Source organism: Enterobacter sp. 148H3 (assembly GCF_034107425.1).
In the GTDB taxonomy this organism is placed as follows: Bacteria; Pseudomonadota; Gammaproteobacteria; order Enterobacterales; family Enterobacteriaceae; genus Enterobacter; species Enterobacter vonholyi.
This window is the reverse complement of sequence record NZ_JAWNEI010000009.1, coordinates 1-230686: the sequence shown is the minus strand read 5'-3', so window position 1 is coordinate 230686 and position 230686 is coordinate 1. Positions and strand designations below refer to the sequence as shown.

Sequence of the window (230686 nt, the reverse complement as noted above, 5' to 3'; positions counted from 1 at the left end):
TAGCCTACCGCCAGCAAGCCCGACAGCGGCGGCAGGGTTGTCAGCTTTTCTCCCGTAAGCATGGAGGCGAGCAGCAGTACAATCCCGGCGGCAAGCATCTCGATTGCGCCCGCCATCATGCCGGTAGGCAGTTCGATACGCGAACCGTACACGGAACCAAACGCCCAGCTCATCGAGCCAATCAGGATGATGACTGCACCCCACGGATTCCCGCTCAGGTTACCGCCGCTATTCAGCAGAATGATGCCGGCAAGGCCAATCCCAATACCCAGCCACTCCAGCTTGCGGGTGCGGATACCAAAGAAGCGGCTGAAGCACAGGGTAAACAGCGGTACGGTGGCAACGACCACGGCGGCGATCCCGGACGGTACGTTCTGGTGCTCGGCAATCGTCACAAATCCGTTCCCCACAGCCAGCAGCAGCAGGCCGATCAGGGCGGCATTCAGCATCGGACGCAGCGGGGGAAGCTTATGCCCGCGCAGCAGCAGGAAGGCAAGCAGCAGGATGCCCGCCGAGAGAAAACGAATGCCCGCCATCATCAGCGGCGGCCAGCTTTCCACGCCGATGCGAATGACAAAGTAGGTTGACCCCCAGATGATGTACAGCGAAAAGAGTGCCCCGATGAGCGGTAGCAATTGCCGGAAACGCATAATCCCTCACGACGAAATAAAAAGTTCGCTGATAGTAAACGCGAAAACTATCTCGCTGGCGAGCCCTTTAATTGTGTGGCAGATGTGAATTTTTTGTTGACGTAAGGTGCCTGTTTCCGGGTTGGCGCTTTTGCTCCATACTATTCACTTAATTACCAAAAAATGAAGGATTAAGATTTTGGCAGGAAGTAGCTTATTAACATTGCTGGATGATATTGCCACCTTACTGGACGACATTTCAGTGATGGGGAAACTGGCGGCGAAAAAAACCGCAGGCGTGCTGGGCGATGATTTATCGTTGAACGCCCAGCAGGTGAGTGGGGTAAGGGCTAACCGTGAACTGCCGGTGGTGTGGGGCGTGGCGAAAGGCTCTTTCCTGAATAAGGTGATCCTGGTGCCGCTGGCGCTGCTGATCAGCGCCTTTATCCCCTGGGCCATCACGCCGTTACTGATGATTGGTGGGGCATTTCTCTGCTTCGAGGGTGTGGAGAAGGTGCTCCACTCCTTTAGCGCGCGCAAGCAGAGCGATACGCCGGAGGTGCGCCAGCAGCGTCTTGAAGCGCTGGCCGCGCAGGATCCGAAAACCTTCGAGCGTGATAAGGTCAAAGGCGCCATTCGGACCGACTTTATCCTGTCTGCGGAAATCGTCGCGATTACGCTGGGGATTGTCTCTGACGCGCCGCTTCTGAACCAGGTGCTGATCCTCTCCGGCATTGCGATTCTGGTCACCGTGGGCGTGTACGGTCTGGTGGGGCTGATCGTCAAGCTGGACGATATTGGCTACTGGCTGGAAGAAAAGTCGAGCGCGGTAGCAAGAGGCATCGGCAAAAGCCTGCTGGTGCTGGCGCCCTGGCTGATGAAGAGTTTGTCGGTGGTGGGCACGCTGGCGATGTTCCTCGTGGGCGGCGGAATTGTGGTTCACGGTATTGCGCCGCTGCACCATGCCATCGAACATTTCTCCTCCACGCAGGGGGCCGTTATCGCGGCGATTCTGCCCACCCTGCTGAATCTGGTGCTGGGCTTTATCATTGGCGCTATCGTCGTTGCGGCGGTGAAGCTGGTTGAGAAAATTCGCGGCACGTCGCACTAATTGTTACCCGCGGCAGGATGCAAAAAGACCATTCCTCGTCTAAATTGAAACAGTTTCACCCTGATACAGGAGGCAGGTATGGTCTTTTTGGTCAGTGATGAAGTTAAGCCTAAAAAGGGCGGCCCACGTATGATCGTCACCGGGTATTCCAGCGGAATGGTGGAATGCCGGTGGCACGATGGCTATAGCATCAAGCGGGAAGCATTTCGTGAAGATGAGCTTCAGCCAGGTGACGGGCAGCACAAGCGGGACAAGGCTTAATCACATAACGCCCGGCTTTGCCGGGCGTTTTTATCTCTAGTACTGGGTGTTAGGTAGCGATCATGGAGTGTGTGTGCAGCGCGATACCTTTGTTGTAAGACAATCTTTTTTGCAATGGCTGCATAAGCGTACCAATCCTGGGCGGATTGTTAATCTCTGTTTTCTGATCGTTCTGGTATTTTCCACTTTACTTACCTGGCGTGAGGTGGTGGTGCTGGAAGAGGCATACATCTCCAGCCAGCGCAATCATCTGGATACGGTGGCCAGTTCTCTGGACAGGCAGTTACAGAACAGCATCGACAGGCTGCTGTTATTTCGCCAGGGCATGCATGACGCAATCGAGACGCCGCTGGCCTTTGAAGTCTTACAGGATGCGGTGTCACGCTTCAATACCGTCCGCATGCTCCCCACCTGGCAGCTTGCCGTTGATAAAAAACGTACCCTTCCCATTAACGGGGTCTCGGACGCCTTTGTCGAAAAAACCACGCTTCTCAATCGGGACGCTGAACGCATAAGCCATGAAATTTCTGCCGCGCTCGAAGTGGGCTATTTGCTCAGACTGGCGTCGTCGAGAGCGCAAACGGAAGCGCGAGTGATCTACGTCTCCCGCGCCGGATTTTTCCTTTCCACGGATACGCCGGATCGGGCGGGTGATATTACCGCCCGCTATTATAATCTGGTCACGCAGTCCTGGTTTACCCAGCAGTCAGAACGTAACAACCGCGCCCGCGCCGTGCGCTGGTTTATCTCCACGCCTTCATCCTGGACCGGGGATGAACGAACGATCACCGCCAGCGTCCCCATCTATTTCGATCGTTACTGGTACGGCGTCGTGGCGATGGACTTTACATTGAGCACGATGCAGCGTCTGCTGGCCGATGCGACGGAAGACCGAACGGAGGGAGAGTATCAGCTGTATGATACCCGGCTAAATATGATCGCCACCTCAGCCCACGCGGGAAGCCCGGTTAACCATTTTGACGAACGCGAAGCGGCGCAGATTGCCCAGGCGATTGAGCATGATACCGGCGGCGGTATCCGCCTCGGGAGCCGGTTTATTACCTGGGAGCGGCTCGATCACTTCGCTGGCGTCGTCCTGCGGATCCACACTCTGCATGAAGGGGTACAGGACGACTTCGGTAGCATCAGTATCGTACTGGCGCTGCTGTGGGCGCTCTTTACCGCCATGCTGTTGATCTCGTGGCTGGTGATCCGCCGGATGGTGAGTAACATGTATACGCTTCAGCACTCCCTCCAGTGGCAGGCCTGGCACGATCCGCTTACGCGGTTGAATAATCGCGGCGCGCTGTTCGACCGCGCAAAAATGCTGGCAGAAACCTGCCGCCAGCAGTCGCTGCCGTTCTCGGTGATTCAGATCGATCTCGACCATTTTAAAAACATCAACGACCGGTTCGGCCATCAGGCCGGTGATAAGGTGCTCTCCCACACGGCAGGACTGATTGCCAGCGCGTTACGCAAGAATGATGTGGCAGGGCGTGTAGGCGGAGAAGAGTTTTGCGTCGTCCTGCCGGGGATTGGTCTGGAGGAGGCGAGAGGCGTCGCGGATCGCATTCGTTGCCGAATCAATAATAAGGAGATCCTGGTGAAGAAGAGCACGACCCTGCGCATCAGCGCGTCACTGGGGGTCAGCAGCGCGGATGAAGCGGGTAACTATGATTTTGAGCAGCTGCAATCCGTGGCGGACGTCCGGCTCTATGAGGCCAAGCAGAGCGGGCGTAACCGGGTCGTGTGGCGAGATCAGGACAGGAAGTGATTCAGCCCCTCCCGCCAGCCTGCCGGGCCGGGCTGTTGGGTGTGATAAACGCGGGCAGGGTTATCATCCCGTAGCGTGATGCCCTGGCGGTTAATCCCCTTGATGACCACCGCGAAGTCAACGCTGTCGAGCAGCGGCGCATCGTTAGGGCCGTCGCCGAGCCCCAGCGTGGTGGGCTCGATCTCGTCCTGCTCGCGATACTGTTCAATCAGCCAGTTCACCGCTACGTCTTTGCCGCAGCGGGCGTCCAGAATATGCCAGAACCGCGCACCCTGCAGGCATTTCAGGCCGATATTCGCCAGTTCCTCTTCAAACTGAACCATTTTCTCGTCGGTATCGCGCCAGATGAGCGTGACGGACGCTTCATGCTTGCGGGCAAGCGCCGAACGGTAGCGCGTCAGCCCGGTCCACTCGCTGATAACGTGCTCATCCACATCGTCAAAGGTGGTGAATTTAAAGCCCGTCTGCAGACGTATCTGCTCGATCCGCGGACGGATATCCCGGTGCGTCATCCCTCTGGTCTGGCGCTGAACCTTATCCCAGCGCACGTCAGGCTGAATCACCGCGCCGTTCTCGGCAATAAAAGGCAAGCCTTCAAGCCCAAGATCCTGCTGGATATCCAGCATCTCCGCCGCGGTCTTGCTGCTGCAGAGAATGACCGGAATCTGATTATCCAGAAGTTTGTCCAGCCAGGGCATGGCGGGTTGCCAGTCATAGGTATGAATATCCAGCAACGAGCCGTCCAGGTCAGAAAAAATCAGCAAGTTATCCCGCAGTGAAGTCATAGTGGCTCCCGGTAACGGCTGCGTCGTTATCTAAGAAAATTCCTAAAAAATAACCGAATTGTTAACAGGAGAAATGAGAGTATTCCCTGGCAAACCCGCATTCGGCGTATGCTATTGCTCATAGCGAAAAGCATTATGTTAAAAATATTATATTCATCATAAGAATATATGCTTGTCAGACAAATTCGTTGGGGATAGTGTGGCTTGTACATCAGATTTCCTGGTGTAACGAATTTTCAAGTGCTTCTTGCATAAGCAAGTTTTGATCCCGGTCATCCCCATGACCGGGATTTTTTTCGCCCTAACGATTGGCTTCAGACACGCTAAAGTCGTGAATATCGAGCTCGAAGGCCTCCGCCAGCTCACGATAGGTGTGATAATCCCTTCCGTTGACAATGACGCGGTCCGAATTGTCGTCCGACCGGCGGACTTCTGACTCACTGATCTCATTGATGGCGGCCAGCAGGGCATCGACATCCACCTCGACTTCGCGCTTGATGGTGTCGCTGTACTCTTTATCGGTCTTCATTGCGGGACTCCTCTTTCAACCTGCAAACGTGTCCAAGGTTAAGTATAGCCTGTGTATAAAAACGCCATTCACGCCGGGCGGCGATGTGTGTTTTTGCGTTTTGTTCTACACTGGCTCAAAACCAGAGGAGGAATGTATGAAGGTCAACGATCGGGTAACCGTTAAAACGGACGGTGGGCCGCGCCGCCCGGGTGTGGTGCTGGCAATTGAAGAGTTTAGTGAAGGGACAATGTACCTGGTATCACTGGAAGACTACCCGCTCGGCATTTGGTTTTTTAACGAACTGGGGCATCCTGACGGTATCTTTGTTGAGAAAGCAGACTAACACGGCGTCGGGTAGCGCATTGCGGCCCGACATCCTCTGCAGAAGCAAAAATCTCTGGCCAGGCCAGAGATCAAAGGTAGGGTGCACAGGGTCTTAAGCGACTAACGCATGTTGACGAAAATCCCGTTCGTCACATTATCGGTCAGGCGTACCACATGGTAGATCACTTGCTTATTATGCGTTTTAATTTTCCGTTTAATATTTCCTTTGTGTGACGAAACGGTTTTCGCTTTAATATTCATCTGGTCGGAGATCTGAATAGTTCCTTGTCCCGCCATCCACATTCGCAGCATACTTGATTCAGTCCTGCTTAATGATAGGGTGGGTAAGTTAACCGCTCCTACATTTTTTACTTCTTTATTCAAATAATCACCCAAAATGTCATCCAGCGACTCGGGTTTAATCGATTTAGAACTGATCAATAAATTTTTACGGACCAACAAATACTCATCGAAATGGATATTCGCGATCGCCATAAAAACAATAAACAGGGTTTTTGGATGCTGATTAATGATTTGCTTAATGTGCTGACTGTTGGCTGGATCGTGAATGAAACAGTCCTCATTAATAAACACCACGCCTGGTTTTAGTTCGTCACAAGCGGCTGCGAGTTCGTCAACGGTGTGTGCATCGTTGATGTCTCTCTTTCTTACCCCTCTGCTTGCCAGGTACCCGGTTAACCCTAGCCGGGTGTAGCTGCATAAATCCATAATGATCGTTGACATGGCATACCCTCACTCAATGCGTAACGATAATTCACCATCTGCCTGAGAGCTCAAAACAGCCATACGGGATGGAAAAAAATAATAAACCTGTGAGCATGACAAAGACTTTCAGGCGGACTCACTATCCCGTAAAGTTACGTATAATTTGCCAGGAATCTTCTTAAAGTAAAGTAAATATTAAGTATTGTGAGGTGGTTAGAAACAATTAAACCGCGTCAGATATATCCTGGAAGATGTTTTTCGCATTTTATTTTAGGAATATCCTCAGAAAGACAATAGCAACAGTGAGGGCTATTATTTACGTGGCAGCTCGCTGACAATATCCGCTAACAGGTTGAATATCTCGCCGAATAAATGTTCACAGAAGGGAGCGATCAGTGGCATCAGTAATGACATTAATAAAATTCCGACCGTCAGCGTCAGCGGAAAACCAATGACAAACACCGAAAGCTGCGGCGCCATTCGGTTGAGTAAACCTAAAGCCAGGTTGACGGTCAGCAGCAGGGTGATGATGGGTAACGCCAGCATCAGCCCGTTCAGGAAGATCAGCCCCGCCGCTCGGGTGAGCGCCAGGAAAGCGTTGCTGTTCACCGAGTTTTCGCCAATCGGCAGGGTATGGAACGTGTCCACCAGCATGGAGATAAGCCACAGATGGCCGTTGAACGACAGGAACAGCAGCATGGCGAGCAGATCGATAATGCGCGCCAGCACGGGCATGTTGAGATGACTGCCGGGATCGACAAACGTGGCAAAAGATAACCCCATCTGCAGGCCAATCAGTTCCCCCGCGGTACGCACGGCGGCAAAAGCGAGCTGCATGGTAAAGCCGACGGCGACGCCAATCATCACCTGCTGCAAGGCCACCCACACCGCATTCGCCGAGAAGATCGGAATATCCACGGGGGGCAGAGAGGGCGCGACGATAATGGAGATAATAATCCCCAGTCCCACCTTGACGCGTTTGGGTATCGATTTCTCGCTGAGAATGGGGGCGGTGGAGATCAGCGCCATGATGCGCAGCATCGGCCAGAAGTAGACGCCGAGCCACTGAACCCACTGGTCGCTGGTGAAGTGCAGCATCGTCAGATCAGCCGATGATGTACGGCAGGTTGGTAAACAGGTTGCGCATATAGTCCAGCAACAGGTTCAGCATCCACGGCCCGGCTACGATGATCGCCACGAACACGGCGATGATTTTCGGGATGAATGACAGCGTCATTTCGTTAATCTGCGTGGCGGCCTGCAGAATACTGATAATCAGACCGGTAACCAGCGCGACAAGCAGCAGCGGAGCGGCAACGGCAATCGCGATTTTCATCGCCTCCGTGCCCATCATCATGACCGATTCGGGTGTCATTGCCGTTCCTTAACTGTAGAAACTCTGCGCCAGCGAGCTGACCAGCAGCTGCCAGCCGTCGACCAGCACAAAGAGCATGATCTTAAAGGGCAGGGCAATGGTCGCGGGCGGCACCATCATCATCCCGAGCGCCATCAGGACGCTGGCGATCACGAGATCGATAATCAGGAACGGAATAAAAATGGTAAAGCCAATCTGGAACGCGGTTTTCAGCTCGCTGGTGACATAGGCGGGCAGCAGAATACGCATTGGCACCGCTTCCGGTCCCTGCAGCTCACCGGTGTTGGACAGGCGGGCGAAAAGGGCCAGGTCGGCTTCGCGCGTCTGGCGCAGCATAAATTCCCGCAGCGGCTGTGCGCCTTTGTCGAGCGCCTCCTGCATGGAGATTTTGTCTTCGCTGAACGGCTGATAGGCGTCGGTATAAATCTTATCGATCACCGGCGACATAATGAAAAAGGTCAAAAACAGCGCCAGCCCGAGCAGAACCTGGTTTGGCGGAGCGGAAGGGGTGCCCAGCGCGTTTCGCAGCAGACCGAAAACGATGATGATGCGGGTGAAGCTGGTCATCATCAGCAGGATGGCCGGAATAAACGTCAGCGAGGTGATGAACACCAGCGTCTGAACGGGAAGTGACCAGCTTTGCCCACCGCCCGCGAGAGGGGTTGAGACCAGACCGGGCAGCTGTGCATAGACCGCGGGAGCAAACAGGGCAACGCCCGCAAGCGTCAGGGATAACAAACGGCGCATCAGGATCTCCCGGAACGCTTAAGCAAACTCTTCATGACGGACTGAAAATCCGCAGGGGCCTCTGCGCGCTCGTCCACCACAACAGGAGCGGGCGGCAGCTTGTGTAATACGCTGATGTTTGAGGCCGTTACGCCCAGAACCAGACGCGCATCGTCCACCTCGACGATGACCACGCGTTCGCGTGGACCCAGGGTGGTGCTGGCGCTGACCTTCAGGCCGCGGGCACCGGCGGTTTTACCCGCCAGGCCAAAGCGCTTCGCCAGCCAGGCGGCGATAAGAATAAAGGCAATAATACCGAACAACGCCCCGCTCACCTGGAGCAGAGGTGAGCCGGGAACGGCAGAAGGCTGTGATATTGTTGCCTGGGTTTTCATGCTTAACGGCTCAGGCGACGCATACGTTCAGACGGGGTAATGATGTCGGTGATGCGTACGCCGTATTTATCGGCAACCACTACGACTTCACCCTGGGCAATCAGATAGCCGTTGATCAGGATATCCAGCGGCTCACCGGCCAGACCGTCAAGGGCCACCACGGAACCCTGCGTCAGGCGCAGCAGCTCTTTAATGGTCATACGGGTGCGTCCCAGCTCAACGGTCAGCTTAACCGGGATATCCATGATCAGGTCGATGTCCTGCAGCGTGCCGCTGACGTCACCGCCGCCGAGCTGCTGGAATACGGCATCCGCTGCGCTTTTGGCCGGGGTCGCTTTTTGCTCGTTTAACGCGTCAGCCCACAGATCGTCCAGTGCTCCGCTGTTTTCATCGGACGGATTGTTCATGTCACTCATTTGGGCTGTTCCTCATTCAGCGAATTCAAAATCGGGTTGATCAAGTGCTCAACGCGTAACGCATACTGACCGTTAATCGTGCCGTACTGGCTTGTCAGCACGGGGACACCATCCACATGGGCAATAATGCGGTCGGGTTTTTCTATCGGCAAAACATCGCCGGGTTGTAATTTCAGGATCTGAGATAACCGCAGCGGGATATCGGCGAAGCTCGCCACCAGTTCAAGCTGCGAATGCTGGACCTGGCGGACCAGGTTTTCACGCCAGTTCTGGTCTTCGTTGCGGGAGTTCTCCAGCGGCGGGTTAACCAGCAGCTCGCGCAGCGGTTCGATCATGCTGAACGGCAGGCAGATGTTGAACTCGCCGGTCAGGTTACCGATCTCCACGTGGAACGGCGTGTTAACGACGATATCGTTCGGGGAGGTGGTGATATTGGTAAATTTCACCTGCATCTCAGAACGGACGTACTCCACTTCCAGCGGGTTAATCGCTTTCCACGCGTCGCTGTATGATTCCAGCGCCAGCTTCAGCATGCGGTTAATAACGCGCTGTTCGGTGTGGGTGAATTCACGACCTTCTACTTTGGTCGGGAAACGCCCGTCGCCGCCGAACAGGTTATCCACCGCGATGAACACCAGGCTTGGCGAAAACACCACCAGACCGGTGCCGCGCAGCGGCTTCAGATGAATCAGGTTAAGGTTGGTTGGCACCGGCAGGTTGCGGGCAAACTCATGGTACGGCTGAATGCGGATCGCACCGACCGTAATATCCGGGCTACGACGCAGCAGGTTAAACAGCCCCATACGGAACTGACGTGCAAAACGTTCGTTAATGATCTCCAGCGCCTGCAGACGTTCACGTACCACGCGACGCTGGGTATTCGGGTCATAGGGACGAATATCGCTATCGCCGCCAATGCCCGGTTGCGGATCATCACTTTTATCGCTGTCGCCGTTGAGCAGCGCATCGATTTCTGCCTGAGAAAGAATACTGTCGCCCATGTCGTTACCGCAGAATGAATGCTGTATACAGAACGTCAGTGACTTCCTGCTTAGGTTGGCCGTTTACCAGCGGGGTCGCCAGCGTTTGTTTAATAGCGTCGACCAGCTTTTGCTTACCCACATCGGTGGCCAGCGCCGAAGCGTCCTGACGAGAGAACAGCAGCAACAGACGGCTACGCACTTCAGGAAGGTAATCGTTCAGACGTGAACGGGTGGCTTCATCTTTCAGGCGCAGCGTAATGCCAACATAAAGCACACGATCCGCATCACCGAGATTGACGGTGAAGGTATCCAGCGGGAAGAACACTGGAGCCGGCGGAGGAGGTGCTTCAGCTTTGGCCGCAGCGGTGGTCGGTTCCTGCTGCATACGCCAGTAACTATAGCCCGCGGTAGCGCAGGCGGCGAGCGTGATCAACACCAGCAGCGGGATCCAGATGGAACGCTTACTTTTTTTGGTGATAGCGGAGTCAGTCATCTGATACGAGCTTCCTGTTTCGGTACAGCTTAATAAGGTGATTATCCCGTGTCCTGCTGTCGTCAAAGCGTGGAAAAGACGGGGATAATCACGCTACCTCTGGCGTTTAGGCGAAGATGTCTACGGCACTGTTACCACGCGCTGCGGACTGCAGGGCGGAAGGAACAGGCAGCAACTCATCGCTCTCTTCATTAAAACCGCCGGTATTGCCGGAACGCGAAGCCTGGTGCTGCTGCTGGGATGAGGACTGCTGCTGCCCGGCGAAGCTCTCGCTGCTGACGCTGCTCTGTGCAAGCTGAATGCCGTTTTCCGCCAGAGAGGTCCGCAGTACCGGCAGCGCGGCTTCCAGCGCCGCACGAACATGGCTGTGCGCAGAGACCATCTGTAACTGCGCCTGGTTATCATCCAGCTTAAGCGAAATTTGCACCTGACCCAGATCTTCCGGGTGCAGGCGCAGCTCTGCCGTCTGCTGGCCCTGCTTAGTGAACAGGGTGATGTGCTGGCTCAGAGACTGCTGCCACTCGTGGGTTCCCAGAGGCTGGCTTAACACCGGCGCGGTGGCAACGGTAGCGGCCGTCTGGCTGGTCGCATGGCTGGACATAATCGGTGCCAGGGTGGCCGTTGGAGATGATGAAGACGAACTGGCGAGCTCCTGCTTCTCTGCTGCTGCGGCCACGGCCGGTGTAGCAGGCATGTTGCCCGACAGAGCGGGTTCGTTGGTTTTCGCCTGGCTCTGATAAGGCGTAGAACTCTGCGCTTTATCGTGGCTTCCCGCGGACGCGTTCAGGGACGGCTGGCCCACGCCGTTTTGCGAAAGCGTCGCGGAACTCAGCGTTGAGGTGGCGGAAACGCCCTCACTGCCTGCCGCGCGAGAGGCGGTAGTTTGCTGGTGAGGCAGCATCGCCATCAGCGCGCTTAATCCGGCCAGTTCTTCTTCGCTCAGCTCGCTTTTACCGTCATCTTTGCTGTTCGCCGCATTGAGCGTCTTCAGCGCGTCGCCCTTAGACAGCGGCACCAGCCCGGAAACCAGCGTATCAAGCGACGTGACGGGCGACGTTTCATCGCCATTCAGCGCCGTCTGGCGCGAGAGCAGGTCGGCAATTTTGGCCTGCAGGGTGGTATCACCTTTTGCGTCCTGGGCCACTTTTGACAGTTTACTGCCGGCGGCTTTCAGGTCAGCCAGGGTCAGCGGCGCATCTTTGCCCTTGCCCGTTGCGTCCGACAGGGCGCCCGCCAGCAGAGAGAGAAAGTCCTGAGCACCGTCGGTGCCTTTCCCTGTTTGCGTGCCGCCTGACAGGTCGCTGTCGCTCATCAGCAGTTGTTGCAGTGTGATCATTCCGGTTTCCTCATTGATGCGCGCTGGGCAAACTCATCCATTTTCTTCTGATCCAGACGGTTTTCCGCCAGGGTCGTTGCCGCGATCTGTCGGTCCTGTAAAGTCTGCCAGGCCTGCAGCCGCTGCTTCTTCTCGCGCCAGAAATTCAGCGCGGTATCGACTTTCTGGGTCCACTGGTTAAGCTGCTGGCGATGCTGATCTATCGCCTTCTCCAGCGTCTGGATAAACTGCTGATAGTTAATCCAGCGCTGGCTTCCAATGCCCTGTGTCATATCGGTATTGAGGTTGGTGCGATATTCATGCTGATAGTCGATTAACATCTTCAACTGTTCTTCAGCCTGCTGGCACCCGCGTCGCATTGCGCCAAGCTGCAATGCGGCATCATCAACTTCTTTCTCAGCCAGATCTTTCAGCGTTGATAACGCGCTGTTTTGCGCCATGACCTTCGCCCTCCACCTGTGTTACACCTGCGGGAAAATCAGCTCCAGTGCCTGAATTGAATCTTCCCAGTCGGCGCGTTCAAAAATGCCTTGTTGCAAAAATGCTTCCAGCTGCGGCCACAGGCTAATCGCCTTGTCGAGCATCGGGTCGCTGCCTTTGGCATACGCCCCCACGCTGACCAGATCGCGGTTGCGCTGGAAGCTGGAAAGCAGTTGTTTGAAGTTACGCACGCGAGCGTAGTGCTTCTCGGTAATCAGCGCCGTCATTGCGCGGCTGATAGACGCTTCAATATCAATGGCCGGATAGTGCCCGGCTTCGGCCAGACGACGCGACAGCACAATGTGACCGTCAAGAATTGCGCGCGCGGAGTCGGCAATCGGGTCCTGCTGGTCATCGCCTTCCGTCAGAACCGTGTAGAACGCGGTGATGGAGCCGCCGCCGCTGATGCCGTTCCCCGCGCGTTCCACCAGCGCAGGAAGTTTGGCGAAGACCGAAGGCGGGTAGCCTTTGGTTGCCGGTGGCTCACCGATGGCCAGCGCGATTTCACGCTGCGCCATCGCGTAACGGGTCAGGGAATCCATGATCAGCAGCACGTGCTTGCCGCGGTCACGAAAATCTTCGGCGATGCGGGTGGCGTACGCGGCACCCTGCATACGCAGCAGCGGCGACACGTCCGCCGGCGCGGCAATTACCACCGAGCGGGCACGGCCTTCCGCACCCAGAATGTTTTCAATAAAGTCTTTTACTTCACGACCGCGTTCGCCAATCAGCCCCACGACGATCACATCGGCCTGGGTATAGCGCGCCATCATGCCGAGCAGAACGGATTTACCCACGCCAGACCCGGCGAACAGGCCCATACGTTGTCCACGTCCCACGGTGAGCAGGGCGTTAATCGGGCGCACGCCGGTGTCAAGCACATGCTCGATAGGGGTACGCTGCAGGGGGTTGAACGGCTGGGTGATTAGCGCGCCGGTTTCGGTGGTGTCCGGGGAGGGCAGGCCGTCGAGCGGTTTACCGCTGCCGTCCAGCACGCGGCCCAGCAGGGCAGGGCCAAGCGGCAGCTGTTTCCCACTTTGCAGCCCATCGCCAGAAATGTTTTTGGCATAGACGCGCGCCCCGGGCAGAATGCCTTCCACCTCTTCAAGCGGCATCAGGAACAGGCGCTGGCCGTTAAACCCGACCACTTCGCTTTCAACTTCGCGCGTTTCCAGACCATCCTGACGCTCAATCACGCAGGTCGCGCCCAGCGGCAGCTGCAGGCCGGTGGCTTCGAGAACCAGCCCGGTGGCGCGCGTGAGTCGTCCATAACGACGAACAGATGGCAGTTGCGCCATCTTCGTCTCAAAGTTGTCGAGCGTGGTGAGCCAGCGGGTGAGGCGAGCGGTCATCAGACGACTCCCGGTGCCGCCAGGCGGCACAGTTCCTGCCAGCGGGTAGCAACGCTGGCATCCAGGTCGCCTTCATCGGCAGAGACTTTGCAGCCGCCGTGATGTAACGACGGGTCGCCGCGCAGACGCCAGCCGTGCAGGTTCAGCGTCGCGCCCAGGCTCTCTTCCACGCGCTGCAGATCGTCCGGATGGACGCGCAGCTGAGGTTTCCCGCTGAACAGCGGCTCCTGCTGAAGCAGACCCTGAATTTGTTTGATAAGTGCGGTGTTATCCACCACGGGCGTCTGGCCGATCACCTGACGCGCGGCTTCCAGCGCCATCTGCATCAGTCGCGAGGCAATCACGCTGTCCAGCGCGTCAAGAGTGTGCTGGAACTCGCTGACCAGCTGCTGCATGCGGGCATGGATCGGCGCCTGCTGCTGGCGCGCCTGATCGATACCGTGCTCTAACCCTTTCGCCAGACCTTCCTGATATCCCTGCTCGTGGCCTTTCTGCCGGCCTTCGTTCAGACCGGCATTGTAACCCTGCTCGTGCGCCTGCATTTGCAGCTGAGCCAGCATTTGAGCTTGCTGCTCTTCTTCGCTCAGCTCGGGCTGCTCGACGTCCGGGTCAAGCTCCTCGGTCGGTATCACGGCTGGCGTGAACTCGGAGAGGGGAGGAGCCAGATCGTCCGGCGTCCAGCGTTTCCACGGCAGCTCATTAGACATAGGTGTCGTCTCCGCTGCCAATCACCATCTCGCCGGTTTCCGCCAGACGACGAACAATAAGCAGAATGGCTTTCTGTTCGTTTTCCACCTGAGAAAGACGAACCGGGCCGCGGTTGGCAAGGTCGTCGCGCAGGATATCGGCCGCGCGCTGAGACATGTTGCGCAGGAACTTCTCGCGCAGCGGCTGCTCGGCGCCTTTGAGGGCGATAAGCAGCGACTCGGAATCCACTTCCTGGAGCAGGCGCTGGATGCTGCGATCGTCCACTTCGACGAGGTTTTCGAACAGGAACATCTCGTCGATGATTTTCTGTGCCAGCTCGCCGTCGAATTCGCGAACCGCCGTAATGACGGCCTCTTCCTGCTGCGTTTTCATCAGGTTGATGATTTCCGCCGCCGTTCTCACGCCGCCCATTTTGCTGCGCTTGAGGTTCTGACCGTCGAGCAGGTTGTTCAGCACCTCGGTCAGCTCCGCCAGCGCGGCCGGCTGGACGCCGCCGAAGGTGGCGATACGCAGCATCACATCGTGACGCAGACGCTCTTCGAACAGCGCCAGAATATCGGCCGCCTGACCACGTTTGAGGTGGACAAGGATGGTGGCGATAATCTGTGGGTGCTCGTCGCGAATAAGGTCGGCGGCACTCTGCGGTTCCATAAAGTTGAGCGTTTCGATACCGCTGGCGGTATCGCGGGTTTCCAGAATGTCTTCCAGCAGGCTGGAGGCACGCTCTTCGCCCAGCGCCTTGACCAGCACGGAACGGAGGTAGTCGTTGGCGTTGATGTTCAGCGCGGCAAACTGTTCGGCTTCCTGTTCAAACTCTGCCAGCACTTCAGTCAGCTGCTTGTTGGAGATCTGACGCACGTTGGCCATGGCCGCACTGAGAATTTGCACTTCTCGCTGGGAGAGGTGTTTAAACACCTCTGCCGCACGATCTTCGCCAATGGTCATCAGCAGGATGACGCTTTTATCGGTGCCCGTAAGCGTATTACTCATGTTCGTTACCCATCCACTGGCGGATGACCAGCGCCACGACGCGCGGATCGTTATCTGACATTTCGCGAATGCGCTGGCTCATGACCTCAGCGCCCATGCGCTGGTTAGCACGACGCTGCTGCATCTGTTCATCTTTGCTGAGGCGCACTTCAACCGCTTCTTCCGTTTCCTGACGCGCATTCATCTGCTCGCGAGCCGCTTTTTCGGCTTCAGCACGGCGCTGGAGCTGCGGACGAACGCCCTTACGCCACAGCAGCCACGCGACAATCAGCACCAGCAGCCAGCGTCCTGCGGACATCAGCTGATCGATAAACGCCTGCTGTTGCCAGAACGGCAGTTCGCCGCCGGTCTCATCAACCGAGTTGAACGGTGAGTTCACCACGTTGAGGGTATCGCCGCGCTTCTCGGAGTAACCCATCGCTTCACGGGTCAGGTTTTCAATCTGCTTCATCTGCTCGGCGGTCAACGGCAACGGTTTGCCATCCGCCAGCGTTTTGTAGTTCACCACTACCGCAACGGAAAGACGCTGAATATCGCCCACGTTCAGTTTAGTGTGGCGAATCGTTCTATCCACTTCGTAGTTCGTGGTTTCATTACGGCTGGTGTTTCGTGGGCCGCTGTTATTCGCCGTTGAGGTGGTCTGCTGATTAGTCTGCTGACCGTTCTGCTGATTGGCCGGCGGCGTAGAGATCGGCGCCGCGTTAGCCGGGGCAGGCTGGTTAGACAGCGCGCCCGGCACGCCGCCCGGGTTTGCACCGCCAATCTGCTCGCTGGTGTTGACCTGGCGCGAACGCATCACCGCCTGAGCCGCATCGCCGTTCGGGCTGTATTGTTCTTCAGTTTGTTCTTTATTCGCGAAGTCGATCTGGGCGGTTACCTGCGCGTGCACGTTGCTGTTGCCCACTACCGGGCCCAGGATCGCTTCGATACGACGCTGGAGACGGCTTTCGACATCGGCGGCATATTTCAGCTGTGCGTCATTCAGATCGCGACCGGCGGTATTGGATTGCGTCAGCAGGTGACCGCTCTGGTCAACCAGCGTCACGTTACCCGGCGGCAGACCGGCCACGGCGCTGGAGACGAGGTGCGTCACCGCGCTGATTTGCCCTTCGTCCAGCGCGCGGCCGGGTTCGAGGTTCACGGTAACGGAAGCCGAAGGTGATTTCTGTTCGCGGACAAATAAGGAAGGCTTAGGCATCGCCAGATGCACGCGGGCACTCTTCACCGGGCCTAATGTTTCAATGGTGCGGGCCAGTTCACCTTCCAGCGCACGCTGGTAGTTCACCTGCTCGCTGAACTGGCTGATACCGAATTTTTCCTGATCCAGCAGCTCAAAGCCCACCGCGCCGCCTTTCGGCAGACCCTGCTGAGCCAGACGCAGACGCAGTTCGTGCACCTTATCTGCCGGTACCTCAAGCGCACCGCCATTATCGGCAAAGCGATAAGGGATGTTCATCTGGGTAAGCTGGGTGACGATGGCGCCGCCATCCTGATCGGAAAGATTGCTGTAGAGCGTCCGGTAATCAGGGCTTTTCGCCCACAGGACCATCGCTACAAGGATCGCAATTGCGGCAGCGCCTGCCACGATCAACGGGATTTTAGGATTCGCGCGAAGGCGGTTCATCCACTCGAGTGATTTATTCTGCGGCGCTGTCGATGCTGTTGCACTCATTGCGCACCTCTTAAATCCTGGTGGTTTACGTTATTCGTGTAGAGAAACAAAACTGACTCCCGGGTCGGCAAACACGACAAAAGTTCCATATTGATGGCCCTGCCATTATTTGATGATTCGTGATTTTCTATGCGTCAAATAACCTGGTTTTTTCATGCTATTTACCGCCATTATCTTATTGACAAGCTGTTAGTCTTGACCGCGTAAAAAACCATCCAGGGGAGAGTCATGGCTATACAGGGCATTGAAGGGGTAATCAGTCAGCTGCAGGCAACGGCAATGACGGCCCGTAATCAGAATGTGGCAGATCAGCAGCCGAGCATCAGCTTCGCAGGGCAACTGCATGCCGCTCTTGACCGTATCAGTGATACCCAGACCGCAGCGCGCACTCAGGCCGAGAAGTTCACCCTCGGCGAGCCGGGCGTGGCGTTGAATGATGTGATGACCGATTTGCAAAAAGCCTCGGTTTCCCTGCAGATGGGGATCCAGGTGCGTAATAAGCTGGTGTCGGCCTATCAGGAAGTGATGGGGATGCAGGTTTAAGACCTGTCGATCTCCGCTGGCAGCCGCAGCGCTTTAATGCCACAATATTTTTTTCTTCGAATGCAGGAAAGATGATGAAAAAAATAGCAATTGCTGGCGCGCTGCTGGCACTGACCGGGTGCGTTCAGGTCGATAATTATAAAGACGTGATCAAGCACCCTGTCCCGGCGCACCTGGCGGGATACTGGCAGTCGAAAGGGCCGCAGAGCAACATGGTCAGTCCGAAGGCGATTGCCACGCTGGTGGTGACGGAGGAGGGCGATACGCTGGACTGCCGTCAGTGGCAGCGCGTGATTGCCGTGCCGGGTAAAATCATGCTGCGTTCAGACAGTTATTACAACGTGACGCGTAAGCTGGATATCTATCCGCTGGAGCGCGATGGCTCGACGCTTGAGTACGACGGGCTGGAGCTGCAGAAGGTCGATCGCCCAACGGTTGAGTGTGCCGATTACCTGAGCAAGAATCCGCTGGAGAGTAAACTGCCCTAAGGGTAAAAGCAAAACGGCAACCTCGTTGCCGTTTTTGGTTTTTACGCCCTCTCCCTGTGGGAGAGGAACGGGGTGAGGGCATCAGGCCGCACGTTTCCTGTTCTACAGCGCTTCCTCTATTACCCACACGCTCACGCTTCCGCCTTTGCATGTAAACGTCCCTTCGCCATCCGCCGCCGTGGTGATGGTTTCTTCGCGATTGCCGAGAAAATCCCGCCACGTTTTGTTGCCGTAGTTTTCCCCAAGACAAATCACTTTTTCACCATCGTCCCCGTTCGACATCACCACCACGCAGCCGGGATCGTCTTCCGTACCGCTGCGGCTGAAGGCGATGCAGTTTGGATGGTCGAAAAACAGCGTTTGCACGCCGTGGGCAAAACGCTGGCGCGCGAGAATCAGCTCGTGAAGCTGCTCAATGACCGGCATATCAATATGGTACGTTTCACCGTCACCTCCCGCGTCGTCATAGCTGGCGCCGAAGAGATCCGGATAAAAGACGCTCGGCACGCCATTTTCCCGCAGCAGGATCAGCGCGTAAGCCAGCGGCTTAAACCAGGCTTCGACCGGCGCTTCCAGCGCCTGCAGAGGCTGAGTGTCATGGTTCGCGACGAGGGTGACCGCATGAAACGGATCGGCTTCCACCAGGGTACCGGTGAAGATTTGGCTCATGTCGTAATCCCGGCCCTGACGTGACGCCTCGTGGAATTTCATCTGCAGGGGGGCATCAAACAGCATGGTTTTGCCTTCGACCTGGTCAATATACGCCTGAAGTTTATCCACCTCATGGGACCAGTACTCCGCCACGATAAACAGCGGCTGGTCGGCAACTTCCTGGACGTGCTCAATCCACTCTTTGTAAAACCAGGCGGGAATATGCTTGACGGCGTCCAGACGAAAACCGTCGCAGCCCGTCTGTTCCATGACCCAGCGGGCCCAGTATTTGATCTCCTCGGTCACGGCGTGATTGCGAAAGTCGATATTTTCGCCCATCAGATAATCGAAGTTACCCATCTCATCATCAACCTGATCGTTCCAGCCTTCGCCGGTGTAGTCGTTGACGATTTTAAAGATGCCGTCCTCATCGGGGTTTTCAATATGGTCGACGCCGCTGAAGCATTTGTAGTCCCAGATAAACTGTGAATACTGCCCGGCGCGGGCAGGGAAGGTGTAGCGGGTCCAGGCTTCGCACTCGATGACCTCGTCATCAATTTGCGTGCGGTCCTGCTCGTTCACGCGCTGAACGCGCACGGGCTCTTTTTCATCGGCGCCCATTTTGTGGTTGACCACCACGTCCAGCAGCACGGCAATGTCGTTGCTCTTGAGGGCATCAATGGCCTCCAGCAGCTGTGCTTTGTCGCCATATTTGGTGGCGATACTGCCTTTCTGGTCAAACTCGCCAAGATCGAACAGGTCATAGGTGTCATAGCCGACAGAATACCCGCCGGATGCCCCTTTACAGGCGGGCGGCAGCCAGATCATGTTGATGCCGATTTCGTTAAGATTGGGAGCTAACGCCGTGACCTCACGCCACAATTCACCGCCAGCAGGGTAGTACCAGTGAAAACATTGTAACAGGGTGGGGTTTTTCATCATCCTTGCTCCAGAAGCCAGTTGGCAGACTTCTGGAGTATGGATGAAGAAATCATAGTTGTGTGTCGCGGGTCAAACTTTCTGGATAAAGAATATTCCCGGACAGCTTTCCATAGGTAGACGTGATGGATTGCTGTTTACCGGTTTGATCAATCAGATTACGCAGTTCGTCCATCCGGACTTTCAGCAGAGCCTTTAGCGCATTCTCATTTTCAAGGATCATTTCCAGCAGCGCACGCGCTTGCTCAACCTGAGCCGGAGGGCATGACATGATGGGTGTTTGCGAAATTTTTTCCACCAGTTGAACGTAATGCATTTCCTGCTCGATAAGCGCATCCCATTGACCAGAATGTGCGAGATTGAGCATAGCAATGCTCTGAGCATGTAACGCCTGCCAGTGGCTAAGCGCTGCGCTGGGATTATTCATCAAAATTATCCTGAAATAGAGGACGCATTGGGGCCGATTTGCTTCCACGCATCCGCAATGTTGTTTAATAAACCCTCGACTTCAACAATTGCGTCTACGTCGTTACTGACATTCGCCAGCAACAAACGTCGAACCATATATTCGTACAAGGAGGCAAGATTACCGGACAACTCGCTCTCAACCTCCATGTTCAGTCCTGCTTTTAAACCGTTGTCGATGATGTTGATGGCTTTCGTTAACGCTTCGCCTTTCTCACGAATTTGTCCGGCTTCCATGAACAAACGCGCGCGAACAAGGGCGCTATGCGCCCCGTCGAATAACATGACAATCAGCTGGTGTGGACTGGCATTCATGACTGCGCTTTCGACTCCTATCTGCTGATAGGATTGAACACCAGAGGTCTTATACATATCCACTCCTGAAGGCTACGACTACTTTTGTGAGAACTGTTGGGTCAGGTAGTTGGCTGTATTGGTCATTTTGGTGACTAATACGTCCAGACTGGTGAACTGGGTTTTGTAACGCGCCATGGTGGCATCAATAGTGGCTTCCATAGCATCGTAACGCTCACCCAGCGTTTTTAGCGTTTTGTTGATCCCGTCTTTCGCGTTCTGGATCACCCCGGCGCTACCGGTACTGGTGCTGAGCATGGTGGTCAGCGTGTTGTTCATCTGGCTGGCCATACCGGTTTTCTTTCCGTCACCGACAAAATACTGCTGTACGGCGTTCGGGTTATCGGTCAGCGCTTTTTTCAGCTTATCGGTATCGACTTTCAGGTTACCGACGGTACCGTCAGAACCTTTTACCGGGTCCTGGGTAATCCCCAGCTGGGCCATGATCTGTACCGAGCCGCTCTGCACTTCGGTCAGCAGACCGCGCAGCTGAGACTGGATCCCGCGCACGTTCGCATCACCAACAAGTGCCCCGTTGCTGGCTGACTGGCTGCCGGAGCCAGCATCAACCGGAACATATTTCGTCAGGCTGTTAATGGTGGACTGCAGCGAGTTATACGCCGTGACCCAGTCCGTGATCGCTTTCTGGTTAGCATCCGTTGCGCGAGTCACCTCTAATGTTTCATCTGCCTTGCTTTCTGCTTTCAGCGAGAAAGTCACGCCAGGCAGGGCATCGGTAATGGTATTCGACTGGCGCTCGATGGAGATGTTGTTCACTACCACAATCGCGTTCTGCGCGTCGGTGTTCACCGTCAGCGCGCCCGTTTTGGTGGTTGAGTCGTAGCCAATGGCGCTTTGCAGCTTGGCGTCGCCAGTGACGCTTACCGTCATCGCACCATCCGTACCGGTGGTTTTAGATGACAGCATCAGGCGGTAATCACCGTCTTTCGCTTTAATGACGCTGGCGGTGACGTTGCCGTTCGCTTTATTAATGGCGCTCGCGATCCCGGCCAGAGACGTATCGCCATCCGCCAGGGTGACCTCTAAAGGCGTTTTCGTGCCCGGCTGGGTGATGGTGATTTTACGCGTTGTACCTGTCGTATCGCCCAGCAGATCAGTGTTGTTTGCATAGGAGCCGGTAGTGAGTGCCTGTGCCTTGGCAACCTGGTTGACGTTTACAACAAAGGAACCGACAGATGCGTCAGCCGTTGTCGTGGCGGTAAAGGCCGTATTGGTACTGCTAACGGACGTTGAGTTCCAGGTGGTTGCTTTACCCAGCGCAGCGGTCGCGGTCTGCAGCGATGTCATGGCGCTCTGCAGCTTGCCGTAAGCGCTTAACTGCGCGTTATACGTTGATTGCTGGGAAGTAATCGTCGTCAGCTTGGTTCTTTCTGCTGCATCCAACTGATTATATAAATCCCCGAGTCCTGCAGAACCTATCCCGAGGTTACTGATAGTAGCCATGCATATTTTCCTTAAAATACGAAAGTAGTTCAGGACTCTTATCGGCCTCTCAACGTAAAAGTTTACGATGGTGAGAAAAAAATAATCCAAAGAATAGACGCGTCCTGGCGGGGTAAATGAAAGGATTGCACTTTAGGATCATTATCTGCGCTTTGAAAACACGAATAAGTGTGTGCCTTTTTAGTCATCTCTTTGCGCGTTAAAAAAGCATAAATAATAACGCTCTGTTGGACCTTAATTGATTTTTTAAAAATAAATCTGTTAATAATCAGCTGGTTGTAATTTTTTCAAAATTGATTCTAAAGTCTTTTGGGGACCCGTCGATAACCTTGTTGACGGTGAGAGACGCTGTGAGTGTTAGGCACCGGACCTAAAACCCAATTTTTGAAGGAAAGAAAATTATGGCAGTTATCAATACTAACCTGTTGTCCCTGACCACTCAGAACAACCTGAACAAATCTCAGTCTTCTCTGGGCACTGCTATCGAGCGTCTGTCTTCCGGTCTGCGTATTAACAGCGCGAAAGACGATGCTGCTGGCCAGGCGATTGCAAACCGCATGACCGCTCAGATCAAAGGTATGAACCAGGCAGCACGTAACGCCAACGACGGTATCTCCATGGCGCAGACTGCTGAAGGCTCTCTGAACGAAATCAACAACAACCTGCAGCGCGTTCGTGAACTGGCTGTTCAGGCAAGCAACGGCACCAACAGCACCTCTGACCTGGCTTCTCTGCAGGATGAAGTTACCGCTCGTCTGGCTGAAATCAACCGCGTTGCGGGCAAAACTGACTTCAACGGCATCAAACTGCTGGACGGCACTGCTGGTACTGCTGGCGTAGTTAAAATTCAGGTTGGCGTTAACGACGGCGACACCATCGATCTGGACCTGAGCGGTGCTAAAGCTGACACCACCACTCTGGGCGTGAACGCTATCGACCTGAAAACTATGACCGCTACCGACCTGGGCACCATCGACGCAGCTATCGCTAAAGTTGATAAAGCACGTTCTGGCCTGGGTGCTGTGCAGAACCGTTTCACTTCTGCAATCAACAACCTGAACAACACCTCTAACAACCTGTCTGCTGCTCAGTCCCGTATCCAGGACGCTGACTACGCAACTGAAGTTTCCAACATGTCCCGCGCGCAGATCCTGCAGCAGGCTGGTACTTCTGTTCTGTCTCAGGCAAACCAGGTTCCACAGACCGTTCTGTCTCTGCTGCGTTAATTTTACGCGTGAAACCCCGCTTCGGCGGGGTTTTTTTATCTCTGCTATTTGAGAATCCGCCTGTGAAACAAATCAGTGTCACTCAACCAAAGCTGGTCGCAGATTTTTCATGTGTCGGTGGGGAATGCCGTGAACATTGTTGTCAGGGCTGGACCATCGCGTTTGATAAATCCTCCGTTAATCGCTATCTGAACAGTAAAAATGCCGCTATTCGTCAGACGGCGAAAACGGCGATAAAAGTCACCAAAAAAAACTATGACCACTGGGGTGAAGTGATTTTCCATACGGAAAGTAAAAACTGCCCGTTTATGGATACGGAAAAACTCTGTTCTGTTCATGGCGCCATGGGCGTCCAGGCCTTAAGCCCAACCTGTTCGACATTTCCACGGACAAGCCGGGTCTATAAAAATGAAATCGAAAAATCGCTGAACCTGTCGTGTCCGGAAGTGACCCGACTTCTGTTGAACGATCGGGAGTCTATGTCGTTGATGGAATCTGTCATTGTTCAGCAGGACGTCAATAATGCGCCGATGATTGATTTGAAGGCCAAGGTCATCAATCTCTTCTGCCAGAATATTTTCAGCGTTGAGGGCGTCAGCGTTGAAGAACAGATTTACGCTGTAGTGAAATTCCTCATGGTGGCGGAAAAGCTCGATAATATCGCAGAGAATATCGGCACGCTCGAAACGGTCTATTTCTCACTGGTTAACGAACTGGTGAGCGGTAAAATCAAAACGGAATTATGCGGCTTTAATCAGAACTACAGCCTGAAGTTCGCGTTAATTTCGCTCATCCAGAGCTACTTCACGAAGAAAGTAACAGCCCGCGGCGGTGCGGTATTAAACCGTTATTTTACCCAGCTTTATCAACAATTTGACTCTGCGGGTGACACCGTGCCGGCAGAGAAGGTCATGGAAAACATCGAGTCCGTCTGGCGCGATGTGGCGGGCAGTTATCTGGCGACCAATGACCATTTATTCAAGAACTTTTTTAAATACAAACTTTGGGAGCAGGGCTTCCCGCAGAACAACGGCCGCAGCATGTTGAATAACCTTTATTTAATCGTTGCGGAGTTCTATTTCCTTAAAACGTTACTTGCCGGTCAGGCTCTCGTGGCGGGGAAAATTGAACAAGATAATATCATTGATGTTATTTACAGCTTCCACTCCCTTAGCCAGCATAATCAGGAAGCAGGAAAGCTCTTTCATCAACATATAGATAGCGTCAAACTGGGCGACGATCTTTCATTGTTACAACTGTTAATTTAGGCAGAAAAGTTGCCCCTGTTGTGGGCAACCTCAGAATAACCTCACTTTATCCCCCTTTTTCATCCAATTGAACGCCCTGCAGAATCGGATAATCATGCCGATAACTCAACTAACGCAGGGCTGTTTATCGTGAATTCACTCTATACCGCTGAAGGTGTAATGGATAAACACTCGCTGTGGCAGCGTTATGTCCCGCTGGTGCGTCACGAAGCATTGCGCCTCCAGGTGCGCTTGCCGGCGAGCGTGGAACTCGACGATCTGCTACAGGCGGGCGGTATCGGGTTATTGAATGCAGTTGACCGATACGACGCTCTGCAAGGAACGGCATTTACGACTTACGCAGTTCAGCGTATTCGTGGTGCGATGCTGGACGAGCTGCGCAGCCGCGACTGGGTGCCGCGCAGTGTTCGCCGCAACGCGCGCGAAGTGGCGCATGCGATGGGGCAGCTGGAACAGGAACTGGGACGTAACGCAACTGAAACCGAAGTGGCGGAACGTCTTGGCATTGCTGTTGAAGAGTATCGTCAGATGTTGCTCGATACCAATAATAGCCAACTCTTCTCATATGACGAGTGGCGAGAAGAGCATGGCGATAGCATCGAGCTGGTGACGGACGAGCACCAGCAGGAGAACCCGTTACACCATTTAATGGAAGGGAATTTACGCCAGCGCGTCATGGAGGCTATTGAAGCTCTGCCTGAACGCGAACAGCTGGTATTGACCCTTTACTACCAGGAAGAGCTTAACCTCAAAGAGATTGGCGCTGTTCTGGAGGTGGGAGAGTCGCGGGTGAGCCAGCTGCACAGCCAGGCCATTAAACGCTTACGAACCAAGCTGGGTAAGTTATAGGTGATTGATTCACCTTAAAAATGCCGCACAACGTATTGACAACCAGGAGTTATCATGACGGTGCAGCAATCTAAAAGACGGCCTTTAAGCCGCTACCTGAAAGACTTTAAACACAGCCAGACGCATTGCGCCCACTGTAACAAGTTACTCGATCGTATCACGCTGGTTCGCCGGGGCGAAATCGTCAATAAGATTGCGATTTCGCGTCTCGACACGTTGATGGACGAAGCAGCATGGCTCGAAGAGCAAAAAGAGTGGGTGGCGCTTTGCCGTTTCTGTGGGGATCTCCACTGCAAAGAGCAAAGCGACTTCTTCGATATTATCGGCTTCAAACAGTTCCTGTTTGAACAAACGGAGATGAGCCACGGCACCGTTCGCGAATATGTCGTTCGCCTGCGCCGCCTTGGGCAACATCTGACCGTAAACAATATTTCTCGCGATCTGCTGAAAACCGGTTATCTGGATGAAAATCTGGAGCCGTGGCTGCCTGCGACCAGCACCAACAACTACCGAATTGCGCTGCGCAAGTATGCGCAATACAAGGTACAAATGCCGGGTGCCATAAAGCAGAAAGCCCACGCCGGAACAACTTCTGATATATATTAAAAAAGAATAAGATGTAGCGCAGTCGCCTTTGACGTTGCAGGCGATTTCTCTACACTACGTAAAAATTCCACTATATCGGGGTATTTATGAAATTTGCACTTCTGGGTCGTCAGGCGCTGATGGGTGTTATGGCCGTTGCGCTGGTTGCGGGCATGAGCGTGAAAACGTTCGCCGCAGAAAACCTGCTGAATAAAGTAAAAGAGCGCGGTACGCTGCTGGTCGGGCTGGAAGGAACCTATCCTCCGTTCAGCTTCCAGGGCGATGACGGTAAGCTGACCGGTTTTGAAGTGGAGTTTGCTGAAGAGCTGGCGAAGCACCTCGGCGTGAAAGCGTCCCTGAAACCGACCAAGTGGGACGGTATGCTGGCGTCGCTGGATTCCAAACGTATTGATGTGGTGATTAATCAGGTGACCATTTCTGACGAGCGTAAGAAGAAATATGACTTCTCTACGCCGTACACAGTGTCCGGTATTCAGGCGCTGGTGAAGAAAGGCAACGAAGGCGGGATTAAAACTGCCGCGGACCTGAAAGGGAAGAAAGTCGGTGTCGGTCTGGGTACTAACTATGAAGAGTGGCTGCGCAAGAACGTGCAGGGCGTGGATATCCGCACCTATGATGACGACCCGACGAAATACCAGGATCTGCGCGTGGGCCGTATCGACGCCATTCTGGTTGACCGCCTGGCCGCGCTGGATCTGGTGAAGAAAACCAACAATACCCTGGCGGTAGCGGGTGATGCGTTCTCTCGTCAGGAATCAGGCGTTGCCGTTCGTAAAGGTAACGAAGACCTGGTCAAAGCGATTGATTCCGCGATTGCTGACATGCAAAAAGACGGCAGCCTGAAAGCGCTCTCCGAGAAGTGGTTCGGTGCAGACGTCACGAAATAAGTTTCTGCCGTAAAAAAAGGCGCTTTTAAAAGCGCCTTTTTTATTTCTTTCGCGTCTGCGTGCATAATGAAAAATATCACATTTTGTCAGAGTTACCGGAGAACCCATGTCACTACAGAATTTAACGCGCTTTCCCCGCCTGGAGTTCATCGGCGCGCCGACGCCGCTGGAGTACCTGCCGCGATTTTCTGATTATTTAGGGCGCGATATTTTTATTAAGCGTGATGACGTGACGCCGATGGCGATGGGGGGCAACAAGCTGCGCAAGCTGGAGTTTCTGGCTGCTGACGCCCTGCGCGAAGGCGCGGATACGCTCATTACTGCCGGGGCCATCCAGTCCAACCACGTTCGCCAGACGGCGGCCGTGGCGGCAAAGCTTGGGCTCCACTGCGTGGCGTTGCTGGAAAACCCGATTGGCACGCGGGCAGAAAACTATCTCACCAACGGTAACCGTCTGCTGCTGGATCTGTTTAATGTGCAGGTAGAAATGGTGGATGCGTTGACCGATCCGGCCGCCCAGCTCGACGAGCTGGCGACGCGTCTGGAAGCGCAGGGGTTCCGCCCCTACGTTATCCCCGTCGGCGGTTCGAACGCGCTGGGCGCGCTGGGGTATGTGGAAAGTGCGCTGGAAATTGCGCAGCAGTGCGAGGGTGCGGTGAGCCTCTCCTCCGTGGTTGTCGCGTCCGGAAGCGCGGGCACGCATGCCGGGCTGGCGGTGGGGCTCGAACAACTGCTGCCGGACGTCGAGCTTATCGGGGTGACGGTGTCCCGCAGCGTAGCGGATCAGAAGCCAAAAGTGGTTACGCTACAGCAGGCGGTCGCAGAGCAGCTGGAGCTGAAGGCCAAGGCCGATATTCTGCTCTGGGATGACTATTTTGCGCCGGGTTACGGTACGCCTAACGAAGAGGGCATGGAAGCGGTGAAGCTGCTGGCGCGCCTCGAGGGCATACTGCTCGATCCGGTCTATACCGGCAAAGCGATGGCCGGACTGATTGACGGCATTGCGCAGAAACGCTTTAAGGATGAAGGGCCGATTTTATTTGTCCATACCGGCGGGGCGCCTGCGCTGTTTGCCTACCATCCTCATGTCTAAAAATCAGGTCGAAAAATAATAATGCAAGAAAGTATTCAACTGGTTATTGATTCTCTGCCGTTTCTGCTGAAAGGTGCGGTATTTACGTTACAGCTCAGTATCGGCGGGATGTTCTTTGGGCTGGTTCTGGGATTTGTGCTGGCCTTAATGCGCATGTCGCCCATCCTGCCTGTGCGCTGGCTGGCGCGTTTTTATATCTCCGTGTTTCGCGGTACGCCGCTCATCGCCCAGCTCTTTATGATCTACTACGGCTTGCCGCAGTTTGGTATCGAGCTGGATCCGATTCCGGCAGCGATGATTGGTCTGTCTCTCAATACCGCGGCGTACACCTCTGAAACCCTGCGTGCGGCCATCTCCTCCATTGACAAAGGGCAGTGGGAAGCAGCGGCCAGTATCGGGATGACGCCATGGCAGACGCTGCGCCGGGCCATTCTGCCTCAGGCGGCGCGCGTGGCGCTACCGCCGCTCAGCAACAGCTTTATTAGCCTGGTGAAAGATACTTCCCTGGCAGCAACGATTCAGGTTCCGGAACTGTTCCGTCAGGCACAGCTTATTACTTCGCGCACGCTTGAAGTCTTTACCATGTATCTGGCCGCCTCGCTAATTTACTGGGTGATGGCGACGGTACTGTCTGCTCTGCAAAACTACTTCGAAAACCAGCTTAACCGCCAGGAGCGTGATCCAAAATGAGTGCTATCGACGTCAAAAACCTGGTGAAAAAATTCCACGGTCAAACGGTGCTCCACGGGATCGATCTGGAAGTAGAGCAGGGGGAAGTGGTGGCGATTATCGGACCGAGCGGTTCGGGAAAGACGACGCTACTGCGCAGCATTAACCTGCTTGAACAGCCGGAAGGCGGCACCATCCGGGTAGGCGAGATAACGATTGATACAGGGAAATCCATCAGCCAGCAGAAAGGTTTAATTCGCCGCCTGCGCCAGCATGTCGGTTTCGTTTTCCAGAGCTTTAATCTCTTCCCGCACCGTACGGTGCTGGAGAACATTATCGAAGGGCCGGTTATCGTTAAAGGTGAGCCAAAAGAGGAGGCGACGGCGCGCGCGCGCGAACTGCTCGCCAAAGTCGGGCTGGCGGGGAAAGAGACCAGCTATCCGCGCCGTCTGTCGGGCGGCCAACAGCAGCGCGTGGCGATAGCGCGCGCGCTGGCGATGCGTCCTGACGTGATCCTGTTTGATGAACCGACCTCCGCGCTCGATCCTGAACTGGTGGGTGAAGTGCTGAACACCATTCGCCAGCTGGCGCAGGAAAAAAGGACGATGGTGATCGTAACGCATGAAATGAGCTTTGCACGCGATGTTGCTGACAGAGCCATCTTCATGGATCAGGGACGGATTGTTGAGCAGGGGCCGGCGAAAAGTCTGTTCGCCAATCCTCAACAGCCGCGAACCCGTCAGTTCCTTGAAAAATTCCTCATGCAGTAGCATTTATGCACTAATTTGCTCCAGAAATTTAGGCTGGAGCAAATTATTCTCCCTACGGGCGCCGTCCTTTGATTTTTTATTCCGCCCAGCTCGGATAAACCTTATGAATACTAAAGTTAATTGGGCTATTGCCGATATTTTGCAGTTAGAAAAAAGTTTTATGTGTTAGTTTATATTCACCATAATAATGATTATCTTTTCAGAGGCTTCATTTAGTAAGTATGAAGGATTCAGACTTTTTCAACTGGCGACGGGACTGCTCACTCCGGTTTCAGCAATTGACGAGTACCGATGAGCTATATCAGGAGCTAGAGCGGCAAACTCAGGCGCTGGAATTCGATTATTACGCGCTCTGCGTGCGGCATCCCGTGCCCTTTACGCGCCCTAAAATCTCTTTGCAGACTACTTATCCAAAGCCGTGGATGGCGCAATATCATTCCGCGAACTATTTCGCTATCGATCCGGTTTTAAAAGCGGAAAATTTCATCCAGGGTCATCTACCCTGGACAGACGCATTATTTGCCGAGGCGCAGGAATTATGGCACAGCGCCCAGGACCACGGTTTACGCGCGGGAATAACGCAGTGCCTGATGCTGCCTAACCACGCGCTTGGCTTCCTGTCAGTATCTCGTACGAGTCTTAAGGAAGGGCCATTTGCCCGTGAGGAAATAGAACTGCGGTTGCAAATGCTGGTGCAAATGGCTTTAACCTCTCTGACGCGTTTTGAAGATGAGATGGTCATGCCGCCAGAAATGAAATTCAGTAAACGCGAGCGCGAAATTCTGAAATGGACTGCGGAAGGGAAGACGTCAGCGGAAATAGCGATCATTCTCTCTATCTCAGAGAATACCGTTAACTTCCATCAGAAAAATATGCAGAAGAAATTCAATGCGCCTAACAAAACCCAGATTGCGTGTTACGCGGCGGCAACGGGGCTGATCTGACAGGATAATACGTTCTGCGTGACAGACGAGGGAACGGCTGAATGCACTGCATCCAGCCGTTTTTAGTTACTGGCGGTAGGCTTGTTTGATTTGCTTAACGGTGTTAGCAAATACCGCAGATTCAGCCTGGTCTTCCATCTCCGCGATTTGTTTTTCCATTTTAATGATCACACGACCGGCATCAGCCTGGCCCATCGCCTGCAGCATCAACGTTAGCAATGCTTTCAGGCAGTTTACTTCCTGTGCCAGTTCCTGGTTATTCTCCGCAGTGGCAAATTCAGGTGTGCTCATTTATTTTCCTCATTATTAAAACGGCGCTAAAGCGCGACGACGAAAGTCAAGGCGGCGGAGTATACCACAAGCTGAAGCAAAAAATGCAGTGGTTGTTTTTTGTACTTTTACGTGGATGTTTAATTGCGTAAACAGAACGTACCGGTAAACTTAACCGCCGTTAAAGGCTATTAATTGTTTATGCCCGGTTCGCTTGCCGTTAATTATTGTTACAAAAATTTGAGATCTGTTTTTTTGCAGGAAAAGCCTGCAAGTTTTTTGTAACTTTTTGAATACAGATGCTTAAAAAAAGCTGCAAAAGCCCTGACTGCAAGGTCTCTGTTTCCACGGACTGTACAGCCTAATTTCCAAAAACGAGAGCAAAATCGAATAGCCGGTTTTTTAACGTTTTAATCTTGTGAGGAAAACCGTTAATATAAACCAAATTATCACTCAGTAGCGTTATCCCTATTCTGGAGACATTTCCTTTGATCAACGTCCTTCTTGTTGATGACCACGAACTGGTGCGCGCAGGGATACGACGCATTCTTGAAGATATTAAAGGTATTAAAGTTGCCGGTGAGGCGTGCTGTGGCGAAGATGCGGTAAAATGGTGCCGCACAAACTCGGCAGATGTGGTACTGATGGATATGAACATGCCCGGTATCGGTGGTCTTGAAGCAACACGCAAAATCGCGCGTACTTTTGTTGATACAAAAGTCATCATGCTGACCGTGCATACCGAAAACCCACTGCCCGCGAAAGTGATGCAGGCGGGCGCAGCGGGCTATCTGAGCAAAGGAGCGGCGCCGCAGGAAGTCGTCAATGCGATCCGTTCCGTGTATGCAGGACAGCGTTACATTGCTTCCGACATCGCACAGCAGATGGCCCTGAGCCAGATCGAGCCCGAGAAAACCGAATCACCGTTTGCCAGTTTGTCCGAGCGTGAATTGCAGATTATGCTGATGATCACTAAAGGTCAGAAGGTGAATGAGATCTCGGAACAGCTGAATCTCAGCCCGAAAACGGTCAACAGCTATCGTTACCGTATGTTCAGTAAACTGAACATTCATGGTGATGTGGAACTGACGCATCTGGCCATCCGGCATGGTTTGTGTAATGCGGAGACGTTGTTAAGTCAGTGAGTGATGTGTTCGATTCAAAAACATTTCTGAAAACCGTAACCAGCCAGCCTGGCGTCTATCGCATGTATGACGCTGGCGGTACGGTTATCTACGTGGGGAAGGCAAAAGATCTTAAAAAACGTCTCTCCAGCTATTTTCGCAGCAACCTGGCCTCCCGTAAGACCGAAGCGCTGGTCTCACTCATTCAGAATATTGATGTCACCGTCACGCACACGGAGACAGAAGCGCTGCTGTTAGAGCACAACTATATTAAGCTCTACCAGCCGCGCTATAACGTCCTGTTGCGTGATGATAAATCCTACCCGTTTATTTTTCTGAGCAGCGACACCCATCCGCGCCTCGCCATGCACCGCGGTGCGAAACATGCAAAGGGTGAATATTTCGGGCCGTTCCCTAACGGCTATGCCGTGCGTGAAACGCTGGCGCTGCTGCAAAAAATCTTCCCAATCCGCCAGTGTGAAAACAGCGTTTACCGTAACCGCTCGCGCCCGTGCCTTCAGTACCAGATTGGTCGCTGCCTGGGGCCGTGTGTAGCCGGGCTGGTGAGTGAAGAGGAGTATGCTCAGCAGGTGGAGTATGTGCGCCTGTTCCTGGCCGGTAAAGACGATCAGGTCTTAACGCAGCTTATCGCGCGGATGGAAAAAGCCAGTGCCGCACTTGAGTTCGAAGAGGCCGCACGGATCCGCGACCAAATCCAGGCGGTGCGCAGAGTCACTGAGAAACAGTTTGTCTCGAATACCGGTGACGATCTCGACGTTATCGGCGTAGCCTTTGACGCCGGGATGGCCTGCGTGCACGTGCTGTTTATTCGCCAGGGCAAAGTGCTCGGCAGCCGCAGCTATTTTCCGAAAGTGCCTGGCGGTACCGAACTGGGTGAAGTGGTGGAAACCTTTGTCGGCCAGTTCTATCTGCAGGGGAGCCAGATGCGCACGCTGCCTTCTGAGATCCTGCTCGATTTTAATCTTGACGATAAAACCCTGCTGGGCGAGTCGCTCTCTGAGCTGGCGGGGCGTCGGGTCAATGTACAAACCAAACCGCGCGGCGATCGTGCGCGTTATCTGAAGCTGGCACGCACCAACGCGGCGACGGCGCTCACCACTAAGCTGTCGCAGCAGTCGACGGTGCACCAGCGTTTAACGGCCCTGGCAACGCTGCTGAAGCTGCCGGAAGTGAAACGGATGGAGTGTTTCGACATCAGCCATACGATGGGGGAACAGACGGTGGCCTCCTGCGTGGTGTTCGATGCTAACGGCCCGCTGCGCGCCGAGTATCGTCGCTATAACATCACCGGCATCACGCCGGGCGATGACTATGCGGCGATGAATCAGGTGCTGCGTCGTCGCTATGGTAAAGCCATTGAGGAGAGCAAAATCCCGGATGTGATCCTGATTGACGGTGGGAAAGGGCAGCTCGGCCAGGCGAAAGCGGTATTTGAATCGCTTGATGTCAGCTGGGATAAAAACCATCCGCTGCTGCTGGGTGTCGCAAAAGGGGCCGATCGTAAGGCCGGGCTGGAGACACTGTTCTTCGAGCCGGAAGGTGAGGGCTTCAGCCTGCCGCCGGATTCGCCGGCGCTTCACGTCATCCAGCATATTCGCGATGAATCACACGATCATGCCATCAGCGGTCACCGCAAAAAACGGGCGAAGGTGAAAAATACCAGTAGCCTGGAAACGATTGAAGGCGTGGGGCCAAAACGTCGCCAGATGCTGCTGAAATATATGGGCGGATTGCAAGGATTACTCAACGCCAGCATGGAGGAAATTGCAAAAGTGCCGGGTATTTCGCAAGGGCTGGCAGAAAAGATCTACTACTCGTTGAAACATTGAGGGCTCTGTAGCAACATAGAGCTAAATTTTACTGACAACAAATAGTTACCGTCACTATGCAATATAATATCCCTACGTTGCTCACTCTTTTTCGTGTTGTACTCATCCCGTTCTTTGTGCTGGCGTTTTACCTGCCAGTTGTCTGGGCACCCTTTGCGTGCGCATTGATCTTCCTTATCGCAGCGGTAACAGACTGGTTTGATGGCTATCTGGCGCGCCGCTGGAATCAAAGCACCCGTTTCGGCGCCTTCCTCGATCCGGTGGCGGATAAAGTGATGGTCGCGATTGCCATGGTGCTGGTGGCCGAGCACTATCATACCTGGTGGGTGACGCTGCCTGCGGCAACCATGATTGGCCGTGAGATTATTATCTCTGCGCTTCGCGAGTGGATGGCGGAACTGGGAAAACGCAGCAGCGTGGCGGTCTCGTGGATTGGTAAAGTGAAAACGACGGCGCAGATGGCGGCGCTGGTCTGGATGCTCTGGCGTCCGAACGCCTGGGTTGAGTGGGCGGGAATTGGCCTGCTGTGGGTAGCGGCAGTGCTGACGCTGTGGTCAATGCTGCAATATTTGAACGCTGCCCGAGGGGATTTGCTTGATCAGTGATCGTTTCGCCGTAATTTTCAGCAAACGATCCGGGGATCCAAAAAATAACGTTGACTCATAACGTCATATCAGTAGAATGCAACGCATCGAACGGCGGCACAGTCAGCCGGACGATAATGAAATCAAGTAGTTAGACATTTACTTGATGACATGCGGGAATAGCTCAGTTGGTAGAGCACGACCTTGCCAAGGTCGGGGTCGCGAGTTCGAGTCTCGTTTCCCGCTCCAGATTAAAGACATGCGCAATAGCGGGTGTCAGTTTGAAAAGTTTTACGGCGCGTTAGCAAAGCGGTTATGTAGCGGATTGCAAATCCGTCTAGTCCGGTTCGACTCCGGAACGCGCCTCCACTTTCTTCCCTGGCCGGATGGTGGAATCGGTAGACACAAGGGATTTAAAATCCCTCGGCGTTCGCGCTGTGTGGGTTCAAGTCCCACTCCGGCTACCATGGGAAAAGTAGAATAAAATCAATGATAAGCAGTGTCGTATAAACCACCGAAAGGTGGTTTTTTTATTGTCTATTTTTACCATTCATCTTCGACACGAGAAGAGGGTATTACTGCCCCGCAATCACCAACCAAACGCGCAACACGCAATAAGTTACCAGCTGATTTCATCCCATCCGATGCTTTTCCATCATCTCATTATGGTAGGAAGAAGTTAAGCCTGACCATCTTACGCCAGGCCCAACAATCGGTGGGCTTTTTGATGGAGTATGAGCAAATGATATTTTCAACGTTCGTCAAAAACCTTGAGTATCGCGATTCGGTATATAAAGTAACCAAGGACAATGAGAGCACCAGACGCTGCACCCCAGATAAAACGGGATTCGTCTTTTGAAAATGAAAAGAAATAAATACAGGACAATAGGCCCGCAGAAGCAATTCCCATCCCCAACCCGCGCAGAATTCTGGATGCTATTAGTTTGATAATGTCCTGAGTGTTCATAATCCACCAAAAAAGTATTTACATACTTCGTTAAATTCATGCTTGTTTACATCTGCTACGCTGCATGCGTCAAGAAAAGGTTTCAATTTTTCTTCAACAAGAAAATACAGAAGATCTAAATCACCCATACTCTTAAGTCGGTAGTAGAGTACAGGGTTCTGGTTTTCAAGCTTTCTAGCCGTATAGATAGCTCTCGATGTTTCTGCACCAATCGTGAGAGCGCTTCCGATGACCACGCCAGCGGCGAACGAGGTCATAATGCGTGACGATACGGCAGCGCCTAGTTTTACTCCGGTTAACTCAGCGAATATGAATTTACCAGCCATTACGCCAGTAAAATTTTGTGCAATGCCCTGAATATTATCAATGTTCACTTTTGACATGAACTCTCTGATAACGGCGTTAACTATTTTTTGAGCTTCCTGATTAACCGATATTCCTCGTTTGAGCATGTTCGCCATCCTCACACGATCATCAAAATTAGCGTGGCGATGAGTTGTGTCTATAAAGTCATAACCGAGGTAATACATGCTAACCGGAAAAGAGAGCATTCCCTGCGCTACAGAAACCAGGAAGCCGGAATCGCCAGCATCAAGACTCTTCAGCATCCTTTTTGCCAGGGATTTCGCGCTGTCCATTCCTAACCTTCCTTATGGTTTTTGTTTGTGTAACATACAGAATGATAATGAGGATACTACGAAAAAGAAAATGCAAAGCCCCACCGAAGTTGAGGGGGATTGTAGTGTTACACTTTTGTCGAAGCGTCGACGCCATGTAGACGCTGCTTTTGAAGCAGCCATTCAAACGCTTCACCTTCCGCTTGATTGTGAGAAAAACTTAATTTAGTTCTCCAAAAATAGTGGTAGCAGAAGTGCAACCATCACCAGTGATTACCCTATAAGAGAGTCATACGTATCATAAATTTATGATACGTATGACTCTCTTATAGTTTTTAAAACCCCTCGGCGTTCGCGCTGTGTGGGTTCAAGTCCCACTCCGGCTACCATGGGAAACAAAGAATAATCAAAGCAATAAGCAGTGTCGTGAAACCACCGAAAGGTGGTTTTTTTGTGCCTCTGGCTTAGCGCGAAGTGATCATATCTCATCATCATCCCGATCCTGCTGTGCCCAAGGATTTGCTGCCATACCAGAACGGTAAGCCTAACTTTCTAATATCAACCCCGGAAAGCAGGGCGATTTTCAGCTAACCTGCAACCAATCTTAAACAAACATTTCACTGGTCAGACACAGGTTGCCGCCGCTGATAAACTGGTTGGTATCCACCCCGGAGAGCGGAAGGTTATTGTCATGCAATATGAAGAACAGCAGATTATCAACGGCCTTTTCGAGCGTCTTAAACAGGCCGGACAACAAAACAGCCAACGGGATGCAGATGCGGAGCGTCAGATCGCTGAATTCGTCAGACAGCAGCCTGCGGCCCCCTACTATATGGCGCAATCGATTTTGATTCAGGAAGCGGCGTTGAAACGCCTGCAGTCCAGGGTTCAGGAGCTGGAAAGCGAATTAGCCGCGCAAAAAAGCAAACCCTCGACGGGCGGCAGTTTCCTCGGCGGCCTGTTTGGTGGCGGGAAAAGTAACCCGCAGCCTGACAACAGCTGGAATGCCCAGCCGCAACAGCCGCCGGCGCAGGATTACTCTCGGGCGCCAGCGCCGGCTACTCGCGGCGGCGGTTTTATGGCTGGCGCGCTCCAGACAGCGGCTGGCGTGGCCGGTGGCATCGCGCTTGCTGAGATGCTTACCAGCATGTTCCATCAGTCGCGGCCGGAAGAGATAGTGAACATCATCGAAGAACCGACAATACCCGTCGGTGGTGAACCGTTTGTCGGTAATCAATACGGCGACTTCAATAACGTCTCTGACACCCGTTTCCTCAACCAGAACGATCCGCTCGGCAATAATAACGACGCCTGGCTGAACGACGATGTAGATGACGACTACAGCAATGACGACGACAGTTTTATTTAACGACGTTATCGTGTGACCACCGAAATGAAGTGAACCCCGAAAGTTGGACATCCAACGATTAGGGGTTTTGCGTTTCCGGGTCAAAAGAATCCTTCGACGCTACCCCTGAAGGCTCATAAATTAGATTCGTTTTACTACTTTCCTTACTAGCAAACCTGTAAGAATTGCCGGAAGCAATCTAAATAAAGAGGCGATATCGACTAAGGTATCCTCTAATTCTTCTATTCCGTATGTGCCGAAATGGTCCATCACTGTATAAGCGCATTAGGCAGGTATCACATCACACCCCGCCCAAATACGCCTTCCTCACCTCCTGATTCCCCAGCAGCTCCTCGCCGCTGCCGGTCAACCTGATCTGTCCGTTTACCATCACATACCCGCGGTCAGAGAGCTTCAGAGCGTGATGCGCATTTTGCTCCACCAGAAAAATGGTCATGCCGTTACGGGCCAGCTCGCGCAGGGTCTGGAAGATCTGTTTCACCACAATCGGCGCCAGACCGAGGCTCGGTTCATCCAGCAGCAGCAGCTTCGGACGGCTCATAAGCGCCCGGGCGATCGCCAGCATCTGCTGTTCGCCACCGGACATGGTCATCGCGCGCTGCTTGCGCCGCTCTTTCAGGCGAGGAAAAAGGTCAAACATGGTTTGCATATCTTCAGCCGCAAACTGGCTGCCGATGGGGATAGTCCCCATCAGCAGATTCTCTTCAACGGTCATATCCGGAAAAATTCGTCTGCCTTCAGGCGCCTGCGCAATGCCGCCGGACGCGACGTAGTGGGTGGATTTATGGCTGATATCTTCACCGCCGAAAAGGATCTGCCCGCTGCGGATACGCGGCTGGCCAAAGATGGACATCAGCAATGTCGATTTTCCCGCGCCGTTTGCGCCGATCAGCGCCACGGTTTCCCCCTTATTCACCTCGAGGGAGACCTGCTTCAGTGCCTGAATGACGCCGTAAAAGACATCCACTTCGCGAAAAGCCAGCAGCGGTTCGCTCATAGGGAGACCTCACTTTCGTCCGTACCCAGGTAGGCGGCAATGACCTTTTCATCATGCTGGATCTGCTCGGGTTTCCCCCTGGCAATCACATCGCCGTGGTCGAGCACGATAATGTCGTCCGAAATTTCCATCACCATCCCCATATCATGCTCAATCAGCAATACCGTGATGTCATGATGATCCCGCAGAAAGCGAATAATGCTGCTCAGCTTATGCGTTTCAACCGGGTTCAGTCCGGCTGCGGGTTCATCCAGACAGATCATTTCCGGCCCGGTACACATTGCCCGCGCGATTTCCAGTCGCCGCTGCTGGCCGTAGGACATCTCTCCCGCCAGGCGATTGGCGCACTCCACCAGATCTACCACTTCCAGCCAGTAGAAGGCTCTGTCCAGGGCGTCGCTTTCTGCCCGCCGGTAGGACGGCGTATTCAGGATCCCGGCAAGCAGATTGCGGTTAACGCGCATATGCTGCGCCACCAGCAGGTTTTCCACGACCGACATCTCGCGAAAAAGACGGATATTTTGAAACGTGCGCGCCAGCCCGGCACGGTTGACCAGATGCGTGCCGCCGAACATTTTGTAGAACAGACGCAGCCCGAACTGCGCGGGGTTAATCCAGTCGCCGGGCTGGAATTTTTGTCCGAGGACCTGAATGACGTTGGTCGTTTTATGGCGGGTATTAAATAAAATGTTGCCGCCGGAGGCTCTGTAGAAGCCCGTCAGGCAGTTAAACACAGTTGTTTTTCCCGCTCCGTTTGGCCCAATCAGGGCGGTAATGGAGCCACGCTTCACGTCCAGGTTGACGTCGTTTAGCGCTTTAATCCCGCCGAAGTGCATCATCAGATGTTCAACGCGCAGTATCGTTCCGTTCATGGTGCGACGCCCTTACGCACGGCAAACCCGTTGCGGTTGATGCGGATCAAACCGCGTGGACGCCAGATCATCATCACCACCATCAGCATGCCAAACAGCAGGACGCGGTACTCGGCAAAACTGCGCAGCAGTTCCGGCGTTACCGTGAGCACAAAGGCGGCCAACACCACGCCAAGCGTAGAGCCCATACCGCCCAGCACCACAATGGCGAGGATCAGTGCCGATTCAAAGAAGGTAAACGAGGTAGGATTCACGAACCCCTGATAGGTGGCGAAGAACACCCCGGCAATGCCCGCGGTCGACGCGCCCAGCGTAAAGGAGGAAAGCTTAACCAGAACATGATTCAGCCCCATTGAGCGGCAGGCAATTTCGTCTTCACGCAGCGCTTCCCACGCCCGACCAATCGGCATGCGCGTCAGGCGGTGCTTAATGTAGAGCACCAGCATCACCACCAGAAACAGCACCGCGTATATAAAAATAAACTTCATGTTCGGGTTGTAGGTCAGGTGGAAAAATTCGTGGAAGGGCACGCCGCCTTCTTTCGCGCGTCGTCCAAATTCCAGGCCGAAAAAAGTGGGGGGAGGGGCCGACACGCCGTTGGGTCCGCCGGTGAAGGTCAGCCAGTTGTTCAGTATCAGGCGAATAATCTCCCCGAACCCGAGGGTGACGATGGCCAGATAGTCACCGTGCATGCGCAGTACCGGGAAACCGAGCAGGGCGCCTGCGGCGGCGGCCATGATCGCCGCCAGCGGCAGCATGCTCCAGAAACCTAAGCCGAGATACTGGTACCCCAGCGCCAGACCGTACGCCCCAATCGCGTAGAACGCGACATATCCCAGATCCAGCAGACCGGCCAGACCCACGACGATGTTCAGCCCCAGACCGAGAAGCACGTAGATCAGCCCGAGAATGGCGACGGTCAGCACATATTTAGTGGCAACAAACGGAAAGCAAATCGCAAGAGCAATCACCAGAGGAATAATCCAGCGCATGCGGCTTTTGTATTCCGGTGGCCGGACATATACGCCTGCGCTATCGGCTTCGAAGCGTGCCTGGAAACGGGCGCCCGCGGCGGTACCTAAAAAGGCGCTCAACAGAAAACGTCCGAGCATTACGGTGCCCACCATCCAGGCCAGGCGCTGCCCGGCGAAGGTAAAGCTGTACCCGTCCAGCACCACGCCCGCAATGGGGCCGAAGATAATCAGCGCAACCAGCCCGGAAAAGATCGCGTCCAACATGCAGCGTTTAAGTGAAAAGCCGTGTGATGTCATCATTCTCTCCTTCACACCTTGGCCACAACCGGGCGCCCGAGCAGTCCCTGGGGACGGAAAATAAGGATCATGACCAGCAGGCCGAACGAGAAGACGTCTTTATAGTCCGAGTTCACCATGCCCGAAAACTGGGCTTCCGCCACGCCCAGGATAAGGCCACCGAGCATGGCGCCAGGGAGGGAGCCGATGCCGCCGAGTACCGCCGCCGTAAAGGCTTTTATACCGATCACGAACCCGACGTAGAAATCAAAGGTGCCGTAGTTCATGGTGATCAGCACCCCCGCCAGGCCCGCCATCGCCGCGCCGATAACAAAGACAAGCGAAATAATCCGGTCGGTGTTAATCCCCAGAATGGAGGCCATCTTACGATCCTGCTGGACCGCGCGGCACATTCGCCCCAGCCGGGTACGATTGATTATCCAGGTGAGCACCAGCATGCCGGCAAACGAGGCCACCAGAATAAACACTTTGGTGTAGGTTATCTGCACGAACCCGTCGCCCAGATGCAGGCGAATCACGCCGTCCAGCATGGTCGGCACCCCTTGCTGGCGCGGGCCCTGGCTCAGCTGCGCGTAGTTTTGCAGGATAAGCGACATCCCGATGGCGGAGATCAGCGGCGCCAGGCGCGTGGAGTTACGCAGCGGCTTGTAGGCGATACGCTCGATGGTCCAGCCGTACACCCCGGTGACCACAATCGTGAACACCAGCGTCCCGAGGATCAGCAGCGGGAAGGACTGCAGTCCGAAGAACGAGAGCAGCGCCAGGCCAATGGCGCAGAGATAGGCGGAAATCATATACACTTCGCCGTGGGCGAAATTAATCATGCCGATAATGCCGTACACCATGGTATAGCCGATGGCGATCAGGCCGTAGACGGAACCCAGCGTTAAGCCATTGATTAACTGTTGCAGGAAGAATGTACTCATCTTAGCGCGCTCGTTTTATAGGCCGCGCGAGACGCGCAGCCTGATGTTTATTACGCGCCGACGGGCAGGCCCGCCGACGTTGAGCGTGACTCCGTCCCGTTACTGCACTTCCTTATATTTTCCTTTGTCGTCCCACTGGTAAACCACGTAGTCAGAGACCTTCAGGTCGCCTTTGCTGTCCCAGGCTTTTTTGCCCATCACCGTGTCGACGGAATTGGCCTTTAGCCACTCGCTGGCTTTGGCAGAGTCCTTGCCGCCGGTGGCCTTGAAGGCCGCGGCAATGGCCTGTACGGAGGCATAGGAGTAAAGGGTGTAACCTTCCGGCTCGAATTTACCGGCGCGGAATTTCTCGATTACCGCTTTACCGTCCGGGATCAGGCGCGGGTCTTTACCGAAGGTCATGTAAATGCCGTTGGTGTACTGCGGGCCGCCCGCCGCGGTCACCATCTCCTCGTTGACGATACAGTCACCGGAGAAGAATTTGGCCTGCACGCCCTGTTCACGCATCTGGCGAACCAGCGGACCGGCTTCCGGGTGACAGCCACCGAAGAATACGACGTCCGGTTTTTGCGCGCCGATCTTCGTCACCAGCGCGTTAAAGTCTTTTTCACCGCGGGATAACCCTTCGTACATCACATCCTGAACCCCGCGTTTCGCCAGCGCCGCTTTGGTGGCGTCAGCCAGACCCTGACCATAGGTGTCTTTGTCGTGAATAATCACCACACGCTTGGCTTTCAGCTTGTCGATGATGAAGTCGCTGGCAACCTGGCCCTGCTGATCGTCGCGGCCGCACATGCGGAACATGTCGCTCATGCCGCGTTCGGTAATCAGCGGGTTAGTGGAGCCGGGAGTAATCGCAATAATGCCCGCGTCGCTATACACCTCGGAGGCGGGCATGGTGGAAGAGGAGCAGAAATGGCCGACCACGGCGTTGACTTTATCCTGGTCAACTAAACGGTTGGCAACGGCGACGGCCTGCTTAGGCTCACAGGCATCATCCCCCTGAACCAGTTTGATCTTCTCGCCGTTAATGCCGCCTGCGGCATTAATGTCTTCAGCGGCCTGCGTTGCGCCGTGCCAGTACTGATCGCCATAGGTGGCATTCGGGCCCGTGAACGGCCCGGCCACGCCAATCACAATATCTGCCCGGGCGGAAAACGCCGTCACCAGGCAACCGGCCAACACAAGAGAAAGAGGAGTTCTGATAAATTTCAGCGACATTATTATGTTCCTTAGCAAAGAGGTTTTTGCACCACGGCGTAAACCCGAACGCCCGACGGCGCAGCCAATCCGAAACACGAGCAAGAACAAAATGCACTAAACGAACAAGATACAGACGGCATCCTGCATATTACGGCGAGATTTCCCTGCGCAGAGACGCGCGAAGAACGTTAAGCAAAAACGTTGCCAGAATGGTTAACCCATTGACGGGCATGTGACATGTTTGAGTATAGAGCGCCTCGTTATGCCGCCTTAAGGGAGGAGAAGAAATTACAGCGGAGATCACATATCGTTAACAATAAAGCCCATAAGTTGTGCAAAGGTCACGGTTTGCACGTTTTTGCAGCAATAAAGACCTAAACTTCAGCCCGGAGAGGGGTGAGATATGTGTTAGGATCGTTTCCTTTTTTGCAGGAGTATCAGCGATGACTGAAGGCCCATTGAATGAAAGCGAAATGGCGTGGCTTGAAGAGACGTTAATGTCTTACGGTCATGATGACGCGTCCGTGATTGACGTGTCCGAACTGGACGGCATGCTTACCGCAGTGCTTTCCGGTCCTGTTGTCGTTGAGCCAGATGCCTGGCTGGTGGCGGTGTGGGGGGGCGAGAAGTACATTCCGCGCTGGAAAAACGATCGTGAGATGAACCGTTTTATCGATCTCTGCTTTAAGCACATGAACGATATTGCCGAACGTCTGAGCGAATACCCGGATCAGTTCGAACCGATGTTTGGCTATAACGACGTGGACGGTGAGAGTTATACCGTGGTGGAAGAGTGGTGCTATGGCTACATGCGCGGTGTGGCTCTGACGGACTGGTCAGCCTTGCCGGAAGCCCTGAAGGCCGATCTTGATGTGATTGCGCTGCACGGGACGGAAGAGAACAGCGAAAAGCTGGATGAACTGTCCGAAGAGGAATATATCGCCAGCATCGAGAGCATCCAGCCTGCGGCGCTGCGCCTGTATAATTACTGGGTAAACAACCCGCAGCAGCCGGAAGCGAAGAAGCCGATTGTGAACGGTACGAAAGTCGGGCGTAACGATCCGTGTCCTTGCGGCAGCGGGAAGAAGTTTAAGAGCTGCTGTTTGCACTGATAAAAAAGGGGCTGATGACAGCCCCTTTTATTCAACCCACTTCCGGCAGCATCCCTGCTGCAATCAACACCTGCACCAGAATAATCACCACCCCGCAGCCAAACACAACGCACAGCAGCGGTTTTCCCCCCGCCACGCGGTACCCCTGCTGAGAGTGCTGCTGACGGCTTTTCCATGCCAGCAGGGAGGGGAGGAGGAGGGCAAGGATCGAGAGCGCTACCCCTGCGTACCCCAGCGCCATCACAAACCCGCGCGGGTAAAACAGCGCGAACGCCAGCGGTGGTAGGAAGGTGATTGCGCCCGTCTGTAACCGTCCCGCGGCGGTATTACGACGCTGGAACAGGTCGGCCAGGTAATCAAACAGGCCGAGCGCCACGCCCAGGAACGAGGTTGCCAGCGCCAGGTCGGCAAACAGGTGTACCGCCAGCTCAACGTGCGGGGAGGTGACGACCTCGCGCAGGGCCAGCAGAAAACCGTTCAGGCCAGCGTGTTGCGCCATCAGCCCAATAAAGGTTGAAGAGTCAATGCTGCCCAGCGTCACCAGCTGCCAGAAAATATAGGCGATCAGCGGGATCGCGCTGCCGATAACAAAAACGCGGCGCAGCTTGCGGATATCGCCGTTCATATAGCTGACGATGCTCGGCACGCTGCCGTGGAAGCCAAACGAGGTGAAAATGACCGGGATAGCGGAGAGCGCCAGACCTTTTTCCAGCGGCAGCGTCAGCAGGTTGACCTTGTGCACGTGCGGGGCCAGCAGCACCAGCATGATAATCAGGAAGAGAATTTTGGCGCTGAACAGAAAGCGGTTAAACAGATCGACCAGCGACGTTCCCACACAGACCACGCCGCCGCCGATGAGTGCAAAGAAGATGGCGCCCGTTGCAGGGGTAATGTCAGAGCCAAACCAGTCGTTGACGCTGGAGGCGATCAATTCCCCGGCGCCGCTAATGTAAGCGGCGGTCAGGGCGTACATCAGGAACATCATGCTAAAGCCGGTTATCCACTGGCCGTAGCGTCCCAGATAGCGCGCCGCAAGCGAACCCAGCCCGGTGTCGGCTGGCACGTGCTGGTAAACCTCAAGCAGCAGCAGGGCGGTGTAACACATCAGCGCCCAGAGCGTTCCCAGTAGCAGCAGGGTCATGCCAAATCCCACGCCCGCGGCTGCCAGTGGCATTGCCAGCATTCCTGCGCCAATCGTCGTTCCGGCGACGATAAAAATACTTCCCAGGGTTCTGTTTTTCACGCTTTCCTCTACAACGATGCTTAACCGCGACAAAATCTGCGGCGCAGAGTAAGGGAAAAGCCGTAATTCGTCAAATCACCGTTACAAGTAGTGTAATGAATGGTTTACGAAATAATGACCATCTGATCCTTTATAGGTTTCTGCCTACTTCATAAGGGCAATGTTGCTGCGCGACATTCCGGCGTAACGTAAACAATAAGTATAAATTATCAAATTAAGTGAGGGTTTTATGGCAGGTGAGAATCCTTTTACCGCGGCGTGGAGTCGGGGAGGTAACCTGTTGTGCCATGGCCACTGGATAATCAGCTGGCAGAACCAGCCCCTGAATCTTCCCGAGTCCCGTTGCGAAAAGGATATGGGCACCTGGGGGATCTATTCGGTTATCGATCCTGAAGATGAAACCTTTGCGCAAGGCTTACAGGAAGATGAGTGGATAATCGAGAATGTCGACTGGTTAACGGATATGTTCTTCGAGGTGGGTATTCCGCTCGAGACGGCCAGCTACCGCTATTTTTACCAGGCCGTGAATCCCCACGACTGGCGCTGCACCAGCTGTGCGGGGTGTATGTAAATTAACGCGGTGCCGGAAACCGACACCGCGCTGATATTAATTCTGAGTATCGAGAGTGGAAAGTTCTTTATCAATAAAGTAAAGACCTTCGCCAGATTTCCCCACCAGAGATAATTTATCCAGCACGGATTTAAACAGCTTCTCTTCTTCGTGTTGTTCAGCGACGTACCACTGCAGGAAATTAAAGGTTGGATAATCCTGGCTGGTCATCGCAGCATGAACCAGTTCGTTAATTTTCTGGGTGATCAGCTGCTCGTGCTCGTAGGTGGCGCGGAACAGTTCATCGAGAGAATTATACTCAGCAAACGGTGAGGCCACGGTGTCAATGCGCGGCAGGCTGCCCGTATCTGTCAGATAATCAAACAGACGCTGCATGTGGGTCATCTCTTCCTGAGCGTGACGACGCAGAAACGCGGCCGCACCTTCGAAGCTGTGGTAGCTGCACCAGGCGCTCATCTGCTGGTAGAGCAGGGATGAAAAAAGCTCAAGATTCATTTGTGCGTTGAGCTTGTCGATCATTTCAGTTTTCAGCATGTTGACGCTCCGGATTATTATTTCTGGTCCACAATGAGCGACACTATAATTTGTTATTTAATTATTTGCAAAACGTAAAATTATTATTTTATTTATTCAAAATACGAATGGGAATAAAACGCATTGGCGATTTTTATAATGTATTAATGAGAATTATTTTTGTTCGTAATGAAATAAACTGCCAGCACACGCTGGCAGCTTCGATTAATACCACGGATTATTTGACTTAGGATTAACGGCGTAACCCATACATTTGTACTGGATAGTCACGCTCTCGTTCAGGCACAGAGAACCGCTTGTCAGGGTACAGGTTTTAATGGGCTGACCATAGGCTGAGGCGGTGGCATACCCCATGCTCTGACACGCTTTTGCCGCCGTGCCGTTGTTCACATACTCATCGGAATACGCATTTTGCAGCGCTGCCTGGCCGTAATCGAGGCGGACGATGCCGTTCGGCGCGTCGAGGCTGCTGACTTCAGCCTGGCGGTTAATACTGCACCCCGCGAGCAGCAGGAGTGTGCCGGCTACAATGACTCTTTTCATGGTTCGCTCTGAGTGGATGGAAATATGTTATCGTACCCGCAGATGCCCGCTGCAATGCCTGGAATAGCCGGACAATCTGCCCTCACTCTTTGCAACGGGTCCGGGATGAACGCTGTCAGGCCACACGCTAAGAAAATTGTGATGTGAATCACAAAAATATTGATTTTTGTGACAATGGTCATATTATAGGCGCATTGACAATAAAGTTGTATAACAAGTTAATGGAGCCTCATCGTGAAACTGCGCAAAATCCTGAAAAGCATGTGGGCCAATTACTGCCGCACGTTCAAAGACGTGCCGCCGGGCGCCATGTTCTGATAAAAAAACCTGCTTCGGCAGGTTTTTTTATACCTGCAGGCATTGAAGGGAAGATGTCAGGGGGCGTGTTTTGGTACTATGGCGGCCTTTAAATAAGGAGAAAGCCCCCATGTCACAAAACCTGAGCGCCGATCAGGAACTTGTCTCTGACGTTGTCGCCTGTCAGCTGGTTATCAAACAAATCCTTGATGTTCTGGACGTGATTGCGCCGGTCGAAGTGCGCGAGAAGATGTCTACCCAGCTCAAAAACATCGATTTCGCCAGCCATCCTGCTGCCGCAGATCCGGTAACGCTTCGTGCGATCCAGAAAGCCATCGCGCTGATCGAACTGCGATTCACGCCGCAGGGTGAATCCCACTAAAGCAGGGAAATGGGCGACGGTACGTGTCGCCCTTTGATGCTGTCAGAAGAACGTCTGGACCAGCAGGTAGCTCGCCGCGCACGCGCAGCTCACGCCAATCAGCCCTGGCAAAATGAAGCTGTGGTTGATGATAAATTTCCCGATGCGGGTCGTGCCTGACCGGTCAAAACCGATGCAGGCCAAATCACTTGGATAGGTTGGCAGCACAAAATAGCCGTATGATGCCGGGAAAAAGGCGATCAGCATTTTCGGGTCGATGCCCAGCATGAGGCCCATAGGCGCAACGGCCGTCAGCGCCGCCGCCTGGCTGTTCACCAGTTTCGACACCAGAAACAGTACAATGGCATACGTCCACGGGTGGCTTTTCACCACGCCTTCCAGCGCCAGCTTTAACTCCTCGAGATGTGCCTGAAAAAAGGTATCGCTCATCCACGCCACGCCGAACACAGAGAAGATCGCGACCATACCGGCTTTGAATACCGCGCCGTTGGAAATGGCCGACGCATTGACCTTGCAGGCCATCAGCATCACCGCGCCCGCAATTAACATCATCATCTGAATGACAAGGTTCATCGACAGCGCCGTCATTTTGCCTTTCACTTCAAAGGCGGGGCGCAGTTCAGGGAATGCACCCAACAGAACGACCACGGCAATACCGGCAAAGAAAATCCACGTGGACCAGTAGGCCTGTTTAGGAAAACGTTGATTCATTAACGTCTCCGTTCCGCCGTAGATAAATTCGCGCTGCTTAGGATCTTTCAGCTTTTCCTGAAACTCCATGTCATCGGCCAGATCTTTCCCACGGCGTAAGCTCCACAGGGCCGCTATGGCCACGCCAAAAAGTGAAGCGGGAACCGAGACGGCAAGTATTTCCAGGATCCCCCACGCGTGGCCGAGCCCATGCTGGGCCGCCAGGATGGAGACCAGCGACACGACGGCAACGGAAACGGGGGAGGCCGTGATCGCCATCTGCGACGCGACCGATGCCACGGCCATAGGGCGCTCCGGGCGGATCCCTTTTTTCAGGGCGATATCCGCAATGATGGGGAACATGGTGTAGACCACATGCCCGGTGCCGCACAGAAAGGTTAGCATCCAGGTGGTGAAAGGGGCGAGCAGGGTGATGTGCTGCGGGTGTTTGCGCAGAAGACGTTCAGCAAACTGCATCATGACGTTGAGACCGCCCGCCGTTTGCAGGGTAGCGGCACAGCCAATCACCGCAAGGATGGTCAGCATAACGTCAACCGGCGGTTTACCCGGCTGCAGACCAAAGACAAAACATAAAATAAAAAGACCAATACCGCTGATTAACCCAAGCCCCATTCCGCCGAAACGCGTACCCGTCAGCAGGCAGAGGAGAATGACAACAAACTCAATGGTGATCATGATGCTCCCTCGTCAATGATTATGTAACTAAATAAATCATCACACGTTGTGTGGTTAATCATTGGGAGCCAGATCTGATTTGTTAAATTTCAGCAAAAGCAGAAGGTTGGAGAGGGGAAGGGAGCCTGCTCCTCCGGATGGGAGCAGGCCAAAAAACTCAGTGGTGCTGCACCGCCACGATGTCGAGCAGATGACGGTCGGTTTGCTCAGGACATAAACCCGCCTGCTGCGCATTATGGATCTCATCCGCCAGCGTCTTCAGCAGAAGGCCATCCTGCTGCTGCTCTTTATCCATATCGCGTAAGAATCTGAGCGTCGTAATGTCCTGCTGCGCTTTGGCTTCATCGGCCAGTTTGCTGAGGGTGCTGCAGCGTTGTTCATACTCTTCAAGCGTTTTCTGAAACAGTTCTTCCAGGCAAGAGTAGTTCTCGTTGATCCCATCAAGAGCTTTAACGACAGGATTTGCCCCTGCGGCTTTCAGGAAGTTAAAGACACGCATCATATGAGTGACGTTACTTTGCGCCTGAGAGCGAAAGAATGTGGCAGATCCCGTGAGGCTATTCTCGGCACACCATGCACTTAAGTGAAGGTGCAGATTCGAGGCGTAGAACTCAAGGTTCATCTGCGCGTTAAGTTTTTGCATCATCGTTTGGGTAGCCATACTCATATCCTTATTGACTGTGGGACGTGATGTCCGTTGCTTAACCTGAGCGCCAGGCAAATATGAAGAAAAGAGCAGAAATACACATTCTGCCGTGACCGAAGTCGACCGAAATACACTTCCTGTGTTCGATATAAATAAGCATACCCTTGTCTGTGGTCTAAGAAAACTCTTAATTAGGCTGTGTTTACCATACATTACAAAGCTTAATATAGTACAGAAAAGCAATTAGCTCGCCATGAAGTGAGTGCTTTTTAAGTGTCTAAATATTAAGGTTTTTTACTGAGGTGACACACTGTTACTCTTTCGAAAATATTAAGTTGGAATAATGCTCCGTGAAAAAGAGAAATACGGCTTAATCGTTTCGAATATATGATGTGCCAATAAAATTGCGCTAAATCAAATTCTGCGGAATAACGTTTTTCCTGGTGCGTTATACATTCTTGATAAAACAGCATGTGAACCCGTTTAATGCCAGGCGCCGTTTTGCCCGCTGAGGAGCATCAGGGATATCTTAGCTAATCTTATGGATAATTCTGCTTAACCCCCTTCCATTTGTCTGACAAATCCTGCCTTTTTTATGTCATTTTTCGCTGAATTTATGTACGCAATTACTGTAATTCTGCGGTGTGATGGGGCTCTCTTATGGATGATTAATTTCCCGCTAAAACTATCACCAGCAATAACGCTTATGACGAGGTAAGCGCTAATGCCTTGTTTTAAGTCCGATTAAATTAGAAGCACGCACATATTCCCTACAGAAAAGAATGCTAAAGCTGGAGTTTACCATGCACAAATTTACTAAAGCGCTGGCGGCCATCGGTCTGGCTGCCGTTATGTCACAATCCGCTATCGCTGAGAATTTAAAACTCGGTTTTTTGGTAAAACAGCCCGAAGAGCCCTGGTTCCAGACTGAGTGGAAATTCGCAGATAAAGCCGGGAAAGATTTAGGTTTTGAAGTCATTAAAATCGCCGTGCCTGACGGCGAAAAAACCCTGAACGCCATCGACAGCCTTGCGGCCAGCGGTGCAAAAGGTTTCGTTATCTGTACCCCTGATCCAAAGCTGGGATCGGCGATTGCGGCGAAGGCGCGCGGTTACGACATGAAGGTCATCGCGGTTGACGATCAGTTCGTCAACGCTAAAGGCAAGCCGATGGATACCGTCCCGCTGGTCATGATGGCGGCGACAAAAATTGGCGAACGCCAGGGCCAGGAGCTCTATAAAGAGATGCAAAAGCGCGGCTGGGATGTCAAAGAGACCGCGGTGATGGCTATCACGGCTGACGAGCTGGACACCGCACGTCGTCGTACTACCGGTTCAATGGATGCGCTAAAAGCAGCCGGCTTCCCGGAAAAACAGATCTATAAGGTCCCAACCAAATCCAACGATATCCCAGGCGCTTTCGACGCCGCGAACTCTATGCTCGTCCAGCATCCGGAGGTCAAACACTGGCTGGTGGTCGGCATGAACGACAACACCGTGCTGGGCGGGGTACGCGCGACGGAAGGCCAGGGCTTCAAAGCGCCTGACGTGATCGGGATTGGCATCAACGGCGTTGACGCCGTCAGCGAGCTGTCCAAAGCGCAGGCTACCGGTTTCTACGGTTCTCTGCTGCCAAGCCCGGACGTTCACGGCTACAAATCCAGTGAGATGCTCTACAACTGGGTCACCAAAGGGGCCGAACCGCCGAAATTTACCGAAGTGACCGACGTGGTGCTGATCACCCGCGACAACTTCAAAGAGGAGCTGGCGAAAAAAGGACTGGGCGGTAAGTAATACGCTGTGATTGCGCCCCTCATACATCGTGAGGGGCCAGACGTGCACACTACAGGAATCACGGAGACGTTATGCAACAGTCTGATCCGTATCTCTCTTTTCGCGGCATCGGGAAAACTTTCCCCGGTGTGAACGCGCTGACCGATATCAGCTTCGACTGCTATGCCGGCCAGGTTCACGCCCTGATGGGGGAAAACGGCGCGGGTAAATCCACGCTGTTGAAGATCCTCAGCGGCAACTACGCGCCCACTACCGGCACGCTGGCCATTCGCGGCGAAGAGTTGGCGTTTGCAGATACCACGGCGGCGCTCAATGCAGGGGTTGCCATTATCTATCAGGAGCTGCACCTCATCCCTGAGATGACCGTGGCGGAAAATATCTATCTAGGACAGCTCCCGCATAAAGGCGGCGTGGTGAATCGTTCGCTACTTAATTATGAAGCGGGGCTGCAGCTTAAACACCTGGGTCTGGACGTCGATCCCCAGACGCCGCTGAAATATCTCTCCATCGGCCAGTGGCAGATGGTTGAAATTGCCAAGGCGCTGGCGCGTAACGCCAGAATTATTGCCTTTGATGAACCCACCAGTTCGCTCTCTAAGCGTGAAATCGAAAATCTGTTCCGCGTGATCCGCGAATTGCGTCAGGAAGGCCGTACGATCCTGTACGTTTCGCACCGAATGGAAGAGATTTTTGCCCTGAGCGATGCCATCACCGTGTTTAAAGATGGACGCTATGTGCGCACCTTTACCGACATGGCGCAGGTGAACCATGACCAGCTGGTTCAGGCAATGGTCGGACGCGAGCTGGGTGACATCTATCACTGGCAGCCGCGCCAGTACGGTCCGGAACGCCTGCGCCTGGATAGCGTAAAAGCACCGGGCGTCAGAACGCCGATTTCGTTATCGGTTCGCAGCGGCGAAATCGTCGGCCTGTTTGGTCTGGTGGGCGCCGGGCGCAGCGAATTGATGAAAGGTCTGTTCGGCGGTACCCGTATTACCGATGGTCAGGTCTCCATTGACGGCGAACGGGTAGATATTCAGAAACCGGCCCACGCGATCGGGGCGGGCATGATGCTCTGCCCGGAAGACCGTAAAGCAGAGGGGATCATTCCGGTGCATTCGGTACGCGACAACATCAATATTTCCGCTCGCCGCAAGTTTATTCGCGCAGGCTGCCTGATAAACGATAGCTGGGAGTCGAGCAACGCCGACCACCATATTCGCTCGCTGAATATCAAAACGCCGGGTCCGGAACAGCTGATCATGAATCTTTCCGGCGGAAATCAGCAGAAAGCCATTTTAGGCCGCTGGCTGTCAGAGGATATGAAGGTGATTTTGCTGGACGAGCCGACGCGCGGTATCGATGTGGGGGCAAAACACGAGATCTATAACGTGATCTATGAACTGGCAAAGCGCGGCGTGGCGGTGCTCTTCGCCTCCAGCGATCTGCCGGAGGTGCTTGGCGTGGCCGACCGCATTGTGGTGATGCGTGAAGGCGAAATTGCCGGTGAATTACTTCATGAACAGGCGAATGAACAACAGGCGTTGAACCTCGCCATGCCTAAAGTCAGCCAGGCTGTCGCCTGAGTAAGGAGTTAATGATGTCCTCTGTTACTACATCCGGGGCGCCGAAATCGAAATCGGCGCTGAGTTTTGGGCGTATCTGGGATCAGTACGGCATGCTGGTCGTCTTTGCCGCGCTGTTCCTCGCCTGTGCTATTTTCGTCCCTAATTTTGCCACCTTCATTAATATGAAGGGGCTGGGGCTGGCTATTTCCATGTCCGGGATGGTGGCCTGCGGTATGCTGTTCTGTCTGGCCTCCGGCGATTTTGACCTGTCGGTGGCGTCGGTGATTGCCTGTGCGGGCGTCACGACGGCCGTGGTAATCAACATGACGGAGAGCCTGTGGATTGGCGTCCTGGCCGGACTGCTGCTCGGCGTCATCAGCGGTCTGGTGAACGGTTTTGTTATCGCTCGCCTGAAGATTAACGCCCTGATAACCACGCTTGCGACAATGCAAATTGTCCGCGGGCTGGCCTATATCATCTCCGACGGTAAAGCCGTGGGGATTGAAGACGAGCGCTTCTTTACCCTGGGTTACGCCAACTGGCTGGGTCTGCCCGCGCCTATCTGGCTGACCGTGGCCTGCCTGATCCTGTTCGGCTTCCTGCTCAACCGAACCACCTTTGGCCGTAACACGCTGGCGATCGGCGGTAATGAAGAGGCGGCACGCCTGGCAGGGGTACCGGTGGTGCGAACCAAGATTATTATCTTTGTGCTCTCAGGGCTGGTTTCTGCCGCCGCGGGGATTATTCTGGCTTCGCGTATGACCAGCGGCCAGCCGATGACCTCTATCGGTTATGAGCTGATCGTCATTTCGGCCTGCGTTTTAGGGGGCGTGTCCCTCAAGGGAGGCATCGGAAAAATCTCATATGTTGTGGCCGGTATCCTGATTTTAGGCACGGTGGAGAACGCCATGAACCTGCTGAATATTTCGCCGTTCTCTCAGTACGTGGTACGTGGCCTGATCCTGCTGGCAGCGGTGATTTTCGACCGTTACAAGCAAAAAGCGAAGCGTACCGTGTAACCCTTTTTTCCGTCTTTTATTGCTCAACTTATAACCATAGTTGACCCCTGAACCGCCCCGCCAGTAAAACTGGCGGGGCGGTTGTCAAATGGCGAGCCACGTCACACTGTCTATACTTACATGGCTATGAAAGAGGTAAAGGCGTTTACCTCTCGTAAACCGTAAGGAGGAAAAGGGTGGCTGACATGTTAACCGCACCGCCTGTACTGCCCGGACATTATGCTTTCTTTTTTGATCTCGACGGCACGCTCGCCGGGATAAAACCGCACCCCGATCAGGTGTCTATTCCGGAGGCGGTGTTACAGGATTTGCATCAGCTCTCGCTCATGAACGAGGGAGCACTGGCATTGATATCAGGGCGCTCAATGGCCGAGCTGGATATGCTCGCCAGTCCTTACCACTTTCCGCTGGCCGGTGTACACGGAGCGGAGCGCCGCGACATCCATGATCACACGCATATCGTTTCACTCCCCGACGCACTCACGCAAACGCTGCATAAGCAGCTCTCTGCAGCGCTGGCCGTACTGCCCGGCACCGAGCTGGAAGCCAAAGGCATGGCCTTTGCCCTGCATTATCGTCAGGCGCCGCAGCACGAAGATGCCGTGCTCGCGCTTGCTCATACGGTTGCGGATGCGCATCCACAGCTGGCGCTGCAGCCGGGCAAATGCGTAGTCGAGTTAAAACCGAGGGGGATTAATAAAGGTGCAGCCATCGCCGCATTTATGGCGGAGGCACCATTTAAGGGCCGGACGCCTGTTTTCTTAGGGGATGACCTGACCGATGAGGCCGGGTTTCGCGTGGTGAATCAGGCCGGAGGTATCGCCGTCAAGGTGGGGCCTGGTGACACCGTTGCCGAATGGCGACTGGCGGATGTCGCCAGCGTCTGGCAGTGGATATCTGACATCGCTAACCAGCAACAACAACAAATAGCGCAAAGCAAAGGGGGAAACCATTATGGGTCGCTTAGTCGTCGTCTCTAACCGAATCGCACCGCCTGATGACAAAAAAGCCAGTGCGGGTGGCCTGGCGGTAGGGGTGTTAGGTGCCTTGAAAGCCGCTGGCGGGCTGTGGTTTGGCTGGAGTGGGGAAATCAGTGAAGAAGAGAAGCCGCTTAAAAAGGTGACGCGCGGAAACATTACGTGGGCTTCATTTGCATTAAAAGAGAAAGACTATGACGAGTATTACTCGCAGTTCTCGAATGCCGTCCTGTGGCCTGCGTTTCACTATCGTCTTGACCTGGTCAAATTTCAGCGTGAATCCTTCGAAGGCTACGCGCGCGTGAATGCGCTGCTGGCGGATAAACTGCTGCCATTAATAGAAGAAGACGATATTTTATGGATCCACGATTATCACCTGCTACCCTTCGCGAGAGAGCTGCGAAAGAGGGGGGTGAATAACCGGATTGGCTTCTTCCTGCACATTCCTTTTCCGACGCCGGAAATTTTTACCGCGCTGCCACCGCATGAAGAGCTGCTGGAGGCGCTGTGTGACTACGATTTGCTTGGCTTCCAGACGGAAAATGACCGCCTGGCATTCCTTGACTCCGTGTCAGGGAAAGCCCGTCTGGTGACAAAAGGCGGAAAAACTCACACGGCCTGGGGGAAAACCTTCCACACCGAGGTGTATCCAATAGGAATTGAACCAGACGAGATCGCGGAGCAGGCCTCAGGTCCGCTGCCGCCGAAGCTTGCGCAGCTTAAGAATGAACTTAAGCACGTGAAAAATATCTTCTCGGTTGAGCGCCTTGATTATTCCAAAGGGCTGCCGGAACGCTTCCTGGCGTATGAAACGCTGCTGGATAAATATCCGCAGCACCACGGTAAAATCCGCTATACCCAGATCGCGCCGACGTCGCGCGGTGAGGTTCAGGCCTATCAGGATATTCGCCACCAGCTGGAAACAGAAGCAGGGCGCATTAATGGCCGCTACGGGCAGCTGGGCTGGACGCCGCTCTTTTACCTGAATCAGCATTTTGATCGTAAGATCCTGATGAAGGTTTTCCGCTATGCGGACGTTGGGCTGGTCACGCCGCTGCGCGACGGGATGAACCTGGTGGCGAAAGAGTATGTGGCGGCCCAGGATCCTGCCGACCCGGGGGTTCTGGTGCTTTCCCAGTTTGCCGGGGCTGCAAATGAGCTCACGTCTGCGCTTATTGTTAACCCTTACGACAGGGATGACGTGGCTAACGCGCTGAATCGTGCCCTGACAATGCCGCTCACGGAACGTATTTCCCGCCATGCCGACATGATGGAGACGATCCGGAAGAACGACATTAACCACTGGCAGGCGCGTTTTATTCAGGATCTCCGGGATATCGCTCCGCAAAGCCATGAAGGCGATCTGCAAAAAAAGATCGCGACCTTCCCTAAACTTGCCTGATTTTCCGCTGGGGGGTTAATTACCCCCCAAGCGGCACTAACAGCACATCGACCTGGCTTGATGCGACAATAGATTTCGCCGCGCAGGCTGCGCGCGAAAAAAAGCTGTGGTTATGATTCCCGCAAATCACTAAATCAATATTTTGTTTGCGACACATGTCGAGAATATGGGCGTTAAGCTCCCCGGTCGCAATAATTGTCTCATAAACCGGATATTGTGCCTTTTCCACTAATTCACGCAGAAATTGCTGCGTTTCTTCCTGCAGAACCTCACGAATATCCTCCAGCATGGGGGCGGCCAGCTGATTATACATCTCAGGCTCTGCGGCCAGTGTGATAAGGCTGATGCGGGCATTGTGGGGCCTGGCAATGGAAACTGCTCTGGCGACGAGTTGATGACTTTCGGGGGAAACTGCTACGGAAACAAGAAGATGGGAGTAACTCATGGCGCACTCCTTAGATGTCTGAAAGACAGCGTTTAACCACCTTTACCGCGAAATCTTCACTTCTGCAAGAGCTGAATACGACATTAGTGTGAAGCTTATCATAATTATTCATTAATTATTCTTATAAGAAGAATAACTGAAAAATGCGTCTAAATGAAAAAAATTAACAACTTAACGTAAATCACACAAATTCGCGCTTTCACTGTTAAATCGTTTTGATGCGTTACAAACTCATTTCGAATGATCACGTCCTGAAACATCTTTTTTGTACTTCCTGCATAACTATATGTTTTTTCACGGTAAGAAAAATGTTTAACGAAGAGGGGGGTTGTTGTAAATGTTTCAGCGTGTCGCTTAAGGCAGGAAAAGCACGCTGTATGCCAGTTTGGATCACCCGTCTGCATGAGTATTCGTCAATTAAGAATACAAAACAGTACTGATTGGCGAAATATTGAACAAATTACAAGTCATACTGATGGATTTATGGGTCATATTCACTTAAATTGTGTGATGCAGATCACATTTTTTTTAAATTTGAGGGTAGCTGGATTGTATGTGGCAAAACTGACGAGTAGAGTTTGCGTCGAATTAGGAAAAATCTTAGTTATTTGTAAGAAATGATAAATCATGTAAGAGACGCATTCGCGGTTTCTCTCTTACGGTTTCAGTGAATACAAACCTAAATTCAACTATGCATTTAGCCTTTTCTTTTTTATACCGGGTGATTTCCCGGCGACATCACGGGGTGCGGTCTTTCCGCATAAAAATAATAGTTGGTTATTCGGGATGGGAACAATGCATACATCCGAGTTGCTAAAACATATCTATGACATCAATTTGTCGTATTTACTGCTCGCGCAGCGTTTGATTAGTCAGGACAAGGCGTCCGCGATGTTTCGTCTGGGTATTAACGAAGAAATGGCAACCATGCTGGGCGGCTTAACCCTCCCGCAGATGGTTAAACTGGCTGAAACGAATCAACTGGTTTGCCAGTTCCGTTTCGATGATTCACAGACAATAACGCGTCTGACGCAGGAGTCCCGTGTGGACGATCTTCAACAGATCCATACCGGTATTCTTCTCTCCACTCGCTTGCTTAACGAAATCAGCCAGCCTGATGACGTAGCCCGTAAGAAAAGGGCCTAGCAATGAGCGAGAAAAGCATTGTTCAGGAAGCGCGTGACATACAGTTGGCTATGGAGCTGATTACACTGGGTGCTCGTTTACAAATGCTGGAAAGCGAGACTCAGCTGAGCCGTGGTCGTCTCATCAAACTGTACAAAGAGTTACGTGGTAGTCCCCCGCCGAAAGGCATGCTGCCGTTTTCTACCGACTGGTTTATGACGTGGGAGCAGAACATTCACGCTTCCATGTTCTGTAATGCCTGGCAGTATCTTCTCAAAACCGGTTTGTGTAGCGGCGTTGACGCCGTGATCAAAGCGTACAAACTTTACCTTGAACAATGCCCACAGCAGGAAGAAGGCCCTCTGCTGGCGCTGACCCGCGCATGGACGCTGGTGCGTTTTGTTGAGAGCGGAATGCTTGAGCTGTCGCGCTGCAACTGCTGCGATGGCAATTTTATTACCCATGCTCATCAACCTGCAGGCAGCTTCGCCTGTAGTTTATGTCAGCCTCCATCCCGCGCAGTAAAAAGACGTAAACTTTCCCGGGATGCTGCCGATATTATTCCACAACTGCTGGATGAACAGATCGAACAGGCTGTTTAACCCGAACGTGTGGGAAAGATTCCAGCAGCGGTAAGCAATTACCGCTGCTTTTTTTTACCCCGCAATCGGTCAACGCTGCGAGCTGGACATCCTTGCCATAGTCACTAGCGGAAGGATGATGTCGTGCTTATCTTATTAGGTTACCTGGTAGTTCTCGGTACAGTTTTCGGCGGTTACATGATGACCGGCGGGCACCTTGGAGCACTCTATCAACCGGCTGAACTTATTATCATCGGCGGCGCAGGGGTAGGGGCTTTTATCGTTGGTAACAACGGTAAATCGATCAAGGGCACGCTGAAAGCAATTCCGTTGCTGTTCCGTCGCTCGAAATACACGAAAAGCATGTATATGGATCTGCTGGCACTGCTCTATCGCCTGATGGCGAAGTCGCGTCAGCAGGGCATGTTCTCGCTTGAACGGGATATCGAAAACCCGAAAGAGAGCGAAATTTTTGCCAGCTATCCGCGTATTCTTGCTGACGCGATGATGCTGGATTTCATCGTCGACTATCTGCGACTGATCATCAGCGGCAACATGAATACCTTCGAAATCGAAGCGCTGATGGACGAAGAGATCGAAACCCACGAAAGCGAATCAGAAGTGCCGGCCAATAGCCTGGCGCTGGTGGGCGACTCGCTTCCTGCATTCGGTATCGTTGCAGCGGTGATGGGGGTGGTTCACGCCCTGGCCTCGGCAGACCGTCCGGCAGCCGAGCTCGGTGCGCTGATTGCCCACGCGATGGTGGGAACCTTCCTCGGTATTTTGCTGGCGTACGGCTTCATCTCTCCGCTGGCAAGCGTTCTGCGCCAGAAGAGCGCCGAAACCACCAAAATGATGCAGTGCGTGAAGATTACGCTGCTCTCTAACCTCAACGGTTACGCGCCACCGATCGCGGTTGAGTTTGGCCGTAAAACGCTTTACTCCAGCGAGCGTCCGTCGTTTATCGAGCTTGAAGAACACGTGCGTGCGGTGAAAAACCCAAACCAACAGACGACAACTGAGGACGCATGAAAAACCAGTCCCATCCGATCGTCATCGTAAAAAAACGCAAGCACAAGGGCGGCGGGCATGGCGCACACGGCTCGTGGAAAATTGCGTACGCCGACTTTATGACGGCAATGATGGCGTTCTTTCTGGTGATGTGGCTGATCTCCATCTCCAGCCCAAAAGAACTGATCCAGATTGCCGAATATTTCCGCACGCCGCTGGCAACGGCGGTAGCCGGCGGGCCGCGTATCTCTAACAGCGACAGCCCGATCCCCGGCGGCGGCGATGATTACACCCAGCAGAAGGGTGAGGTTAAAAAAGAGCCGAACATCGACGAGCTGAAAAGAAAGATGGAGCAGGCGCGCCTGAAGAAACTGCGTGGCGATCTCGATCAGCTGATTGAAGCAGATCCGAAACTGCGCGCGCTGCGCCCGCATCTGAAGATCGACCTGGTGCAGGAAGGGCTGCGTATTCAGATTATCGACAGCCAGAACCGCCCAATGTTTAAAACCGGGAGTGCGGAAGTCGAACCGTATATGCGCGACATTCTGCGTGCCATTGCACCGGTGCTGAACGGCATTCCTAACCGAATCAGCCTGTCAGGACACACGGATGATTTCCCGTACGCCAGTGGGGAGAAGGGATACAGCAACTGGGAGCTTTCTGCCGATCGTGCCAACGCCTCGCGTCGCGAGTTGGTGGTAGGTGGGCTTGATGATGGCAAGGTACTGCGCGTAGTCGGCATGGCCGCAACCATGCGCGTTTCCGACCGCGGGCCGGATGATGCCATCAACCGTCGTATCAGTCTTTTAGTGCTGAACCAGCAGGCGGAGCAGGCCATCCTGCATGAAAACGCCGAAAGTCAGAATGAGTCACTGGACGATTTAAAACAGCCTGGGGCCGTTCCTTCGGCTGCCGTTCCAACATCGCCACCAGCCAATCCGAGGTGATAGCGTGAGCATGGATATTAGCGATTTTTACCAGACATTCTTTGATGAAGCCGACGAATTGTTGGCCGATATGGAGCAACACTTGCTCGATTTGGTGCCCGAAGCACCGGACTCCGAGCAGCTCAATGCCATCTTCCGTGCGGCGCACTCTATTAAAGGCGGAGCCGGAACGTTTGGATTTACCATCCTGCAGGAAACGACCCATTTAATGGAAAACCTGCTTGATGAAGCACGACGCGGTGAGATGCAGCTCAATACCGACATTATCAACCTGTTTTTGGAAACCAAAGATATTATGCAGGAACAGCTCGACGCCTATAAAAGTTCGGCAGAGCCTGATGCCGCCAGCTTTGAATACATCTGCAATGCGCTGCGCCAGCTCGCCCTGGAAGCAAAAGGTGAGGTCGCTGCAGCCGTTGTCCCTGCGGCGAAACTGAGCGTTGTCGATGCGGTTGCTGTCGATGAGGCCGCGCCAGCCGCTGCACAGACGGGAAAACTGCGCGTTGTGCTGTCACGCCTCAAAGAGAATGAAGTTAACCTGCTGGAAGAAGAGCTGGGCAACCTGGCGAAGTTAAGCAACGTGGTAAAAGGCAAAGACAGCCTGGCCGCGACGCTTGATGACGGTATTGGCCAGGACGATATCGTAGCGGTGTTGTGCTTCGTGATTGAAGCTGACCAGATTGCCTTCGAAACCGAAACTGCTGCGGTTGACGCCCCTGCCGCTGCGGAAGAGGTGGCTGTTGTGGCTCAGGCTGCCGCACCGGCTGTGGCACCTGCGGCCCCGGCGCTGAAGGCCGTACCAAAAGAGGCTGCGGCACCAGGTGGACGTGGTGAGAAACCTGCCGCTCGCTCCAGCGAGTCAACCAGTATCCGCGTTGCCGTTGAGAAGGTTGACCAGCTGATTAACCTGGTTGGCGAACTGGTGATCACCCAGTCGATGCTGGCGCAACGTTCTAACGAACTGGATCCGGTCACGCACGGCGACCTGATTACCAGCATGGGTCAGCTGCAGCGTAACGCCCGCGACCTGCAGGAATCGGTCATGTCCATCCGTATGATGCCGATGGAATATGTCTTCAGCCGCTTCCCGCGTCTGGTCCGCGACCTTGCCAGCAAGCTGAACAAACAAATTGAACTGACCCTGATGGGCAGCTCAACCGAACTGGATAAGAGCCTGATCGAGCGCATTATTGACCCTTTAACGCACCTGGTGCGTAACAGCCTCGACCACGGGATCGAACTGCCGGAAAACCGCATTGCCGCCGGTAAATCCCCGGTCGGCAACCTGATCCTCTCTGCGGAACACCAGGGCGGAAACATCTGCATCGAAGTGACCGACGACGGCGCGGGTCTTAACCGCGAGCGCATCCTGGCAAAAGCGATTTCGCAGGGGATGGCGGTCAATGAAAACATGACCGACGAAGAAGTGGGCATGCTGATCTTCGCGCCGGGCTTCTCTACCGCGGAGCAGGTGACCGACGTCTCCGGACGCGGTGTTGGCATGGACGTGGTGAAACGTAACATCCAGGAGATGGGCGGCCACGTTGAGATCCAGTCTAAACAGGGTTCCGGCACCACCATTCGCATCCTGCTGCCGCTGACGCTGGCGATCCTCGACGGCATGTCCGTTAAAGTGGCGGACGAAGTCTTTATCCTGCCGCTGAACGCCGTGATGGAATCCCTGCAGCCGCGTGAAGAAGATCTGCATCCGCTGGCGGGCGGCGAGCGCGTCCTCGAAGTGCGCGGTGAGTACCTGCCGCTGGTGGAACTGTGGAAAGTGTTCGAAGTGGACGGGGCGAAGACCGAGGCCACGCAGGGCATCGTTGTGATCCTGCAAAGCGCGGGCCGCCGCTACGCGCTGCTGGTCGATCAGCTGATTGGTCAACACCAGGTGGTGGTGAAGAACCTCGAAAGCAACTACCGCAAAGTGCCGGGTATTTCTGCCGCCACCATTCTGGGTGATGGTAGCGTGGCGCTGATCGTCGACGTGTCGGCGCTTCAGGGATTAAATCGTGAACAACGTGTGGCGTACACAGCCGCCTGATTAAGTAGAAGGTAATAACATGACCGGTATGAGTAATGTAACGAAACTGGCGGGCGAGCCATCAGGGCAGGAATTCCTGGTATTCACTTTAGGCGATGAGGAGTACGGCATCGATATCCTTAAAGTGCAGGAAATCCGTGGTTACGACCAGGTTACCCGCATCGCTAATACGCCTGCGTTTATTAAAGGTGTCACCAACCTGCGTGGCGTCATTGTGCCAATCGTGGACCTGCGCGTGAAGTTCAGCCAGGGCGACGTTGACTACGACGACAACACCGTGGTGATCGTTCTGAATCTGGGGCAGCGCGTGGTAGGTATCGTGGTGGATGGCGTATCTGATGTGCTTTCCCTGACCTCTGACCAAATTCGTCCTGCACCGGAGTTTGCGGTCACGCTGTCGACCGAATATCTGACCGGACTGGGCGCGCTCGGCGAGCGTATGCTGATTCTGGTGAACATTGAGAAGCTGCTGAACAGCGATGAGATGGCGCTGCTGGACATCGCCGCGAGTCACGTCGCGTAAGTAAATGCAAAACGGCAACCGGGGTTGCCGTTTTTTGTATTTGCTCCCTCACTCACAGGGTGAGGGCTGGGGTGAGGGCATCAGGCCTCACCCTTTTTTTCACCTTACGCTTCCTGCTTTACCAGCTCAGCTTCAGCGTCCGCTTCCCGCGCACCTTCATTCTGCGACAGCATCGCGGTCGCAATACCATTCCCCAGAACGTTAATTGCGGAACGGCCCATATCCAGGAAGTGGTCGATCCCCATGAGGAGCAGAATACCCGCCACCGGAATATTAAAGCTCGGAATGGTTGCTGCCAGCACCACCAGGGAAGAACGCGGTACGCCTGCAATCCCTTTCGACGCCAGCATCAGGGTCAGCATCAGCACCGTCACTTCAGAGAAGCTCAGGTGAATGTTGTATGCCTGCGCGATAAACATCGAGGCGAATGAGCAATACACCATCGAACCCACCAGGTTGAAGGAGTAGCCAATCGGCAGAACGAAAGAGGCGATGTTGCGCGAGCAGCCAAAGCGCTCCAGCTGTTCCAGCGTTTTAGGGTAGGCGGCTTCAGAGCTGCTGGTGGTAAACGCCACCAGAACAGGGTCTTTCAGCATGCTGACCAGGCGAAACACCTCTTTTTTCAGCACCATGTAACCCACGGCCAGCAGCACCATGCAGGTAAGAAGAATGGCAACATAGTAGCCACCAATAAACGAGGCGTAGTTCAGCAGAATGCCCAGACCCTGCGTGGCAATGACGGAGGAAATCGCCGCGAAAATGGCCAGCGGCGCAACGTACATCACGTAACCTGTTACCTTAAGCATGATATGGGAAACCACATCCAGCGCGGCTACCAGCGGGGCGTTGAATTTCTGTCCCAGCGACGCGCCGCCAATGCCGAAGAACATCGAGAACACCACAATCTGCAGGATCTCATTGTTTGACATCGCCCCTGCGATACTGGTTGGAATGGTGTGAGACAGGAACGCTTTCAGCGTCATGCCTCCAACGGCCAGACCGGTATCTACCGCCTCGGTTGGGATCGTCAGGTTCAGACCGCTTCCCGGATGCTCCAGCGTGACGATAAACAGTCCGACCAGAATAGAGAGCACGGATGAGCTGATAAACCACACCATCGCTTTACCGCCGACGCGGCCAATGGTGGAAGTTTCGCCCAGCTTCATAATGCCAACGGTGAGCGTACTAAAGACCAACGGTGCAATGACCATTTTGATCAGACGGAGGAAAATATCGGTCAGAAGGGTAATATTATCCGACCAGGCTTTGATGGCATCCGCAGATGCATACTCATGAATTGCTGCCCCTGAAAGAATACCCGCCAGCATGAATATCACGATGAAGAGTGTGAGTTTGTTTGCACTTGCCACGAAAAAAGACCCTCTATGCGCTTCAGATGTAGCCCGCATCGATACATATAAATTTTTTATTACGATGCAGGAAATTATTCGGCACATAAATTGACGCAAAGTGTAGGGGGATACAACTCCTTTTTAAGTTTTATTAAATTTGTTGTTAATGTGCAGACGATATATTGTGATCGCCGTCACACTTTAATGGATATATTCTCCTTAGATATAATAAAATTGCTGCCTGTTTTAATTTAACCCTCTGTTATTTATGTGAAAATTTAGTCAATAAGACATATGGCTTATGCGTTGTGGGGCAGGTGGTCGAAGCGATATCCGTAAACTAAATTCTCAATAACCCCCTCAGAGGAACATTAAGCGGGGCTAACATCTTGAACGACAAAAATAAAACGTGGCAAGGGAACGGAGACGTCTTCTGGAGGGTGGTAAATGAAAAGAAAACTCCTTTTGATCTGCGCAGGCACTTTACTGACTGCGACAACGGTCCATCAGGCGCTGGCCGTTACCAGCAGCGGCACCATCGGGGCGACGCTGACGCTCACGAATGGTTGTCTGATAAACGGATCGCCCACGCAAAACGGCATTAACTTCGGGACACTGGATTTCGGCACCCATCCCGCAACGTTTTCCACTCTGACCACGCAGCTAACCGGCGCCAGCGGCGGAAACACCTTCACCATTCAATGTACAACCGCCAGCTATACGGTGGCGATCACCGGCAACACCAACTCTACCGCCCCCGGCACCGTTGTCGGCACCCCGGGAACACCTGCGCGCTATCTGGTTAACACCGCCAACGCGGCTCAGGGTGTGGCATACAGCCTGTATAGCGACAGCGGGTTTAACAGCGTGATTGCCAATAACGCCGCGCTGCCGATCGCCTCAACGGCCGGAGGGGTGGACAGTTACACCCTCTACGGACGGATTACCGGCGGCGGTAACAGCGTGACGGTCGTCCCGGGCACCTACACCGACACGATAAACGTCAGCGTAACCTATTAGTCCTGCACCGCCATGAAGGCAACTCTTACTGGTCTGCGCAATCGCGCAGAGGGAATCGTGCAGCCTTTTTTCGCGCTGATCGCCGGATTGCTCATGATGCCCGCAGCGGATGCGGTGACATCCCAGTCCTTTAAGGTCAGCGCGACGATTGTTCCAGGGTGCGCGGTGGCCACCGGTAGCGGAGGGCTTCTCGGTACGCTGGATTTTGGCAGCCATAACGGCGTCGAGAGCGCGCCGGTCAGCACCAGCTTTGTGCCAAACGGGGCGTTGTCTATCGCCTGTACGCCGGGCGTGTCGCTGAGCATGAGCATTAATGGCGGGCAGAATTATTCATCCGTTCGCCGCATGAAGCGGTCCGGTGGAACAGAGCTGGTGCCATACCGGCTCTACAGCAGCAGCTCGCTGGCCGCAAACAGTGAAATTGGCGTCAACCAGGCGATACCGGTGACCTATACCAACAGCAATAACATCGCGCTACCGCTTTTTGGCGTAGCGCTACTGACCGGGTTTAGCCCGGCGGGAACCTATTCCGATCAGCTCACCGTGACCTTGTCATGGTAATAAAGGGAGAGTGTTGATGAAGCCATTTTTCAGACCCGTTTGTCTGGCGGGCGCGTTGGGAATGGCGGTTGCCGGCCAGGCGCAGGCGGCAGCCACCATTCTGCTCTGGCCTATCGACCCGTGGCTTGCTGCGGACGCCAACGCCACTGAACTGTGGATCCAGAACCAGGGAAACAGCGCCACGACGATGCAGGTCCGCATCGTGCGCTGGAAGCAGGAGGACGGACACGAGCGATATACCTCGCAGCAGGACGTGGTCGCCAGCCCGCCCATCGTCACGATTGGCACAGGCAGCAAGCAGCTTATTCGCCTTATCAAACAGGCTGCGGTTCCCGCGGGCGTCGAACAGGCTTACCGCATTATCGTGGATGAAATCCCCCAGCCTGATGCAAAAGCCGAACCCGCCATCGGCCTCAAATTGCAGATGCGTTACTCCATCCCTCTGTTCGTGTATGGACAGGGGATCCGAACCATGAAAGAGGGCGCGCATCACGCGCTGGCGGAACCCCAAAACCTGAGCTGGCGTGTGACGCGCGCGGAGGGGCAGCCTGTGCTGGAGGTCAGAAATCGGGGGGATGTCCATGTCAGGCTGAGCCAGGTGACGCTGGAGCAGGGAGGGCAGAAACGCACGGTAGCGGAAGGACTACTGGGTTACGTCCTCCCGGGCAGCACCCGCAGCTGGCCCATACCCGCTGGCGTTCGTCAGCCAGAGCGGATGAGCGCACAGATTAATGCCAGGGACGCACAATGGCAGTCGACGCCCGTCAACTGAAGCCGGCGATGATGATACTGCTTTGCGTCAGTTCCGCGACCCTGGCCGAGCCCGGCGACGACAGTTTGCCGCCACCTCCCCAGGCGCAGGCGATAAATGATGAAGCGGTTTTCCAGCTTGCCCTCGTGCTGAACCACTACGATACTGGTCTGGTCGTGCCCGTGACGCAGCGTAAAGGCGCTTTCTTTATATCAAGCGCCGATTTGCTGCGCGCGGGGCTGCCCCCGGCGCATGTTCCCACCGGAGAGGTGAATCTCTCCTCGCTTGCTCAGGTTCGGGTCGAGTATGACAGCGCCGCGCAGCGCCTGCTGCTGACCGTGCCCCGTGACTGGGTGACGGCCCGCGTGACGTCTTTTAGCGGGCAAACGGCGCAGGCCAAACCGCACTTTGGCCGCGGGGCGCTGCTGAATTACGATCTCTACACTAACCACACGGAACATATCGGCGGTCAGGCGTCGCTCTGGCATGAGTTCCGCTACTTCAACGAGAACGGCTCGTTTTCCTCCACCGGTTACGCGCGGGAAAATTTCACCGGTAATGACGGCCAGCAGGAAGGGTATGTCCGCTATGATACGACCCTGCTGTTCACTCACGAAGATGACGCGATGAGCTGGAGCGTCGGGGACGTGATCAGCGATGCCCTGAGCTGGAGCTCCAGCGTGCGGATGGGGGGCGTAAGCGTAGGGCGGGATTTCTCCCTGCGACCTGACCTGGTGACATGGCCGCTGCCCGAGTTCGCAGGGGAAGCCGCGGTACCCACCTCGGTCGATCTTTTTATCAACGGCTATCGCTCCGGTTCGACCCAGCTTCAGCCCGGCCCCTTCACCCTGACTAATTTACCCTATATCAACGGCGCCGGGGATGCGGTACTGGTCACAACGGATGCGCTGGGACGCCAGGTAAGCACCACGCTCCCGTTTTACGTCACCAGTGACTTACTTAAACAAGGGCTGAGCGACGGCGCCGTGACGCTCGGCAGCCTGCGGCGTAATTACGGTATCAAGAATTTTGACTACGGCTCGGCGGCAGGCAGCGGCTCGTATCGCTACGGGGTGACGGACTGGCTAACGCTGGAAGGGCATGCAGAAGGGGCGCAGGAGCTGGCGCTGGGTGGTGCGGGAACGGTAATAAAACTCGGCCAGTTTGGCGTGGTAAATACCTCTTACTCGCAGAGCCGCATGCGCGGGGATGCGGGCGGGCAAATCAACTGGGGTTACCAGTACAGTACCAGCGAATTTAGCGTCGCCACTCAACACACGCGTCGCGACCGCGGCTTTGGCAATCTGGCCCTCTACGATCAGCCGACGGTATATGACGAAAACGATAAGCCCATCGCCAGCTTTAGCCGCAATACGGATCAGTATTCTCTGACCTTCAATCTGGGACGGTACGGCAATATCGGCGCGGCCTGGATTGGGGTGGAGAGTTTTGACAGTCAAAAAACCGAGCTGCTCAATCTCTCCTGGAGCCGCAACCTGTGGGGGGCGAGCAGCATTTACCTGGCCGGCAGCCGGGACCAGCAGCGGGGAGACTGGACGGTCGCGCTGTCGCTGCAGGTGCCGCTGGGAGCACGCGACAGCGCTGCCGTCACCGTTGAAAATACCCCGGATGCCGGCAGTACCCAGCGCATTAACTACAACCACTCTATGCCTTCTGACGGCGGTTTCAGCTGGAACATGGCCTGGGCCAACCAGTCAAGATCCAGCGATTATCAACAGGCTACGCTGGGCTGGCGCAATAACAACATAGAGCTGCAGGGCGGCGGCTATGGCGAAAGGGACACCATGACCTGGTGGGGCGAGGCAATGGGCGCAATTGTGCTGATGGACGGCGAGCTGTTTGCAGCGAATAAGATCAACGATGCATTTGTAGTTATCAGTACCGACGGCCACCCGGATGTGCCCGTCAGCTATGAGAACCAGCCCGTCGGTAAAACCAATAATAATGGCTACCTGCTGATCAGCGGGGTGTCGGCGTATTATCCGGCAAGCTACCGGATTGATACCCTGAATCTGCCGGCGGATACCCGTCTGAAAGAGACCGAACGGCGGATAGCGATCCGCCGCCACAGCGGCTATCTGGTCGATTTCCCGATGGAGCAGGAGCGGGTGGCAAGCGTCATTCTGCATGATGCGCGCGGCCAGGCGCTGCCGGTGGGAAGCCAGGTCCGACGCGTCTCGCGCAGCAATGCGGTGGTGGGGTATGACGGCATCGCATGGCTGGAAAATCTCAGCGATGTGAACCCGCTCGAGGTGATTGCACCTGACGGTAAACGCTGCAAGGCCACTCTGACCGTGGGGGCCAATCCGGAGCACAAGCTAAAAACCTACGGGCCGCTGATTTGTCGGGAGGAGCCATGACGCGCCTGCTGCTGTTGATCCTGCTGCTTTTTTCCGGCGGCGGCTGGGCGGCGTGTACCGTCAGTACGGTTAATGCGTCGTTTGGCAGCGTCACTTCGTTCGCGCTCAGCGGAACCGGGGAAGTTCAAACCACCGGCACGCTGGTGGTGGCCTGCGATGCCGTGTTGAATCTGCTGACCAGCGACTCGGTAACGCTGACCTACACCGCGGCATCGGTTTCGGGCAACAGTCGGGCCACCATGAAACGCACGGATAATGCGGCCATCACCGACGTGATCCCCACCCGGCTGTGCGGGCTATCGGGGTGCGCGAGCAGCAGCGAGGTACAGATAAGTAAATCGTATACCTGGAGCGGGAATACCCTGCTGGGGTTACTGGGATCAAAGCAGTACAACATTCCGCTTTATTTCCGCACCGTCGCCGGGCAAAACGTGACTGCCGGGCCATATCAGGTGCAGTTAACCTTCAGCGTTAACTACAGCGTCTGCTCCGTGGGCGCGCTCGGCGCTTGCACAATCAATCAGACGGGAACCGCGACAACCACCATCCTGTTAGATATGACCGTCACCAACGACTGCAGCGCCATGACCACGCCGGACGTCAACTTCAACAGCGCGCCGCTGGTGCAAAGTTTCCCTACCGTCTCGCAGGCGATTGCCGTCACCTGTACCAAAGGCAGTACGTATACCATCGGCATTAATAACGGTGCCAACGCGCTGAACAACGTGCGGCGCATGGTGAGCGGCAGTAACGCCATGAGCTACGACATCTATAAGGAAGCCACCGGTAACCGCTGGGGCGGCAGCGGCAGCGAGCGCTGGTCCAGCGCGACGTCGTCGCAGGTAAGTGCCGACGGTTTACTGCGCACCTACAACTACACCGCGAAAGTCCTGACCAGTCAGGCCACGCCTCCTGCCGGAACCTACACCGACACGCTTATTGTCGACGTGGCGTTTTAACCCCGCGCTTTTCCCTTTCGCAAATGTAAAGTTCCTGTGGGCTGTGCCGATAACACCGTTAATAAATCTATGAGAAGGTGTTGTATGTTGAACCGTATCCGCGTTGTCACAATGCTCATGATGGTGCTGGTCATTTTCGCACTTCTTCAGCTCATCTCCGGCGGGCTTTTTTTCTCGTCATTAAAACAGAACCAGGACAGTTTCGCGGCCTCGAACGATCTCCGCCTGCAGCAGAGTGAACTCACGTCGACGTGGGATCTGATGCTGCAAACGCGTATCAACCTGAGCCGCTCGTCCGCGCGCATGATGATGGACCCTAACAATCAGCAGAGCAGCGCGAAAACCGATCTGTTGAAAAATGCCCGTGCCACCCTCGCTGACGCCGCGAAACATTACGACGCCTTCAAAAAGATCGCCCCGCAGCCTGCTATGGAGCAGGTGAGCCAGAATATCGATGAAAAATACAATGCCTACCATACCGGTCTGACAGAGCTCATTCAGTTCCTGGAGAGCGGAAATATGGACGCCTATTTCGCGCAGCCGACGCAGGGGATGCAAAACGCACTCGGCGCGGCGCTGGGGGAATACGCGAAGGCCAGTGGCGATCTCTATCACTCGGCCTTTACGGCAAGTCAGAATGACTACCGCTTTGCGAAATGGCAGATGGCCGTAATGGCGCTGGCGCTGGTCATCGTGCTGGTCGCGGTCTGGTACGGCATTCGCCATATCCTGCTGAATCCTCTTGGGCGCGTCATTGCCCACATTCGTGAAATTGCCGGAGGCGATCTGACTAAAACGCTGACCGTTTCCGGGCGCAATGAGATCACCGAGCTGGCAAACAGCGTTGACCATATGCAGCGTTCGTTAATCGAAACCGTCGCCAACGTGCGTAACGGGTCGGAGGCTATCTATACCGGCACCAGCGAAATTGCGATGGGGAATAACGATCTCTCATCCCGTACCGAACAGCAGGCTTCCGCCCTGGAAGAGACGGCCGCCAGCATGGAGCAGCTCACCGCGACCGTGAAGCAGAACGCCGATAACGCTCGCCAGGCGTCTCAGCTGGCAGAAAGCGCCTCCGAGACGGCACAGCGCGGCGGACGCGTGGTGGATGGCGTGGTTAAAACCATGCACGAAATCGCCGACAGCTCGAAGAAAATCGCCGACATCATCAGCGTCATCGACGGCATTGCTTTCCAGACCAACATTCTGGCGCTGAACGCCGCCGTGGAAGCGGCGCGAGCGGGCGAACAGGGACGCGGTTTTGCCGTGGTGGCCGGGGAAGTGCGCAACCTGGCAAGCCGCAGCGCCAACGCGGCAAAAGAGATCAAGTCGCTGATTGAAGACTCTGTCTCCCGCGTGGATACCGGCTCCGTGCTGGTGGAAAGCGCCGGGGAGACCATGAATGACATCGTGAATGCCGTTACCCGCGTGACGGACATCATGGGGGAAATCGCCTCTGCGTCTGATGAGCAGAGTCGTGGTATCGACCAGGTTGCCCTGGCGGTATCGGAAATGGATCGCGTGACACAGCAAAACGCCGCGCTGGTGCAGGAGTCCGCTGCGGCGGCCGCTGCCCTGGAAGACCAGGCGAGCCGTCTGAAGATGGCCGTCTCGGCGTTTCGTCTCGCTTCACTCGCTGGAAACACGGTCACTCCGCAGGCGACGTACCGCGCGCCAGCCGCTGAACCGGCTGCACTCCGTACGCGTACCGCGACGACCGGACAAGATGAAAACTGGGAAACATTTTGACTGACAATTAAACCGCGGCTGCTTGCCGCTTGATGGGAGCGTGGATGTTAAATCGTATTCGTATCTCGACCACACTGTTTTTGATTCTGATCCTTTGCGGTGTGTTGCAGGTTGGCAGTAACGGGTTGTCTTTTTGGGCGTTTCGCGATGGCTATCAGAATTTGCAGGAAGTTGAGGCGAGTAATCAGCAGCGCTCCGCACTGGCACAAACGCGTGCCGTGCTGTTGCAGGCAAGCACTGCGCTGAACAAGGCGGGAACCTTAACCGCGCTGAGCTATCCGCCGGATGACATTAAAGCGCTGATGGCAACCGCGCGCGACAGCCTGAAACAGGCTGACGCACAGTTTAAAGCCTTTACGGCGCAGGCCGCCGACAGCGAGAAAGAGAAAGCGCTGAAGGCCGCCATGAAGACGAACTTTGAGCAGTGGTACAGCGATCTGGACCACCAGGCGACGTGGCTTGAGAACAACCAGCTGTCGGACTTTATGACCGCACCGGTCCAGGCGTCTCAGGCAGCGTTTGACGGCAGCTTTAACGCCTGGCAGCAGGATATTAACCAGTCTGTACAGCGTGCCGGTGACCAGAGCCGTCAAAGCTATCACATGTCGGGCGTCATCTTCGCCGTGGTGGTGATTCTGGCAGGGTTGCTGACCGGCGGGGCGCTGCTCTGGTCGCGCAGAATGATTGTGCAGCCGCTGGCGATTATCAGCAGCCACTTCGACAGTATTGCAAAAGGCGACCTGGCGCGTCCGGTAGCGGTGTTCGGCAAGAACGAAATTTCGGCGATCTTTGCCAGCCTGAAGGCGATGCAGGGTTCGCTGCGGGAAACGGTGAGCGACGTGCGGCAGGGCAGCTATGCCATGCACACCGGGATCTCTGAGATTGCGGCGGGTAACAACGATCTGTCGTCCCGCACCGAGCAGCAGGCGGCCTCGCTGGCGCAGACGGCGGCCAGCATGGAGCAGCTGACGGCGACGGTAAGCCAGAACGCCGATAACGCGCGTCAGGCGTCTGACCTGTCAAAACAGGCGGCGATGACGGCGAAGAAAGGCGGTGACCAGGCGTCCCATGTCGCCAGCACCATGCAGGAGATTGCCACCAGCTCGCAGAAAATTGGTGACATCATCAGCGTGATTGACGGTATCGCGTTCCAGACCAACATTCTGGCGCTGAATGCCGCTGTGGAAGCGGCGCGAGCCGGGGAGCAGGGGCGCGGGTTTGCGGTGGTGGCGGGGGAAGTACGTAACCTGGCGAGCCGCAGCGCCAACGCGGCGAAAGAAATCAAGGTCCTGATCGAAGAGTCGGTCTCGCGCGTTCAGCAGGGCTCAACGCTTGTGGATACGGCGGCGAAAACCATGCACGAGATCGTCACCTCCGTGACGCGGGTTAACGACATTATGGGCGAAATTGCCTCGGCGTCGGATGAACAGCGTCGCGGCATTGAGCAGGTTGCCCAGGCGGTCAGCCAGATGGATCAGGTGACGCAACAGAACGCCTCGTTAGTTGAGGAAGCGGCAGCGGCAACCGATCAGCTGGCCAGCCAGGCGGATCGTCTTACCGGACTGGTCGCGGTATTTAATGTGAAAGAGCACGTTGAAGCAGTAACAGAAGTCGGGCGGTCGCAGGCCGTGCCAGTTGTATCCTGAATGTAATTAAGAAGGCGCTATGACATCACCAATGCCCCCTGGGCAAACGTCATTATTGTTGCAGATGACACAGCGCCTCGCGCTGTCCGACGCGCATTTTCGTCGGATATGTCAGTTAATCTACCAGCGTGCGGGGATCGTGCTTGCGGATCATAAGCGGGACATGGTCTACAACCGTCTGGTGCGGCGCTTGCGTACGCTGGGGCTGGATGATTTTGGCCGCTATCTGAGCATGCTCGAGGCGAACCAGAACAGCGCCGAGTGGCAGGCTTTTATTAACTCGTTAACCACCAACCTGACGGCATTTTTCCGTGAAGCTCACCACTTCCCGGTTCTGGCCGAGCATGCGCGCCGTCGCACCGGGGAGTATCGCGTCTGGAGTGCGGCCGCCTCGACGGGTGAAGAGCCATACTCGCTGGCGATCACCCTTGCCGATACGCTGGGAATGACGCCGGGACGCTGGAAGGTCTACGCCAGCGATATCGATACTGAAGTGCTGGAGAAGGCGCGTAACGGCGTTTATCGCCAGGATGAACTGAAAACGCTGTCGCCGCAGCAGCTGCAGCGTTATTTCATGCGCGGGACGGGCCCGCATGAAGGCCTGGTGCGCGTACGCCAGGAGCTGGCGAACTGCGTCGAATTCGCGCCCGTTAACCTGCTGGATAAGCAGTACAACGTGCCGGGGCCGTTCGACGCCATTTTTTGCCGTAACGTCATGATCTATTTTGATAAAACGACGCAACAGGACATTCTGCGTCGGTTTGTTCCGTTGCTCAAGCCTGACGGTTTACTGTTTGCCGGGCACTCGGAAAACTTCAGCAACCTCGTGCGTGAGTTTAGCCTGCGTGGGCAAACGGTATATGCGCTGAGTAAGGAAAAAGCATGAGTAAAATCAGGGTGTTGTCAGTCGATGATTCAGCGCTGATGCGTCAGATCATGACTGAAATTATCAATAGCCACAGCGACATGGAGATGGTGGCAACCGCGCCCGATCCGCTGGTAGCGCGGGATTTAATTAAAAAATATAACCCCGATGTGCTAACGCTGGATGTCGAGATGCCGCGCATGGATGGCATCGATTTCCTCGAAAAATTAATGCGGCTGCGGCCTATGCCGGTGGTGATGGTCTCCTCCCTGACCGGGAAAGGATCTGAAATCACCCTGCGCGCGCTGGAGCTGGGGGCGGTGGATTTTGTCACCAAGCCGCAGCTTGGCATTCGCGAAGGGATGCTGGCCTACAGCGAGATGATCGCCGAGAAGATCCGCACCGCTTCGCGTGCGAAGCTTGCCGCCCACACGCCGATGGCCGCGCCGGCGACCCTGAAGGCCGGTCCATTACTCAGCTCGGAAAAACTGCTGGTCATTGGAGCGTCAACCGGAGGAACAGAGGCAATTCGTCATGTACTCCAGCCATTGCCGCTTTCAAGTCCGGGTATTCTGATCACTCAGCATATGCCGCCAGGCTTTACCCGTTCGTTCGCCGAACGCCTGAACAAGCTGTGCCAGATCAGCGTGAAAGAGGCGGAAGACGGCGAGCGCGTGCTCCCGGGGCATGCCTATATCGCGCCGGGCGACAAGCATATGGAGCTAGCGCGCAGCGGCGCTAACTATCAAATCAAAATTCATGACGGACCGCCGGTCAACCGGCACCGTCCGTCGGTGGATGTGCTGTTTCATTCGGTGGCGAAACATGCGGGGCGCAACGCCGTAGGGGTGATCCTGACGGGGATGGGCAACGACGGTGCCGCCGGAATGCTTGCAATGCACCAGGCTGGCGCCTGGACGATTGCGCAGAATGAAGCAAGTTGTGTGGTGTTCGGCATGCCGCGCGAGGCCATCAATATGGGTGGCGTGAGCGAAGTGGTCGATCTTAGCCAGGTAAGCCAGCAGATGCTGGCGAAAATCAGTGCCGGACAGGCAATACGTATTTGACTCAGGAGTATTATTTTATGGCGGATAAAGAGCTTAAGTTTTTGGTTGTGGATGACTTTTCCACCATGCGTCGCATCGTACGCAACCTGCTGAAAGAGCTGGGCTTCAACAACGTTGAAGAAGCAGAAGATGGCGTTGATGCGCTGAACAAACTGCAGGCTGGCGGGTTTGGTTTTGTTATCTCCGACTGGAACATGCCAAACATGGACGGTCTGGAACTGCTGAAAACTATTCGTGCCGATGCGGGAATGGCCTCTATGCCGGTTCTGATGGTCACTGCAGAAGCGAAAAAAGAGAACATCATTGCCGCTGCACAGGCGGGCGCAAGCGGCTATGTGGTGAAGCCATTCACCGCGGCAACCCTGGAAGAGAAGCTCGGTAAGATCTTCGAGAAACTCGGCATGTGAGGTGATGGAAATGTTGCAACCTGCTATGAAACCCGTTGAAGAACACTCGCCGAGCGATATCATCGTCCGCATCGGCAGCCTGACGCGCATGCTGCGTGACAGCCTGCGCGAGCTGGGTCTGGATCAGGCGATTGCCGAAGCGGCGGAAGCTATTCCTGATGCCCGCGATCGTCTGGACTATGTCGTGCAGATGACCGCTCAGGCTGCGGAACGTGCGCTGAACAGCGTTGAAGCATCACAGCCGCACCAGGATGCGATGGAAAAGGGGGCGAAAGCCCTGAGCAAACGCTGGGACGAGTGGTTTGAAAACCCTATCGAGCTGGCTGATGCCCGCGAGCTGGTAACGGATACTCGTCAGTATCTTGGCGATGTGCCGGGCCACACCAGCTTCACCAACGCCCAGCTACTGGACATCATGATGGCGCAGGATTTCCAGGACCTGACCGGTCAGGTCATCAAGCGCATGATGGATGTTATCCAGGAGATTGAGCGCCAGCTGCTGATGGTTCTGCTGGAGAACATTCCGGAACCGGCAGCCCGTCCAAAACGCGAGAACGAAAGCCTGCTCAATGGTCCACAGCTCGACGCCACCAAGGCAGGCGTTGTGGCAAGCCAGGATCAGGTAGACGACCTGCTGGACAGCCTCGGCTTCTGATAGTCCTTTCCGCCTCAGGAGGTTACGCCGCCTGAGGCGGTTTGCGACAAAATCACCGAAAAGAGCCCGAATAAACGGGCTTTTCCCGCCATTGGATTTCCGCTGCGCTGGCATGATACCCGTGACGTAATGGGCTGAGCATGCACTGTGGCAGAAGAGAACGACGACAAAACGGAAGCCCCCACACCCCACCGACTAGAAAAGGCGCGTGAGGAAGGGCAAATCCCCCGATCCCGAGAATTGACCTCCCTGCTGATCCTTATCGTAGGCGTGTGCATTATCTGGTGGGGCGGGGAGTCGCTCGCCCGCAAGCTGGCGGGAATGCTGTCAACCGGCTTGCGTTTTGACCACAGCATGGTCAACGATCCGAATCTGATCCTCAGCCAGATTATTCAACTGATTAAAGGGGCCATGGTCGCGCTGTTGCCCCTGATTACCGGGGTCGTGCTGGTCGCGCTGGTCTCGCCGGTGATGCTCGGCGGTCTGGTTTTTAGTGCCAAATCGCTGCAGCCGAAATTTTCCAAACTCAACCCGCTGCCGGGCATTGCGAAAATGTTCTCTGCTCAGACCGGGGCCGAGCTGCTCAAAGCCATTCTCAAATCGGTGCTGATGGGCAGTTCCGCGGGGTTTTACCTCTGGTACCACTGGCCGGAAATGATGCGTCTTATCAGCGAATCGCCGCTCACCGCGATGAGCAACGCGCTGAATCTGGTCGGGCTTTGCGCACTGCTGGTGGTGCTCAGCATTATCCCGATGGTGGGTTTTGACGTGATCTTCCAGCTTTATACCCACTTCAAAAAGCTGCGCATGTCACGTCAGGACATCCGTGACGAATATAAGCAGATGGAAGGTGACCCGCACGTGAAGGGGCGTATCCGCCAGATGCAGCGTGCCGCCGCCCGTCGCCGCATGATGGAGGATGTGCCGAAGGCCGACGTCATCGTCACCAACCCGACGCACTATTCCGTTGCCCTGCGCTATGACGAAAACAAAATGAGCGCGCCGAAAGTGGTGGCAAAAGGGGCAGGGCTGATCGCGCTGCGCATCCGGGAAATTGGCACGGAACACCGCGTGCCGATCCTGGAAGCCCCTCCGCTGGCGCGTGCCCTGTACCGCCATGCGGATATTGGACAACAGATCCCGGGACAACTCTACGCCGCCGTGGCGGAAGTGCTGGCCTGGGTATGGCAGTTGAAGCGCTGGCGTCTGGCCGGCGGTCAACGGCCTGTGAAACCTGAGAACCTTCCGGTGCCTGCCGCGCTGGATTTTATGAACGAGAAGGACACTGATGGCTAATCTGGTGGCAATGTTGCGCCTGCCCGGCAACCTGAAATCGACCCAATGGCAGATTCTGGCCGGGCCGATTCTGATCCTGCTAATTCTGTCGATGATGGTACTGCCGCTTCCGGCGTTCATCCTCGATCTGCTTTTCACTTTCAATATTGCGCTCTCCATTATGGTGCTGCTGGTGGCGATGTTCACCCAGCGTACTCTGGAGTTCGCCGCGTTCCCGACCATTCTGCTGTTTACCACCCTGCTGCGACTGGCGCTGAACGTGGCGTCCACGCGTATCATCCTGATGGAAGGTCACACCGGGGCGGCAGCTGCAGGTAAAGTGGTGGAGGCGTTCGGCCACTTCCTGGTGGGTGGCAATTTCGCTATCGGTATCGTGGTGTTCGTCATCCTCGTGATCATCAACTTTATGGTCATCACCAAAGGTGCAGGGCGTATTGCGGAAGTGGGCGCGCGCTTTGTGCTCGACGGAATGCCGGGCAAGCAGATGGCGATCGACGCCGACCTGAATGCCGGTCTTATCGCCGAAGATGAAGCCAAAAAACGCCGTGCGGAGGTGACGCAGGAGGCGGACTTCTACGGCTCAATGGACGGTGCGAGTAAGTTTGTGCGCGGTGACGCCATCGCGGGCATTCTGATCATGGTGATTAACGTGGTCGGCGGCCTGCTGGTGGGCGTGCTGCAGCATGGGATGGACATGGGCCACGCGGCGGAAAGCTATACGCTGCTGACTATCGGTGACGGTCTGGTCGCGCAGATCCCGGCGCTGGTTATCTCCACTGCGGCGGGTGTGATTGTGACCCGCGTGAGCACCGATCAGGACGTTGGCGAGCAGATGGTGGGCCAGCTGTTCAGCAACCCGCGCGTGATGCTGCTGGCCGCTGCGGTTCTCGGGTTGCTCGGCCTGGTGCCGGGGATGCCAAACCTCGTCTTCCTGCTGTTTACGGCGGGGCTGCTGGGGCTTGCCTGGTGGATGCGTGGCCGTGAAACCAAACCGGCAGCGGAACCTGTTCAGGTCAAAATGCCGGAGAATACCCAGGCCGTCGAAGCGACCTGGAACGACGTTCAGCTGGAAGATTCCCTGGGAATGGAAGTCGGGTATCGCCTGATCCCGATGGTCGATTTCCAGCAGGACGGCGAGCTGCTCGGCCGTATCCGCAGTATCCGTAAAAAATTCGCGCAGGATATGGGCTTCCTGCCGCCGGTGGTACACATCCGCGACAATATGGACCTGCCGCCCGCGCGCTATCGCATCCTGATGAAAGGTGTCGAAATTGGCAGCGGTGATGCCTATCCGGGCCGCTGGCTGGCGATTAACCCCGGCACCGCCGCAGGCACGCTGCCGGGCGAGCAAACTATCGATCCGGCCTTTGGCCTGGCCGCTATCTGGATTGAAAGCGCCCTGAAAGAGCAGGCGCAGATCCAGGGGTATACGGTTGTTGAAGCCAGTACCGTGGTGGCGACCCATCTTAATCACCTGATTGGGCAATTCTCGGCGGAGCTGTTTGGCCGTCAGGAAGCGCAGCAGCTGCTGGACCGCGTCACGCAGGAGATGCCGAAGCTGACGGAAGATCTGGTCCCGGGCGTGCTGACCTTAACCACGCTGCACAAGGTGCTGCAAAACCTGCTCGACGAGAAGGTGCCGATCCGCGATATGCGCACCATTCTGGAAACCCTTGCCGAACACGCGCCGATACAAAGCGATCCGCACGAGCTGACGGCGGTGGTGCGCGTGGCGCTGGGACGCGCCATTACCCAGCAGTGGTTCCCGGGAACCGGGGAAGTGCAGGTGATCGGACTCGATACGCCGCTTGAGCGTCTGCTGCTGCAGGCTCTGCAGGGCGGAGGCGGTCTGGAGCCGGGCCTGGCGGACCGTCTGCTTGCGCAAACGCAGGAGGCGCTGGCGCGTCAGGAGATGCTCGGCGCGCCGCCGGTGCTGTTGGTGAACCACGCGCTGCGTCCGCTGCTGTCCCGCTTCCTGCGTCGTAGCCTGAACCAGCTGGTCGTGCTGTCGAATCTGGAGCTGTCGGATAACCGTCATATCCGCATGACCGCGACGATTGGAGGAAAATAATGCGTAAATGGCTTTGGATGTTGCTCTTCCCGCTGGCGGCGCAGGCTGCCGGGGGGGGCACCTGGCAGGCGAGCAGCATGGGGGTGACCCTCAGCAATCGCGGTGTTGCTATGTCGTCTAACCCGCTGGCGCCTTCAGAAGAGGTCTCCGGTCAGATGGGCCTTGTGGTCTGGAACTATCGGCTGATTGGCCCTACGCCAGCGGGCTTGCGGGTGCGCCTCTGCTCTCAGACGCGCTGTACCGAAATCGACGGCGAAAATGGGACAACGCAGGCGTTCAACGGCGTACCGGCTATTGAACCTTTGCGTTTCATCTGGGAAGTGCCGGGTGGGGGGCGTTTGATTCCGGCGCTGAAGGTGCAAAGCAATTCCGTCATCGTGAACTATCGCTGACGGTTGGATTACCAGGACTGCAAAAACAAAACCCGGCGATTGCCGGGTTTTTTGTATTACATGCGTTCTACGGTTTCGATACCCAGGGTATCCAGACCCAGCTTCAGGGTCTTCGCCGTCAGCTGCGCCAGCTTCAGGCGGCTGTTGCGAACCGATTCGTTTTCCGCAGACAGAATAGGGCAGTGCTCGTAGAAGCCGGAGAACAGACCCGCCAGGTCGTACAGGTAAGCACACATTACGTGCGGCGTGCCGTCACGCGCGACAACCGTCAGCGTCTCTTCGAACTGCAGCAGACGCGCCGCCAGCTGTGCTTCACGATCTTCGGTGATGGTCACGGCGGCATTCGCCAGCACGCTTTCGTCGATATTGGCTTTACGGAATACCGAGAGCACGCGGGTATAGGCGTACTGCATGTATGGCGCCGTGTTACCTTCAAACGCCAGCATGTTATCCCAGTCGAAGATATAGTCGGTGGTACGGTTTTTGGAGAGATCCGCGTATTTCACCGCACCGATACCCACGGCGTTGGCCAGTTTTTCCAGCTCGTCGGCCGGCATGTCCGGGTTCTTCTCGGCCACCAGACGACGGGCGCGTTCCAGCGCTTCGTCCAGCAGGTCGGACAGCTTCACCGTACCGCCCGCACGGGTTTTGAACGGCTTGCCGTCTTTACCCAGCATCATGCCGAACATGTGGTGTTCCAGCGGAACGCTGTCCGGCACGTAACCGGCTTTACGCACGATGGTCCACGCCTGCATCAGGTGCTGGTGCTGACGGGAGTCGATGTAGTACAGCACGCGGTCGGCATGCAGCGTTTCGTAACGGTATTTCGCGCAGGCAATGTCGGTCGTGGTGTAGAGATAACCGCCATCCTTTTTCTGAATGATCACGCCCATCGGTTCACCTTCCTTGTTTTTGTACTCATCAAGGAACACAACCGTTGCGCCTTCGCTCTCCACCGCCAGGTTTTTCGATTTCAGGTCAGCCACAATGCCGGGCAGCATTGGGTTGTACAGGCTTTCACCCATTACGTCATCGCGGGTCAGGGTGACGTTCAGACGGTTATAGGTCAGCTGGTTCTGGGACATGGTGATGTCAACCAGCTTGCGCCACATTTCGAGGAAGTATTGATCGCCGCCCTGCAGTTTAACCACGTAACTACGCGCACGTTCGGCAAAAGCTTCGTCTTCGTCGTAGTGTTTTTTGGCTTCGCGATAGAACCCTTCCAGGTCCGCCAGCGCCATTTCACCCGCGTTTTCCTGCTGCTGTTTTTCCAGGTAAGCGATCAGCATGCCAAACTGGGTGCCCCAGTCGCCCACGTGGTTGGCGCGGATCACCTTGTGACCGAGGAACTCGAGCGTGCGCACTGCGGCATCACCGATGATGGTGGAGCGCAGGTGGCCAACGTGCATCTCTTTCGCCACGTTCGGCGCAGAATAGTCGATCACGACGGTCTGCGCTTCCGGCTGGGACACTCCCAGACGATCGGATTTCAGCGCCGCGTCAACGTGGCTTGCCAGGAAAGCAGGCTCAAGGAAGATGTTGATAAAGCCCGGACCGGCGATTTCGGTTTTGCTGGCAATGCCGGAAAGATCCAGATGCGTCAGTACCTGCTCAGCAAGCTGTCGCGGCGGCATGCCCAGTTTTTTAGCCACTGCCATCACGCCATTAGCCTGATAGTCGCCAAACTGTACTTTTGCTGACTGACGAACCTGCGGTTCGCAATCCGCAGGGGCACCTGCGGCAATCAGTGCCTGACTGACTTTTTCGGAGAGAAGAGCCTGAATATTCACCTGGATACCTTACGTTTTTGATGCGGGCTTATAACCGCCCGCGCCAGTTAAAGAATTTAGGGCGGGAGTATACTGCAAATGCCTTCTGACGTCAGCAGTGCGGGGCCTGAAGATTGCTCAGAATCCAGGCAGTGAAGGTGTGCATAATCATGCAGTCGCAAAAAGCCGGTTTCTGAGGTTGGTCAAAACAGGGCAACAGAGTAAATTAGCGGCTTTGCGACATGAAAAGAGAATGACTTATGGCGAACTGGCAATCCATTGACGAACTGCATGATATTTCCGCAGATTTACCGCGCTTCACCCAGGCGTTCACAGAACTTGCCACCCGTCTGGGTCTGGATATTGCGCCGCTTGAGGCCGATCACATCTCTTTGCGCTGTCATCAGAATGCCACCGCCGAGCGCTGGCGTCGCGGGTTCGAACAGTGCGGCGAGTTACTGTCCGAGAATATCATTAATAGCCGCCCCATCTGCCTGTTCAAACTGCATGAGCCGGTGAACGTGGCGCACTGGCAGTTCAGCGTGGTTGAACTGCCGTGGCCAGGCGAGAAACGCTATCCGCACGAAGGCTGGGAACATATCGAGATTGTCCTGCCGGGTGAGCCGGAGACGTTAAACGCGCGCGCGCTGGCCCTGTTAGCGGACGAAGGCTTAAGCCAGCCGGGAATTTTTGTGAAGACCAGTTCTCCCAAAGGCGAGCGCGAGCGGTTACCTAACCCGACGCTGGCCGTTACTGACGGACAGGTTACGGTGAAGTTTCATCCGTGGACCATTGAGCAGATCGTTGCCAGTGAAGCATAAGAGATGTGAGTTCACGCCGGGACCGAAAACGAACGGCGTGTCATGATGTTTCGCTTAGTGGAATTTCAGGAGGATTAAATGGCGCTGCTGGAGATTTGTTGTTACAGCGTGGAGTGTGCCGTGACCGCGCAAAAGCACGGGGCTGACCGCATTGAACTGTGCGCGGCACCCAAGGAGGGCGGGTTGACGCCGTCTTACGGCGTGTTGAAGTCAGCCCGTCAGGCCGTCACTATTCCCGTTCACCCAATTATTCGTCCGCGCGGCGGTGATTTTTGTTACACGGCGGGCGAGTTCAGTGCCATGCTTGATGATATCGCCCTCGTTCGGGACCTGGGGTTTCCAGGGCTGGTGACCGGGCTGCTGGATGAAGACGGCAATATCGATATACCGCGTATGCGTCAGATTATGAGCGCCGCGCAGGGGATGGCCGTCACTTTTCATCGCGCATTTGATATGTGTAAAGATCCGCTTCAGGCCTTTGAAACGCTTGGAGAACTTGGCGTGGCGCGCATCCTGACATCGGGTCAGCAGGCGTCAGCTGAAAAAGGACTGCAATTAATTACGGAACTAAAAGCACATTCTGGTGTTCCAATAATAATGGCGGGTGCGGGAGTCCGCGCCAGCAATCTGGAACGGTTTTTAAACGCCGGGGTAGAAGAGCTGCACAGCTCCGCGGGGAAATGGATACCTTCGCCCATGCGTTATCGCAATACAGGATTGTCAATGTCGACGGATGCTGAAGCGGATGAGTATTCACGCTATGGCGTAGAGGGAGAGTCGGTTGCGGAAATGAAGTCGCTGATTGAGCGCCATCACGTGTAGCAACGTACCGATTTTTACCGCGCATCATGTCGCCCAATATGATGCTTGCTTGTACCAGGCCCCTGCCAATTACACAGGGGCCTTTTTTTCTCCTTCATATTTCAAGCCGCAGCTGCGTTGGCCGCCTTGCTGCAACTTGAACTATTTCGGAGAAAACGTGCTACGAGTAGGCCGGGTAAGGCGCAGCCGCCACCCGACTAAAAGACTACGGCTTAGTCGCAATCAACACCGCACGCATCGGGGCCGGATAACCTTCGATGGTTTTGCTGTGATCGGTTGGGTCAAGGAACTGCTCCAGCGATTCGGTGATCATCCAGTCGGTGCGGCGCTGCTCTTCGATTGAGGTCACGCTGACATCGGCAATACGCACATCCACAAACCCGCATTTCTCCAGCCAGTTCTTTAGCGCCAGCGCGGAAGGGATGAAGTAAACGTTGCGCATCTGCGCGTAACGATCGCCCGGCACCAGAACGGCATGTTCATCGCCTTCAATCACCAGCGTTTCGAGCACCAGCTCGCCGCCGCTGACCAGCTGATCTTTCAATTGCCACAGGTGTTCAAGCGGGGAGCGGCGGTGATAAAGCACGCCCATGGAGAACACGGTATCAAACGCTTTCAGAGCTGGCAGCTGCTCAATGCCCAGCGGCAGCAGGTGCGCGCGCTGGTCGTTACCCAGCAGCTTACGTACCGCTTCAAACTGGCACAGGAACAGCTGCATCGGGTCAATGCCTACCGCCAGATGCGCGCCCGCGCCAATCATGCGCCACATGTGGTAACCGCTGCCGCAGCCCACGTCCAGAATGGTGCGCCCGGTCAGGTCGGAAAGGTGGGGCAGAACGCGATCCCATTTCCAGTCCGAGCGCCATTCGGTATTGATGTTCACGCCGTAAAGTGAAAACGGCCCTTTGCGCCACGGCATCAGGTTACGCATCAGCGTTTCGATGCGGTTGATCTGCCCTGGCGGAAGCGGTTCTTCACTCTCTGCAGTGACGCTGTGCAGAAGATCCAGACGATGCGGGGTCAGTTCGGGCAGAAACTCCACAGCATTTGACCACTGCTTTAACAGGCCGTGCTGCTGGTCCCGCTGCCAGGCGGCAATCTGCGCGGGCAAGGTTTCCAGCCAGTGGGAGAGCTGGTTTTTGGCAATCAGCTGATAGAAGTTACTGAACTCGATCATGCCGGTTTCCCCGCTTTCAGCGCCACCAGCGAACCAAAGTTAAAGCACTGGAACCACAGTTCGCTGTGCTCAAAACCGGCTTTACTCAGACGCGCTTTGTGGGTTTCTACGGAATCCGTCAGCATCACGTTTTCGAGCATGCTGCGCTTCTGGCTGATCTCCAGCTCGCTGTAGCCGTTCGCACGCTTGAAATCGTGGTGCATATTGAACAGCAGCTCGCCAACCTCGGCATCTTCGAAGCTGAATTTCTCCGAGAGCACCAGCGCGCCGCCAGGATTCAGCCCCTGATAAATTTTGTCCAGCAGCAGCTGGCGGTCTTCCGGTACCAGGAACTGAAGCGTGAAATTCAGCACCACCATCGACGCGTTGTTGATCTCAATCTCGCGGATATCACCTTCCACCACGTCTACCGGAACAGGAGCTTTGTACGCGTCAATATGGCGACGACAGCGCTCAACCATGGCCGGGGAGTTATCGACGGCAATAATGCGGCAGCCTTCGTGGTGAACGTTACGACGAACCGACAGCGTTGCCGCGCCGAGCGAGCAGCCCAGGTCATAGACCTGCGTGCCGGGTTGAACGAAGCGCTCAGCCAGCATGCCGATCATAGAGATAATATTGGAATAACCGGGAACAGAGCGCTGGATCATATCCGGGAAGACTTCGGCTACCCGTTCATCGAAGGTCCAGTCGCCCAGGCTGGCGATAGGCGCGGAAAAAAGCGTGTCGCGATCTGACATAACGTAAAAATCCGGGAAAAATAAAGTGGCGTATTGTGCGCTAATGGAGGGAGAAAACCAACTCCCACGGCATATACCACAGGTTAGCCAGCACCATCAGCAAAAGTGAACACCAGGTTGCACTCATGCCGGAACGACGCCAGCGAATTAAGCGATGGTGAAAGCCGTAATAGTGCATCAGGCGGCCAGCAATAAGCAGCAGGCCACAGATGTGCACCATCCAGGTTTCTGCGCCATTCATCTCCATAAACAGCAGCAGGATTAAGGCTGCAGGGATGTATTCGACCGCGTTGCCATGAATGCGGATAGCGCTTTGTAGCTCTGAAAACCCGCCGTCACCGTAGGAGACGCGGTAGAGCGTTCTGAGGCGCACAACATCAAATGAAAACTTAATCAGCAGTAATGCACCTAACACCGCATACAGCGCGCTGACCATACAAACTCCCTGTTTTTGGCAGATGGCACTTCACTATGATAGGGGGTGATATCAGAAAAGAGAAGATTGTTGTGGGATGGAAGGGGCGCTTCCCACGGACGGCACCGCAGCCTGCAAGGCCTGCCATAGAGCATCGACCAGTTCCGGGGCCTGGGCAATATCCGGCGTGTGCAAAAAAAGATACGGCGTGGTGGTGTGTTCCCACGATGCCAGTTTTTCCAGCCAGACGGTGAACAGCGCCTGGTTTTGCTGCATGTTATCGCTGCCGATAAACCTGACCATTGGGTTCTGTGCGGTCACGATGGCGTGGACCGGCACTTTCGGTTTTTTACGCTGAGCTTCAACGATGGCTTCGCTATGCGGGATAGCGCTGTGCACCGGACGGCTGTCGAGGATCACCCGGTTAACGGAACGCTCAAGCAGGCCGCGATTGAGCGCTTTTTCCGCTTCGCCCTTAGCAAAAAACTCGGGATGCCTGACTTCAACGCCGTAGGTAAACTCCCGGGGCAGGGCGTCCAGAAACGTCCACAGCGCGGGCAGGTCGCGCGGGCCAAAGACGGCCGGAAGCTGCAGCCAGTACTGGCCGATGCGGTTTGCCAGAGGCGCCATCCGGGCAAAGAATTCGTCAGTCAACTCACCACAGTTTCGCAGCGCGGCCTGGTGCGAAATGGTGGCCGGAAACTTGAAGCAGAAGCGGAAGTCATCGGTCGTTTGTTCCCGCCAGCGCGCAACAATCTCGGCTTTCGGGAGCGCATAGAGGGTGGTGTTACCCTCGACGCAGTTGAAGTGCCGGGCATATTCCTCAAGGCTGGTGATGCCAAGGCGCACCCATTTCGGGTGCGACCACTGGGGTAAACCGACATATATCATAGCGCGCTGACAATCTCATCCGTGCTGCGCACGCGGCCGATGCGCGGGAAGATGTGGGTCATGCTGCCATGATGCTGTTCTGCGGAGGCCGCGCTGCAGGCATCTTCGGCGATCACCAGATTAAAGCCGAGTTCCCACGCGTTGCGGGCAGTCGACTCCACGCCGATGTTGGTGGAAATACCGCACAGGATAATGGTGTCAATGCCGCGACGGCGGAGCTGCAGTTCAAGATCGGTGCCGTAGAATGCGCCCCACTGACGTTTGGTCACTTCAATATCGCTGTCGCGTTTACCCAGTGAGGCCGGGTACGTCCACCAGTTTTCCGGCAGGGCGCGTGCAGGAGCCTGGGCATCAACGGGCTGTTTTAACGCTTCGGCGTAATCAGCAGACCAGCCGACGCGCACCATGACAACCGGGGCACCGCTGGCGCGGCATTTTTCCGCCAGGCGGGCGGCGCGGCTGACTACATCTTCCGCGGTATGCGGGCCGCCGGCGAAGGGCAAAATGCCTTCCTGTAAATCAATCACGACAAGCGCGGTTTTACTGGCATCAAGTGTTAACATCGTTACTCCCGTTAAATGAATCACTTCCGGACACCATACGACGTGATGGCCTGTTCCTGGGCGGATAATTTTGTTAATTTTTGTGAGAATGCGCAATAAGAGTGCAGCAAACGACCGCCAGGCCGTGGTTCGCTCTTATCGTCCGGCGGAATTTCCAGTATAATAGCCGCCTTTTTTCATCCAGTTGTGACATACAGAAAGCTGCGACATAGTAGCCTGCATACCAGGCGACATTTAGCCTGCGGCTAATTAAGGGATATCTCATGCGTACAGAATATTGCGGGCAGCTGCGTCAGTCCCACGTCGGACAGCAGGTAACCCTGTGTGGTTGGGTCAATCGTCGTCGTGATCTTGGTAGCCTTATCTTCATTGATATGCGCGACCGCGAAGGTATCGTTCAGGTGTTCTTCGATCCGGATCGCGCTGATGCGTTGAAGCTGGCCTCTGAGCTGCGTAATGAGTTCTGCATTCAGGTCACCGGCACCGTGCGTGCGCGTGACGAGAAAAACGTTAACGCCGACATGGCGACGGGTGCCATTGAAGTGCTGGCGTCCGATCTGACGATCATTAACCGTGCTGAAGCGCTGCCGCTGGACTCCAACCACGTCAACACTGAAGAAGCGCGTCTGAAATACCGCTACCTGGATCTGCGTCGCCCGGAAATGGCTCAGCGCCTGAAAACCCGTGCGAAAATCACCAGCCTGGTGCGTCGCTTTATGGATGACCACGGTTTCCTCGATATCGAAACCCCGATGCTGACCAAAGCCACGCCGGAAGGTGCGCGCGATTACCTGGTCCCATCCCGCGTTCATAAAGGCAAATTCTACGCGCTGCCGCAGTCTCCACAGCTGTTCAAACAGCTGCTGATGATGTCCGGCTTCGATCGCTACTATCAGATCGTGAAATGCTTCCGCGACGAAGACCTGCGTGCTGACCGCCAGCCTGAATTTACCCAGATCGATGTGGAAACCTCCTTCATGACCGCCGAGCAGGTGCGTGAAGTGATGGAAGCCCTGGTGCGTAGCCTGTGGAACGACGTTAAAGGCGTTGAGCTGGGCGATTTCCCGATCATGACCTTCGCGGAAGCCGAGCGTCGTTATGGCTCTGACAAACCAGACCTGCGTAACCCGATGGAGCTGGTGGACGTTGCAGACCTGGTGAAAGCCGTTGAGTTTGCCGTCTTCTCCGGCCCGGCTAACGATCCGAAAGGTCGCGTGGCGGCCCTGCGCGTACCGGGTGGTGCAGCACTGAGCCGTAAGCAGATCGACGATTACGGCAACTTCATCAAGATCTACGGCGCTAAAGGTCTGGCCTATATTAAAGTGACCGAGCGTGCGAAAGGTCTGGAAGGTATCACCAGCCCGGTCGCGAAATTCCTGAACGCTGACATCGTGGAAGCGATCCTTGAGCGCACAGGCGCGCAGGACGGCGACATGATCTTCTTCGGCGCAGATAACAAGAAAGTTGTTGCGGATGCGATGGGCGCGCTGCGTCTGAAGCTCGGCAAAGACCTGAACCTGACCGACGAGAGCAAATGGGCGCCGCTGTGGGTTATCGACTTCCCAATGTTTGAAGACGACGGTGAAGGCGGCCTGACCGCGATGCACCACCCGTTCACCTCGCCAAAAGAGATGACGGCGGCAGAGCTGAAAGCGGCACCGGAAGAGGCCGTCGCCAACGCCTACGATATGGTCATTAACGGCTACGAAGTGGGCGGCGGTTCCGTGCGTATTCACAGCGGTGAAATGCAGCAGACCGTGTTCGGCATCCTGGGCATCAACGAGCAGGAGCAGCGCGAGAAATTCGGCTTCCTGCTGGACGCGCTGAAATACGGTACGCCTCCGCACGCGGGTCTGGCCTTTGGTCTTGACCGTCTGACCATGCTGCTGACCGGCACCGATAACATCCGTGATGTTATCGCCTTCCCGAAAACCACTGCCGCAGCGTGTCTGATGACCGAAGCGCCAAGCTTTGCCAACCCGGCCGCACTGGCTGAGCTGGGCATTGAGGTGGTGAAGAAGGAAGAGAAAAACTGATATGACATATAAGCTCCCCGTTTCGGTCCTGGTGGTCATTTATGCAGAAGACACGAAGCGGGTGCTGATGTTGCAGCGGCGCGATGACCCTGAATTCTGGCAGTCGGTTACCGGCAGTCTGGAAGAGGGGGAGACCGCGCCGCAGGCCGCCGCGCGTGAAGTAAAGGAAGAGGTCGCCATTGACGTTGCCCGCGAGCAACTGACCCTGAAGGACTGTCAGCGCACGGTGGAGTTCGAAATTTTTAGCCATTTACGTCATCGCTACGCGCCGGGTACCGAGCGCAATACGGAGTCGTGGTTCTGTCTCGCGCTCCCCCATGAACGGGAGATCGTGTTTACCGAACACCTGACCTACCGCTGGGTGAATGCGGCGGATGCCGCCGCGCTGACCAAGTCGTGGAGCAACCGGCAGGCGATTGAAGAATTTGTAATTAACGCTGCCTGAAAAGGCGCGCTCTTTGAGGATATTTTTATGGCAGGTCATAGTAAGTGGGCCAACACCAAACACCGCAAAGCGGCACAGGATGCCAAGCGCGGTAAGATCTTTACCAAAATCATTCGCGAGCTGGTGACGGCAGCGCGTCTGGGCGGCGGCGACCCGGCGTCTAACCCGCGTCTGCGCGCGGCGGTAGATAAAGCGCTGTCTAACAACATGACGCGTGACACCCTGAACCGTGCAATCGCACGTGGCGTGGGCGGTGACGAAGACGCGAACATGGAAACCATCATTTATGAAGGTTACGGTCCTGGCGGTACGGCGGTGATGGTTGAGTGCCTGTCCGACAACCGTAACCGTACCGTTGCGGAAGTGCGCCACGCGTTCACCAAAACCGGTGGCAACCTGGGCACTGACGGTTCCGTTGCGTACCTGTTCAGCAAAAAAGGCGTCATCTCTTTCGAGAAAGGCGACGAAGATGCGATCATGGAAGCGGCGCTGGAAGCCGGTGCGGAAGACGTAGTGACCTTCGACGACGGTGCTATCGACGTTTATACCGCATGGGAAGAGATGGGTGCCGTGCGCGACGCGCTGGAAGCGGCAGGCCTGAAAGCGGACAACGCTGAAGTCTCCATGATCCCGTCCACCAAAGCGGACATGGATGCGGAAACCGCACCAAAACTGCTGCGTCTGATCGACATGCTCGAAGACTGTGACGACGTGCAGGAAGTGTACCACAACGGTGAAATCTCTGATGAGGTTGCAGCGACTCTCTGATGAGAGCGTATAAATCCGTTACAGGAGACGCGTGATGTCGATTATTCTCGGGATTGACCCAGGCTCACGCGTCACCGGTTATGGCGTTATCCGTCAGGTGGGACGCCAGTTAACCTACCTGGGCAGCGGCTGTATCCGCACCAAAGTTGACGATCTGCCGTCGCGCCTGAAGCTCATTTATGCGGGCGTATCGGAGATCATCACCCAGTTTCAGCCGGACTATTTCGCCATCGAGCAGGTCTTCATGGCGAAAAACGCCGATTCGGCGCTGAAGCTCGGCCAGGCGCGTGGCGTTGCCATTGTCGCTGCCGTGAACCAGGATTTGCCGGTATTTGAATACGCGGCGCGTCAGGTTAAGCAGACGGTGGTGGGTATTGGTAGCGCGGAGAAAAGTCAGGTGCAGCACATGGTGCGTACCCTGCTGAAGCTGCCTGCTAACCCGCAGGCTGACGCCGCGGATGCGCTGGCGATTGCGATTACCCACTGTCACGTGAGCCAGAACGCGATGCAAATGAGCGAGTCACGGCTCAATCTGGCGCGAGGCAGGTTACGATAATGACAAATCAGGCTGGATGTTTATCCAGCCTTTTTTTATTATGTCGGCAGTTAATTTCTTCAGAACGCAGGAGCGTCACGTGATAGGCAGACTCAGAGGCATCATCATTGAAAAACAACCCCCGTTAGTGCTGCTGGAAGTGGGTGGCGTGGGCTATGAAGTCCATATGCCGATGACCTGCTTCTACGAGCTGCCGGACGCGGGCAAAGAGGCGATTGTCTTTACCCAGTTTGTGGTGCGTGAAGATGCCCAACTGCTGTACGGCTTCAATAACAAGCAGGAACGCACGCTGTTCCGCGAGCTGATTAAAACCAACGGCGTCGGGCCGAAGCTGGCGCTGGCGATCTTATCCGGCATGTCTGCACCACAGTTTGTGAATGCCGTTGAGCGCGAAGATCCTGCGGCGCTGATTAAGCTTCCGGGTATCGGTAAGAAAACGGCAGAGCGTCTGATTGTCGAGATGAAAGACCGCTTTAAAGGCCTGCATGGCGATCTCTTCACGCCGGCGGCCGATCTGGTACTGACCTCTCCAGGTGCGCCTGCGACGGATGATGATGCCGAGCAGGAAGCGGTTGCCGCGCTGGTGGCGCTGGGCTATAAACCTCAGGAGGCCAGCCGTATGGTGAGCAAAATTGCCAAACCGGACGCCAGCAGTGAAACCCTGATTCGTGAAGCGCTGCGCGCTGCATTGTGAGGTAAAGGATGATTGAAGCAGACCGCCTGGTTTCGGCAGGCACTATTCAGGCAGAGGATGTGGTGGATCGCGCGATTCGCCCAAAACTGCTTGATGAGTACATTGGCCAGCCGCAGGTTCGTTCCCAGATGGAGATTTTCATCCAGGCGGCAAAGCTGCGCGGCGATGCGCTCGATCACCTGCTGATTTTTGGCCCTCCCGGTTTAGGCAAAACCACGCTGGCGAATATCGTCGCCAATGAGATGGGCGTTAACCTGCGCACCACCTCCGGCCCGGTGCTGGAGAAGGCGGGCGATCTCGCTGCGATGCTGACCAACCTCGAACCGCATGACGTGCTGTTTATCGATGAGATCCACCGTCTCTCACCGGTGGTAGAAGAGGTGCTCTATCCGGCGATGGAAGATTACCAGCTGGATATCATGATCGGCGAAGGTCCGGCCGCGCGCTCCATCAAAATCGATCTGCCGCCGTTTACCCTGATTGGCGCAACGACGCGAGCCGGGTCGTTGACCTCCCCACTGCGCGACCGCTTCGGGATCGTGCAGCGTCTGGAATTTTATCAGGTTGCCGATCTCCAGCACATCGTTGGCCGCAGCGCCCGCTATATGGGGCTGGAAATGAGCGATGAGGGCGCGTTTGAAGTGGCGAAGCGTTCCCGCGGTACGCCGCGTATCGCCAACCGCCTGCTGCGCCGCGTTCGTGACTTTGCTGAGGTGAAGCACAACGGTTCGATTTCCGCCGAGATTGCCGCCCAGGCGCTGGACATGCTGAACGTCGACGCCGAAGGTTTTGACTACATGGACCGCAAGCTGCTGCTGGCGGTGCTGGACAAGTTCTTCGGTGGCCCGGTCGGGCTGGATAATCTGGCGGCGGCAATCGGGGAAGAGCGTGAGACGATTGAAGATGTGCTGGAGCCGTATCTGATTCAGCAGGGTTTCCTGCAGCGCACGCCGCGTGGACGTATGGCAACGGTGCGGGCGTGGAATCATTTCGGCATTACGCCACCGGCAATGCCGTAAGCAGCGATAATTTGTAGCCCCGGTAAGCGAAGCGCCTCCGGGGACATACCCACTAGTGTGCGGTCTTCTTCATCATACTGAAGATAAACAGCACCGCCGCACTCAGCACCACGGACGGCCCCGCAGGCGTGTCATAGAACGCCGAGAAGGTGAGTCCACCCGTTACCGCCATCATCCCGACGATCACGGCCACACCGGCCATCTGCTCAGGCGTACGGGCAAAACGACGCGCCGTAGCGGCAGGGATGATCAGCAGCGACGTAATAATCAGCGCGCCGACAAACTTCATCGCTACGCCAATGGTTAACGCCGTCACCAGCATCAGCAGCAGCTTAACGCGCTGCAGCTTCACGCCGTCGACAAACGCCAGGTCCGGGCTGACGGTCATGGCCAGTAAATTCCGCCACTGCCAGAGCAGAATAGCGAGCACCACCAGCACGCCAATGGCTATAGCGATGAGATCCTCCGGCGTCACGGCCAGCAGGTCACCGAAGAGGTAGGCCATCAGATCCACGCGGATGTTCGACATCAGGCTGACCACCACCAGGCCCAGAGAAAGGGCACTGTGCGCCATGATGCCAAGCAGGGTATCGATGGCGAGGTGAGGGCGTTTTTCCAGCCAGACCAGACCGGCCGCCAGCAGCAGCGTGACCACAATCACCGCGTAGAACGGGTTGACGTTCAGCAGCAGGCCAAAAGCCACGCCCAGCAGGGACGCGTGGGCCAGGGTATCACCGAAGTAAGACATTCTGCGCCATACCACAAACGAGCCGAGCGGGCCCGCGGCACAGGCAAGCATAATCCCGGCCAGCCAGCCGGGCAGTAACAGTTCAATCATGAGTGTCCATTTCCCCGACGCAGTACGATTCGTCCCTGCAAATCATGGCGATGATTATGATGATGGCGATAAATGCCAAGCTGCTCGGCGCCGCGAGGGCCAAACATAGAGATGAATTCCGGATGCATGGAGACGACTTCAGGCGTACCTGAGCAGCAGATATGATGGTTGAGGCACAGCACTTCGTCGGTTTTTGCCATCACCAGATGGAGATCGTGAGACACCATCAGCACTGCGCAATCGAGCTCTCGACGTAGCTGGTCGATCAAATCATAAAGCGCAACCTGACCATTAACATCCACACCCTGAGTCGGCTCATCCAGAACCAGAAGCTGCGGGCTGCTCAGCAGCGCGCGGGCAAGTAAAACACGCTGAGTTTCACCGCCGGAGAGTTTTTGCAGGGGCGCATCGACAAGATGGCCCGCCTGCACGCGTTTCAGTGCCGGGAGAATATCGGCTTTACGCGTGCCGGGGCGCAGACGCAGGAAACGGCTGACCGTCAGCGGCAGCGTGGCGTCGAGATGAAGTTTTTGCGGTACATAGCCAATACGCAATTTTTCCTCGCGCTTAATCACGCCTTCATCGGGTGCGACCAGACCCAGCACCACGCGTACCAGGGTGGATTTACCTGCGCCATTGGGGCCGAGAAGCGTCAGAATTTTGCCGGGCTTCAGATCCAGCGACACGTCAGAGAGGACGCGGCGCTGGCCAAATGAGACCGAAATATTTTCAAGAGAAACCAATGTTGTCATGTCATTTTAAGCTTGAAGAAGTCAACGAATGTTATAATATCACATTCCACGCATTCACTACGATGATTAGTCGCATTATGTTACATAAAAATACGCTTCTTTTCGCAGCATTATCTGCTGCCCTTTGGGGGACAACCGCACAAGATGTTAACGCTGCGGTTGTCGCTTCGCTTAAGCCACTTGGATTCATCGCGTCCGCCATTGCAGACGGCGTAACGGAGACCCAGGTTCTGCTCCCTGATGGTGCATCTGAGCATGACTATTCCCTGCGCCCGTCAGATGTAAAACGCTTGCAAAACGCGGACTTAGTCGTCTGGATTGGTCCTGAAATGGAAGCGTTCATGCAGAAGTCAGCAAAACAGGTGGCGGGTGAAAAACAGGTCGCGATTGCCGACCTCCCCGGCGTGAAACCGTTGCTCATGAAAGGGGCGGATGACGACGGCGACGAACATGACCACCATGCTGCAGACGGTGAAAAAGGTGATGGAGATCACCATCACGGCGAGTACAACATGCATCTTTGGTTATCCCCAGAGATAGCGCGGCTTTCAGCGGTTGCAATCCATGACAAATTAGTGGAACTTATGCCGCAAAGTCGAGCCAAACTAGACGCCAACCTGAAGGATTTTGAGGCACAATTAGCCGCAACCGATAAGCAGGTGGGTAATGAGCTCGCACCGTTGAAAGGAAAAGGGTATTTCGTTTTTCATGACGCCTACGGCTATTACGAAAAACACTACGGTTTGACCCCGCTGGGCCACTTCACCGTCAACCCTGAAATTCAGCCTGGTGCGCAGCGTTTACATGAAATCAGAACACAGCTGGTTGAGCAGAAAGCGACATGCGTTTTTGCTGAGCCACAGTTCAGGCCAGCGGTCGTAGAAGCCGTGGCCAGGGGAACATCCGTGCGCATGGGAACCCTTGACCCGCTAGGTACGAATATCCAGTTGAGCAAAGCGAGCTATTCGCAGTTCCTCAGCCAACTGGCGAACCAGTATGCGAGCTGCCTGAAAGGAGAATAACGAGGAAGTGAATACGTGCAACAGATAGCCCGCTCTGTCGCCCTGGCATTTAACAATCTGCCTCGACCCCACCGCGTTATGCTGGGGTCGCTTACAGTACTCACCTTAGCGGTCGCCGTCTGGCGGCCCTATGTGTACCACCCGAGTTCTGCCCCTATCATCAAAACCATTGAGCTTGAAAAGAGCGAAATCCGTTCTTTGCTGCCTGAAGCCAGTGAGCCTATCGACCAGGCGGCTCAGGAAGATGAAGCTATCCCGCAGGATGAACTGGACGATAAAACCGAGAACGAAGCGGGTATCCACGAATATGTAGTGTCTACCGGTGACACGCTGAGCAGCGTGCTGAACCAGTACGGCATCGACATGGGCAATATCAGCCAGCTGGCGGCTGCGGATAAAGATCTTCGTAATCTGAAAATCGGACAGCAGCTCTCCTGGACATTAACGGCGGATGGCGATCTCCAGCGTCTGACCTGGGAAATGTCCCGCCGCGAAACCCGCACCTACGATCGCACTGCAAACGGTTTCAAGATGACCAGCGAAATGCAGAAGGGTGACTGGGTTAACAGCGTTCTGAAAGGCACCGTGGGCGCGAGCTTTGTCTCCAGCGCGCGCGATGCAGGTTTGACCAGCGCTGAAATCAGCTCGGTGATCAAAGCCATGCAGTGGCAGATGGATTTCCGCAAGCTGAAGAAGGGCGATGAGTTCTCCGTCCTGATGTCACGCGAGATGCTGGACGGCAAGCGCGAGCAAAGCCAGCTGCTGGGCGTCCGACTGCGCTCTGAGGGTAAAGATTATTACGCGATTCGTGCCGAAGACGGTAAGTTCTACGATCGCAGCGGTACGGGCCTTGCAAAAGGCTTTCTGCGCTTCCCGACGGCAAAACAGTTCCGCGTCTCCTCTAACTTTAACCCGCGTCGTCTGAACCCGGTAACCGGGCGCGTCGCGCCGCACCGTGGCGTTGATTTTGCCATGCCGCAGGGTACGCCGGTACTGGCGGTAGGGGATGGCGAAGTGGTGGTGGCCAAGCGTAGCGGTGCCGCCGGATATTATGTCGCGGTACGTCATGGTCGTACTTATACGACCCGCTACATGCACCTGCGCAAGCTGCTGGTCAAACCGGGCCAGAAGGTGAAGCGTGGTGACCGTATCGCGATTTCCGGCAATACCGGACGCTCCACCGGCCCGCATCTGCACTATGAAGTGTGGATCAACCAACAGGCAGTGAACCCGCTGACGGCGAAACTGCCGCGCACCGAAGGCCTGACAGGTAAAGATCGTACTGATTATCTGGCGCAGGTGAAAGAGGTGATACCGCAGCTGAGCTTGAACTAAGCCCTCTGTTTTTGTTAAAAAAGCCGGCGCACACTGACGCCGGCTTTTTCTTTTGTGCGGGGACGACTGCCTCGCTACACTATCTGAATAAAATTTTGCGTCATCAGACCCTGGATCCAGCATGGAAACCAAAAAAAACAATATTGAATACATTCCTGAGTTTGAAAAATCCTTCCGCCATCCGCGCAACTGGGGCGCCTGGCTTGGTGTTTACGCCTTTGCGGGGATGGCGTTGCTGCCGGCTTCCGTCCGAGACCCAGTTCTGGGGAAAATTGGCCGTCTGGCCGGGCGTTTAGGCAAGAGCGCTCGCCGCCGCGCGCAGATCAACCTCTACTACTGTTTTCCTGAGAAAAGCGACGCCGAACGTGAGGCAATCATTGATGAGATGTATACCACTGCCCCGCAGGCAATGGCGATGATGGCGGAACTGGCGCTGAAAGGGCCGGATAAAATCGTCGATCGCGTTGACTGGAAAGGGCTGGACATCATCGAGGAGATGCGTCGCAATGACGAGAAAGTGATTTTCCTTGTCCCCCACGGCTGGGGCGTTGATATTCCGGCGATGCTCATGGCGTCTCAGGGCCAGAAAATGGCGGCGATGTTCCATAACCAGGGAAATAAAATCTACGATTTTGTCTGGAACACGGTGCGTCGTCGTTTTGGCGGACGTTTGCATGCGCGTAACGATGGCATTAAGCCCTTCATTCAGTCGGTACGTCAGGGGTACTGGGGCTACTATCTCCCGGATCAGGACCACGGCCCAGAGCACAGCGAGTTTGTCGATTTCTTTGCGACCTATAAAGCGACGCTTCCCGCGATTGGTCGACTGATGAAAGTCTGTCGTGCCCGCGTGATCCCGCTATTCCCGGTCTATGACGGCAAAACGCATCGCCTGAGTATTGAGGTCCGTCCGCCGATGGACGATCTGCTCACCGCGGACGACCACACCATCGCGCGTCGAATGAACGAAGAGGTGGAGATCCTGGTGGGGCCGCATGCCGAACAGTACACGTGGATTTTGAAGCTGCTTAAAACGCGTAAACCGGGTGAAACAGAGCCCTACAAACGCAAAGAGCTTTATCCGAGGAAATAAAAAAAGCCCTCTCCAGACGGAGAGGGCTTTTTAACACAAACGTTATTACTCGACGGTCATAACGCGCGTGGTGTTGGTTGAGCCGATGGTGCTCATCACATCGCCCTGGGTCACGATAACGATATCACCGGACACCAGATAGCCTTTGTCGCGCAGCAGGTTTACGGCATCGTGCGCTGCAGCTACGCCATCATTGGTGCTGTCGAAGTGAACCGGCGTCACGCCGCGGTACAGCGCCGTCAGGTTCAGGGTACGTTCGTGACGGGACATGGCGAAAATTGGCAGGCCAGAGCTGATACGAGAGGTCATCAGCGCGGTGCGGCCAGATTCGGTCATGGTGATGATCGCGGTAACGCCCTTCAGGTGGTTTGCCGCGTACATCGCAGACATCGCAATCGCTTCTTCCACGTTGTCGAACTGCACGTCCAGACGATGTTTAGAGACGTTGATGCTTGGGATCTTTTCAGCGCCCAGGCAGACGCGCGCCATGGCGGCCACGGTTTCTGCCGGATACTGGCCCGCAGCGGTTTCCGCAGAGAGCATTACCGCATCCGTACCGTCCAGCACGGCGTTGGCCACGTCCATGACTTCCGCACGGGTTGGCATTGGGTTGGTGATCATCGATTCCATCATCTGAGTGGCGGTGATCACTGCGCGGTTCAGCTGACGTGCGCGACGAATCAGCGCTTTCTGGATACCGACCAGCTCAGGGTCGCCGATTTCCACGCCCAGGTCACCACGCGCAACCATGACAACGTCAGAGGCGAGGATCACATCGTCCATGGCATCCTGATCGCAAACGGCCTCCGCGCGTTCAACTTTAGCGACGATTTTAGCATCGCAGCCTGCATCACGTGCCAGGCGACGCGCATAGTTAAGATCTTCGCCGCAGCGCGGGAAGGAGACGGCCAGGTAGTCAACGCCGATCAGCGCGGCAGTTACGATGTCCGCTTTGTCTTTATCGGTAAGCGCTTCTGCTGAGAGGCCGCCACCCAGTTTGTTGATGCCTTTATTGTTGGAGAGCGGGCCGCCAACGGTGACTTCGGTGAACACTTTCATGCCCTGAACTTCCAGCACCTTCAGCTGTACGCGACCGTCGTCGAGCAGCAGGATATCGCCAGGCACCACGTCAGCCGGCAGACCTTTATAGTCGATACCAACTTTCTCTTTATCGCCTTCGCCTTTGCCCAGGTTGGCATCAAGCAGGAATTTGTCGCCGATATTGAGGAAAACTTTACCCTCTTTAAAGGTCGATACACGGATTTTTGGACCCTGCAAATCGCCGAGGATAGCAACGTGGCGGCCCAGTTTTGCTGCAATTTCACGCACTTTATCGGCACGTAATTTATGGTCTTCTGGCGTACCGTGAGAGAAGTTCATACGCACCACGTTGGCACCGGCGGCGATAATTTTTTCGAGATTATTATCGCGATCGGTGGCCGGGCCTAAGGTGGTTACGATCTTGGTTCTGCGAAGCCTTCTGGACATGTAATACTCCGTTGACTGAAACAACTTTGGTGTTGCGTGAACATTGAATCGGCCTTCATCTGCTGCAAGGCAGCGGCGAGGGGACCGAATGCCGTAAATCGTTACATCGTCATTATTCGTGACGTATTCGTTATCAACTATCAGGGAACATCGCTCTTTATAAGCAATTCTTTATCAAAACGCGATTCCTTCAGCGCTTCCTTGACCCGCTTCAAGTTATCCCGGAATTTTGCCCCGCGACGGAGGGTAAAACCGGTCGCCAGCACGTCAATCACGGTGAGCTGGGCCAGTCGGGAGACCATCGGCATATAAATGTCTGTGTCTTCCGGCACGTCGAGGGTGATTGCCAGCGTTGCCTCTCGCGCCAGCGGCGTGCCGGCTGTAGTGAGGGCAATCACCATGGCATCGTTTTCACGGGCAAGCTGCGCCAGCTCAACCTGACTTTTGGTGCGGCCGGTATGCGAAATCAGTACCACGACGTCATCTTCACTGCAATTCATACAGCTCATGCGTTGCAGCACAATGTCATCGGAATAAATAACTGGAACGTTAAAGCGGAAAAATTTGTTCATGGCGTCATGCGCTACGGCCGCCGACGACCCGAGCCCAAAGAACGCAATTCGCTTGGCCTGGGTGAGTAAATCCACCGCGCGATTTACAGAGCTCATCTCCAGAGAGTGACGGACGTGGTCAAGTGAAGCCATGGCCGACTCAAAAATTTTCGTGGTATAGGCATCAACGCTGTCGTCTTCATCCACATTACGATTAACATAAGGGGTGCCGTTAGCCAGACTTTGTGCCAGATGCAGTTTAAAATCAGGAAAGCCGCGCGTTTCCAGACTGCGGCAAAAACGATTGACCGTGGGTTCGCTAACACCCGCTTCCTGTGCCAGAGCGGCGATGCTTGAATGAATCGCCTGAGCGGGGGAGGCCATAATGACCTCGGCCACTTTTCGCTCGGATTTGCTAAGGTGTTCCAGTTGAAACTGGATTTTTTCCAGCATGTTCATGTTAACAGGACGCTCATGGGTGTAAACGATTTCATAAATTGATGAAATCGAGATTCGATTTAGCCGATATTACCCTTGTGGCTTCCATTAAGGGTAACAATCGACAAGATAATGTTGTTGTTTTTTTTCATTACTTGATCGATGTCGGGTTTTGCTATGACCCTGTTGCGCAAAGAAACGACGGTTGTTGCGTCATTAAGCCGTCGAAATCATCCGAAGGGTGAAAAATCGCGGTATCGCACGCGACGATAAGCGCTAATGGTTTCGGGAATGACGTAAAAGCAGTACAGTGCATTGTAATAAAATTACAACGATACCTGGCAGAAGCACCAGGTGATCCAACTGAGGAGAATGACATGGCGGTAACGCAAACAGCCCAGGCATGTGACCTGGTCATTTTCGGCGCGAAAGGCGATCTTGCACGCCGAAAATTGCTGCCTTCCCTGTATCAACTGGAGAAAGCGGGCCAAATTCATCCGGATACCCGTATCCTGGGTGTAGGGCGCGCCGACTGGGACAAGGACGCTTATACCAAAGTCGTCCGCGAGGCGCTCGAAACTTTCATGAAAGAAAAAATTGATGAAAGTTTGTGGGATACCCTGAGTGGACGCCTCGATTTCTGCAACCTGGACGTGAATGACGTCAGCGCATTCGCCCGCCTGGGCGCGATGCTGGATCAGAAAAACCGTGTCACCATTAACTATTTCGCCATGCCGCCAAGCACCTTCGGCGCCATTTGCAAAGGTCTGGGCGAAGCCAAACTGAACGCCAAACCGGCGCGCGTCGTGATGGAGAAGCCGCTGGGTACGTCGCTGGCAACCTCGCGCGAAATCAACGACCAGGTGGGCGAGTTCTTTGAAGAATGCCAGGTCTACCGTATCGACCACTACCTCGGTAAAGAGACGGTTCTGAACCTGCTGGCGCTTCGTTTCGCTAACTCCCTGTTTGTGAATAACTGGGACAACCGCACTATCGATCACGTGGAAATCACCGTGGCGGAAGAGGTGGGGATTGAAGGTCGCTGGGGTTACTTTGACCAGGCCGGTCAGATGCGCGACATGATCCAGAACCACCTGCTGCAGATTCTGTGCATGATTGCCATGTCTCCTCCGTCTGACCTGACGGCTGACAGCATCCGCGACGCCAAAGTGAAAGTGCTGAAGTCGCTGCGCCGTATCGACCGCTCCAACGTGCGCGAGAAGACCGTTCGCGGCCAGTACACCGCCGGGTTTGCGCAAGGCAAAAAAGTGCCAGGCTACCTGGAAGAAGAGGGCGCGAACAAGTCCAGCAACACCGAGACGTTCGTGGCGATCCGCGTGGATATCGACGACTGGCGTTGGGCGGGTGTTCCGTTCTACCTGCGCACCGGTAAGCGTCTGCCGGCCAAATGTTCCGAAGTGGTTGTCTACTTTAAGAACCCGGAACTGAACCTGTTCAAAGAGTCCTGGCAGGAACTGCCGCAGAACAAGCTGACCATTCGTCTGCAGCCGGACGAGGGCGTGGATATCCAGATCCTGAACAAAGTGCCGGGCCTGGATCATAAACACAACCTGCAGACCACCAAGCTGGATCTGAGCTATTCCGAAACCTTCAACCAGACGCACCTGGCCGATGCTTACGAGCGTCTGCTGCTGGAAACCATGCGCGGTATTCAGGCGCTGTTCGTGCGCCGCGATGAAGTGGAAGAAGCATGGAAATGGGTCGACTCCATCACCGAAGCCTGGGCTGCCGATCAGGATGCGCCAAAACCGTATCAGGCGGGCACCTGGGGACCTGTCGCGTCGGTGGCGATGATCACCCGCGATGGCCGCTCCTGGAACGAGTTTGAGTAAGATAATCCGCTAGCTCGAAAGTGTTATTTTACCGGTAACATGATCTAACACAGCTAGTGGCACAATTTTCAACTTTTAAGCTCCGCGTGGATTCACCCGCGGAGCTTTTTTTATTACACTGCCGGAAGTGATTTTGCCCCTGAGCTCCGGACAGCAAGCGTTTCAGCGTTGTTAACAACTGCCAGCGACTTTGTAAACTCCCGAGCCCGGACAGATAAATGAGAGGAGCTTTTATGAATCCGATATTGTTACGCGTAACACAACGCATTATTGAGCGCTCGAAAGAGACCCGTTCGGCCTACCTCGCCAGGATTGAACAGGCAAAGAGCAACACCGTTCACCGATCTCAGCTGGCCTGCGGGAATCTGGCGCACGGCTTCGCCGCCTGCCAGCCTGACGATAAAGCATCGCTGAAAAGCATGTTGCGTAACAATATCGCCATCATTACTGCCTATAACGATATGCTCTCCGCTCACCAGCCCTATGAGGTTTACCCGGACATCATCCGTAAAGCGCTGCACAGCGTGAATGCGGTGGGGCAGGTCGCGGGTGGGGTACCCGCCATGTGCGACGGCGTAACGCAGGGTCAGGACGGTATGGAGCTCTCCCTGCTGAGCCGCGAAGTGATTGCCATGTCCGCAGCGGTTGGCCTGTCACACAACATGTTTGATGGCGCGCTTTATCTCGGCGTGTGCGACAAGATTGTCCCGGGTCTGGTGATGGCGGCGCTGTCGTTTGGGCATCTGCCTGCTATCTTCGTGCCGTCCGGTCCAATGGCAAGCGGCCTGCCGAACAAAGAAAAAGTGCGTATCCGCCAGCTGTACGCGGAAGGGAAAGCAGACCGTCAGGCGCTGCTGGAGGCGGAAGCCGCGTCCTATCATGCGCCGGGGACCTGTACGTTCTACGGTACGGCTAACACTAACCAGATGGTGGTGGAGTTTATGGGGATGCAGCTTCCGGGCTCGTCCTTTATCCAGCCGGATGCGCCGCTGCGCAAGGCGCTGACCGAGGCCGCGGCCCGTCAGGTTACACGTCTGACCGGAAACGGCAACGAATGGATGCCGATGGGTAAAATGGTCGATGAAAAAGTCATCGTCAACGGGATTGTCGCGCTGCTGGCAACCGGGGGGTCAACCAACCACACCATGCACCTGGTGGCTATGGCGCGTGCGGCGGGCATTCTGATTAACTGGGATGACTTCTCCGAGATCTCTTCCGTGGTGCCGCTGATGGCACGCCTCTACCCGAACGGTCCGGCGGATATTAACCACTTCCAGGCCGCGGGCGGCGTACCGCTGCTGATGCGCGAGCTGCTGAAGGGCGGTCTGCTGCATGAAGACGTGAATACCGTGGCTGGCTTTGGCCTGCAGCGCTACACCCAGGAGCCGTGGCTGAACAACGGCGAGCTGGACTGGCGTGATGGGGCGAGCGCGTCTCTTGATGCGCAGGTGATTGCCACTATCGACAAACCTTTCTCTCCTCACGGTGGCACCAAAGTGCTGAGCGGCAACCTCGGTCGCGCGGTGATGAAAACCTCTGCAGTACCGGAAGAGAACCAGATTATCGAAGCGCCGGCGGTGGTATTTGAAAGCCAGCACGACGTATTACCTGCCTTTGACGCCGGCCTGCTTGATAAAGACTGCGTGGTGGTGGTGCGTCACCAGGGGCCTAAAGCTAACGGGATGCCAGAATTACATAAACTTATGCCACCACTTGGTGTATTATTGGACCGCCGTTTCAAAATTGCGTTAGTAACCGATGGACGCCTCTCTGGGGCATCCGGTAAAGTGCCTTCAGCCATCCACGTGACGCCTGAAGCTTACGACGGCGGTTTACTGGCGAAAGTGCGTGACGGTGACACGATCCGCGTGAACGGTCAGACAGGTGAGTTAACCCTGCTGGTCGATGACGCCGAGCTGGCGGCACGTCAGCCCCATATTCCTGACCTGAGCGCATCGCGCGTGGGGACCGGACGCGAAATGTTCAGCGCGCTGCGTGAGAAACTCTCCGGTGCGGAGCAGGGCGCTACCTGTATTACGTTTTAAGACGACTTGATTTTAACGATCTGGCGAGAGAAAACTCTGATGAAAAACTGGAAAACAAGTGCAGAATCAATCCTGACCACTGGCCCTGTCGTGCCGGTTATCGTGGTAAACAAGCTGGAGCACGCTGTACCGATGGCGAAAGCGCTGGTTGCGGGTGGCGTTCGCGTTCTGGAAGTGACCCTGCGCACCGCCTGCGCAATGGATGCCATTCGCGCGATTGCCAAAGAAGTGCCGGACGCCATCATCGGTGCGGGTACCGTGACGAACGCAAAACAGCTGGCTGAAGTGACCGAAGCGGGCGCACAGTTTGCCATCAGCCCGGGTCTGACCGAGTCGCTGCTGAAAGCCGCGACCGAAGGCACTATTCCACTGATCCCGGGTATCAGCACCGTCTCCGAACTGATGCTGGGCATGGACTACGGTCTGAAAGAGTTCAAATTCTTCCCGGCTGAAGCGAACGGCGGCACCAAAGCGCTGCAGGCGATTGCGGGTCCATTCTCTCAGGTACGCTTCTGCCCGACGGGCGGCATCTCTCCTGCCAACTACCGTGACTACCTGGCACTGAAAAGCGTCCTGTGCATCGGTGGCTCATGGCTGGTTCCGGCGGATGCGCTGGAAGCGGGTGACTGGGATCGCATCACAAAACTGGCTCGTGAAGCGGTGGAAGGCGCGAAGCAGTAAGTCATTCGCCGCATGAAAAACGGGCCTTTCGGCCCGTTTTTTTATCCCGTTACCTTAACGCTTGCTGCGGCCGCTTTGGCTCTCGCCACGGCGTCGTCAACGTTATCCCCGGTGGCTAACGCCACGCCAAGACGCCGGGTTCCGTCAATCTCCGGCTTGCCGAACAATCGTACCTGCAACCCGGCACCCACCGCCCCGTCGACATTCTCAAACGTGACGTTCTGGCTGGTTAGCTGCGGCAGGATCACCGCCGAGGCAGCCGGGCCGTACTGACGGATACCGCCGACGGGCAGGCCGAGGAAGGCACGCACGTGCAGGGCGAACTCGGAGAGATCCTGCGAAATCAGCGTCACCATGCCGGTGTCATGCGGGCGAGGGGAAACTTCGCTGAAAATCACCTCGTCGCCGCACACAAACAGCTCCACGCCAAACAGGCCATAGCCGCCCAGCGCCAGGACGGTTTTACGGGCGATCGCCTGCGCACGCTCCAGCGCCAGGGCGCTCATCTGCTGCGGCTGCCAGGATTCGCGATAATCGCCATCTTCCTGGCGGTGGCCAATCGGGTCGCAGAAATGGACGCCGTCAACGGCGCTGACGGTCAGCAGGGTGATCTCAAAATCAAACTTCACGACGCCTTCGACGATGACGCGACCGGCGCCTGCGCGGCCCCCCTGTTGGGCGTACTCCCACGCCTTTTCCAGCGTGCTGCTGTCGCGAATAAAGCTCTGTCCTTTACCGGAGGAGCTCATCACCGGCTTAACGATGCACGGGTAACCCATCTCCTCAACGGCCTGCAGGAATGCCGCCTTATCGCCTGCAAAACGATAGCTCGACGTGGGCAATCCCAGCTCTTCGGCCGCCAGGCGACGAATGCCTTCGCGGTTCATGGTCAGCTTTGCGGCTTTCGCGCAGGGCACCACGCGCTGGCCTTCCTGCTCAAGCGCGATCAGCGTATCGGTGGCAATGGCTTCAATTTCCGGCACGACAAAATCAGGTTTCTCGCGCGTAATCAGCTCGCGAAGGGCATCGCCATCCAGCATGTTAATCACATAAGAACGATGGGCGACGTGCATGGCTGGCGCGTCGGCGTAACGGTCCACGGCAATCACTTCCACGCCTAAACGCTGGCACTCAATGGCGACTTCTTTCCCCAGCTCGCCCGATCCCAACAGCATCACTCGCGTCGCCGCAGGTCGCAGCGCAGTTCCTAAACGAATCATAACAATCCCCCTGAAAAAGTTGCGGGCAGTATAAACGAAAACGTTTGCGTCTGTCTTGTACACGGCCAGGTGAGGGGAGAAGAAATTTGCGCTTCTTTAGCCCGTCCAGACATTTCCTGACGCCTGCTCGCTTACGCTGTGGATCATGTTCACCGTTAAGTGAGGGAAATCATGTCTGGCTGGCTAAATCAATTGCAATCCCTGTTAGGGCAGAAAACATCGTCTGGCGAGCGGGACCTGAGCAAACTGCTGGTACCCGGGGCGCTAGGCGGACTGGCAGGCCTGCTGGTCGCGAATAAATCCTCGCGCAAGCTGCTGGCAAAGTACGGGACAGGCGCACTGCTGGCCGGTGGGGGCGCCATTGCGGGTACCGTCCTGTGGAACAAATACAAGGACAGGGTTAGGACCGCGCACAGTGATGAACCACACTACGGCGAGCACACCTCGCCGCTGGATCTGCGTACCGAACGGCTGATCCTGGCGCTGGTCTTTGCCGCGAAAAGTGACGGACATATCGACGATAAGGAACGACTGGCGATCGAGCAGCAGCTGCGTGAAGCCGGCGTTGAAGAGAAGGGCAGAACGCTGGTGGCGCAGGCCATCGAACAGCCTCTGGAGCCGCAGCGTCTGGCACAAAGCGTGAAAAATGAGGAAGAGGCGCTTGAACTCTATTTCCTCAGCTGTGCCGCCATCGATATCGATCACTTTATGGAGCGGAGCTACCTTAATGCCCTGGGAGATGCGTTAAAGATCCCACAAGACGTGCGCGAAGGCATTGAGCGGGATATCCGGGAACAAAAACAGGCGTTACAGGGATAGTTCTCGCCGTTGCGACCCTGTTTCGCTTGCATCATGCGTGGGTTTTGCCAACCTTATAGGGTGTAAAACGAAAAAGAATGATGACATGCCACCGAAAGCCCGACGTATACCTTATGCGATCACCACGCATGGCGATACGCGTATAGACAACTATTACTGGCTACGGGACGATTCGCGCTCCCGGCCAGAGGTGCTCGACTACCTGCACGAGGAAAACGACTATGGCCGCAAGGTCATGTCCAGCCAGCAGACGCTTCAGGACCAGCTGCTGAATGAAATGGTGCAGCGTATTCCTCAGCGCGATATCTCCGCGCCCTGGACCAAAAACGGCTATCGCTATCGCCATATTTACGAGCCCGGCAATGAGTATCCCATTTATCAGCGTCAGTCGGTATTAAGCGCCGAATGGGACGAGTGGGATATTCTGCTGGATGCCAACCAGCGCGCTGCCCACAGCGAGTTTTATACCCTGGGCGGCATGTCCATTTCGCCTGACAATGCGGTGATGGCGCTGGCGGAGGATTATCTCTCCCGCCGTCAGTACGGCCTGCGGTTTCGCAATCTGGAGAGCGGCAACTGGTATCCGGAAATGCTGGAAAATGTGTCCCCGGATTTTGTCTGGGCGAATGATTCCGAGACGGTTTACTACGTCAAAAAGCACGCCTCGACGCTACTGCCTTACCAGGTATGGCGGCACACCGTGGGAACGGACTCCGCAGACGACGAGCTCGTCTATGAAGAGAAAGACGAAACGTTCTATGTCAGCCTGCATAAAACCTCCTCGCGCCACTATGTGATTATCTTTCTTGCCAGCGCGACGACGTCGGAAGTTCTGCTGCTGGATGCCGAACTGCCTGACGCCCAGCCGCTCTGTTTCCTGCCGCGCCGCAAGGATCACGAGTACAGCCTGGATCACTTCCAGCACAGCTTTTATTTGCGCTCCAATCGTGAGGGCAAAAACTTTGGTCTCTATAAAACCAAAGTGCGCGATGAGCGCAAGTGGGAGGTGCTTATCCCCGCGCGGGATCAGGTGATGCTGGAAGGGTTCACCCTGTTTACCGACTGGCTGGTGGTGGAAGAGCGCCAGCGCGGGCTGACCAGTATCCGGCAAATCAACCGCAAAACGCGGGAAGTGGTGGGGATTGCGTTCGACGACCCGGCCTATGTGACGTGGATTGGATTCAATCCCGAACCCGAATCATCGCGGTTGCGCTACGGCTACTCATCCATGACCACACCGGACACCCTGTTTGAGCTGGACATGGATACCGGGCAGCGCCAGGTGATTAAACAGACCGAGGTAAAAGGTTTTGAGTCTGAAAACTACCGCAGCGAGCACCTCTGGGTCACCGCCCGGGATGGCGTTGAGGTCCCCGTCTCGCTCGTCTATCACCAAGCCCATTTCCAGAAAGGCAAAAACCCAATCCTGGTTTACGGCTACGGGTCGTATGGCTCAAGCATGGACGCCGATTTCAGCAGCAGCCGATTAAGCCTGCTCGATCGCGGTTTTGTTTTCGCCATAGCCCATATTCGCGGCGGCGGTGAGCTGGGCCAACACTGGTATGAAGACGGGAAATTCCTGAAAAAGAAAAACACCTTCAATGATTATCTCGACGTCTGCGATGCGCTAATTGAGCAGGGCTATGGCGATCCGCAACTCTGCTTTGGCATGGGAGGCAGCGCGGGCGGCATGCTGATGGGGGCGGTTATCAACCAGCGTCCCGACCGCTTTAAGGGGATTGTCGCGCAGGTACCGTTTGTCGATGTGGTCACGACCATGCTCGATGAATCTATCCCTCTTACCACCGGGGAGTTTGAGGAGTGGGGAAATCCGCAGGATGAGATGTACTACCGCTATATGAAAGAGTACAGCCCGTACGACAACGTGGAGGCGAAAGCCTACCCGCACATGCTGGTCACCACCGGTTTGCATGATTCTCAGGTACAGTACTGGGAGCCGGCAAAATGGGTGGCAAAGCTGCGGGAGCTGAAAACCGATGACAATCTGCTGCTGCTGTGTACCGATATGGACTCCGGACACGGCGGGAAATCGGGACGATTTAAATCCTACGAAGGGGTTGCCCTGGAATATGCCTTCCTGATTGGCCTGGCGCAGGACACGCTGCCAGGCCGTGCGGAGGGTTAAGCGTCGCCCAGATAATGTTTCAGCGTTAAGCGCAGTTCCGGACTCATTCTGTCGAGGTTGTTATACAGCCAGCGCAAATAGCCCGGGTCTTTGTCCGCTACCTCGGACACCGGCTTCCCGCGATATTTACCAAAGGTAAATGTGGTCAGTAACGCGGGGCGTCCGGTGATCGTCGCCATATCATCCGGTGTCCAGCCTGAGATATTCATAATATCAATCAGCAACGCGGCGGTGATATAGCAGTCATACAGGGCGCGGTGATGGTGAAGCCCCTCAGGGGTACGAACGCTGAGCTTGCGGGACTTGTACAGCGCCATATTGCTGTATTTAATGCCCGGCCAGAGACGACGCGCCAGCTTCATTGTGCAAATCCATTCGCCCGGCATTTCAGGTAGCACCCGGCGGTCAAAGCTGGCGTTATGCGCGACGTACCACGGGCTACCGTAGTAGTGCGGAATGATCTCTTCAATCCAGGGCTTATCCGCCACCATCGATTCTGTAATGCGATGGATAGCCATCGCCTGGGGGCTGATGGGGCGATCGGGACGCACCAGATGGCTCATTGGGTTGACGATTTTACCATCAACCACGTCGACAGAGGCCACTTCCACTATTCCGCCCTGAAGATCGCAAGTTTCGGTATCGATGACGCGCAGCATTGAAAACTCCTGAGCTTAAAACGCCTAGCCTAAAGGAATGATATCGCCTTGCCAACCCTCTCCGCCGAGCGTGCCGGTCACCAGAAGCTCGCCCTTATCCGCGCGGACGATCAGTTGGCCTTTATCATCCCACAGCGCGCTGCCGCCGCAGGCGTTCGCCATCAGCACCGCAATAGCATATTTATGCGCGAAGCGCTGCAGGTTACTGATGGACTGCCGCCAGCGATTTTCCCCCACCGACTGGCAGCTGGTAACAAGCGTTGCTCTGGGATCGAGATTGGGAGAATCGGGATGTGCATCAATGATGCTAAGGTGCTTGTCCCCCGGCACCAGGCTGGCTCCGCGCCCTTGCGGATAGCGCAAAATGCGATGGCAAGCAGGCGAAAACAGCACAAGACCTTTCTGTCTCTGCCCATCCTGTTCCAGGGGGAGTCCTGCAATAACGGTAATCTGGTAAAAATGTGCCGCGTTAAGCAGCGGCTCCAGCTGCGCGTCATCGGGTGGGGGAGGTAGCGTCGGCGCGCCAGAGCCCGTTAAGGAGAGTTCAGGGAAGACCAGCAGATCGCACCCCTGTCGTGCGGCTTCGGCGATGAAGCGCAGGTGGTGCGTAACATGGTCATTCACACTCTGATGCAGCCCGCCATACTGGGCTGCCGCTATGTTCCAATGTGACATCGTGACTTCCTTATACACTGAGTCGCAGGGATTTAAGAATACACCTAAATTTATCAGGGTTTTCTTATCCTGCCAGATTCCGCGTAAGGAAGTGTAACGACTCGTTAAGCTTATTTAACTTTAGGTTCGTACGGTAAACGGGAGAGGTTAACCGAGGCGAGACGGTGGGCGATTAATCTTTCGCGAAACCAGTCGCGCAGATGGGCGGGTTGTTCCCGTTCAACGACTTCAGCCACGACAGGCATGTTGTAACGCTCTTTGAACGCGACGCCAGCGGCAGCGAGATCGACATTCACTTTATCCATCTCGTCCTGCGGAAGGGCGGCCAGATTGATCTTCATTACCTTCTCCTTTTTCTGCGGCGGCAACGTTACCGCGATTGCACGACGATGACAAGCGGAGGCAGGATGATCCTCGACTCGTTTATTATACAGCGTTATTCTTTAGCATACAGACATAACAAAAAGGAATGATTGCGATGGGTTTCTCCGCCTCCCGCGCGGTATGCGCACTGGTTTTTGTGGCCTCGACAATGATGGCGCCCTCCGCGCTGGCACATGCACATCTTAAACAGCAGAGACCGGCAGCGGACAGCGTGGTGAGCGCTCCGCAGGCACTTACGCTGAATTTTTCAGAAGGCATCGAACCGGGGTTTAGCGGTGTGGTGGTAACGGATGCGCAAAAGCAGGTCATCAAAACGGGAACCGCCACGCGCGACGAAAAGAACAAGGCGCAACTCACCGTTCCGCTGGAACAAACGCTGACGTCAGGGACGTACCAGGTAGACTGGCATGTCGTCTCCGTAGACGGCCATAAAACCAAAGGCAGCTATCACTTTAGCGTGAAATAGCATGCTGGCGCTGTGTTATATCGGGTTGCGCTTTATCCATTTCGGGGCGCTGATGCTTGTTTTTGGCAACGCGCTTTACAGCGTCTGGTTTGCGCCTTCCTCTCTCCACCGCCTGATGTCCCGGCGATTTCAGCTGCAGCAGAAAGTGGCGGCCTTAATGAGCCTGGCGGCAGCGCTCCTGATGTTTATGCTTCAGGGCGGACTGATGGGTAACGGCTGGGGAGATGTGTTTGCCCCGCAGGTCTGGTACGGCGTAATGAGGACGCAGTTTGGCGGCGTCTGGCTGTGGCAAATCATACTCGCTGCGATCACGGTCGGCGCAGCATGGCTCGCACCGCTGAAAGGTTCGCGGCTGCTGCTGCTTACGATGGGCCAGCTTATCCTGCTGGCTGGGGTAGGGCACGCGGCAATGAACGACGGTCCGATGGGGGCGTTGCAGCGTCTTAATTATGCTTTTCACCTGATCTGCGCCGCAACCTGGCTTGGCGGATTACTGCCTCTGCTGTTCTGCATGCGCCTGGCTAAAGGACGCTGGCAGAATGCCGCCATTTATACCATGATGCGCTTTTCGCGCGTGGGCCATTACGCCGTCGCGGGCGTGCTGCTCAGCGGAGCGATCAATGCGCTCATGATACTGGGTGTCCATATTCCCTGGCAGGCTGGTTACGTACAGTTTTTGTTGTTCAAATGTGCGCTGGTGGCGTTGATGGTGGTAATTGCGCTGGCAAATCGGTATTTTCTGGTGCCACGGTTTCGTCCGGAGAGCGGGCGAGCACAACAGATTTTTATCAGGATGACGCAGGCAGAAGTGGTGCTGGGAGCGCTGGTGCTGGCAACGGTCAGTCTGTTCGCCACCTGGGAACCCTTCTGATAAGGTTAAATATCATATGAAAAAGACAGTACTTTCTCTCATCTTGCTGGCCTGTACGGGGAGCGCGCTTGCCGCACCGCAGGTTATCACCGTCAGCCGTTTTGAAGTGGGTAAGGACAAATGGGCTTTCAATCGCGAAGAGGTGATGCTGACCTGCCGTCCGGGCCATGCGCTGTATGCGATCAACCCGAGCACGCTGGTGCAATATCCGCTGAATGATATCGCAGAGCAGCAGGTAGCCAGCGGTAAAAGCAGCGGACAGCCGATTAGCATTATTCAGATCGATGACCCGTCGCATCCGGGACAAAAGATGAGTCTGGCACCGTTTATCGAGCGCGCCGACAAGCTCTGCTAACGTTCGGGATTCCAATAAAAAACCGCAGATGCTTGCGAAAGCACTGCGGTTTTTCACATTTAATGATGCTCTGGCGCTTTTTTTCCGACCGCTTTAGCTGTGGACTGGAAAACCTGGCGTCGTCATCTATTCTTAAAAGGCAAGGCGACTTAGCCTGCATTAATGCCAACTTTTAGCGCACGGCTCTCTCCCAAGAGCCATTTCCCTGGACCGAATACAGGAATCGTATTCGGTCTCTTTTTATCTGTATGTTTTTCAAAGCATTGTTCGGTACTGACTCTACATCACCCGAAACTTTCTCGAACTTTCCATATCCTGTCTAAACCATAACATACTCAGGACCGCGTACGTCCAGGGTTTTTTGGGATCTTTGTTAAAATTTTGTGGCCGAGCGACCGCTGAGCAAACGCCTTCTGACGTGCGAAAGGGCAACCCGTAAGTTAAATAATGAACGCGCTGAATTTGTCTTTGTGTTGGACAATGTACTCAGGGAAGTTATCAACCGTTAGCTCTTGCTTGATTAACGTCCTGTCCCGCCCCCAGATATCTTCCGCGTTTTTAATGACCTTCATGATGTGTTCCGGGTTGTTAAACTCAGGGAGATCGTATTCAGTATGGGAAATGGTCGACATTTTTTCTGAGATGCGCTCGGGTGTCATCACCCATGAGAAATGCCAGCCACCATTTTCAATGATGCGGTTGTTAATCTTGAACCAGTTCCACTTTAGCCACGACCAGTTTTTCACACTTCGGGTGCGTTTAAGATTCCTGAATGATTCAGGTTCACCGCCAAAGAAGTTAACGAGATTTTTATACTGGGTGGCTCTCGGTAATTTACATTTTCTTGGCGTGTTATCTGTATTAAAAACCTGCAGGTTAAACTGATAATTATAAAAATTCTGATAAATAGTTGTGCAGAGCTTTTTGGGGTTTATCGATGCTACTACCTGAGGTGAAAATATCTCGTCCACATCGGAAACTAAAATCAAATCATCATCGTTGGCATGGGACAAACCCTGCATGATGGCATTCCTCTGCGCGGCTTCATTTGCCCACGCATCCACTACCATTCCCTCTGGCAAACCCGGGATCACCTCTCGGGCCGGATGTGATTCTTCAGCGGCTTTCGTAATCGGTTCTTTATCATGCACAACGTAGATAATTTTATCTTTAAACTGACTGTATTTATTAATGTCAAAATGCAGCTGCCTCTTTTTACCGGTAAAGGTATGCGTTGACTCAACGATAACGAAGCGATCGACAACGTCCGCTAGCGTGTTCAGCCTGATTTCGAGAAGCATATCTTCGTCGTAATATAAGAAGCAGTCATAGATCATTACCGAAGTCCCTCATTTTTGCGCCCACATTGCGCTTTTCCCAACGCATTCGCCGGTATCATTTCGCGCAATGCTAACTGAGCGCACTCGCCCTGCGCAATAGTACACTGCTTTATTATTCATCCTATAAATAGATTGCATCCACTATGCGGTGAGCGAAGACGCCAGCCAGGCTAAAAGTGGGACTTAACGGATACCTCTATTTCATCAAGCAGCTCAAAGCGGCGGCGGTATTCGGCACGTTTTTTACTGGCGATCTCTTCAAGCGATTTACGCTCCATCTGTAGCGGCAGCTGCCAGCAGAAGGCCGAGAGCTTTTTACCGTCCAGCGATGCCCAAAATTCATCGTAGCTGGCATGGAAATGGCGACCTTTGCTCAGGCGATACCGCAACGCGCGGAAAACGTGACCCTCATCGCTGACGGCAAAAATCGCCCGGACGGATGACTGCGCAGCCAGCTGGAAGAGGACTTCCATCAACACCCGTTTGGGGAAAAGACCATGACAGGCGCGGGTGGCCTGTTTAATGACGTCTCGCGATACGCAGCGGCGGGGTCCCTGAAGCCCGCCAATCACCATGACTTGCTGACCATTGCTGCGCGCGACGCTAAAGGTCAGGCTGGCCAGCAGCGTGTCCTCGTTGTCGCGTAGCCACAGCGTGCTTTCGCCTTCGCGCTCGGCTTTCCCCGCAGAGGAAGCATTGACCGTATAGGTTACACCGTCTTTTGCATGGAACTGCGCAACGGCTTGTTCCTGCGGGCTGGTCAGGGCCTGGGCGAGACAGCTCTCTTTCAGGCTGTCAATCCAGTAATAATGATTAACGATAGCGTCGGCGCGATCGTTAGCCGTCAGGCCGCGCATCAGGTACTGCCGGTGGGTCTTGCTCGGCAATGTAATTTGAGAGGCCAGCAGCCTGTCAAAATCGTCGCGACCCGAAAGGGTTTCCAGCATGCGATGTGTAGAAGACCAGAACACCAGCGAACGTAACAGGAACTTCAGGCGATATTCGCGTTTGCGCCAGATCGGCCCCGGAACGCGTTTGCCGTTCACCAGCTCGGAAATAATATTTGTGCGATGCGGATAGAAAACATCGTTATGCAGGTGCGTATTAGACACGTGAAGACCCCTCTTTTTTTTCTGCCCTTATTCTAAAGAGCCAGGAAAAGGGGATTAATAGCGCGAGGATCTTTATTTCTGTTTGGTTTACCGTTTGTTTGATTTCGTGATGACCACGCCTGTCCGTCGACTTTTCTGCGGCAGCTATACTGTTTAAAGGAGGTGCTATGTATCAGCGAATTGAAGGTGGAATGTGGCGTCACGTCTGGGTTGTCAGCGATATACACGGTTGCTACCAGTGGCTTATGGATGAACTTAAACGCCGTCATTTTAATCCGTATGAGGATTTACTTATTTCTGTCGGGGATATGATCGATCGTGGCCCTGATAGCGTTAAATGCCTGCAGTTAATTAATGAAAAATGGTTTCGTGCCGTGCGGGGAAACCATGAGCAAATGGCGCTCGACGGTCTGGATAATAACGATTTTTCTCTCTGGATGATGAATGGCGGAATGTGGTTTTCGCATCTTGAACGCGATCGGCAACAGCTTGCGCTGTCCTTGCTTGACGCCTGTCGCGACTTACCGCATATCATCGAGATAACCTGTGCGAACGGTCTTAATGTGATTGCCCATGCTGATTATCCGGCCGCGGAATACCGCTGGCAAAAACCGGTCAGTGACCAGCGCGTCTTATGGAACCGCGATCGGTTGATGGGGTTTATGGTGGGCAAAGGGGAGGGCATCAGCGGCGCGGATCATTTCTGGTTCGGACATACGCCCGTCGACAGAAGGTATGATTTTGACAATCTCCACTACATTGATACGGGAGCCGTATTTGACGGTTACTTTACGCTGGCTCAGCTGCAGTAATAAATAACCCGCCTTCGGGCGGGTTCTCTTTAGGTCAGGCAAGACGCATGACCCAGGCATCGGTTTTACTATCGTAATGCTCACGGTAAAGGACTGAATGTTCGCCATCAAGTATTGCCGGGACGCTGGTGTCTGCATCCCATGCATCAAGCTGCATGCACAAATCCGGGTCGGATTTGCAGGGAATACTTAACGTTCGATCGCCTTGTGCTTCGCCGCGCAGCTCTGCGTCGTCGATCTCAAAAGCGCCAATACGCACGCTGGTTTTCGTCATAGTGCTCTCCGGGTCGGTTGTCAAAAATCTGGTATGACCAGTGCGGCCACCCATTTTTGATCGTAGACAAAGAGAGCAAAATCGCCAGTAAAAAAATGCGCTTTTTATCAATCCGTGCGATCGTTACCGGTAAACAGCCGACCGTCCCGAACCAGCTCGCGTGGATAGCTGTTTTTCAGCCTTGAGCCGACCTTTTTTGCCAGGCCCAGCGGGTATCCCTGATACGTCACAATCACTTCATCGCCTGATGGCGTGCTCTCCGGATAGACATCGCGACCACGGTACCACTCTTCGGCTTCCTGATGCGTCAGGGCAAAGGTATTCTCGCGTCCGGCAAGGGCGATTACGGCCTCATGCTGCCAGCGATACCCTTTATTATGCACTTCCGCCAGGCGGATCCCGATTCGGGAAAAACGGACCTTTCCGATGAGCGGCTCGATCTGTGCGGGGAACAGCCATATCTCTTTATCACGCATCCAGGGGCGCAGGCTCTCATCCCAGACCAGTCCCGCTTTTTTAGCGGCGGCTTCAAGCTGTGCGGTCTCTCGACCTTTAAGGGGGGAAAACGGGAAGTTACCGACCTTGAATTTAGGTGCGGGCAGGGGAGCCACCGCCTGCGTTTTATGCAGACGCGCCACAAAGAACCCTTCGCAGTCGTAAATCTGCGGGAAAACATGGAGGAACCCCTCCGGGGTGACAGCCTCCTGTGCTGAGGCGAACAGATCGTCGAGCGGCAGAAACTCGACCGCATCCGGATATTGCGCTTGCAGCCACAGGCAGACATCTTCGTTCTCATCGCGGTTTAAGGTGCACGTCGAATAAACCAGCGTGCCGCCGGGGCGCAGGGCATGGAATGCGCTGTCGATCAGCTCTCGCTGCGTGGCCGCGATCTCAAGGTTGCTCTCAACTGACCAGTTTTTTAACGCATCGGGATCTTTACGCACCACCCCTTCGCCTGAGCAGGGGGCGTCCAGCAGAATGGCGTCGAAGGCTTCCGGCAGGGCGGCGCCAAACACGCGTCCGTCGAAGTGCGTCAGGGCAACATTATGAATACCGCAGCGGCTGATGTTGGCATGCAATACCTTCACGCGGCTGGCGGAAAACTCGTTGGCGAGGATCGCCCCTTGATTACCCATACGGGCGGCAATTTGGGTGGTTTTTGAGCCGGGCGCTGCGGCAACATCCATTACGCGCTCTGGTGAATTGCCATCGGCAAACAGGGCGGCAACCGGCAGCATCGAGCTGGCTTCCTGAATATAGAACAGACCGCTCAGATGTTCAGCGGTACTGCCCAGCGGCAGTAAAGCTTCGTCATCGCGTTCTATCCAGAACCCCTCAGCGCACCACGGTACCGGCGTAAGCTGCCAGCCGTACGGAGCGACCAGCGCCAGAAAATCATCGACGCTGATTTTCAGCGTGTTGACGCGAATACTCCGGCGTAGCGGACGCTGGCAGGCGGCGATAAAATCGTCTAACGACAGGTGAGAAGGAAGCGCCTCGCGCATTTGCGCCAGGAATTGTTCAGGAAGAAATACGGAGTTTTGAGCCACGGGCACACCACAGGGAAAAATTCAGGTGCGCAGTGTAGCATAAAGGCTCCGGTGCGTTGACACCGGAGCCAGTCAGATTAACGCGGCAGGGCGGTTCCCCATTCGCGCCACTCTTTCGGTTCGCTCTCGAGCAGCAGGAAGTGTTTACCCGGCTGCGCTTTTGGCGCCAGCGGCGTTCCCGGCGGAGTGGCAAACGCGATACCGCCGCGAATGAACTGGTTGAAGGTTCCGGTTTTCACCACGCCTCCCGTCAGGCCAAAGTCCAGCGAATAGCCGGATGCCAGCCAGAATACCGAGTTATTTCGAACCAGGTGCTGGTAACGTTCGCTAATACGTAATGCCACCATCACGCGGTCGGAGAGCGTACCGAGCGTCAGGCCCGTGACCGTACCCACTTCAATACCGCGGAATAGTACCGGAGTGCCGATGTTCAGCGAACCCGCTTCCGGTACTTCCACCACGATGCTCAGGCCGCCAAGGTAGCGCGAGTCGGTAATCGTGGCTTCCTGCAGCTCGAAATCACGGCGGGCATTGCCCTGGCCTGGCTCAACGTTGATATACGGCTGCAAAATGGTGTCGAGGTGCTCAACGCCAGCGGCCGAGATCTGCGGCGTGACCACCGAGAAGCGCGAGCCGGTGCGGGCGAAGGTCTGCACATATTCCGGGTAGAGCACGGCAGTGGCCTGCACCTCGTTGCGCGAGGTGATCAGCGTCAGCTTCTGGATCTGCCCGATATCAATGCCCAGATAGCGGATTGGCATGCCTTCCGCCAGCTTGCCGGCATCAAAGGCGTGCAGGGTAATCTGCCCACCCACCGCGCGGGCGGCGGTCTCGGACGGGAAGAGAATACGCTTATCGCCTTTACGCAGATTCGCGCCCGCACCGCTGAGGTTATCGAAGCTAATCGCCCCCCGCAGCGCGCGTGACAGCGGAGAGGCCTGTACGGTTAGCCCGTTACCGTTAAGCTGAACTTTCGCGCCGCCTTCGGCCCAGAAGACGCTGTTTGGCGTCAGCAGCTTGCGGTACTCCGGCTTGATATGCAGTTCGATATCGAACGCGTCCGCACGCGGGCGAACGGTGATCACTTCCCCGACTTCAAACTTGCGATACAGCACCACGGAACCCGCCTGTACGTCCGGCAGCGTCTCGGCGCTTAAGGTCAGCGTGGTGGTAGGAAGATCGCTCAGGCTGTTTTCAACCGCTTTCTCCAGGTTGGCATACAGCGGATAGCTGTCGCGCACGGGGCCTTTATTCCCCGGCAAAATGCGGATACCGCCGTTAACCCATTCGCTGGCGCTGGCGCCGAGGAACTCCACGCCGTCCAGACCCACCTTCACGTCGACGCGACTGTTCACCACGAATTTGCTGTCGCCATGCACCAGGTCGCTGTATTGCGGATCGATGGCGACCGAGAAAGTAACGCCATTCGCGGAGAGCTTACGCTCCAGCACCTGACCGACCTGCACGCCGTGTAAAATTAACGGCTGTCCGGCTTCGATACCGTAACTTTCTGGCGCATTCAGCGTGACCGTCACTACGCCCGGCTTTTGCAGCAGGGCCTTATCAGCCGGGGCAATCACGAAGCTATTGCTGGGTTCACCTTCGCCGGGGATGAGCTCAAACGTATTGCCGGTCAACAGCGTGCTGAGGCTGGCATCGTTCAGAGAGAGCTTTGGACTGCGCATTTCGATGCGCGTTTTCTCGCGCAGGAGATCGACCACGCTCGGGTCGACCGTCATTTCGCCGGTGACCGAGCCGCCCGGGTTGAGCGTCATTTTGGTGAGCTGACCAACCTGCAATCCCTGATACATCAGCGGTGTTGAACCCGCTTTTAGCCCTTTAGCATCGGGCAGGGCGAGTTTGACGATCACGCCGCGCTGGCTGTGCGCCAGGTCAGCGTACAATCCAAATGAATCATCAGCGGTGGCAGGGCTTGAGTTTTCCGGCGAGTCAAAGGCGATGGCGCCATTAACCAGCGCGGCCAGACTCTCCAGCTTCACTTTCGCACCGCTCAGGCTGAGGTCCGCGTCCACGCCGGACACGTTCCAGAAGCGGCTGCCTTTTTTTACCAGATTGGTGAAGCGGCGTTCGATCAGCACGTCAATGGTGACGCCCTGTTTATTCGGGTTGATCGCGTAATCGTACACACGGCCAACCGGGATTTTGCGGAAATAGACCAGTGAGCCACTGTTCAGAGAACCGAGATCCGGCGCCTGCAGATGGATCATTAAATCGCCGTTATTGAGACGGTACTTCGGCTGTGTATCCAGGGCAACAAAGTGATCCTGCGGCTCTCCTTTACCCGGCATCATGCCAATATAGTTCCCTCCCACGAGCGCATCCAGCCCGGACACACCGGCCAGAGAGGCTTTTGGCGTCACTAGCCAGAACTGCGTTTCGCTGCGCAGGGCATCCTGCATGTCAGATTTAATACTGACCCGCACCTGAATCTTGTTCAGCCCTTTTCCAAGAGAGATGTCCTGAACCGTACCCACTTCAACCCCCTGGAAGCGAACGGGCGTTCGCCCGGCGACGATGCCGTCGGCGGTCTGGAAATCAATGGTGACGGTGCTACCGCGATCTTCATAGCTCGTCCAGATAAGCCAGCCTGCAATCATCAGGGCGATGACGGGCAGCAACCAGAATGGCGAAATGCGGCGTTTTGTTTTAATTCTCGCTTCAGTCGGCGAAGCGGGGGTTTCCTGACTCATGTGCATCCCAAAGTAAGCGGCTATCCAGCCATTCCACAGCAAGAATAGTCAATATCACCGCAGAGCCGAAATAAAAAGCCGCGGGTCCCATTGTAAAAGCAAGTAACTGGTCGCGATTGATGAGAGACATCATCAGCGAAATTACGAACAAATCTAACATTGACCAGCGGCCAATCCAGGTGACGAATCGCAGAAGCAGAATGCGGGTTCGTAAGCCTTGTTCACACTTTAAGTGAATGCTGATGAGCAGGGTAATCATCACCACCACTTTGGTAAAGGGAACCAGAATACTGGCAATAAAAACGATCGCCGCCACCCCGACATTGCTGTGCGCAAGGGAGATAATCCCGGAGAGGATAGTATCCTCCTGACGTCCGCCATTCACGTAAATGATGGAAATAGGCAGCATATTGGCGGGGATCAGAAACACCAGGGAGGCGATCAGCGCCGCCCAGCATTTTTGCAGGCTGTTGTTTCGACGCAGCCTTAATGGAATGTGGCACCGCGGGCAGCGTCCGCGCGGGTCGGGTAACCCTGTATAGTGGCAACCCAGACAGACGCGCAGATTTTCATCGGGACGGGTGGCGGGGCGCTGTGGGTAAAATCGCTCCCAGAGCTGCTCAACATTCAGGTGTATCAGCGTCAGGATGCTCAGCAATACCAGACAGATGAAGGCAAAGAGTCCTATGCCGGGCTGTAAAAAGGCGTAGTCCTGTACCTTTATTGACGCAACGCCCACGCCCACCAGATAAATATCCAGCATCACCCACTCTTTGAGCTTATCCAGCATCAGCAGTACCGGGCGAAGGTTCATGCCGAGAATATTGCCAAACCAAAGATAGGCAATGGCGGCGACCAGCACCAGCGGCGCGCCAACGGTGCAGAACAGCACCATGGCGGCGGTGATGGGATCGCCCTGACGGGTCATCTGCCAGATACCCTGCAGCACGTTGGCATCAATGCGCACGCCAAGCAGGTAGAGTTTCAGCAGAGGTTCGCTCCAGGCGAAGGGCATCAGCAGCAGCATGGTGACGGCCATGGCGGCGAGGCGGGTCAACGACCAGTCGCGACCATCGCGAATTTTAGCGTCGCAGCGGGGACAGAAGGCACTTTGGTGCGATTTCATCTTCGGCAACATAAAAAGCGTATCGCACTGTGGGCAACGCTGATAATGTGCACGAGGCAAAGCTTCGCTTACCGTATGGACAGTTATCTTTCTCGTCGGCGTAATTTTGGTTGTTTTTAAGGCCATCAGCTGCGCACAAATAAGTATTGTTGAAAGTTATAATAACTCATGAACGGATTCATCTTGAGCATGAGCGCATTTAATGCTTATTTTAATAGGCTATGCGGTAAATTTGTAAGACAACTAAGTGATTGAATAATGAACAAAACAGAATTCTACGCGGATCTGAACCGCGATTTTAAGGCATTGATGGCGGGTGAGACCAGCTTCTTAGCCACTCTGGCAAATACTAGCGCATTGCTGTTTGAACGTCTCTCTGACGTAAACTGGGCTGGCTTTTACCTTCTGGAAGGTGAAACGCTGGTGCTCGGTCCGTTCCAGGGCAAACTGGCCTGCGTGCGTATTCCGGTAGGGCGTGGCGTATGCGGCACGGCGGTGGCAGAGAATCAGGTCCAGCGTGTGGAAGATGTCCATGCGTTTGACGGACACATTGCCTGTGATGCTGCCAGTAATTCTGAAATCGTTTTGCCGCTGGTGGTCAAAAATCAGATTATTGGCGTTCTGGATATCGACAGTACGGTCTTCAGTCGCTTTACAACCGAGGACGAACAGGGGCTGCGCGAGCTGGTGGCGAATCTGGAAAACGTACTCGCTGCAACCGATTATCAAAAATTCTTTGCGAGCGTCGCAGGATAATCAACGGATAACGTAGCATTTACTGATAGCGTCATTATAATGACGCCTGTTCATGCCTGCGCTTGTTGGCAACGTCCGTTGTAATCAGGAAATTTCATGGAAAATCAACCTAAGTTGAATAGCAGTAAAGAAGTTATCGCATTTCTGGCCGAGCGTTTCCCGCAGTGCTTCAGCGCGGAAGGTGAAGCTCGTCCCCTGAAAGTCGGTATTTTTCAGGATCTGGTGGCGCGTGTTGAAGGGGAAATGAACCTCAGCAAAACTCAGCTGCGTTCCGCCTTACGTCTTTATACTTCGAGCTGGCGTTACCTGTACGGTATCAAACCAGGCGCTACCCGCGTGGACCTCGACGGCAACCCTTGCGGTGAGCTGGACGAGCAGCACGTTGAGCACGCGCGCAAGCAGCTTGAAGAAGCCAAAGCACGCGTTCAGGCACAACGTGCAGAACAGCAGGCGAAAAAACGCGAAGCCGCCGCGGCAAACGGCCAGGAAGAAGCGCCTCGTCGTGAGCGTAAACCACGCCCTGCGCCGCGCCGTAACGATAATAACGATCGCAAACCGCGTGCAGACAAACCAGCAGCAAAAGCCCCGCGTGCCCCTCGTGAAGAGCCGCGCCATACGCCGGTTTCTGACATTAACGCTCTGAGCGTGGGTCAGGCGCTGAAGGTAAAAGCGGGTAACAATGCTATGGACGCCACCGTACTGGAAATCACCAAAGATGGCGTTCGTGTACAGCTGACTTCTGGTATGTCAATGATTGTACGCGCAGAACACTTGTTGTTCTGAAACGGAGGCCAAGCCTGGCATGAACACTTTTTTTAAGCTCACCGCGCTGGCGGGTCTGTTTGCTATAACAGGTCACGCTTTTGCAGTGGACGATATCACGCGTGTTGATCAAATTCCGGTACTCAAGGAAGAGACGCAGCACGCGACGGTGAGCGAGCGCGTGACCTCACGTTTTACCCGCTCGCACTATCGTCAGTTCGATCTCGATCAGGCCTTTTCGGCCAAAATCTTTGACCGCTATCTGAACTTGCTGGATTACAGCCATAACGTTTTGCTCGCCAGCGATGTCGAGCAGTTCGCTAAGCGCAAATCCGAGGTGGGTGACGAGTTGCGTTCAGGCAAGCTGGATCTGTTCTACGATCTCTATAACCTGTCGCAAAAGCGTCGTTTTGAACGCTATCAGTACGCGCTTAAAGTGCTGGAACGTCCAATGGACTTCACCGGCAACGACACCTTTAATCTGGATCGCAGCAAAGCGCCCTGGCCAAAAGATGAAGCCGAGTTGAATGCGCTTTGGGACGGCAAAGTTAAATACGACGAACTGAGCCTTAAGCTGACCGGCAAAGACGAAAAAGAGATCCGTGACACGCTGACGCGTCGTTATAAATTTGCTATTCGTCGCCTGGCGCAGACCAACAGCGAGGATGTTTTCTCACTCGCGATGACCGCCTTTGCGCACGAAATCGATCCGCACACCAACTACCTCTCTCCGCGCAACACTGAGCAGTTCAATACCGAAATGAGCCTGTCTCTGGAAGGTATCGGCGCGGTTCTGCAGATGGACGATGATTACACGGTGATCAATTCAATGGTCGCGGGTGGCCCGGCATCCAAAAGCAAAGCGATTAGCGTAGGCGATCGCATTGTGGGTGTTGGACAAACCGGCCAGAACATGGTCGATGTGATCGGCTGGCGTCTCGATGACGTGGTTGCGCTGATCAAAGGTCCGAAAGGCAGCAAGGTACGTCTGGAAATTCTGCCTGCCGGTAAAGGCACCAAAACCCGTATTGTTACCCTGACCCGCGAGCGTATCCGTCTGGAAGACCGCGCGGTGAAAATGTCGGTGAAAACCGTGGGTAAAGAGAAGGTAGGTGTCCTGGATATTCCTGGCTTCTACGTGGGGCTGACTGACGATGTGAAAGTTCAGCTGCAGAAGCTTGAAAAGCAGAACGTCAGCAGCATTATCATCGACTTGCGGAGTAACGGCGGCGGTGCGCTGACGGAAGCGGTTTCACTCTCTGGCCTGTTCATCCCATCTGGCCCGGTGGTTCAGGTGCGCGATAACAACGGTAAAGTGCGCGAAGATGCGGACAATGACGGTGTGGTCTATTACAAAGGCCCGCTGGTTGTTCTCGTTGACCGCTTCAGCGCTTCCGCGTCTGAGATCTTTGCCGCAGCCATGCAGGACTATGGCCGCGCGCTCATCGTCGGTGAGCCAACCTTCGGGAAAGGCACCGTTCAGCAGTACCGCTCTCTGAATCGTATTTACGATCAGATGCTGCGTCCGGAATGGCCTGCGCTGGGCTCGGTTCAGTACACCATTCAGAAATTCTACCGCGTGAACGGCGGCAGTACGCAGCGTAAGGGCGTCACGCCGGACATCATCATGCCGACTGGCACCCAGGAGACGGAAACCGGCGAGAAGTTTGAAGATAACGCGTTGCCGTGGGACAGCATCAATGCCGCGACCTACGTGAAAGCGGGTGATATGACCCAGTTTGGCCCTGAACTGCTGAAAGCGCATAACGACCGCATCGCGAAGGATCCGGAATTCCAGTACATCATGAAGGATATTGCACGATTCAATGCCCTGAAAGATAAGCGGAATATTGTTTCTCTGAATTACGCACAGCGTGAGAAAGAGAACAACGAAGACGATGCAACTCGCCTGGCGCGTATCAACGATCGCTTCAAGCGCGAAGGTAAGCCTCTGCTCAAGAAACTGGACGATCTGCCAAAAGATTACCAGGAGCCGGATCCGTATCTGGACGAGACGGTGCATATCGCTCTCGACCTGGCGAATCAGGAAAAAGAGAAACCTGCCGTACAGCCCGCTCCCGCAAAATAACCTCCTGACAGGCACAAGAAATTGTGCCTGTTTCTTTTTGTTCTGCATCCTTCCGTCAGTCAGATTTCCAATTGTGTAAAGTTGTGTCTTTCTGGTGACTTACGCCCGTCTGATGCTTGAAAATAGCCGCAATACCCATACGATGTGGGTAATCGCATAGTGCGTTTTGTTAAACTGAGGTAAAAAGAAAATTATGATGCGAATCGCGCTCTTCCTGCTCACCAACCTGGCGGTTATGGTGGTTTTCGGGCTCGTGCTAAGCCTGACAGGAATTCAGTCGAGCAGCGTTCAGGGTCTGTTGATTATGGCGCTGCTGTTTGGTTTTGGTGGCTCGTTCATCTCCCTGCTGATGTCGAAGTGGATGGCACTGAAATCGGTGGGTGGTGAGGTTATTGAACAGCCGCGTAACGATATGGAACAGTGGCTGATGAATACGGTGGCTCAGCAATCCCGTCAGGCCGGGATCGCTATGCCGCAGGTGGCGATTTACCATGCCCCGGACATCAACGCTTTTGCCACGGGCGCCCGTCGCGATGCGTCACTGGTTGCCGTCAGCACCGGATTGCTGCAGAACATGAGCCGTGACGAAGCCGAAGCGGTTATTGCCCACGAAATCAGCCATATCGCCAACGGTGACATGGTGACCATGACCCTGATTCAGGGCGTGGTAAACACCTTCGTGATCTTCATCTCCCGTATTCTGGCGCAGATCGCGGCAGGCTTTATGGGCGGAAACCGTGACGAAGGTGAAGAGAGCAACGGCAACCCGCTGATCTACTTCGCCGTTTCGATGGTTCTGGAGCTGGTATTCGGTATTCTGGCCAGCATCATCACCATGTGGTTCTCTCGTCACCGTGAATTCCACGCGGATGCCGGCTCGGCGAAGCTGGTTGGTCGCGAGAAGATGATTGCCGCGCTGCAGCGTCTGAAAACCAGCTATGAGCCACAGGAAGCGAACAGCATGATGGCCTTCTGCATTAACGGTAAGTCCAAATCGCTGAGCGAGCTGTTTATGTCTCACCCGCCGCTGGATAAACGTATTGAAGCGCTGCGCAGTGGGGAATACCTGAAGTAAGGCAAAGAACCCTACTAAGCCGGGCAGGAGAGCACTCCGCCCGGCTTTTTTTATGCCTGAACCCTGGGCTGGGTCACCCGCAGGCCGCTGACGATAGCTGCGAGGGTGGCAAGTACACCGGCGGTGAGGAGTGCAACATGGTTGCCGTTCTGGCCTGCGAGGTTAAACATCAGGGCGACCAGCGCCGCACCGCTGCTTTGCCCCAGAAGTCGAGCGGTCCCCAGCATGCCGCTGGCACCCCCGCTGCGATGACGCGGCGCGGAGGTGATGATGGTGTGATTGTTAGGGGACTGGAAAAGGCCAAACCCCGCGCCACAGAGGATCATGCGCCAGATGATGTCCAGATCGGTTGGCGATGACGGCAGCAGAGCCAGCGCGAAAAGGCCTGTCGCCATCACCGCCAGCCCCAAAGCGCCCAATAAACCGGCATGGACGCGTTCAATGAGGTAACCTGCCAGCGGCGCCATCACCATTGTCGCCAGCGGCCAGGGGGTTAACAGCAGGCCAGTCTCCACTTCTGAACGGCCTACCGCGCTCTGCAAAAAGAAGGGCAGAGAAACCAGAGCCAGCATCTGGGCGCAGAAGGAGCAGACGGACGTGCAAATGGAGAGGGAAAAGAGGGGGATACGCAACAGGTCAACGGGCAGTAAAGGCACGGGGAGAGTGAGCTGGCGGCGAACAAAGAAGAAGCCGATCGCCAGCAGAGCGATAAGCTCCACACCGGTAAGCATCAGGGACTGTCCCTGCGCAAAGCCGCTCAGCGCCGTAATCAGCAGGCCAAAGGTCAGGGCATTCATCACCGCACTTGCCACGTCGAAGCGCGGCATGGTGCTTTTGGGACCGTTAGCGGGTAGAAAGCGCAGGGCAAAGAAGATGGCGAAAATACCCAGCGGCACGTTAATGGCGAACAGCCATTGCCATGACGCAACGGAAAGGATCGCCGCCGCAATGGTTGGTCCGGCGGCGGAAGAGACGGCGACAATAAACGAGTTTATCCCCATGCCGCGCCCCAGATGGCGTTGCGGATAAATTAAGCGGATCAACGCCGTGTTTACGCTCATGAGCGCCGCGCCGCCAAAACCTTGCGCAATGCGGGCAAGCGTCAGGGTATCCAGTGAATCTGAAAGGGCGCATAACAACGACGTGAAGGTGAAAACCACCAGACCGCACTGATACACCCGACGGTAACCGAACATATCGCCCAGGAAAGAGAACGAGAGCAGGGAAACCACAATCGCAATCTGATAGGCGTTAACTATCCATATCGAACTGGCGGGAGAGGCGTGCAGGTCGCTGGCGATGGTTGGCAGGGCGACGTTTGCGATTGCGCCGTCAAGGACGGCCATTGAGATACCGATAATGATGGTGGCTATCGCGCCATACCGCTGGGGTAAAGGCAGGCCATCGGAAAGGGTCTTTTCCATTAAGATTAAAAAAGCTCAGCGTGAAATTATTCTCAGGATAACTATTTTAGCATTGTTACAGCCGCGATATGTCGCAGATTTGTAACGAAGTAAACGCGGATTGATTGCAGGTGACATGACGGGAACTTATAATAAAAACCGGTTCTGATTTTTATAAAACACTCTCTATGAGGTGGTAAATGGCTATTGCGGATTTGGATAAACAGCCAGATTCTGTTTCTTCCGTGCTGAAGGTGTTTGGCATCTTACAGGCGCTCGGAGAAGAGCGTGAAATAGGTATTACAGAGTTGTCGCAGCGCGTGATGATGTCTAAAAGCACCGTATATCGCTTTTTGCAAACCATGAAGTCGCTGGGCTATGTCGCCCAGGAAGGCGAATCTGAAAAATATTCTCTGACGCTGAAGCTCTTTGAACTGGGTGCCCGCGCGCTACAAAATGTTGACCTGATCCGCAGCGCTGATATTCAGATGCGCGAAATCTCTCGTCTGACTAAAGAGACCATCCATCTCGGTGCGCTGGATGAAGACAGTATTGTTTACATCCATAAAATCGACTCCATGTACAATCTGCGCATGTATTCGCGCATTGGTCGTCGCAACCCACTCTACAGTACCGCGATTGGTAAGGTTCTGCTGGCGTGGCGCGATCGTGAGGAAGTGAAGCAGATCCTCGAAGGGGTGGAATACAAGCAAAGTACCTCACGAACCATTACCAGCACAGACGCGCTGTTAACGGTGTTGGATCACGTACGCGAGCAGGGGTATGGCGAAGATAATGAAGAGCAGGAAGAAGGGCTGCGCTGCATCGGCGTTCCGGTGTTTGACCGCTTTGGCGTGGTGATTGCGGGCTTAAGTATCTCCTTCCCGACTTTACGCTTCTCTGAAGAGCGTTTGCATGAGTATGTGGCTATTCTGCACACTGCCGCACGTAAAATTTCTGCACAGATGGGATATCACGAATACCCGTTTTAATCCCTCTTCGTAAAAAACGCCGCATCTGATGCGGCGTTTTTTTTCATCATAATCAGACTGATTAGCCATTATCAATCACGACGGATGTTTTACGCAGTACAGGGCAGTGGGTTAAGCCAACGATCCCGCTGTCAGTATGCAGATACTGGGCTGTGCTCATTCCTTGTGCTGTTAAATATTTACACTGAATGCCTAGCCCGGCTGCGTTTTCGGTGCTCCCCACGAGCACGCCATAGCCCGATAACAGAAGGCCAATCCAGACAAGGGCGAGTACAATAATTGTTCGAACAATAAAGCGCATCATTACCTCTTTTATCGTTGTTATCGTAATGCTAGCGTAATGTGTTTACGTGATGAAACAAGTGCATGATTCTGAAAAAAAGCGTGATAGAGGCACAGTTAGTCCTTGTTTAAGATAAGCGTGATAACCTCGCTACATCAGGTTTTAAGACGGAGTGTGGAGTGAAAAAAATACGCTGGGTGATTCTGGTTATCGTGCTGATAGCGTGCGTGGTGTTATGGACGCAGACGATCAATGTGATGTGCGATCAGGATGTACAGTTTTTTAGCGGCGTTTGCGCAATCAACAAGTTTATTCCGTGGTAAGACACATTTTTTCTCAACGTGATTTCCTTCCTTCGCGCCAGTGGTAAAATAGACGTTTTTATTGAGGTGGTGAAATGGGTGAGTTACTGAATTCAGGGCTGCTGAATATAGCATCCCTGATGATTTCTTTGGTTGTTCTACTCGTGGGTCTGGTCATTTGGTTTTTCGTGAACCGAGCCAGCTCCCGGACTAACGAGCAGATCGAACTGCTTGAAGCGCTGCTCGATCAGCAAAAACGTCAGAATGCGCTGCTACGCCGTCTGTGTGAGGCTAACGAACCGGAAGAGAAAGACGCGCCGAAAGACGCGGTCGTCGAAGAAAACAAAGACGAAGATGACTTTATCCGCCTGGTGGCTGAGCGTTAATCTTTTTGTCCTGGGAGGTGGCTGTGGCCTGGAAAAATCCCTGGTATGACCCCTCCCTGAAACATCATACCCCGAACGGTTTTCGTAATACCCTCCCTGTCGGACATCAACCCGGCGACATTGACCGTTGGCGTAAAGCGCGTAAAGAGGCCGGTTTACCGAAACCACCTGCGCTGGGTTATGAAGATTTTATCCAACATTGGTGGCAACCTGTAGAGCTCACGCAACCTCATGGAGATGGGGTGTGGTGGCTCGGACACGCGAGCGTGTTGCTGCAGCTGGACGGTAATATCATCCTTACCGATCCGGTGTTTTCACGGCGCGCTTCTCCGCTCCCTTTCCTGGGACCACAGCGCAAAACGCCTCCCGTACTGTCTGTCGAGCAACTTCATCAGCTTGATGCGGTCGTCATCTCCCATAATCATTACGATCATCTTGATGACGCGACCATTCGCCGAATTCTCAAGCGCTTTCCCGACGTTAGTGTTTTTGTTCCCCTGGGTCTGGCCGACTGGTTTCGTCGTCGGGGAGCAAAACGCGTAGTTGAGCTCGACTGGTGGCAGAGTTTCACCTGGCAGGGGATGACGCTGACCGCCGTACCTGCACAGCACTGGAGCATGCGCACGCCATGGAACCGCAATCGTTCCTTGTGGTGCGGCTGGGTGATGGAAGGACGGCATCACCGTTTCTGGTTCAGCGGTGATACCGGCTATTCACCTGAGCTGCTGTTGATTCCTGAACGCCTGGGCCAGATAGATGCTGCCGCGTTACCGATTGGTGCCTATGCCCCACGTTGGTTCATGGCTGTCCATCATATGGATCCGCAATCTGCGGTGGCATTGTGGCAGCAGCTGGGCTGTCCACTGACGTTTCCCATCCACTGGGGCGTATTTGAACTGGCAGATGAAGCGCTAGATGAACCTGTGCAGGAGTTAACTAACGCGCTAGATAATTTAGCATCAGTTAATCATTCTTTCAGGATACTGAAAATTGGTGAATATTTATCCTTATAAACGAAGCGTTAAATTGTTGCATATATTCTTGATGTAAACGCTCGCAGGAATGTTTTATTTTTATCGAAACGTTTTGCTTGCCTTCTTTTGATGCAGAGTCATAAAAATTTCATTATTTTGGTGCATAACGCTGTTTATTAACTGGTGCATTTTAATACAGACGGAAGTGGTTTTTTAACAGTGTTTTTTCTCTGAAACAATTTGGTAGCGTTACAATGATTTAAGCATAAGTTTTCACAAATTGTTCTAACTCAATCAAGACGTAAGATTTCTTTTCCCGGTTGCTGGACGGTTCGTAATGATTAAGCTATGTTAAAAAAGTCTTAGATTACAGCGGTTGTGCAAGCAATGCTGGGTCTTTGTTACGCAGCAGGGCTGTCTGTACGTGATGCGCATAATTGTGCAAAACCTGACAGGCACTGTTCGAATTTGTGCGGCGGATCGAGACATGTTTAAAAATGGCTTGCCATATTAAACATAGTGTGTGATAACACGTTTTGGGTCAAACGAGGTACAGTTCTGTTTATGTGTGGCATTTTCAGTAAAGAAGTCCTGAGTAAACACGTTGTCGTTGAATACCGCTTCTCTGCCGAACCTTATATTAGTGCCTCATGCAGTAATGTCTCAGTTTTATCTCAGTTAATGCCTGCGGGCTAAGAAAACACTCTAAGGAATTTTGCAAAATGGCAAAGATTAAAGGTCAAGTTAAGTGGTTCAACGAGTCTAAAGGTTTTGGTTTCATTACTCCTGCTGACGGCAGCAAAGACGTGTTCGTACACTTCTCTGCAATCCAGGGTAACGGCTTCAAAACTCTGGCTGAAGGCCAGAACGTTGAGTTCGAAATTCAGGACGGCCAGAAAGGCCCAGCTGCAGTTAACGTAACTGCTATCTGATCGAACCGCTGCTGACTGAAGCGCTTAGCACTTCACTCTCAGACATAAAGCCTCGCATACCGCGGGGCTTTTTTATGTCCCTTATCTTTCAAAATATTACCATTCGCGGTCTTGTTAGTAACTTGTTGCAAAGATGCGAGGTTAGTAGCACTGTTTTGCCACCCTAAACGCATCTTTTCCCGTTAAATCAGGGCGTTGTTTTACAGTCCTGGGGTTCAGGTGAAGAAGAAATTGATAACGACCGCTGGCAATTTCACGCCGGCGCGTTTTGCGCTGCTCTGCTTAGCGATTTTTTGTAGTCTGGCTTTTTTGCTGGGCCGTGTTGCCTGGCTGCAAATCATCAAGCCTGACAATCTGGTAAAGCAGGAAGATATGCGATCCCTCCGCCAGCTGACGATTGATGCGCCGCGCGGCATGATAATGGATCGCGCAGGTCGACCCCTGGCGGTGAGCGTGCCCGTCCGGGCCGTCTGGGCCGATCCTAAAACGGTGCTGGCAAAAGGGGGAGTTGGCGTTGATGAACGCTGGCAGGCGTTGGCAAATGCGCTGCATCTCTCCCTGGGCACACTCTCGGCGCGAATTAACGCCAACCCGCAGGGGCGTTTTATTTATCTTGCCCGCCAGGTCGATCCCGCACAGGCAAAGTGGATCGATAAGCTGAATCTGCCCGGCATCAATTTACGTGATGAATCCCGCCGTTTTTATCCTGCAGGCCATGTGGCAGCGAACCTGATTGGCTTCACCAATATTGACGGGCAGGGCATTGAAGGCGTGGAAAAAAGCTTTAACGCGCAGCTGATCGGCAAGGCCGGAGTTCGGCAGGTAAGGGAAGACCGCTACGGTCGCGTGGTTGAAAACCTGACGGAAGTGGCACCCTCGCCAGCGCATAACATTCAGTTGAGTATTGACGAGCGGCTGCAGACCATTACTGAAGATGCGCTCGATAATGCCGTGGCCTGGAACAAGGCCGAGTCGGGAGCATCGGTACTCATCAATATCCCAACCGGGGAAATACTCGCGATGGCGAGCTATCCAGATTTCAATCCCAATAATCGGGAAGGTGCGACGATAAATGATTTTCGCAACCGCGCGATCAGCGACACGTTCGAGCCCGGTTCGACCGTCAAGCCGCTGGTACTGATGACGGCCCTGCAGCAGGGTCTGGTTCAGCCCGACAGCGTGATTGACACTCATCCGTATACCCTGGACGGGCATCGTATCCGCGATGTGGGCTATTATCCTGAACTGACGATGACCGGGATCCTGCAAAAATCGAGCGACACCGGCGTGTCCCGACTTTCGCTGGCGATGCCTGTCCAGCATCTTATTGATACCTATCGAAACTTTGGTTTTGGTACGAATACGGGGCTTGGCTTAACGGGGGAGAGCGCGGGGCTACTGCCCCAGCGTAAATACTGGAGTCAGCTCGACCGGGCGACCTTTGCCTTCGGCTACGGGCTGATGGTAACGCCGCTCCAGCTGGCTCACGTCTACGCCACGATTGGCGGCTTCGGGCTCGAGCGACCTCTTTCGATTACGCGTATCGATCCACCCGTTATCGGGCACCGCGTCATGCCGGAAGAGATTGCGCACGAGGTGGAGCACATGATGGAGAGCGTCGCGCTGCCCGGCGGCGGGGGCGTGAAGGCGGCCGTTCGTGATTACCGGGTGGCGGTGAAAACCGGTACGGCGAAGAAAATTGACGATAGCGGGAAGTACGTCGATAAATACGTCGCCTATACTGCCGGCGTTGCGCCTGCCAGCGATCCGCGATTTGCCCTGGTGGTGGTCATTAACGATCCGCAAAATGGCGCCTACTACGGCGGGGCCGTCTCCGCGCCTGTCTTCAGTGAAATTATGGGTAACGTGCTGCGTCTGGAAAATGTGAAACCTGACGGGCTACCGGCGGGTTCCGATCACCTGATCGTTATGCGTTAACCGGGCGTTTATAACCAGGGCGAATAGCGGTACACTTCGCCCTTTGATTATGCTCCGGAGTCACCATGTCCTTCAGCTGTCCTCTTTGCCACGCGCCCCTGACGCACTCAGATAAAAGTTATACCTGTCCGCAGGGGCATCAGTTTGATATGGCAAAAGAAGGCTATGTGAATCTTCTGCCGGTGCAGCATAAGCGTTCCCGCGATCCAGGCGACAGTGCAGAGATGATGCAGGCGCGTCGCGCGTTTCTTGATGCCGGGCACTATCTGCCGCTGCGGGAGGCAGTCGCGCATATGGTGAATGACATCTTGCCTGCTTCAGCCACCGCCATGCTGGATATTGGCTGTGGGGAAGGGTACTACACCGCACGATTTGCAGAGGTTGCCCGTGAGAAGGGGGCAAACACATTCGGTCTGGACGTGTCGAAAGTGGCCATTCGTGCGGCGGCAAAGCGTTACGCGGACGTGATGTTCTGCGTGGCATCGAGCCACCGGCTGCCGTTTGACGATGCCAGAATGGACGCTGTTATCCGCATTTACGCGCCCTGCAAAGCGGAAGAACTGGCTCGCGTGGTGAAACCGGGCGGATGGGTGATCACCGTGACGCCGGGCCCGCGTCATCTGATGGAGCTGAAAGGTCTGATCTACGACGAAGTACGTCTGCATGCCCCTCATTCTGAACAGCTGGCCGGTTTTAGCCTGAAGCAGGAGCAAACCGTGGCGTATGATATGTCGCTCACAGGGGAAGAGGCCACCGCGTTGCTGCAGATGACGCCGTTCGCATGGCGGGCAAAACCGGAAGTATGGGAAACGTTAGCTGCACATTCAATATTTCACTGCCAGACGGATTTCAGCATCCACGTCTGGCAGCGCGAAGATTAACCGGCGAAGTGTGCCCAGAGGATCTGGGCACCAATGCCAATTAGCACAATCCCGCCCAGGATCTCGGCGCGTTTACCCAACAGCGGGCCGATAAACCGTCCGACCATCATGCCCAGCGTGGACATGATCAGGGTTGCACAGCCAATAGCCAGCGCTGTGGCGATAATATTGACCTGCAGGAATGCCAGACCGACGCCGACAGCCATCGCATCAAGGCTGGTGGCAATTGCCGTGGTGACCAGCAGCCAGAACCCGTGGCGGTGCAGCGGCTCCTCGTCTTCATCATCACCGCCGCGAAAACCTTCTATCACCATCCGGCCACCGAGGAACACCAGCAGGACGAAGGCAATCCAGTGGTTCCACTCCAGCACGAACTGGCTGGCGAGCATGCCAAGTCCCCAGCCGATAAGCGGGGTCAGCGTTTCGATAGCACCGAAAATCAGGCCGGTACGCAGTGCTTCTGAGAATTTAGGTTTATGAAGCGTGGCGCCTTTTCCGATGGATGCAGCAAATGCGTCCATGGACATGCCAAAAGCGAGGAGGATCGTAGCGGAGATATTCATAACAGCGTCCAGACCGGGGATATCCATATGACACATCACTGCCCCCAGTAAACAGCAGTTGATGTATCTATGGTCTCGCCTGATCGCAACGCACATAAGATGTGCAGTAAGCGATCCGTACGCGCCACGTTTTTCAACGAGTATGTTGACACGTACATTTCCTGTGAACAGGAAATCGGCTACTCCCCAACGACGGGCGCAACCTTAACATATTTTGAGAATATAAAACAACAATGAGGAGGCATTATTAAAAACGTTTGTTGATAACGATTTTCATTTGTCTTTAAGCGAGAAGCTATCGTTAACAAATAGAGATCAAATTAACGAATGGGATATAGCAACGGCTATATTTCTTGCGCAAGACAAACGCAGAATATAGCCGTTGCTATATAGTTAATCTATTGAGTTTTAAGGAGTAAATTGTATATCTTTTCCAGGTCGTCAATATTCTTCACCCGAATAAGCAGGCGGCGTTGTTCTAATTGCATCACCAGCACGCCGTCTTCGGATAAATTCATCTCTTTAATACGGTTATATTCTATCCATACATTGGCGAAGAAAAATCCGCGTGATTTAAAAATGATTTTCGGCGTACGGATCCAGAACAGATAAACAGCCATTAATGCCAGCGCACATAATAACCATGTGGTTAATATTGCACCATGGCTGGTGACGTTATTGTAAATAAGAATAACGATGAGACCCGCGAAGATAAACGCATCCACGCGCCCGCGTCGCAGAAGGGGAAGGGAGAGCAGCGTCTCGCCGTGACGGCGCGGCATGATGAACTCGTCATAGATCGCGTAAGCCAGAAGGGCAGCAATAAATAGAACCAGTACGATGTCCGTGACAGTCATTCATCCTCCAGATAAAAAAAACCGGGGGCAAGCCCCCGGCCTATAGCGTTGAAACTTAGAGACCCAGCAGGCCGACAGCGTAGCCCGCGATACCGATGATGAAGAAGCCAACGATAATCCACAGCGGGTTCACTTTCTTACGCAGCAGCCACATGCAGGCGAAGGTCAACAGCAGCGGCACCAGGCCCGGCATCAGCTGATCCAGAATCGTCTGCACGGTGGTGACGCGGGTCTGACCATCCTGACCGGTGATGGTCGATACCACCAGCGGGATGTTCACGTGCGTCCACTTGTTAACCAGTGCTCCCATGACAAACAGGCCGAGGATTGACGCCCCCTCAGTCAGTTTCTGCAGGAAGCCGCCGCCCATGTCCTTAACGATGTCCACCCCTTTACGGTAGCCGTAGGCCACGCCGTAGTAACGGGTCAGCAGACGCACGGCGTTAAACAGGATGAAGAACAGCAGTGGGCCAAGCAGGCTGCCGCTCATCGCGATACCTGCCCCCAGCGCTGCGAAGACCGGACGCACGGTACCCCAGAAGATAGGGTCACCGACACCGGCCAGCGGACCCATCAGGCCGACTTTAATACCGTTGATGGCACCATCGTCGATCTCTGCGCCGTTTGCACGCTGTTCTTCCATCGCCAGCGTTACGCCCAGAACCGGAGCCGCAACGTAAGGATGAGTGTTAAAGAATTCCAGGTGACGCTTGATCGCCTGACGGCGCGCTTCGTTGTTTTCCGGATACAGGCGTTTGATCGCCGGAACCATGGAGAAGCAGAAGCCGAGCGCCTGCATACGTTCGAAGTTCCATGAACCCTGAAACAGGTTAGAACGGATGAACACGCCACGAATATCACCCGGAGTGAGTTTTTTCTCGGTGGTAGTTTTTGTCATATCAACCATTTCGCTCACCTGTTAGTCCAGTTCGTTATCGAGATCGTTGTTACCAGCAGCCTGCGCTGGGGCACCCGCGACGCGGTTATATTTCGGGCTGAGCTGGATGTAGAGAATTGCCATTACCGCACCAATAACACCCAGTGCAACCAGGTTGAAGTTGGTGAAGGCAGCGGTCACGAAGCCGAGGTAGAAGAACGGCATCAGGTAGCCTGCGCGCATCATATTGATGACCATCGCATAACCGACGACCACGATCATACCGCCCGCGATATTCAGACCGCCGGTGACCACTTCAGGAATGGCGTTCAGCATGCTCTGCACTTCGCTGGTACCGACAGAGATCGCCACGATAACCGCCGGGATCGCGATACGCATCGCCTGCAGGAACAGGGATGAAACGTGGATCCACGACAGTGCCGTGAGGTTGCCGTTTTCGGCCGCCTTATCCGCCGCGTGCTGGAAGGCAACGGTGATAGTACGAACGATGATAGTCAGAACCTGGCCTGCTGCTGCCAGCGGGATCGCCAGGGCGATACCGGCACCGATACTCTGGTGACCGGCAATAACCAGAACGGTCGAAATGATAGAGGCCAGTGCGGCATCGGGCGCAACCGCCGCGCCGATGTTCATCCAGCCCAGGGCGATCATTTCCAGGGTACCACCGATGATGATACCGGTTTTCATGTCACCCAGAACGGCCCCAATCAGCGTACAGGCCACCAGAGGACGGTGGAACTGAAATTCATCAAGTACGGATTCCATACCCGCAATACATGCGACCACGAACACCAGCACAATCTGAAGAGTGGTAATCTCCATTGCACTTCTCCTATTACATAAACTTTATATGAGAACCGGCGGGGGCTTATTTCCCAACTTTGCCGATCAGATCCATCATTTTCAGTTTCTGGTCCGTGGAAACCTTACGGGCTTCCAGTTCAATACCGCGCGCATTCAGCTTGTTGAATGCCTCGATATCTTTCGCATCGACTGAAATGGCGTTGTTGACCTGCGTTTTGCCCTGACGGAATGCCATACCACCAATGTTCACGGAGGTGATTTTCACGCCGCCTTCAACAATGCGCTCAACGTCTGTCGGGTTAGTGAACAGGAGCATCACGCGTTCGCCCGCATATTTCGGGTTGTTGTAAACGCGAATCATCTTGGCGACATCCACGACGTGCGCGGTAACGCCAGGAGGAGCAACCTGAGTCAGAAGGGTTTTACGTACGGTATCAGCGGCCACTTCGTCGCTGACCACGATGATGCGTCGAACGTTGGTCTCTTTGGTCCAGCGCGTGGCAACCTGACCGTGGATTAAGCGGTCATCAATACGCGCAAGGCCGATCACCATGTAATCGTTCGGGCCCATTGGTTTTGCCGGTGCAGCTGCTTTTGGTGCCGCAGCAGGCGCAGGGGCAGGTTTTTCAACCGGCTGTGCTTTCAGGGCTTTTACCCCTTCGCGACCGGTTTCAACGGCCAGCGCCACCAGCTCATCGAAGCCTGGGTTATCGTCGCGCGCCATAAAGGTTTCCACCAGCATGGGGATGTTAACCCCGGCGACGACTTCATAATGCTCTTTATCGACGACAATGCGGCTGGCGGCATTGAACGGGCTGCCGCCCCATGTATCAACGAGAAACAGCACGCCTTTGCTGGTATCCAGCTTCGCGAGTTGAGCGTTGTATTTCTCTATCAGCGTCTCGGCGTTTTCACCGGGAACGAAATCGATCCAGCCGACGTTTTCCTGCTCGCCCAACAGCATCTCTGCCGTTTTGAGTAGCTGCTCAGCAGCCCAACCATGTGTGCCTATGACAATAGCAATGGTCACTTGCTACCTCCTTTTATTATCATTAATACGCCTGCCATGCAGCCGTACTGAGAATCGTATTGGCGAACCGAATCGATTCAGATAAGGGTTAGAGTTCAAAAAAACTAAGACTTCCGCGAATTATTTTAGATAGTGAAAAAATAATTTATGTGATGAAGATCCGTAATTTAGCCTCGCGTTAGAGATTTATCCGTAGAGTAAAGCCGCTGTGTTACAGAACTTTGCAAAGGAACGTAAATCTTTGCTAAAAACACATTGTCTCTGATATGTTTAGCCTCCGTTTAATTGTTCAGGAGTATAGGGCTACAGCCCACTATATGGACCGTCACCGACGTCAGTCATCTGCCAGGCCATTTCGCGCCTTATTCACCGGCGATCCTCGCCACGTATCGACTCTGTCTACCTCTGTTTTGCCCACGTTGAGTGGGGCACCGTTTCGTCATTCCTTTAGCAGGAGCTTGTCATGGAATTCTTAATGGACCCGTCAATCTGGGTGGGATTGCTCACGCTGGTAGTGCTCGAGATTGTTCTCGGCATTGATAACCTGGTGTTTATCGCCATCCTTGCGGACAAACTGCCGCCAAAACAGCGTGATAAAGCGCGTCTGATTGGTCTCTCGCTGGCGCTGGTCATGCGACTGGGACTGCTCTCCGTCATCTCCTGGATGGTCACGTTGACCAAACCGCTGTTCTCCGTCATGGATTACACCTTCTCAGGGCGTGATTTAATCATGCTGATCGGGGGGATATTCCTGCTTTTCAAAGCGACGACGGAGCTACACGAGCGGCTGGAAAACCGTCAGCACGATGATGGGCACGGTAAAGGCTATGCCAGCTTCTGGGTGGTGGTGCTGCAGATTGTGGTGCTTGATGCCGTCTTCTCGCTGGATGCGGTGATCACGGCGGTCGGCATGGTGAACCATCTGCCGGTAATGATGGCGGCTGTCGTTATTGCAATGGCGGTCATGCTGCTGGCCTCAAAGCCTCTGACGCGCTTCGTGAACCAGCATCCGACGGTGGTCGTGCTGTGTCTGAGCTTCCTGCTGATGATCGGCCTGAGCCTGGTGGCGGAAGGTTTTGGCTTCCATATTCCAAAAGGCTACCTGTACGCCGCGATTGGATTCTCGATCCTGATCGAGCTGTTCAACCAGATTGCGCGTCGTAACTTTATTAAGCAGCAGTCAAATCAGCCGCTGCGCGCCCGTACCGCAGATGCCATTCTGCGCCTGATGGGCGGTCGTCGTCAGGTGAACGTTCAGTCTGATTCCGAAAACCACAACCCGGTTCCGGTGCCTGAAGGGGCGTTTGTGGAACAGGAACGCTACATGATTAACGGCGTGCTCTCTCTGGCCTCCCGTTCGCTGCGCGGCATCATGACGCCGCGCGGTGAAATCAGCTGGGTCGATGCTAACCTGAGCGTGGATGAAATTCGCCAGCAGCTGCTCTCTTCACCGCACAGCCTGTTCCCGGTTTGTCGCGGTGAGCTGGATGAGATCATCGGCGTCGTGCGGGCGAAAGAGATGCTGGTTGCCCTGGAAGAGGGCGTCAACGTGGAAGCCGTTGCTGCCGCATCGCCTGCGATTGTCGTACCGGAAACGCTGGATCCGATCAACCTTCTCGGGGTGCTGCGCCGCGCTCGCGGTAGCTTTGTTATCGTCACCAACGAGTTTGGCGTGGTGCAGGGGCTGGTCACGCCGCTGGACGTGCTGGAAGCGATTGCCGGTGAATTCCCGGATGAAGACGAAACGCCAGAGATCGTTGCCGACGGTGAAGGCTGGCTGGTTAAAGGTACCACCGACCTGCACGCGCTCTCGCATACGCTGGGGCTGGAAAACGTCATCAACGATGAAGAAGACATCGCGACCGTTGCCGGTCTGGTTATCGCGGTTAACGGGCAAATCCCGCGCGTCGGAGATGTGATCGAGCTTTCGCCGCTGCACATTACGATCGTTGAAGCCAACGACTATCGCGTTGATATGGTGCGCATTGTTAAAGAACAATCTGCCCACGACGAAGATGAGTAAGCCGGCTTAGCGCAGCGGCATTAAGGGCACGATGTGCCCGTTATGATGCGCTGGCGGGGACGCGCTTCCCGCCAGCCACTTAGGAAAATCCCGTAGCGGCATAGGCCGCGCATAGAAAAAGCCCTGCAGAACAGGCACGCCATGGCGACGCAAATAGCGCGCCTGCTCCTCTGTCTCGACCCCTTCAGCAACCAGTTCAATATTCAGCCGCTGGCCCAGCGCAATAATCATATCCGTCACCGTTGAATTCACGGCGTCTGTACCAATGGCTGTGGTGAAGGACTGGTCAATTTTCAGCACGTCAGGATGCAGCTTTTCAAGCCAGGAGAGAGAGCTGTTACCGGTGCCAAAATCGTCGATAGCGAGCTTCACCCCTTTGCGATGCAGTTCGCGCACGATGCGATAATCCGCATCCAGCAGCGCATCCCGTTCCGTTAGCTCAATCACCAGCTTCTGGCGCGGACTGGCGCTGAACCATAGACGGTTCAGGTCCTGTATCAACACCGCGTTACGGAAATGGCTGGCAGCGACGTTAATGCCGATGTGAAAACCGGCGCTGGCGGGAAAGTAGCCTATCTGACGCACCGTTTCGGCGATCACATAGCGGGTCAGGGGGACAATCAGGTTATGTTCTTCTGCCAGAGGAATAAACACTTCCGGAGAGATCCATCCCTGACGCGGATTATTCCAGCGCAGCAGGATCTCCACGCCAGTGCACGCCTGGGTACGGGCATTCACCAGCGGCTGGCAGAAAAGCTCAAATTCCCGCCCCGCAATCCCCATATCGATCTCCCACGTGAAGCTCATCCGGTTTGCCGTTGCCAGCCAGGCGAGATAGCCCAGCAGCAGGCTCAGCATAAGCCCGAGAGGCAGCTGGGCTGGCAGGCTTTTTAAGGCTAACTCTCCAGGGCCTGGCCCGCTGACCGTAATGGTGAAAGGATTTCGGGTTGATGATTGCTGGAAAAGCGAGCCTTCCTTATCAAACGTCAGGCTGTCGCTGACGCGTTGTCCATAGCGCAGAAAGCGATCGCCTACGGTCAGCGCCACGTCATTGATGAGCGGGCGCTGGGGCTCCAGAATCATTTTGGCGATCAGGTCGATATTAATGATCTCGATGACGCCTGCTTCACCGTCCTGAGAAACAGGATACCACTGGATCAATATCGGGCTACCCTTAAGCAGCCACTGGTCGCTCGATAAAATCAGCTTCGCTGTGCTGGCGGGTAATTCTTTCAGGAAGTCGCGAACGGGCACATTGCGGCTGCCGAAAATACTCGAGCAGTACAGAATACCGTCTTTAATCAGGGCGATGGAGCGTACCGTCTGCAAAATGGCTGCCTGCTTTCGCAGCGCGAGGTGCGCCTGCGGGCAGGGCTGCCCCACCAGGGGCTGCAGCACGCTGCGGCGGTTCTCTAAAGAAAGCAGGACGTTATCAAGGGCGCGAACGGTGTGGCTGGTAAAATCGAGGATCCGCTGTTGGTTAACATTGCGCTGCGAAATAAAGCGAATGCCTAACGTCAGGATGAGCGTGAGGAGCGCAACCGTGACACAGACGATAACGCGTTTTCGGCGATAGTTTTTAATGATCGTTTGTGCAGTTTGCATGAACGGTCGCCTGATAAGCCACCAGCCACAAAAGCCGGACGCAACAGTGAAAGTGTAGTGGGGAAAGCTGAAGGAGACGAGGAAGAAGAGGGAAATTCGCCCATCCGTTGCAGATGGGCGAAAGGCAGTATTAGTCGCACTGCACCTTAATGGCCAGGCCACCACGGGACGTCTCGCGGTATTTCGCGTTCATGTCTTTACCGGTTTCGTACATGGTTTCAATCACCTTATCCAGCGATACGCGAGGTTCGCTGGTACGGCGCATCGCCATGCGTGAGGCGTTAATGGCTTTCACGGAAGCAATTGCGTTACGCTCGATGCACGGCACCTGCACCTGGCCCGCGACCGGATCGCAGGTCAGACCGAGGTTATGCTCCATACCGATTTCAGCCGCCACGCAGACCTGCTCAGGGCTTGCGCCCAGCAGCTCTGCCAGACCCGCCGCCGCCATGGAGCAGGCCACGCCGACTTCACCCTGACAGCCTACTTCAGCACCGGAGATGGATGCATTCATTTTGTACAGCGCACCGATTGCACCTGCCGCCAGGAAATAGCGGATGTAGATATCAGGCGTCACGGGCTCAATAAAGTGATCGTAATACGCCAGCACTGCCGGAACGATACCGCACGCGCCGTTAGTTGGCGCCGTCACGACGCGTCCACCGGCGGCGTTTTCTTCGTTAACCGCCAGGGCAAACATGTTTACCCAGTCGACCACGTTCATCGGGTCATTGGAAAACTTGTCCGTGGTCACCAGCATACGGCGCAGGGCGGAGGCACGACGCGGCACGCGCAGTGGACCCGGCAGAACGCCTTCGGTGTTCATCCCGCGGTCGATACAGGCGCGCATGGTTTGCCAGACGTTGGCAAAATAGTCTTCAATCTCTTTCTTGCTGTGCAGGGCCAGTTCGTTCTGCATCACCATGCCGGACAGTGAAAGACCGGTCTCTTTGCAGTAGCCCAGCATCTCGGTAGCCGATTTGAACGGGTACGGTACGCTGACGTCGCCGACGCTATCTTTGCCAAAATGCTCTTCATCTACGATGAAGCCACCGCCGATGGAGTAGTACGTTTTGCTGTAAATCTCTTTTTCACCGCTGTAAGCGTGAATGGTCATGCCGTTTTCATGCAGCGGCAGGTTGTCGCTACGGAAACGCATGCCGTCATCCTGCGGGAAATCGACTTCCTGCTGGCCGTTTGCCAGCAGCAGGCGGCCGCGTGTTTCCACGTCGCGGATGAATGCCGGGATGGCATCAATATCAACGGTATCCGGCATATTGCCTGCCAGACCCATAATAATGGCGATATCGGTGTGGTGGCCTTTACCCGTTAATGACAGCGAGCCGTAAACATCCACGGCGACACGGGTAACGCTTTCCAGTAATCCTTTTTCGACCAGATCATCGACGAACTGTTTACCGGCCTTCATCGGGCCAACAGTATGGGAAGACGAAGGGCCAATTCCCACTTTGAACATGTCGAATATACTAATCACTTTCACACTCCTGACAGGGTTACCGGGGTTCCAGTAACGATGTTATAACTGCGCATAGTGTAAGAGGGAACACCGACCTCGGCTTAACTATTCACATGAATTAAACTAATGGTTGACGATGGGTTTTGCTAATAGCGCGACGCGGATCGCAAACCTGCGAAAAAGGATGGAATGTAAAGTATAGTCAAGGCTTCAGGCCGATTTGCAACGCCAGTTCACGAATAATGCCCGCCGTCATGCCCCAGACAAAATAATGCTGATACCAGGACAACCAGACCCGATGGTCATGCCCTCGTCGATGAATATCCAGCGGATGATAACGGCTTAGCCGGAGCGCCTCTTCAAGCGGCATTTCAAACACTGCAGAGACTTCATCGACGCTGGCGTGATACTGCAGGTCCGGCGGGATAATACCTACCACCGGCGTGACCTGAAAACCGGTGACGCTATCTACGGGCGGCAACACGCCAATGACCTCCACCGTCTCAGGCGGAATGGCAACTTCTTCCTGCGCTTCCCGCAGCGCGGCGGCAATCAGCGAGGCGTCGGAGCTGTCTACTGCGCCGCCAGGAAAGGCGACCTGACCCGCGTGCTTGCGTAAATGGGGAGAACGCTGGGTGAGCAGCAGGCCCGGTTGCGCGCGACGTACGACCGGGATCAGCACGGCCGCCTGACGCTGATTCAGCGCCTCGCGGTTGACCTGCGGTCTTAGTAGCTGAAAGCGAGATAAAAAATCATCCAGCGTCAGGTTCTCTTTTTCCACCCGTGATTACTCCAGTTGTTTCAGGATACGGTTAACTTTATCAAAGGTTTCCTGATATTCCGCGTCGACCTGGCTGTCGGCAACAATACCGCCCCCGGCCGAACAGTAGAGATTTCCGCTGCAGGCGGTCAGCGTGCGAATGGTGATGCTGGTATCCATGGTGCCGCACAAGCTGATATAGCCGATGCTGCCGCACCAGGCGTTGCGGCGGTGCGGTTCCAGTTCGTCGATGATTTCCATGGCGCGAATTTTGGGCGCGCCGGTGATGGAGCCGCCCGGAAACGCGGCGCGGAGCAGATCGCAGGCGGTGCGAGAGGCGGGAAGACGCGCGGTTATGGTGCTGACCAGATGATGCACTGCCGGGAAAGGCTCGACGACAAACAGTTCCGGCACGCGCACGCTGCCCGGTTCGGCGACACGGCCGATGTCGTTACGCATCAGATCCACAATCATCAGGTTCTCGGCGCGGTCTTTCGGCGAGGCGGCAAGTTTTTCCGCCTGCTGGCGATCGGCGTCGGGATCGGCAAGACGCGGCAAGGTGCCTTTAATAGGACGGGTTTGAATCGTGCCCTCGGCCAGATGAATAAATCGCTCGGGTGAAAGACTGAGTATTGCACCCTGTTCCAGACGCACAAACGCGCTAAACGGCGCCTTATTGCTGGCGTTAAGACGGGTAAACGCCTGCCACTCGTCCCCCTCATAGGTCGCCTGGAAACGCTGGGCGAGGTTAACCTGATAGCAGTCACCGCTTTGCAGGTACGCCTGAACGCGAGCGAATTTTTCGGCATACTCCGCGGCACTCATATTTGAGCGCCAGCCGGAGGTCAATGTGAACGTCTGTGCCGGTGCAGGCTGCTGCGATTCAAGCCACGCCAGACGCGCCTTCACGTCATGATGGCTCAGCAGGGAAACCGTTTTTTTCTGGTGATCGACAATTAACGCCCAGTCGTACAGCCCCACGGCCATGTCGGGCAGGGAAATATCAGCCTGCGCATGCTCGGGCAGCGCTTCGAAACGGCGACCCAGATCGTAGCCAAACAGGCCCAGCGCGCCTCCCTGAAAAGGGAAGTCCGGGTTCGGCGCGGCTGATAAGCCCAGCGCGTTAATGGCTTGCTGAAGCCGCGCCAGCGGATCGCCAGTTAAGGACAGGTCATCGGTTGTCAGCGTCTTTAGCGGATCGGCCACCAGAATGTCGAAGCGGCTGTAGGGGTGGTCCGCATGACCGGAGTGCAGCAGCATCGCAAACGGAAGATGGCTCAGGCGGGCAAACCAGTATTCAGCGGCGTCTGTTCGCCAGGGCAGGGTAATAACAGTGGGGAAGCGCATGTTCATGTGTGGCATACTACCGGGCAGCGTGAAATAATTAGCGCGAATAATTTAGCAGGAGTTGACGATGTTTGCAGGTTTACCTTCTCTGAGCCATGAACAGCAGCAGAAAGCGGTTGAGCGAATTCAGGAACTGATGTCCCAGGGGATGAGCAGCGGACAGGCGATTTCCCAGGTGGCGGAAGAACTGCGCGCCACGCATACCGGCGAGCGGATCGTGGCGCGTTTCGAGGATGAAGATGAAGAGTAATCGGGCTTAAACCGCCGCGATAATCTTAATCTCTACCTTGTATTCCGGCTTCATCAGCGTGGCCTGTACGGTGCAGCGTACAGGCGCGTGACCCGCCACAACCCACGCATCCCAGGCTTTATTCATTGCCGCGAAATCATCTTTGTTTGCCAGGAAAATCGTCGCATCCAGAATGCGGGATTTGTCGCTGCCCTGTTTTTCCAGCACCGCATCAATCTGCGCCAGAGTGTTAGCCGTTTGCTCGAACGCATCCGCATCCAGGTTAGCCGGTACGCCGGTGTAGTAGAGCGTCTGGTTATGGATAACCACATCAGACCAGCGGGCTTCGGCATCAATGCGCACAATTGTCATAAACGTTTCCTCGTTATTTTTCGTCGTCAGGCGGCAAGACTGCCATATTGTTCTCGTGTCGTCACTATTTGGGGTGGCACAGGAGAGGATGGGCTGACATAATCCCTGTGCAAAAATACAGTGAGAGAGCACCGTGGCAGACGATTTTTCCCCTGAAGGTCAATTAGCGCAGGCTATTCCCGGCTTCAAACCCCGTGAACCTCAGCGCCAGATGGCGCACGCCGTTGCACGCGCCATCGATAAGGCTCAGCCGCTGGTGGTCGAAGCCGGAACCGGCACGGGTAAAACGTATGCTTACCTTGCGCCAGCGCTGCGGGCCAAAAAGAAGGTGATCATTTCCACCGGATCGAAGGCGCTGCAGGATCAGCTCTACAGCCGCGATTTGCCCACGGTGGCCAAGGCGCTGAAATACAAAGGCCGTCTGGCCCTGCTGAAGGGGCGATCCAACTATCTCTGCCTGGAACGCCTTGAGCAGCAGGCGCTGGCGGGCGGCGACCTGCCGGTGCAAACCCTCAGCGACGTCATTATCCTTCGCGCCTGGGCGAACCAGACGGAAGAGGGCGATATCAGCACCTGCGCGAGCGTGCCGGAAGACTCACCTGCCTGGCCGCTGGTGACCAGCACTAACGACAACTGCCTCGGCAGCGACTGTCCGCTGTATAAAGACTGCTTTGTAGTGAAAGCGCGCAAAACGGCGATGGATGCGGATGTCGTGGTGGTGAACCACCATCTGTTCCTCGCGGATATGGTGGTAAAGGACAGCGGCTTTGGTGAGCTGATTCCGGAGGCGGACGTGATGATCTTCGACGAAGCCCACCAGCTGCCGGATATCGCCAGCCAGTACTTTGGTCAGTCGCTTTCCAGCCGCCAGCTGCAGGATTTGGCGAAAGATTTCACCATTGCCTACCGGACCGAACTTAAAGATACCCAGCAGCTGCAGAAGTGCGCTGACCGTCTGGCGCAAAGCGCGCAGGATTTCCGTTTACAGCTCGGCGAGCCGGGCTATCGCGGCAACCTGCGCGAGCTGCTGGCGGACAAAAATATCCAGCGCGCGCTGCTGCTGCTCGATGACGCCCTTGAACTCTGCTACGACGTGGCGAAACTGTCGCTTGGTCGTTCCGCCCTGCTGGACGCGGCCTTTGAGCGCGCCACGCTGTATCGCGGGCGGCTCAAACGGCTCAAAGAGATCAATCAGCCAGGGTACAGCTACTGGTACGAATGCACTTCGCGGCATTTCACGCTGGCGCTCACGCCGCTGACGGTGGCGGATAAATTTAAAGAGGTGATGGCGCAAAAGCCGGGAAGCTGGATCTTCACCTCGGCAACCCTGTCGGTGAATGACGATCTGCATCACTTCACGGAACGTCTGGGCATTGAGCAGGCGGAATCCTTGCTCCTGCCCAGCCCGTTCGATTACGAGAAGCAGGCGCTGCTCTGCGTTCCCCGCAATCTGCCGCTGCCGAACCAGCCGGGTGCGGCGCGCCATCTGGCCGCGATGTTAAAACCGATGATCGAGGCCAACAACGGCCGCTGTTTTATGCTCTGCACCTCTCACGCTATGATGCGCGACCTCGCCGAGCAGTTCCGCGCCACCATGACGCTGCCGGTGCTGCTGCAGGGCGAAACCAGCAAAGGCCAGCTGCTCCAGCAGTTTGTCAGCGCCGGAAATGCCCTGCTGGTAGCCACCAGCAGCTTCTGGGAAGGGGTGGACGTGCGCGGCGATACGCTCTCGCTGGTGATCATTGATAAGCTTCCGTTTACCTCCCCGGACGATCCGCTGCTCAAGGCGAGGATGGAGGACTGCCGCCTGCGCGGCGGCGATCCGTTTGATGAGGTTCAGCTCCCGGATGCGGTCATTACCCTTAAGCAAGGGGTAGGGCGCCTAATCCGTGACGTCACCGATCGGGGCGTGCTGGTCATTTGCGATAACCGGCTGGTGATGCGTCCTTACGGGGCAACCTTCCTTGCAAGCCTGCCGCCCGCGCCGCGGACGCGGGACATAAAACGCGCGGTGCGTTTCCTGGCAAACCCAACGGCGGAGTAATTTACCCCGGAGTATGCTAAGATGCGCGCCATTTTGTGACTGACCCTTGCGAGAGCGCGACGACTGATGCGAATTCTGGCTATTGATACCGCGACAGAGGCTTGCTCTGTCGCTCTGTTGAACGACGGTGCTGTTTCTGCTCATTTCGAAGAGTGCCCCCGGGAACACACCCAACGCATTCTGCCCCTGGTAAAAGCCATTTTAACCCAGGGCAACACCTCCTTAACCGACCTCGACGCGCTGGCCTTTGGCCGCGGCCCCGGAAGCTTTACGGGCGTACGTATCGGGATTGGCATTGCGCAGGGCCTGGCGCTGGGCGCCGAACTGCCGATGATCGGCGTCTCTACCCTCGCCACCATGGCGCAGGGCGCATGGCGCATGACCGGGGCAACGCGCGTTCTGGCCGCGATTGATGCCCGCATGGGTGAAGTTTACTGGGCCGAATACACCCGCGACGAGCAGGGCGTGTGGCACGGTGAAGAGACGGAAGCCGTGCTTAAGCCGGAAGCGGTCACTGAACGACTGAAGCAGCTGTCAGGCGAGTGGGCAACCGTCGGCACCGGCTGGCCGGCGTGGCCAGAGATGGCGAACGACACCGGGGTGACGCTGGTGGACGGCAACATGCTGCTGCCTGCTGCGGAAGATATGCTTCCGATTGCCAGCCAGCTGCTCGCAGCAGGCAAAACCGTGGCCGTTGAACACGCGGAGCCGGTTTATTTGCGAAACACCGTTGCGTGGAAGAAACTTCCGGGCCGCGAGTGAATCTCAGTAACAGGAACTGAGAAAAAGGAGTCGCATCATGGCGGTCCAGACTAAAGTAGTACGCCTTATTATGGCAGGCGCAGTTGCCATAGCACTGAGCGGATGCGTTTCCGTTCCTGATGCGATTAAGGGCACCAGCCCGACGCCACAGCAGGATCTGGTTCGGGTGATGAATGCCCCTGAGCTGTACGTCGGCCAGGAAGCGCGCTTTGGCGGTAAGGTGATAGACGTACAAAACCAGCAGGGGAAAACCCGCCTCGAGATCGCAACCGTTCCGCTGGACAGCGGCGCGCGGCCTGTACTGGGTGAGGCCTCTCGCGGGCGTATCTACGCGGACGTGAGTGGTTTCCTCGATCCTGTCGATTTTCGCGGACAGCTGGTCACCGTCGTCGGGCCGATTACCGGCGCCGTGCAGGGTAAAATCGGCAGCACGCCGTATAAATTTATGACCATGCAGGTCAACGGGTATAAGCGCTGGCGGTTAGCACAGCAGGTGATCATGCCGCCTCAGCCGATCGATCCGTGGATGTGGGGTCCGCATCCTTATCGTTACGGCTACCCGGGCTGGGGTTGGTATAACCCGGGACCTGCACAGGTACAGACGATCGTTACTGAGTAACTTACTGTTATTGCTAGAAAAGAGACAGCGGCTCAGCCGCTGTCTCTGTTTTTTTACGGATAAAACGAAAAAAAAGAGTGACGCGCTTCGCAACCTTAAATCTGAACAATTAATAAACTGGTACGCTGAGTTAATATAATGTTAACAAACTGTTTATTATCGGGGTTGTGATGACGACGAACACTCATTTCAGAGGTGATGCATTGAAGAAGGTTTGGCTTAACCGTTATCCCGCAGATGTTCCTGCTGAGATCAATCCTGACCGTTATCAATCCCTGGTGGAATTATTTGAGCACTCGGTAAGGCGCTACGCGGACCAGCCCGCATTCGTGAATATGGGCGAGGTCATGACGTTCCGTAAGCTTGAAGAGCGTAGCCGGGCGTTTGCGGCGTATCTTCAGGAAGGGCTGGGGCTGCAAAAAGGGGACCGCGTCGCGCTGATGATGCCAAACCTGCTGCAATACCCGGTGGCGTTGTTCGGTATCCTGCGAGCCGGGATGATTGTCGTCAACGTCAACCCGCTGTACACCCCGCGCGAGCTTGAGCATCAGCTGAACGACAGCGGCGCGGTTGCGATTGTCATTGTGTCCAACTTTGCCCATACGCTGGAAAAAGTGGTCGACAAAACCCAGGTGAAACACGTCATCCTGACGCGCATGGGGGATCAACTCTCCACCGCCAAAGGCACGCTGGTTAACTTTGTCGTCAAATACGTCAAGCGTCTGGTGCCAAAATATCACCTGCCGGACGCTATCTCCTTCCGCAGGGCGCTGCATGCGGGCTATCGTATGCAGTACGTCAAGCCGGAAGTGGTCTCAGAAGATCTCGCCTTCCTGCAGTATACCGGCGGTACCACCGGCGTGGCGAAAGGCGCAATGCTGACCCACCGCAACATGCTGGCGAACCTTGAGCAGGTCAACGCAACCTACGGGCCGCTGCTGCATCCCGGCAAAGAACTGGTCATTACGGCGCTGCCGCTGTACCACATTTTCGCACTGACCATGAACTGCCTGCTGTTTATTGAGCTGGGCGGTCAGAACGTGCTGATCACCAACCCGCGCGATATACCGGGGCTGGTGAAAGAGCTGGCAAAATACCCGTTCACCGCCATGACCGGGGTAAATACCCTGTTCAACGCGCTGCTTAATAACAAAGAGTTTCAGCAGCTGGATTTCTCCACGCTGCACCTCTCTGCGGGCGGCGGCATGCCGGTCCAGCAGGCGGTTGCCGAGCGCTGGGTGAAGCTCACCGGTCAGTATCTGCTGGAGGGCTATGGCCTGACGGAATGCGCGCCGCTGGTCAGCGTCAACCCGCATGATATCGACTATCACAGCGGAAGCATTGGTCTGCCGGTTCCTTCCACAGAGGCCAAACTGGTCGATGATAACGATAACGAAGTCGCGCCGGGTGAGCCGGGTGAGCTGTGCGTTAAAGGTCCGCAGGTGATGCTGGGCTACTGGCAGCGTCCCGACGCGACCGACGAAATCATCAAAGACGGCTGGCTGCATACCGGTGACATCGCGGTGATGGATGAGGAAGGCTTCCTGCGTATTGTCGATCGCAAGAAAGATATGATTCTGGTCTCCGGCTTCAACGTCTATCCTAATGAGATCGAAGACGTGGTTATGCAGCACAGCGGCGTACTCGAAGTGGCAGCAGTAGGGGTGCCTTCCGGCAGCAGCGGTGAAGCGGTGAAGATATTTGTGGTCAAGAAAGATCCTTCTCTCACCGAGGAAGCGCTGATAACGTTTTGTCGTCGTCAGCTGACGGGCTATAAAGTGCCGAAGCTGGTGGAATTCCGCGACGAGCTGCCGAAATCCAACGTCGGGAAGATATTACGACGAGAATTACGTGACGAAGCCCGTGCCAAAGTAGACAATAAGGCCTGAGCTTCACGTTAATCGTCCAGACGCCGGTTAAGCCGGCGTTTTTTATGGGCGCAAACAAAAGAGAATCCGATTTGAATTACCAGATGATCACGACCAACGACGAGCTGGCTTCGCTGTGCGAAGTGACGCGCGACTTTCCTGCCATTGCCCTGGATACCGAGTTTGTCCGTACCCGAACCTATTATCCGCAGCTGGGTTTGATTCAGATGTACGACGGTAAACACGTGTCGCTGATCGACCCTCTCGGCATTACCGACTGGACGCCGATGCGTGACCTGCTGCTCGATACCGCCGTGACGAAATACCTGCACGCGGGCAGTGAAGATCTGGAAGTCTTTCTGAACACCTTTGGCATCATGCCTCAGCCGCTGATTGATACGCAGATCCTCGCGGCGTTCAGCGGTCGTCCGCTGTCGTGGGGTTTTGCCGCCATGGTGGAGGAGTATACGGGCCTGACGCTGGATAAGAGTGAATCCCGCACCGACTGGCTGGCGCGTCCGCTAACCGCACGCCAGCTGGAATATGCGGCGGCAGACGTGTTTTACCTGCTGCCGATCGCCGGACAGCTGATGAAAGAGGCGGAAGCCTCCGGATGGCTCGCTGCTGCGCTGGACGAGTGCCGAATGACCCAGCAGCGCCGTCAGGAAGTGGTGGATCCGAAAGAGGCATGGCGCGACATCAGCAACGCCTGGCAGCTGCGAACGCGTCAGCTGGCATGCCTGCAGCTGCTGGCAGACTGGCGCTTGCGTAAAGCGCGCGAGCGCGACCTGGCCGTTAACTTCGTCGTCCGTGAAGAGCATCTCTGGGCGGTGGCGCGCTATATGCCGGGCAGCCTCGGCGAGCTTGACAGCATTGGGCTTTCGGGCAGCGAGATCCGTTTCCACGGTAAAACCCTGCTGGCGCTGGTCGCAAAAGCGCAGGAGCTGCCGGAAGATGCGCTGCCGGAACCGCTGCTGAACCTGATGGACATGCCGGGCTATCGCAAGGCTTTCAAGGACATCAAAGCGCTGGTGCAGGCAGTTGCAACCGAAAGCAAACTGAGCGCGGAACTGCTCGCCTCACGTCGTCAGATTAACCAGCTGCTGAACTGGCACTGGAAGCTGAAGCCGCAGAATGGCGTGCCGGAAATGATGGCGGGATGGCGCGGGGAATTGATGGCCGATCGCCTGAATTCGCTGCTGGAAGGCTATCCGCGATAAAAAATATGCCGGGTGATAAACCCGGCATATTCCCCCGGTGGCGCTGCGCTTACCGGGGCTATGAAATCACAAACCTACGGACGCGACTCTTCCGCTTCCGGGAGCGTCACGTTCAGCTCCAGAATCGAAATATCCCCGTCTTTTTGTTCCAACTGCACCGTCACCATCTCCGGGTCAATCTGCACGTACTTACAGATCACTTCCAGGATGTCCTTGCGCAGCTGCGGCAGGTAATGAGGCTCGGCGTCGCTACGACGACGCTCCGCAACGATAATTTGCAGACGTTCTTTTGCGATGTTGGCGGTGTTCTTTTTCCGCGAGAGAAAAAAGTCCAGTAATGCCATAACTTATCCTCCGAACAGGCGTTTGAGGAAACCTTTCTTCTCTTCTTCAATGAAGCGGAAAGGACGTTCTTCTCCCAGCAGACGGTCAACGGTATCGGCGTAAGCTTTACCTGCATCTGCCATTGTATCAAGGATCACTGGCTCGCCCTGGTTAGAGGCGCGTAACACGGACTGATCTTCCGGGATAACGCCGACCAGCTTAATGCGCAGGATCTCAAGCACGTCTTCCATGCTCAGCATGTCACCTTTGTTCACGCGGCCCGGATTGTAGCGGGTGAGCAGCAGGTGTTCTTTAATCGGGTCTTCGCCATTTTCCGCACGACGGGATTTAGAGGCGAGGATCCCCAGAATGCGGTCTGAGTCACGCACGGATGAAACTTCAGGGTTGGTGGTGATGATCGCTTCATCAGCGAAGTAGAGCGCCATCAGGGCACCGGTTTCGATGCCGGCAGGGGAGTCGCAGACGATGAAGTCGAAATCCATTTTTTTCAGATCGTCGAGCACCTTTTCCACCCCTTCACGGGTCAGGGCGTCTTTGTCACGAGTCTGAGATGCCGGGAGAATGTAGAGGTTCTCGGTGCGCTTGTCTTTAATCATCGCCTGGTTCAGCGTGGCATCGCCCTGAATGACGTTCACGAAGTCATACACGACGCGACGCTCACATCCCATGATGAGGTCGAGGTTACGCAGACCGATATCGAAGTCGATAACGATGGTTTTCTTTCCCTTCTGGGCCAAACCAGTAGCGATGGCCGCGCTGGAGGTGGTCTTGCCAACGCCTCCTTTACCCGAAGTAACAACAATAATGCGTGCCATAGAAATTCCTTGTTAAAAAGGGATCAATTCAACGGTTGAACGGTCAACGCGTCGTCTGCCAGAAGCAGGCGAGCCGCTTTGCCATAAAATTCGGCTGGGATCTTGTCGCTCAGCCAATATTCACCTGCGATGGACACCAGTTCCGCCGTCAGGTGAGTACAAAATATTTGCGCATCTCGATCGCCACTTGCACCTGCGAGCGCACGTCCACGCATCATACCGTATACGTGAATATTGCCATCTGCAATCAGCTCAGCGCCAGCACTGACGTGGCTTGTAACAATCAGATCACAGTTTGGTGCATAAATGCGCTGACCGGAACGAACCGGCACATCAATCATTCGCGTTTTTGTGACGGTAGTAACGTTTTGCACCGCAGGAGGGGGCGTTTCGACGGCAACGGGTGCCGCACGCGAGGCTTTTTCTTTGCCCTCATTCAGAAGGGGCAGCCCCGCACGCTCAATTTCCGCTTTCAGCTCAGAATCTTTGCAGCCGCTGATGCCCACGATACGCAGTCCGGTGGAGGAGACGGCCTGCTGGAGAAGTTTCCAGTTAACCGGCGCCTCAAGACCGCTGACGTTGATAACAACAGGGGCGTGTTTCAGAAAGGCGGGAGCCTGGGCGATTTTGTCTTCTAACGCCTGACGAATAACCTCGGGTTTTGCATCATGCAAATGTACCACTGATAAGGTGAAGCTACTGCCTTTAAGCTCGATGGGCGTGTTTGACATCCTGGCCTTACTCAATTTGCTATTAACCGCAACCACTCGCTGCGATATTCCGAAGAGTATCAGGCATGTTATAGTCAGGAGTATATTGAGGCAAGCAACCACCCATTAATTCAGAGTAAAAACATGTTTTGTGTGATCTACAGAAGTACAAGCCGTGACCAGACCTATCTTTATGTCGAAAAGAAAGACGATTTTTCACGCGTGCCTGAAGAATTAATGAAGAACTTTGGCCGACCACAGCTGGCTATGCTGCTGCCGCTTGATGGTCGTAAGAAACTGATTAATGCCGATCTGGATAAAGTGAAAACGGCCTTAGCCGAGCAGGGCTATTATTTACAGCTTCCACCGCCACCCGAGAATTTATTAAAACAGCATCTTGAGGCGAACGGTAAAAAATAGCCTCAACTGTTTTTGCGCACAACACATCAACCGTTTAGGGGTCGACCATGTATCAACATCATAACTGGCAAGGTGCATTACTGGATTATCCCGTCAGCAAAGTGGTTTGCGTAGGCAGCAACTATGCAAAACATATTCAGGAGATGGGCAGCGCGACGCCAGAAGAGCCGGTTCTGTTTATTAAGCCTGAAACGGCGCTTTGCGATATCCGCCAGCCGCTGGCGCTGCCGCAGGGGCTCGGCTCGGTGCATCACGAAGTGGAACTCGCGGTGCTGATTGGTGCAACGCTTCGCCAGGCCTCAGAAGAACATGTTCAGAAAGCGATTGCCGGATACGGCGTGGCGCTGGATCTGACCCTGCGTGACGTGCAGGGCAAAATGAAGAAAGCAGGGCAGCCGTGGGAAAAAGCCAAAGGGTTTGATAATTCCTGCCCGATCTCGGCGTTTGTGCCGGTGAGCGAATTTACCGGCGATCCGCAGGATACCCCGCTCAGCCTGAAGGTTAACGGCGAGATCCGCCAGCAGGGCACCACGGCAGACATGATCCATAAGATTGTGCCGCTGATCGCCTACATGAGCCGCTTCTTTACCCTTAAACCAGGCGATGTGATCCTGACCGGCACGCCGGAAGGCGTTGGCCCGCTCGTGAGCGGTGATGAACTGGAGGTCGGTTTTAACGGCCTGTCGCTGAAAACCCGCGTGCTGTAATCCCATCTTGCCGCCTGAAGAGGGCGGCAAAACTTGCAACAACGTGCCAGACTCGTTATAAGGTGCGCTTTCTTTTGACGTGTGGACATCCTGATGAACGACATCCCTTTCTGGCAAAGCAAAACTCTCGACGACATGACTGACGCGGAATGGGAATCATTGTGCGACGGCTGCGGGCAGTGCTGCCTGCACAAGCTGATGGATGAAGATACGGATGAAATCTACTTCACCAACGTTGCCTGCAAGCAGCTAAACATTAAAACCTGCCAGTGCCGCAACTATGAGCGCCGGTTTGAATTTGAGCCGGACTGCATTAAGTTAACCCGGGATAATCTGCCGACGTTTGAATGGCTGCCGCATACCTGCGCGTATCGCCTGCTGGCGGAAGGGAAAGGTCTGCCTGACTGGCATCCGCTACTGACCGGTTCAAAAGCGGCGATGCACGGCGAGCGTATCTCTGTGCGCCACATTGCGGTGAAAGAGTCCGAGGTTCGGGACTGGGAAGATCACATCATGAACCACCCGAGACGTTGAGATTAAAAAACCCGCCGAAGCGGGTTTTTTATTGTGCTTGTGCTGCCTGATGGCCTCATCTCAACCCTTTCCCACGGGAGAGGGCGCACACACTAAAAACGGCAACCGAGGTTGCCGTTTTGCGTTTACCTTCCGAACAAATCGCGTTTCTTCGGTTTGAACGGCTGAGCAGTCAGCACCAGCAGCGCCACGACAAAGTAGGCGGCAAAAATGCCTACCAGCCACTGCGGCATCTCCAGCGTCAGGAATTCCCACTGACGAACGGAGCAGTCACCGGATGCGACAAACACCTGCGGCAGCCATTTATCCAGCGGCAGCCAGCTCGGGAAGCGGGCGGCAAAATCGCAGGTCATAAACGGTGACGGATGCAGCTGCATCATGGTGTGCTGCCAGGAGAGTTCAATCCCTTTCCAGGCGCTGTACAGCCAGATCGCGATAGCGGCATAGCGAAGCGGCGATTTCGGCGCAATTGCGCCCACCAGGCCCGCCCCCATAATGCCGAACAGCGCGCAGCGTTCATAAATACAAAGCACGCAAGGTTTCAGTCCCATTACGTGCTGGAACCACAGCGCGACCATTTCCAGCGCAAAGGCGGTCAGGGCCATTAACAACCACGCTCCGCGACCGCGGGAGCACTGGTTTAAAAATCTCAACATAATCATTTCCCTGGAACATGCTTAGAAAGCGCAGTGTAAACGAATTCGTTTTTCGCGCCACCTGTACCTGGCGAAATAAAACGTAATTGGATGTTTATCGTGCGAAAAGGCAAACGGGCAGCGAACTGCCCGAGATGCATAGTTTACTGCGCCGCAAGTATACCCGCTTGTATCAACCATTGCGTACAGGGAATGAGGGTAATTTTGACGCAAAGCAATCCCACGATCGTGAGCACCAGCGTGTAGGGCAGCGCCATCCACACCATCCGGCCATAAGAAAGACGTATGAGCGGCGCGAGAGCGGAGGTCAGCAGGAACAGGAAGGCGGCCTGGCCGTTTGGCGTCGCCACCGACGGAAGGTTGGTGCCGGTATTGATCGCCACGGCCAGCAGCTCAAACTGTCCGGCGCTGATAACGCCTTGCTCCATAGCGGCTTTGGCCTCGTTGATGTAGACCGTCCCGACAAAGACGTTATCTGAGATTGACGAGAGCAGGCCGTTAAACAGGTAAAACAGCGACAGCTGAGCATCCGGTGATGCCTGTAATACAAAGGCAATAATCGGCGCGAACAGATGCTGGTCGATAATCACCGCCACGACCGCAAAGAACACCGCCAGCAGGGCGGTAAACGGCAGGGCTTCGGTAAACGCTTTACCGATGGCATGTTCGTCCGTCACGCCGGTAAAGGTGGTGGCGAGAATAATGACTGACAGGCCTATCAGCCCCACTTCGGCAAGATGAAGCGCCAGCGCGGCGATAAGCCAGACGCCGATGATCCCCTGAGCAATCAGGCGCAGCGTCTCCTGGCGGGTCCGCTGGCGTCGGCTTTGCAGATCGAATTTATGCAGTTCCTGACGTACCGGCTCCGGGAGCTGGGCCCCATAGCCAAAGAGGCGAAATTTTTCCACCAGCAGACAGGTCGCCAGGCCGCAGATAAGCACCGGTACGCTGACCGGGGCCATTCTCAGGAAGAAATCACCGAAGTGCCAGCCCGCCGCTTTGGCAATGATCAGGTTTTGCGGCTCGCCCACCATGGTCATCACGCCACCCAGCGCGGTACCGACCCCAGCGTGCATCATCAGGCTGCGCAGAAACGCGCGGAACTGTTCCAGCACGTCACGGTTATGCGCATCGACGTGGCTGTCATCCTGCAAATCTTCACCCGGACGAGAGGAGGCCACGCGGTGATAAATACCGTAAAACCCAACCGCGACGCTTATCACCACCGCGACGACCGTCAGCGCGTCCAGGAAGGCCGACAGGAAGGCGGCGGCAAGGCAAAACGCCAGCGAGAGGAACATTTTTGACGGAATGCTGAGCAGCAGGCGCGTGAAGATAAACAGCAGGAGCTGTTTCATGAAGTAGATGCCCGCCACCATAAACATCAGCAGCAGAAGCACTTCGAGATTTGACGCCAGCTCGGCTTTGACATGCTCGGCGCTGGTCATGCCGATGACGACGGCTTCAAAAGCCAGCAATCCGCCCGGCAGCAGGGGATAACATTTTAGCGCCATGGCCAGGGTGAAGATAAACTCCGCCACCAGCAGCCAGCCGGCGATAAAGGGATTCACACTAAAAATGATGGGATTAACGACCAGGAAAACCAGCAATATCAGCTTATACCAGTCAGGAGACTGACCTAAAAAATTGCGCCATAGCGCGCGCCCAAAAGAAATTTCCACAACAGACGTCCTTCCCGTCAAGTAAGACAAAACATCAGTATACGCAAAAAATGCGGCCTGGAGGCGGATAAGGCGGCATTGTAAATTTCACAAAAATGAAACGGCGATCCCTCTTTTCTCTCTTTGCCGCGCTACCTGCCACTGGCTGCCTCTGGTATGATGAGTCCAATTTGCTAAAGCTGTGTAATGGAAATCTCACTATGGTCATTAAGGCGCAGAGCCCGGCGGGTTTCGCGGAAGAGTACATCATTGAAAGCATCTGGAATAATCGTTTCCCTGCGGGGTCCATTCTTCCGGCTGAACGCGAACTCTCTGAACTGATTGGCGTCACTCGCACCACGCTGCGTGAAGTGCTTCAGCGGCTGGCGCGCGATGGCTGGTTGACGATCCAGCATGGTAAGCCTACGAAAGTAAACAACTTCTGGGAAACATCCGGGCTGAACATTCTTGAAACGCTGGCGCGTCTCGACCATGAAAGCGTGCCGCAGCTCATTGATAATCTGCTCTCCGTTCGCACCAACATCGCGACGATCTTTATTCGTACAGCTTTCCGTCAGCATCCGGAAGACGCCCTTGCGGTGCTGGCCAGCGCGAACGAGGTGGAAGATCATGCCGATGCCTTTGCCACCCTCGATTACAACGTGTTTCGCGGCCTGGCGTTTGCCTCCGGCAACCCGGTTTACGGCCTGATCCTCAACGGTATGAAAGGGCTTTACACCCGCATTGGCCGCCACTACTTTGCCAATCCGGAAGCGCGTAGCCTGGCGCTGGGCTTCTACCATAAGCTGAGCAAGCTCTGTACTGAAGGTCTGCACGATCAGGTTTATGAGACGGTGCGCCGCTACGGTCACGATTCCGGTGAAATCTGGCACCGTATGCAGAAAACGCTGCCGGGTGATTTAGCGATTCAGACCCGCTAAAAGAAAAACCTCTCGTATGAGAGGTTTTTTTTCGTCGGGTGGCGCTACAGCGTGTTCAACCGCGCCGGGCAGCGTTCCAGCAGCTCGACGCTGCCGTCTTCATTCTGCTGCTCCAGCTGCACGTCAAAGCCCCACAGGCGATGCACATGCTTCAGCACCTCTTTACGCCCTTTATCCAGCGGCGCCCGATTGTGCGGGATATAGCGCAACGTCAGGGAGCGGTCACCGCGCAAATCGACGTTCCATACCTGAATATTCGGTTCAAGGTTGCTCAGGTTGTACTGGGAGGAAAGGCGAGAGCGGATCTCACGGTATCCCTCTTCGTTATGGATTGCTGAAATCTCCAGATAGTTGTTGCGATCGTCGTCCAGCACGGTGAAGAAGCGGAAGTCACGCATGATCTTCGGCGACATAAACTGGCTGATGAAGCTCTCATCCTTAAAGTCGCGCATCGCAAAGTGCAGCGTTTCCAGCCAGTCTGACCCGGCGATATCCGGGAACCAGTACTTGTCTTCTTCCGTCGGCGACTGGCAGATACGCTTAATGTCCTGGAACATGGCAAAGCCAAGGGCATACGGGTTAATCCCGCTGTACCACGGGCTGTTATAGGGCGGCTGGAACACCACGTTAGTATGGCTGTGGAGGAACTCCATCATGAAGCGCTCGGTGACTTTCCCCTCGTCGTACAGATGGTTGAGGATAGTGTAGTGCCAGAAGGTCGCCCAGCCTTCGTTCATCACCTGCGTCTGCTTTTGCGGGTAAAAATACTGGCTCACCTTGCGCACGATACGCAGGATCTCACGCTGCCACGGCTCCAGCAGCGGGGCGTTCTTCTCCATAAAATAGAGCAGGTTTTCCTGCGGCTCGGACGGATAACGACGCGCTTCGGCGATCGTTTTTTCCTCCTCACGCTTCGGCAGGGTGCGCCACAGCATGTTCACCTGGCTTTGCAGATACTCTTCGCGGCTTTTCTGCCGGGCTTTCTCCTCCTGCAGGGAGATTTTCTGCGGACGTTTGTAGCGGTCCACGCCGTAGTTCATCAGCGCGTGGCAGGAGTCGAGCAGTTTTTCCACTTCGTCCACGCCGTAGCGCTCTTCGCAGTCGGTAATGTATTTACGGGCGAAGATCAGGTAATCGACGATGGAGCTGGCATCCGTCCAGCTGCGGAACAGATAGTTATTCTTGAAAAAGGAGTTGTGCCCGTAGCAGGCGTGCGCCATCACCAGCGCCTGCATGGTAATGGTGTTCTCTTCCATTAAATAGGCGATACACGGATTGGAGTTGATGACGATCTCATACGCCAGACCCTGCTGCCCATGCTTATACAGCCGCTCCGTTTCAATGAATTTCTTACCAAAAGACCAGTGCGGATAGTTAATCGGCATCCCGACGCTGGAGTAGGCGTCCATCATCTGTTCGGACGTAATGACTTCAATCTGATGGGGATAGGTATCCAGGCGGTACAGTTTTGCGACCCGGTCGATCTCGGCGAGGTAAACATCCAGCAGCTCGAAGGTCCAGTCGGGTCCATCGCTCAGACGTGTGTTGTCCTTGTTCAGGGAATCAATAGTAGCCATTAGCGCGCCCTCGTTGTGGGTGCTCTCTCTGTCTGGAGAGCCTCCTTTCAAGCATAGATCAACGTGTTAAAAAGCGTGCTGGGGCAGAAATTTTTTCTTTGCGATTTCGCGTTTTTGATACGGCAATAAAACGGTGTCCTTCAGCATTTTATGCTGGTTAAAAATAACGCGCAGCAGGAGATCCCAAATTAGCACTATCCCCTGATGCTGGGGGATGTGTGAGGTAAGTCACCATAAAAAAGTCGTATGTTGAATAATATTTTCAACTAGGTTATCAATCTGTAATTAGAAGATTGTTCTTTTGCACATAATGGAGTGGCTATGCGTGTTGTCATACTGGGAAGTGGTGTCGTTGGGGTAACCAGCGCCTGGTATTTAAGTCAGGCGGGACATGACGTCACCGTTATCGATCGTGAGTCCGGTCCTGCGCTTGAAACCAGCGCGGCGAACGCCGGGCAAATCTCTCCGGGGTATGCGGCACCGTGGGCAGCGCCGGGCGTTCCGCTGAAGGCTATTAAATGGATGTTCCAGCGCCACGCGCCGCTGGCCATCAGCCTTGACGGCACGCAGTTCCAGCTCAAGTGGATGTGGCAGATGCTGCGCAACTGTGACACCCGCCACTACATGGAGAACAAAGGGCGCATGGTGCGCCTGGCGGAATACAGCCGCGACTGCCTGAAAGCGCTGCGCGCGTCGACGGGGATTGAGTATGAAGGCCGCCAGGGCGGGACGCTGCAGCTGTTCCGCACCGAGCAGCAGTACGAAAATGCCACCCGCGATATCGCCGTGCTGGAAGATGCTGGTGTACCTTACCAGCTGCTGGAAGCCAGCCAGCTAGGCCAGGTTGAACCGGCGCTGGCGGAAGTTGCGCATAAGCTGACGGGCGGCCTGCGCCTGCCGAATGACGAAACCGGCGACTGCCAGCTCTTTACGCAGCGTCTGGCGCAAATGTGCGAACAGGCGGGGGTGAAATTCCGCTTTAACACCTCTGTCGACAAGCTGCTGTCGGAAGGGGAAAAAATTTACGGCGTGAAGTGCGGCGACGAGGTGATCAAAGCCGATGCCTACGTGATGGCGTTTGGTTCGTACTCCACCGCCATGCTGAAAGGTATTCTCGATATTCCGGTCTACCCGCTGAAGGGCTACTCGCTGACCATTCCGGTAAAAGAAGAGAGCGGCGCTCCGGTGTCGACCATTCTGGATGAAACCTACAAAATCGCCATTACCCGCTTCGATAACCGCATCCGCGTAGGCGGCATGGCGGAGATCGTCGGCTTCAACACCGAACTGCTGAAGCCGCGTCGTGAAACGCTGGAGATGGTCGTGGGCGATCTCTTCCCGCGAGGAGGTTTTGTTGAGCAGGCGACGTTCTGGACCGGCCTGCGTCCGATGACCCCGGACGGCACGCCGATCGTGGGCCGCACGCCGTTTAAAAACCTGTGGACCAATACCGGGCACGGCACGCTTGGCTGGACGATGGCCTGCGGATCGGGCCAGCTGCTGAGCGACCTGATTTCCGGGCGCACGCCGGCAATTCCGTTTGACGATTTAAGCGCCGCGCGCTATCAATCGGGGTTTACGCCGTCGCGTCCACAGCACCTGCACGGCGCGCATAGCTAAGGAGTTGTCATGTCCCGTCCTGTTCTGGCCCAGCTGAACCTGCAGGCCCTGAAGGATAATCTGCAAATTGTTCGCCGGGCGGCGCCTGGTTCGCGCGTCTGGTCTGTGGTGAAAGCGAATGCCTACGGCCACGGTATTGACCGTATCTGGAGCGCCCTGAGCGCCACCGACGGCTTTGCGCTCCTGAACCTGGAAGAGGCCATTCTGCTGCGCGAGCGCGGCTGGAAAGGGCCGATACTGCTTCTGGAGGGCTTCTTCCACGCGAACGATCTGCCGCTGCTGGATAAATATCGGCTGACCACCAGCGTTCACAGCAACTGGCAGATTAAGGCGATTCAGGATGCGAAACTCCACGCGCCGCTGGATATTTACCTCAAGGTGAACAGCGGCATGAACCGCCTGGGCTTCCAGCCTGAGCGCGTGCATACGGTCTGGCAGCAGCTGCGCGCCATGAAAAACGTGGGCGAAATGACGCTGATGGCCCATTTTGCCGACGCGGAAAAACCGGACGGCATTGCCGATGCCATGGTCCGCATTGAGCAGGCGGCAGAAGGGCTGGACTGCCCGCGCTCGCTGTCAAATTCGGCGGCCACGCTCTGGCATCCTGAGGCGCACTACAACTGGGTGCGTCCGGGGATCGTTCTTTACGGTGCGTCACCCTCGGGCCAGTGGCAGGACATTGCCAACAGCGGCCTGAAGCCGGTGATGACCCTGCGCAGCGAAATCATTGGCGTGCAAACCCTGAAGGCCGGCGACACGGTGGGCTACGGCAGCCGCTACCGGGCAAAGGGCGAACAGCGGATTGGCATCGTGGCGGGCGGATATGCCGACGGCTACCCGCGCATCGCGCCGACCGGCACGCCTGTCTGGGTCGATGGGGTCCGCACGGGAACGGTGGGCACCATATCAATGGATATGCTGGCCGTTGACCTGACGCCATGCCCGCAGGCGGGCATCGGTTCACCGGTCGAGCTGTGGGGTAACGAAATTAAGATTGATGACGTTGCTGCCGCTGCGGGCACGGTGGGGTATGAACTGATGTGTGCCCTGGCTCCGCGAGTGCCGGTTGTGACGGTGTAACGAATGGTTGTGTCGGGTGGCGCTAGCGCCACCCGGCAAAAAAAACCGCTACTCCGCTTCATCTTCCATCGGCCTGACGCCGACTTTCCTGACCGCGTTATCTTCTTTCTCAGCCACCGTCCAGATCATCCCGGCGAACTCCACCTGGTCGCCGACGACGGGGGCCGCCCCCAGCAGTTGCTGAATGATTTCCCCCAGCGTTTGCTGCTTGTCGCGGTACTCCAGCCCTTCATCCAGGCCGTAAATCAGCGCCACATCGGCAAACTTGGCGCTGGCTTCCAGAATAAAATCGCCGAAGAAACGCTGATCCAGCGCCACCGGAGGCGACTGGCTAAACAGTTTGCCCAGCGCGGGCAGGTCGCGCTCGCGGCCAATCACGCAGAGAATATCCCCTTCGCGCAGGCGGGTGCTGCCTGTAGGGTGCAGCAGGACATTATCGCGGAACAGGGCGGCAATGCGCGTTTCAGTCGGCATGTGCAAATCGCGCAGCGAGGCCCCCACGCACCATTTGTCAGCGCTCAGCTGATAGACAAACTGTTCCCAAGGATTCTCTGGGTGAATATCGAGCCCCACGCGAGAGACCGGCCAGCCCACGGGAGGCACCACAACTTTGGCTTTCTTCGCCGCCCACCCGAGGGACGTTCCCTGGAACAGCAGCGAAATCAGCACCACGAAGAACGCCACGTTAAAGAACAGCCGGGCGTTATCCAGACCGGCCATCATCGGAAAGACCGCAAGAATAATCGGTACCGCGCCGCGCAGGCCCACCCAGCTGATAAAGACCCGCTCGCGCAGGTTGAAGCCGCGAAACGGCAGCAGGCCTGCAAATACCGACAGCGGTCGGGCGAAGAAGATCATCCACGCGGACAGCAGCAGCGCCGGAACGGCGATCGGCAGCAGGTCCGAAGGCGTAACCAGCAGGCCCAGCACCAGGAACATGCCAATTTGTGCCAGCCAGGCCAGGCCGTCGAAGTTCTGCAAAATGGCATGACGGTTACGGATCGGTCGGTTGCCCATCAGGAAACCGCAGAGATAGACGGCGAGAATGCCGCTGCCGTCCAGCGCGGTGGTAACGGCAAAAATAAGAATGCCGCCGCTCAGCGCCAGCAGGGGGTAAAGCCCCGCGGGCAGGGAGATGCGGTTGATCATCTGCTGTAAGAGGTATCCCCCCGCCAGGCCAATAACAATCCCCAGCCCGAACTGCTGCAGGATATGCCAGACGAACATCCAGCTCAGGCCCGTCTCGTGCTGCTGGATCATCTCAATCAGCGTGATGGTGAGAAACACCGCCATCGGATCGTTACTGCCGGATTCAATCTCAAGCGTGGAGCCGACGCGTTCGTTAAGCCCTTTTCCGCCGAGCAGGGAAAACACCGCTGCCGCATCGGTTGAGCCAACAATCGCCCCAATCAGCAAACCTTCCATGATGTTGAGATGGAAAAGCCACGCGGCCATCATTCCGGTGAGGCCTGAGGTAATCAACACGCCAACCGTCGCGAGCGACAGCGCGGGCCCTAAGGCCACGCGGAAGGAGCTTGCCTGGGTGCGCATCCCGCCGTCCAGCAGGATCACCGCCAGCGCGAGGTTACTCACCATGTAGGCGAAAGGGTAGTTATCGAATGGGATACCACCAATACCATCAATGCCGGCCAGCATGCCGATGGCGAGGAAAATGACAAGAATAGGTATGCCGAGACGCGATGAAAATGAACTTAATAAAATACTGCTGGTTACAAGGACCGAACCCAGAATGAAAAGGCTGATTATCGCTGCGGCATCCAATGTTCTCTTACTCCCACCTCAATGTTAACGCTGTTACTAAAACCCTAACATATTAACGACGGCAACAGCGTTTTATTAAGGGGGGATAACGGCTTTTTTATGCCTTTATGACAGGATGGCCGCTGATGGTCAGCCGACTGCCTGAATCATTGTGGATCAGGGAGGCGTGCGCCCCCAGCGCCAGGGTCACGGTTTGCTGCTCATGACCAAAATCCAGACCGGTGATGACCGGAACATCCAGCCGCGAGCGAATGAACTCAACCATGGTTTCCAGGGAGTAACCCGCGTCATAGTCATTCGGGGCAGAGCCGCTGAAGCTGCCCAGCACAATTGCGGACTGGCGCTCAAGAATACCGGCATGATAGAGCTGCAACAGCATGCGCTCGACGCGGAACGGATGTTCGTTGATATCTTCCAGCACCAGAATGCCGTCCTCGATTTGCGGCATCCACGGCGTGCCGATAAGCGAGACCAGCATCGCCAGGTTACCGCCCCAGAGCTGACCTTCACATTCCCAGTGCGGTCCATTGCCTTGCCACTCCACGCTGTAGGTGGAATTGCCCAGCGCGCGCCAGAAGTGTTCCACGGTAAACGCATCCAGCTCCGGTGCGCCGAAGTTACCGGCCAGCATTGGGCCGCTGAAGGTGATAATGTCATGCAGCGCCAGCAGCCCAAGCTGGATGACGGTGAAATCGCTGTGGCCGCAGATCAGCAGCGGATCCTGCTGCTGACGCTGTGCCAGCCCCTGCCAGTCAATGCTCTCCAGTAACCGGCTCGCACCATATCCGCCGCGCACCGCCAGCACAATCCGGTTTTCGCCCGTCAGGCTCACCAGACTATTGATATCATTCAGCCGCTGCGCTTCGGTACCGGCAAAACGCTGCTGGCGGCGGGGGATAATTGTCTGATTTTCTACCTGGTGGCCCGACTCCAGTAAACGCTGAACGCCCCGCTGCGCCGCTTCCTGGTTAATGCAGTAGCCCGACGGCGCGATGAGATGAAACTGAGACATGGCAAATCCTTGCTGAATGAGAAACTAATTGTCTATATCATGCCGCTTATTCGCCGCCTGCTTCAAGAGCGGCGCACCGCAATGACCGGCTATAAGGATAGATGACGTGAAATTGAGATGGTTTGCTTTTTTGATTGTGTTGCTCGCTGGCTGTAGTTCAAAACATGATTATCAAAACCCGCCCTGGAACCCGGAAGTGCCGGTGAAGCGGGCCATGCAGTGGATGCCGATCAGTGAGCAAGCCGGGAAGGCCTGGGGCGTCAGTCCGCGTCTCATCACGGCGATCATCGCGGTGGAGTCAGGCGGTAATCCCACCCTCGTCAGCAAATCCAACGCGGTGGGCCTGATGCAGCTTAAAGCGTCAACGGCGGGGAAAGAAGTTTATCGCTATATGGGCTGGAGCGGCCAGCCGTCGACCAGCGAGCTGAAAAACCCGGAACGCAACATTTCAATGGGCACGGCCTATCTGAGCATCATGGAGCATGGCGTGCTGAAGGGCATTAAGGATCCGGAGGTGATGCAGTACGCGCTGGTGGTGTCTTACGTTAACGGTGCCGGCGCGTTGCTCAGAACCTTCTCTTCTGACCGCAAAGAGGCGATTGAAGAGATTAACGGCATGGACAAAGACGAATTCTTTGAACACGTGGCGAAAAATCATCCGGCACCACAGGCGCCTCGTTATATCTGGAAAGTACAGAAAGCGATGGATGCCATGTAATGCCGCAGACGGGCGGCGGTCACGCTGCCCGATTTCTTCACAGGACTTTATTTGCGCGTTCCCGCGCCTCCCGCTCCAGGGAATAGATAATACGCTGAAGCTCACGCTCTGCGCCGGGCCCGACGTTCAGGAAACGGAAGCTCAGACGCGGCGTGGTGATGGTTTCGTTTTTGCTGTCCACGACGGTGCGGTCGCTGATGGCAATCAGCTGCGCATCGAAATAGAAGCGACCCCAGCCACCCATATCCAGTTCAATTTGCGTAAACCGCATGCCCTCTACCAGCCCGTCGGGTTTCGGCGTATCCATCAGTGCGCCCATGCCGCCAAGCGACAGATCGAAGAGGCGAAAGCGGATCTCTTTTTTGTCCGGCATTTTGGCCTTACAAAAATAGGCGGGATGGAGCGGAGCGCTGATGCGGAAATATTCACGACGCTGAACAAACCAGAGATTGGTCGGAAGGGGGGTCACAAAAGCCGGAAGTCCCTGGTATTCGCTTAGTTCCAGTCGCGACAGGACAAACTCCACTTTGGCCCCCTGCGTTTCGGCCATCACCGCGATGTTCTCCGCTTTCAGCGCCGCGCGGTTTTCGTACTCCTGACTGCCTAAATCAATCACCAGCCGATCCTGCGAGGCGTCAAGGATCTTGCTGATGAACTGATTATTCGACCAGCTGATGCGCAGCGGCACTTCACCTTTTTGCAGGTCGCGTAATACCCCTAATACAGCCAGCGGATTTTGCTTGAGGAACTGCTCACTGTAATGACTCACGCCGGATGGCTCCTTGATTGATGACAGACTGTCTTAGCGTTATCGGCAATCTGCAATGAAACTTAATACAAACCGGTGAGTTTTTTTTGCCTGTTTAACCAAAGATAAGTCGGTGAGATGAAAATGGTTTTCCGGCGATGACCTATACTTAAGTTAGCTGTGCAGAAGGTTTTCTGCGCATGCGTTAAACCTGCAAGAGGGCATCGCTATGGGTATCATCGCCTGGATTATCTTTGGTCTTATTGCTGGCGCTATCGCTAAACTGATCATGCCGGGAAACGATGGCGGCGGTTTTATTTTGACCTGTGTACTCGGGGTCGTTGGTGCGGTTGTGGGCGGCTGGCTGGCGACGATGTTTGGTTTTGGAGGCAACATAAGTGGTTTCGACCTGCACAGTTTTCTGGTCGCTGTCGTGGGTGCCATTGTGGTGCTGGGCATATTCAGGTTACTGCGACGAGCATAAATTGACATAAATGGCTCTCTGCGGAGGGCCGTTTTTTTGCCTGCGTATTGATTTGTTAATCTAAATGATAATAATTGTCGTTCCGTATTGCATCTGACAACAAGACGACATTATGAATACCTCACGTTTTACGCTATGCGCCCTGGCAGGCGCCGTCACGCTCGCACTGCATGTTCCGGCATTCGCCGAAGAATCCACTATCGTCGTCACCGGCTCAGAGCAGGGCAGCGCGCTGCCGGCCTGGACGAATAGCGCCACGAAATCGGCCGTTGCCGAAAGTAAAACGCCGCAGGTCATCACGACCGTCTCTGCGCCGGAAATTGAAAAGCGTCATGCGAATTCCGTGAATGAAATCCTGCGCTATGCTCCGGGCGTCTCAACCGAGGTGCGGGGGAATACGTCGTACATGAGCGAATACAAAATTCGTGGCTTTACCGTCGACCAGGAGTTCTACAACGGGCTGCAGCTGCCCTATAACGTTACCGGCAATACCAAAGCGCGAATCGATCCGCTGTTGATTGACAGCGTTGATATCCTTAAAGGCCCCTCATCGGTACTTTACGGCGGCGGTTCGCCGGGCGGGCTGGTGAATATTCAAAGCAAAAAACCGCAGCGTGAAGCCCGAACCGAAATCGGCGTTAACACCGGAAACCGTAATCTGAAAGAGGGCTATCTCGATTCAACCGGGCAGATTGCCGACAGCAACTGGAACTACCGTCTGCTGGGCAAAGCCACGGAAAACGACGATCAGCCGTACACCACCCGGTATGAAAACTACCTGGTTGCCCCGTCCGTTACCTGGCAACCCGACAGCAAAACCCGCCTAACCCTGGACGCGCTGGCGCAAAACACACCGAGCCTCACGCCGTCTAACCCGCTGCCGCTCGCCTACCTGCGCTCGAAATACGCGGGCAAGCGCGACTACGCCGGTGATGAGTGGAGTGGTTTTAAGCAGCGTCAGTGGATGCTGGGCTACAGCTTTGAACATGAATTTGACAGCGGCTGGGGCTTTAATCAGAAGGCGCGCTATTTTGATGTCGATACCCATCAGCGCAGCGTCTATGCAACGGGGACGGGAAGCGAGGCCTATCAGCTCAACCGCTTTGCCTACACCACGGATGAAGATCTGCAGAGCTTCAACATTGACAACCAGGTGACCAAAACCGTTGAGCTGGGTGAGTGGAAACACCACCTGCTGGCCGGGTTTGACTACCAGAAGCTGAACTCCCACTTCCACTACCGCTACGCGTCGGCCACGCCGGGTATCGATATGCGGCATCCTGACTATTCGCAAATCCAGGAAAGCGCGCTGGGGCTCTACACTGCTCAGAAAAACCGCCTCAGCTATCAGCAGAACGGCTATTACCTGCAGGATCAGGTGGAGTTTGGCGGCTTAAATCTACTGGGTAGCCTGCGCTACGACGATTACCGCTCCGTCACCACCAACTACCTGCAAAACGGTGATAAAGCCTGGGTATCGCAGGATCGCGTCACCAAGCGCCTGGGCGCGCTTTACGCCTTCGATAGCGGAATTTCGCCGTTTATCAGCTATTCCGAAGGTTTTGCGCCGGTGTCGCCGCAGGGCACGCTCGTGGCGAAAGACGTTAAGCCGACCACCAGCAAGCAGGTGGAAGGCGGGGTAAAATATCTGCTGGCCGACTACGCTACCACCTTTACCGCCTCGGTGTTTAACATCCGTCAGAAAAATGTCGTCACCTCCGATCCGGGCTTCCTGAACTATCGTCAGACCGGGGAAGTGGAATCTAAAGGGGCAGAGCTCTCCGCCATTAGCCGTCCGACGGACAACCTGACGCTGATTGCCAACTATGCGTACACCCACGCGATCAACAGGGAAGATGACAAGTACAAAGGTAAACGTCCGACGCAGGTGCCGGAGAATGCCTTTAACCTCTGGGGGGATTACACCTTTGAGAACACCGCGCTGAAAGGGCTGATGCTGGGCGCAGGCGCCCGCTACACCGGTCCGATGGAAATCTCTCCGGCAAACGACGCGGGTAAGCTGGGCGGCTCCACCCAGTACGATCTGGCGGCTTCATATCGGATGGGCGAGATCCTGCCTTCGCTGGCAGGGCTGACGCTTAAGGCCAGCGCGCAGAACATCACCAACAAAGAGACGCTGACCTGCTACGATGCGACCAACTGCTGGATTGGGCGTGACAGGACGTATCAGCTAGGGGCGAGTTACAGCTTCTAGGTAACTCCCTGTGAGTTCAAAATGTAGGCCGGGTAAGGCGTAGCCGCACCCGGCATTACTCCCTTACTGCGCCGTCGCTTTTACCGGCGCAGCCTCATCATTCGCCGCAGGCCGATTCTCCGGCACGCTGTCGCAAGGTTTCTCTTTTGGGCAGACCCGATCCAGCATTTTCAGCGTCACGCCGTTGCTCCAGCCGAAGCCGTCCTGCAGCGGATACTCGCCGCCGCCGCCGCCCGTACCGGTGGTCGACACGTCATACTTTTCAACCAGTTTCTTTTCCCGGTCGTAAGTATGCTGAACGTTCTTCAGGAAGCGCCAGGTCACGTCCATCGAGACCTTCTCTTGCCCGTAATTCTGCAGCCCTTCCGCAGCCACCCATTGCAGGGGAGCCCAGCCGTTTGGCGCATCCCACTGCTGGCCGCTGTTTACGGTGGTGGTCGCTATCCCGCCCGGTTTCAACAGGCGCGACGAGGTTGCCGCGGCGACTTTATCGGCACGATCCTGCGCCGCCGCCTTCACGTAAAGCGGGAACAGGGCTGCGGCGGTGAGCTGATTGCGTACCTTCTTGCTCTTCAGATCGTAATCCGCGTACCAGCCCTCTTTATCATTCCACAGGTGGCTCTCGATGGCTTTCTGACGCGCCGTGGCCAGCGCTTCGTATTTACTTGCGCTCGCGGCGTCACCGCTCTCCTGGCTTGCCCGCGCCAGCAGTTTTTCCATCTTAAACATCAGGGCGTTCAGATCCACGGGAACAATGCTGGTGGTCCGGATGGTGCCGAGCTTTTGCGGGTCGTCCATCCAGCGGGAGCTAAAGTCCCAGCCCGAGGCCGCGGCGGAACGTAAATCACGATAGATCTCGGTCGCGGGTCGGTTAGGGTTACTTTTGGCAGTATTCACATCGTCAAGCCAGGACTCCGGACGCGGGGTATCGCGGTCATCCCAGTAGCGGTTGAGGATAGCGCCGTCGTTCAGCTTCACCACGCGCTTGTTGGCCTGGCCCGGCTGAAGGGCATTAACGCCATCCATCCAGTAGGCATACTCTTTTTCCATCTGCGGACGATACTTCTTCAACGCATCGCTGTCGTGGGTCGCCAGCAGTTCAACCATCATTGAGAAAAACGGCGGCTGGGAGCGGCTCAGGTAATAGCTGCGGTTGCCGTTGGGAATGTGGCCGAAGGTGTCTATCTCATATGCAAAGTTATCCACCATGTCGCTGATTTTGTCCCAGTGATCGCTTTCTGCCAGGCCCAGCATGGTGAAATAGCTGTCCCAGTAGTAGACCTCGCGGAAACGTCCGCCGGGCACAACGTAAGGTTTCGGTAACGGCAGAAGGGAATCCCATTTGTTGCTGGCTTTATCGGTGGTGCGCGTCAGCACGGGCCAGAGATCGTCAATGTGCTCACGTAAACTTTGTCCAGCAGGCGGAACATATTTTTCCCCTTCCGCAGGGAGCGTAAAGTTCATCTCGACAAAGTGGCGTAAGTCAAAGCTGGACTGCGTGTGCTGCATCCGGTAGTCCGCCAGAATCATCAGCGGGTCGCTTTTGGGGACGGCATCAGCAAAGGTTTTCTGATCGGGAAACAGTTTGGCGCTCTGCACATCGTTAAACAGAGGGCCCAGCAAAATATCGGGTGAGGTTGTCTGGGCTGCGGGGCTATCGTCGGCATATCCCAGTGTCGTTACGCCGAGCAGCGCGCCGCCTAGCGCAAGGGGCAAAAACGCGGGGCGTAGTGTACGAGGTCTTATCATCAGTTCGTCTCCTGTCTTCACTAAACAGCGTGACCGCTGTTGTCAATCACCTGAAAACCTTAGACGAATATTGCCCGCTTCGCGTTAAATATTGCCGGTATTTCAGACCTCTTCCGCGGTCTGGCTGGCTTCCCGCAGCGTGCCCGGCGCATGTCCAATAATGCGCTTGAATGCCCGGCTGAAGGCCGCCAGAGAGCCGTATCCCAGCCGCAGCGCGACGGTTTCAATGGGTTGATTTTCATGCCGAATGTACTGAATCGCCAGCCGCATTCTCAGCTCGCTGAGATATTTTGCCGGAGTGGTTCCCGTCGCGGCCAGAAACCGTTCGGCGAACACGGAGCGGGACGTGCCCGCTTCTTTTGCCAGATCCGCGACGCTCCAGTTCAGCCCTGGCTGCTGGTGCATGGCGTAAATGGCACGGCTCAGGCGCGGGTCGCGCAGAACCTGCACCCAGCCGGTGGCTTTACCGCAGCCGCCTTCAACCCAGCCGCGCACGATTAATGCCGCCACCACGTCGGCAAGGCGCGCAAGGATCCCGGCATACCCGGCCTGACGCGCCGCGGATTCCCGCTCCATCGCCGCCAGCAGCGGATGAATTTCCGGCCAGGTGGACATCAGCCGGCTGACCATCATCACTTCCGGCATCGCTTTGATCAGCGGCTGCATCCCGCCCAGCTCAAAATCCATGCACCCGCTAAAGATGAGGGTATTCTCGCTTTCCGGGCAGGGCTCGCAGGTGATAGCACACACCGAGCTGCAGATAGGCTCGCTCGGGAAGGCGTTGATGGGCGTAATGGTGGCCTGCTCGTCAGAGAGCAGGGCATGGGAATTCCCGCCGGGAATAAAGAGGGCGTCGCCACCGCTCAGTTCGAACGTTGCACCGCTCTCCATGCGCAGCAGGGCGCTACCGTGGCTCACAAAATGAAACTGTGCCCGGCCGGGCGCCTGATGAAACGCGACGCCAAACGGCGCGCTGGCCTGGATCCGCCGGTATTTCACGCCTGACAGACGCATGCCGCGTAAAAGTTCGCTGATCAGATCGGGTGACTGTACGGTCATGGCACAACTCCGGACGAATAATCAATAAGTGGAGATTATATGTCATAGATCGTCCAGGGTGAACCTTCTATTCTTTTGCGACAGTAGTCACATTTTTATAACGGGAGATCAACAGATGAGTTCATGTGTCGCGGCGAGCGAGGCGGTAGCGCCTGCAAAACCCGCCTGGCGGGCCGTCTATTCACTGGGGCTGGGGGTATTTGGTTTGATTACGGCAGAATTTCTGCCGGCGAGTTTGTTAACGCCCATGGCCGCGAGCCTGGGCGTGACCGAGGGAATGGCCGGACAGGCCGTCACTGCCACCGCGCTGGTGGCGCTGGTCACCGGGTTGCTGATTACGCCTGCCACCAAAAGTATTGACCGCCGCTGGGTGCTGATGTTTTTCTCGGTGCTGCAAATTATCTCCAGCCTGCTGGTGGCCTTTGCGCCCAACCTGCACGTCCTGCTGATGGGGCGTCTGCTGCTGGGGGTAGCCATTGGGGGATTCTGGGCGATGTCGACGGCGACTACGATGCGTCTGGTTCCGGCAGATGAAGTGCCGAAAGCGCTGGCGGTGATCTTCTCCAGCGTATCAATTGCCACGGTGGTCGCGGCGCCGCTCGGCAGCTATCTGGGCAGCCTGATCGGCTGGCGCAACGTCTTTATACTCTGCATTCTGCCGAGCATGCTGGCGCTGCTGTGGCAGCTCTGGGTGCTGCCGTCCATGAAGCCGGAGAGCAGCGGCAGCCTGAGTACGCTGTTCCGCGTGCTGCGTCGTCCGGGAATGATCGGCGGCATGCTGGCGACCATTCTGATCTTCAGCGGCCATTTCGCCTTCTTTACCTACCTGCGTCCGTTCCTGGAGACGGTGGGGCAGGCGAGCGTGGAGACCATTTCGCTGATCCTGCTGGGCTTTGGTATCGCCAACTTTGTGGGCACTTCTGTTGCAGGGCATCTGCTGGCACGCAATCTGCGTCTGACGCTGGCGCTGGTGCCGTTTGCGATGGGCGTTCTCGCGCTCATGATGGTCGCCTTTGGTCATCTGGCGATGTTGGACGGGCTGCTTGTCGCGCTATGGGGCTTTGCATTTGGTCTGGTTCCGGTGGGCTGGTCAACCTGGCTTGCCACTACCGTTCCGGATGAAGCCGAAAGTGCAGGAGGGCTGCTGGTGGCCTCAATTCAACTGGCAATCAGTGCCGGTGCGGCCGGGGGCGGGGCGGTCTTTGACCTCAACGGTGCCAGCGGCGTGTTCGCGGGAAGCGGTTTCCTGTTAGTAACGGCGATGGTGATTGTGTTTATGGGCGTGAAAGTGAAAGCGGATTGAATTATTTGCCGGGTGGGCGCATGCGCCACCCGGCATCAGGCTTACAGCCCTTTCTTATCCATCAGCACCGCCAGATCCACCAGGCGGTTAGAGAAGCCCCACTCGTTGTCATACCACGCCAGGATCTTCACCATGTTCCCGCCAATCACCAGCGTTGAAAGCCCGTCGATAATTGAGGAGCGTGGGTCGCCCTGGTAGTCGCTGGAGACTAGCGGTTCATCGCTATAGCCCAGAATGCCTTTAAGAGGCCCGCTGGCGGCCGCGATACGGAACGCGTCATTCACCTCTTCGGCGGTTACGTTACGGCTCAGCGTTACCGTTAAATCCACAATCGACACCACCGGCACCGGCACGCGCAGGGAGTACCCGGTCAGTTTGCCGTCAAGGGAAGGGATCACTTTCCCCAGCGCTTTCGCCGCACCGCTTGAATAAGGCACAATCGACAGCGCCGCCGCGCGAGCGCCGCGCAGATCTTTTTCCGGCTGATCGTGCAGCGCCTGGCTGTTGGTGTAGGCGTGCGTCGTGTTCATCAGGCCATGCTCAATTCCGAACTGCTGATGCAGCACCTGAGCGGCCGGTGCCAGACCGTTCGTGGTGCAACTCCCGTTGCTTACCACCGCGTGTTTGGCGGGATCGTACTGCTCATGGTTGACGCCCATCACGATCGTCAGATCATCGTTTTTCGCGGGAGCGGAAATGATGACGCGCTTAGCGCCGCCGTGGGTGATATGCACCGCCGCTTTCTCTCGCTCGGTAAAGAAGCCGGTGGCCTCAATCACCACGTCTACCCCAGCATCACGCCACGGGATATTCGCCGGATCGCGTTCGCTAAATACCACGATCCGCTGGCCGTCTACCTGCAGCGCGCCGTCAGCCGCTTCAACGGGCGCGGGCAGCTTGCCCAGAAGGGAATCATGTTTCAGCAGGTGGGCGAGGGTTTTGCTGTCCGTCAGATCGTTAATGGCCACAATCTGCAGATCCGGGTTGCCCAGCGCCGCGCGCAGGAAATTACGTCCGATACGGCCGAAACCGTTAATACCGACCTTAACCATGGTGCACTCCTTATCTCTGTTGTCTGGAGTCACTGTAGGCGTCGGGCAGGTTGGCGTAAACGACAAAAAAGGATCAGATTACGCCATCTTGCGGCAGTGGAAGCGCTGGCGGTACTCGCCGGGCGTAAGGTGAAGCTGCTTCTCAAAGATGCGGCGCAAGTTAATGCTGGTGCCAAACCCGCTTTGCTCGGCAACGCGCTCAAGGGAGTCATGGGTCTGCTCAAGCAGCTGACGGGCCGCGGCCAGGCGCGCTTCGGTCACATAGCGGGCGGGAGAAACTCCCGCGTCGCGGGTAAACACGCGGGTGAAATTACGCGGGCTCATTGCCGCTTTCTCGGCCAGATTTTCCACGCACAGATCGGCGGTGAGGTTCTGCAGGATCCAGGTTTGCAGTTCGCTTATCGGACCGGATGTGCCGGGCTGCTGAAGGCTGTAGCGGCTGAACTGCAGCTGCCCGCCGGGACGGCGCAGGTACATCACCATATCCTGCGCGACGTCGCGGGCGAGGGTAAATCCGTAATCGTCCTCGACAAGCGCCAGGGTCAGATCGAACCCGGAACTGACGCCGCCGGAGGTCCAGATGGGGCCGTCCTGAATGTACAGCGGGCCGCCTTCGACCCGGATTGACGGGTACTGTGTCTGCATTGTCTCCAGCAGCCGCCAGTGGGTGGTCGCGCGGCGACCGTCCAGCAGGCCGGTCTGGGCCAGCAGCATCGCGCCGCCGCAGATAGAGGCTACCCGCCGGGCGTGCGGCGCAGCGAGGTGCAGCCAGTCAACCACCGCCGTGCTCTCCTGCTCGTTCATGCCGCGTCCGGTGATGATAATGGTATCCAGCGGTTCACGCGGATCCAGTTCCGGCAGGCGATAGTCCGCCAGCAAATTCAGGCCGGACTGGCCGTGGATCACCTGGTGAGGCTGCGTGGTGGCGATGATAATCCGGTAGCGGGGCTGCGCAAGCCCTTCCGGATGCAGCCGGTTGGCCTGCATCAGAATGTCGGCGATACCGGCGGCTTCAAACAGCATGCCGCCGTCGGGAACAATAATCAGGATCTTTTTCATGTCCTGAAAAGTACCTTTATTACAGAATAAGTCAAGGAACGCATGACCCCCACGTTTCTGGCAAAGCAAAGCGATTAATGTTCTTTGTTATTTCAGGCGTTTTCCCCGATCGTCAGAGAATTATCTCTGGCGAAACGGCGTCTGAAGGAATGAGTCAACGAAGCTCCCTCTATTTACATCCGCAACAACGCGAACAAATCCGCCACCTCGCATCGGGTTTTTTATGGCGAAGCGAACTGCCCACGTGGCTGCTGATTATCACTATTTATGCAGGCTGGTTTACCACGCTGGCGTTCTGGCAAACGCTGGGCCTGCTGCCCGCCACGCTGCTGCTCATCGGGTTTACCGCCTGGTACATGTCGCTGCAGCATGAGCTGATCCACGGGCATCCCACCCGTTTTGCCTGGCTGAACCAGCTGTTCGGCACGCTCCCGCTGGCGGTCTGGTATCCGTACGGCCTGTACCGGGACTCCCATCTCGCCCATCATCGGCACCATAGCCTGACCCATCCGGTGGATGACCCGGAGTCGTACTATTTTACCGACGAGAGCTGGGCGCGCTTTTCTCCCTGGCAGAAACGGCTTATCAGGGCCCGGAATACCTTTGCCGGACGGCTGATGCTGGCACCGCTGCTGGATATCCTTCAGACGCTGGGCAGCGCCGCGGCGGCATTTCGTCACCTTCACCTGCGCGCAATGACGATGTGGCTGGTGCACGCTTTGCTGCTGGTGGTGCTCTTCGCCTGGATGACGCACGTCGGTTTTTCTCCCTTCTGGTTCGTGCTGGCAGTCAGCTATCCGGCGCTGGCGCTGACCAAGGTCCGATCGTTTTTCGAACATCGCGCGGCGGACGATCCGCTGGCGCGCTCCGTCATTAACGAGGCCGGGCTGTTCTGGCGGATACTGTTTTTGAATCTCAACTACCATTCAGTACATCACGATCTGCCGGGCGTACCCTGGTACGGGCTGAAGGCGATCTACCAGCAAAACCGGGAGGCGTACCGGCAGCGAAACCACGGTTTTCTCGTCAGAGGCTATGGTGAATGGCTGCGTCAGTTCTGGGGCAGGCCCGTTGACGTCACCGTTCACCCAGGAAAACAACAGGGGGAAGGGCATGAGTAACCTGCTGGCGTTTCCCATGTATGCTGTGGATCGCGCCGACACCCGCGCGCTCTGGCTGGCGGTAAAAGGGCTGCTGGCTGCGCGCGGTGTGACCGTCGATCGCGATCCCGGCTGGCCGGAGTCCGATCTGCTGACCCACTGGCGACAGCCTGCGCTTGTCCTCAGCCAGACCTGCGGTTATCCGCTGGTTACCCAGCTTCCGGACGTGAAGGTGGTCGGCTGTTTTCACTACGTGGCACCTGGCTGCGAAGGGATCCAGTACCGCAGCTTTCTGGTGGTGCGCGAGGAGGATCGCCACCTCACGCTGGCGGATTTTCGCGGACGTCGTGCGGTCTGTAATTCTCCGGATTCGCAGTCCGGCTACAATGCGCTGCGAAAAATAGTCGCTCCCCTGGTGAGCAACGGTCCATTTTTCGCGCAAACGTCCTTCAGCGGCAGCCATCGCCAGTCGCTGATCGATGTGAAACGCGGGGCAGGGGATATCGCGGCCATCGACTGCGTGACATGGGCGTTGCTGCAGCGTCACGAGCCGGAAAGACTGACGGGGCTGGCGGTGATTGACCATACCCCTCTGACGCCGGGGCTGCCGCTCATTACCTCGCACCACACCTCGCCTGACACCCTTGATGCCCTTCGCGATGCGCTCCGCGCGCTGGTGAGTTTGCCGGAATATCGGGCCGTGTGCGGCGCGGTGCTGATTGACGGTTTTAGCGTGGTGACGCGCCAGGCCTACGCCTCATTATTGGCGTGATAAATCTCCAGCGCGTCGGTAAAACAGCGCAGCGCCAGCGAGGAGACGGGCTTCTGCCTGCGCATAATCAGGCCGACAGGGGCCTCAATGTTCGCGTCGGCGATGGGGACAATCCTGAAATTACTGTTCAGATCTTCCAGACCGTTATTCAGCGGCATCACGGCGCAGCATACGCCGCTTTGCACCGCCTGGATGATCTGAAACGTGGAGTCGCTCTCGAAAACGGACGTCGGTTCGATGCCGACAGACTTAAAGCTGGCCTCCATATGCGCCCGGTAATGCATCCCTTTAGTCAGAAACCCCAGCGGAAAATCCGTCAGATCGCGCCAGGTCAACGTCTCCTGGCCGAGCTGGAAATGGCGGACATCGTGCAGCAGGCCCATCTTCGTTTTGGGTAGCTGGATAATATCGAACAGGCTGGTGTCGATGCTGTTGAGGTAGCAAATGCCCAGCTCAAGCTGATTGCGGCTGACGCCGTCGGCAATCTGCGCGGAGGACATGGAATAGAGGCTGTAGGTCAGCTCCGGATATTTTTGGGTCAGCAGGCGAATAAAGATCATCGGATCCACGCTCGCCAGCGGCACCATCCCGAGACGTAATTCGCCCACCACCTGGCCTTTGCACAGCGCCGCTTCCGCCTGCAGCCCGTCGTGCGCGGCCAGCAGCGCGCGGGCCCACGCAAGGATACGCTCCCCTTCCGGCGTAAACCCTTCAAAGCGCTGTCCGCGCAAAATCAGCACCAGCCCCAGCTCCTCTTCCAGGCTGCGGATGCGCATGGAGAGGGTCGGCTGGGTGATGTTGCACTGCGAGGCCGCCTTGCCAAAATGGCGGGTCTCGTCGAGCGCGATTAAATATTTTAACTGTTTAATATCCATCTTTTCTCTGCGCGAACAGCCTTACAGCATGCGGATCTCTTTAGAGCGCAGGGTGATGCGAACCGGAACGGATTTATACGACGGCGTACCGCTGTCCTTATCCAGATAATCCAGCGGTACCAGCACGTTGGCCTCCGGATAATAGGCGCCGACGGTCCCCGGCGCGATGTTGTACGCCACCACGGTAATGTCTTTCAGACGCTGAACGCTGCCGGGGAGGGCGGTTTCGATATCCACGCGGTCGCCGTGTTCCAGCCCTGACTGCGCCATGTCGTCCTCGTTCATGAACAACACGTCGCGGCGGCCAAATACGCCACGGTAACGGTCGTCAAGGGCGTAAATGGTGGTGTTGTACTGGTCGTGGCTGCGCAGCGTGATTAGCCGCATAACATGCTCACCTTCGCCGCTGGCGTTCTCGTGAACACCGTCGAACACCGAGAACATCGCTTTTCCCGTCGCCGTTGGCCAGATGCGTTGCGTGGGCGGCAGCGGCATACGGAAGCCACCGGGAACGCGGATCCGCGCATTGTAGTTCTCAAAGCCCGGGATGGTCTGCTCGATCAGATCGCGGATGCGGTCGTAATCCTCAATCAGCATCAACCAGTCCACGCGGGTTTCCGGCAGTGTGGCTTTCGCCATGCCGGCGACGATAGCCGGTTCCGAACGGAGTAACGGTGAGGCGGGTTTCAGCTTGCCGGATGAGGCATGGACCATCGACATCGAGTCTTCGACGGTAATGGACTGACGACCGGTAGCCTGAACATCCAGCTCGGTACGGCCAAGACACGGGAAAATAAAGGTCTCTTTGCCCACCAGCAGATGGGTGCGGTTCAGCTTGGTGCCGACGTGCACGCTCAAATCCAGGTTACCCATCGCCGGAAAACCACGTTCGTGATCGGGCATCGCCACCGCAAAATTACCCCCGAGGCAGATGAGCGCCTTCGCGCGGCCGTCGATCATGGCCTGCGTGGCCTGCACCGCATCGTGTCCATGGTGAGACGGCGGCTCAAAGCCGAAAACGTCCTTCAGACGGTTCAGGAAGGCCGGCGTGGGTTTCTCGCTAATCCCGACGGTTCGGTTCCCCTGAACGTTTGAATGACCGCGCAGGGGGCATATTCCCGCACCGGGCTTGCCAATATTCCCGCGCAGCAGCAGCAGGTCCGCAATCAGGCGGACGTTCGCCGTGCCTTTATTGTGCTGGGTAATGCCCATCCCGTAGGTGATAATGGTGGCATTCGATTTCGCATAGGCCTCGGCTACCGTTTTGAGGGCCGCCTGACTGAGACCTGACTCCAGCTCGATTTCGTCCCAGCGGGTCTGTGCGATATCGACGGTGAAATCTTCAATGCCCTGGGTATGTTCGGCGATAAACGCGCGATCGAGCACGTCGCCGCGTTCGGCCTCCATTTCAAGCAGGTGTTTAGCTATGCCTTTCAGCGCGGCGGCATCGCCCCCGGCCTTCACCTGGAAGTAGGTTGAGGCAATATCCGTAGAGCCGTAAGTTGCCATTTCAATCACGCTTTGCGGATCGGCAAAACGTTCGAGGGCGCGCTCGCGCAGCGGGTTAAAGACGATAATCGGCACGTTGCGGCGGGCCAGCTCATGGAGGGTGCCCATCATTCGCGGATGGTTCGTGCCGGGGTTGTGACCGATGGAGATAACCAGCTCGGTCTTGTCGAAATCATCCAGCGACACGGTGCCTTTCCCGATGCCAATAGAACGCGGCAAGCCGACGCTGGTGGCCTCGTGACACATATTAGAGCAGTCGGGGAAGTTGTTGGTGCCGTATTCGCGAGCGAACAGCTGGAACAGATACGCCGCTTCATTAGAGGCCCGCCCGGAGGTATAGAACTCAACCTGGTCCGGTTCAAGCCCGCGCAGCACTTCGCCGATGCGTTCAAACGCCTCGTCCCAGACGACGGGCCGGAAGGTATCGCTTGCCCGGTCATAGCGCAGGGGATGCGTGAGTCGACCGTAACCTTCCAGCTCAAAGTCCGATTTTGCCAGCAGCGAGGAGACGCTGTTTTCGGCCAGAAACGCGGGGGTAACGCGTTTGCTGGTGGCTTCCCAGGTCACCGCTTTGGCGCCGTTCTCGCAGAACTGGAAGGTCGATTTGTGTTCTTTATCCGGCCACGCGCAGCCCGGGCAGTCAAAGCCGTCAGGCTGGTTGGTGCGCAGCAGCGTCGCGGGGGCATCAAGGGTATCCATTTGGGTACGTACTGCAATGGCCGTCGCTTTCAATGCGCCCCAGCCGCCGGCAGGGCCGTCATAGTGTCTGATACCCGGCACCGAGCGTCTTTTCTTGTTCATACCCACTCCTGATTTGTTCGGTCACACAACGTCTGAACCCCTAAAAGCGCTGCAAAGAACGATAAGCGAAAGCAATGACGACCGGATGGCGACGCGCGTGCGGTACAAAAAGATGCTTTAACTTAAATTCTTTTTATTACAGTTGCTTATAGAGGGTGATGTTGAAACATTTAAAGAAATTATAACGATTTTTTATCATTTTAATAATAAATCTTATCTATCGCATGGTAAGCAAGATAGATGGGGCGAGTAGGAGAAGATGTAGCACCAATAAAGTTTCGAATGAAGCCTTTGAGCGGTGACAATAAACAACATTCACAGCTGGCGGGCTATCGCGAGCATTTTCGGCTGCGATAAGGTCAGGAAGGTTAACTCAGGCTTAATGATTAATGGATAAAATTTAGGCCTGACGGGATAATTGCCATAACGAGAAATATAAAGTTATTTTTAGGCGTGAAATTAACGCCCTGCAACATAAGTGAAATAGTCACATTCAAGTCTTAGAGTCCGATCGATATTAAAGATACTCTGTTAGTGCAACAAATAATTCATCGTTGATATATTCTGCTGACCTCATCAATACGCAAATTCTACTAATTATGGTAGTGGCGATAATAGCAGTATTGCGTTAATGAAAGTATTTCTCTTTTGTTTTATTTGTATATAAAACAAAAAGTTGCAGTGTATTTTGGTAGGAAAATAAGAGAGTTTAGGCCATGCCGGGTTTTTTCATAGGATTAATCCTATAATTTTCCGACTGCTTCATTTAGCAACAGTTACGCAACGGTAAATATTGAATTGAGGCAAAGCTCATGTAAACTTGCTTACCGTTTGTCAAAATATGTCAGGAAGACGCTGGGCCTTATTCTGAAGGGCTCGTGCGGTAGCTATGCCCTTAAAATAGTAACGCCCCGAAAATATCCTGGCTATTTTAACAATAGCACTTAAGTCAAACTTCACCCCCTTATCTTCATCATCGAAATATCGCTACGGAAAAGCATATGAAAATGCGCGTACTGTTTTCACTTCTGTTTGTAATGGCGGTGGCGGGCTGTAAAGCGCCGCAGAAACCTGTGATCAACGACGATACGATTGAGACCAGTCAGGTCAACGGCGTCACCTTAACCCACCGTCACGCTGTTACCCCGCCGGCGGAGTTCACGCCGGTCAACGAGCCGTATCGTGCTATGTATCCGGCCTCTCTGATGAGCCGCCCTGACTTCGGCGGTAAAGTTATCCGCACTCTTGATACCGGAAAAACGTACGTGGTGCTGGGTCAGGTTGAACACTACTGGATGGCGCTTGCCGATGAAGGTAACGAGCAGCTGATTGGTTACGTCCCGATGCGCGCCGTGATCAAGGCCGACCTGTACGACGCCGCCGTGCGTAAACAGGCTATTCGTCCGAAGACGCGTAAAAAAGCGACCTGTGTCGATGTCGATGGTAACAGCAAAGCCTGCAAAGACAGCGCTAACGGTACCTGGATCCTGAACTAAACGGCTTTCATGAGCGCATTTTTATGAATAATAAAAATTTTCATAGGCTGTGGTTATTCTTTTACGCGGTGATTTTCGCCCTGGTCAGTGGTTGTACGTCGTCTTCACACAGCGACCCCTCCCGCTACAATATGCAGTTTCAGGCTCATCCACAAATCAATGAATCTGCGCCGCTTAAGGTCCGGGTGCTGTTGCTGAAATCCGATGCGGATTTCATGTCCAGCGACTTTTACTCCCTGCAGAACAACGCGTCAGCCACGCTTGGCGCGAATCTGCTGAACAGCGACGTGTTTTTCCTGATGCCGGGACAGCTGTCCAAAACCCTCAGCGGGCAAAGCTCTCCGGAGGCCCGCTACATAGGCGTGATGGCGGAGTATCAGGTGCTGGATGGCAAAAAATGGCGCGTATCACTTCCTCTGCCCGTGCCTGGCGAAAATCATATCTACCAGTTCTGGAAATGGTCCGCAGATGAACTCCAGGCCAACGTTTTTCTCGACGTGAACGGCATTCGGGTCATCAGCCAGTAACGCGCTTCAAAACAGGAAACACATCATCATGACGAAAGCAGAAAAGGTCGTCTGGACCGAAGGCATGTTCCTGCGTCCACACCATTTTCAGCGGACTGAAAGCTATCTGCTCAACCATGTTCGTGAATGGGGCGCGCTGCAGCGATCGTATCTCTGGGGCTTTCTTGACGTTGAACTGGATGAAGCGATGCTTCGTCAGGGATGCATAGCCCTGAGCTACTGCAGTGGGTTGCTGCCGGACGGCACCTTTTTCCAGGTCCGTAACGGGCGCAACGGTCCTGTACCGCTGAAAATTCCTGACAATCTCACTAACGAAAAGGTGGTGCTCGCGCTGCCGGTTCGTCGTGGCGAGAGAGAAGAGGTGATCTTTAGCGAAGAGGCAGCCTCGCTGGCGCGCTTTATCGCTTTCGAGCAAGAGGTGGAAGACGACAACGCCATGTCGGTGGGAGATGCCACCGTTCAGTTTGGCCGCCTGCGTCTGACCCTGATGCTGGAAAAAGACCTCACGGCAGAATGGACCGCCATCGGCGTGGCGTTTGTGACGGAGAAACGTAACGACAACCACGTGCGGCTCGACAACAGCTACATCCCGCCGATGCTCAATGCCAACAACAGCCCGCAGATCTACAGCATGATCAACGATCTGCACGGCTTGCTGGTACAGCGCAGCCAGCAAATTGGCGGTCGTTTGCGCCAGCCCGGTCGCTTTAATACCTCTGAACTGATTGAGTTCACGCTGCTGTCGCTGGTTAATCGTCATCTGGGCGAGGTGTCTCATTTAAAAACCCTCCCGCTGCTGCACCCGGAAACGCTCTGGCGCAGCTGGCTGCCGTTTGCGACCGAACTTGCCACCTGGACGTCGCAGCGGACCGCCGAAAGCGTGCTGCCGATTTACGATCATGACGATCTGGCAAACTGCTTCAGCAAGCTCATGCTGATGCTGCGTCAGGGACTGTCGCTGGTGATGGAAGACCACGCGATTCAGATCCCGCTTAACGAACGCTCTCACGGCCTGAACATCGCCACGGTGCCTGAAACCAGCATGGTGCGTGAGTTCGGCTTCGTGCTGGCGGTAAAAGCCAACGTGCCGGGCGAACACCTGCAAACCCATTTCCCGGCGCAGATGAAGGTCGCACCGGTGTCGAAAATCCGCGATCTGGTTCAGCTTCAGCTGCCGGGCATTATGCTGCGGGCCATGCCGGTCGCGCCGCCGCAGATCCCTTGGCATGCCGGCTACAGCTACTTCGAGCTCGAGAAGGGCAGCGAGCTGTGGCACGAGATGGATAAGTCCGGCGCATTCGCCCTGCACCTTGCAGGGGAGTTCCCGGGGCTGGATATGGAGTTTTGGGCCATCCGTAGCCCGACAGAATAATAAAGCGAGCGCTTAATATGCAGGAACGACAGGACACCGGCAGCGATGCCGCGTTTACCGGGGCCAGTAGCAACAATCAGCTGGTGGCGGCCGCCAATCCGCTGCTCAATGCGATTCCGCAGATCCGTCATTCGGTCTCCCATGACGATCAGGTGGCGTTACGCCAGCGCCTGATCGATGAAATTCGCCGTTTTGAAGTCCGCTGCCAGCAGGCAGGGCTGCCCTACGAAGTGATCGTCGGGGCACGTTACTGCCTGTGTACGGCGCTCGACGAGGCCGCCGCGCTCACCCCCTGGGGCAGCAGCGGCGTCTGGTCCAGCAACGGTCTGCTGGTGACGTTCCATAACGAAACCTGGGGCGGCGAGAAGTTCTTCCAGCTGCTGGCGCGCCTGTCGCAAAACCCGCGCGAGCATATTCTGCTGCTGGAGATGATCAACTACTGCCTGCTGCTGGGCTTCGAGGGACGCTATCGGGTTCTGGATAATGGCCGCACCCAGCTTGAGACCATCAAGCAGCGGCTGTGGCAGATGATCCGCGGCGTGCGCGGCAGCTATCCGCCGCCGCTTTCTCCCCATCCGGAAGATCGCCCGGTTCTGCGTAAGCTCTGGCGGCCGATGGTTCCTCTGTGGGCCTGCGTGGCGCTGGCCGGGTTTATCGCCTGTCTCTTCTATATCGTGCTTAACTGGCGTCTTGGCGACAGCACCAACCCGGTGCTGGCGAAGATTTACCAGTCCCAGCTGCCGGAAACCACTATTCAGCAACCGGCCCGTCAGCTACCGGCGGTGCTTAACCTTCGCGGCTTCCTGAAACCGGAGATCGAGGCTGGCCTCGTCGCGGTGAAAGACGAAGCGGATCGCAGCGTCGTTATCCTGAAAGGCGACGGGCTGTTTGCCTCTGCCTCGACCGTCGTGCGCGACCGCTATGAACCGGTCATCAACCGCATTGCGCAGGCGATGAATAACGTCAGCGGCAAAATTCTGGTGGTGGGCTACAGCGACAACGTGCCGATCCGCAGCGCGCGCTTTGCCTCCAACTATGAACTCTCTCTGGAACGCGCCCGCTCGGTACAAAAAATGCTGCAGGGAAGCCTCTCTCAGCCTGGCCGCGTGAAAGCGGAAGGGCGGGGCGAGATTAACCCGGTAGCGCCGAACACGACGCCTGAAAACCGCGCCCGTAACCGCCGTGTGGAAATTACTCTGCTGGTGTCGCCTGAAAACACTCAGGCCGAGCTGAACGGATTGCCGCAAGGAAACTAAGGAATGCTGACTACACTTCTTTCCATTTTGACCAACCGCATTCTGTGGAGCTTCCTCGGCGTAACGGCGCTTGCGGCTGTGATCTGGATGATTGGTCCTCTGTTGTCCATCGTGGACACCCGACCGCTTGAATCTGAACAGAACCGTATTATCAGCATTGCCGTGGTCTATCTACTCTGGGCACAGGGCCACATTCTGCCGCGCCTGTACAATGCCTGGCTGAACCGCAAGCTGATGGACAAGCTCAAGGAGAATACCGCCAGCCCGGAAGCCGCGGATCCGCAGAAGCGGCTGAACAGCGAGGAGCAGATCCTCGCCAGCCGTTTTGATGAAGCCGCGCAGATGCTTAAAAAAGCGCACTTCAGCAAAGCGGGCCAGGGCGCCCAGTGGACGCAGCGCTTCAGCACGCAATATCTCTATCAGCTGCCGTGGTACGTCATTATTGGCGCGCCGGGCTCGGGTAAAACCACGGCGCTGGTCAATTCCGGACTGCAGTTCCCGCTGGCCGATCGTTTCGGTAAGACCGCGCTGCGGGGCATTGGCGGCACGCGTAACTGCGACTGGTGGTTCACCAATGAGGCGGTGCTGCTGGACACGGCGGGCCGCTATACCACCCAGGAGAGCGAGCAGGTGCAGGACGCCGGCGAATGGCTGGAGTTCATGGGGTTACTGCGTAAGTATCGCCGCCGCCAGCCGATCAACGGCGTCATCGTCACGATCAGCATTTCGGACCTGCTGACCCAGTCTGCCGAGGCGTCCCGCCAGCAGGCGGTGAACCTGCGCCAGCGCCTGTCCGAGCTGCATGAACAGCTGGGTATCCGCTTCCCGGTCTACGTGATGGTGACCAAGGCCGACCTGCTTAAAGGCTTCCGCGCCTGGTTTGCCGACTACGATAAAGCGCAGCGCGACCAGATCTGGGGCTTTACGCTGCCGTGGGAGCAAACCAAACACGCCGATTACGACCTGATGGGCAACTTCCAGCAGGAGTTTTCTCTGCTCCAGCAGCGCCTCGATGCCGGGCTGCCGGAAACCATGCTGAAAGAGCATGACGCGAAAACCCGCGCGGAAGCGTATCTCTTCCCGCAGGAGTTCGCCGCGCTGCGTCCGCTGCTGGCGGACTACCTGAGCACGGTATTCGCCCGCTCCAACTTTGAAACCGAGTTCTCTCCGCGCGGGATCTACTTCGCCAGCGGGACGCAGGAAGGCATGCCGTTTGACCGCGTGATGGGCGAACTGAACCGCGCGCTGTCGCTGCCGGAAGGGGGAGAGGCGGATAACTGGGATTCGGTCAGCAAAGAAGCGCCAATCCCGGGGGCAAAAGGCCAGAGTTTCTTCATTAAGAACCTGCTGCAAAACGTCATCTTCCAGGAAGCCGGGATCGCCGGGGAAAACCGCTGGTGGGAGCTGCGCAACCGGGCGGTGATCTGGTCCGGCTACGCGGCGCTGCTGGCCCTGCTGGTGATCCTGGGCGGTCTGTGGCTGACCAGCTATGCCAAAAACAAGGCCTACCTGGAAGAGGTGGATGCGAAGGTGCCGCTGCTGGACCAGCAGAGCAAAGCCTTACAGAACCAGACCCAGCGTGACCTGTTCGATCTGCTGCCGCTGCTGAACGGTCTGGTTGACCTGCCGAAAAGCGACGCGTTTGATGTCAACGATCCGCCCGTATCCCGCCGTATGGGACTCTATCGCGGGGATGACGTCAGCGACGCCTCGCAGTCGCTGTACCAGAAAGCGCTGGATCAGATGCTGCTGCCTGCCGTTGCCATGCACATCACCACCTGGCTTCGTAACGACAACGGCAGCGATGTGGAATACAGCTATGAAGCGCTGAAAGCCTATCAGATGCTCTATCAGCCAAAGCACTACGACGGTAAATTCCTGCATTCGTGGGTGATGCTCAACCTGCAGCGGAATCTGCCGCAGAACGTCACGAAGGCGCAGCTGCAGCAGCTTGAATGGCACCTGACGCAGCTGCTGGAGCCGAAAATTCAGGCCTCGCCGTACGCGCAGGACGAATCGCTGGTTGCCCGCGAAAGGGCGATGATCGGCCAGCAGCCGCTCTCCACGCGGGTGTACGGTCGCCTCAAGCGCCTGCTGGAGCATGATGACAACCTGAAGCCGGTCTCCCTTTCCGACCTGGGCGGGCCGCAGAGCGAGCTGGTATTTTCCCGTAAAAGCGGCAAGCCGGTCAGCGAAGGCGTACCGGGGCTTTATACGCCGGACGGCTACTGGAAAAGCTTTAACGGCCAGATTGACAGCGTAACCACCGCTCTGCACGAGGACGACGCCTGGGTGCTGGGGGCCGCGACGGTGCAGGAGGATAAACAGCAGATCGACAACGCCGTGCGCCAGCTCTACATGCGCGACTTTATCGCGAACTGGGATCGCTTCCTCGCCGACATTCAGCTCAATAACAGCGCCGATCTTTCCCAGCGCATCAACACCGCGCGCCTGCTCTCCGGAGCCAACTCGCCGCTGCGCCGTCTGGTGCAGAACCTGAGCCAGGTCCTGACGCTCTCCCGCGATACGCCAGCGCCGGAAGATGCGGGTAAAGCGCAGGCGCAAAGCAACCGCGCCACCCGCACGCTGGAAGCGCTGTTCAGTAATAATGACAATGCGCCGACGCAGGCCGCCGCGGTTACCCAGGCGCCGGAACAGCTGGTGACCGACCACTACGCACCGATGATTGAGCTGGCCCAGCCGCTGGAGAAGGGCGGGAAGACCATCGTGTTTGACGATTTTCTCAAGCAGGTGGATGAGCTGTATCGTTACCTGACCGCCGTGCAGGATGCGGCCAACAGCGGCATGCCGGCGCCGGGCGGGGAGGCGATCAGCCGCCTGCAGGCCAGCGCCGGTCGTCTGCCGGGCGGGCTGCAAACCATGTTCAGCAACATGGCTGTGGGCGCCAGCAGCGATACCCAGCGTCGTGACCTGGAAAACGTACGGAAGCGGATTAACGTTGAAGTGGGCGGGTTCTGTCGCCAGGCAATTGCCGGTCGCTACCCGCTGGTGCGCAGCGCCAGCACCGAGGTAACCCCTGACGATCTCGCGCGCATGTTTGCGCCGGGGACCGGGCTGATGGATACCTTCTTTCGCGATAACCTGACCAGCAAAGTGGACACCACCCAGGCAAACTGGCGCTTTATGCCGGGCATCGACGGTAAAACGCTGCCGGGCAGTGAAGGGTTGCTGAGACCGTTCCAGCAGGCCCAGTCGATTCGCGACGCCTTCTTTGCTAACGGCGCAACCACGCCGTCCTTTAAGGTGACGGTTCGCACCGTGCGAATGGATAACTCCATTCTGAACCTGACGCTGGACGTTGACGGCCAGCTGCTGCGCTACAGCCACGGCCCGCAGGCCGTGCAGATCATGAACTGGCCGGGGCCGGGCGGCACCAACCAGGTGCGCATGCAGCTGGGGCTGACGAACGGCAGCACGGCGACGCTGGTGACCAACGGTTCCTGGGCGCTGAACCGCTTCTTTGATAAAGCGAGCACCAGCCCGGGGGCGGGTAGCCTGAGCCGTCAGGCCACCTTCAACGTCGACGGACATCAGGTCACGCTGGAGTTTGCGCCAAACAGCATTCGTAACCCGTTCCAGCTTCCCCGTTTCTCATGCCCATAACCGCAAGGACAGCCGTATGACGAATACCCCTGCGATGAACCGCTATAGCTGGTATGGCAAGTTACCCAGCGCCGGAGATTTTTTGCAGCGTCGCTTTCCTGACACTTTACAGCGCCAGTGGTCACACTGGTTCCAGGTCGGCCTGCTGGCCTGGCAGCAGGAAGAGCAGCGCAGCGGCGAGCGCCAGTTTCAGAAAGCGCCAGTCTGGAATTTTGTGGTACCGCCCATGCTGGGCAGCCAGATGATCCAGATGGGCTGTCTGCTGCCCGGCCGCGACAGCGTTGGCCGACAGTATCCTGTTTGCCTTCAGCTGAGCTTCGCGCCGTCCGAATGGTCGACCAGCCTGCTCAGCCAAGCCGAAAGCTGGTATCAGCAGATTGGGCGCCTGGGGCTGCACGCGGTGCGCAACAGTTTTTCCGCCTCGCAGCTCGACGAAATGCTGATGACCATTCCGGCGCCGCAGCCGGTCGAGCCGCAAAAGCGTTCCGACATACTTGATGTGATTGGCTATGACGAGGACGGCCAGAGCACGCTGGGCTGGCCTCAGGCGGCTGAATGTTTTGATCCTCTGCGTCAGACCAGCTACTGGTGGACCAACCGCTGCGACGGCTACCCGCTGTACACCCACGTGCACAGCGGTAACTTTACCGGGCAGCTTTTCACCCTGCTGTTCGACCCGGCAGGGGGCGCTCGTCCGGGCCGTCACGGTCTCTATCCGCCTATGTTTGAATAAGCAGGGATCTCATGAATATCGAAGAATTTCTCGCGCCAATAAGTCCCGAAAAACCCTGTGGCGAAAACCTGGAGTACGACGCCGAATTCCAGAGCATGAATCAGGCAAGTCTTGGGAAAGCGGAACAGCAGTTTGGCGACACCATTATTCCGGCAGAACCAGCTGACTGGAACACGGTGGAAAAATACGCCATCAGCCTGCTGACCCGCACCAAAGATCTTCGCGTCCTGCTGGCGTTAACCCATGCCTGGACCCGCCGTCGCGGGCTTGCGGGCTACGCGGACGGATTGCTGCTGGTGCAGGAGGCGATCGCCCGCTACTGGGAGCCGCTCTATCCGCTGCTGGAAGAGTATGGCGAAACCGACCCGTTCTACCGCATTAACGCCCTGGCAGGGCTGAGCGATAAGTCCGACCTCACCATCGCCGTGCGTAACGCCTCGCTGCTGCGTTCAAACGGCGATGAAATTTCGCTCCGGGATGCTCAGGCCCTGCTGGACGGCAGTAAAACCGAATGCCCGGACTATCCCGGCGGGCGTCCACGGCTGATTGACGAGCTGGCCCGCGGCGACCAGCCGGGGACCGCAGCGGTTATCGTCATCAACGAACGGCTGCTGGCCATTCGCGAGCTGCTCACCGGGCATCTCGGTGAAAGCGGCGTGCCCGAGATGGAGCAGTTGCTTAAAACCGTCGGACTGGTAGCAAGCGCGTGTCAGGTAACCGACCTCAGCAAGCTGCTGCCGAACCGTGAGGCGCATGCAGAACCACAGGCAGAGCAGCCGTCGTCGGCAGCGCAGCCCGCTCAGCCGGTCACCGACTGGCGCAGCGTGCAGGTCACCAGCCGCGCCGACGCGCAGCTGATGCTGGAAAAAGCAAAACAGTATTTTGCGCAGTACGAACCGAGCCACCCCGCACCGCTGATGATTGAACGGGTGCAGCGGCTGTCAGAACTCAACTTTATGGACATTATTCGCGACCTGGCGCCAGACGGCGTTAACCAACTTGAAAACATCTTTGGGCGCCGCGAATAACGCGTCCAGGCATTATGACGACAGGCATGGAGCCTGCCGTTTCACCTTCACCGCGCATCTTTGATGGAGAACATCATGGCAATGAGTAACAGTGGGCAGAAATTCATCGCACGTAACCGTGCCCCCCGCGTGCAGATCGAGTACGACGTAGAGATCTACGGTGCAGAACGTAAGATTCAGCTGCCGTTTGTGATGGGCGTCATGGCCGATCTGGTCGGTAAACCGGTTGAAAACCTGCCGGCCGTCGACGAGCGTAAATTCCTCGAAATCGACATCGATAACTTTGACGAACGCATGAAGGCGCTTAAGCCGCGCGTGGCGTTCCAGGTGGATAACACCCTGACCGGCGAAGGTAAGCTCAACGTAGATCTGACCTTCGACAGCATGGACGACTTCCTGCCGGATGCGGTGGCCCGCAAGGTTGAGCCGCTGAACAAGCTGCTGGAAGCGCGTACCCAGCTTTCCAACCTGCTGACCTATATGGACGGCAAAAACGGTGCGGAAGAGCTGATCGCTAAAATTCTGCAGGATCCGACGCTGCTCAAATCCCTGAGCCAGTTGCCGAAAAATGACGAAAGCGCGAAAGGTAGCGAGGAATAATCGATGAGCAACCAGACTCAACAACACGAGCAGCAGGCGGGTCAGGCGTTCAGCCAGGATGAATTCAGCGCGCTGCTGAACAAAGAGTTCCGCCCGAAAACCGACCAGGCGCGTTCCGCCGTAGAAAGCGCGGTCAAAACCCTGGCGCAGCAGGCGCTGGAAAATACCGTCACCTTCTCGAACGACACCTACCGTACCATTCAGAACCTGATTGCCGGTATCGACGAGCAGCTGTCGCAGCAGGTAAACCAGATCATTCACCACGAAGAGTTTCAGAAGCTGGAGAGCGCCTGGCGCGGTCTGAGCTACCTGGTGAACAACACTGAAACTGACGAGATGCTGAAGATCCGCTTTATGAGCATCTCCAAGCAGGAGCTGGGCCGCACCCTGAAGCGCTTCAAGGGCGTGGGCTGGGACCAGAGCCCGATCTTCAAGAAGATCTACGAGCAGGAGTACGGTCAGTTCGGCGGCGAGCCGTTTGGCTGCATTGTCGGCGACTACTACTTCGACCACAGCCCGCAGGACGTTGAGCTGCTGGGCGAAATGGCGCGCATCGGCTCTGCGGCGCACTGTCCATTTATCACCGGTACCGCGCCGGGCGTGATGCAGATGGAGTCCTGGCAGGAGCTGGCTAACCCGCGCGACCTGACCAAGATCTTCCAGAACACCGAATACGCCGCCTGGCGTTCGCTGCGTGAATCCGAAGATGCCCGCTATCTGGGTCTGGTGATGCCGCGCTTCCTGTCGCGCCTGCCGTACGGCATTCGCACCAACCCGGTCGACAGCTTTGACTTTGAAGAGCAGACCGACGGCGCGAACCACAACAGCTACTCGTGGGCGAACGCAGCGTATGCGATGGCCGCCAACATCAACCGCTCCTTCAAAGAGTACGGCTGGTGCACCTCGATTCGCGGCGTGGAGTCCGGCGGGGCGGTGGAAAACCTGCCGTGCCACACCTTCCCGAGCGATGACGGCGGCGTAGACATGAAGTGCCCGACCGAGATCGCCATCAGCGATCGTCGTGAAGCCGAGCTGGCGAAAAACGGCTTTATGCCGCTGGTTCACCGCAAAAACTCCGACTTTGCCGCCTTCATCGGCGCGCAGTCTCTGCAGAAACCGGCGGAGTACCACGACCCGGATGCCACCGCCAACGCGCGCCTGGCATCACGCCTGCCGTACCTGTTCGCCTGCTGCCGCTTTGCCCACTACCTGAAGTGCATCGTGCGCGACAAAATCGGCTCCTTCCGCGAGCGCGAAGAGATGGAGCGCTGGCTGAACGACTGGGTGATGAACTACGTCGACGGTGACCCGGCTAACTCCTCCCAGGAGACCAAGTCCCGTAAACCGCTGGCGGCTGCGGAAGTGCAGGTGCAGGAGATTGAGGACAACCCGGGATACTACGCCGCGAAGTTCTTCCTGCGCCCACACTACCAGCTGGAAGGTCTGACCGTTTCTCTGCGTCTGGTATCTAAACTGCCGTCGCTGAAGACGAAAGACGCGTGATGATGAGTGCCGGCCCTGGAGGGTCGGCACCATTTCGGTGAATACGAGATAGCTAATGAATTTGACTGTGAAAGCGTTAATACGAAAATTCATCAGCTATTTAACCGTTTATATATTGCTAATAATTTCATTTATGCTGTTTGTGGCGGTATCCGGCTACTATCTGTTTATCTTTGACTGGCCGGAAGATGTTCCGCGAATCGCAATGCATGGATTCTTATGTGCTGGACTTAATGCATTAGCGATAGGGATATACGTTGTCGCAGAAAAATGGAAAGATAAAAGTTAGTATTTTGGTCGGACTGATGCGCTGTGGTTCTATGACAAAGGATATAAGGTGAAGCATTTCTGTTTTTTCCTCGCATTTATGACTTTTTATGTGTGTGCTGGAAATAACTATCCTGATTTTTATCAGCAGCAAACATACCGGCAGGTTTTAAAAGATTTAGTTCTGTCGCGCTGTCTTGCTCAGGTGGCAGATAAAGGCAGTCAGTTTTCTGCTGATGCGGCCCGAAGTGCGAGCGCATTTATTGAGTGGATACCTTTTGATGCAGAAAATGGCACGGATAAAGTGAATGCTCTCATCGGAAAATATAAAAATCAAATTAATGGTTTTCATTCAGAGCGAAAACCCGATGTCAAAGGTGTAACTTTAAACTGTCTACGTCTTTATCATAGCGACGAACTGAACAAACTGGTTCCGCAAGTCATCATTGGCGATCCTGATCGTAGCTGGATCCAGGATAACCCAGAGTAGTAAAAGACTTCACATTCTTTCCGTTCATTCAGGGGGAATGTAAGACTGTCAAATGACACGGGTCATTTGATATGAGGCAGAGGTAAAATATGGACGGTTTTATTCAGCCCCATGCTTTCCTGTTTGCCATATAAGTGCTTTTTCGAAAGCAATATTGTTCATCCACGAAGAGTAGATATTATGGCTATTGATATGTTTCTGAAGGTCGAGGGTGTTACGGGCGAATCTAAAGATTCTAACCACACCGGCTGGACTGATATTACCTCCTTCTCCTGGGGTGCTTCCCAGCCAGGTAATATGAGCGTTGGCGGTGGCGGCGGTGCCGGTAAAGTCAACTTTAACGACCTGCACGTTAACGCGCTGATCGACAAATCCACCACCGCTATCCTGAAACACTGCGCCAGCGGTAAACACCTGACTAAAGTTGAGCTGTCCGTCTGTAAAGCCGGCGGCCAGCAGGTGGAATACTCCCGCATCACGCTGGAAGATGTGCTGGTCACCTCTGTTCAGTACACCGGTGCAGACAACGGCGATACCGTTGGTGTGACCTATGCGTTCCAGGCTGCGAAAGTGAAACAGCAGTACTGGGAGCAGACCACGTCTGGTGGTAAAGGTGCTGAAAGCAGCGCTGGCTGGAACATCAAAGAAAACAAAGAAGCGTAATTGCGTATGTGGCCGGGGAGTTTTCCCCGGTCATTATCAACCGGGAAGGAAGATAGCATGGCAAGTTTGCAGGAAGGAGGCGCCCGTCCTCTCACCATTGGCGAAATAGCACTGGCGCGCTCGGTTTTTGGTGATGCAATAAAGTATTCAGAAGTTAAAGTCCATAATAAAAGCTATTTGCCGTTTAATATGCAGTCGACAGATGTCGCGATGACCCCCAATGGAGAGCTCTATTTTCGCGAGCCGCATTATCGGGATGACTTCTCAATAGAGGTTCCGCGATATAAACACTGGTTTATTCACGAAATGGTGCATGTATTGCAGCATCAGATTGGAATGAATGTTCGAACCCGAGGCGCATTCAGTTGGGCAGCAAGTTATAATTATTCTCTGCCCCCCGATAAAAAACTATCGGACTTTGGTATGGAGCAGCAGGCTTCTATCATTTCTGATTTTTATTATTTGATAAATTACGGTCTGGGTGATTTCCGAAACATTGCAGGTTTTGAGGGGATTATCGGGCCCGACCTGAAGGATAAATACCTGCAGGTATTATCGTTGTTTATTCAAAATCCTAAAGACCGGCGGGTATGGTTATGAAACAGTTACTCAGTGTTGTAGCAATCGCATTAACGGTGAGTGCCTGTGTATCTCATCCTGCACAATATCAGTCGCTTTCGGTTACACTAAAGAACAACGAACCCTGCTTTGCTATTCCCGCTAACTCCGGGTTAGACGCGCCTGTCACCAGCCATTCGCCCACCATAATGAAACGCGCGGGAAATGAGTGGAAAGCGGTATCGCCGCCGTCAACGTTTAGCCCTGAAGTGACGTTAACGACCCAACAGTGTCACCAGTGGCAGGGGATTGCGTGGCAAGCCGGAGAATATGATGTTGCTCTGAAAGTGTCAGGGAAAAACGATTCTGTTCGCTATGCGGCCCGCTTCACCTTACAGGAAGGTCCTTCAGGCCAGTTTAAGCTTACGCAGACTGAATAGAATGTGTTAACCCCAAACGCCGCCGTTCTCGCCCCGAGAGCGGCAGCGTTTGAGCGCTAATCATACCAGCAGGAATACGCCATGCGATTCACGATTATTTCTACAAAACCCGGTCATCAGCCGCCGCAAAGCAGCTGTGATTTTTACGCCCCGGGCGGCACCATTGGGCGCGGTACGGATAACAATCTGGTGTTGCCGGATAATGACCGCACCATCTCTCGTCTGCAGGCCATTGTTCACGTTGATGCCCAGGGCGAATGCCGCGTGACCAACCGTGGCAGCGTCACCCGCGTGGTATTAAATGACATTCCGCTGGAGCGAGGGCGTCAGGTTGAGCTGCAGGATGGCGACATTCTCGGTATTGATGACTACCGTATCGAAGTCACCGAACTGATCCACGATACGCAGCCCGTGAGCCGTATGGCGGCCAGCATGCATCAGCAGGCGCGTCCGGCAGCCGCGTCCGCGCCTGCTCCGCAACCGAAACCGGCGAGTGCCGCACCGCGCGGGAAGGCCGAGCCGACCGCCGTGCCAACGGAAATCTGGGATAGCCTGATGCAGGAGTTCTCCATTTCCGACAGCATCTCCAGCAACCGTACAAAACCGCAGCCAGCTGCATCGCACGATCCATTCTCCCAGCCAGCGGCCCCGGAGCGTAACGCTGAAGATCCGCTGGCGATGTTCAACGACAGCGATCCAAGGCTCGAGCGTAAGAACGTTGACCCGGACACGCTGTTCAGCGACGAAGCGTTGTTCAAGAAAGAGAGTATTTTTGATGACGTCACCCCGTCAACGCTGGTGCCGCCGGGAGAGAATAGCCCCGCTAAGCCAGAAGACGAGGCGACGGATGAGCTCGATCCGCTGGCCCTGTTTGGCGGCAAGGCCAGCGCGCCAGCCGCGCGTAATGACGACCCGCTCGGGCTGATGGGCGGCGCGCCGTTAACCCATCCGGATGACATAGTCGCCGAAAAGCCTGCGCCAGTGCCGGAGCCTGAGCAGGAAGAGGACGTGCTGGCTGATTCTCCGCTGTTCGCCCCTGAGCCGCAGGAAGAACCGCGCGCTGAAGAAGAGCCCGCGCGACCGGATTACGCAGGCTTCACCATGCCTACGCCGCAGGCCGTTGCGCGCAGCAGCGCCCAGGCCCCTAAGGGCCGTCTGCGCATCGACCCGGTCAATAACGCCGCCGCCCCAGCCGCCACGGCAAACAGCGGTGAGAAGGGCGAAGTGCTGCAGGGCGAGCTTCTGGAGGCGCTGCTGGAAGGCATGGGCCTGAGCGAAATGCAGCCCGTTCCGCAGTTTGACCGTGAAAATATGCGTCAGCTCGGGCAAATCCTCGGTATGTTCTCTCAGGGAACGGTGGCGCTGCTTTCCTCGCGCTCCATCCTCAAGCGCGGCGTAAAAGCCGATATGACCATGGTGCTGGACGATGCCAACAACCCGTTCAAGCTGTTGCCGACCGGCAAAACCGTGCTGATCCAGATGTTCGGCACCCCGATGCCGGGCTTTATGCCGCCGACCAAATCCGTGCGCGATGCGCTGATCGATCTGCAGGCGCACCAGCTGGGCATGATCTCCGGTATCCGCGCCATCATCGCGGCAATGCTGCAGTCCTTTAACCCGGAGCAGCTGGAAGAGCAGGCGAAGCAGAACGGCATGACCTCGCGTCTGGCGCTGCCGGGCAGCCGTAAAGCCGCCCTGTGGGACTATTTTGTTCGCAGCTATGGCGAGACGGCGGGCGAGATTGAGGATGACTTCCACACCCTGTTCGGCGAGGCCTTCCTTCATGCGTACGACATGGAGGTGAATCAGTACAAAGACTCACAGAGCGGATCGGAAGACAAATGAATATCGCAACGGCTTCTCTCTCCCGCCAGGGGACGCGCGCCAGCAACCAGGATCAGACGGGAGAAACCATAGGGGAACGTTCAGCCTGCTTTGTCGTCTGCGACGGCATCGCGGGCCTGCCGGGCGGTGAGGTAGCTGCAGAGCTGGCACGCAACAGCATTATCTCCCGCTTCGATGGCGACAAACATCTTAATGCGCAGCACATCCGCGACTACGTGCAGACGGCGAACCGCACCATCCTCAGCGAGCAGCAGGCCGTTCAGGACTATCGCCGGATGGGCACGACGCTGGTCAGTCTGTTCATTGACCGTGATTACGGCCTGGCCTACTGGGCGCATGCCGGAGACAGCCGCCTGTACCTGTTCCGCCGGGGATGGCTGTGGCATGTGACCACCGACCACAGCCTGGTGCAGCAGATGAAAGATGCCGGACACCAGACCGACAACCTGAACAGCAACCTGCTCTATCTTGCGCTCGGGATTGAAAACGGCGGGCCGGAAGCGAGCTACAGCGACGTGGTGCAGGTTGAAGACGGCGATGCATTCTTACTCTGCACCGACGGGTTCTGGCACGGCGTCAGTGAAGAGCAAATGAAGCAGTCGCTGCATATGGTCAATACGCCGCAGGAGTGGCTGACCTTAATGAACCAAATCATTCAAAAGAATGGTGAACAGGAAGGGAATGCTCAGGATAACTATACTGCCCTGGCGGTATGGATGGGCAACCCTCAGGACACCACTTTGCTGCACACCCTCTCTGACGCAGCACAATTTCTTCCCTGCGGAACTGATTAGACACACAAGGAACGATATGAAACTTTGGCTATCGGGTTTGGCACTTCTGGCGGTCACCTCCACCGCGCAGGCTGAGAATTTCCGCATCGTGCAGTCTCCTGCACAGAAGCTGGATATCTGGATCGACAACATTAAAGACAACACGCCGCAAAGCTGGTGTAAGCCTGAGGTGGCGCTGCGCATTGTGGCGAACGGCAAGAAAGACGTCTCCGTGCTGGAGAACTTTGTACCGCGTCTTGGCTCACTGCTGGAGCACCAGTGCAGCAAAGTGAATAAACTCAGCTGGACGCTCAACGATCCGGCGGGTACCACGCTGGCGCAGGGCACCGCAGGCAAAGCGCAGGACTGGGCGCTGGTGGTGAAACAGGAACAGGCCACGCCTGCCGCAACCGTCACCGCTGCCACAGCCAGCGGCACGTTAATGCCGCCAGATCAAAATGTGGCTTCCCGCACCGTTCCCGCCGACCGTACGCCGTGGCAGGAGTTTACGCTTCAGGACGGCTGCCACCTGCGCACCTTCTGGGAAGGGGGCGCCTCTGCTCCGGCGCTCTTTATTCCGGATTCTGACACCACCCGCTGCGGCAACGGCAGCTGGCTGAGCGGGCACACCGTAGTTTCGCAGTCCCGCAACGGCGGACAGAAAGAGATGGCGGTGACGTACATCCACGGTTTCCCGGTGACCGGTCTGAATCAAAGCGCCGATCCGGAAAACGCGCTGATCACCTCCGTCAACAAAGAGCGCATGGTATTCAGCACCCCAAACAGCGACCAGAGCTGGATGATCCTGCCTTACGATAACAGCCTGAACAGCTGGAAGAGCAACGGTACCGTAGCGGTGGAGATTTCCCGTGAAATCGCCAGCGATGACGCAAAACTGCAGGCGCGTATCGCGGCGGTGAAAAAAACGTGGAGCGCCTGGGTCGCGCCGGGTACTCCGCTGAATATCGTTCTGATTGACACCCTGCGTCCTCAGCTGCGCGATCCGGCCGTCGGCGCATGGCGCGCGGCGAATTAAGGAATGGCTATGAATACGCTTTATCAACACCTGGCGGGCGAGTCGCTCAACGATGCGCTGGCGCGTCTGGAAGCTGAAATCAAAGCCCGTCCGGCGGATGCCGACCTTCGCGCTGCGTTTGTGCAGTTTTTAACCCTCAGCGGCAACTGGACGCGGGCTCTTACCCAGCTGAAAAGCTGGCTGGCGCTGAAGCCTCAGGCGAAACCTACCGTCACGCTGCTGGAGCAGTCCATTCAGGGCGAGCTGCAGCGCGCGCAGGTAATGGCGGGACAGGCGCGACCGGCCATGCCTGAAACCCAGTGGCCGTGGCTGACTACCCTTGCCGCGGCGCTGAGCGAGGACGGCGAGCGCGCGCATGCGCTGCGTCTTGAAGCCCTTGAACAGGCGCAGGCCACTGCGGGTCACATCACCCTCGAAAACGAGGAGACGCAGGCTTTTGACTGGCTGATGGACGGCGATGCCCGTCTCGGCCCGGTCTGCGAAACCATAGTGAATGGCCGCTATTTCTGGCTGCCGTTTAACGCTATCGCGGAGATCCGTTTCCAGGCGCCTGCCAGCGTCACCGATCTGGTCTGGCGTCACGCGCTGGTGCGCCTGACCGACGGTACGGAGCAGGTGTGTCAGATCCCGGCGCGTTATCCTTTTGCTGCCGATGCCGCTGATGCGGTCAAATTAGGCCGCACCACCGAATGGCAGGCGCTCGACGAAGACGGTACCCTTTACGAAGGCAGGGGCCAGAAAGCCTGGCTGAGCGAGCAAAGCGAAAGCCCGCTGCTGTCCTTGAGCCTCGTGACGTTTGCGACGGATGGAGCCGATGAGTAATCCCGCTGGCGAAGGCGATCTGCTGCGCAGCGGCTGGCAAGCCCGCAGCAAGCAGGAGAAGGTGGGGGCGCGCGACAAAATGCAGCCCTCGCTGCTCGATCGCCTCACCGATGACGACCCGGAAAAAAAGCGCGAGTCGGCCAACAGCAATCTGATCACCCATGCCGCCCTGCGCCGCAACGTCCTGCGCGACCTGCAGTGGCTGTTTAACACCATCAACCACGATGCCTCCGGCGATTTGAGCGCCTTGCCGCACGTGAACCGCTCGGTGGTCAACTTCGGCGTCGCGCCGCTGGCCGGGAAAAGAATGTCGGACATCGAATGGCACGATATTCAGCGCAAGCTCACCGAGGCCATCATTAATTTTGAGCCGCGCATTTTGCCACAGGGGCTGCAGGTTCGCTGCGTGTCGGATACCTCCTCGCTGGATCTGCACAACGTGCTCTCCATTGAGATCAAAGGGCGTTTATGGTGCGTGCCGTACCCGCTGGAGTTTCTGTTTCGTACCGATGTCGATCTGGAAAACGGCCATTTTGAACTGAAAGATGCGGGGTAATCATGGAAAGTAAACTGCTCGAATATTACAACCGCGAGCTGGCCTACCTGCGCGAAATGGGGGCCGAGTTTGCCGAACGCTACCCTAAAGTCGCCGGACGGCTGGGCATGCGCGGCATCGAAGTGGCGGATCCGTATACCGAACGTCTGATGGAGGGCTTCGCCTTCCTGACTTCCCGCGTGCAGATGAAAATGGACGCGGAGTTTCCGCGCTTCTCCCAGCGTCTGCTGGAGATGATCGCGCCTAACTATCTCGCGCCCACGCCGTCGATGGCGATTGCGGAGATTGAGCCCGACAGCAGCCGGGGCGACCTGAGCAAAGGCTTTATTGTCCCGCGTGGCACCATGATGGACAGCCTGGCGCTGAAAAAAACCGGCGTGACCTGCAGCTATACCACGGCGCACGAGGTCAACCTGCTGCCGCTGAAAATCGATAAGGTTGAACTGGGCGGCGTCCCCGCCGATCTGCCGCTGGCGCAGCTTGGACTGAGCCAGCGGGGGATCGGCAGCGCCCTGCGGATCCGCATTGCCTGCGACGGCCCGCAAAACCTCGGGCACCTGGATTTCGACCGCCTGGAATTTTTCCTCGGCGGTCCGGACATTGAAGCGCTGAAGCTGCTGGAGCTGGTGATGGAGCACCACGCCGGGATCGTCTGTCAGACGGTCAGTCCGCAGCCGCAGCGACAGCTGCTGGCGTCAGATGCGCTGCGCCAGGAGGGCTTTGAGCCTGACCAGGCGCTGCTGCCGGACGATCTGCGCAACTTTGACGGCTATCGCCTGCTGCAGGAGTACTTTGCGTTTCCGGCCCGCTTCCGCTTCATCAGCCTGAGCGGTCTGAGCACGCTGATCCAGCGCTGTGAAGGCGAAAAAGCCTTCGACATCTTCATTCTGCTGGATAAGTCAGATGAACAGCTGGAGCGCGTGGTCGATGCCAGCCATCTGGCGCTGCACTGTACGCCGGTCATCAACCTGTTTCCAAAGGTCGCGGCGCGTCAGAAGCTGAATGACGGCCAGCATGAATACCATCTGGTGGTCGATAACATTCGTCCGCTGGATTATGAAATTTACGCGGTCAAAAAAATTTATGGCAGCGCGGACGGCCAGCGCGATGACCAGACGTTTCGTCCATTCTGGAGCACCTGGAGCGGCGATGCGGGCAACTACGGGGCCTATTTTTCGCTGCGACGCGAGCAGCGCGTGCTGTCCGAGCACGCCCTGCGCTACGGCACCCGTACCGGCTATATCGGCTCGGAGGTGTTTGTTTCACTGGTGGATGAACAGCATGCCCCCTGGCAGGAGAACCTGCGCTATATCTCTGCCGAGGTGCTCTGCACCAGCCGCGACCTGCCGCTGATGCTGCAGCAGGAACTCGGGCAGTTCATTGTGGCGGACTCCATGCCGGTGAAATCCCTCACCCTGCGTAAAGGGCCGACGCCGCCGCGTCCGGCGCTGGCGGAAGGGTTCAGCACCTGGCGGCTTATCAGCCAGCTGCAGATGAACTACCTCAGCCTGATGGACAGCGAAAACGAAGAGGGGGCGGCCGCGCTGCGCCAGCTGTTAGGGCTTTATGCCAACCTGGCCGAAACGCCCGTTGCGCGTCAGGTGGAGGGGGTGCGCCACTGCGTGCTGGAGCCGGTTCACCGCCGCGTGCCTGAACCCGGTCCGGTCGTGTTCGCCCGCGGGATCGGCATTACGCTGACGGTGGATGAGCGAGCCTTTTCCGGCGCCAGCCCGTGGCTCTTTGGCAGCGTGATGGAGCGCCTCTTTGCCCGTCTGGTCTCTATCAACAGCTTCACCGAGTTCACCCTGAAAAGTCAGCAGCGCGGCGAGATTGGCTACTGGGCGCCGCGCATGGGTAAAAGGGCGCTGATATGAGTGACGCTGCCACTGCACCGCTGCGCGTGCATCGCCTGACCAGGCTGTCGGACGCGTTCTGGCACGGCGTCCGTGAGACGCCCTGGCGCTACGATCTGTTTCAGCTGTTAAGGCGCATTGATGCCCAGGGCGGCGAGCGCTACCCGCTGGGACGCGCGCCGCTGCCGAAATTTGAACCGCTGCGCATCGGCCAGCAGCCGTCGATGAGCTTTGCGCCGTCGACGCTGGCCCACGTACGTCAGCGGGAAGAGAGCGGGCTGCACGAGGTGTCTATCCTCAGCTTCGGCCTGTTTGGCCCGAACGGCCCGCTCCCGGTCCATATGACCGAGTACGCCCGCGAGCGTATTTATCATCATCAGGACACCAGCCTCAGCGCGTTTGCCGATCTGTTCCATCACCGTCTTGCGCTGCTGTTTTACCGCGCCTGGGCGGATGCGCAGCCCACCGTCTCGCTGGACCGCGCCGATAACAAGCGCTTTGAGGGCTATCTGGCGTCGCTGATTGGCATGGGCCAGCCGGGGCAGATGAACAAAGGCAGCCTGAGCTCGCATGCCCGCTTTACCCACGCCGGGCACCTGACCCGTCACGGGCGGGATCCGGAGGGGCTGGAGAAGATCCTGCGCAGCTATTTTAAGGCGCCGGTTAAGCTGGTGAGCAACGTGCCGCAGTGGATGCCGCTCTCCACGCGCGAGCAGGCGCAGCTGGGAGCAGGACGCCGCATGCCGCGCATGGGGGAATCGGCCTTTCTCGGCGTCGCCGTCCGCGACGTGCAGCACAAGTTTCGCATCGAGATTGGCCCGCTGAGCGCGGAGGAATACAACCGCTTTTTGCCGGGTGAAGCGTGGGTGACCGAGTTGCGCGACTGGGTGCGTCAGTACGCTGGGGTAGAATTTGAATGGGAAACGCGGGTGATCCTGCGCGAAGACGCGGTGCAGGGCACCACGCTCGGCAGTCATGGGCGATTAGGCTATAACACCTGGCTGGGCATTCAGCCGCAGCCTGTCCCGCGCGGCGATCTGGTGTATCGCGCAGAGCGGTAATCCTTCCGTATACCGAATCATTGTTAATGGAAACTAACATGTCAGAAATTAGCCGTGCCGTGCTTTTCGGCAAACTGGATACGCTGTTATTTACCTCTCTGGAAAGCGCGACTGCGTTCTGCAAGCTGCGCGGCAACCCGTACGTGGAGCTGGTGCACTGGCTGCATCAGCTGATGCAGCAGCAGGATGGCGATCTGCAGCAGGTCATCCGCCACTTTGCCCTCGACGAACAGCAGCTGACGCGCGATATCGTGGCCGCGCTGGATGTCCTTCCGCGTGGCGCCAGTTCAGTTTCCGATCTCTCCGAGCATATCGACAGCGCCGTGGAGCGCGCCTGGGTCTTCGGCTCGCTGAAGTTTGGCGTCAGCCGTATTCGCGGCGGCCATTTGCTGATCGGCATGCTGAAAACCTGGAACCTGGCCAACGTGCTGAAAAGCATTTCGGCGCAGTTTACCCGCCTTAACGTCGAGGTGCTGATTGAGCAGTTCGATACCATCTGCGCCAACAGCAAAGAGACGCAGCAGGCCGCTGCCGCCGTCGACGCACCGGCGGGTGCGGTACCGGCTGCACAGGGGACGCTGGCCCAGTATGGCCAGGACCTGACCGCCCGCGCCCGGGACGGGAAGATTGACCCGGTTGTCGGGCGCGACGAGGAGATCCGCCAGATGGTGGATATCCTGATGCGTCGCCGTCAGAACAACCCGCTGCTGACCGGGGAAGCAGGGGTCGGCAAAACCGCCGTTGTTGAAGGGCTGGCGCTGCGCATCGCCGACGGCGACGTCCCGGAGCCGCTGCAAAATATTCAGCTGTGGCTGCTGGATATCGGCATGCTGCAGGCGGGCGCAGGCATGAAAGGCGAGTTTGAAGCCCGTCTGCAGGCGCTCATTAACGAAGTCCAGTCCAGCGCCACGCCGATTATTCTGTTTATCGATGAGATACACACCCTGATTGGCGCAGGCGGCCAGCAGGGGACCGGCGATGCGGCGAACCTGCTGAAGCCAGCCCTGGCTCGCGGCCAGCTGCGCACCATCGGCGCAACTACCTGGGCAGAATATAAAAAGTACATTGAGAAAGACCCGGCGCTGACCCGTCGTTTCCAGACGGTGCAGGTGCACGAGCCGGATGAAGCGAAAGCTATTCTGATGCTGCGCAGCACCGTGTCGCCGCTGGAGACGCACCATCAGGTCCTGCTGCTCGACGAGGCGGTCAGCGCGGCGGTGAAGCTGTCGCATCGCTACATTCCGGCGCGTCAGCTGCCGGACAAAGCCGTTGCGCTGCTCGACACCGCCTGCGCCCGCGTCGCGGTCAGCCAGAGCGCACCCCCTGCGCAGCTCGAAGACTGCCTGCGCCACCTTGCCGCGCTGGACGTGGAAATTGAGATTGCTGAACGCGAAGCGCGCGTGGGGGCCGGTGACGCCGAGCGCGTGACGACGTTACGCGCAGAACGCGGCGCGTATGAAACAAAACGCGAAGCCCTGGCCCTGCGCTGGGAAGAAGAACGCAGCCTGGTGCAGGAAATTATTCGCCTGCGCGCGGCGCTGTTCGCGGCGGGTGATGAAGATAGCGCCGATCTGCGCAGCCAGCTGGCGGAGCAGCAGCAGGCGCTGAACGCCCTTCAGGGCGATGAACCGCTGCTGTTTGCGGCTGTAGATGAAAACGTGGTCGCCGCGGTGGTCTCCGACTGGACCGGGATCCCGCTGGGCCGGATGGTGAAAAACGAGATCGACGCGGTGCTTAACCTGGCCGACACGCTCAACCAGCGCGTTATCGGCCAGCGTCACGGCCTGGATCTTATTGCCCGCCGCGTGAAAACCTCGCGGGCGAAGCTGGACGATCCCAACAAACCGGTGGGCGTCTTTATGCTCTGCGGCCCGTCCGGCGTCGGTAAAACTGAAACCGCGCTGGCGCTCGCCGAATCCCTGTACGGCGGCGAGCAGAACGTCATCACCATCAACATGAGTGAGTTCCAGGAAGCGCACACCGTTTCCACCTTAAAAGGTGCGCCTCCGGGGTACGTAGGGTATGGTGAAGGCGGCGTGTTAACCGAGGCCGTGCGCCGCCGTCCTTACAGCGTGGTGCTGCTGGACGAAATTGAAAAAGCGCACCCGGACGTCCACGAGATCTTTTTCCAGGTGTTTGATAAAGGCTGGATGGAAGACGGCGAAGGGCGCCACATCGATTTCCGCAATACCATCATTATTCTGACGTCTAACGTCGGCACCGACCTGATTAGCGCCATGTGCGCCGATCCGGAGCTGATGCCGGAGCCTGACGCGTTAAGCGGCGCCCTGCGCCAGCCGCTGCTGGAGGTCTTCCCACCGGCGCTGCTGGGCCGCCTGCTGGTGGTGCCGTATTACCCGCTCAGCGACGAGATGCTGGGGCAGATTGTTCGCCTGCAGCTCAAGCGCATTCAGCGTCGTCTGGAAGAGAATCACAGCATTATTTCTGAGTTTGACGACAGCGTGGTGGAACAGATTGTTCAGCGCTGTACCGAGGTGGAGTCCGGCGGCCGCATGGTGGATGCTATTCTGACCAATACCTTGCTGCCTCAGATGAGCCAGATCTTACTTACCGCCAGCCGCAGCGACGAGCAGTACCGACGTCTGTACGTCACCTGCGAGCAGGGCGAGTTTCACTGTCAGTTTGCCGCGTAATAATCATCAAGAGAACTGTAAAAGATGACGGATAATGATAACAATCGGACTGTCCCAAACGCGCTCCCGGTCGGGTACCGCTTCAACGAGTTTGAAATCAAAGAGGTGATCGGCGGCGGGGGTTTTGGCATCGTCTATCGCGCGTGGGATCACCAGCTCGAACGCACTATCGCTATCAAAGAATTTATGCCTTCCTCGCTCGCCGTGCGCGGCGACGACATGACCCTGGTGCTGCGCAGCGAGCGTTTTGGCAAAGCGTTTTCCGCAGGCCTGAACAGCTTCATTCAGGAAGCCCGTCTGCTGGCGCGCTTTAACCACCCGAACCTGCTGCACGTCCTGCGCTTCTGGGTGCAAAACGACACGGCCTACATGGGGACGCTGTTTTACAGCGGCACCACGCTTTCGCGCCTGCGCGAACAAAAGCCGGAGCTGATTAACGAAGCCTGGATCCGCCGCACGCTGCCGATGCTGTTTGGCGCGATCAAGACTATCCACAACGAAGGCTACCTGCACCGCGACATCTCTCTGGATAACATTCAGATCCAGGATAACGGCCTGCCGGTGCTGCTTGATTTCGGCTCCGCGCGCCGCACCATCGGTAATCTCTCCGACGAAACGGAAACCATGCTGCGCCCGGGCTTTGCCCCGATTGAGCAGTACACCGACGACAACGAAAGCGAGCAGGGCCCGTGGACGGACATTTACGCCCTCGGCGCGGTGCTGCGTACGCTGATTGTGGGTTCTCCGCCGCCGGTCAGCGTGGTGCGCTCTATTCAGGATACCTGCAAACCGCTGGTGGAAATCATGCCGCAGGGCTATTCCATTCCGCTGCTGCAGGCCATCGACCGCGCGCTTGCGCTGCACATGGAAGACCGTCCGCAGTCAATCGACGAGTTCGCCGCGCTGATAGAGATGCCGGTCGCCGGTATCAACGACGTGCTGACGGCGAAAAAGCCCGGCACGATGCTGGTACCGGTGGAGGAGGAACAACCGGCTTCGCTGCTCGACTGGCGCCGCTACAAGATCCCGGGCTTGGTTGCCGCAGGCGTGCTGGTGGGCGTTGTCGCCGGGGCGATGCTGTTCAGCGGCGGTAACGATGTGCCTGAGCAGGCTGCACAGGGACCGGCCGAGACGCGTCCAACCGAAACCGCCGCGAACACGCCGGACGTGAAGCCGGAAACGGCGAAGGTGAGCGAGCAGGCGACGGCACAGCAGACGCCACCGCCTGTCGAGAGCCCTGTTGCGTTGGTCTATATCCGCATCCTCGACGGCGAAACGCTGAAAGTGAACGGCGAGCCAAAAGCGCTGCGTCCGGCGACCAACGGCTATGCATCGCTCAAGCTGCCGGCCGGTGAGGTGAAGATTGAACTGCAGGGCAACGGAAGAACGCGTGGCCAGACGCTGGATATCACCAAGCCGGGTACCTGGCTGGTGAATCCGTAGGAATATAAACAGGAGATGCTATGGAAGCGTACGATCTTCGAAGCCAAAGGCTTCATCCAAAGGAATTCGAAAAGATTGTCTCTCCTGTTTATGCGCGGAGCGACGTAGGACGTGAATTTGTTGTGGTGCGCGGTGCTTTAAATCCATTTCACAGCATTGATGGTTTAACGTTGCGACGTCGCTTCGAATTTAATCCTAATGCCGTGTTTGATCCTCTCTACGCACAAAATCTTAGTAAAATTGAACGGTTAATTGACTCAGGAGAAGTAGTTTTAACAGACCACCGTCAACGGACAAAAGCCATATATCCCTTTTTCATCTCTGAGTCAGGAGAGTTGTTTTGTGTAGATGAGAAGATGTACAGCTCAGCTTTCGTGAGTTACATCCTCGAACGTTACCGAAACAATGTCGCTCTATTTGGAAAACCAGCCCCAACGCGTGATTCATTTATTCCATCGACCGCTTACTACGGACCGGGTTACTGGAAAACTGTGGAAGATGATTATCATGGCACAAAAAATGTTGTGATCATGGCGATTAATCGCCTGACGAGCATGGGGGACGAGGGACGGGTGTTTGGATCGGACGGTAAAGATTACATGAATACGTCGCGCGATAAAATCCAGCGCTGGACAGCACTACCCGCAGACCTGGACGGAGTATCACGCGCGTTGATATCTGAAAAATCTGTAATTAGACGATTCGGAGAACAACGATCCATTTATCAGAAATACCTTGAGAGCGATGATGCCTGGGCAGTAAGTGGTAAATCATGGCAATGGATACCTGGAGTCAGAGAAGAGGATTATGAATTTAAAAAGTAAATTATGGTATTTCTGGGGATGTATGGATGTACTGGCTATCTTGCTTTACGCTATAAATTCACTTCGCCAGGACAGGATCCCCTTCATGTCAGATATCATCGCGTTCACAGGGAACTCAGATGTCATTTCAGGAGGCGGTTACAGCTTTATCGTAACCCTCTTTTTTATATTTGATTTGCTTTTGTTGCTTTCTCTTTTTGCTTCGGCCTGGATGTTTTTTAAGAGAAAAAATGTTGCGATTAAGTTTGCCCTTATTCAGGAAGTCTTTCGTCTCATTTCATTCAGATGTTCGGTTTCTCTTTTCCCACTTCTGATAAGTGTGTTTGGTATTTCAAATGTGTGGGTGAATTTAGGGTTGTTTGTTATATCGGAGTTTCTGAAGATATATTCTCTCATTTACGTAATGGGCAAAAGAGAAAAAACTCATTCACTTTGATATATAAATGACGCTCATGCATAGATGCGAACCTCTTTTCTGAATCGCATAAGCAATATGGAATAAAGATTATGCTCAACCGAATTACCGTTCAGCTCCCGGTGGAGGGGCTGCTTTTCTGGAAACTCTCCGGCCGCGAGGCGATGTCCGAGTCGTTCGCGCTGACGCTGACCGTGCTCGGCACGGACGCGCGCATTGACCGCAGCAAGCTGCTGGGCCAGCCGGTCACGGTGACCATCCCGACGCAGAACCTGCTGACGTCCCGCTATGTTAACGGCAAGATTACCCGGGTGGCGGTCAGCGCCGTTGAGCTGACGGGCACCCGCTATGCGGTGTACCAGCTGACGGTTGAGCCGGACCTGTGGCCGATGAAGCGCGACCGTAACCTGCGTATTTTCCAGGGCCAGACGGTGCCGCAGATTGTGAAAACCCTGCTGGGTGAGCATCAGGTCAACGTTGAGGATAAACTCACCGGCAGCTACCGGGTGTGGGACTACTGCGTGCAGTATCAGGAGTCGAGCCTGGACTTCATCAGCCGTCTGATGGAGCTGGAGGGGATTGCCTATCACTTCCGCCATGAGGCGGACAAACACACCCTGGTGCTGACCGATGCCGCCACGCAGCATCAGCCGTTCAGCGGCTATGAGGTTATTCCTTACCACCAGACGCCGTCAGGCGGCAGCACGGATGAAGAGGGCATCAGCCAGTGGGCACTGGAGGACAGCGTGACGCCGGGGATTTACAGCCTCGACGACTATGACTTCCGCAAGCCGAACGCGTGGCTGTTCCAGGCCCAGCAGAACCCGGCGTCGCCGACGCCGGGCAGCATTGACGTGTACGACTGGCCGGGGCGCTTTGTGGACAAAGGGCACGGGGAGTTCTATGCCCGTATCCGTCAGGAGCGCTGGCAGGTGGAGCATCAGCAGATTCAGGCCACCGCCACGGCGGCGGGGATTGCGCCCGGTCACACCTTCACCTTAACCAACGCGCCGTTCTTCAGCGACAACGGGGAGTATCTGGTGACGGCAGCGGGTTACCACTTCGAGGAGAACCGCTACGCCAGCGGCGAGGGGGAGACCATTCACCGTACCGATTTCACGGTCATCCCGTCGGCGGTGGTCTACCGTCCGGCGCAGACCACGGCGTGGCCGCGCACCTACGGCCCGCAGACCGCGAAGGTGGTGGGGCCGAACGGCGAGAGTATCTGGACGGACAAATACGGCCGCGTGAAGGTGAAGTTCCACTGGGACCGTCTGGCGAAGGGCGATGACACCAGCTCCTGCTGGGTGCGCGTGTCGAGCGCGTGGGCGGGCCAGGGCTACGGCGGGGTGCAGATCCCGCGCGTCGGCGACGAGGTGGTGGTGGACTTTATCAACGGCGATCCGGACCGTCCGATCATTACCGGTCGCGTGTACAACGACGCGAGCATGCCGCCGTGGGCGCTGCCGGCTGCGGCGACGCAGATGGGCTTTATGAGCCGCACGAAAGACGGCTCAGTCGACAATGCCAACGCCCTGCGTTTTGAGGATAAAGCGGGCGCGGAACAGGTGTGGATCCAGGCCGAGCGGAATCTGGATATTAACGTCAAAAACGACGAGTCTCACTCTACTGAAAAAAATCGTACCCAGTTTGTTGGTGAAGATGAAACCTTACGGGTAGCGAAAAACCAGAAATCAGGAATTAAAGGCGATGTGGTATGCCTGACGGGGAACAGTCGAAACGATAAAGTTGTTAATAATTTTATACTTTCCGCAGGAAATACGCTGAGACTGGAATGTGGTGAAAGCGCCATCGAGCTATCAAAAGACGGCAGCGTCCATATCATTGGTAATAATTTTAACTTTACTGCGAAACAGAACGCGCAAATTAATACGCTTTCCGGCGAATTACATTTGAACCCTGATGATGGACAAAATGTCATCGATCCGCCTGGCGCATCCCTTCAGGGTGAAATCCAGCAGGAAGTGGATAGTTTTTTTGTTATTAATGGCAATAAATAAGAGTAACCCGAATGGCTGAATATATTCTTCAGGAAGCATCCCTCGCCTTACCTGATGTGTTTAAAGACAGAACCATGAATTTATTTACTCTGAGTGATAATGGAGCCAGCGAGTTTACTTTTGTTGTTTCTCGTGCGAGTGCTAAAAACGAAGATAAAGTCCATGATGCGGCAACACGGCTGGTACGTGAACTGGAAATTACGGTGCCCGACTTTCGTCTCGAATCCTCTCAGATGACCTCTGTTGATGGTCACCCTGCGGTTGAGCTTTTTTATCAGTTCAAAAATGATAATGCGATCATTTTCCAGAGGCAGACCGTTATTTTGCTCGGTGACCATCCTGGCGGCCAAAAGATGGTGTGTTATATCGGTACTTGCCCGGGCGAGTTTAGCGATTATTATCATAATCAATATCAGGAAATTATCCGTAGTATTAAGTTCCACAAACCGGCTCAGACTGAAACCCAGGAAATGCTCGCTGCCGACAGCCAGGGGCCATTTTTTGCGCTTGATAGTGAGAGTAAGGTACTCAGTGTCTTTGAAAACATTCAGGAACTGTATGGACACCTTTCGCTTCAGCGGGCGAAAGAGGGGCAGTATTTGCTTTTTGAAAAGCGGGGTAAACCACTCAGTATTGCACCCGTGCCGGACAGCCAACCCCTTCGTTACGCGCTCTGGACGACTTCCTCAGACAAATCACATCACTTGCTTTCACAGCTTTCCGTATGCCGCCAGGTCTCTGGTTCTGACCAACTTAATACACCCGATCGGATACGTGGGTATCTGATGGCACAGCGAACCGAATAGTTATGTCCGAATGTCTGGCCGCTCGCGTAGATGATGAGATTGCTCATACAGCCTCAAAAGGCTGGATGATCGCAGGATTGGTTGGTGGGGCAATTCTGGGCGCAGCTGCCGTTGTCGTCACAGGAGGAACGCGTTGGTTGCTGTTTCTGCCGTTGCGGCTGGGGCATGTGCTGCGGGTGGGTTGGGTGAGCTCCTCGGCAGTATGTCATGGGCTCCACGCCATACCACCGGTACGCTAAAAGAAGGTTCACCCAATGTCTTTATCAACAGCCGAAAGGCTATCCGCGCTCATCTGTCAGCCGGAGAGTGTGATGAGCACAGCGGTAGCCTGCAACGGGTTGCGGAAGGTTCGATAAAAGTTTACATCAATAACTTTCCCGCCTCTCGCACAGGCGATAAGTTGACTTGCAGCGCCGAGATTAGTCAGGGATCGCGTAATGTTATTATCGGTGGAAGCAAGGTTCAGACCGATGAAATAAGTCCTGAAATCCCGGAATGGGTTAACTGGACGATGCTCGCCGTTGGTGCCGGAGCCATGGCGGTGCTGGCCAGTCCGGCAATCGCACTTCTGAGTACCCTCGGTGCGATGGGCGGTGGCACTGTGGGTAGCTACGCGGGTGGAATGCTGTTTGGCGAAGGCAGCGACGGTCAGAAATGGGGGATGCTGATCGGCTCTGTTATAGGCGGCGGGGCTGGCATGAAGGGAGGGGCAAGGTTTGATGCGTGGCGGGCTGGTAAGCCTGTTCTCGAACCGGTTAAGCCAAATATTTCGGCCCGAAGAGCTGAACTTAATGAAAAATTTGGACGCACGGGCGATCTCAATAGAGATATTACAGCCAGAGGAAATAAAGAGCTGGCAAGAAACTGGCTCGAATCTAAGGGCTTCACTCCGCAACAGATTCGTGACTTTGATAATGGCATTGACTATACAAATAGAGTGAGTGTTGAAACAATAAACAGAAATAAAACACTCTATCAAAACCAAGTGCCAGGAGGACGACAGGGAAACTGGTATGCTCTTCGAGAAGATGTTGAGCCAACAGAGTTGGGTATCAATCCAAAAGGTACTATTTATGGCACTGATCAAGTTGTTGATAAAGTAGCAAAACCGTATGTTTCACAACAAAAAGTTGAAATGTTACGTAGTACTTCTTTGCCCGCACTTTATACTTGGTCAGTGAAAGATGTACCCTATCAGACAAAAGGTGGGGCAATACAGATGCTTTCAAGCGAAAAGGATATATTTAAGGTGGCTCATGAATAAAGAAAATTACACCGCGCTAGATTATATCAATGATGCTATTGATGCAATTAATAATCGATTAGAACAAAATCCTACATTTTCTTTATATGTTATGGCGAAAAATCAGTTGGATTATATTAAATCTATTCTAACTGGTGCTGAAAAAGATAAAAGTAAATTACACACATTGAATCTTGGAGTGCTTGCGTCTAAAGAGTTTGATACTACCGATGCCGAACTTGCTCAGCATTTGTCCAATGCTAATTATATAGCCTCGCAGATGGGGCAAGGATTAAAGGTTATTCTTCCCCATGAGCAAGACGTAGAGTACCTCAAAAGGCAAAAAAGATATCGTAAGTGATAGGCAGTTTTTTTGATTTTTAAATGTGATTGTCCGGTATCGTTAACACTTTTTTGCTGTAACTATCATATACACTTGATTGCTATCTCCATTTTTTAATGTAATTAAGTCTTCTGTTTCACGGAAAAAAGAGAGAATGATAGATTATAATCTGTCATGCGCAGTTTCCCTGGTTTAATCCTTTTATAAAGAATGCATAATGGAAGATCTTCACAGTGAAGACTCGGTAATCAATCGTTATGCCGATCGTTATCGTAGCTACATGCCAATTAATATCCGTAATGGAAGAAGAAACACTAGTCTTGATGCGTCGAATTCATCTCACTCATGGGATGCAACATTACCTTTAACCATAACTGAAGATGTTTCACGTGATAAGGCACTTGGATCGCTGGTCGGTTTGGCTGCCGGGGACGCCGTCGGCACCACTCTTGAGTTTAAGAAAAGAGACAGTGAACATGTAGAGGATATGATTGGTGGCGGGCCTTTTCAATTAAAACCTGGTGAATGGACAGATGATACGTCCATGGCATTATGTCTGGCAGAGACTTATCTTTCAGAAAAAAGAATGCATACCGATGTGCTTAGAAAATATCTCTTGAAATGGTATCTTAACGGAGATAATAGCAGTAATGGTCGGTGCTTCGATATCGGGAATACGACGCGATTCGCGCTTGAACAGTATATGCGTGTCGGACCTTCCTGGTATGGCAATACAGAGAAACACACTGCTGGTAATGCTGGGGTTATTCGTCAAGCCCCGGTATCTATCTTTCGTCGAAAATCGCTGCGTGCGATTTACTTCGAATCCCAGGCTCAGAGTAGAGCAACGCATGGCGCGGTAGAATCAATTAACGCATGCCAATTTCTCGGATTGGTATTGCACTATTTAATTAACGGTTATCAAAAAGAAGAAGCTTTTTCGCCTCATATTTTCCCACTGTGCGCGCGTGTAATGATCATAAACGCGGGTGAGTATAAGCAAAAAACTCGCGATCAGATTCGTTCAAGTGGTTATGTTATCGATACGCTTGAGGCCGCGATGTGGTCCGTATGGAATACTGACAACTTCCAGGATGCGATTCTGCTGGCTGCCAATCTTGCCGATGATTCTGACAGCGTTGCGGCGACGGCGGGACAAATAGCGGGAGCATTATATGGTTATTCCGGTATCCCGCAGGGGTGGAAAGATAAACTCGTGCAACACGAACGTATCGCCACAATGGCAGGTGAGTTATTCGATAGAGCACCTGAGGATAATTTTTTATAGTTAGAATTAATAGGGGGAAGCGAGGTGATAAAACAACTCGCACTAAGGTGTCGTATTTCAATTTAACTGAATCTACTGCAATGAATGAAATGACAACCTTTGGTTATGTTGATAAAGCATTAACTTTAGCACAAAAGAGATATGCAGACGTCACGAATCGTGATTCTCACGCCCCGATTTTACAAATGTACGACTCTATTGTACAACAATTAATATTTTTACGGGACTTAATCGAAGGCAAGGAAAAGGATAAAGCAAAGTTATGGAAAATGACTTTCGGTATGTTTGCAGCGAAGGAGTTTGATAATTCTGATGAGTTGTTTTTTGAAAGGTTGTCGGATGCCTGGTTTATTGTGGATCAAATACGTCGAGGGTTAAAGGTTAGACTACCGCACGAGGTTGACGCCAATTACACAATAAAACAACAAAACCTAAAGATGAAATATCCTGATGAGTTTTAGGATACGATATTGAATGTAACTATATTTTAGGTGATGGATGATAGATTTACATGCCAATTTGCATGTCCTGATAAAATATGTGGATAAATATCGCGAATACTTACCGATTAGCAATCCTTCCGTCCAGCGGAGGCTGCAGTATATTTATGATAATAAACCCTTAGAATCATCCTCGAATAGTGATGTACAAAAACAATGGGACTTAACGCCATCATGTAACATCTCACTAGCGGAATCGCGAGACCGTGCTGTCGGTGCGCTTATAGGTCTTGCTGTTGGAGATGCTGTAGGTACGACGCTCGAATTTTTACCTCGTGACAAAGCACATGTCAAAGATATGATAGGTGGTGGGCCATTTCGACTCCGCGCAGGTGAATGGACGGATGATACATCCATGGCATTATGTCTTGCGGAAACGCTTCTTGAGAAAGGTGATGCTGATACTATATGCTTCAGGAATAAACTTCTGGAATGGTATCAGCATGGTTATAATAGTTCAAATGGCGTCTGTTTTGATATAGGAAATACAACACGGTTTGCTTTAGAGCAATATTTAACTGTTGGTCCCGGGTGGAGCAGTAATACAGCGCCAGAAACTGCAGGTAATGCTTCCATCATCAGGCAAGCACCTGTCTCTATTTTTTTTAGAAAGTCATTAAGTAAAGCGTTTTATGAGGCTAAAAAACAAAGTATAGCAACGCATGGAGCCGCGGAAGCAATAAATAGCACACAGTATTTAAGTTATTTGCTCGTGCATATGATTAACGGTAGCAATAAAGATTTTGTTTTTTCTCCGCACGTCATGCCGCTACAGCCACGTGTAATGATTATCAACGCGGGTGAATATAAGCAAAAAACTCGCGATCAGATTCGTTCAAGTGGTTATGTAATCGATACGCTTGAGGCCGCGATGTGGTCCGTATGGAATACTGATAATTTCCGGGATGCGATTCTGCTGGCTGCCAATCTTGCCGATGACGCTGACAGCGTTGCGGCCACGGCGGGACAAATAGCTGGGGCATTATATGGGTGCTCCGGTATTCCGAAGGAGTGGAAAAACAAACTCGTTCAATACGAACGGATTGCTACAATGGCAGGTGAATTGTTCGATAGAGCTCCTGAATACATCGCTTAGAAATTGTTCATCATCTATGGCACGGAAGGATATCCGTGTCATAAATCTGAAGAAAAGTAGTGACTGTTTTTTTACTCTGGAAAAAAGCATGAATAAAAGATGAAATAATGAAATGGACTGGCTTTATAATTTTTATACTCATCTCTTTAGTCTATATCTGGAGCGGGAAAGATCTTTACACCCTAAAAGAGTGGCGAGACTTTAGAATTAAATTCATTTCAGTGTTGGTTGGTGCGCTTGCATTGACACTCATTTTAATTGGCGTATCAAAATTAACCCCGTTACTGGACAGAGAAAGCGCGCGGGCGATAGCATTAATATTACCGGCATCCCTGGTGGCAATGTTACTGTCGAAATTTTTTGTTGTGATGTTGAATGCTATTTTCGAGAGTATTATGCGATTTCATAAACGGTATAATACCAAAGAAATGTATTTAAAACTATCGTCTCTGTCTGCCCGGTACGGGGCCAAATTACACCTGGTAGCAAAATGTCTCGCCTCGTTAGGCTGTATCTTGATGCTCTATGGCATCTGGTTTGGCAGTACAGGCTGATATAAAGAGGTTAGTTAGATGCCAGCAATGCCAGGATATGAAAATAAGTAAATGCGGGATATTATGATGCATTTGTTTTTCTTTTTTATTTTTATGATTTGGACGCTAGCATTTATCTGGAATGGAAAAGACTTATTCAGTAAAAAACAATGGTTCCTTGCTGGGTTGATGTTCGTTCTGGTGCTAGCGGTTACGGTTGTTATTGGTTTTACGTTGAAATGGCTCGCTCAGTCAATGTCATTATTCTCCGTCGCAACGGCGAAACAATATTCGATTATCTTTTCCATGTCTTTCCTGTGCGTATGGGGACTAAAAGTTACCGTTGTGCTGCTCTGTACGATCTTTTCCGGGATTACAGGAGGGCACAAAAAATACAATGCTGAAAATTATGAAGCAATATCGTCTATAACACGCGTTGTTGCGCCTTGCTTACTTATCGTTGCTAAAAGCGTAGTTTCCCTGGGTAGCGTCCTTATGTTTTCAGGTTTATGGCTTAAATAAGCACGATTTAAAAAATATCTCAATGAACACCGAGATTAGTCCATAGTGGAATAAAGATTATGCTCAACCGAATTACCGTTCAGCTCCCGGTGGAGGGGCTGCTTTTCTGGAAACTCTCCGGCCGCGAGGCGATGTCCGAGTCGTTCGCGCTCACGCTGACCGTGCTCGGCACGGACGCGCGCATCGACCGCAGCAAGCTGCTGGGCCAGCCGGTCACGGTGACCATCCCGACGCAGAGCCTGCTGACGTCCCGCTATGTTAACGGCAAGATTACCCGCGTGGCGGTCAGCGCCGTTGAGCTGACGGGCACCCGCTATGCGGTGTACCAGCTGACGGTGGAGCCGGACCTGTGGTCGATGAAGCGCGACCGTAACCTGCGTATCTTCCAGGGCCAGACGGTGCCGCAGATTGTCAAAACCCTGCTGGGTGAGCATCAGGTCAACGTTGAGGATAAACTCACCGGCAGCTACCGGGTGTGGGACTACTGCGTGCAGTATCAGGAGTCGAGCCTGGACTTCATCAGCCGCCTGATGGAGCTGGAGGGGATTGCCTATCACTTCCGCCATGAGGCGGACAAGCACACCCTGGTGCTGACTGATGCCGCCACGCAGCATCAGCCGTTCAGCGGCTATGAGGTTATTCCTTACCACCAGACGCCGTCAGGCGGCAGCACGGATGAAGAGGGCATCAGCCAGTGGGCGCTGGAGGACAGCGTGACGCCGGGGATTTACAGCCTCGACGACTATGACTTCCGCAAGCCGAACGCGTGGCTGTTCCAGGCCCAGCAGAACCCGGCGTCGCCGACGCCGGGCAGCATTGACGTGTACGACTGGCCGGGGCGCTTTGTGGACAAGGGGCACGGGGAGTTCTATGCCCGCATTCGTCAGGAGCGCTGGCAGGTGGAGCACCAGCAGATTCAGGCCACCGCCACGGCGGTGGGGATTGCGCCCGGGCACACCTTCACCTTAACCAACGCGCCGTTCTTCAGCGACAACGGTGAGTATCTGGTCACAGCGGCGGGCTATCACTTTGAAGAGAACCGTTACGCCAGCGGCGAGGGGGAGACCATTCACCGGACCGATTTCACGGTCATTCCTGCGTCGGTGGCCTACCGTCCGGCGCAGACCACGGCGTGGCCGCGCACCTACGGCCCGCAGACCGCGAAGGTGGTGGGCCCGAACGGCGAGAGTATCTGGACGGACAAATACGGCCGCGTGAAGGTGAAGTTCCACTGGGACCGTCTGGCGAAGGGCGATGACACCAGCTCCTGCTGGGTGCGCGTGTCGAGCGCGTGGGCGGGCCAGGGCTACGGCGGGGTGCAGATCCCGCGCGTCGGCGACGAGGTGGTGGTGGACTTTATCAACGGCGATCCGGACCGGCCGATTATTACCGGTCGCGTGTACAACGACGCGAGCATGCCGCCGTGGGCGCTACCGGCTGCGGCGACGCAGATGGGCTTTATGAGCCGCACGAAAGACGGTTCCGTGGACAACGCCAACGCCCTGCGGTTTGAGGATAAAGCGGGCGCAGAGCAGGTGTGGATCCAGGCCGAACGCAACATGGACACCAGCGTTAAAAATGATGAAACGCACAGCGTCGGCGGCGAGCGCAGCCATTACGTGAAGAAAAATGAACTGCATCGCGTGGAAGCGAATCAGACTCAGGCCGTGAAAGGTGGCACCGAGATCCTGACGGGGAAAGGCAAGCTGGATGCGGCGGTGGAGCAGTATGTTATCGCTTCCGGGACGAAGCTGCGGCTGGTCTCCGGTGAGAGTGCCATTGAGCTGAATGCTAACGGCAAGATTAACCTGATCGGTAAAGAATTTAACTTCTTCGTGGAAGGGGATGGGTATATCACCACTGGCGGTAAGCTGCATCTGAATACCTCTGGTACAAAACCGGGCACCACGGCACCGGGATCGGGGCATAAAGGGGATATTGATGCGGCGGTGCAGGCGAAATTTACGGCCAAAGATGAGTAAAGCAGATGCGGTGCTTATCGCGTTACTAACGACGGGAATGGCTGGAGGAGATGCACAGAAAAAGGATCTCTGGATGTTTATTTCCGGGATGAGTGCATCGCTTAAGACGTTATCCGTTACAACCCTTAGTAACGCGCCGTTATCGTTTAAGATGACCAGGCAAAATGAATATATCAATTTCTACAATGCCGACGATATCAAACTGGCGGATGGAACGAACATAACCGCAATTGAGTTACGTTTAAGCAAAGATAACGACGGCATGGCGCCTTTACTGAATTTTTCACCCTCCTCAGGTCAATGCATAACGCTTGATACCGTTAAAAAGCGCTATCCGCAGTTGAGGTTAACTGATTATCCGCGCGGCCGTTCGGAGAACGAAGTGACCAGCTATACAGCCCTAAAAGATATGAATGGACAAAAGGTGAGCTTCAGTTTCACCGTGAAAAATCCTCACTGTCTGGGTTCAGTCGTCATTAGCGCAGACTAAGAAATACTGCACTCATGTCCTGACGGTTTCTTCTGGATGATAATTGCAATACACATTTAATAAATGACGATTAACGTGAAAAAACACACGCCGACATTTCTTTTTTCTGCCCTAATGTTTACCTGTCTCGGCAGCAATGTGGTTTTGGCTCAGGTGATGCCTCCCGTTCTGACAAAACGGGATTTTTCTGTGCAGATCAAAGACCAGCCTGTCGCATTGGGCGACCGATGGTCTCCTGATAGTGCCGGCAAAATTGATGTGCCGTTGGAAGGCAACTTTGTCGGTGAGGTTCCTTTTGACGAAACGAACTATAAATTCTTCCAGCATCAAAGAGCTGGGTTAGAAATATTCAGTTCCAATCTCTGGTGGGATAAAGCTGAACGAAGCGTTGATGATTATATCGTGTCGCAGATTACGCTGACTGCCGTAGAATTCGCAACGCCGCGCGGTGTCCATGTGGGTTCAACGAGAAAGGAACTGAACAGCGCATACGGTACCGGTCAGGTCGAAAATGATGCCGGGGAGCAGTGGATTACCTACGAATTGGATAAAGAATTGCTCTCTTTTGAGATAAAAGGTGGCAACGTTATAAAAATAACGATGAATTACAAAAATGATTCTCAAGAATAATTTATGACCAAAAAATATCTGGCAGTCGCATTGTTCACGGCTTTATTGACAGGCGTCGTTGAAACGTCATCGGCACTTGAATTATCGCAATATAATAAGCTCGTTACGGTAGGTCGCATCCTTAACGACAGTGAAGTGACAGACAATCTCAGGACGCTGCTGGGAAATCACTACCAAACCTTTATTGATAACTTTGACGTCTTCGGCGAACCGCATACCACCACAGGTGGAGGATTGTTTGTTGAAGGCTGGCTAAAAGATCTTTATCTGGAGAACGCGTCAGCGCTGGTTATCGATCCTGACGGCAAAATCTTTGCGGCCTGGGTGGTTCCGGAGTCGGACGTAATCCATTACCAATCCTCTGATAATAGCCCGGGTATTAATGCTGATATCCAGCAATGGGCCACCAGGTTCAATACGATGCAGTTTGCAACGAACAGCCAGTCGAGACCTGCGTTTGACGGGGTTTGGGCAGGCGGAGCTGGCGACGACTCGACGTTAACCCTGCGGTTAGCTGAATCAGGCAACCGCATCACCGGGTCTTATTGCTATATATCCCGGAGAGGCAACCGCATAGATTGCCCGGAAAATGATGAGCGAAATCTTAGCGGTACCATCGCTGGCAATCGTGCCAGCGTAGCGTTTAACTCATCGTTTGGCGGCGCAGACGGACGAGCTGTTCTGGAAATAAAGGGGAGTGAAATGGAATGGCGTCTGGTAACGCCTCCTCAAAAAGGAAATGATTATGCTCCACAGCGCTATACGTTACGTAAAGCCGCTTCGGTTCATCACGCTGAAACCAGAAAACTGGATACCGAAAAGTTCGCTATTTCTCTGAAAAACAGGTGCGGTCATTTTGAGAGCGAATGTGACGAGATGCTCTATCTCGGCGTGCGAAAAAGCGATAACAGTACGATCTCCTTAAAGGGAAAAACGTTACGCGACTCCGCAGGTAAAATAATCGGCTCAACGTACAAGAATGGCGAGGTCGCTTATACCGTGACGTACGCCCCCGTGAATCTGGTTGTCAGCAAAGGCAACCATGTTTTAGTCGAGCAGTCAGGCCAGTGGCTTAAATAACTATACAGCCAGCCAAAAGGCCAGCATGGATTGGCCTTCTTGTTTCTCTCAATATTAATCATCCCGAGTTCACTTATGAAATACACCCTCCAGGAAGGTTCGTTTTCCCTTTTTCCTGCTGCCTGGCAGGACAACAGCATGAACATCATTCGCGATGACGAAAGCGGGCTGTCCGTGGTGGTCAGCCGCGGCGTGATTCCCGATGGCAGCGACTACGAACAAGAATTTCACCGCCAGTGGGACGTGCTGCGTCCTCAGATGGGTGAGATTGCCCAGAGCGAATTTAGGAACGTAAAGGCCGGGCCTGACGGCAACATTAACGGGCTGGAAGTTGAGACCACGTTTGACCGTAACGGGCAGCGCCTGTGGCAAAAACAGCTGGCCGTGCAGACGCCGGGCAAACCGGTATTGATGATTTTTACCCTCTCGGCATTAAGAGCCTTTACCGAAGAGGACGAGGTGCGCTGGAGCGCGCTTAAGCAGAGTCTGACGCTAAACGACAACCGGAATGTGTAAGGCATGAGCGATAGCAACGCGGCCCGTAAGGGCGACGAGATTATTCACTCCAGCATTTTTGCTGACATCACCAGCATTGTGGCGGAAGGTGCCGCCTATGCGGTGATCGGCGCGGCGGTAGGCGCAGCAGCAACCGTAGCGGCGCCATTGCTGGGGGCGGGGGCAGCAGCTGCAGGCGTGGCAGCAATTGGATCCAGCTGTCTGTTAAGCGGCATCATTGGCGGCGTGCTGGCGAACGTCGCGGGGATCACCGACGATATCAGCAACGCCGCTGAGGGGTTAGGCAATGCGCTTTTCCCGCCGTCGCCTGCGGGTAAAATCACGACCGGTTCCAGTAACGTTCTCACCAACGCAATCCCCGCCGCACGCGCGGCAGGCACGCTGACGCCCGCAGATACTCCTTCACCTGAGCCGCAGTCGCCGGGCAGCTTTGCCGATTACGCGGGCATGCTGCTTTCTGCCGCCGGACAGTTTGGCAGCGAAATGTGGCAGCCGAGCGTGGCCTCTGCCGCTGCCGGAACCTCGCCGCTGGAAGAAGACAAGGTGGCGTGCGAAAAGCACTCCGGGCCGCAGTATCTGGCGGAAGGCTCTAAAAGCGTCTTCATCAACGGGCAGCCCGCGGTGCGTGCGAAAGATCGCACCACCTGCGAAGGTACTGTGTCCGACGATGTTTCCCCGAACGTAATCATCGGCGGGGACACGCTCACGGTTCGCGATATCAAAAGCGGTAAAACGCCGGGTCTGGCGCTGGGGATGATTGCGCTCTCCCTGCTGCGCGGGCGTCCGGGCAAGATCCTGAAAAATATGCCCTGCGCGCTGGCGGCGGCCGGCGGCGGGATGCTGGCCGATATGGCGGTCAACGCCGTGTTCGGCTCCTCGCACCCGGTTCACGCCGCTACCGGCGTGAAGGTGCTGAATGACGACGACGAACTCGACTTCTCGCTGCCGGGGCGCTTCCCGCTTCGCTGGCAGCGCAGCTACAACAGCCTGACCACCCGCGAAGGGCTGTTTGGTCTGGGCTGGGCAACCACTTTTGACAGCTACCTGGCGCTAGAAGAAGACAACGCGACCTGGTTCGACGAAACCGGGCGCGAGCTAAGCTTCGAGCTGCCGCCGGTCGACCGGGCATTTTACAGCATCAGCGAAGGCATTATTATCCGCCGCAACGAGAGCGGCGACGTGGCGATTGCTGACGATGACGGCGCGGTGTGGCGTCTGTATAAACCAACCCGGGCGAACCCCTCCATCCTGCGTCTGGCCTCCCTCAGCGACGAATACGGCAACGCGCTGCTGACGGAGTGGGACGAGCACGGCAGGCTGACTGGTATTCATGACGAGCCGCGGGCAATCGACGTCACCCTGCGCTATGACGATGAACGTTTCCCGCAGCGCGTGACCGCAGCCAGCCATTTCGACGGCAACCAGACCTGGCCGCTGATGCAGTGGGGCTACGACGCGCGCGGCCAGCTGGCGAGCGCGACGGATGCCTCAGGCGTGGTGACGCGTGAATACCGCTACAACGACCACGGCCTGATGGTCTGGCACCGGATGCCGGGCGGTCTGGAGAGCGAATACCGGTGGCAAAAATTCGACCACTGGCGCGTGGTGGAAAACCGTACCAGCACCGGCGACGGGTGCCGCTTTAGCTACGATTTAGCCGCCGGGCTGACGACCGTCGAGCACTACGACGGTCAGACGCGCCGTCACTACTGGAACGCGCAAAATCTAATCGTTCGCTACGTTGACGAGCGCGGTGAAAACTGGCGCTACGAGTGGGACGAAAACGAGCTTCTCACGCGTCGCATCGATCCGCTCGGCAACGCCGTCACCTTCGTCTACGACGAGATGGGCAACCGGGTGCAGGAGACCGATGCCGACGGCAACACCCGCACCACCACCTGGCTGGAGCACCGCGCGCTTCCTGCGGCCATTATTGAAGCCGACGGCAGCGCCACCCGGTTCTGGTACGACGAACATCACGGGCTCAAGCGCGTGGTAGACCCGATGGGGCAGACGACGCAGCTGCGCCGGGACGAGTTTGGCCAGGTCGTGGAAGAGGTCGATGCCGCTGGCAACAGCCGCTACCAGGAGTACAACGAGGCCGGGCAGATCGTACGTTCGACCGACTGTTCCGGGCGTATTACCCGCTATCGCTATCACCCGCTGGGCTGGCTGGAGGCTGAGACTGGCGCCGACGGGGAAGAGACGCGCTACCGCTACGACGCCGCAGGGCGTCCGGTGCAGCTCGATCGCCCGGAAGGCTGGACGGAATCGCTCAAATGGAACGAACGCGGTCTGCCGGTGAAGCATGCGGGCGCCGACGGGAAAGAAAGTGAGTTCAGATACGACGAGGCGGGGCGCTTAACCGCCACCCGTAATACGCAGGGTGAAGAAGTGCGACGCCGCTGGGACAGCCGCGGGCGTCTGATTGCTCTGGAAAACGAGAACGGCGAAGCGTATCAGTTCCGCTGGGGGCCAGATTCGCTGCTGCTGGAAGAGGTGGGGCTCGATGGCGTGGCCTCGCAGTATCGCTATGATGCCTGCGGGCGCACGATTGCGCGCACCTTTGCCGCCGGTCATCCGGAGGCCATCACCCACGCCTTCGCCTGGAGCGCGAGCGGCCAGCTGGTCGCCCGCACCACACCGGAAGGCCAGACCCGCTACCACTACACGCCGTCCGGGCTATTAAGCCGGATTGGGCTGCATCCTGCACTTGCAGCCGACGTGTGGACCACCGAGGCAGAGCAGGAGCTTGCCTTTGAGTATGACGCGCTTGGGCGCGTGACGCGCGAAGCGGGCGAGCACGGCGAGCTGGCGTGGGAGTATGACGCGCTGGGCAACCGCACCTCCGTCACGCTGCCCGATGGCCGCGAGCTGAAGCAGTTCTACTACGGCAGCGGGCATCTGCTCAGCATTGCGCTCGATAAGCTGTCGGTCTCCGACTTTACCCGCGACGAACTCCACCGGGAGACCAGCCGCACCCAGGGGCTGCTGACCACCCGCAGCGAATACGATCGTCTTGGCCGACTGCATCGCCGGGACGTCTTTACCGGCAATGCCCAGCGTCCGTCGCCGCGCCGCTGGTCCCGCCGCTGGGATTACGACTACCGCAATAACCTGGTGCGTGAAGAGCGGGACGATAACCCCTTCAGTTGGTACCGCTGGCAGTACGACAGCGCCGGGCGCCTGCTCGTTCAGGACGGCACGCTGCCTGGCCAGGAGCAGTGGCGCTGGGATGCTGCCGGTAACCCGCTCGAAGGGGCTGCTGAGAAGGTCACGCACAACCGCCTGACGCAGCTGAACGGCATTCGCTGGCGCTATGACATCCACGGCCGCACCATAGAGAAGGATAACGGCCAGACCCGCTGGCACTACCGCTACGACGGTGAACACCGCCTGACGGAGGTCATCAGCCAGCCGCGGGATCGCAACAAACCGCAGACGCAGGTCAGCTTCCGCTACGATCCGCTCGGGCGACGCATCAGTAAAACGCGATGCCAGATGCTGGGCGGACAGGCAACCGGCAAGCCGGTCACCACCCGGTTTGTCTGGGAAGGGTTCCGCCTGCTGCAGGAGGTGCACGGAGATGTGCCGCTCACCTACGTCTACAGCGACCAGGACAGCTACGACCCGCTGGCGCGTATTGACGGCGTTGATGCTCCGGAGATTTTCTGGTTCCACTGCCAGCCCAACGGCACGCCGGAGCGGATGACGGATATCGAAGGGCAGGTGCGCTGGGAAGGGGTCAACAGCGACTGGGGCAAGCTGCTGCGGGAAAGCGAGTCGCAGGTATCAGGATATTCTCAGAACCTGCGCATGCAGGGGCAATACCTGGACCGTGAGACAGGCCTGCACTACAATCTGTTCCGGTATTACGACCCGGACTGCGGGCGGTTTACGCAGCAGGACCCGATAGGGCTGGCGGGGGGGATAAACCTTTACCAGTATGCGCCGAATGCGCTGGGATGGGTGGATCCGTGGGGGTTGAAACCAAGATGTGCACCGACGAAAGCAAATGACCATAATCAGGCTGCTTTCGGAAGGCAGTGGCAAGGTCATGGGGAGTACAAAGGACGCGACTTATGGTCTAACACAATGTTAAAAGAGGGTGATGTCATCTACGGTGGTGCTCCTGGACAATCTGGCTTTTATTTTGATAAGGCAACTCTTGATGCCGCTGGCGGTAGTAGACAAAAATTATGGGAGAGTTTGCAGGTACAGCCACATAGAATTTTTGGATTCCGTAGCAAAATTCAGGCGTACCGTGTAAAACGTGATGCAGTAGCTGGAACAGGACAAGCCTTATCACAAGATCCTGTTGTTTTTGGTCAGGGAGGAGGAACACAATTTTTCCTTTCAAATTATAAAACTGTGCTTGAGCCTATTGGCAAGCCTTTTGATATCGGAATGTAACTATGAATCTTGATGTAGATACAGGCGCTTTTTTCTTCAATAAAATACTCACCCTGACACCATTTACAATCAAAAAAGAAATAATGAATAATGATAATTTAAATTGGGAGGCTTGGCCAGATAAGGGATGTGAAACAGTCTCCTATAGAGCTATTTTTAACATAAAAGGAAACGCGCATGGTGATATTTATTTGATAGTTAATTTTATTCAACCTAATGATGAAAATGCTATTATTGGCAGTTGGAGTTTCGCACCTTATAAATTAATCGATGGAGAACAAAAAAAACCGGAGGGGAAAGTTACAAAAAAATTAAGGGATTGGTTCAAAGATAAAACGAATGTTGATCTCCCAGTTCATGGAGCATGGGGCCATATAAATGCGGCTTATGACCACTGGAATTGTTCAGGTGCAATTTATTGTAATTATCGTTCTGGTTTTAGAGATGAAAAATCCTGGAAGGATTATTGCAGATGGAATAATATAAAGTTATGAATTGTGTGCGTATGGGTGTAAAAATACTCGCAATTATTTAATTATGCGGTGTAGAAAATCACATCGGGTAAATAGAATTGAAATTGACCCTGTGGGAGGCCATTTCGTCATGCCAAAGACAGTTGTCAATAAAAATTAATTAAACAATTGTAGTATTCCAAAAGCTAAAAATTTCAGATTTAAATGTAATTATTTTTTATAATCATCTAAGGCTTTATGTTAATAATCGTTCAGGGTTGCGAGTGCCAACCGGAAATTAATTCAGTAAAAAACTTGTCTGATTGGCAGAAAGAATCACTAAACTGGACACTCCTGATACCACGGAAAGAGACATGATTAGGTGGAACTTTGAGTGGTGGCGGGTTTCAGTCTCATATGAGACAAAGTCATTTAATCATGGGATATATATGGTTTGGAATACAACGTAGTCACTTCCAGACAAGGTGGTTTAGATATGTTAGAAATGAACCTTGATGTTCACAATGGTTTTGTGGCAATTAACAACCACCCCCTCCAGTTAAAAGATGTTGATACTTTTAAACATTCCGTATTTTACAAATCCTTCTCGCCATTTACTTCTATAGGTCCTTTTATTTCTCTATCGATAATATTAAATGGAAAGATCAAGTTTTCATTTTGGAACTGAGTCCTTCAGTATTTTCTTTTTCCCCATCAATATTCCTTACTAGTAAGGATGGAAGTTTTTATAAAACTCTAGATGATTGGGATAAAAGGGCTAATCTGAGTAATTTATCGGAGGAGCGGCAGCGTTTGACAGCATGGGTTGAGAATGAAATAACCTCGAACCCTAAACTTAAAATTACAACCCCACCATATGGAATTCACTGGGTGCATGAATGGGGAAGTATTGTTGTGCAGTCTAATGAAAAAAGCTTCGATTGTGGTATTTATATCGAATGGAATGTTTGACATAAATACTGTTATTAATTAATAAAATCCCTCATTTTTCTTCTCGCCTTACTTTTTTATTAATAAGCTCAAAAAATGAAAATAACTAATCGACTAAAAAAGAAGTTATTAGTCCTCGATGGCATTGACAATGATTTCATAGAGTATGGAAAGGAAATAGCATGCCCTGAATGCGAGGGAGTAATAGTCTATTCTATCGTAAACTCATATGATTTTGACACGCTCACTGAAGAGGTAAAATGCTTTTTGGTAAAGAAAATGAGAGGTGTGAAGCTTGTCAGTGAACATAAGAAATATAGCTATGACGATAGCCAATTAGATGTTTCGAAAAATACATGTACAAAGTGTTTGAAAGAGTTTTCTACTGTATTAACGTATAAAGAAGTGCAGCCAGCCCGATACCGGGTATATCTTGTGGGGCTTTTTGAAGGTGATTTGAAACAGATCAAACTTTAAAAGTTGAGGTTTACCAATGATTGAAAATCTCATTTGTATTAAAGAAAATGACCTGCTTCAATGGGCGCGTGGCGAAAGTAACATACTGGTTAGTATGCCATTTTTAGACTATGCAATGGTCGACTCAACACGCCAGTTAGTCTTTGTGTTAAGCAAGCCAAAGCCATTACCAACCGTTTTGACCATCTTCAATGCGCAGGGCAAAAAACTATTTTGGTCAGCACCTCCTGAAGGCGCATTTTTCTATTACTTAACCTTCAACCTGTCAAAGGAAGTGGTTGTGGTCTGTAGCTATGCGGAAAAGCAAAACGGCTGGCATGATTGGTTTTATTCCTGGGATATGAAGCGTAATGCTTTGTCTCAATTGGGCCCTGCGTATTAACATCAAAAGCGCCAAAAAACGATAACAATAACCGGTAGCCAAAGAGGGCCGCATAAGCAGTTCCAACAAGCGGTTTAAAACTGAACTGAGTGGCAAAGGATGAGCACGGTTTACATTGTCATTTTGACCTATATAAAAACACACGAAGAAATCGACGCAGCGAAACCTACTCATGTGGAGTGGCTAAAAAAGGGGGTATGCAGAGGGGATATTTCTGGCATCGGGTAGACGGATCCCTGGAACCGGTGGAGTCAGACTCGCTAAATGTGAGAGTCTTGCCTCTCTTGAAGAGCGCTTGCGCGAGGATCCTTTTTAGAGGTTAAAACTTGCGACTGCTGAAATCATTCCCTTTGAACCCAGCATGAAAACCGAACTCCTGGAAAATGTGTTTTAACCCCGCAATAAAAAAATCCACGCCAAAGCGTGGATTTTTTTCATTCAAAACAAATCAAACGTTAAACAGGAAGTTCATCACTTCGCCATCTTTAACGATGTAATCTTTCCCATTCGCACGCATCTTGCCTGCTTCTTTCGCGCCTTGCTCACCTTGTTCTCAATAAGCTGTCGGTCTCCGACTTTACCCGCGACGAACTCCACCGGGAGACCAGCCGCACCCAGGGGCTGCTGACCACCCGCAGCGAATACGATCGTCTTGGCCGACTGCATCGCCGGGACGTCTTTACCGGCAATGCCCAGCGTCCGTCGCCGCGCCGCTGGTCCCGCCGCTGGGATTACGACTACCGCAATAACCTGGTGCGTGAAGAGCGGGACGATAACCCCTTCAGCTGGTACCGCTGGCAGTACGACAGCGCCGGGCGCCTGCTCGTTCAGGACGGCACGCTGCCTGGCCAGGAGCAGTGGCGCTGGGATGCTGCCGGTAACCCGCTCGAAGGGGCTGCTGAGAAGGTCACGCACAACCGCCTGACGCAGCTGAACGGCATTCGCTGGCGCTATGACATCCACGGCCGCACCATAGAGAAGGATAACGGCCAGACCCGCTGGCACTACCGCTACGACGGTGAACACCGCCTGACGGAGGTCATCAGCCAGCCGCGGGATCGCAACAAACCGCAGACGCAGGTCAGCTTCCGCTACGATCCGCTCGGGCGACGCATCAGTAAAACGCGATGCCAGATGCTGGGCGGACAGCCAACCGGCAAGCCGGTCACCACCCGGTTTGTCTGGGAAGGGTTCCGCCTGCTGCAGGAGGTGCACGGAGATGTGCCGCTCACCTACGTCTACAGCGACCAGGACAGCTACGACCCGCTGGCGCGTATTGACGGCGTTGATGCTCCGGAGATTTTCTGGTTCCACTGCCAGCCCAACGGCACGCCGGAGCGGATGACGGATATCGAAGGGCAGGTGCGCTGGGAAGGGGTCAACAGCGCCTGGGGCAAGCTGCTGCGGGAAAGCGAGTCGCAGGTATCAGGATATTCTCAGAACCTGCGCATGCAGGGGCAATACCTGGACCGTGAGACAGGCCTGCACTACAATCTGTTCCGGTATTACGACCCGGACTGCGGGCGGTTTACGCAGCAGGACCCGATAGGGCTGGCGGGGGGGATAAACCTTTACCAGTATGCGCCGAATGCGCTGGG

Annotated in this window: 222 protein-coding genes, 3 tRNA genes, 6 pseudogenes and 1 riboswitch (1 of these 232 cut by a window edge); of the genes and pseudogenes, 148 read left to right on the top strand and 83 right to left on the bottom strand. The window is 55.3% G+C overall.

Translation table 11 applies throughout. The features are described from left to right. On the bottom strand, positions 1–650 hold the 5' portion of the coding sequence (gene yedA / locus USH94_RS15220) for a drug/metabolite exporter YedA (protein ID WP_111964870.1). The gene continues 265 nt to the left of window position 1, outside the view; the window shows 650 of its 915 coding nt (coding positions 1–650); its start codon is at positions 648–650; the stop codon falls past the left edge of the window. A 178-nt stretch (positions 651–828) separates the two neighbouring features. Between yedA and USH94_RS15215 the strand changes: the two genes are divergently transcribed. The 3 genes from USH94_RS15215 to dgcQ all read left to right on the top strand — a co-directional run bounded on the left by USH94_RS15215 (position 829) and on the right by dgcQ (position 3775). Then, positions 829–1740 (top strand): DUF808 domain-containing protein, encoded by a 912-nt coding sequence (locus USH94_RS15215; RefSeq protein WP_008500306.1) that lies wholly within the window; start codon positions 829–831, stop codon positions 1738–1740. A 78-nt stretch (positions 1741–1818) separates the two neighbouring features. After that, on the top strand, positions 1819–2001 hold the full coding sequence (locus USH94_RS15210) for a YodC family protein (RefSeq protein ID WP_008500307.1): 183 nt from the start codon (positions 1819–1821) through the stop codon (positions 1999–2001). Positions 2002–2074: 73 nt separating this feature from the next. Then, the gene (gene dgcQ, locus USH94_RS15205; protein WP_111964869.1) at positions 2075–3775 is read left to right on the top strand and encodes a cellulose biosynthesis regulator diguanylate cyclase DgcQ; all 1701 of its coding nucleotides are present in this window, start codon (positions 2075–2077) and stop codon (positions 3773–3775) included. Here the strand turns inward: dgcQ and USH94_RS15200 are convergent. Then, on the bottom strand, positions 3760–4560 hold the full coding sequence (locus USH94_RS15200; protein WP_111964868.1) for a mannosyl-3-phosphoglycerate phosphatase-related protein: 801 nt from the start codon (positions 4558–4560) through the stop codon (positions 3760–3762). The two genes, dgcQ and USH94_RS15200, sit on opposite strands and share 16 nt — an antisense overlap. Before the next feature lie 301 nt (positions 4561–4861). Continuing rightward, on the bottom strand, positions 4862–5089 hold the full coding sequence (yodD, locus tag USH94_RS15195) for a YodD family peroxide/acid resistance protein (protein ID WP_008500310.1): 228 nt from the start codon (positions 5087–5089) through the stop codon (positions 4862–4864). Between the two features lie 136 nt (positions 5090–5225). Between yodD and dsrB the strand changes: the two genes are divergently transcribed. Further along, on the top strand, positions 5226–5414 hold the full coding sequence (gene dsrB / locus USH94_RS15190) for a protein DsrB (RefSeq protein WP_008500312.1): 189 nt from the start codon (positions 5226–5228) through the stop codon (positions 5412–5414). 101 nt (positions 5415–5515) lie between these two features. On the opposite strand, the gene rcsA is transcribed toward dsrB, so the two are convergent. The 14 genes and pseudogenes from rcsA to fliF form a co-directional block, all read right to left on the bottom strand. Next, positions 5516–6139 carry a transcriptional regulator RcsA gene (gene rcsA / locus USH94_RS15185; protein ID WP_008500313.1) on the bottom strand — a complete coding sequence of 208 codons (624 nt, stop codon included), beginning with the start codon at positions 6137–6139 and terminating at the stop codon, positions 5516–5518. Positions 6140–6426: 287 nt separating this feature from the next. Continuing rightward, positions 6427–7219 (bottom strand): annotated as a pseudogene (gene fliR / locus USH94_RS15180) (flagellar biosynthetic protein FliR); the annotation flags it as partial. A 7-nt stretch (positions 7220–7226) separates the two neighbouring features. Next, complete coding sequence (gene fliQ, locus USH94_RS15175; protein WP_008500315.1) at positions 7227–7496, bottom strand: flagellar biosynthesis protein FliQ; 270 nt, start codon at positions 7494–7496, stop codon at positions 7227–7229. A gap of 9 nt (positions 7497–7505) precedes the next feature. Beyond that, on the bottom strand, positions 7506–8243 hold the full coding sequence (fliP, locus tag USH94_RS15170) for a flagellar type III secretion system pore protein FliP (protein WP_023619313.1): 738 nt from the start codon (positions 8241–8243) through the stop codon (positions 7506–7508). Then, positions 8243–8617, bottom strand: a complete 375-nt coding sequence (gene fliO, locus USH94_RS15165) for a flagellar biosynthetic protein FliO (RefSeq protein ID WP_032658659.1) — start codon at positions 8615–8617, stop codon at positions 8243–8245. Before fliO ends, fliP begins: the two co-directional genes overlap by 1 nt. A 2-nt stretch (positions 8618–8619) precedes the next feature. Further along, entirely contained in the window at positions 8620–9033 is a 414-nt protein-coding gene (fliN, locus tag USH94_RS15160; protein ID WP_008500318.1) for a flagellar motor switch protein FliN, read from the bottom strand. Next, positions 9030–10034 carry a flagellar motor switch protein FliM gene (fliM, locus tag USH94_RS15155; RefSeq protein WP_008500320.1) on the bottom strand — a complete coding sequence of 335 codons (1005 nt, stop codon included), beginning with the start codon at positions 10032–10034 and terminating at the stop codon, positions 9030–9032. Before fliM ends, fliN begins: the two co-directional genes overlap by 4 nt. Positions 10035–10038: 4 nt before the next feature. After that, complete coding sequence (gene fliL, locus USH94_RS15150; protein ID WP_023312306.1) at positions 10039–10509, bottom strand: flagellar basal body-associated protein FliL; 471 nt, start codon at positions 10507–10509, stop codon at positions 10039–10041. Between the two features lie 106 nt (positions 10510–10615). Beyond that, complete coding sequence (gene fliK, locus USH94_RS15145) at positions 10616–11845, bottom strand: flagellar hook length control protein FliK (protein ID WP_111964866.1); 1230 nt, start codon at positions 11843–11845, stop codon at positions 10616–10618. Next, positions 11842–12285: a flagellar export protein FliJ gene (gene fliJ / locus USH94_RS15140; RefSeq protein WP_023312304.1), complete on the bottom strand. Its 444-nt coding sequence runs from the start codon at positions 12283–12285 to the stop codon at positions 11842–11844. Before fliJ ends, fliK begins: the two co-directional genes overlap by 4 nt. A gap of 21 nt (positions 12286–12306) precedes the next feature. Then, positions 12307–13677 carry a flagellar protein export ATPase FliI gene (fliI, locus tag USH94_RS15135; RefSeq protein WP_023336182.1) on the bottom strand — a complete coding sequence of 457 codons (1371 nt, stop codon included), beginning with the start codon at positions 13675–13677 and terminating at the stop codon, positions 12307–12309. After that, a complete protein-coding gene (gene fliH, locus USH94_RS15130) occupies positions 13677–14384 on the bottom strand; it encodes a flagellar assembly protein FliH (protein WP_111964865.1) in 708 nt (235 codons plus the stop codon). The genes fliI and fliH overlap by 1 nt, the downstream gene beginning before the upstream one ends. Next, positions 14377–15375, bottom strand: coding sequence for a flagellar motor switch protein FliG (fliG, locus tag USH94_RS15125; RefSeq protein WP_023312301.1), 999 nt, complete (start codon positions 15373–15375; stop codon positions 14377–14379). Before fliG ends, fliH begins: the two co-directional genes overlap by 8 nt. Continuing rightward, positions 15368–17047 (bottom strand): flagellar basal-body MS-ring/collar protein FliF, encoded by a 1680-nt coding sequence (gene fliF / locus USH94_RS15120; protein WP_111964864.1) that lies wholly within the window; start codon positions 17045–17047, stop codon positions 15368–15370. The genes fliG and fliF overlap by 8 nt, the downstream gene beginning before the upstream one ends. A 228-nt stretch (positions 17048–17275) precedes the next feature. Here fliF and fliE point away from each other — a divergent pair, with 228 nt between their 5' ends. Beyond that, positions 17276–17590 (top strand): flagellar hook-basal body complex protein FliE, encoded by a 315-nt coding sequence (gene fliE / locus USH94_RS15115; protein ID WP_008500329.1) that lies wholly within the window; start codon positions 17276–17278, stop codon positions 17588–17590. Between the two features lie 74 nt (positions 17591–17664). Continuing rightward, positions 17665–18078 (top strand): lipoprotein YedD, encoded by a 414-nt coding sequence (gene yedD, locus USH94_RS15110; RefSeq protein WP_039263781.1) that lies wholly within the window; start codon positions 17665–17667, stop codon positions 18076–18078. A 102-nt stretch (positions 18079–18180) separates the two neighbouring features. Here yedD and amyA read toward each other — a convergent pair whose 3' ends face one another. From amyA to fliD, 4 genes are read right to left on the bottom strand one after another with little or no spacing between them, the layout of a single operon-like run. Continuing rightward, positions 18181–19668 carry an alpha-amylase gene (gene amyA, locus USH94_RS15105; protein ID WP_111964881.1) on the bottom strand — a complete coding sequence of 496 codons (1488 nt, stop codon included), beginning with the start codon at positions 19666–19668 and terminating at the stop codon, positions 18181–18183. Between the two features lie 52 nt (positions 19669–19720). Further along, complete coding sequence (gene fliT / locus USH94_RS15100; protein WP_033145899.1) at positions 19721–20095, bottom strand: flagella biosynthesis regulatory protein FliT; 375 nt, start codon at positions 20093–20095, stop codon at positions 19721–19723. 5 nt (positions 20096–20100) lie between these two features. Further along, a complete protein-coding gene (fliS, locus tag USH94_RS15095) occupies positions 20101–20505 on the bottom strand; it encodes a flagellar export chaperone FliS (protein ID WP_033145898.1) in 405 nt (134 codons plus the stop codon). Positions 20506–20526: 21 nt separating this feature from the next. Then, positions 20527–21951 carry a flagellar filament capping protein FliD gene (gene fliD / locus USH94_RS15090; protein ID WP_111964863.1) on the bottom strand — a complete coding sequence of 475 codons (1425 nt, stop codon included), beginning with the start codon at positions 21949–21951 and terminating at the stop codon, positions 20527–20529. Between the two features lie 401 nt (positions 21952–22352). Between fliD and USH94_RS15085 the strand changes: the two genes are divergently transcribed. The 9 genes from USH94_RS15085 to sdiA all read left to right on the top strand — a co-directional run bounded on the left by USH94_RS15085 (position 22353) and on the right by sdiA (position 30263). Then, a complete protein-coding gene (locus tag USH94_RS15085) occupies positions 22353–23177 on the top strand; it encodes a flagellin (RefSeq protein ID WP_111964862.1) in 825 nt (274 codons plus the stop codon). A gap of 62 nt (positions 23178–23239) precedes the next feature. Next, a complete protein-coding gene (gene fliB / locus USH94_RS15080) occupies positions 23240–24445 on the top strand; it encodes a flagellin lysine-N-methylase (protein WP_111964861.1) in 1206 nt (401 codons plus the stop codon). A gap of 129 nt (positions 24446–24574) precedes the next feature. Beyond that, complete coding sequence (locus USH94_RS15075) at positions 24575–25294, top strand: RNA polymerase sigma factor FliA (protein ID WP_014170714.1); 720 nt, start codon at positions 24575–24577, stop codon at positions 25292–25294. A 54-nt stretch (positions 25295–25348) separates the two neighbouring features. Continuing rightward, on the top strand, positions 25349–25900 hold the full coding sequence (gene fliZ, locus USH94_RS15070) for a flagella biosynthesis regulatory protein FliZ (RefSeq protein WP_008500339.1): 552 nt from the start codon (positions 25349–25351) through the stop codon (positions 25898–25900). 86 nt (positions 25901–25986) lie between these two features. Further along, positions 25987–26787 carry a cystine ABC transporter substrate-binding protein gene (tcyJ, locus tag USH94_RS15065; RefSeq protein WP_111964860.1) on the top strand — a complete coding sequence of 267 codons (801 nt, stop codon included), beginning with the start codon at positions 25987–25989 and terminating at the stop codon, positions 26785–26787. A 106-nt stretch (positions 26788–26893) separates the two neighbouring features. After that, the gene (gene dcyD / locus USH94_RS15060) at positions 26894–27880 is read left to right on the top strand and encodes a D-cysteine desulfhydrase (RefSeq protein WP_111964859.1); all 987 of its coding nucleotides are present in this window, start codon (positions 26894–26896) and stop codon (positions 27878–27880) included. Positions 27881–27901: 21 nt separating this feature from the next. Continuing rightward, positions 27902–28570, top strand: coding sequence for a cystine ABC transporter permease (gene tcyL, locus USH94_RS15055; protein ID WP_028013677.1), 669 nt, complete (start codon positions 27902–27904; stop codon positions 28568–28570). Beyond that, on the top strand, positions 28567–29319 hold the full coding sequence (gene tcyN, locus USH94_RS15050; RefSeq protein WP_041909387.1) for an L-cystine ABC transporter ATP-binding protein TcyN: 753 nt from the start codon (positions 28567–28569) through the stop codon (positions 29317–29319). The genes tcyL and tcyN overlap by 4 nt, the downstream gene beginning before the upstream one ends. A gap of 221 nt (positions 29320–29540) precedes the next feature. Next, positions 29541–30263, top strand: coding sequence for a transcriptional regulator SdiA (gene sdiA, locus USH94_RS15045; RefSeq protein ID WP_111964858.1), 723 nt, complete (start codon positions 29541–29543; stop codon positions 30261–30263). A 66-nt stretch (positions 30264–30329) separates the two neighbouring features. Here sdiA and USH94_RS15040 read toward each other — a convergent pair whose 3' ends face one another. Continuing rightward, the gene (locus USH94_RS15040; RefSeq protein ID WP_008500345.1) at positions 30330–30554 is read right to left on the bottom strand and encodes a DUF2594 family protein; all 225 of its coding nucleotides are present in this window, start codon (positions 30552–30554) and stop codon (positions 30330–30332) included. Between the two features lie 467 nt (positions 30555–31021). Between USH94_RS15040 and uvrY the strand changes: the two genes are divergently transcribed. The 7 genes from uvrY (at position 31022) to USH94_RS15005 (ending at position 34950) form a co-directional block, all read left to right on the top strand. Beyond that, on the top strand, positions 31022–31678 hold the full coding sequence (uvrY, locus tag USH94_RS15035; RefSeq protein ID WP_111964857.1) for a UvrY/SirA/GacA family response regulator transcription factor: 657 nt from the start codon (positions 31022–31024) through the stop codon (positions 31676–31678). Then, a complete protein-coding gene (gene uvrC, locus USH94_RS15030; RefSeq protein ID WP_111964856.1) occupies positions 31675–33507 on the top strand; it encodes an excinuclease ABC subunit UvrC in 1833 nt (610 codons plus the stop codon). Before uvrY ends, uvrC begins: the two co-directional genes overlap by 4 nt. Positions 33508–33563: 56 nt before the next feature. Next, positions 33564–34112 carry a CDP-diacylglycerol--glycerol-3-phosphate 3-phosphatidyltransferase gene (gene pgsA / locus USH94_RS15025; RefSeq protein WP_008500348.1) on the top strand — a complete coding sequence of 183 codons (549 nt, stop codon included), beginning with the start codon at positions 33564–33566 and terminating at the stop codon, positions 34110–34112. 152 nt (positions 34113–34264) lie between these two features. Beyond that, positions 34265–34340 (top strand) — tRNA-Gly (locus USH94_RS15020). 46 nt (positions 34341–34386) lie between these two features. Continuing rightward, positions 34387–34460: transfer RNA gene (locus tag USH94_RS15015), tRNA-Cys, on the top strand. 11 nt (positions 34461–34471) lie between these two features. After that, a tRNA-Leu gene (locus tag USH94_RS15010) sits at positions 34472–34558 on the top strand. 32 nt (positions 34559–34590) lie between these two features. Next, complete coding sequence (locus tag USH94_RS15005; protein ID WP_111964855.1) at positions 34591–34950, top strand: hypothetical protein; 360 nt, start codon at positions 34591–34593, stop codon at positions 34948–34950. A gap of 104 nt (positions 34951–35054) precedes the next feature. On the opposite strand, the gene USH94_RS15000 is transcribed toward USH94_RS15005, so the two are convergent. Further along, complete coding sequence (locus tag USH94_RS15000) at positions 35055–35696, bottom strand: hypothetical protein (protein WP_258525043.1); 642 nt, start codon at positions 35694–35696, stop codon at positions 35055–35057. A 670-nt stretch (positions 35697–36366) separates the two neighbouring features. Here USH94_RS15000 and USH94_RS14995 point away from each other — a divergent pair. After that, a complete protein-coding gene (locus USH94_RS14995; protein ID WP_111964854.1) occupies positions 36367–37044 on the top strand; it encodes a DUF2076 domain-containing protein in 678 nt (225 codons plus the stop codon). A 280-nt stretch (positions 37045–37324) separates the two neighbouring features. On the opposite strand, the gene USH94_RS14990 is transcribed toward USH94_RS14995, so the two are convergent. The 5 genes from USH94_RS14990 to USH94_RS14970 all read right to left on the bottom strand — a co-directional run bounded on the left by USH94_RS14990 (position 37325) and on the right by USH94_RS14970 (position 42331). Further along, complete coding sequence (locus tag USH94_RS14990) at positions 37325–38041, bottom strand: ABC transporter ATP-binding protein (protein ID WP_111964853.1); 717 nt, start codon at positions 38039–38041, stop codon at positions 37325–37327. Beyond that, the gene (locus tag USH94_RS14985; protein WP_111964852.1) at positions 38038–38913 is read right to left on the bottom strand and encodes an ATP-binding cassette domain-containing protein; all 876 of its coding nucleotides are present in this window, start codon (positions 38911–38913) and stop codon (positions 38038–38040) included. The genes USH94_RS14990 and USH94_RS14985 overlap by 4 nt, the downstream gene beginning before the upstream one ends. After that, a complete protein-coding gene (livM, locus tag USH94_RS14980; RefSeq protein ID WP_111964851.1) occupies positions 38910–40184 on the bottom strand; it encodes a high-affinity branched-chain amino acid ABC transporter permease LivM in 1275 nt (424 codons plus the stop codon). The genes USH94_RS14985 and livM overlap by 4 nt, the downstream gene beginning before the upstream one ends. A gap of 11 nt (positions 40185–40195) precedes the next feature. Then, entirely contained in the window at positions 40196–41110 is a 915-nt protein-coding gene (locus USH94_RS14975) for an ABC transporter permease subunit (RefSeq protein ID WP_111964850.1), read from the bottom strand. A gap of 99 nt (positions 41111–41209) precedes the next feature. Further along, positions 41210–42331, bottom strand: a complete 1122-nt coding sequence (locus tag USH94_RS14970) for a branched-chain amino acid ABC transporter substrate-binding protein (protein WP_023312277.1) — start codon at positions 42329–42331, stop codon at positions 41210–41212. Between the two features lie 425 nt (positions 42332–42756). Between USH94_RS14970 and USH94_RS14965 the strand changes: the two genes are divergently transcribed. Then, positions 42757–43425, top strand: coding sequence for a YecA family protein (locus USH94_RS14965; protein WP_111964849.1), 669 nt, complete (start codon positions 42757–42759; stop codon positions 43423–43425). 31 nt (positions 43426–43456) lie between these two features. On the opposite strand, the gene tyrP is transcribed toward USH94_RS14965, so the two are convergent. After that, complete coding sequence (gene tyrP / locus USH94_RS14960) at positions 43457–44668, bottom strand: tyrosine transporter TyrP (protein ID WP_111964848.1); 1212 nt, start codon at positions 44666–44668, stop codon at positions 43457–43459. 229 nt (positions 44669–44897) lie between these two features. Here tyrP and USH94_RS14955 point away from each other — a divergent pair, with 229 nt between their 5' ends. Further along, positions 44898–45239, top strand: coding sequence for a hypothetical protein (locus USH94_RS14955; protein WP_111964847.1), 342 nt, complete (start codon positions 44898–44900; stop codon positions 45237–45239). Positions 45240–45275: 36 nt separating this feature from the next. On the opposite strand, the gene ftnA is transcribed toward USH94_RS14955, so the two are convergent. Together ftnA and yecR are read right to left on the bottom strand one after the other, a co-directional pair. Beyond that, complete coding sequence (gene ftnA / locus USH94_RS14950; RefSeq protein WP_111964846.1) at positions 45276–45773, bottom strand: non-heme ferritin; 498 nt, start codon at positions 45771–45773, stop codon at positions 45276–45278. A 204-nt stretch (positions 45774–45977) separates the two neighbouring features. Then, entirely contained in the window at positions 45978–46316 is a 339-nt protein-coding gene (gene yecR, locus USH94_RS14945) for a YecR family lipoprotein (RefSeq protein WP_111964844.1), read from the bottom strand. A gap of 234 nt (positions 46317–46550) precedes the next feature. Between yecR and azuC the strand changes: the two genes are divergently transcribed. Continuing rightward, positions 46551–46634, top strand: coding sequence for a stress response protein AzuC (azuC, locus tag USH94_RS14940; protein ID WP_014884364.1), 84 nt, complete (start codon positions 46551–46553; stop codon positions 46632–46634). 109 nt (positions 46635–46743) lie between these two features. Then, positions 46744–46995, top strand: a complete 252-nt coding sequence (locus USH94_RS14935; protein ID WP_008500405.1) for a DUF2766 family protein — start codon at positions 46744–46746, stop codon at positions 46993–46995. 42 nt (positions 46996–47037) lie between these two features. Here the strand turns inward: USH94_RS14935 and USH94_RS14930 are convergent, their stop codons facing one another. Both USH94_RS14930 and USH94_RS14925 read right to left on the bottom strand, forming a co-directional pair. Continuing rightward, on the bottom strand, positions 47038–48381 hold the full coding sequence (locus USH94_RS14930; RefSeq protein ID WP_111964843.1) for an anaerobic C4-dicarboxylate transporter: 1344 nt from the start codon (positions 48379–48381) through the stop codon (positions 47038–47040). Positions 48382–48538: 157 nt separating this feature from the next. Then, positions 48539–49042: a non-heme ferritin-like protein gene (locus tag USH94_RS14925; protein ID WP_111964842.1), complete on the bottom strand. Its 504-nt coding sequence runs from the start codon at positions 49040–49042 to the stop codon at positions 48539–48541. A 788-nt stretch (positions 49043–49830) separates the two neighbouring features. Here USH94_RS14925 and araF point away from each other — a divergent pair. The 5 genes from araF to otsA all read left to right on the top strand — a co-directional run bounded on the left by araF (position 49831) and on the right by otsA (position 55786). Continuing rightward, on the top strand, positions 49831–50820 hold the full coding sequence (gene araF / locus USH94_RS14920; protein ID WP_003859687.1) for an arabinose ABC transporter substrate-binding protein AraF: 990 nt from the start codon (positions 49831–49833) through the stop codon (positions 50818–50820). Positions 50821–50891: 71 nt separating this feature from the next. Continuing rightward, positions 50892–52406 (top strand): L-arabinose ABC transporter ATP-binding protein AraG, encoded by a 1515-nt coding sequence (gene araG, locus USH94_RS14915; protein WP_111964841.1) that lies wholly within the window; start codon positions 50892–50894, stop codon positions 52404–52406. 14 nt (positions 52407–52420) lie between these two features. Next, a complete protein-coding gene (araH, locus tag USH94_RS14910) occupies positions 52421–53407 on the top strand; it encodes an L-arabinose ABC transporter permease AraH (RefSeq protein WP_023312268.1) in 987 nt (328 codons plus the stop codon). A gap of 176 nt (positions 53408–53583) precedes the next feature. Continuing rightward, positions 53584–54387 carry a trehalose-phosphatase gene (gene otsB / locus USH94_RS14905; RefSeq protein ID WP_111964840.1) on the top strand — a complete coding sequence of 268 codons (804 nt, stop codon included), beginning with the start codon at positions 53584–53586 and terminating at the stop codon, positions 54385–54387. Then, the gene (otsA, locus tag USH94_RS14900; protein WP_111964839.1) at positions 54362–55786 is read left to right on the top strand and encodes an alpha,alpha-trehalose-phosphate synthase; all 1425 of its coding nucleotides are present in this window, start codon (positions 54362–54364) and stop codon (positions 55784–55786) included. The genes otsB and otsA overlap by 26 nt, the downstream gene beginning before the upstream one ends. Before the next feature lie 19 nt (positions 55787–55805). Here the strand turns inward: otsA and uspC are convergent, their stop codons facing one another. Continuing rightward, entirely contained in the window at positions 55806–56231 is a 426-nt protein-coding gene (gene uspC / locus USH94_RS14895; RefSeq protein WP_111964838.1) for a universal stress protein UspC, read from the bottom strand. Positions 56232–57026: 795 nt separating this feature from the next. Here uspC and flhD point away from each other — a divergent pair. From flhD to cheW, 6 genes are all read left to right on the top strand, one after another. Continuing rightward, entirely contained in the window at positions 57027–57377 is a 351-nt protein-coding gene (gene flhD / locus USH94_RS14890) for a flagellar transcriptional regulator FlhD (RefSeq protein WP_008500415.1), read from the top strand. A gap of 2 nt (positions 57378–57379) precedes the next feature. Next, positions 57380–57958: a flagellar transcriptional regulator FlhC gene (gene flhC / locus USH94_RS14885; protein ID WP_013096051.1), complete on the top strand. Its 579-nt coding sequence runs from the start codon at positions 57380–57382 to the stop codon at positions 57956–57958. A 123-nt stretch (positions 57959–58081) separates the two neighbouring features. Continuing rightward, on the top strand, positions 58082–58969 hold the full coding sequence (gene motA, locus USH94_RS14880) for a flagellar motor stator protein MotA (protein WP_008500417.1): 888 nt from the start codon (positions 58082–58084) through the stop codon (positions 58967–58969). Further along, the gene (motB, locus tag USH94_RS14875; protein ID WP_109845187.1) at positions 58966–59895 is read left to right on the top strand and encodes a flagellar motor protein MotB; all 930 of its coding nucleotides are present in this window, start codon (positions 58966–58968) and stop codon (positions 59893–59895) included. The genes motA and motB overlap by 4 nt, the downstream gene beginning before the upstream one ends. A gap of 4 nt (positions 59896–59899) precedes the next feature. Then, positions 59900–61939 (top strand): chemotaxis protein CheA, encoded by a 2040-nt coding sequence (cheA, locus tag USH94_RS14870; protein WP_111964837.1) that lies wholly within the window; start codon positions 59900–59902, stop codon positions 61937–61939. 19 nt (positions 61940–61958) lie between these two features. Beyond that, positions 61959–62462: a chemotaxis protein CheW gene (cheW, locus tag USH94_RS14865; RefSeq protein WP_023312262.1), complete on the top strand. Its 504-nt coding sequence runs from the start codon at positions 61959–61961 to the stop codon at positions 62460–62462. Between the two features lie 104 nt (positions 62463–62566). On the opposite strand, the gene USH94_RS14860 is transcribed toward cheW, so the two are convergent. Beyond that, entirely contained in the window at positions 62567–63832 is a 1266-nt protein-coding gene (locus USH94_RS14860; RefSeq protein ID WP_111964836.1) for a dicarboxylate/amino acid:cation symporter, read from the bottom strand. A gap of 429 nt (positions 63833–64261) precedes the next feature. Here USH94_RS14860 and USH94_RS14855 point away from each other — a divergent pair, with 429 nt between their 5' ends. The 14 genes from USH94_RS14855 (at position 64262) to flhE (ending at position 79637) form a co-directional block, all read left to right on the top strand. Further along, on the top strand, positions 64262–64834 hold the full coding sequence (locus USH94_RS14855; protein WP_111964835.1) for a spore coat U domain-containing protein: 573 nt from the start codon (positions 64262–64264) through the stop codon (positions 64832–64834). Positions 64835–64846: 12 nt separating this feature from the next. Beyond that, the gene (locus USH94_RS14850; protein WP_111964834.1) at positions 64847–65395 is read left to right on the top strand and encodes a spore coat U domain-containing protein; all 549 of its coding nucleotides are present in this window, start codon (positions 64847–64849) and stop codon (positions 65393–65395) included. Between the two features lie 16 nt (positions 65396–65411). Beyond that, complete coding sequence (locus USH94_RS14845; protein WP_111964833.1) at positions 65412–66167, top strand: molecular chaperone; 756 nt, start codon at positions 65412–65414, stop codon at positions 66165–66167. Beyond that, complete coding sequence (locus tag USH94_RS14840; RefSeq protein WP_111964832.1) at positions 66143–68527, top strand: fimbria/pilus outer membrane usher protein; 2385 nt, start codon at positions 66143–66145, stop codon at positions 68525–68527. Before USH94_RS14845 ends, USH94_RS14840 begins: the two co-directional genes overlap by 25 nt. Continuing rightward, positions 68524–69486: a spore coat protein U domain-containing protein gene (locus tag USH94_RS14835; protein ID WP_111964831.1), complete on the top strand. Its 963-nt coding sequence runs from the start codon at positions 68524–68526 to the stop codon at positions 69484–69486. The genes USH94_RS14840 and USH94_RS14835 overlap by 4 nt, the downstream gene beginning before the upstream one ends. A gap of 84 nt (positions 69487–69570) precedes the next feature. Next, positions 69571–71238 (top strand): methyl-accepting chemotaxis protein II, encoded by a 1668-nt coding sequence (gene tar / locus USH94_RS14830; protein WP_111964830.1) that lies wholly within the window; start codon positions 69571–69573, stop codon positions 71236–71238. A 44-nt stretch (positions 71239–71282) separates the two neighbouring features. Further along, entirely contained in the window at positions 71283–72884 is a 1602-nt protein-coding gene (tap, locus tag USH94_RS14825) for a methyl-accepting chemotaxis protein IV (protein WP_033145869.1), read from the top strand. A 19-nt stretch (positions 72885–72903) separates the two neighbouring features. Continuing rightward, entirely contained in the window at positions 72904–73770 is an 867-nt protein-coding gene (gene cheR, locus USH94_RS14820) for a protein-glutamate O-methyltransferase CheR (protein WP_111964829.1), read from the top strand. Then, positions 73767–74816 carry a protein-glutamate methylesterase/protein-glutamine glutaminase gene (locus USH94_RS14815; RefSeq protein WP_008500430.1) on the top strand — a complete coding sequence of 350 codons (1050 nt, stop codon included), beginning with the start codon at positions 73767–73769 and terminating at the stop codon, positions 74814–74816. The genes cheR and USH94_RS14815 overlap by 4 nt, the downstream gene beginning before the upstream one ends. A gap of 17 nt (positions 74817–74833) precedes the next feature. Continuing rightward, positions 74834–75223 carry a chemotaxis response regulator CheY gene (cheY, locus tag USH94_RS14810; RefSeq protein ID WP_008500431.1) on the top strand — a complete coding sequence of 130 codons (390 nt, stop codon included), beginning with the start codon at positions 74834–74836 and terminating at the stop codon, positions 75221–75223. 10 nt (positions 75224–75233) lie between these two features. Continuing rightward, positions 75234–75878 carry a protein phosphatase CheZ gene (gene cheZ, locus USH94_RS14805; RefSeq protein WP_111964828.1) on the top strand — a complete coding sequence of 215 codons (645 nt, stop codon included), beginning with the start codon at positions 75234–75236 and terminating at the stop codon, positions 75876–75878. A gap of 147 nt (positions 75879–76025) precedes the next feature. Beyond that, positions 76026–77174: a flagellar biosynthesis protein FlhB gene (gene flhB / locus USH94_RS14800; protein ID WP_048992249.1), complete on the top strand. Its 1149-nt coding sequence runs from the start codon at positions 76026–76028 to the stop codon at positions 77172–77174. After that, a complete protein-coding gene (gene flhA, locus USH94_RS14795) occupies positions 77167–79245 on the top strand; it encodes a flagellar biosynthesis protein FlhA (protein ID WP_111964827.1) in 2079 nt (692 codons plus the stop codon). The genes flhB and flhA overlap by 8 nt, the downstream gene beginning before the upstream one ends. Then, a complete protein-coding gene (flhE, locus tag USH94_RS14790) occupies positions 79245–79637 on the top strand; it encodes a flagellar protein FlhE (protein ID WP_111964826.1) in 393 nt (130 codons plus the stop codon). Before flhA ends, flhE begins: the two co-directional genes overlap by 1 nt. 56 nt (positions 79638–79693) lie before the next feature. Here flhE and argS read toward each other — a convergent pair whose 3' ends face one another. Further along, positions 79694–81427, bottom strand: a complete 1734-nt coding sequence (gene argS / locus USH94_RS14785) for an arginine--tRNA ligase (protein WP_111964825.1) — start codon at positions 81425–81427, stop codon at positions 79694–79696. Between the two features lie 239 nt (positions 81428–81666). On the opposite strand from argS, the gene USH94_RS14780 reads away from it, so the two are divergent. Both USH94_RS14780 and cutC read left to right on the top strand, forming a co-directional pair. Further along, the gene (locus USH94_RS14780; RefSeq protein ID WP_111964824.1) at positions 81667–82227 is read left to right on the top strand and encodes a VOC family protein; all 561 of its coding nucleotides are present in this window, start codon (positions 81667–81669) and stop codon (positions 82225–82227) included. Between the two features lie 78 nt (positions 82228–82305). Continuing rightward, entirely contained in the window at positions 82306–83049 is a 744-nt protein-coding gene (gene cutC / locus USH94_RS14775; RefSeq protein WP_111964823.1) for a copper homeostasis protein CutC, read from the top strand. 205 nt (positions 83050–83254) lie between these two features. Here cutC and cmoB read toward each other — a convergent pair whose 3' ends face one another. Genes cmoB through USH94_RS14750 form a run of 5 tightly spaced genes read right to left on the bottom strand, consistent with a single transcriptional unit; the run spans position 83255 to position 86835 of the window. After that, complete coding sequence (gene cmoB, locus USH94_RS14770; protein WP_111964822.1) at positions 83255–84226, bottom strand: tRNA 5-methoxyuridine(34)/uridine 5-oxyacetic acid(34) synthase CmoB; 972 nt, start codon at positions 84224–84226, stop codon at positions 83255–83257. Further along, positions 84223–84966 carry a carboxy-S-adenosyl-L-methionine synthase CmoA gene (gene cmoA / locus USH94_RS14765; RefSeq protein ID WP_111964821.1) on the bottom strand — a complete coding sequence of 248 codons (744 nt, stop codon included), beginning with the start codon at positions 84964–84966 and terminating at the stop codon, positions 84223–84225. The genes cmoB and cmoA overlap by 4 nt, the downstream gene beginning before the upstream one ends. Positions 84967–85006: 40 nt before the next feature. Continuing rightward, positions 85007–85402 carry an MAPEG family protein gene (locus USH94_RS14760; RefSeq protein WP_021240443.1) on the bottom strand — a complete coding sequence of 132 codons (396 nt, stop codon included), beginning with the start codon at positions 85400–85402 and terminating at the stop codon, positions 85007–85009. 51 nt (positions 85403–85453) lie between these two features. Continuing rightward, positions 85454–86272, bottom strand: coding sequence for a DUF72 domain-containing protein (locus tag USH94_RS14755; protein WP_111964820.1), 819 nt, complete (start codon positions 86270–86272; stop codon positions 85454–85456). Further along, entirely contained in the window at positions 86269–86835 is a 567-nt protein-coding gene (locus USH94_RS14750) for a hydrolase (protein ID WP_111964819.1), read from the bottom strand. The genes USH94_RS14755 and USH94_RS14750 overlap by 4 nt, the downstream gene beginning before the upstream one ends. A gap of 263 nt (positions 86836–87098) precedes the next feature. Between USH94_RS14750 and aspS the strand changes: the two genes are divergently transcribed. From aspS to ruvB, 6 genes are all read left to right on the top strand, one after another. Then, on the top strand, positions 87099–88871 hold the full coding sequence (aspS, locus tag USH94_RS14745; protein ID WP_111964818.1) for an aspartate--tRNA ligase: 1773 nt from the start codon (positions 87099–87101) through the stop codon (positions 88869–88871). 1 nt (position 88872) lies between these two features. Then, positions 88873–89316: a dihydroneopterin triphosphate diphosphatase gene (gene nudB, locus USH94_RS14740; RefSeq protein ID WP_008500446.1), complete on the top strand. Its 444-nt coding sequence runs from the start codon at positions 88873–88875 to the stop codon at positions 89314–89316. A 27-nt stretch (positions 89317–89343) separates the two neighbouring features. After that, positions 89344–90084, top strand: a complete 741-nt coding sequence (locus USH94_RS14735; RefSeq protein WP_008500447.1) for a YebC/PmpR family DNA-binding transcriptional regulator — start codon at positions 89344–89346, stop codon at positions 90082–90084. Positions 90085–90118: 34 nt separating this feature from the next. After that, entirely contained in the window at positions 90119–90640 is a 522-nt protein-coding gene (gene ruvC / locus USH94_RS14730; RefSeq protein ID WP_003859749.1) for a crossover junction endodeoxyribonuclease RuvC, read from the top strand. A 79-nt stretch (positions 90641–90719) separates the two neighbouring features. Beyond that, positions 90720–91334 (top strand): Holliday junction branch migration protein RuvA, encoded by a 615-nt coding sequence (gene ruvA / locus USH94_RS14725; protein WP_023617042.1) that lies wholly within the window; start codon positions 90720–90722, stop codon positions 91332–91334. Positions 91335–91342: 8 nt separating this feature from the next. Beyond that, positions 91343–92353 (top strand): Holliday junction branch migration DNA helicase RuvB, encoded by a 1011-nt coding sequence (gene ruvB / locus USH94_RS14720; RefSeq protein WP_111964817.1) that lies wholly within the window; start codon positions 91343–91345, stop codon positions 92351–92353. A gap of 52 nt (positions 92354–92405) precedes the next feature. Here ruvB and znuB read toward each other — a convergent pair whose 3' ends face one another. Both znuB and znuC read right to left on the bottom strand, forming a co-directional pair. Then, positions 92406–93191 (bottom strand): zinc ABC transporter permease subunit ZnuB, encoded by a 786-nt coding sequence (znuB, locus tag USH94_RS14715; protein WP_111964816.1) that lies wholly within the window; start codon positions 93189–93191, stop codon positions 92406–92408. Continuing rightward, a complete protein-coding gene (gene znuC, locus USH94_RS14710) occupies positions 93188–93943 on the bottom strand; it encodes a zinc ABC transporter ATP-binding protein ZnuC (protein ID WP_023312233.1) in 756 nt (251 codons plus the stop codon). Before znuC ends, znuB begins: the two co-directional genes overlap by 4 nt. A 77-nt stretch (positions 93944–94020) precedes the next feature. On the opposite strand from znuC, the gene znuA reads away from it, so the two are divergent. From znuA to lpxM, 3 genes are all read left to right on the top strand, one after another. After that, a complete protein-coding gene (znuA, locus tag USH94_RS14705) occupies positions 94021–94965 on the top strand; it encodes a zinc ABC transporter substrate-binding protein ZnuA (RefSeq protein ID WP_127732807.1) in 945 nt (314 codons plus the stop codon). A gap of 15 nt (positions 94966–94980) precedes the next feature. Next, positions 94981–96300, top strand: coding sequence for a murein DD-endopeptidase MepM (gene mepM, locus USH94_RS14700; protein WP_045326742.1), 1320 nt, complete (start codon positions 94981–94983; stop codon positions 96298–96300). Between the two features lie 121 nt (positions 96301–96421). Beyond that, positions 96422–97393 (top strand): lauroyl-Kdo(2)-lipid IV(A) myristoyltransferase, encoded by a 972-nt coding sequence (gene lpxM / locus USH94_RS14695; RefSeq protein ID WP_029741765.1) that lies wholly within the window; start codon positions 96422–96424, stop codon positions 97391–97393. A gap of 45 nt (positions 97394–97438) precedes the next feature. On the opposite strand, the gene pyk is transcribed toward lpxM, so the two are convergent. Beyond that, positions 97439–98881 (bottom strand): pyruvate kinase, encoded by a 1443-nt coding sequence (pyk, locus tag USH94_RS14690; RefSeq protein WP_008500455.1) that lies wholly within the window; start codon positions 98879–98881, stop codon positions 97439–97441. Between the two features lie 140 nt (positions 98882–99021). Next, positions 99022–99891 (bottom strand): MurR/RpiR family transcriptional regulator, encoded by an 870-nt coding sequence (locus tag USH94_RS14685; RefSeq protein WP_111964815.1) that lies wholly within the window; start codon positions 99889–99891, stop codon positions 99022–99024. A 356-nt stretch (positions 99892–100247) separates the two neighbouring features. Between USH94_RS14685 and zwf the strand changes: the two genes are divergently transcribed. From zwf to kdgA, 3 genes are all read left to right on the top strand, one after another. Then, positions 100248–101723, top strand: a complete 1476-nt coding sequence (zwf, locus tag USH94_RS14680; protein WP_008500457.1) for a glucose-6-phosphate dehydrogenase — start codon at positions 100248–100250, stop codon at positions 101721–101723. A 233-nt stretch (positions 101724–101956) separates the two neighbouring features. Then, a complete protein-coding gene (edd, locus tag USH94_RS14675) occupies positions 101957–103768 on the top strand; it encodes a phosphogluconate dehydratase (RefSeq protein WP_111964814.1) in 1812 nt (603 codons plus the stop codon). 39 nt (positions 103769–103807) lie between these two features. Next, a complete protein-coding gene (gene kdgA, locus USH94_RS14670; protein WP_063409039.1) occupies positions 103808–104449 on the top strand; it encodes a bifunctional 4-hydroxy-2-oxoglutarate aldolase/2-dehydro-3-deoxy-phosphogluconate aldolase in 642 nt (213 codons plus the stop codon). A gap of 41 nt (positions 104450–104490) precedes the next feature. Here the strand turns inward: kdgA and purT are convergent, their stop codons facing one another. Beyond that, positions 104491–105669: a formate-dependent phosphoribosylglycinamide formyltransferase gene (purT, locus tag USH94_RS14665; protein ID WP_111964813.1), complete on the bottom strand. Its 1179-nt coding sequence runs from the start codon at positions 105667–105669 to the stop codon at positions 104491–104493. A 171-nt stretch (positions 105670–105840) separates the two neighbouring features. On the opposite strand from purT, the gene USH94_RS14660 reads away from it, so the two are divergent. Then, a complete protein-coding gene (locus tag USH94_RS14660; RefSeq protein WP_111964812.1) occupies positions 105841–106488 on the top strand; it encodes a tellurite resistance TerB family protein in 648 nt (215 codons plus the stop codon). Positions 106489–106573: 85 nt separating this feature from the next. After that, positions 106574–108634, top strand: a complete 2061-nt coding sequence (ptrB, locus tag USH94_RS14655; protein WP_111964811.1) for an oligopeptidase B — start codon at positions 106574–106576, stop codon at positions 108632–108634. Here the strand turns inward: ptrB and exoX are convergent. From exoX to USH94_RS14640, 3 genes are all read right to left on the bottom strand, one after another. Beyond that, on the bottom strand, positions 108631–109293 hold the full coding sequence (gene exoX, locus USH94_RS14650) for an exodeoxyribonuclease X (RefSeq protein ID WP_010432611.1): 663 nt from the start codon (positions 109291–109293) through the stop codon (positions 108631–108633). The genes ptrB and exoX overlap by 4 nt on opposite strands. 24 nt (positions 109294–109317) lie before the next feature. Next, positions 109318–109968 (bottom strand): carbon-nitrogen hydrolase family protein, encoded by a 651-nt coding sequence (locus tag USH94_RS14645; protein WP_111964810.1) that lies wholly within the window; start codon positions 109966–109968, stop codon positions 109318–109320. A gap of 110 nt (positions 109969–110078) precedes the next feature. Next, positions 110079–110309 (bottom strand): DNA polymerase III subunit theta, encoded by a 231-nt coding sequence (locus tag USH94_RS14640; RefSeq protein WP_008500465.1) that lies wholly within the window; start codon positions 110307–110309, stop codon positions 110079–110081. A gap of 137 nt (positions 110310–110446) precedes the next feature. Between USH94_RS14640 and yobA the strand changes: the two genes are divergently transcribed. From yobA to USH94_RS14625, 3 genes are read left to right on the top strand one after another with little or no spacing between them, the layout of a single operon-like run. After that, positions 110447–110818 (top strand): CopC domain-containing protein YobA, encoded by a 372-nt coding sequence (gene yobA, locus USH94_RS14635; protein ID WP_111964809.1) that lies wholly within the window; start codon positions 110447–110449, stop codon positions 110816–110818. Position 110819: 1 nt separating this feature from the next. Further along, a complete protein-coding gene (gene copD / locus USH94_RS14630) occupies positions 110820–111689 on the top strand; it encodes a copper homeostasis membrane protein CopD (RefSeq protein ID WP_111964808.1) in 870 nt (289 codons plus the stop codon). Between the two features lie 16 nt (positions 111690–111705). Beyond that, the gene (locus USH94_RS14625) at positions 111706–112044 is read left to right on the top strand and encodes a YebY family protein (RefSeq protein WP_111964807.1); all 339 of its coding nucleotides are present in this window, start codon (positions 111706–111708) and stop codon (positions 112042–112044) included. Between the two features lie 440 nt (positions 112045–112484). Here USH94_RS14625 and USH94_RS14620 read toward each other — a convergent pair whose 3' ends face one another. Beyond that, positions 112485–113381: a benzoate transporter gene (locus tag USH94_RS14620; RefSeq protein WP_111964806.1), complete on the bottom strand. Its 897-nt coding sequence runs from the start codon at positions 113379–113381 to the stop codon at positions 112485–112487. 173 nt (positions 113382–113554) lie between these two features. Then, positions 113555–114496, bottom strand: coding sequence for a VirK/YbjX family protein (locus USH94_RS14615; protein WP_111964805.1), 942 nt, complete (start codon positions 114494–114496; stop codon positions 113555–113557). Between the two features lie 167 nt (positions 114497–114663). Here USH94_RS14615 and pphA point away from each other — a divergent pair, with 167 nt between their 5' ends. Continuing rightward, positions 114664–115308: a protein-serine/threonine phosphatase gene (gene pphA / locus USH94_RS14610; RefSeq protein ID WP_111964804.1), complete on the top strand. Its 645-nt coding sequence runs from the start codon at positions 114664–114666 to the stop codon at positions 115306–115308. 34 nt (positions 115309–115342) lie between these two features. Here pphA and USH94_RS14605 read toward each other — a convergent pair whose 3' ends face one another. From USH94_RS14605 to yebS, 4 genes are all read right to left on the bottom strand, one after another. Then, positions 115343–115582 (bottom strand): YebV family protein, encoded by a 240-nt coding sequence (locus USH94_RS14605; protein ID WP_008500472.1) that lies wholly within the window; start codon positions 115580–115582, stop codon positions 115343–115345. A 107-nt stretch (positions 115583–115689) separates the two neighbouring features. Then, a complete protein-coding gene (rsmF, locus tag USH94_RS14600) occupies positions 115690–117132 on the bottom strand; it encodes a 16S rRNA (cytosine(1407)-C(5))-methyltransferase RsmF (protein WP_111964803.1) in 1443 nt (480 codons plus the stop codon). 77 nt (positions 117133–117209) lie between these two features. Beyond that, on the bottom strand, positions 117210–119843 hold the full coding sequence (locus tag USH94_RS14595) for a PqiB family protein (protein ID WP_164850633.1): 2634 nt from the start codon (positions 119841–119843) through the stop codon (positions 117210–117212). Beyond that, on the bottom strand, positions 119812–121095 hold the full coding sequence (gene yebS / locus USH94_RS14590) for a membrane integrity lipid transport subunit YebS (protein WP_045908227.1): 1284 nt from the start codon (positions 121093–121095) through the stop codon (positions 119812–119814). Before yebS ends, USH94_RS14595 begins: the two co-directional genes overlap by 32 nt. Positions 121096–121227: 132 nt before the next feature. Between yebS and USH94_RS14585 the strand changes: the two genes are divergently transcribed. The 4 genes from USH94_RS14585 (at position 121228) to htpX (ending at position 125651) form a co-directional block, all read left to right on the top strand. Beyond that, positions 121228–121725 carry a GAF domain-containing protein gene (locus USH94_RS14585; protein ID WP_008500476.1) on the top strand — a complete coding sequence of 166 codons (498 nt, stop codon included), beginning with the start codon at positions 121228–121230 and terminating at the stop codon, positions 121723–121725. 96 nt (positions 121726–121821) lie between these two features. After that, on the top strand, positions 121822–122508 hold the full coding sequence (gene proQ / locus USH94_RS14580; RefSeq protein WP_028018656.1) for an RNA chaperone ProQ: 687 nt from the start codon (positions 121822–121824) through the stop codon (positions 122506–122508). A gap of 19 nt (positions 122509–122527) precedes the next feature. Then, entirely contained in the window at positions 122528–124576 is a 2049-nt protein-coding gene (gene prc / locus USH94_RS14575; protein WP_025910096.1) for a carboxy terminal-processing peptidase, read from the top strand. Positions 124577–124769: 193 nt separating this feature from the next. Further along, positions 124770–125651, top strand: a complete 882-nt coding sequence (gene htpX, locus USH94_RS14570; RefSeq protein WP_014884290.1) for a protease HtpX — start codon at positions 124770–124772, stop codon at positions 125649–125651. Positions 125652–125701: 50 nt separating this feature from the next. On the opposite strand, the gene USH94_RS14565 is transcribed toward htpX, so the two are convergent. Beyond that, positions 125702–127075, bottom strand: coding sequence for an MFS transporter (locus USH94_RS14565; RefSeq protein WP_111964801.1), 1374 nt, complete (start codon positions 127073–127075; stop codon positions 125702–125704). 179 nt (positions 127076–127254) lie between these two features. Here USH94_RS14565 and kdgR point away from each other — a divergent pair, with 179 nt between their 5' ends. After that, on the top strand, positions 127255–128046 hold the full coding sequence (gene kdgR, locus USH94_RS14560) for a DNA-binding transcriptional regulator KdgR (RefSeq protein ID WP_111964800.1): 792 nt from the start codon (positions 127255–127257) through the stop codon (positions 128044–128046). A gap of 61 nt (positions 128047–128107) precedes the next feature. On the opposite strand, the gene USH94_RS14555 is transcribed toward kdgR, so the two are convergent. Beyond that, entirely contained in the window at positions 128108–128347 is a 240-nt protein-coding gene (locus tag USH94_RS14555) for a YobH family protein (protein WP_111964799.1), read from the bottom strand. A gap of 161 nt (positions 128348–128508) precedes the next feature. Between USH94_RS14555 and mgrB the strand changes: the two genes are divergently transcribed. The 7 genes and pseudogenes from mgrB (at position 128509) to rlmA (ending at position 133742) form a co-directional block, all read left to right on the top strand. Further along, positions 128509–128652, top strand: a complete 144-nt coding sequence (mgrB, locus tag USH94_RS14550) for a PhoP/PhoQ regulator MgrB (protein WP_013096124.1) — start codon at positions 128509–128511, stop codon at positions 128650–128652. A 74-nt stretch (positions 128653–128726) separates the two neighbouring features. Continuing rightward, entirely contained in the window at positions 128727–129017 is a 291-nt protein-coding gene (locus tag USH94_RS14545) for a YebO family protein (RefSeq protein WP_111964798.1), read from the top strand. Positions 129018–129040: 23 nt separating this feature from the next. After that, on the top strand, positions 129041–130030 hold the full coding sequence (locus tag USH94_RS14540) for an MBL fold metallo-hydrolase (protein WP_111964797.1): 990 nt from the start codon (positions 129041–129043) through the stop codon (positions 130028–130030). Positions 130031–130555: 525 nt separating this feature from the next. After that, a pseudogene (locus USH94_RS14535) lies at positions 130556–130700 on the top strand (DUF2627 domain-containing protein). 13 nt (positions 130701–130713) lie between these two features. Beyond that, on the top strand, positions 130714–130923 hold the full coding sequence (cspE, locus tag USH94_RS14530) for a transcription antiterminator/RNA stability regulator CspE (protein ID WP_001062678.1): 210 nt from the start codon (positions 130714–130716) through the stop codon (positions 130921–130923). Between the two features lie 219 nt (positions 130924–131142). Then, positions 131143–132861 (top strand): peptidoglycan glycosyltransferase FtsI, encoded by a 1719-nt coding sequence (gene ftsI / locus USH94_RS14525; protein ID WP_111964796.1) that lies wholly within the window; start codon positions 131143–131145, stop codon positions 132859–132861. A 65-nt stretch (positions 132862–132926) separates the two neighbouring features. Next, positions 132927–133742 carry a 23S rRNA (guanine(745)-N(1))-methyltransferase gene (gene rlmA / locus USH94_RS14520; RefSeq protein WP_111964795.1) on the top strand — a complete coding sequence of 272 codons (816 nt, stop codon included), beginning with the start codon at positions 132927–132929 and terminating at the stop codon, positions 133740–133742. Here the strand turns inward: rlmA and mntP are convergent. The 5 genes from mntP to manX form a co-directional block, all read right to left on the bottom strand. Beyond that, positions 133739–134305, bottom strand: coding sequence for a manganese efflux pump MntP (mntP, locus tag USH94_RS14515; protein WP_047074362.1), 567 nt, complete (start codon positions 134303–134305; stop codon positions 133739–133741). The genes rlmA and mntP overlap by 4 nt on opposite strands. 10 nt (positions 134306–134315) lie before the next feature. Next, a riboswitch (yybP-ykoY riboswitch) is annotated at positions 134316–134505 on the bottom strand. Between the two features lie 198 nt (positions 134506–134703). After that, entirely contained in the window at positions 134704–135162 is a 459-nt protein-coding gene (locus USH94_RS14510) for a DUF986 family protein (RefSeq protein WP_111964794.1), read from the bottom strand. Positions 135163–135217: 55 nt separating this feature from the next. Beyond that, positions 135218–136069, bottom strand: coding sequence for a PTS mannose transporter subunit IID (locus USH94_RS14505; RefSeq protein ID WP_028018668.1), 852 nt, complete (start codon positions 136067–136069; stop codon positions 135218–135220). Between the two features lie 12 nt (positions 136070–136081). Further along, the gene (manY, locus tag USH94_RS14500; RefSeq protein ID WP_008500490.1) at positions 136082–136882 is read right to left on the bottom strand and encodes a PTS mannose transporter subunit IIC; all 801 of its coding nucleotides are present in this window, start codon (positions 136880–136882) and stop codon (positions 136082–136084) included. A gap of 46 nt (positions 136883–136928) precedes the next feature. After that, the gene (gene manX, locus USH94_RS14495; protein ID WP_111964793.1) at positions 136929–137894 is read right to left on the bottom strand and encodes a PTS mannose transporter subunit IIAB; all 966 of its coding nucleotides are present in this window, start codon (positions 137892–137894) and stop codon (positions 136929–136931) included. 266 nt (positions 137895–138160) lie between these two features. Here manX and USH94_RS22550 point away from each other — a divergent pair, with 266 nt between their 5' ends. Next, positions 138161–138370: a protein YoaL gene (locus USH94_RS22550; RefSeq protein ID WP_072015543.1), complete on the top strand. Its 210-nt coding sequence runs from the start codon at positions 138161–138163 to the stop codon at positions 138368–138370. Further along, positions 138358–139917 (top strand): CNNM family cation transport protein YoaE, encoded by a 1560-nt coding sequence (gene yoaE / locus USH94_RS14490; protein ID WP_111964792.1) that lies wholly within the window; start codon positions 138358–138360, stop codon positions 139915–139917. Before USH94_RS22550 ends, yoaE begins: the two co-directional genes overlap by 13 nt. Before the next feature lie 6 nt (positions 139918–139923). On the opposite strand, the gene USH94_RS14485 is transcribed toward yoaE, so the two are convergent. The 4 genes from USH94_RS14485 to pabB all read right to left on the bottom strand — a co-directional run bounded on the left by USH94_RS14485 (position 139924) and on the right by pabB (position 145112). Continuing rightward, positions 139924–141522 (bottom strand): cyclic diguanylate phosphodiesterase, encoded by a 1599-nt coding sequence (locus USH94_RS14485; RefSeq protein ID WP_111964791.1) that lies wholly within the window; start codon positions 141520–141522, stop codon positions 139924–139926. A gap of 130 nt (positions 141523–141652) precedes the next feature. Further along, positions 141653–143017, bottom strand: coding sequence for an L-serine ammonia-lyase (gene sdaA / locus USH94_RS14480; protein WP_023312197.1), 1365 nt, complete (start codon positions 143015–143017; stop codon positions 141653–141655). 184 nt (positions 143018–143201) lie between these two features. Continuing rightward, the gene (locus tag USH94_RS14475; protein WP_111964789.1) at positions 143202–143780 is read right to left on the bottom strand and encodes a CoA pyrophosphatase; all 579 of its coding nucleotides are present in this window, start codon (positions 143778–143780) and stop codon (positions 143202–143204) included. A 6-nt stretch (positions 143781–143786) separates the two neighbouring features. After that, entirely contained in the window at positions 143787–145112 is a 1326-nt protein-coding gene (gene pabB, locus USH94_RS14470) for an aminodeoxychorismate synthase component 1 (protein WP_111964788.1), read from the bottom strand. 61 nt (positions 145113–145173) lie between these two features. Between pabB and USH94_RS14465 the strand changes: the two genes are divergently transcribed. After that, entirely contained in the window at positions 145174–145356 is a 183-nt protein-coding gene (locus tag USH94_RS14465; RefSeq protein WP_008500497.1) for a YoaH family protein, read from the top strand. Between the two features lie 6 nt (positions 145357–145362). Here the strand turns inward: USH94_RS14465 and USH94_RS14460 are convergent, their stop codons facing one another. After that, positions 145363–145707 (bottom strand): RidA family protein, encoded by a 345-nt coding sequence (locus tag USH94_RS14460; RefSeq protein ID WP_008500498.1) that lies wholly within the window; start codon positions 145705–145707, stop codon positions 145363–145365. A gap of 133 nt (positions 145708–145840) precedes the next feature. Between USH94_RS14460 and USH94_RS14455 the strand changes: the two genes are divergently transcribed. From USH94_RS14455 to rnd, 5 genes are all read left to right on the top strand, one after another. Continuing rightward, a complete protein-coding gene (locus USH94_RS14455; RefSeq protein WP_023293935.1) occupies positions 145841–147751 on the top strand; it encodes an ATP-dependent DNA helicase in 1911 nt (636 codons plus the stop codon). 66 nt (positions 147752–147817) lie between these two features. Continuing rightward, positions 147818–148513: a tRNA (adenosine(37)-N6)-threonylcarbamoyltransferase complex dimerization subunit type 1 TsaB gene (gene tsaB, locus USH94_RS14450; RefSeq protein WP_111964787.1), complete on the top strand. Its 696-nt coding sequence runs from the start codon at positions 147818–147820 to the stop codon at positions 148511–148513. Between the two features lie 37 nt (positions 148514–148550). After that, entirely contained in the window at positions 148551–149132 is a 582-nt protein-coding gene (locus tag USH94_RS14445) for a Slp family lipoprotein (protein WP_111964786.1), read from the top strand. Between the two features lie 203 nt (positions 149133–149335). Continuing rightward, positions 149336–151021 (top strand): long-chain-fatty-acid--CoA ligase FadD, encoded by a 1686-nt coding sequence (gene fadD / locus USH94_RS14440; protein ID WP_072253790.1) that lies wholly within the window; start codon positions 149336–149338, stop codon positions 151019–151021. A gap of 71 nt (positions 151022–151092) precedes the next feature. Continuing rightward, a complete protein-coding gene (gene rnd / locus USH94_RS14435; protein WP_111964878.1) occupies positions 151093–152220 on the top strand; it encodes a ribonuclease D in 1128 nt (375 codons plus the stop codon). A 74-nt stretch (positions 152221–152294) separates the two neighbouring features. On the opposite strand, the gene minE is transcribed toward rnd, so the two are convergent. Genes minE through minC form a run of 3 tightly spaced genes read right to left on the bottom strand, consistent with a single transcriptional unit; the run spans position 152295 to position 154111 of the window. Continuing rightward, positions 152295–152564, bottom strand: a complete 270-nt coding sequence (minE, locus tag USH94_RS14430) for a cell division topological specificity factor MinE (protein WP_008500504.1) — start codon at positions 152562–152564, stop codon at positions 152295–152297. Between the two features lie 3 nt (positions 152565–152567). Further along, positions 152568–153380 carry a septum site-determining protein MinD gene (minD, locus tag USH94_RS14425; protein ID WP_023312187.1) on the bottom strand — a complete coding sequence of 271 codons (813 nt, stop codon included), beginning with the start codon at positions 153378–153380 and terminating at the stop codon, positions 152568–152570. Positions 153381–153403: 23 nt separating this feature from the next. Beyond that, entirely contained in the window at positions 153404–154111 is a 708-nt protein-coding gene (minC, locus tag USH94_RS14420; RefSeq protein ID WP_111964785.1) for a septum site-determining protein MinC, read from the bottom strand. A 123-nt stretch (positions 154112–154234) separates the two neighbouring features. Between minC and USH94_RS14415 the strand changes: the two genes are divergently transcribed. The 3 genes from USH94_RS14415 to USH94_RS14405 all read left to right on the top strand — a co-directional run bounded on the left by USH94_RS14415 (position 154235) and on the right by USH94_RS14405 (position 155751). Next, complete coding sequence (locus tag USH94_RS14415; protein ID WP_029742143.1) at positions 154235–154510, top strand: YcgL domain-containing protein; 276 nt, start codon at positions 154235–154237, stop codon at positions 154508–154510. A 47-nt stretch (positions 154511–154557) separates the two neighbouring features. Next, positions 154558–155217: a fumarylacetoacetate hydrolase family protein gene (locus USH94_RS14410; protein ID WP_024909871.1), complete on the top strand. Its 660-nt coding sequence runs from the start codon at positions 154558–154560 to the stop codon at positions 155215–155217. Between the two features lie 93 nt (positions 155218–155310). Beyond that, on the top strand, positions 155311–155751 hold the full coding sequence (locus USH94_RS14405) for a YcgN family cysteine cluster protein (protein WP_111964877.1): 441 nt from the start codon (positions 155311–155313) through the stop codon (positions 155749–155751). Between the two features lie 125 nt (positions 155752–155876). Here USH94_RS14405 and dsbB read toward each other — a convergent pair whose 3' ends face one another. Next, positions 155877–156407: a disulfide bond formation protein DsbB gene (gene dsbB, locus USH94_RS14400; protein WP_111964784.1), complete on the bottom strand. Its 531-nt coding sequence runs from the start codon at positions 156405–156407 to the stop codon at positions 155877–155879. A 143-nt stretch (positions 156408–156550) separates the two neighbouring features. Further along, positions 156551–158089, bottom strand: a complete 1539-nt coding sequence (gene nhaB / locus USH94_RS14395; protein ID WP_111964783.1) for a Na(+)/H(+) antiporter NhaB — start codon at positions 158087–158089, stop codon at positions 156551–156553. A 200-nt stretch (positions 158090–158289) separates the two neighbouring features. Here nhaB and fadR point away from each other — a divergent pair, with 200 nt between their 5' ends. After that, positions 158290–159009 (top strand): fatty acid metabolism transcriptional regulator FadR, encoded by a 720-nt coding sequence (gene fadR / locus USH94_RS14390; RefSeq protein WP_023336056.1) that lies wholly within the window; start codon positions 158290–158292, stop codon positions 159007–159009. 44 nt (positions 159010–159053) lie between these two features. On the opposite strand, the gene USH94_RS14385 is transcribed toward fadR, so the two are convergent. Beyond that, positions 159054–160586 carry a SpoVR family protein gene (locus USH94_RS14385; RefSeq protein WP_023293929.1) on the bottom strand — a complete coding sequence of 511 codons (1533 nt, stop codon included), beginning with the start codon at positions 160584–160586 and terminating at the stop codon, positions 159054–159056. 321 nt (positions 160587–160907) lie between these two features. Here USH94_RS14385 and USH94_RS14380 point away from each other — a divergent pair, with 321 nt between their 5' ends. Beyond that, the gene (locus USH94_RS14380) at positions 160908–162206 is read left to right on the top strand and encodes a D-amino acid dehydrogenase (protein WP_023312179.1); all 1299 of its coding nucleotides are present in this window, start codon (positions 160908–160910) and stop codon (positions 162204–162206) included. A 9-nt stretch (positions 162207–162215) separates the two neighbouring features. Beyond that, positions 162216–163286, top strand: coding sequence for a catabolic alanine racemase DadX (gene dadX, locus USH94_RS14375; RefSeq protein WP_111964782.1), 1071 nt, complete (start codon positions 162216–162218; stop codon positions 163284–163286). A gap of 48 nt (positions 163287–163334) precedes the next feature. Here dadX and USH94_RS14370 read toward each other — a convergent pair whose 3' ends face one another. Together USH94_RS14370 and ldcA are read right to left on the bottom strand one after the other, a co-directional pair. Beyond that, positions 163335–165068 carry a potassium/proton antiporter gene (locus USH94_RS14370; protein ID WP_111964781.1) on the bottom strand — a complete coding sequence of 578 codons (1734 nt, stop codon included), beginning with the start codon at positions 165066–165068 and terminating at the stop codon, positions 163335–163337. Between the two features lie 97 nt (positions 165069–165165). Beyond that, complete coding sequence (gene ldcA, locus USH94_RS14365) at positions 165166–166080, bottom strand: muramoyltetrapeptide carboxypeptidase (RefSeq protein ID WP_111964780.1); 915 nt, start codon at positions 166078–166080, stop codon at positions 165166–165168. Positions 166081–166186: 106 nt separating this feature from the next. Between ldcA and emtA the strand changes: the two genes are divergently transcribed. Then, positions 166187–166798 carry a membrane-bound lytic murein transglycosylase EmtA gene (gene emtA / locus USH94_RS14360; protein ID WP_024909815.1) on the top strand — a complete coding sequence of 204 codons (612 nt, stop codon included), beginning with the start codon at positions 166187–166189 and terminating at the stop codon, positions 166796–166798. 37 nt (positions 166799–166835) lie between these two features. On the opposite strand, the gene ycgR is transcribed toward emtA, so the two are convergent. Next, positions 166836–167567, bottom strand: a complete 732-nt coding sequence (ycgR, locus tag USH94_RS14355) for a flagellar brake protein YcgR (protein ID WP_023312174.1) — start codon at positions 167565–167567, stop codon at positions 166836–166838. A gap of 208 nt (positions 167568–167775) precedes the next feature. Between ycgR and USH94_RS14350 the strand changes: the two genes are divergently transcribed. Both USH94_RS14350 and USH94_RS14345 read left to right on the top strand, forming a co-directional pair. After that, the gene (locus USH94_RS14350) at positions 167776–168030 is read left to right on the top strand and encodes a GlsB/YeaQ/YmgE family stress response membrane protein (RefSeq protein ID WP_008502662.1); all 255 of its coding nucleotides are present in this window, start codon (positions 167776–167778) and stop codon (positions 168028–168030) included. Positions 168031–168142: 112 nt separating this feature from the next. After that, positions 168143–170245, top strand: a complete 2103-nt coding sequence (locus USH94_RS14345; RefSeq protein ID WP_111964779.1) for a TonB-dependent siderophore receptor — start codon at positions 168143–168145, stop codon at positions 170243–170245. Between the two features lie 63 nt (positions 170246–170308). Here USH94_RS14345 and USH94_RS14340 read toward each other — a convergent pair whose 3' ends face one another. Further along, positions 170309–171994: an alpha,alpha-trehalase gene (locus USH94_RS14340; RefSeq protein ID WP_111964778.1), complete on the bottom strand. Its 1686-nt coding sequence runs from the start codon at positions 171992–171994 to the stop codon at positions 170309–170311. Positions 171995–172096: 102 nt separating this feature from the next. After that, positions 172097–173053, bottom strand: coding sequence for an AraC family transcriptional regulator (locus tag USH94_RS14335; RefSeq protein WP_111964777.1), 957 nt, complete (start codon positions 173051–173053; stop codon positions 172097–172099). A 115-nt stretch (positions 173054–173168) separates the two neighbouring features. Between USH94_RS14335 and USH94_RS14330 the strand changes: the two genes are divergently transcribed. Further along, entirely contained in the window at positions 173169–174356 is a 1188-nt protein-coding gene (locus tag USH94_RS14330; RefSeq protein WP_111964776.1) for an MFS transporter, read from the top strand. A gap of 41 nt (positions 174357–174397) precedes the next feature. On the opposite strand, the gene gap is transcribed toward USH94_RS14330, so the two are convergent. Both gap and USH94_RS14320 read right to left on the bottom strand, forming a co-directional pair. After that, positions 174398–175408 carry a type I glyceraldehyde-3-phosphate dehydrogenase gene (gap, locus tag USH94_RS14325; RefSeq protein ID WP_111964775.1) on the bottom strand — a complete coding sequence of 337 codons (1011 nt, stop codon included), beginning with the start codon at positions 175406–175408 and terminating at the stop codon, positions 174398–174400. A gap of 78 nt (positions 175409–175486) precedes the next feature. After that, positions 175487–176467 (bottom strand): GlxA family transcriptional regulator, encoded by a 981-nt coding sequence (locus tag USH94_RS14320; RefSeq protein WP_111964774.1) that lies wholly within the window; start codon positions 176465–176467, stop codon positions 175487–175489. 149 nt (positions 176468–176616) lie between these two features. Here USH94_RS14320 and USH94_RS14315 point away from each other — a divergent pair, with 149 nt between their 5' ends. Together USH94_RS14315 and USH94_RS14310 are read left to right on the top strand one after the other, a co-directional pair. Then, on the top strand, positions 176617–177588 hold the full coding sequence (locus tag USH94_RS14315) for a fatty acid desaturase (RefSeq protein WP_111964876.1): 972 nt from the start codon (positions 176617–176619) through the stop codon (positions 177586–177588). Beyond that, positions 177581–178339: a phosphate/phosphite/phosphonate ABC transporter substrate-binding protein gene (locus USH94_RS14310; RefSeq protein ID WP_111964773.1), complete on the top strand. Its 759-nt coding sequence runs from the start codon at positions 177581–177583 to the stop codon at positions 178337–178339. Before USH94_RS14315 ends, USH94_RS14310 begins: the two co-directional genes overlap by 8 nt. Here USH94_RS14310 and USH94_RS14305 read toward each other — a convergent pair. Next, positions 178318–179214, bottom strand: coding sequence for a LysR family transcriptional regulator (locus USH94_RS14305; RefSeq protein ID WP_111964772.1), 897 nt, complete (start codon positions 179212–179214; stop codon positions 178318–178320). The two genes, USH94_RS14310 and USH94_RS14305, sit on opposite strands and share 22 nt — an antisense overlap. A 21-nt stretch (positions 179215–179235) precedes the next feature. Continuing rightward, complete coding sequence (locus USH94_RS14300; protein ID WP_111964771.1) at positions 179236–181524, bottom strand: FdhF/YdeP family oxidoreductase; 2289 nt, start codon at positions 181522–181524, stop codon at positions 179236–179238. A 1001-nt stretch (positions 181525–182525) separates the two neighbouring features. On the opposite strand from USH94_RS14300, the gene USH94_RS14295 reads away from it, so the two are divergent. The 43 genes and pseudogenes from USH94_RS14295 (at position 182526) to USH94_RS14085 (ending at position 229482) form a co-directional block, all read left to right on the top strand. After that, the gene (locus USH94_RS14295; protein WP_111964770.1) at positions 182526–183020 is read left to right on the top strand and encodes an SH3 domain-containing protein; all 495 of its coding nucleotides are present in this window, start codon (positions 182526–182528) and stop codon (positions 183018–183020) included. A 23-nt stretch (positions 183021–183043) separates the two neighbouring features. Then, positions 183044–183547, top strand: a complete 504-nt coding sequence (tssJ, locus tag USH94_RS14290) for a type VI secretion system lipoprotein TssJ (protein ID WP_111964769.1) — start codon at positions 183044–183046, stop codon at positions 183545–183547. A 28-nt stretch (positions 183548–183575) separates the two neighbouring features. Further along, entirely contained in the window at positions 183576–184919 is a 1344-nt protein-coding gene (gene tssK, locus USH94_RS14285; protein WP_111964768.1) for a type VI secretion system baseplate subunit TssK, read from the top strand. 17 nt (positions 184920–184936) lie between these two features. Further along, positions 184937–186175: a DotU family type VI secretion system protein gene (locus USH94_RS14280; RefSeq protein ID WP_045404313.1), complete on the top strand. Its 1239-nt coding sequence runs from the start codon at positions 184937–184939 to the stop codon at positions 186173–186175. A gap of 3 nt (positions 186176–186178) precedes the next feature. Continuing rightward, complete coding sequence (gene tssM, locus USH94_RS14275) at positions 186179–189799, top strand: type VI secretion system membrane subunit TssM (RefSeq protein ID WP_111964767.1); 3621 nt, start codon at positions 186179–186181, stop codon at positions 189797–189799. 16 nt (positions 189800–189815) lie between these two features. After that, a complete protein-coding gene (gene tagF, locus USH94_RS14270; RefSeq protein ID WP_029740102.1) occupies positions 189816–190532 on the top strand; it encodes a type VI secretion system-associated protein TagF in 717 nt (238 codons plus the stop codon). Between the two features lie 11 nt (positions 190533–190543). Continuing rightward, on the top strand, positions 190544–191560 hold the full coding sequence (gene tssA, locus USH94_RS14265) for a type VI secretion system protein TssA (RefSeq protein WP_111964766.1): 1017 nt from the start codon (positions 190544–190546) through the stop codon (positions 191558–191560). A 75-nt stretch (positions 191561–191635) separates the two neighbouring features. After that, a complete protein-coding gene (gene tssB / locus USH94_RS14260; RefSeq protein WP_008502644.1) occupies positions 191636–192160 on the top strand; it encodes a type VI secretion system contractile sheath small subunit in 525 nt (174 codons plus the stop codon). Positions 192161–192163: 3 nt separating this feature from the next. Next, on the top strand, positions 192164–193663 hold the full coding sequence (tssC, locus tag USH94_RS14255) for a type VI secretion system contractile sheath large subunit (RefSeq protein ID WP_014884232.1): 1500 nt from the start codon (positions 192164–192166) through the stop codon (positions 193661–193663). A 337-nt stretch (positions 193664–194000) separates the two neighbouring features. Further along, positions 194001–194420, top strand: a complete 420-nt coding sequence (locus USH94_RS14250) for a T6SS amidase immunity protein Tai4 family protein (protein ID WP_240168083.1) — start codon at positions 194001–194003, stop codon at positions 194418–194420. A gap of 180 nt (positions 194421–194600) precedes the next feature. Further along, positions 194601–195083: an Hcp family type VI secretion system effector gene (locus tag USH94_RS14245; RefSeq protein WP_008502640.1), complete on the top strand. Its 483-nt coding sequence runs from the start codon at positions 194601–194603 to the stop codon at positions 195081–195083. Positions 195084–195140: 57 nt separating this feature from the next. Continuing rightward, on the top strand, positions 195141–195683 hold the full coding sequence (locus tag USH94_RS14240) for a hypothetical protein (protein WP_021240381.1): 543 nt from the start codon (positions 195141–195143) through the stop codon (positions 195681–195683). Next, a complete protein-coding gene (locus USH94_RS14235) occupies positions 195674–196081 on the top strand; it encodes a putative T6SS immunity periplasmic lipoprotein (RefSeq protein WP_111964764.1) in 408 nt (135 codons plus the stop codon). Before USH94_RS14240 ends, USH94_RS14235 begins: the two co-directional genes overlap by 10 nt. Positions 196082–196162: 81 nt before the next feature. Beyond that, entirely contained in the window at positions 196163–197926 is a 1764-nt protein-coding gene (gene tagH, locus USH94_RS14230; RefSeq protein ID WP_111964763.1) for a type VI secretion system-associated FHA domain protein TagH, read from the top strand. After that, entirely contained in the window at positions 197923–198720 is a 798-nt protein-coding gene (locus USH94_RS14225; protein ID WP_014884226.1) for a PP2C family protein-serine/threonine phosphatase, read from the top strand. Before tagH ends, USH94_RS14225 begins: the two co-directional genes overlap by 4 nt. A gap of 16 nt (positions 198721–198736) precedes the next feature. After that, entirely contained in the window at positions 198737–199735 is a 999-nt protein-coding gene (locus USH94_RS14220) for a hypothetical protein (RefSeq protein WP_111964762.1), read from the top strand. Between the two features lie 9 nt (positions 199736–199744). Then, positions 199745–200557 (top strand): type VI secretion system accessory protein TagJ, encoded by an 813-nt coding sequence (locus USH94_RS14215; RefSeq protein WP_111964761.1) that lies wholly within the window; start codon positions 199745–199747, stop codon positions 200555–200557. Then, complete coding sequence (gene tssE / locus USH94_RS14210) at positions 200550–201113, top strand: type VI secretion system baseplate subunit TssE (RefSeq protein ID WP_111964760.1); 564 nt, start codon at positions 200550–200552, stop codon at positions 201111–201113. Before USH94_RS14215 ends, tssE begins: the two co-directional genes overlap by 8 nt. Positions 201114–201115: 2 nt before the next feature. Then, a complete protein-coding gene (gene tssF / locus USH94_RS14205) occupies positions 201116–202987 on the top strand; it encodes a type VI secretion system baseplate subunit TssF (RefSeq protein WP_111964759.1) in 1872 nt (623 codons plus the stop codon). Then, entirely contained in the window at positions 202984–204027 is a 1044-nt protein-coding gene (gene tssG / locus USH94_RS14200) for a type VI secretion system baseplate subunit TssG (RefSeq protein WP_111964758.1), read from the top strand. The genes tssF and tssG overlap by 4 nt, the downstream gene beginning before the upstream one ends. A gap of 38 nt (positions 204028–204065) precedes the next feature. Then, positions 204066–206681 (top strand): type VI secretion system ATPase TssH, encoded by a 2616-nt coding sequence (tssH, locus tag USH94_RS14195; RefSeq protein ID WP_111964757.1) that lies wholly within the window; start codon positions 204066–204068, stop codon positions 206679–206681. Between the two features lie 24 nt (positions 206682–206705). Beyond that, a complete protein-coding gene (locus USH94_RS14190) occupies positions 206706–208124 on the top strand; it encodes a serine/threonine protein kinase (RefSeq protein WP_111964756.1) in 1419 nt (472 codons plus the stop codon). A 20-nt stretch (positions 208125–208144) separates the two neighbouring features. Further along, on the top strand, positions 208145–208948 hold the full coding sequence (locus USH94_RS14185; protein ID WP_111964755.1) for a hypothetical protein: 804 nt from the start codon (positions 208145–208147) through the stop codon (positions 208946–208948). After that, positions 208932–209384 (top strand): hypothetical protein, encoded by a 453-nt coding sequence (locus USH94_RS14180; protein WP_111964754.1) that lies wholly within the window; start codon positions 208932–208934, stop codon positions 209382–209384. The genes USH94_RS14185 and USH94_RS14180 overlap by 17 nt, the downstream gene beginning before the upstream one ends. Positions 209385–209455: 71 nt before the next feature. Then, positions 209456–211384, top strand: a complete 1929-nt coding sequence (locus tag USH94_RS14175; protein ID WP_111964753.1) for a type VI secretion system Vgr family protein — start codon at positions 209456–209458, stop codon at positions 211382–211384. 11 nt (positions 211385–211395) lie between these two features. Continuing rightward, complete coding sequence (locus tag USH94_RS14170; protein ID WP_111964752.1) at positions 211396–212190, top strand: DcrB-related protein; 795 nt, start codon at positions 211396–211398, stop codon at positions 212188–212190. A 2-nt stretch (positions 212191–212192) separates the two neighbouring features. Continuing rightward, a pseudogene (locus tag USH94_RS14165) lies at positions 212193–213454 on the top strand (polymorphic toxin type 46 domain-containing protein). After that, positions 213447–213794, top strand: coding sequence for an immunity protein Tsi6 family protein (locus USH94_RS14160; RefSeq protein WP_045404268.1), 348 nt, complete (start codon positions 213447–213449; stop codon positions 213792–213794). Before USH94_RS14165 ends, USH94_RS14160 begins: the two are co-directional and overlap by 8 nt. A 199-nt stretch (positions 213795–213993) precedes the next feature. Then, positions 213994–215064 (top strand): ADP-ribosylarginine hydrolase Tri1, encoded by a 1071-nt coding sequence (gene tri1 / locus USH94_RS14155; RefSeq protein WP_111964751.1) that lies wholly within the window; start codon positions 213994–213996, stop codon positions 215062–215064. A gap of 80 nt (positions 215065–215144) precedes the next feature. Then, positions 215145–215525: an immunity protein Tsi6 family protein gene (locus USH94_RS14150; RefSeq protein WP_111964750.1), complete on the top strand. Its 381-nt coding sequence runs from the start codon at positions 215145–215147 to the stop codon at positions 215523–215525. A 37-nt stretch (positions 215526–215562) separates the two neighbouring features. Further along, entirely contained in the window at positions 215563–216660 is a 1098-nt protein-coding gene (gene tri1 / locus USH94_RS14145; RefSeq protein ID WP_111964749.1) for an ADP-ribosylarginine hydrolase Tri1, read from the top strand. Positions 216661–216767: 107 nt separating this feature from the next. Further along, positions 216768–217214: a hypothetical protein gene (locus USH94_RS14140; protein ID WP_111964748.1), complete on the top strand. Its 447-nt coding sequence runs from the start codon at positions 216768–216770 to the stop codon at positions 217212–217214. A gap of 51 nt (positions 217215–217265) precedes the next feature. Then, positions 217266–217715 (top strand): hypothetical protein, encoded by a 450-nt coding sequence (locus USH94_RS14135; RefSeq protein ID WP_111964747.1) that lies wholly within the window; start codon positions 217266–217268, stop codon positions 217713–217715. Between the two features lie 59 nt (positions 217716–217774). Continuing rightward, a complete protein-coding gene (locus tag USH94_RS14130) occupies positions 217775–219697 on the top strand; it encodes a type VI secretion system Vgr family protein (protein ID WP_111964746.1) in 1923 nt (640 codons plus the stop codon). Beyond that, positions 219690–220187: a hypothetical protein gene (locus USH94_RS14125; protein ID WP_258525041.1), complete on the top strand. Its 498-nt coding sequence runs from the start codon at positions 219690–219692 to the stop codon at positions 220185–220187. The genes USH94_RS14130 and USH94_RS14125 overlap by 8 nt, the downstream gene beginning before the upstream one ends. Before the next feature lie 75 nt (positions 220188–220262). After that, on the top strand, positions 220263–220817 hold the full coding sequence (locus USH94_RS14120) for a hypothetical protein (RefSeq protein ID WP_258525040.1): 555 nt from the start codon (positions 220263–220265) through the stop codon (positions 220815–220817). 3 nt (positions 220818–220820) lie between these two features. After that, on the top strand, positions 220821–221897 hold the full coding sequence (locus USH94_RS14115) for a hypothetical protein (protein WP_111964744.1): 1077 nt from the start codon (positions 220821–220823) through the stop codon (positions 221895–221897). Positions 221898–221972: 75 nt separating this feature from the next. After that, positions 221973–222413, top strand: coding sequence for a DcrB-related protein (locus tag USH94_RS14110; RefSeq protein WP_111964743.1), 441 nt, complete (start codon positions 221973–221975; stop codon positions 222411–222413). A gap of 3 nt (positions 222414–222416) precedes the next feature. Next, positions 222417–226826: an RHS repeat-associated core domain-containing protein gene (locus USH94_RS14105; RefSeq protein ID WP_320731326.1), complete on the top strand. Its 4410-nt coding sequence runs from the start codon at positions 222417–222419 to the stop codon at positions 226824–226826. 2 nt (positions 226827–226828) lie between these two features. Further along, positions 226829–227320 (top strand): hypothetical protein, encoded by a 492-nt coding sequence (locus USH94_RS14100; protein WP_111966187.1) that lies wholly within the window; start codon positions 226829–226831, stop codon positions 227318–227320. A gap of 1005 nt (positions 227321–228325) precedes the next feature. Further along, positions 228326–228706, top strand: a complete 381-nt coding sequence (locus tag USH94_RS14095; RefSeq protein ID WP_111966188.1) for a hypothetical protein — start codon at positions 228326–228328, stop codon at positions 228704–228706. A gap of 16 nt (positions 228707–228722) precedes the next feature. Continuing rightward, positions 228723–229088, top strand: coding sequence for a hypothetical protein (locus USH94_RS14090; protein ID WP_111966189.1), 366 nt, complete (start codon positions 228723–228725; stop codon positions 229086–229088). Positions 229089–229187: 99 nt separating this feature from the next. Next, a pseudogene (locus USH94_RS14085) lies at positions 229188–229482 on the top strand (YciI family protein). Between the two features lie 54 nt (positions 229483–229536). Here USH94_RS14085 and USH94_RS14080 read toward each other — a convergent pair. Next, positions 229537–229638 (bottom strand): annotated as a pseudogene (locus USH94_RS14080) (DUF933 domain-containing protein); the annotation flags it as partial. A gap of 2 nt (positions 229639–229640) precedes the next feature. On the opposite strand from USH94_RS14080, the pseudogene USH94_RS14075 reads away from it, so the two are divergent. Next, positions 229641–230686 (top strand): annotated as a pseudogene (locus USH94_RS14075) (RHS repeat-associated core domain-containing protein); the annotation flags it as partial.

Coding starts and splice junctions, on each gene's coding strand:
- USH94_RS15210 (WP_008500307.1), top strand. CDS start 1,819: ATGGTCTTTTTGGTCAGTGATGAAGTTAAGCCTAAAAAGGGCGGCCCA.
- USH94_RS15200 (WP_111964868.1), bottom strand. CDS start 4,560: ATGACTTCACTGCGGGATAACTTGCTGATTTTTTCTGACCTGGACGGC.
- yodD (WP_008500310.1), bottom strand. CDS start 5,089: ATGAAGACCGATAAAGAGTACAGCGACACCATCAAGCGCGAAGTCGAG.
- dsrB (WP_008500312.1), top strand. CDS start 5,226: ATGAAGGTCAACGATCGGGTAACCGTTAAAACGGACGGTGGGCCGCGC.
- rcsA (WP_008500313.1), bottom strand. CDS start 6,139: ATGTCAACGATCATTATGGATTTATGCAGCTACACCCGGCTAGGGTTA.
- fliQ (WP_008500315.1), bottom strand. CDS start 7,496: ATGACACCCGAATCGGTCATGATGATGGGCACGGAGGCGATGAAAATC.
- fliP (WP_023619313.1), bottom strand. CDS start 8,243: ATGCGCCGTTTGTTATCCCTGACGCTTGCGGGCGTTGCCCTGTTTGCT.
- fliO (WP_032658659.1), bottom strand. CDS start 8,617: ATGAAAACCCAGGCAACAATATCACAGCCTTCTGCCGTTCCCGGCTCA.
- fliN (WP_008500318.1), bottom strand. CDS start 9,033: ATGAGTGACATGAACAATCCGTCCGATGAAAACAGCGGAGCACTGGAC.
- fliM (WP_008500320.1), bottom strand. CDS start 10,034: ATGGGCGACAGTATTCTTTCTCAGGCAGAAATCGATGCGCTGCTCAAC.
- fliL (WP_023312306.1), bottom strand. CDS start 10,509: ATGACTGACTCCGCTATCACCAAAAAAAGTAAGCGTTCCATCTGGATC.
- fliK (WP_111964866.1), bottom strand. CDS start 11,845: ATGATCACACTGCAACAACTGCTGATGAGCGACAGCGACCTGTCAGGC.
- fliJ (WP_023312304.1), bottom strand. CDS start 12,285: ATGGCGCAAAACAGCGCGTTATCAACGCTGAAAGATCTGGCTGAGAAA.
- fliI (WP_023336182.1), bottom strand. CDS start 13,677: ATGACCGCTCGCCTCACCCGCTGGCTCACCACGCTCGACAACTTTGAG.
- fliH (WP_111964865.1), bottom strand. CDS start 14,384: ATGTCTAATGAGCTGCCGTGGAAACGCTGGACGCCGGACGATCTGGCT.
- fliG (WP_023312301.1), bottom strand. CDS start 15,375: ATGAGTAATACGCTTACGGGCACCGATAAAAGCGTCATCCTGCTGATG.
- fliF (WP_111964864.1), bottom strand. CDS start 17,047: ATGAGTGCAACAGCATCGACAGCGCCGCAGAATAAATCACTCGAGTGG.
- fliE (WP_008500329.1), top strand. CDS start 17,276: ATGGCTATACAGGGCATTGAAGGGGTAATCAGTCAGCTGCAGGCAACG.
- yedD (WP_039263781.1), top strand. CDS start 17,665: ATGAAAAAAATAGCAATTGCTGGCGCGCTGCTGGCACTGACCGGGTGC.
- amyA (WP_111964881.1), bottom strand. CDS start 19,668: ATGAAAAACCCCACCCTGTTACAATGTTTTCACTGGTACTACCCTGCT.
- fliT (WP_033145899.1), bottom strand. CDS start 20,095: ATGAATAATCCCAGCGCAGCGCTTAGCCACTGGCAGGCGTTACATGCT.
- fliS (WP_033145898.1), bottom strand. CDS start 20,505: ATGTATAAGACCTCTGGTGTTCAATCCTATCAGCAGATAGGAGTCGAA.
- fliD (WP_111964863.1), bottom strand. CDS start 21,951: ATGGCTACTATCAGTAACCTCGGGATAGGTTCTGCAGGACTCGGGGAT.
- USH94_RS15085 (WP_111964862.1), top strand. CDS start 22,353: ATGGCAGTTATCAATACTAACCTGTTGTCCCTGACCACTCAGAACAAC.
- fliZ (WP_008500339.1), top strand. CDS start 25,349: ATGACGGTGCAGCAATCTAAAAGACGGCCTTTAAGCCGCTACCTGAAA.
- tcyJ (WP_111964860.1), top strand. CDS start 25,987: ATGAAATTTGCACTTCTGGGTCGTCAGGCGCTGATGGGTGTTATGGCC.
- dcyD (WP_111964859.1), top strand. CDS start 26,894: ATGTCACTACAGAATTTAACGCGCTTTCCCCGCCTGGAGTTCATCGGC.
- tcyL (WP_028013677.1), top strand. CDS start 27,902: ATGCAAGAAAGTATTCAACTGGTTATTGATTCTCTGCCGTTTCTGCTG.
- tcyN (WP_041909387.1), top strand. CDS start 28,567: ATGAGTGCTATCGACGTCAAAAACCTGGTGAAAAAATTCCACGGTCAA.
- sdiA (WP_111964858.1), top strand. CDS start 29,541: ATGAAGGATTCAGACTTTTTCAACTGGCGACGGGACTGCTCACTCCGG.
- USH94_RS15040 (WP_008500345.1), bottom strand. CDS start 30,554: ATGAGCACACCTGAATTTGCCACTGCGGAGAATAACCAGGAACTGGCA.
- pgsA (WP_008500348.1), top strand. CDS start 33,564: ATGCAATATAATATCCCTACGTTGCTCACTCTTTTTCGTGTTGTACTC.
- USH94_RS15000 (WP_258525043.1), bottom strand. CDS start 35,696: ATGGACAGCGCGAAATCCCTGGCAAAAAGGATGCTGAAGAGTCTTGAT.
- USH94_RS14995 (WP_111964854.1), top strand. CDS start 36,367: ATGCAATATGAAGAACAGCAGATTATCAACGGCCTTTTCGAGCGTCTT.
- USH94_RS14990 (WP_111964853.1), bottom strand. CDS start 38,041: ATGAGCGAACCGCTGCTGGCTTTTCGCGAAGTGGATGTCTTTTACGGC.
- USH94_RS14985 (WP_111964852.1), bottom strand. CDS start 38,913: ATGAACGGAACGATACTGCGCGTTGAACATCTGATGATGCACTTCGGC.
- livM (WP_111964851.1), bottom strand. CDS start 40,184: ATGACATCACACGGCTTTTCACTTAAACGCTGCATGTTGGACGCGATC.
- USH94_RS14975 (WP_111964850.1), bottom strand. CDS start 41,110: ATGAGTACATTCTTCCTGCAACAGTTAATCAATGGCTTAACGCTGGGT.
- USH94_RS14970 (WP_023312277.1), bottom strand. CDS start 42,331: ATGTCGCTGAAATTTATCAGAACTCCTCTTTCTCTTGTGTTGGCCGGT.
- USH94_RS14965 (WP_111964849.1), top strand. CDS start 42,757: ATGACTGAAGGCCCATTGAATGAAAGCGAAATGGCGTGGCTTGAAGAG.
- USH94_RS14955 (WP_111964847.1), top strand. CDS start 44,898: ATGGCAGGTGAGAATCCTTTTACCGCGGCGTGGAGTCGGGGAGGTAAC.
- ftnA (WP_111964846.1), bottom strand. CDS start 45,773: ATGCTGAAAACTGAAATGATCGACAAGCTCAACGCACAAATGAATCTT.
- yecR (WP_111964844.1), bottom strand. CDS start 46,316: ATGAAAAGAGTCATTGTAGCCGGCACACTCCTGCTGCTCGCGGGGTGC.
- USH94_RS14935 (WP_008500405.1), top strand. CDS start 46,744: ATGTCACAAAACCTGAGCGCCGATCAGGAACTTGTCTCTGACGTTGTC.
- USH94_RS14930 (WP_111964843.1), bottom strand. CDS start 48,381: ATGATCACCATTGAGTTTGTTGTCATTCTCCTCTGCCTGCTGACGGGT.
- USH94_RS14925 (WP_111964842.1), bottom strand. CDS start 49,042: ATGGCTACCCAAACGATGATGCAAAAACTTAACGCGCAGATGAACCTT.
- araF (WP_003859687.1), top strand. CDS start 49,831: ATGCACAAATTTACTAAAGCGCTGGCGGCCATCGGTCTGGCTGCCGTT.
- araG (WP_111964841.1), top strand. CDS start 50,892: ATGCAACAGTCTGATCCGTATCTCTCTTTTCGCGGCATCGGGAAAACT.
- araH (WP_023312268.1), top strand. CDS start 52,421: ATGTCCTCTGTTACTACATCCGGGGCGCCGAAATCGAAATCGGCGCTG.
- otsA (WP_111964839.1), top strand. CDS start 54,362: ATGGGTCGCTTAGTCGTCGTCTCTAACCGAATCGCACCGCCTGATGAC.
- uspC (WP_111964838.1), bottom strand. CDS start 56,231: ATGAGTTACTCCCATCTTCTTGTTTCCGTAGCAGTTTCCCCCGAAAGT.
- flhD (WP_008500415.1), top strand. CDS start 57,027: ATGCATACATCCGAGTTGCTAAAACATATCTATGACATCAATTTGTCG.
- flhC (WP_013096051.1), top strand. CDS start 57,380: ATGAGCGAGAAAAGCATTGTTCAGGAAGCGCGTGACATACAGTTGGCT.
- motB (WP_109845187.1), top strand. CDS start 58,966: ATGAAAAACCAGTCCCATCCGATCGTCATCGTAAAAAAACGCAAGCAC.
- cheW (WP_023312262.1), top strand. CDS start 61,959: ATGACCGGTATGAGTAATGTAACGAAACTGGCGGGCGAGCCATCAGGG.
- USH94_RS14855 (WP_111964835.1), top strand. CDS start 64,262: ATGAAAAGAAAACTCCTTTTGATCTGCGCAGGCACTTTACTGACTGCG.
- USH94_RS14850 (WP_111964834.1), top strand. CDS start 64,847: ATGAAGGCAACTCTTACTGGTCTGCGCAATCGCGCAGAGGGAATCGTG.
- USH94_RS14845 (WP_111964833.1), top strand. CDS start 65,412: ATGAAGCCATTTTTCAGACCCGTTTGTCTGGCGGGCGCGTTGGGAATG.
- USH94_RS14840 (WP_111964832.1), top strand. CDS start 66,143: ATGGCAGTCGACGCCCGTCAACTGAAGCCGGCGATGATGATACTGCTT.
- USH94_RS14835 (WP_111964831.1), top strand. CDS start 68,524: ATGACGCGCCTGCTGCTGTTGATCCTGCTGCTTTTTTCCGGCGGCGGC.
- tar (WP_111964830.1), top strand. CDS start 69,571: ATGTTGAACCGTATCCGCGTTGTCACAATGCTCATGATGGTGCTGGTC.
- tap (WP_033145869.1), top strand. CDS start 71,283: ATGTTAAATCGTATTCGTATCTCGACCACACTGTTTTTGATTCTGATC.
- cheR (WP_111964829.1), top strand. CDS start 72,904: ATGACATCACCAATGCCCCCTGGGCAAACGTCATTATTGTTGCAGATG.
- USH94_RS14815 (WP_008500430.1), top strand. CDS start 73,767: ATGAGTAAAATCAGGGTGTTGTCAGTCGATGATTCAGCGCTGATGCGT.
- cheY (WP_008500431.1), top strand. CDS start 74,834: ATGGCGGATAAAGAGCTTAAGTTTTTGGTTGTGGATGACTTTTCCACC.
- cheZ (WP_111964828.1), top strand. CDS start 75,234: ATGTTGCAACCTGCTATGAAACCCGTTGAAGAACACTCGCCGAGCGAT.
- flhA (WP_111964827.1), top strand. CDS start 77,167: ATGGCTAATCTGGTGGCAATGTTGCGCCTGCCCGGCAACCTGAAATCG.
- flhE (WP_111964826.1), top strand. CDS start 79,245: ATGCGTAAATGGCTTTGGATGTTGCTCTTCCCGCTGGCGGCGCAGGCT.
- USH94_RS14780 (WP_111964824.1), top strand. CDS start 81,667: ATGGCGAACTGGCAATCCATTGACGAACTGCATGATATTTCCGCAGAT.
- cutC (WP_111964823.1), top strand. CDS start 82,306: ATGGCGCTGCTGGAGATTTGTTGTTACAGCGTGGAGTGTGCCGTGACC.
- cmoB (WP_111964822.1), bottom strand. CDS start 84,226: ATGATCGAGTTCAGTAACTTCTATCAGCTGATTGCCAAAAACCAGCTC.
- cmoA (WP_111964821.1), bottom strand. CDS start 84,966: ATGTCAGATCGCGACACGCTTTTTTCCGCGCCTATCGCCAGCCTGGGC.
- USH94_RS14760 (WP_021240443.1), bottom strand. CDS start 85,402: ATGGTCAGCGCGCTGTATGCGGTGTTAGGTGCATTACTGCTGATTAAG.
- USH94_RS14755 (WP_111964820.1), bottom strand. CDS start 86,272: ATGATATATGTCGGTTTACCCCAGTGGTCGCACCCGAAATGGGTGCGC.
- USH94_RS14750 (WP_111964819.1), bottom strand. CDS start 86,835: ATGTTAACACTTGATGCCAGTAAAACCGCGCTTGTCGTGATTGATTTA.
- aspS (WP_111964818.1), top strand. CDS start 87,099: ATGCGTACAGAATATTGCGGGCAGCTGCGTCAGTCCCACGTCGGACAG.
- nudB (WP_008500446.1), top strand. CDS start 88,873: ATGACATATAAGCTCCCCGTTTCGGTCCTGGTGGTCATTTATGCAGAA.
- USH94_RS14735 (WP_008500447.1), top strand. CDS start 89,344: ATGGCAGGTCATAGTAAGTGGGCCAACACCAAACACCGCAAAGCGGCA.
- ruvC (WP_003859749.1), top strand. CDS start 90,119: ATGTCGATTATTCTCGGGATTGACCCAGGCTCACGCGTCACCGGTTAT.
- ruvB (WP_111964817.1), top strand. CDS start 91,343: ATGATTGAAGCAGACCGCCTGGTTTCGGCAGGCACTATTCAGGCAGAG.
- znuB (WP_111964816.1), bottom strand. CDS start 93,191: ATGATTGAACTGTTACTGCCCGGCTGGCTGGCCGGGATTATGCTTGCC.
- znuC (WP_023312233.1), bottom strand. CDS start 93,943: ATGACAACATTGGTTTCTCTTGAAAATATTTCGGTCTCATTTGGCCAG.
- znuA (WP_127732807.1), top strand. CDS start 94,021: ATGTTACATAAAAATACGCTTCTTTTCGCAGCATTATCTGCTGCCCTT.
- lpxM (WP_029741765.1), top strand. CDS start 96,422: ATGGAAACCAAAAAAAACAATATTGAATACATTCCTGAGTTTGAAAAA.
- pyk (WP_008500455.1), bottom strand. CDS start 98,881: ATGTCCAGAAGGCTTCGCAGAACCAAGATCGTAACCACCTTAGGCCCG.
- USH94_RS14685 (WP_111964815.1), bottom strand. CDS start 99,891: ATGAACATGCTGGAAAAAATCCAGTTTCAACTGGAACACCTTAGCAAA.
- zwf (WP_008500457.1), top strand. CDS start 100,248: ATGGCGGTAACGCAAACAGCCCAGGCATGTGACCTGGTCATTTTCGGC.
- edd (WP_111964814.1), top strand. CDS start 101,957: ATGAATCCGATATTGTTACGCGTAACACAACGCATTATTGAGCGCTCG.
- kdgA (WP_063409039.1), top strand. CDS start 103,808: ATGAAAAACTGGAAAACAAGTGCAGAATCAATCCTGACCACTGGCCCT.
- purT (WP_111964813.1), bottom strand. CDS start 105,669: ATGATTCGTTTAGGAACTGCGCTGCGACCTGCGGCGACGCGAGTGATG.
- USH94_RS14660 (WP_111964812.1), top strand. CDS start 105,841: ATGTCTGGCTGGCTAAATCAATTGCAATCCCTGTTAGGGCAGAAAACA.
- ptrB (WP_111964811.1), top strand. CDS start 106,574: ATGCCACCGAAAGCCCGACGTATACCTTATGCGATCACCACGCATGGC.
- exoX (WP_010432611.1), bottom strand. CDS start 109,293: ATGCTGCGCGTCATCGATACCGAAACTTGCGATCTTCAGGGCGGAATA.
- USH94_RS14645 (WP_111964810.1), bottom strand. CDS start 109,968: ATGTCACATTGGAACATAGCGGCAGCCCAGTATGGCGGGCTGCATCAG.
- USH94_RS14640 (WP_008500465.1), bottom strand. CDS start 110,309: ATGAAGATCAATCTGGCCGCCCTTCCGCAGGACGAGATGGATAAAGTG.
- yobA (WP_111964809.1), top strand. CDS start 110,447: ATGGGTTTCTCCGCCTCCCGCGCGGTATGCGCACTGGTTTTTGTGGCC.
- copD (WP_111964808.1), top strand. CDS start 110,820: ATGCTGGCGCTGTGTTATATCGGGTTGCGCTTTATCCATTTCGGGGCG.
- USH94_RS14625 (WP_111964807.1), top strand. CDS start 111,706: ATGAAAAAGACAGTACTTTCTCTCATCTTGCTGGCCTGTACGGGGAGC.
- USH94_RS14620 (WP_111964806.1), bottom strand. CDS start 113,381: ATGATCTATGACTGCTTCTTATATTACGACGAAGATATGCTTCTCGAA.
- pphA (WP_111964804.1), top strand. CDS start 114,664: ATGTATCAGCGAATTGAAGGTGGAATGTGGCGTCACGTCTGGGTTGTC.
- USH94_RS14605 (WP_008500472.1), bottom strand. CDS start 115,582: ATGACGAAAACCAGCGTGCGTATTGGCGCTTTTGAGATCGACGACGCA.
- USH94_RS14595 (WP_164850633.1), bottom strand. CDS start 119,843: ATGAGTCAGGAAACCCCCGCTTCGCCGACTGAAGCGAGAATTAAAACA.
- yebS (WP_045908227.1), bottom strand. CDS start 121,095: ATGGCCTTAAAAACAACCAAAATTACGCCGACGAGAAAGATAACTGTC.
- USH94_RS14585 (WP_008500476.1), top strand. CDS start 121,228: ATGAACAAAACAGAATTCTACGCGGATCTGAACCGCGATTTTAAGGCA.
- proQ (WP_028018656.1), top strand. CDS start 121,822: ATGGAAAATCAACCTAAGTTGAATAGCAGTAAAGAAGTTATCGCATTT.
- prc (WP_025910096.1), top strand. CDS start 122,528: ATGAACACTTTTTTTAAGCTCACCGCGCTGGCGGGTCTGTTTGCTATA.
- htpX (WP_014884290.1), top strand. CDS start 124,770: ATGATGCGAATCGCGCTCTTCCTGCTCACCAACCTGGCGGTTATGGTG.
- USH94_RS14565 (WP_111964801.1), bottom strand. CDS start 127,075: ATGGAAAAGACCCTTTCCGATGGCCTGCCTTTACCCCAGCGGTATGGC.
- kdgR (WP_111964800.1), top strand. CDS start 127,255: ATGGCTATTGCGGATTTGGATAAACAGCCAGATTCTGTTTCTTCCGTG.
- USH94_RS14555 (WP_111964799.1), bottom strand. CDS start 128,347: ATGCGCTTTATTGTTCGAACAATTATTGTACTCGCCCTTGTCTGGATT.
- USH94_RS14545 (WP_111964798.1), top strand. CDS start 128,727: ATGGGTGAGTTACTGAATTCAGGGCTGCTGAATATAGCATCCCTGATG.
- cspE (WP_001062678.1), top strand. CDS start 130,714: ATGGCAAAGATTAAAGGTCAAGTTAAGTGGTTCAACGAGTCTAAAGGT.
- rlmA (WP_111964795.1), top strand. CDS start 132,927: ATGTCCTTCAGCTGTCCTCTTTGCCACGCGCCCCTGACGCACTCAGAT.
- mntP (WP_047074362.1), bottom strand. CDS start 134,305: ATGAATATCTCCGCTACGATCCTCCTCGCTTTTGGCATGTCCATGGAC.
- USH94_RS14510 (WP_111964794.1), bottom strand. CDS start 135,162: ATGACTGTCACGGACATCGTACTGGTTCTATTTATTGCTGCCCTTCTG.
- USH94_RS14505 (WP_028018668.1), bottom strand. CDS start 136,069: ATGGTTGATATGACAAAAACTACCACCGAGAAAAAACTCACTCCGGGT.
- manY (WP_008500490.1), bottom strand. CDS start 136,882: ATGGAGATTACCACTCTTCAGATTGTGCTGGTGTTCGTGGTCGCATGT.
- USH94_RS22550 (WP_072015543.1), top strand. CDS start 138,161: ATGTTTAGCCTCCGTTTAATTGTTCAGGAGTATAGGGCTACAGCCCAC.
- yoaE (WP_111964792.1), top strand. CDS start 138,358: ATGGAATTCTTAATGGACCCGTCAATCTGGGTGGGATTGCTCACGCTG.
- USH94_RS14485 (WP_111964791.1), bottom strand. CDS start 141,522: ATGCAAACTGCACAAACGATCATTAAAAACTATCGCCGAAAACGCGTT.
- pabB (WP_111964788.1), bottom strand. CDS start 145,112: ATGAACATGCGCTTCCCCACTGTTATTACCCTGCCCTGGCGAACAGAC.
- USH94_RS14465 (WP_008500497.1), top strand. CDS start 145,174: ATGTTTGCAGGTTTACCTTCTCTGAGCCATGAACAGCAGCAGAAAGCG.
- USH94_RS14460 (WP_008500498.1), bottom strand. CDS start 145,707: ATGACAATTGTGCGCATTGATGCCGAAGCCCGCTGGTCTGATGTGGTT.
- tsaB (WP_111964787.1), top strand. CDS start 147,818: ATGCGAATTCTGGCTATTGATACCGCGACAGAGGCTTGCTCTGTCGCT.
- USH94_RS14445 (WP_111964786.1), top strand. CDS start 148,551: ATGGCGGTCCAGACTAAAGTAGTACGCCTTATTATGGCAGGCGCAGTT.
- minE (WP_008500504.1), bottom strand. CDS start 152,564: ATGGCATTACTGGACTTTTTTCTCTCGCGGAAAAAGAACACCGCCAAC.
- minD (WP_023312187.1), bottom strand. CDS start 153,380: ATGGCACGCATTATTGTTGTTACTTCGGGTAAAGGAGGCGTTGGCAAG.
- minC (WP_111964785.1), bottom strand. CDS start 154,111: ATGTCAAACACGCCCATCGAGCTTAAAGGCAGTAGCTTCACCTTATCA.
- USH94_RS14415 (WP_029742143.1), top strand. CDS start 154,235: ATGTTTTGTGTGATCTACAGAAGTACAAGCCGTGACCAGACCTATCTT.
- USH94_RS14410 (WP_024909871.1), top strand. CDS start 154,558: ATGTATCAACATCATAACTGGCAAGGTGCATTACTGGATTATCCCGTC.
- USH94_RS14405 (WP_111964877.1), top strand. CDS start 155,311: ATGAACGACATCCCTTTCTGGCAAAGCAAAACTCTCGACGACATGACT.
- dsbB (WP_111964784.1), bottom strand. CDS start 156,407: ATGTTGAGATTTTTAAACCAGTGCTCCCGCGGTCGCGGAGCGTGGTTG.
- fadR (WP_023336056.1), top strand. CDS start 158,290: ATGGTCATTAAGGCGCAGAGCCCGGCGGGTTTCGCGGAAGAGTACATC.
- USH94_RS14385 (WP_023293929.1), bottom strand. CDS start 160,586: ATGGCTACTATTGATTCCCTGAACAAGGACAACACACGTCTGAGCGAT.
- USH94_RS14380 (WP_023312179.1), top strand. CDS start 160,908: ATGCGTGTTGTCATACTGGGAAGTGGTGTCGTTGGGGTAACCAGCGCC.
- dadX (WP_111964782.1), top strand. CDS start 162,216: ATGTCCCGTCCTGTTCTGGCCCAGCTGAACCTGCAGGCCCTGAAGGAT.
- ldcA (WP_111964780.1), bottom strand. CDS start 166,080: ATGTCTCAGTTTCATCTCATCGCGCCGTCGGGCTACTGCATTAACCAG.
- USH94_RS14350 (WP_008502662.1), top strand. CDS start 167,776: ATGGGTATCATCGCCTGGATTATCTTTGGTCTTATTGCTGGCGCTATC.
- USH94_RS14345 (WP_111964779.1), top strand. CDS start 168,143: ATGAATACCTCACGTTTTACGCTATGCGCCCTGGCAGGCGCCGTCACG.
- USH94_RS14340 (WP_111964778.1), bottom strand. CDS start 171,994: ATGATAAGACCTCGTACACTACGCCCCGCGTTTTTGCCCCTTGCGCTA.
- USH94_RS14335 (WP_111964777.1), bottom strand. CDS start 173,053: ATGACCGTACAGTCACCCGATCTGATCAGCGAACTTTTACGCGGCATG.
- USH94_RS14330 (WP_111964776.1), top strand. CDS start 173,169: ATGAGTTCATGTGTCGCGGCGAGCGAGGCGGTAGCGCCTGCAAAACCC.
- gap (WP_111964775.1), bottom strand. CDS start 175,408: ATGGTTAAGGTCGGTATTAACGGTTTCGGCCGTATCGGACGTAATTTC.
- USH94_RS14320 (WP_111964774.1), bottom strand. CDS start 176,467: ATGAAAAAGATCCTGATTATTGTTCCCGACGGCGGCATGCTGTTTGAA.
- USH94_RS14315 (WP_111964876.1), top strand. CDS start 176,617: ATGAGTCAACGAAGCTCCCTCTATTTACATCCGCAACAACGCGAACAA.
- USH94_RS14310 (WP_111964773.1), top strand. CDS start 177,581: ATGAGTAACCTGCTGGCGTTTCCCATGTATGCTGTGGATCGCGCCGAC.
- USH94_RS14305 (WP_111964772.1), bottom strand. CDS start 179,214: ATGGATATTAAACAGTTAAAATATTTAATCGCGCTCGACGAGACCCGC.
- USH94_RS14300 (WP_111964771.1), bottom strand. CDS start 181,524: ATGAACAAGAAAAGACGCTCGGTGCCGGGTATCAGACACTATGACGGC.
- USH94_RS14295 (WP_111964770.1), top strand. CDS start 182,526: ATGAAAATGCGCGTACTGTTTTCACTTCTGTTTGTAATGGCGGTGGCG.
- tssJ (WP_111964769.1), top strand. CDS start 183,044: ATGAATAATAAAAATTTTCATAGGCTGTGGTTATTCTTTTACGCGGTG.
- tssK (WP_111964768.1), top strand. CDS start 183,576: ATGACGAAAGCAGAAAAGGTCGTCTGGACCGAAGGCATGTTCCTGCGT.
- USH94_RS14280 (WP_045404313.1), top strand. CDS start 184,937: ATGCAGGAACGACAGGACACCGGCAGCGATGCCGCGTTTACCGGGGCC.
- tssM (WP_111964767.1), top strand. CDS start 186,179: ATGCTGACTACACTTCTTTCCATTTTGACCAACCGCATTCTGTGGAGC.
- tagF (WP_029740102.1), top strand. CDS start 189,816: ATGACGAATACCCCTGCGATGAACCGCTATAGCTGGTATGGCAAGTTA.
- tssA (WP_111964766.1), top strand. CDS start 190,544: ATGAATATCGAAGAATTTCTCGCGCCAATAAGTCCCGAAAAACCCTGT.
- tssB (WP_008502644.1), top strand. CDS start 191,636: ATGGCAATGAGTAACAGTGGGCAGAAATTCATCGCACGTAACCGTGCC.
- tssC (WP_014884232.1), top strand. CDS start 192,164: ATGAGCAACCAGACTCAACAACACGAGCAGCAGGCGGGTCAGGCGTTC.
- USH94_RS14245 (WP_008502640.1), top strand. CDS start 194,601: ATGGCTATTGATATGTTTCTGAAGGTCGAGGGTGTTACGGGCGAATCT.
- USH94_RS14240 (WP_021240381.1), top strand. CDS start 195,141: ATGGCAAGTTTGCAGGAAGGAGGCGCCCGTCCTCTCACCATTGGCGAA.
- USH94_RS14235 (WP_111964764.1), top strand. CDS start 195,674: ATGGTTATGAAACAGTTACTCAGTGTTGTAGCAATCGCATTAACGGTG.
- tagH (WP_111964763.1), top strand. CDS start 196,163: ATGCGATTCACGATTATTTCTACAAAACCCGGTCATCAGCCGCCGCAA.
- USH94_RS14225 (WP_014884226.1), top strand. CDS start 197,923: ATGAATATCGCAACGGCTTCTCTCTCCCGCCAGGGGACGCGCGCCAGC.
- USH94_RS14220 (WP_111964762.1), top strand. CDS start 198,737: ATGAAACTTTGGCTATCGGGTTTGGCACTTCTGGCGGTCACCTCCACC.
- USH94_RS14215 (WP_111964761.1), top strand. CDS start 199,745: ATGAATACGCTTTATCAACACCTGGCGGGCGAGTCGCTCAACGATGCG.
- tssE (WP_111964760.1), top strand. CDS start 200,550: ATGAGTAATCCCGCTGGCGAAGGCGATCTGCTGCGCAGCGGCTGGCAA.
- tssF (WP_111964759.1), top strand. CDS start 201,116: ATGGAAAGTAAACTGCTCGAATATTACAACCGCGAGCTGGCCTACCTG.
- tssG (WP_111964758.1), top strand. CDS start 202,984: ATGAGTGACGCTGCCACTGCACCGCTGCGCGTGCATCGCCTGACCAGG.
- tssH (WP_111964757.1), top strand. CDS start 204,066: ATGTCAGAAATTAGCCGTGCCGTGCTTTTCGGCAAACTGGATACGCTG.
- USH94_RS14190 (WP_111964756.1), top strand. CDS start 206,706: ATGACGGATAATGATAACAATCGGACTGTCCCAAACGCGCTCCCGGTC.
- USH94_RS14185 (WP_111964755.1), top strand. CDS start 208,145: ATGGAAGCGTACGATCTTCGAAGCCAAAGGCTTCATCCAAAGGAATTC.
- USH94_RS14180 (WP_111964754.1), top strand. CDS start 208,932: ATGAATTTAAAAAGTAAATTATGGTATTTCTGGGGATGTATGGATGTA.
- USH94_RS14175 (WP_111964753.1), top strand. CDS start 209,456: ATGCTCAACCGAATTACCGTTCAGCTCCCGGTGGAGGGGCTGCTTTTC.
- USH94_RS14170 (WP_111964752.1), top strand. CDS start 211,396: ATGGCTGAATATATTCTTCAGGAAGCATCCCTCGCCTTACCTGATGTG.
- USH94_RS14160 (WP_045404268.1), top strand. CDS start 213,447: ATGAATAAAGAAAATTACACCGCGCTAGATTATATCAATGATGCTATT.
- tri1 (WP_111964751.1), top strand. CDS start 213,994: ATGGAAGATCTTCACAGTGAAGACTCGGTAATCAATCGTTATGCCGAT.
- USH94_RS14150 (WP_111964750.1), top strand. CDS start 215,145: ATGAATGAAATGACAACCTTTGGTTATGTTGATAAAGCATTAACTTTA.
- tri1 (WP_111964749.1), top strand. CDS start 215,563: ATGATAGATTTACATGCCAATTTGCATGTCCTGATAAAATATGTGGAT.
- USH94_RS14140 (WP_111964748.1), top strand. CDS start 216,768: ATGAAATGGACTGGCTTTATAATTTTTATACTCATCTCTTTAGTCTAT.
- USH94_RS14135 (WP_111964747.1), top strand. CDS start 217,266: ATGCGGGATATTATGATGCATTTGTTTTTCTTTTTTATTTTTATGATT.
- USH94_RS14130 (WP_111964746.1), top strand. CDS start 217,775: ATGCTCAACCGAATTACCGTTCAGCTCCCGGTGGAGGGGCTGCTTTTC.
- USH94_RS14125 (WP_258525041.1), top strand. CDS start 219,690: ATGAGTAAAGCAGATGCGGTGCTTATCGCGTTACTAACGACGGGAATG.
- USH94_RS14115 (WP_111964744.1), top strand. CDS start 220,821: ATGACCAAAAAATATCTGGCAGTCGCATTGTTCACGGCTTTATTGACA.
- USH94_RS14110 (WP_111964743.1), top strand. CDS start 221,973: ATGAAATACACCCTCCAGGAAGGTTCGTTTTCCCTTTTTCCTGCTGCC.
- USH94_RS14105 (WP_320731326.1), top strand. CDS start 222,417: ATGAGCGATAGCAACGCGGCCCGTAAGGGCGACGAGATTATTCACTCC.
- USH94_RS14100 (WP_111966187.1), top strand. CDS start 226,829: ATGAATCTTGATGTAGATACAGGCGCTTTTTTCTTCAATAAAATACTC.
- USH94_RS14095 (WP_111966188.1), top strand. CDS start 228,326: ATGAAAATAACTAATCGACTAAAAAAGAAGTTATTAGTCCTCGATGGC.
- USH94_RS14090 (WP_111966189.1), top strand. CDS start 228,723: ATGATTGAAAATCTCATTTGTATTAAAGAAAATGACCTGCTTCAATGG.